Below are 230,686 nucleotides of genomic sequence, written 5' to 3'. Positions count from 1 at the left end.
GTAACAGGGCTTTTTGCCAGCCGTCTTTCCCGTTACTGGCTTCTATTATTTTGTAATTCCTGCAAAGGTTATCTTTAAGATAGAACCTGAAGTCGTCATTGTCTTCCACGATGAGCACCACGGCCTTTTCCTGGCTATCCGGTAGTTCCTCGCGGGCCTGCGATGCTGCTGCCGGTTCCTGCAGTATTGCTTCCCGGACGGACAACTCAGGCGGCTCCTGCCTTACAGGGATTTCTGCCGCCGCCATTAAAGGCAGTTCTATGGTGAAAGTTGCGCCCTGTCCCGGTTCGCTGTCTACTTCAATTGTACCGCCATGTATGGTTACAAATTCTTTCGTAATGGATAAGCCTATGCCGATTCCCTGGTTTAATATGGTGGAAACGGTGTCTGCCTGGAAGAAATGTTCGAAGATCCGGTCTTTTTTATCTTTGGGGATGCCGATGCCGGTATCTTTTACTGTTATCCGGACCCATTGCCGGCAGGTAACTTCCTCTTTTTTCAACAGCTGCAGCGTTACGGTAACCGCGCCTTTTTCTGAGGTGAACTTAAAGGCATTGGAAAGCAAATTGAAAAGAATACGTTCTGTCTTATCATGGTCAAATAAAACACAGAGTATTGCCGGGTCACTGATAAAGGTGAATTGTATGTTCTTTCTTTCGGCAAAATCGCGGAAAGAGTCTGTGACCTCTCTGATAAAAGCTACAAAATCTCCTGCTGTTGGCTGTAGTTTTAGTTCATGTTCTTCCATTCTCCTGAAATCCAGCAGTTGGTTGACCAGATTAAGCAGCCGCCTGGAATTTCTTTTGATCATGTTTAGCCTGTCGAGGCGTGGGCCGGTGTTTTCTCCGCTAATGAGCTGTTCTACCGGGCCCATGATCAGTGAAATAGGAGTTCTGAAATCATGACTAAGGTTGGTGAGGAATTTAATTTTAAGCCGGTCGATGTCCTGCAGCCTTTTTACTTCCAGCCTTTCCTGTTCCAGCAGGAATTTTTTCCTTATCCGCTTGATCCCGAGGTAACGGCTATAGAGCAATAACAGGCAGATGGCGCACACATAAAAGGCGTACGCATAAATAGTACGCCAGAACGGGGGGCGAACGTGGATTTTTATCGTGGTGTCCCGGCTACTCCAGATTCCATCGTTGTTAGCGGCTTTGACATGGAAGGTGTATTCTCCGGGATCAAGGTTCGTATAGGCCGCACTGTTGGCCGTGCCGGTATAGTTCCAGTCTTTATCAAATCCATCGAGTTTGTAGGCATAATGGTTTTCTGTTGGAAGGGTGTAGTTGAGCGCCACAAAACTGATGACAAAGTTTTGTTTGTAGGCCAGCCGGATGTTGTCGGCTACGGCAATATGTGCTGTAATAGGGCCGTCCTCATCAGGAAGTATCGATTTGTTGGATACCCTTAGATCTGTCAGCAGCACAACCGGAGCATGTTTGTTGAGGGTAAGACCGGAGGGCGTAAAGTAGTTAATTCCTTCCAGTCCGCCGAACATCAGGTCTCCGTCAGACAAGCGTATGCCGGAGTTACGAACGAAGTTGTTATTTTGAACGCCGTTATAGCGCGTATAGTTTCTGAACTTTTTGGTCTCAGCGTGGAAACTGCTGATGCCCATGTTGGTACTTAGCCAGATAGTCCCGCTCTTATCTTCAAGGATTTTGTAAATGGTCACGTTTTGCAGGCCGTCTTTTTCGCAGAAATTGACAAACCGCTGTTGTGTTTTATCAAAAAAGCTCAGGCCGCCAAAGGTGCCTGCCCACATACGGCCTTTGCTGTCGCACAGCAATGTTTGCACTTTATCGCTCGGCAACAGGCTGTTGCTTTGGGTGTAGATGTCCCACCGGCCGGTGCCCGGATGATAAACGCCGACGCCGCCTCCATGGGTGCCAATCCAGATATTGCCTTCCGTATCCTCCTCGATAGCCCTGATATATCCGTTGAACGGCAGCTTTTTCTCGCTCGGCTTTGTGGGGTCCGGATGAGGGGTATACCTGGTAACCACCTGCTCATTTTTGAGGACGTTCAGTCCTTCTCCGTTGGTGCCAACCCAAACGTTGCCTTTACTGTCTTCCTTTATGCAAAAGATGTCATTGGCGCCGGGGTGCTCGCTCCCCGCGACTTTTGTGAGGTATTTATAGTTGCCGGTAACACTGTTGATGATGAGCAGGCCCAATGCATAGGTGCCTATGTATAATTTTTTGTCGCGGGTGTACTGGAGCGCCATAATGGCCACTTTATTGCCCGTTACCGGAAGCGGGATGTCAATGGGATGGACTTTCCCCGTTTGGCGATTGAATTCAAACATGCCTCCGCCATCGGTGGCCACAAAAACATTGCCTCCGCTGTTTTCCGCAAAGGCAGTGACGATGGACGACTGACGGCTATTTTCATGAAATGCGCTGCCTGGTTTAAAATTGAAGAGGTGCAGGTTCCTGTCATATTTATTAATCCCGCCCCTGAAAGTGCCTAACCAGTAAATACCCTGTTTGTCGTTATAGATACATCTTATCGATTGGTTGGTAAGACTATAGATGTTTTCATCGGAGGGAAGATAGTGATCGATGGCGTTTGTCCGGGTATTTAGCACCATGAGCCCATCTTCTGTGCCGATCCATAGCTGGTGGTCTTTGTCCGGCCTGATGCAGTTAATTAATTTATTGTACAGGAGCGGGATAGTATGATATGGGGAGATGCTGGCGCCATCGGGTTGCAACGTATACAATCCTGTTGCGGTACCTACCCAGATCTGCCCGTCACTGTCGCCGGTAATGGCCTTGATCTCGTTATCCTGGGCGGTACATCCGGCTTTGTTGTTGGTTATTAGTTTTATGGCGCCGGTAGATGGCGCATACCGGTACAGGCCATGGGCCGTCCCGATCCAGATTTGCTGTTTGCGGTCAATAAAAAGGCAGCGGGGGCTCAGCTTTATTTCCCGGGTCTCTTCTCCTGCTATCAGGTTGATCTGGGAAATATGACGACTGCCGGGTGCCAGCTTAAATAAATGTTCGAACTGTGCGATCCAGATGTTACCGGAAGTATCGCTGGAGATATCCAGTATTACAGCGTTGGGAGGCAATTGGGGGGCATCCGCGTGCAGGGGGAAGTGAACGAAGGCGTCCTTTTTACGGTCGTATAAGCTAAGCCCGCCACCACTGGTACCTATCCAGAGGTTGCCGGCCTGGTCTTCATGGAGTGCCAGTACCTCATTGGCCCTCAGGCTGGAAGCGTCATCCGGATGGTGCCGGTAAACAGTAAAGTGGGTACCGTCAAATTTATTTAAGCCATCATCGGTAGCAAACCACATCAAACCATAGTGGTCCTTCGTGATGGCATTCACCCCATTGGATACCAATCCGTCTTTAGCGGTAAGCGAAGTGAAGTTGAAATGTCCGGTTTGGGTCCAACCGGTTTTAGCGAGGCATAGTAAACAGCACAGGAACGTAAATGTATATTTACACATATGGAGCGGGCATTAAAAAGCAAGATATTGGTTGAATGATTATAACGTGGTCCTTTGTACCTCAATTTAAGTATTGTAATGAAATTTATAAACATCATGATACTAAATTGCCTGAATACACTGTTATTGGACTATAATAATTGTAAAAAAGACATTTTTTCCATCAATTTCAACAAATGAGCTATCCGGAAACTACCTGCCCCTGTATTTTTGTTTCCGTGCAGTTTTATCCGGAAACAACTACGGGTAATGCTAATATGACTGAATAACGGCTTTAAAGATGTATAAGAAATTCCTCGTTATAGCGCTCCTGTGCTTTTGTAGTGCTTCGCTTTATGCGCAGCAGTCTGATAATGAAGACGGCACCTATACCAATCCGGTTATATGGTCGGACTTCCCGGATAACGACGTAATCCGCGTGGGAGATACTTACTATATGGTGGCTACCTCCATGTATTTTTTTCCCGGTGTGCCCCTGCTGCAGTCGAAAGATCTGGTGAACTGGGCGTATGTGGCCCATGCAGTGCCGCGGTTCAAACAGCATCCCTTTTATGATTTAAAAGGCGGCAACAGGTATGGGAGAGGGCAGTGGGCCAGCAGTATCCGCTATCACAACGGAAAGTTTTACATACTTTTTATGACACTGGACGAAGGCGGTTTTTTGTGTACCGCCACGAAGGCGGAAGGCCCCTGGGAGATACGAAAGCTGGTAAGGCCCTACTATGACCCCGGGTTGTTTTTTGATGAGGATGGGCGCATCTACATTGCCCACGGGTATTCTAAACTGTCTGTGACAGAAGTGGATGCTAACCTTGCCCCTGTTGGCAGGGACAGTATTGTGTTTGACAAGGTGCAAAGGCCGGGGCTGGAGGGATCGCATGTTTATAAGGAAAACGGCTACTATTATATTTATGCTACCTATGGTGGGGGAGATGGTTACCAGGTTTGTCTCCGGTCAAAAAACATATATGGCCCCTATGAGGAAAAAACTGTGCTGAAAGACGATATGAACCTCTATGGTAAAGGTGTTCATCAGGGCGCCCTGGTAGAAACGCCGCAGGGGGAATGGTGGAGTATTATTTTTCAGGACAGGGATGGGGTGGGAAGAGTGCCCACTTTGCAGCCGGTGCAGTGGATAGATGGCTGGCCTGTCCCCGGGAAGAATGGAAGGGCAGTGGTCACCCATATTAAACCACGTACTGAAGCCGTTACCCCAGTGCAAATATTGCCCACCAGTGATGAGTTCAGTGATGATAAGCTTGGCATGCAATGGGCCTGGAACCACAATCCGGACGACAGCGCCTGGTCTTTAAGTAAACGGAAAGGTTATCTGCGGCTCACTACAGCCGGCGTTGCCGCTGATTTGCTTCATGCGCGGAATTCTCTCACACAACGGATATTTGGCCCCTTCTCCGAGGCTACCGCGGCATTCGACATCAGCGGAGTGAAAGCCGGCGATGTGGCCGGACTTGCTGTATTGCAACTGCCCTATGCCTTTATCGGCGTGAGCGCCGGCGCGCCGGCAAAGTTTATTGTGATGGAGCATGCCGGCAGCAGGAAAGACAGTGTGGCCATAGGACAGCAAAAAAAGGTGTTCTTCAGGGCTTCTGTTAATACCGTGAAAAATCAGGCTCACTTCTCCTATAGCTTCGATAACAGGACATATCTTCCCCTGGGCGATACGCTGGAAATGCAGTTCAACCTGAAAATGTTTACTGGTAACCGGTTTACGCTGTTTAACTATGCCACGCTTAAAAGCGGCGGCTATGTTGATGTGGACTGGTTTCATATGGATACCCGGAAGGGAGCGCCCAATCTGTTTAAGGCAGCCTCCCGCATTGGAGCAGAGATGTATGATGACATCTACGGCGCACGGGTGGCTCCCGGCAAAGATGGAAGCGGGCCGGGGCAGCAGGAGGTGGCCCATTTGACGGCCGGTTCATGGGTGCGCTTTAACCAGGTGGATTTCGAAAAAGGATATCAATACCTGTTATTGCGGGTGGCGCCCCGCGGAGGGCGTATAAACGTGTATCTCGATAATGATTCGCTGCATCCCTATGCTGCCGTGGCGGTGCCCGACCAGCCGTTGCTGAACTACACGACGGTCAGCATACCCGTGAAGCCGCTTACCGGCAGGCACCGGCTGACATTTACCTTTACTGGAGAAATGCAATCCACCGCCCGTTTCAACTGGTTTACCTTCGCAGATGATCACCAGCAAACGTATACATCGCCTCCGCTGATATCACATATCTATACCGCCGACCCGTCTGCGCATCTCTTTAACGGAAAAATATATATATACCCTTCGCATGATACTGCTACCAACACGAAGGAAAGTGATAACGGGGACCACTTCCAGATGGAGGACTACCACGTCTTTTCCATGGACTCCATTGGCGGTAAGGTAACGGACCACGGGATTGCGCTCCGGGCGCATGACGTGCCCTGGGCTTCGAAACAGCTGTGGGCGCCGGATGCAGCATTTTCAAAGGGAACATATTATCTGTATTTTCCCGCAAAGGATAAGGAAGGGGTATTTAAAATCGGCGTTGCATCTTCAAAGCAGCCGACTGGCCCCTTTGTGGCCGAAAAAGAGCCGATTGCCGGAAGTTATAGCATTGACCCCTGTGTGTTCAGGGACGACGATGGATCTTTTTATTTGTACTTTGGCGGTATCTGGGGAGGACAATTACAGCACTGGGATAATAATCGCTATGACGCCACTGCAGCGCTGCGTAAAAAAAATGAAGTGGCCATCCTTCCACGGGTGGCAAAGCTTGCCCCGGATATGAAAAACCTGGAAAGCGCTCCGTTGCCCATAAAAATAACGGACAGTACCGGCCGGCTTTACAATGAGCAGGAGAACGACAAACGCTTTTTTGAGGCCGCCTGGATGCACAAATACAATGGCAAATATTACTTCTCTTATTCAACCGGCGATACGCACAATATCGTTTATGCGATCGGGGACAGCCCCTATGGCCCTTTTACCTATCAGGGGGTTATCCTGAAACCGGTGGACGGCTGGACCAACCATCATTCGATTATTCAAATCGGACATAAATGGTATTTGTTTTATCATGATACGCAACTGTCGGGTAAAACGCACCTGAGAAACGTGAAGGTAATGGAGTTGAAGTATAATAACGATGGCACCATCCAAACGCTAAGCGCATCCAGATAACACATTTCGTAAATAATTAAAGACCCAGGCAACTTATGAAGTATATCCGCCATGTTATTGTTTTTTTACTGACTGTCGCTATAAGTTTTTCCTGCGTGGCTTACCGGGCTCATTCTTTTGCCGGGCCGGAGGTACGGGGACTGAAAGATTATTACAAGGATTATTTTCCTATAGGCGTGGCCGTTTCAGCGCGTGCGCTGCACACAGAGGAAGCAGGACTGGTGGTCCGGCAGTTTAACAGTGTTACCCCGGAGAATGCTATGAAAATGGGCGTCATTCATCCGGAAGAGCAGCTGTATAACTGGAGGGATGCTGATACTGTCGCAGCCTTTGCCCGCCGTAACGGAATGAAGCTCAGGGGGCATACCTTAGTCTGGCATAACCAGGCCCCCGGATGGCTTTTTAAGGACGCCAACGGACAACAGGTATCTAAAGACGTGTTGCTACAGCGCCTGAAAGCGCATATTACGACTGTGGTAAAGAGATATAAGGGCACCGTATATGCCTGGGATGTGGCCAATGAAGTGATCAGCGACCGTAAGGATGAGTTTTACCGGAATTCACTATGGTACCGGATCTGTGGTGAAGAATACATAGAGAAAGCATTTCAGTGGGCCCATGAAGCGGACCCCGATGCTTTGTTGTTTTATAATGATTACAATGAGATAAACACTGTAAAACGGGAAAAAATTATCCGTATGCTCAATGGCCTTATCAGCAAAGGGGTGCCGGTTCATGGAGTGGGATTGCAGGCACATTGGGCCGTTAACGAGCCATCGGCAGAACAGCTGGATAAAACGATGGCAGATTTTGCAAAGCTGGGCCTGAAGATACAAATTACTGAATTTGATGTTTCCGTGTACCGCAAGGAACATGAGATGAGGGAACGGGAAGCGGGCGACAGCGCCACGGCGTTTACCGCAGCAAGGGAGCAGCAACAGCTCGAGCAGTACCGCCGGTGTTTTGCATCTTTTCGCAAGTACCGCGATGTCCTGACGGGCGTAACGTTTTGGAATATCTCCGACCGGTATAGCTGGCTGGACAACTTCCCGGTGCGTGGCAGAAAAGATTATCCATTGCTGTTCGATAAGGAGCTGCAACCCAAGAAAGCGTTTTGGTCAGTCGTTAAATTTTGAATACTATCCTTGGCCATCATATCCCCAGATCATATACAACGCACCCCAGGTAAACCCGGCGCCGAAAGCGGCAAGCAACAGGCGGTCCCCTTTCTTCAGGCGCGACTCGTAATCCCACAGGCACAAGGGAATCGTGCCGGAAGTGGTGTTCCCGTAGCGGTCAACGTTCCGCATTATTTTTTCAGCCGGAAAAGACAATACTTCCGCCGTGCGGTCAATGATCCGCTGGTTAGCCTGGTGGGGTACCAGCCAGGTAATGTCCTGTGCCGACAGCTCGTTTTTTACCATCGTTTGGGTGATGGCCTCTGTCAGGCGTAATACCGCATAATCAAAAATAGCTTTGCCATCCATGTAGAGATAATGTTCCTGGTTGTGCACCGTGGTGGTAGAGGACGGCCAGCGCGAACCTCCGGCTTTCACATAGAGCAGGTCGGCGCCGCTGCCGTCTGTACGAAGGAAACAGTGCTGTATCCCGCTGTCGGGAGGCCCCGGCTCCAGTAACACACCACCTCCGCCATCGGCAAAAAGGCAGGTGGTGATTCGGTCCTGGCCGCCGATAATACTGCTCATTTTATCTGCTCCCAATACCAGCACGTAGCGGTATATGTTCTGCTCTATGTACCTGGAGGCAATATCCAGCGCAGAGAGGAAGCCGCTGCATGCCCCGTTGATATCGATAGCCCACGCCTTGCTGGCGCCGATTTCACGGGCAACAATATTGCTGGTGGAAGGCGTGATCATATCCGGGGTGGTAGTGGCCAGTACAATGGCATCCAGTTCTGATGGCTGTATGCCGCGTTTACGGCAGATTTCAAGGGCTGCCTGCACGCATATGGCAGAAGTGCCGACGCCTTCCTCCCGGATAAAACGCCGCTCCCTGACGCCGAGATATTTGGGAATCCACCCGGAGGGGATGTGCATTTTTTGTTCCAGCTCTTCATTGTAAACAATATGCGGCGGAACGTATCCGCCGACTGCTGTGACAACCGCGTTGCTCTTTTTCATAGTCAGGTTTTTTAAGGATAGCAAAAGGGTAACAATTAGTACATCTAACAAAATAGACAATGGATAGTAGCTTGTTCAAAGGTATCAACAGCTGGTGAAGTAGAACGGCATGGTCCAACTGCAGTCCCAGGTATATGGTATGGCTATAGCTTCGCAGGATGCCCGTTGTTTCCCTGTTTTTTAATGTCTAATATTTGTAACCATGTCTCCTGAAAATTATCCGTTGTCTGCGCTTGCGCAGGAATTATCCGCTCTCAGAAACAAGGACAGTTATCATCCGGATATGGATGCAGCTGCTGTGTTCAACCGGTATTTCCCGGGAAATCTGCCGCAGCTGATGCTGGGCATGTCTGAGATTACTGCTTCCTTTTATGGCTTGCTGCTTCAGCAGGCAGTTGCATTGGAAGGACCTGATATGGCGGAAGCCCTTTCTTCATCACTGATATATACGCTGGGAAAGAACAAGGCCGGCAGAATAATGGAGACCTACCCTTTACTGGAGCGGGATGCCAGGGGCGTCCTGGAAGTTATTATTGCTGCCATCTTTACCGCCAGCCCTGAATTTAATTTCGAGGTCAATAGCTACTCGGCTGCGGAAGTGGTATTCACTATCCGGGGAACAGACCGTTATCATAGGATCAGTCAGCAGCTGCAAATGACCCATCTCCTGAAATGGCCGGTGATACTGCCGTTCCTGGAAGGGATACGCGATGTGGCCGCACCCGGCTGGAAAGTTACAGCGCTTGCGTCTGCGGTAGACGAGAATAGTAACTGTGATTATGTTTTCAGGATATACCAGGAGGCTGTTGTACCGCCAGGCGATATTCAGACAGGCATGCGGCCTCCCTTTTTCCGGTTGCCGGCTGCCGCTATGGTGACCAGGGGGAAATATCTCGAAGCGGACCTGGGACCTGCCGGTAATTTTCAAAACAGCGAGTTTGTTACAATGATCCAGCAATGCCTGTCGGCCGAAGCGTGGAATGCCTGCCGCCTGTATGCGCCGGGAACAAACCAGTATATGCTGGCGGAGCGCTTTACGTGCATGCGCATCGGTAATTTTTTGGCTGATACATCTTTGAAAGTGGTGCTCCATACACAGGAAATCAGTAAAAGAAAGCGGAAAAGTGTTATACGCATTTTGGATGATGCGGGAAATATGGTCTACCAGGTACTTTTCGATTATTATATGTGGAATGAAGCGGACTTTAAAAATAGATTTGTCTTCCTGAAAAGCGATAAAAAAACAGCGCCGGGAGAATCACTGCCCCTTCCTGTTATCAGCCGCATGTCTTTTGACAATGCCTGGCATTATGTGTCCCGGTTAGCTCCTGTAGATGAAATACATTGCCTTGGCCATTTCGGGGGCTATCCCTGCGTGCCGGCGTTATTCCTGTTCCGGTTATTGCACCTGGAAGCGGAAAAGTGGATAAAGGACGTGCTGGGAGAGCTGCCCGGAACCAGGCTGGTGGTAGAGAGTGTTGCTGTTCATCCCGCGCGTATTATGCCCGCAGGTGTGCCTTATGACATTACCACCACCGTGCATCGGCTGTCAGATAATATAGTGCAATTTGTGTATGACATTACGCAGGTAGATGATCCTGGTACCAGGTTTGGCTGCGTGGTATTGGAGATGATGATGCCCGGATAAATATAATACGGAAGCTTGGTCCGACGCTATTATTGGTAAGTCTGCCGGAACAATAGGGATCAGGAACTACATTCTTCTGTCGCTCGTTCCCCGGGTTCACAAAAATTGACTTTTTTATCCCATAGGGATAATTATATGCGGTATTGCAGTTCTGCTTTTGGTTTCAAAACTTTGCTAAAATTAAACAGCAGGATATGAAAAGTTTAGAGCAACAGATTAATGAACTGAATGAAAATTTAGTAAAACAACTTCCTTCAGAAGTCCTGGCGATATTCGGCCAGTCAATTCACGAACTGAAAGCGCAGGGCATTGAGGAAAGCAGTATCGGAACAGGCGAAAAGTTTCCTGATTTTAACCTGTTAAATATGAATAGTAAAGCCATAGCGTTAAAAGAACTGCTAAAAAACGGGAAAGTGATAGTGGCTTTTTTTCGCGGCAGTTGGTGCCCTTATTGCGCTGTCGGAATATAACGGGAACGATAATAACGAACTGCCTGTTCCTGCCATTTTCGTAGTGGATACCAATGGCAGTATCACCTACAAATTTGTTGATACCAACTATATGAACAGGGTTGATATTCAGGAGCTGATCGGACAATTATGAATGAAGTAACGCCAATCTTTGATTTGCATACAACTTACCGGGTTTTGCATACGGCCATTAAGATGTTCTTCGCGAAGTTTGATCTGTAAAAATCATAATTATGGATATGAAGAACATCAATTTGGGAAGCGAAGGTCTGGTAGTGCCGGTTATAGGTTTGGGCTGTATGGGTATGACGGGCTTTGAAGAAGGGAACATGTATGGCGAGGCCGATGAGCAGGAGGCTATAGCCACCATTCACCGATCGCTCGAATTAGGGGGCAATTTTTTGGATACTGCCGATTTGTATGGTCCTTTCAAAAATGAGCAGCTGATTGCTAAAGCAATACGTGGCAGCAGGGATAAATATATTATTGCAACAAAATTCGGCTGGGAAATAGATGCTAACGACAAAGTGACCTGGGGTATTAACGGTAAAAAAGAATATGTGAAAACCGCGGTAGAGCGTTCTCTTAAAAATCTCAACACGGAGTATATTGACTTGTACTATATGCACCGGCTTGATAAGAATACGCCCGTCGAAGAAACCATGGAAGCAATGAGCGAGCTGGTGAAGGAAGGAAAAGTCAGGTATCTGGGACTATCGGAAGTATCTTCAGAAACGATAAAAAGAGCGCACGCGGTTCACCCCGTTACGGTGGTGCAAAGTGAATATTCTTTGTTTGAGCGGACAGCAGAGGAACGTGGCATACTGAATACTTTAAATGAACTTGGAATAGGTTTTGTTGCTTATTCCCCGTTAGGACGGGGCTTTTTATCCGGACAGATCCGGACCATAGACGATTTACCCGAAAATGATTTTCGCCGGGCAATTCCCCGTTTTCAGGAAGCTCATTTTTACAGGAATCTTGAGTTGGTTAAGGCAATTGAGACAATGGCCGGGGAGAAAAGGATAACCGCTTCACAGTTGGCGCTCGCCTGGATTATCAATAAAGGCATCGTACCTATTCCGGGGACCAAACGCAGAAAGTATCTGGAACAAAACATTGCGGCCACCGAAATTGTATTAGATGAAGCCGACATGTCGAAACTCGAAAGTATTGTGCCGCTGGGTACTGATACCGGTAATCCATACGACGAGTTTAGCATGGGGCTTATCGATTAGCGCCTTTGTGCGGTTGCATTTTTAGAATGCAACCGCTACTTTACCTGTTTAAATGTTTGAATCAGTATGATGAACGTCATCGGATCCGTATCAGAATTTCACCGCTTACTCTCGCTGCCCGAGCCGCGCCATCCATTGGTAAGTGTAATTAACCTTGCCGGGAGTATTTTCCTGGAAGATGACATCTGGAAAGGGTTTGTGAATAAATTTTATTGTGTTGCCCTCAAACGGGAAGTCAGGGGTAAAATACGGTATGGCCAGCAACATTATGATTACGATAAGGGGGTGCTGAGCTTTACTGCACCTGATCAGGTTCAATACCTGGACCTGAACAACGTGGAATGCGGATCAGGTTACCTGCTTGTTTTTCATCGTGACTTTTTACTGGCCCATCCTTTGGCAAGTGCCATCAACGATTATAATTTCTTCTCTTACGCTGTAAACGAGGCGCTGCATCTTTCTGCGGAAGAAGAAGATGATCTTATGGCCATATTGAACAAGATCGACAAGGAATGCCAGCATATTGATAAATATACACAGGAAATCATCCTGTCGCAAATTGAGTTGCTGCTCAAATATTCCAACCGATTTTACGAGCGGCAGTTTATCACCCGGAAAAACCACAATCATCAACTGCTTGCCAAATTTGAACGTCTTGTCGATGAGCATTTTGATGGCGGTACGACCACGCAACAGGAACTGTTAACGGTGCAACGCATAGCCGAACTCATGAACCTGTCTCCAAACTACCTGAGCGATCTGCTGCGTATGCATACAGGGCAAAATACACAGCAGCATATACATCAGAAGTTGATTGAAAAGGCGAAGGAAAAACTCTCGACTACAGATTTATCGGTAAGCGAAATTGCTTATGCACTGGGCTTTGAACACCCGCAATCGTTTAGCACGCTGTTTAAGAAGAAAACGAGCCTGTCACCGCTTCAGTTCCGGCAGGCATTTAACTAATCAGGAAACACCTGTTAAGCATACAGGATAAGCATGGTCCGGCCAGGCAGTCATTGGTAAATTTCCGGTGTTGGTGGCTGGCATGTTTTATTTACCAGGTTTTTGCCCTATCTTAATGGCTTACCTGTAAAAGTGAACATGCACATTGCCCACATGAAAAAAAGACTTTCGTACCTTCTCGTACTGACGCTGCTGTATTGCATGGCTTGCCGGCAAACCGCAAAAGAAAACAGCCCGCAATGGGTAAGCCTGTTTAACGGCAAAGACCTGGATGACTGGATCGTGAAAATTCATCATCACAATGCCGGCGATAATTTTGGTAATACCTTCCGGGTGGAGGATAGCATCATTAAGGTACGTTATGACCAGTACGGCGATTTTAACGATCAGTTTGGGCATCTCTATTATAAACGTCCGTTCTCACATTATCACCTGAAATTTGAGTATCGCTTTGTAGGGAAATGGTATCCTTCTGCGCCGGAATATACACTGCTAAACAGCGGTGTAATGTTTCACTCCCAGGACCCCCGCGCCATGCCAAAGGAACAGGATTGGCCGATTTCCGTGGAAATGCAGCTGCTCGCAGGTCTGGGAGACGGCAATGCCCGTCCTACCGGCAATATGTGCTCTCCCGGGACCAACGTTGTATATAAAGGAAAGCTGGACCCGCAGCATTGTATTGAATCTTCATCCAAAACATATGAAGGCGAACAATGGGTGAGAGGCGAGCTGATTGTACTGGGCGACTCGCTCATCACGCATATCATCAATGGCGATACCGTGCTGCAATATTCAAAGCCCCAAATCGGCGGCGGTGTGGTAAACAACTATGACCCCGCGGTGAAAATAGACGGAAAACTGTTGTCAGAAGGTTATATCGCCTTGCAAAGTGAAGGGCAGCCGGTGGACTTCAGGAATATCCGGATACTGGACCTTCGCCCTGTTAATAAATAGGATGGCAGCATCTTATCTTTAATCACGAAAGGGCGGCCGGAAGGCCGCTTTTTCGTTCAGGCTTTCCTGTGATAGCAGGCGGTGCATAGCGCTACGGTAACGGCAGGCCGCCACTATTTTATTTTCTTTTTCAGCTCCGAAGTCAACTCCTTAATCACCGCCGGCTTATCGCTCTTAATTCGTTTACCCAGCTCTTTCCTCGGACAATTTTTATTGTATTTGGCGCCCCAATCCATTATTTCAATCACAATTGGCAGTAAATCGGCCCCTTTTTGAGTGAGGCTATATACGAATTTCGACTTGTTTAAGGGCGATACTTCTTTTACCAGGATTTTCTCCGATTCTAAAAGGTTCAGCCTGTTGACAAGAATATTGGTGGCTATCTTTTCTTCTGACGCCAAAAATTCGCTGAAGGATACCTTGTCCCGTAACATAATATCGCGAATGATCAACAAAGACCATTTGTCGCCAAATACCTCCAAAGAACAACTGATTGGGCAATCGGACCTTTTGTTTTCCATAAATAAATTAAGTTATTGCATTTTGCAATTTCTTTTTATATTTGTTATTGTATTTTGCAATAACAAATTTATCCATTTAAAGCTAACTTGTCATGGAAAATCCTTTTGATGCAAAAAAACTATTGGAGGCCTATTATGATGGATTCTCAAAGAAGGAAGGTTGGGAGCATACCTTGTCAGACGACTTCCGGTTCATTGGCGGTGATATGACAAACCCGAACCCTGTTGTGGGAAAGCAGGCCTATATTGAAATTATCAGGCGCTTCTCGCAACGTTTTGAAAGTATGCGCGTGCAGCAGGTGATCGTTGAAGGAGACAAGGCTGCTGTAATCGCCAATTATGATTTCGTTTTTCAGAATGGCGCCAGGATAAATGGGAATGTGGCAGAATACTGGACGATTGATCATGGCAAACTCAGTTCTCTGACAATTTTTTTTGATACACAGACTTTTATGAATAATTCGAAGTAGCCGGAGGCTTTGCAGTTGTTCAGCCCCGCTTTATAAACAGAGGAGGTTCTTCGGTTTATGCCCGTTTGTCACCCCATTATCATTTCAAATTTTTGCATAGAAATATTTATATGTTTCTATATTTCCGCTTATCTTTGCTCCGGAATCAATTTATTTTCCGGATGGACAATAAAAAATTTGAGAAAATATCCCGTGCGTTAAGTGACGCCAGCAGGATTACCATCCTGCAGGAAATCAGGAAGAAGCAGGGATGTTTGTACTGTGCAGAGATAACCGATATGCTTGATCTTACGCAACCTTCCGTTTCCCACCACCTGAAACAGCTGGTGGAGGCAGATCTGGTCATACCTGAAAAAGAAGGAAGGAATATCAAATACATTTTAAACCAGGAAGTGCTGGCCGACTATATCGCCAGCCTGAATTCCCTGAGGGGCTGATTTTTTTAAAACGCCGGACCATACTATCTCGTGACCTTTATTATATAGATACATTTAAATGTTTCAAACTGAGAATTTATGAAAAAGTCCATATACGCAATGGCTCTGGGAGCTTTCGGCATTATTACAACAGAATTCGGCGTTATAGGTGTATTGCCTAACCTGGCTCAGGTGTTTCATGTTTCCCTGGAAACAGCGGGTTGGCTGTTAAGTGCGTTTGCGCTGACGGTGGCGGTATCATCTCCGTTTATAACCGCGCTGACTACTAATCTCAACCGCAAGCTGCTGATGTCTATGGTGTTGGCGGTATTTGTAGTGTCCAATATTCTTTCGGCATTTGCTCCCAATTTCACCGTTTTGATGATCGCCCGGGTTTTGCCTGCCTTCCTGCACCCGCTGTTCTGGAATATATCACTGGCTGTAGCTTTCAAAGAGTCGGGCAGCAAAGCCGTCTCCATAGTGATGTCAGGCGTCAGCATCGCCACGGTCATGGGCGTACCGATCACCACTTATGCGGCTGAATTTTTTGGCAATTGGCAGGCATCTTTTTTCCTGGCGAGCTTTGTTAGCCTGATTGCATTCGCCGGACTGGTCCTGTATGTGCCATCCATGCCGGCCACCAGGAAGGTGTCGGGCGATAGCCAGCTGTATGTTTTAAAAAGCCCCCTGCTATGGTTAAATCTTGTTTCCACCATCCTGATGCTGGCGGGAATGTTTTCCAGTTACGGCTACCTGGCTGCCTATATGGAAAAGATCACGCACATGAACGGCACCCAGATCAGCGTTATGCTGCTCCTGTTCGGCGGTATGGGCGTACTGGGTAACTGGCTTACAGGTAAGGCCTTAAGTAAAAACGTGATGCTCACTACCCGCGTATTCTTTACAGCGCTTATAGTCGTGCAGCTCCTGGCTTATGTTTTCGGCGGCCTCTTTGTACCCATGGTGATCCTTCTTTCTTTGTGGGGCGCTATCCACACCGGCGGTTTCCTGATCGGCAATATCCGTACAACCCGCTCCGTTCCTCACAGTGCACTGGAGTTTGTGAATAGTCTGCTGACATCCTGTTATAATATCGGTATCTCCCTGGGCACCATGCTGGGCGGTCTGATCATCGCCAGGTATGGTGTGCATCATGTTATCTGGATGAGCGTGGGATTGCTGGCTGCCAACCTGGGCCTGAGCTTTGTCACATTCGGTAAAAAACATCAGCAACCATTACCCGCTGCGACAACGGAGAACGAACCGATGGTCAGCATGATGCATGCATAAACGCTTTGAGCCGGGATGGTAAATGAGTAACGCAGTAGCCTGCCTGCAGGCCGCTGCGTTACTCATTTGTTTCCGGCCTCCATTCCCACCCACTTCAGATATCCGTAGGCGTTAGCCCGTCAGGGCCCTTTCGGCAGCCGTTCCGGTTTGAATTGTTTAATTTTTCATTTCTCATTTCTTTTTCTTAGCCGAATGGCTTAAATTAAATAAAGTTTTGCCTGGCTGTGGTAATTCAACCTTATACTGCTCTACCTTTAAACAGAACATTATGGCTAAATATTCAATTCAGGTAAATGGCAAAAAGCACGAAGTGGATGTGCCCGAAGATATGCCATTGTTATGGGTGCTTCGGGACATCATCGGCCTGAAAGGCACTAAGTTTGGCTGCGGAAAGGCCCTCTGTGGCGCCTGTACGGTACATCTCAACGATGACGCTGTCCGGTCCTGCAGTTATCCCGTCTCGGGTGTTGGCGATGCCAGAATTACCACCATAGAAGGATTGTCGGAAGATGGGGACCATCCTTTGCAACAAGCCTGGGAAAAATTTGTAGTGCCTCAATGCGGCTATTGCCAGACCGGCCAGATCATGAATGCGGCGGCGTTGCTGAAAAAGAACGCACACCCTTCCGGCCAGGAGATCGAGCAGGCTATGCAGGGCAACCTTTGCAGGTGCGGGACCTATAACAGGATCAAGGCGGCCATTTCAGCAGCAGCGTCCAAATAATTTCTCCATTCTCAATCAGCGAACAAATCATGAAAATATCAGCTCCTTTTCAAAAGAAGAAAAACGGGAATGTCACTTCTGAAGTTTTCAGCGCTTCCAGGAGGGATTTCCTGAAGGTGGGCGGCCTGCTTACCGGCGGACTTGTACTGGGCGTAAGTTTCTTTAGCTGTAATGAAAAAGGTAAGAAGATAGTTACCATCGCCCCCAACGTTTATTTACAGATTGGCTCGGATGGTCAGGTGACGATTGTTGCCCACCGTTCCGAAATGGGGCAGGGGATCCGGACCTCTCTTCCGCTGATTGTGGCGGACGAGCTGGGGGCCGACTGGAATAATGTCCGTATCGTTCAGGCGGAAGGAGATGAGAAAAAATATGGCAATCAGAATACAGATGGCTCATTTTCCATCAGGCAGTTCTACAAACCCATGCGCGAAGCCGGCGCCATTGCCAGGTTGCTGCTGATCAGGGCCGCCGCTCAGCGATGGAAAGTACCTGCCGAAGAATGTGATACCGAAAAAGGACAGGTGGTCCACAAGGGCTCCGGCAAAAAGCTGGATTTCGGGGAACTGGTGGAAGCAGCTAAAGCGTTGCCCGTTCCCACGGTAAGCGAAATAAAATTAAAGGATAATAGCAGGTTCAACTTGATAGGAAAGGAAACTCCTATTGTGGACCTGCACGATATCATAACCGGCAAAGCTGTTTTTGGCATCGATGCCGTGACCGACGGGATGAAAATCGCCGTTATTAAAAGATGTCCCGTTGTGGGAGGCGCCGTGAAGTCGTTCGATGATACCAAAGCCCGCGCCATCCCCGGTGTTATCAAGGTGATCGCCATCAAAGGCCCCGGCTTGCCGGCCACCTTGAGAAAACCCCTGAGCGGCGTGGCCGTTATCGCGGAAAACACCTGGGCGGCTATCAAAGCCCGCGACCTGCTGGAAGTGGAATGGGACCTGGGCCCCAACGCGGGCTACAATTCCGCTGAACAGATAGAAGCGTTAAAACAGGAGGTGACAAAGAAAGGGACGGTGCGCAGAAAACGGGGCAACTTCGAGGCTGCAAAAGCCGCTGCGAAAAAAGTGATTGATCATACTTATGTGGCGCCTTATCTCGCACACGCCACCCTCGAGCCACCTACAGCCCTCGCCGTTGTGAAAAATGATAGCTGTGAAGTCTGGGCCTGTACACAAAATCCGCAGGGAGCACGGGAAGCGGTAGCAGAAGCCCTGGGATTCCAGGTGGACAAGGTAAGGGTAAATGTAACTTTGCTGGGTGGTGCATTCGGCCGGAAGTCCAAGCCGGACTTCATCGTGGAAGCGGCCCTGCTGGCAAAAGAATCCGGGCTCCCCGTTAAGGTACAGTGGACCAGGGAAGACGACATCCATCACGATTATTTCCATGCGTTGAGCGTGCAACGGATCGTTGCCACCATCGACAACCAGAATAAACTGAGCGGCTGGGACCATCACATCGCTTATCCCTCTATTTCTGCTACGGAAGACAGCGCCGTCGTGCAGCCCAGCGATGGAGAACTGGGACTGGGCGCAACTGATTTTCCATACGATGTCCCTGCCATCAACGTGGAAACGCACGACGCCAAAGCACATCTGCGCATAGGCTGGCTGCGGTCCGTACGCAATATCCCACAGGCCTTTGCCGCTGCCACTATGCTGGACGAGGTAGCGGAAGCCAGAGGAGTAGACCCCGTAGCCAATGCGCTGGAACTGCTTGGGGAAGACCGCAATATCACTTTCAGCGGGGAACTGGTGAAAACTACCTACCCTAATTATGGGGAGGACATTGCCAGTTATCCCTGGGAAATTGCCCGCATGAAAGAGGTCATCCGCCGCGTGGCGAAGGAATCCGGCTGGGGGAAAGACATGCCTGAAGGTTCCGGGCTCGGCTTTGCCGCGCACAAAAGCTTCCTGACCTATGTAGCCTGCGTGGTGGAAGTACAGGTGGATGCAAATAACAAAATCACCATTCCCAATGTATATTACGCCGTGGACTGTGGCCTGGCAGTAAATGTGGACCGCATCAGATCGCAGTTTGAAGGAGGCGCCCAGTTCTCTGCGAGTCTCGCCCTCAAAAGCATGATCACCGTGAAAAACGGACAGGTAGAGCAAAACAACTTCGATGGCTACCAGATCATCCGGATGCCGGAATCGCCCGGGCAGATCCATGTGCACATTGTGGAAAGCGCTGCCAAACCAACAGGCATCGGAGAGCCGCCCGTGCCGCCCTTTACGCCGGCGCTGTGCAATGCGGTTTATAAGGCAACAGGAAAACGCATCTACACACTCCCTATAGATATGAATGCCTGAGGCGGCGCCATAAGATTTTTTATACGAGCCTGTTATTCACCGCCTGCGCCAGGGCATCTGCGATATTACTCACCTCCAGCCGTTCGAATATCCGGCGCCGGTAGTATTTAATGGTATCCGGCGCCACGAATATTTTTTCCGCAATCTGGCTGATGGAGAACCCCTGTGCATACATACGCAGCACTTCCAGTTCTCTGTCAGTCAGTACAGGTTTGGCAGATTTGATCCATTTCCTCGTTTCCAGGTTCAGCTTCCAGATGTCGTTGCTCCCTTGTTTGAATATGCGGACATTCCCGGATTTTTGCTGGGAGGAGAGTGACACCATGCACATGGATTTCCAGATTTTCCCTTCAGTAGTAAGAAAGAGCGGTGTCAACCGGTGGTTGACCAGTATTTGCTTGCCTGCCCTGCTGGTCAGGTGAAAGTCGTAAGAGATGCTGTATTGCTTCCTCTCTTTTTCCGGTAGCGCTGCATAGAAATCAAAGCCTGCATCATTCAGGATGGAAAGTAGTTCCAGGTCCGCTGCCGGCACATGACGGAAGTAAAACTCATAACCCAGCTGCAAAACTTCATCTGCTGTATGGCCGCATAAAAACAGCGGGTTATCTGATACATACTCAAATGACATGTTTGAATAGTCTATGATGTAAATGCTTTCGTATGAAAGACGGGAGAATGCCTGCACTACGTCCAGGTAGTGCTGCCTGTGGCGGTCATGTTCGGAAATATTATCTAATCTGTTCTTTGTCAACAGGGTATTACCGGGATTAATTTTCATTCAAAAGCCTTTGGATTGGCTATAAATTTACACTCAAGTGTAGGGTTTTGCAAGGAAAAAGTCATGAATTTTGGTGTAAAATCTACATTATGAACCTGTCTGGTACTGACACCAATGAACTGCTGAGAAGAAAAAGCCGTATACTGGGAATTTTGGTAGCATTCCTGGTCCTATGGGTGATAATGATCGCCTGCGTTATCATGATCAAAGAGAAAAGGATGGTTTATCTCGCGCCGATGTTTCCTTTGTCGTTATTGTTTTTCCCATTATTTCAACAGTTGAAGGCTATTAAAGCAGAACTGAAGTCCCGTACGGCTGCTGAGGCCCAATAATTACTCCTATGAATTGCAAGCATTGTAATACAGCCGTTGCTAATGCATTTTGTGGTTATTGTGGCACCCCTGTAACACTGAAACGTGTGGATAGCCATTATATCATTCATGAAGTCATGCATGTCCTTCATTTTGAGAAGGGGATATTGTACACGATCAGGGAGTTGCTGGTACGTCCCGGAGAAAGTATCAGGAGGTTTCTTACGGAGGACAGGAGCCGGCTGATAAAGCCGGTCATTTTCCTCATCATCAGTTCGTTACTATATACGCTGGTCACCCATTTCTTTCATATTGAAAAGGACCATATCGTAAGTGATGCCACGAAGTATGCCACCTTTGCCGCCATCACTGAATGGATAGAGAATCATTACGGATATGCCAATATCATTATGGGCCTCTTTATAGGAACCTGGCTGAGATTATTTATGCGTAAGAGCGGATATAATTTTTATGAGATACTCATTGCACTATGTTTCGTGATTGGCATTGGGATGTTGATATACACCGTGTTTGCGCTGGTGCAGGGACTCAGCGGGATAAATATGAAGCTGGTGTCAGAGTGTGTTACGCTGATATACTGTATGTGGGCTATCGGTCAGCTACTGGGCGGAAAGAGGGTAAAAGGATATATTTTGTGTTTAGCAGGTTACTTATTGGGGATCGTATCGTTCTGGATGACTGTTGAACTGCTGGCTGCGCTGGTAGATCGTTTCAAACATTGATGGCCTGCGACGGCTGTTTTCAAACCTCGCGTATGACGCGGGGTTTTTGTTTTTTGGGGGTGGGCATTTAAGCCAAATTTTGTAAATTAGGAAACCTCAAAGTAACCATCATGAACATCAGAAAAATTCTCAACGACCGCTTTAACTACCCGTTTCCCAACCTGATCAGCCCGTTTGCGGCGACACTGCAAGAGGTAACGGACACGCAGTGGATTGACGGGGAACTAAAAGATCTGGTCCCGTTTTCAACAAGAGAAAAGTATAAGCAGACCAAAACGGGATTCATGTCCGCCCGTTGGTGGCCTAAAACCCGAAGCTTTGAACGTATGCTGCCTTTGGGACGGTTCATGCTTTGGTCTATGTACAACGACGATATGTATGAGGTCGCTACCGTTGCCGAGGTGAGGAATGCGCAGGAGCGGTCGGTGGCTGTGTTGAAAGGCCAAATCACGCCTGAAGAAGCGCAGATACCGCTTGCATATCAGTTGTACGCCATACGGGAAGGCTTTATGGAGTTTATTCCTGCGGCGTCCGTCAATCGCTTTGCCAATGCGATAAATGATTATTTCGATGGCCTGGAAATGGAGGTGCTTTATAAACAACAAAAAATATTTCCAACGGTGGGCAATCTGCTTAATATAAGGGTAAGAATATTGATGATTTGCGCTTTTATTGATACCATAGAAATCCAGAATGAAGTCACCTTGCCCGATCATATTTACGCGCATCCTGTCATTAAAAGACTGTATGAGCTTACCACCAGGATTATCGGCTATTTCAATGACGTACAATCCTTGCTTAAAGATGAAGAAAGCGGAGAGGTATATTTCAATGTGGTAAAAGTATTGCAGCATCATTATCAAATAACCAGGGATGACGCAGTGGCAGAAACAATACGTCTGCATGACGCCGACCTGGAAGCGTTTCTTGTCTTACGGGCTGCCCTTCCTGACTTCGGAAAATGGAACGATGCTGTGCTTGCATTAATAGAAGACATGGGGGCTTTTATGAAAGGATGGCAATCCGTTTCCTTGCTGGAAACAGCACGTTATGGCATAAATGGTTTTCCGCAGGCAGCGGAACTGCCAAAAGCCTGATGTATTGAACAGACTGGTTGTTTGCAGCCGGTACCGCTAATTGGATAAGCATAATATGACACCCTAAACCAGCATTATCCTGTTTGAAAGGACGTCAAATACCACCTGCTGTAAACATGGCAGGCGGTATTTGACGTGAGCAGGAACCTAGCACCGGGATACTGTATGCCATCTCAGTTGCCGAATAGTTCCGTCAGTTTTTTATTCAGCTCTTCTCCGCGGAGATTTAACGCAATAATGTGTTTGTTTTCGTCCAGCAGGAAGTTTGCAGGAACGGCGCGGATGCCGTATTGCCGCCCCACTTCATTATTCCATCCTTTCAGGTCTGATACATGTATCCATGGAAGTTTGTCTTTTGCTATCGCCTCCAGCCATTTGTCTTTGTGGTCGTCAAGGGATATTGCAATTACCTCAAATCCCTGGCTTTTATATTTTGCATACTGTTGAGTGAGATTGGGGTTCTCTGCGCGGCAAGGCCCGCACCAGCTGGCCCAGAACTCCACTAATACGAATTTGCCTTTGATATCATCCAGCCGCAAGGGTTGACCGTTGACGTCTGTCTGGGTGAACCTGGGAGCCGGCGCGCCGACATGGATAGTTTTAGCTGCGAGAATACGTTGTTTTAACTCTATGCCCATATCGCTTTCACGCAGACTTTTATGCATACTGTTAAAGACGGGCTCTATTCTTTTTACGTCCACAGGTGTACCGGTACCTTCCGATAGGGCCACCATACCGAAGTAGGAGTTGGGGTGTTTTATGGCATATTCAATTTGTGCGTTCGCGCGGTTTGTTATACGCTTGCGGTATTCTGTGTTAATACGGCCAAGGAATGCGGTGTCTTGCCTTTGTTCAGGGGATGCTGCGTTTACCTGCCCGTTTGCCCACTTGTTCAGGTCCATAATGCTGCCGCCAATAGCTTTGTTGTAAGCCATGAATTCATTGTATACCTTAGAACCTGCGATCGTAGCATTCGCCAGGGAATCGGCGGAAGTGATCTTAATTTCCTCTTTCCCAAAATAGAAGTATATCACGTCGCCGGTATAAACAGCCTTCTGTTTCCCGCTGCCATCATGACTCAGCGCCATGCGCGCATAGGAATGACCGGTGCTGAGGCCTTTAAAGGTGAATCTGCCATTGGTGACAACGGCGCTGTCTTCTTTTCCTGCACCATCGCACATATAATCGATATATGCCATAGCGGGGCTATTCAGCCTGCCGATGTTCCCCTCGATGGTGAATGTGCCTTTTTGTGCCTGGCTGGCTAATGGCAAGCTCATGGCTGCCAGTATTAAAATGTTTTTCATTATTTTTTATGTTTAGTTTCTTGAAATAATATCAACCGGGGCGCCGGGGATGCCGTTTACCCGGCCGGCGATATTTCCGTTCTTACCGACGCTTACGTCCAGCCGAACGACGCTGCCCTCAATTCCGGCGGTAAGTACGTTGCCATCAGTGCTCAGCTTCAGCATAGTTACTTTCTTTCCGTTGAAATTGGCGTCCAGCGGGCGCAGGTCTTCATTAACGGGGTTGTATCGGTAGATCCTGTCATTTGAGGTAAAATAAAAGACATCCACGGAAGACCGTTGCCAGCGACTGTCGGGCGTTAGCAATGCCGATCCCTTAAATACACGTTTCCGGGAAGGAATGATCGTGCGCAGGTCATAGTTGCTCATTTGTACTGTAAACGTATACTCGTATACGTTGCCGTCCGCAGATTTATAGTAGGCGTAGGAAACGCTGGGGATGACCTGCATGTAAAGCAGCTCACCGGGCCCCAGGTTGGCGGGGTTGAAGGCGCTTCCGGCTACCTGATAATCACTTCCCATAAAGTTGCCGCCACCATCGAAGGTGACGAAGCCATGGCGTATAGTGTCAAATCCAAAAAAGAAATTATACCGGCTGTAGTATGGGGCCAGATAATAGTTGCCTGTTTGCATGCTGGAGAATTTCCCGAAATCCGGCGCATAGGGCGCGGTGGAGGTGATGCTGAGATACAGTTTACCGTTGATGATACCGGTCGGGATCCCCTGGGCACCGTTGAATGCCTGCGTTTCCATCGGAACAGGTGGCTTGAAAAATTGTTCTCCGAAGTAACGTTTACGTAACATGGTACTGCCGTCAATGATGACGCTTTGTTTGGCAGGGTCTTTACAGATGACCCAATAGTCTTCCACACTATTCTCCTGGTAAACCAATGGTTTTGCAAACAGCTGAACAGGATTGGCCGGCAGGTCCTCATTGTGTAAGGTGTGATACAGGTCCGGGTTCACTGTACTATCCGGGCGTATAAATGACAGGCGGGTAATTCCCTTATCTGTACTGAGTACCGCTGTGCCCTTAGAGAACCGGGTGCCGCCGTTGATCTTGAATTTATAGAAATATTTAATTCCGTTACGTTGATCCGTTACGGTGATCTTCGCGTTACGCACCATTGGTTTCAGGTTATATACGATCCTCAAAGGGTAGCCTGTATAGTGGTCCGATCTGGCTTCTTCGGCAACACTGATATCCCAGTCGAATACCAGGTCTTTTGCGGGGTTGCCGTCTTCGAGGGTCACTGCCGGACTGATAACAAGGGAGTCCCCGACGATCGCATTTACCGTGCTGTCTGTAATACCGGCAAGTTGCGGCGCTGCCGGTACGTGATATTTATAGTTACCCAGGTCTTTTTTGCAGGAAGCAATGACGCCGGCTAATAGACAAAAAACAATTAATCCTTTGCGCATAGTTATATTTTTAAAAGAGGATCTGGTCCCCGTTTTCGTCAATAAACACATACTTGTTGACCGATGCGTAGTACTTCAGCAGAAAGCGCCTGGTGGGAGCGCTGGGACTGAAGAAGTCGTAGTCTCCGGTATTGTCATTTCTTTTCTCCAGTATATACCCTGCCTCAGGATGCTCGCTTACCCACTGGAATGGGTATTTCAGGAGATAGCTGGTATTGGCGATATAATATAGCGTTCTCGGGATTTCCAGGTACCATTCGGGATAGGAGTTGGCAATCACGAGATCGGTGGTGCCGCTGCTGATCAGGAACAGCTGATGTTTTACCCGGGAGTACTTCCCGAGGTTCCCCGCCCAGGATGACCACCATGCCGGTTCTTCCAGCCTGTTGGAATACAGTATGCGTTTGGTGCGTATTTTCTCAGGCAGGCCGGAGGCAAAATCCTCGCCACCGGAAACCCGGATAGTCAGGTTTACGGACTTGTTTGCCAGTGCGGTATCTGTGTTCAGCAACACTACCGGTATTTTAACGGTGCCCGAGCCCGCGGGCATCTTATAAAAAGGCTTTAACTGCTCATAATGCCTGCCGGATACAGCGGTAGTTGCGCTATCTACGACGGTCAGTTCGAAACGCCTGTCCTGATGGGTTATTTTGCCAGATATGATAACGGGTACCCAAATGGTATCTTTTGCCAGTTCAGGATGATATGCAAATGAGTAGACAAGGCTGTCCGTATTGGCATAATTCAGGTAGATGTTATCTTTTGTCAGGCTATACGGTTCAATATCATCCTTTTTACAACTGAATAGCAGGCTGACGAGCATTGTAATGATCAAATATCTTTTCATGGTACGCTTGTTAGTTATTCCTGTAAGCATTCTCATCATCCGGTAACGGAAGTACGAAAATGCTGTTTGATGGTTGTTTGGAGCTGGTAGCATTAATGTATACTGCGTGATGGAGACGCTTGTACATAAAGAATATCTGGCTTTCGCCGTAAAATTCTTTACGCGCGTCTTTTATCAGCAGGTCTGTGAATGCTGACTTATTGGGAACAATGTCAACCTGCTGTCCAATTCCACGCGCCGCCCGTATGTTATTGTAGTAATTGAGCGCCAGTTGCGGATTCTGGTCAAAGGCTGATTCGGCTGCGATATAATACAGCTCAGACAGGCGGATGGCCGGGGCCACCAGTGGATGTATGTTGGTAAGGGGAGCGGCGTTTCGATAGTACTTCTGCAATATTGCGCGGTCGGGACCGCCGGTCGCTGATGCCGTATTCAGAAACCATTGCTTTAATCGCCAGTCGTCTGCGCCGGAGGTGCCAATTTCATAGATATCGTTTATTTGGTCGGTGGTTGCGCTATAGGCCGGATTTTGTTTGGTGAACCTGGCCTGCAGGGCTTCGATAATGTTTGTTGTCTCGGTATACCAGCAGCCAATAATCTCCTTGTAGAAAATGCGGTCCCGTTTCTGAATGTCTGTCTGAAAGAAATCTTCCTGCCTGGTGAAAGGAAATTTCTGTGTTTGTATAACTTCCTGGGCGTTTGAGAGGGCGTTGCTGTAGTCCTTCCGGTAGAGGTAAACACGCGCCAGCTCCCCGCAAACAGCGTAGTAGTTTAGTCTGTGACGCCTGTTCTGCATGAACAAATCCGGATTGCCCAGTTCCGTGCCTGCCTTATCTCCCGGGTAAGATACGGTATAGGCGGCGTCTTTAATTGGGTCGTTTTGCAGCAGTGTTTTGGCAGCCAGCAGGTCTTTCAGTACACTGTCTGTTACGGCTGTTACGGATGAGAACGGGGTGGAGCTGGTCCCTGTCCTGGTAACATAAGGGATGCCTTTCTGTGTTGCCCCGTTTACAAAAGAAGGTGCGAACATGCGCAGCATATCAAAGTGTATATAGGCGCGCAACGCGAGTGCTTCTCCCTTAACCAGATGGTGATTGCCTTTGCTGAAGATGGTAGTGTCCCTGTCAATGGCCTGCAATAGGTAGTTGCAGTTGGCGATGGCTTTGTAGGCATTGCTCCATACATCGTTTACCATGTCTTTAATATTGCTGCCGGTATATACGAAGTTGGCTGCTTCCTGGTTAGGGACATCACTGAAGGTGTAGTTTTGTCCCAGTACATCCAGCATATTGTAGGTGAGCTGCCCGCCATAAAGCGATCCGCCGGCACAAAGTGTATAAATTCCATTCAGTGCTTCCTTAAAGCCCTGTTCTGAATTGAAAAGTTCGTCTTTGTCTACCTGTGTTTCAGGTTTTATATCGAGGAACTTTTTACAGGAAATCATCGATACTCCAAGGCTCAGTATTACAATTAATTTCTTCATAATGCTTTCATTTTAGAAGGTAGCGAGGATAGAGCAGGTAAGGCTTCTGGCAAAAGGATATTCTATGCCGCGTTCCTGCCGGATGCTGGATATATGGAGCAGATCGTTCATGGTGACAGCCCCGCGCAGGGACTGCAAACCTATGCTCCTGGCAAGTTCCTGCGCCAGATCATAAGAGAGGTATAACGACTGCAGTTCCAGCAGGTTTTCTTTTTGTACAAATCTGCTGGAGGCATAAGTCCGGCTGAAGTCGGTGATGTTCTTGTACAAAGCCGGATCACCGGGGCGCTGCCAGCGCATGGCCAGTGCCCTGCTGTCAACATTGGAGCGCGGGTCTGCATTCTCGATCCTGTCTACCAGTGTTTGATTGTACATGTCGCCGCCAAATTTGTAGTGGAAACTGAAGCTTAACATCCAGTGCTTCCAGGTGATGTTGCTGCCAAAGAAACCTTCTGCCTTTGGCGTGTAGTCGCCAATGGGCCGCGTATAGGCGACATCGTAGTCATAGGTGAGACTGCCATCTGGTTTTTCGTATAGCTCCCGCCCGTTCTGGGGGTCAATGCCGTGTGATTTTACCCCGTAGATGGTATTGTAGGATTGCCCTTCAGCAAAGCGTAACAGCGGCTTGCCCTGGGCGCCCTTGGTAGGGTCCAGCTGATAATTGTTTACGCTTTCGTTGTAGGCTTTCAGGGCGTTTGAAATTTTGACAATCGTATTGGTATTATGGGCGAGATTGCCGGTAAGGTTGATGTTCAGGTCCTTTTTCCGCAGCGCATTAACGGTTAGATAAAGTTCGTACCCTTTGTTGGCCATGTCTCCCAGGTTTTCTTTATAGGTAGAGAAGCCGGTGGAAGGGGCGATGTTGATGTCTGTCAGTAAGCCTTTGGTGAGTTTATAGTAATACACCGGTGTGATGATTATCCTGTCCTGCAGAAAGCCGATTTCCGCGCGCGCTTCATAGTTGGTGGTTTTCTGCCACTGCAGGTTATCATTGCCATAGCTGTTTACTATAGCGCCAATACCGGTGGAGTACCAGTTGGACGTCTGATAGTTGTACGTTGTTCTCGCGAGGAAGGGCGGGAAGTCTACGGAGCCGGTCACACCCGATGTACCGGTGAGTTTAAGTTTGGAGAGCATAGAGGCGCTGCGTTTGAACCAGTCTTCGTTGTGGACATTCCAGCCAATGCCTGCCGACCAGAAGGGCGCAACCCTTTTGTTGGCGCCAAACGCGGATGACCCGTCCAGGCGGACGGCCGCGTCCAGCAGGAACCTGTTTTGATAAGCGTAGCTGCCACTGAAGAAAGAGCCGATCAGGCGTCTTTCATCCACATTGCCTTTAGGTGCTTCATTGGGCGTATAGGTCCGTGCAAAGGCGATGCTGCTGAATTTGTCATTTGAAAACCCGCGCGCCTGAAAGCCCTTGAAATCCGAAGTGGAAGAAGTAACGTTGGCGCCCAGTACTGCGTTCACAGAGTGATCGCCGATCAGTTTGTTGTAAACCAATCGGATATTGCCGTCCAGGTTGAGGGTGCGTTGGGTGGTGTAGTCATAGGACCCCTTATTCATAGCTGCTTCGGGAGGATCGAGATAGAAGGCGTTACTAAATGGAGAAACGAATTTGTCGGCGGTGGATTTGGTGCTGTTCAAACTCACCAGGCCTATCAGCCTTAGTGCCGGCGTGATGCGCCAGTCGGCGGAAAAGGCATCTACAAGCTCCAGGTAATCGGACTTGTCGAAATTACCGAGGCTGGCTTCATACAGCGGGTTCAATACAGGAACGTTCTTGTATTGGTCCTGCCCCGGCTGATGGGTGTCTACGCGCCAGTTGGCAATTTCACGGATCAGCTTTCCATCCTCGCCATAAACGGGATAATACGGGTTCATGGCAACATAGGTTGCGAAGCTGCCATAGTTGGAATTGCGGGCGTTTACCTGTGTAACGGTAAGGTCATTTTTAAGTATTAGCTTACGGCTAGGGTTATAGGTAAAGCTCATGCCGCCACTGTAGCGGTTACGGCCCGAATTTTTCATGACACCGGGGTCTGTTTGGTAACGGAGGTCTACCCCGTAACGGAAGCTGGAGTCGCCGCCTTCGATATATACGGTATGCTTCTGGGAGTAAGCGTTTCGCAGTGGTTGAGAGAGCCAGTAGGTATTGACGCCGCTCACTACATTTTTCAGTTTGGAATAGTATTGCTGATCAAGTTCGTCTTGTGTGGCTGCGGTATTGTTTTGGGAAGAATAGAGGCCGGCACGTCTTTCATATTCCAGTTTATCCGCCGCATTGAGTACGCTGTAATCACTCAGGTCCGGCGCAGTGACTTTCATTTCTGCATTGTAGGAAAGGCGAAGGCGACCTGGCTGCGGTGCTTTAGTAGTGATAACGATCACGCCGTTGGCCGCCCTGGAGCCGTATACCGCTGTGGCGGCGGCATCTTTGAGGATGGTCACGCTGGCAATGCGGTTAATGTCCATGTCTACCACTTTCTGCAGGGGCACCTCAAACCCGTCCATGATGAACACCGGCAGATTGTATGAGCTGGAGAGGTTGTTGCGGTCCAGTATTTCGCCGTTGGGCATCGCTGTAGTACCCCTGATATTGATTTTAGGCATGGCGTTAGGGTCAGAACCAAAGAGGTTGTTGTCGGCTATTCTGAAAGAAGGGTCGAAGGAGGCAAGCCCCTTCAGCATATTCTGCGGGTTCAGCCGTTTTAAATCTTCCCCCTTTACTACAATGGCATTTCCGGTGTAGTTGTCTTTTTTAATCACCTGGTAGCCGGTTACAACAACATCATTGAGTGAACTGGACTTTGGTGACATCAGGATCAGCTGATGGCGAATGGCATTCACCGGTATTTCCATCGTTCGGTAGCCGACACTGGTTAATACTAGTATGTCTCCGGGATTGGCTTTGATGCTGAATTGTCCTTTGTCGTTTGTCAGTGTTCTTTCGGGCGTGTTTTTGACGTACACGGAGACCGCGATCATTACATCCCTGGTTAGACTGTCCACAATCTTTCCGTTGATCAGGCTGTCTTTTATGGCTGTTGCTGCGGCAGCGGGACCAGCACCGGCAGCGTTGCCGGCGGTTATTACGATGGTTTTGCTAACGATGGTAAAGTTGAGATTGAATTTTTTGAGGCAAAATCTCAACGCCTCTTCGAGACTTACATTTTTTAGCTCAACATCCATTTTCATGGAGGCGGGATTAATATTCCCCTTGTAGAAGAATGTAAAGTTGGTTTGTTTTTTAATGTCATTGAAAATACTTTCAAGGGACGCATCCTGTCGGCTGATGGTTACATATTGGCTGGCTGCGCGCGCCGGCAGGCATAATAGAACGATCAGGGAGAGCATCATCCATATTCCGAAATGTGGACGCAAACGCTTCCCTGCCCTTGCCGGCAGGGGCAAGGGAGGACAATGAAACTTAAATTTCATGTTGGTTGGATTTAGTCGATAAAATGAACAGATGAGCGCGGGCCGGTAATTTGCATTAGTAACGGAACAGCGCGCTATCGCAAGTTTTAGTTAATGTTGACTGCTGATTTTAGCAGATTTTAATTTCATTCATACAATCTTTGATATTTTAGTTGACAGATGGTTACTGATTAATGGCGTTAGTTTTTATTGACGACGGTAATAACGTTTTCCTTTATCTCAAAGGAAATACCGTTGATCTCAAGTATTTTTAAAACATCTTTTAACTGGCTGCTCCGGGAGATTTCCCCGGAAAATCTTTCATCGGGGATGCGACCGCTATATTTGATCGTTACGTGGTACCAGCGGGCCACATCCCGCAATACGGCTTGCAGACTATCATTTTTAAAAGAAAACATATTATTGGTCCAGGCTGTTTCCTTTTCAGTATCGGCATTGATGACGCTAAGGCGGTTGTTGTTGTCCGGGTCATTGACAGCTTGCTGGCCTGGCTGGATCACGATGGATCCGCGATGATTCATCACCCTGACTGATCCCCTGATAAGGGTTGTTTTTGAGAGTCCGTCTTCAGGATACGCGTCTATGTTAAATTCGGTGCCCAGCACCTCTACGGACAGAGACCCTGACTGAACGATAAACGGGCGGTTAGCCGCTGTGGCGATGTCAAAGTAGGCCTCGCCATTCAGCGTTACCACTCTGTTGGTGTTGCCGAAGGAAGCCGGGTATTTCAAGGTGCTGGCAGCGTTGAGCCATACGGTAGATCCGTCGGGCAATATTATTTTGAATTTCACGCCCGCCGGCGTAGTTAGTATATTTTGCTGGTTGGCATTGCTTGTTCCCGTTGGTACGGCGGTATAAGATAATGTACCGTCTTTTTCTTTTGAGATGATCACGCCGTTTTGGTGAGCGATCTTGCCGGTGGTGGTGCTATCCAATGCTATGATGGTACCATCGGCAAGACGAAGGGTGGGGACGCCGGTAGCGTGTGCCGTCTGGCGTGCCCGGGCTGACTGATGAGCGTTCTGTCTGACAAGGAACAGGGCGGTGGCGCCGATAATGGCCGCAACTGCAGCGGCGGCGGCCCAACGGCGTACAGGCATACGGTGCGGCGCTTGCCGGGGAGCCGCTGCATGCCTGATTTGCACATCGATTTTGTCTTTCAGTGTTATCTTCAGGTGTTCAAACGATGCCTCGTTTTCTGTAGTGATGAAATCGTCTGCGTTGTCGGCTAAATCGAACCAGGACTCCAGGAAAACAATTTCTTCCCTGGTGGCAGTTCCGTTTCTATATCGATTTAGCATTATTTTGAAAAGCTCAATCCCGCTGTTGCCCATCGTTGTCGGTTTCTATATAGCATGAGTCGAAAAATAGAAATCCGCCCATACTGAAAATAAATATTTTTTGTTTACATATTTAATGGGTTATTTCATAGTTAGTATCATAGCAATTTGGAGTAAAATAATGGAACTTCTCAGTTTCGAGAGCGCACGTCCCATCTGGTTTCTGACAGTTTTCTCCGAGATGCCCAGTTGTTCGGCAATCTGCTGTGTGTTGTGTCCTTCCTGGAAACGCAGGCGGAAAACCTGTTGCTGTTGTGCCGGGAGCGTGTTCGTCAGCGCTTCAAATGCGGCATGGAATTCCTTGTACAGCACATGGTCGTCTGCCAGGCCATAGCCCTGAAGCTGATCTTCGCTATCTGCCGGCAGGAGGTCATACCGGCTTTCTTTTTCGATTTGTTTAAAGACCCTGTTGCGGGTGGCAATCCGTAAATATCCCGGAAGGTTGTCAATGGGGGTGACTTTCTCCCTGGTCCATAATTGAACGAACACATCCTGGGCTACATCCTGCGCGAGGTCTGTATCGCGTATCCGCTTGTAGGCAATATTGAAAACATCCTTCCAATATCTGTTATATAGCACATCAAAAGCAAACCCATTCCTTCTGCCGATTTCTGCCAAAAGGTCCTGATCACTTGCATGCAGTAGTTCATCCATCCCCATAATTGACCATAAAACTAAAAATTGTTTCGGTTTATAAAAGCATTCTTTGTTTCAGGGGCGGGACAGATGGTAGTTCCACGATCATGTTTTTACAAAAAAGGGGGATGGTAACATGTGTCAACATGCGCTCTATTTTGATGAGGGGACTTGGGCACTCTCAAGCGGCGTATTCAACGTACTGATACTCGTAGCGACACTGCTGTCCCGCACGGCCTCCAGGTAGAGCCGGTATTGCATTGGTTTGTCCGGGACCGTCAGCGTGAGGGATGCGCCTTTTCCAACCGGCTGCAGGTGGAAAGGGTTGCCATAACTGTCTGTCTGCACGAGGTACCATTCCAGCTGCAGCTGGTCTTTGCGGCGATCTGCAAATCGCCAGCCCTCGCCGGTGTTTATGAGCGCATGATAGGTAAGCCGGCTGCCGGGCAGTGTTGTACGGGAGGGCCGCAGTATTTTCACTACAGGCACCAGCGGTGGCACAGTAGTATGGCCCCATAAGCCGGCGAGCTGGTTCCAGGATGGTTTATGACGGCCATGGTGGTCGGTAAGACCGTCAAACGTAACATAATCGCGTGTTTCGAGGTCCTGCCAGGTGGTGAGGAATGCCGATACCGGCGGTAAGGTAGCATACGAAGCCACGGATATTTTGCTGATAAAGCAGGGTACGTCTCCTGAAAGCAGGGTGGCAAGGCCGGTGGTGTCATTGGCAGTTTCTATGCCGAATGCGTCGATGGCAGGCAGCTGTTGCCGGAGCCATGGCAGCAGGGGCGCGGTGGCCGGTTGGAAAAGAATGTCCGTTGTCACCGGCCTGGACGGATCGGCGGCTTTGATAGCTGCTGCCAGTCCTTCCAGCCAGCGCAGGTACCGCTGCTGCTGATAGAGCAAAGCCGGCTTAAAGTGGTATTGTGCGAGCTGCTGCCATGCGTTATTACCGATGTGCCATGCGGTGATAATAGTGTCGTGGCGGTGCCTGTCAATGTGGCGGAGAATGTCCCGCTGCTTCCGCGCCAGCGCGGTGCTGTCCCTGTCCATATCAGCGACATCCGGCAGCCAGAAGCCATAATGTATGTGGATGCCATAGTTATTGGCTTCCGCCATCACATTCCGGTCATATACGCCCGGACCAAAACGGCGGATGGTGTTGGCGCCCAGTTGCCGCATCTGTTGAAGGTCGTGGGCGGTTTCCCGGCGTGTAAGGGCATAGCGGTTTCTGAACCAGTCTTCTCCTTTCTGATAGCGCAGTCCGCGGAGGTTGTCCGGTAGTGGGTGATGCGGGGCCGTAATGGCCTTAGCTGTGCCGGTGATGATTGCGCCTGTAGGGATAACCGGTCCGCGCAGACGGGGAATGCTGTCCAGTGCTGCCAGCAGTTGTTGAGGTTGACGAACGGACCAGTCGAGGTATTGTGCGGTATCGCCTTTCACGACGTTGGCATCATGACCGGTATTAAAAAATACCTGCGCATGGACTTCCGGGAAACGGGCGCCGATGGCCCTGAAAGCGTCGGCGAACCACCTGGTCTGGTCGCCGGCGTCAGACGGAGAGCCCATTTCCGCTATCATCACGGGCAGGCCTGAACGGAAAAGCGGTAGTTGATGAAAAGGCTTGTATAAAGTGTCGAAGGAATACCATGCACCGCCGCCATGGGCGGGGCCATAATTGAGGACAGTTACACCTATCCAGTCCACGAATTCCTTACCGGGGAAATATTTTCCGGCATTGGCAGCCTTCCACGGGTTCCATACCCAGATGGCGTTCATTGCCCCGCGCCGCAGAAAAAGCGTATGCACGTACCGCCAGGCGCGCTTGTATTCTTCCGCCGTATTGCCGCCGGCGGGCGACCACGGGTAGGCGGGATTGTCCGGCTCATGGGCGAAGCGGAGGAACAAGGGCTGGTTCAGCGCTTTTACCTGGTCGGCGAACCGTTCGAGGTAACTGTCAAAAACACCGGTGGGGATCAGCGACATTACTTTTCGCTCCTGGTCCGGGTGATCGATGTTTTGGTGGAAGCGGGACGTCCAGGGCTCCCAGGTGACCATAGGAACAGCGCCACTGTTGTAAACAGCTGCCAGGGAATCCGGCAGCAGGTGCTCCTGTCCGTCGCCCCAGGCAATATACAGGGAGGTAATTTGCATGCGGGGCATGCGCTCGCCGGAAGGATTGTACGCGCCGGTATAAAAAACATCCTGCCTTTGGGGCAACATCCTGACAGGCGCCAGTTGCGGCCCGGAAGTAAAATGCCAGCTCAGTGCAATGACAACCAGCAGTAGCGGGAGTCCGAGTTTGCGGATGCCGGTGTACAGATGCAGGTGACGGAATATCCAGAACTGTCTTTTAAGAAATAGCGGTAGTGTCAGCACCATCTTCACCCATCGGTAACGCGCGGGTATTTTCCTCAACTGAAGGCTGGCCATGATATTGAATATCATGATGAGGCAGTTGATACCTGCGATACCGGCCATAAAAAGCGAATAGGGGTTCCAGTCATAGTGCAGTCCGTAGATGATAGCGCCCAGCGAGATGACCAGTATGGCGATGTTGGGTATGTTCAGCCGCCAGTCGTCCGGCCCGGAATCATCTTTCGGAGTAGGGAGGTACGGTACCTTTTTCCGGGCAATGGTATACACGAGGCCAAGCAGGTAGATCCACCAGGTGCCGATAAACAGCAATCCTCCCACCACATGGAAGCCGCGTTCTGTCTCTTCCATCACCCAGCGTTGCACGTAATGCCGGATGAGAATGATAGACGCTATAGCCGGGAAGGCGAGCAGAGAAAATTGCACCAGGTCTGCCCGGAAAGGAATAAGCCCGGTGATCAGCGAAAGTACCGGCACGAGGAAGTTGATGAGAAATACCACGCCGGAAAGATAATGCAGCGGGATAGTGCCGTAATGCAGGCGTTGCAGCCAGGTGAACTGCCGGAACAGTTTGGGATAGGTGGTCACGAGCAATTCAAAGGTCCCCCGCGCCCATTTCAGCTGCTGGGCGTAATACGCCGAAAGCGTATTGGGTACCAGCCCGCGGGTAAGCACTGCCGGCACATAGATGGATTTCCATCCTTTGGCGTGCAGGTGCATGGCGGTATGCATGTCTTCCGCCAGCCCGCTGGCATGTCCGCCGATGGAATCCAGTGCGGCTCTCCGGAAGGTACAGTTGGCGCCGATGGCCAGCACGGTGCCGTAGCTGTTCATGGTGGACATAATAGGTCCATAGAACTGGAACGTTTGCTGGGCGGCGCCTTTGGCGATGATGCTGTCTCCCAGGTTGCTGTATGCCTGTACGATCTGTACAAAGCCTATTTCCGGATCGTTGAAGTGATGTACTACGGCGTCCAGGAAACCCGGCGCAGGCACATGGTCCGGGTCCATTATCACACAAAGCTCTCCGGTGGCGTACTGCAGGGCGTTATTGATATTGCCGGCTTTAGCGTCTTTGCGGTTGGTACGGGTCACATGCCGCACGCCGAGGCGCGTGCACACTTCACGAAGGTAGGGGTCGTTCGCCTCGTCACACAGCCAGGCAGTATGCGGATAGGTCATGGCCCTGATGGCGGTAAGCGTGTTGACGATCATGTCATACGGTTCGCCGGGGAAATAGGTGGTGAGTACGTCTACCGTAAAAGGGTGTTGCGGTGCAGGAGTAGGGGGGATGCGAATGGCAGCGTAATGGTACCATTCATGCAGGATGGCCAGACAGTTGAAGGTGATGGCTGCCATCAGCACCCAATAGAAAGGGGCGTAACCGATTTGTGTGCGCCGGAACAGCACGGTGAGCAGCACGCCGATGCTGATGGTGCCCAGCAGTATCATCAGTCTGAGCGTAAACAGTTCCCGCCGTGATGGCGGTGTGACCGGTGCCAGTTGTTCCTTTTCTATCATGGCGCGACTACATAAAATGGTGTATTGGTGGAAGCGAAATTGCCGTATGCGTCATATACGGTGACGAATATACGATAAGGGCCTTCCCGCGATGGCGCCCGGAAGCGCGCGCCGGTGCCTTCATGCGAAAGCAGCAGGCTGTCCAGTACCGGCGGCTTCACTTTGTTCAGATCGTTAAGAAAACGGATGAACCAGTCCTCCGGCAGCACTTCCCATTGAAACCGGAGCGCGTCGCTGCCGGGGCTTTCCAACAGCAGGTTGGCGGAATGGACAGTGCCGGGGCTGAGCAGCAGGTTGTCCCTGGCTCCTTTGCCGTCCAGCAGCATATATTGTAATGCGGGCGCTTTATGTGCAGGGTACCGTCCCGTCCAGATGTATTGCATGGTCTGTGCGGTGGCGGAAGTTGCGCCGTTTTGAGCGAACAGGCCAAACCAGGTATGCGTCACTTCCTGTTTCTGTCCCCAATAGAATACACAGGCGCCCAGGAAACGCGGATCGTCTGTAGGCATATAATCCGTATAGCGCTCCAGATATTGCTCTGCTTTTTTATTGCTGGTGTTTTCGATGGGGGCGCCCCATGCGGTGGTTTCTGTTTCCCAGGGTCCGTTGATGCCCCATTCGGTGATGAGGAACGGACCACTCCAAAACCAGGAGAATAGTTTCAGCTCTTTGCGAAGGTGAGGCAGGTCCCCGAATATGTTCATTGAGATCACGTCCAGTTGCGGTACTTTCCAGCGTATATTGTAGATATTACGCCGGTTAAAATTGATGAGGGTCGTGGTCACGGGGTGATCCGGATCGCGTTCGTGGATCATGTCCACCAGGCGGTTAAATGTTTTGTAAAAGGGGCGGAAACGGGGCCTGTAAGGAAAATCCACTTCATTGCCAAGGCACCACATCAGCAGGGCCGGATGTGTTTTGTAGCGTTCTATCACCCGCTCGCAGGCCAGGTAAAGGGCGGATACCGCGGCGGTGTCCCTGTAAAAGTCAAGTGTATTGCTGGTAGGGATGGATATTCCCGCAATGACAGCGATGCCCGCTGCCTGCGCGCTGTCCAGCAGGGCGCCGAGCTGCAGGGTGTCCCAGGTCCGGAGGGTGTTGCCGCCGGCTGCTTTTAATGCCCGCAATTGTCGGTCTCCTGCCGCGCCTTTGATGAGGAAGGGCTGCCCATTCCTGAAAATAGTGTAACGGTCACCGGATTTTCCAATGTAAACTTTGGGAGGGACGGAAGGGGTGGACGCATGCCGGCAGGCCGTCATAGCACAGCATAACAGGGCCAGGACAATAAAAACTGAATGCACAGGATTAAGGCGTGTCTGTAGGCGTTGTATCATTCGGTGCGCGTCGGACAACCTAAATATAAGGAAATTGTAAATAAAACGGCATATATAATCAGGGAATCTGGAAAAGTGCGGAGCTGCCCCGTATGAACGAGGCAGCTCTGCGCTTTCCAGGTTTTAGGTGCTGGCCACGCTGGTAAAAGATTACCTGCATTGATCCGTCGCAGTAATCGCATGCTGGGGGTATTCTTCAGCGCTTGAATGTTGACACATATCAGCTAGTGGTATGATCCCTGTCATCATCGGCAAACTTCAGTTCTGCTAAATTTGGATTAAAATTATTTTGAATGAAAGTGGCGGTCGCTATATTTTTCATTTTTTCTTCTTTAATATCCTTTGCTCAGGAAGCCAGTGAAATAGTAAGGAAGGCTGATGAAAAAATGCGTGGTAGTACTATGCGAACAGAAATGGTGATCAGGGTCTTCCGGCCGGCATGGAGCAGGGAAATGCAATGCAAAATATGGATGAAGGGAAATGATCAGGCCATGATCCTGATTACCTCACCGGCCAAAGATAAAGGCATCGTCTTTCTGAAAAGAAAAAAGGAAGTATGGAACTGGATGCCGGTCCTTGAACGCACCATTAAACTTCCTCCTTCCATGATGAGCCAAAGCTGGATGGGGACTGACTTTACTAATGACGACCTGATTAAGGAATCCTCGGTTGTGGAAGATTATAATCATACTATTATAGGTGATACAGTCATCCGGAACCGAAGCTGCTATATCATCCTTATGATACCTAAGCCCACTGCTGCAATCATATGGAGTAAGGTGATCGTGTGTATTGATAAGGAGGATTTTCTCGAATTACACAGCCGTTTTTACGATGACGACGGGCGGTTGATAAATACGATGAATAGCTATGATATTAAAATGATGCATGACCGTATTATTCCTACCCGTTTTGAAATGATCCCGGCTGATAAGAAAGGCCAAAAAACAGAGATGATCTATAAGAGTGTGTTGTACAATAAGCCAATAGATGATGGATTTTTTTCTACTGAAAAGATGAAAACACTGAATTGATATGTGGCTGATAAAAATGGCATGGAGGAATATGTGGCGCAACAGCAGCAGGACTGTTATCACCATGGCGGCGATTTTCTTTGCTGTTATTCTGTCCGTTACAGCCAGCAGTTTAAAGGATGGCATTTTCGGCAACCTGGTAAAAAATGTGGTCAGCTTCTATACCGGCTATGTTCAGGTACACAAAAGAGGCTTTTGGGAAGAACAGGTATTGGATAATTGTTTTAGATCCTCCCTGCAGACAGAACAGCAGATTTTAAGCCGACGAAACGTGACAGCAATTGCCGCACGGCTTGAGGGTTTTGTTTTGGCCTCTTCTGTTGATAATACAAAAGGGAGCATGGTCGCGGGCATTGATCCGGAAAAAGAAAACGCCATCACTTCGCTGAAGAAAAAGGTCATCCAGGGTAGCTATCTGAGAGATACCGATCATGCCGTGCTGCTGTCAAAAGGGCTAGCCGCCAGGTTGAAGTTAAAAACAAATGATACGGTTATATTAATCGGGCAGGGATATCACGGCGCCACTGCCGCCGGAAAATACCTTGTTAAAGGGATTGTGAGATTTGGATCGCCGGATTTGAATGACAGGTCGCTATTTATGCCTTTGGCGGTGGCACAGGAGTTCTACGGCGCTGATAGCATGATAACTTCTTATGTTCTCTCACTGAAAAACACAAAGAAGCTACAGGCTACGTGTTCGGAGCTTGGGGCGGAGTTGGGCCCAGCCTTTGAAGTGATGAGCTGGGAGGAGATGATGCCGGAGGTGAAACAGCATATTCAAACAGACTCCAACAATATGAAATATGTACAGGGCATATTGTACCTGCTTATTTGCTTTGGCATCTTTGGCACGTTGCTGATGATGATGGTTGAACGAAAGTTCGAAATGGGAATGCTGGTTTCAATTGGCATGAACAAAGGTAAGCTTATTGTGCTGTTGTTATGCGAGTCCATGTTTACGGTGTTGGTGGGGTGCCTACTGGGTATTTGCGTCAGTATACCGCTGATTTATTATTTGAACAGGCATCCGATAAGAATCGGCGGAGAAACGGCCAAAGCCTATGAGCGATTCGGGTTTGAGGCGGTATTTCCAACCTCCACAGCAGCATCCATATTTATCTACCAGGGGGTAGTAGTGTTGATCATTGGATTGCTGCTCTCGTTATACCCGGTGTATAAAGTATTCAGGCTGGATCCCGTAACGGCTATGAAACGGTTATAAATTTTAGTATGATTTTTATAATGGCATGGCGGAATGTATGGCGCAATAAAATGCGAAGTATCGTTATTGTTTCATCAGTAACGATAGGATTGTTTGCCGGTATATCCGTACTTGCCTTATATAAGGGTATGATGAAAAGCCGGGTACGCAACGTGATCGACGCCGAGGTAGGGCATTTGCAAATGCATAACCCCGGATTTGAACAGGACTATGAACCGCAATTCATATTGGCGCATGGCAATGAAGTGCTAAAAGTAGCCAGCGAAATTCCTGAAGTGAAGCTCGTTGCACCCAGAAGTATTACCATGGGCATGCTGGCAACACCCACCGGCAGTGCTGGCGTACGGATAAATGGTATTATACCCGGGATGGAGTATCGCTTATCTCAATTGAAAAATAAAATCATCCGGGGAACTCCATTCGATCCGGAAAAACGGAATGAAATAATGATAGGCGAAAAACTTGCCAGGAAGATGAAACTTAAACCGCGGTCAAAATTGGTTTTGACCTTCACGGATATATCGGGTAACCTGGTGTCGGGAGCATTCCGGGTTGCCGCTATTTATCAGAGTAATAATGCTCCCTTTGATGAGAAGAATGTATACATTAATATGGAAGAGTTGAATGCTTTGCTTGGTATTCAGCATGCCTTTCATGAAATCGTAATTTTATTGAAAAGTGATCTGGTTGTGAATAAAGTGCAGCAGGAGTTGCAACAGAAGTTCCCTGCTTTCCGGATCGAGTCATGGCAGGAAATTTCACCTGAAACAGACCTGATGGTGAAAACAATCGATCAGTATTCCTACATCATCATGTTTATTATTATGTTTTCCCTGGCATTTGGTATCGTGAATACGATGCTGATGGCCATCCTTGAACGGACGAGGGAAATAGGCATGATGATGGCTCTGGGGACGAATCGCGTAAGAGTTTTTTTGTTGATTTTCCTGGAAACTCTCTTTTTAACGCTCGCCGGGACACCGGTAGGACTTTTTATTGGCTGGGCGATAACAGGTTATTTTAATAAACAAGGTATGGATCTGTCCGGAATGGGACGCGAAATGATGAGCAGCTTTGGTTTCGGAACGGTCATTTATCCTGAATTTCCTACGGATAAGGTAACGGGCGTACTGCTGATCGTAGTCGGGACGGCATTAGTCTCATGTTTGTTTCCTGCTGTCAAAGCACTAAGAATGCGTCCGGTGGAGGCTCTGAGAAAATAGGTGACAACGATCACGGTGCCCCGGTCAAAAACGATTAATTATGAATACAGTAATCGATGCACATGATGTAAGCAAAGTGTATAATAAGGAAACTATTCCGGTGTATGCAGTAAATAATGTGCATATGCATATAGAAAGAGGCGAGTTTACCGCATTGGTAGGCCCGTCGGGCTCAGGAAAGACTACCTTGCTGAACTTGATTGGGGGGCTGGATAAACCTGATAGTGGCAGCGTATTTATTAATAGTCTTGATATTACAAAGCTGTCATCCAATAAACTGATCGATTTTAGGCTGAAGAATATCGGTTTCGTGTTTCAGTCATTTAACCTGATCCCCGTGCTGACAGCAAGGGAAAATGTAGAATTTATTATGCTGTTGCAGCGTATAAAGAAAAAGGAAAGAGATGCACGGGTAAAACAGCTATTCAAACAGATAGGGATGGATGACAAAATGAACGCCCGTCCTGCACAGCTTTCCGGTGGACAACAGCAGCGTGCAGCGGTAGCAAGGGCCTTGGCCAGCAAACCCCAGTTTGTATTAGCTGATGAGCCAACGGCGAATCTTGACTCAAAAGCAGCGTCCAATTTACTTGACATGATGATAGCCCTTAACAATGAAGAACATATTACCTTCCTTTTTTCAACACACGATCAAAGAGTGATTGATAGGGCCAGAAGGGTTATAACACTGGTTGATGGCAGAGTCGTCGCCGATACAGCGGCTGTTTCAATCAGTCATAAATAAGCAGATGCGAAACTAATGAGAAAGCTGTTGCAATTGTGCTTGTGCTTGCCATTACTCTCTGCGCTTATCGCCAATGCACAGGACAGTATCGCTATACCCCGTAAGCTGACAATTAACGGCTACATCAAGGATCTTCAGACGTTGACTTTTGATAAAGATTTTGACGGCCTGACGGCAGGTAACCTCATCCATAATCGCATCAATACAAAATGGAAACCCTCAGAAAAAGTTACTGTCGTTGCCGAATTTCGTAATCGTCTTTTTTGGGGTGAAGAAGTGACACGTACCGCCGGATTCACTTCCCTTTTGAGGAATGGAAACGAAGCGGTTGATATGCAAAAGATATGGATAGAGAACAGATCAATGGTACTGATCACCAATGTAGAGAGATTGTATTTCGACTATGCGTGCAATAAGTTAAGCATTCGCATCGGAAGGCAACGTATTAATTGGGGGGTAAACACATCCTGGAATCCCAATGATATTTTTAACGGTTATAACTTTCTTGATTTTGATTATGAAGAACGATCAGGCGCTGATGCAGGGAAGATCGGATATCTTTTAAATAATTCCTCCAACATCGAATTTGCCTATGCCTATACAGGTAAAAAGGAGGCAAGTGTTGCAGCATTAAAATATGCCCTTAATAAATGGAACTATGATATGCAGCTCATTGCGGGTTGGTATCACAACCGGCTAACTGCGGGCGCCGGATGGGCCGGAAATATCAAAGAGGCCGGTTTTAAAGGTGAGATCCAGTATTTTTTTTCAGGCCCTGATTCTGTAGATCATCTGAACCTGGCCATTGAAGGGGATTATATGTTTAAAAATAGCTGGTATCTGAATCTTGGCATGTTGTTCAATACCCGCGGCTTAAACAGGCCCATGGATAATTGGAGTAATTGGAATCCGGGGCTTTCTCCAATGAACCTTATGCCAACCAAATGGAGCTTTATTGTTATTAGCAGCAAGGAAATTACCCCTTTGCTGTCGGTAAATGTCAGTGTGCTATACTCACCTGCAACAAATCTCACTGTTTTTTATCCTTCCCTTCGATATAATATTGCTACAAATCTGGATGCAGACTTTTTATGGCAGTCTTTTTTTGCTGAACAAAGGATCCGGTTTGGGGCGATTAACCACCGGGCATTTTTGCGCCTTAAATGGAGCTTCTGAGGAGGGTATTAAAGTGTTATCTGTTGCAGGTGTATTTACCCTCGTAGAGCAGCTGCTGTTTGTCGAAGTCGGCTGTCAGGAAATGGCCGTATTCCGGTTTACAGTGTCGGCGGATACAAGATCCGGATATCTTTTGACGGCCGGAAGAAGGAAACCGGTTGTTGCTGTTTAGTGACCTCAGTAGCTTTATAGTACGCTTTCTCCCCGTCGGTAGTTTCGATGCAGATCATCAATGCGGCGCCGGGTATTTTTTGCAGGAAGGTAAACGACGGCAGGAAAAATGGTGGCAGTTCACGACTGTACCAGATCGTCGTGCTGCGGATAAGACCATCTGTGCATGCCGGAGGATAGGAGTAGTTGATTACCGCTTTGCCGGTGGCGTATCCGGCGATGGTCAGGGTGTCTGTTGTAAAGCTGATGCGGCCTGTCCCCGGGCCGTTGTATTCGTTGACGTTGTCCCATTCCCCGGGGTGCCTGGTGATATTAGCAGCTGTGTCAATCGCTTCTCCCGGCAGGAACACATTTGTTTTTAGCTGTATGTCGTAACTCATTGGCAGCCCTTGCCGATCGTTTATCTGAAGCAGCATTTGCCGCTCATGCCAGATAAGCCAGCTGGTGGCATTCCCGTCACCGTTGTTTTGGGTGGCCAGCAGGTATTCGGGCGAATAGGTGACAGTCAGGGCCGGGGCTGTTTTAGAGGCGTCTTTCGCCGCTTCCGAAGAAGCGAAAATTATCTTGTTTACCAGCAATGAATCGGATACCGCTTGCGCCCGTGATAAACGGACGGCCAGGCATAAAAAAAAGAAGATAGAATATTTGATGACAGTGGTTTTGGGCCGGTTGTTTTTCATATGCATCCGCAAATATAAGAAACAGTGAAAATCAGTATATCCCTGGATACAGGGATCTCGCCAGTAGAAACAAGGCTCTTATAAAGAGATGTAGTGAAAAAATTGGATATTTGACAAGTATACTTTACATTTGGGTAAGTAAACTGTACTAAATCTTTACGTTTATGAAAAAGTTCTCTATCTGCATCGGATTATTGCTGGTGGCGGTGGGTATACCGGTTTTTTTGTTCTCCGGGTCAGTCAATGCAGAATTACCCCTGCTAACAGGTTTATTTACGCTTTTCATATCCAACCAGGCAAAGGAGGACGAGAGAAGCGGGGCTATCAGGTCGTCATCGGCCTTTATAGCATTGGTCATCGGGTACTCGTTGCACCTGGTGATGAATAATCTTTTTCAGCATCAGTTGATCGCCATCCGTCTGACCACTGTTAATTCCTTTCTGATAATCGTATTTGCGCTGGCAAACATTATCCGCTATTCGAGATTATATATTTTCATGGTATAACGAACCCAATGAAGAACACCGTTAAAGTTGAACGTGCCCGGCATGATCTTTCGCAGGCGGCATTGGCTGAAAAGGTAAATGTATCACGGCAGACCATCCACTCCATAGAGATCGGAAAATTTATCCCCTCAAGTCTGCTGGCACTAAAGATCGCAGCTGTATTCGGTGTTGCCGTAGAGGCCATCTTCACGCTGGAGGAGCAGGACTGGAAGTGATGAACATACGCCGGCGCTTTATATGACGAAAAAGATCAACTGCCGTATTTTCCGCAGTGCAATGTCGTATAGCCGCATCGGTAATGATGGTTCGGTTTCCTATTATTCTGATAAGTGTGAATAATACCCGCAGTGGCAGCCTGCTAACCGGCAACAATTTTCGAAAAACGGCGGCGGCGCGCAGTGAGATAATATTTCATGGTATTTACGGAAATGCCCGATGTGACTGGTATTTTCCTGTTTTTTCTTATGTTACGGAAAAATAATTTTTTATTTTTTCTTGATAAGACTTTTTGTTGTTTGAAATTTATTCGTTTACTTTACTCTACCAACGAATACATTTCTATCACGAACTGAAAAGTATTTACGACAAACGAGAAAAAGTTGTTTCCACCACAACTGTATTCTTTGAACCCTATTTTAATTGCTTATTTATTGGTCCCATGAACGTTTAGAAACCAATAGGAGATACGGACGAATTAGTTTATATCCTTTTCAATATAAATGGTTTTGTCAGTAATCCTTAAAACCTGTTTAAAACAACCCTAAATCAAGTTGCAAAGCTTGGTTTATCATTTGTATTGTCGGAAAGAGAGCGTTTCCACAAAGGGATTTAGAAAAAACTGTGTGTCTGGTTTTTCCAACCGGTGTAACTGCTGTTTCACCGGAGGATATGCTATTCACGGCCACTAATAAGCGGAAACGGAAAATCGTGTTAACATAGCTATTGCTACCCTAAAATTGTCACACCAGGGAGTAAGTTGCATGCATGGTATATGCAGTTGAGGGCAGGTTAACAACCCACCTTTTTTAGGTATCGTCGTTAGGATTGTAGCGCCCGCATTTCCCTTCATATTGAACTATATAACTGTCACACCTGCACGAAGAATTTGTCTTCGCTGCGGTGTAGCGTCGGTTTTGTGTCAACTAAAATAAAATATGCGGATAAAAACGCAAACTATATATATAACAACAACGGATAGATGAATGGAGAACACTTTGTTATCCTGTGTGCCATTGGAATAAACCAATTGAAACCTAAGAGTATATGTTAGCTTCCCTCCAAAAAATCAGCGGCCTGATCGGAAATACCCCGGTTGTAGAACTAAACATGCCCGGTATTTCCCTTTTTACAAAACTGGAATACAGAAATTATTCCGGCAGCATTAAAGACAGAGCTGCCTTCAGTATTCTCTCCAACGCCATCCGTAATGGTAAAGTCAACAGCGAGACATTGATCGTTGAATCCAGCTCCGGTAATTTCGCCATCGCGCTGGCGCGCATCTGTAAAGACCTGGGTCTGTCGTTTATCCCCGTTATCGACCCCAACATCAATCGTGAAAACGAAGCTATGTTGCGCCTGTTCACCGACAAAGTAGTAAAAGTCGAAAAAGAAGACAGTACCGGTGGATACCTCCTCACGAGGATCGAAACGGTAAAGGAGCTGTGCGCCCAGCATCCCAACAGCTTCTGGACGAACCAGTACGACAACCCGGACAATTTCAAAGGGTACTATAATACACTGGGAAAAGAAATCTGCGACAGGTTTGACCGGCTCGATTACATGTTTATTGCCGTGAGTTCCTGCGGCACTATCAGCGGCATCTCCCAAAAAGTAAAGGAGAAATTCCCCGATGTTACCATCGTCGCCGTCGACATTGAAGGCTCCGTTATTTTTAACATCCCTCCGCAGAAAAGATATGTCTCCGGCCTCGGCTCCAGTAAAGTCCCCTCCATTTTGGAACATGCCATCATCGACGAGGTGATGATCGTATCCCACGAAGAGCTGGTGGCAGGCTGCCACGAACTGGTAAAGGAGCAGAACATATTCGCAGGCGCTTCCTCAGGAGCGGTGTATGCGGCCATCAAAAACTATTTTAATTCACACGCCGTTCAGGGTACGCCGGTGACGCTTTTCTGTTGCGCGGACCGCGGAGATTCCTATGTCAACAACGTATACGACAGGAAGTGGGTGAATAACATGATGGAAAAGCTGTCTAAAATAAAAGCCTAATAAACATGCATTATTTAAGTAAATCTGATCTGTTACAACTGGGTGTTAAATGGGACGAAATGATCGAAAAGATCCGCGAAACAGTTTATACCCTGAAGGATGGGGACTTTGCCCAGCCGATCAAACCATATCTGAGATATCGCGACCTCACTAACCGTATCATCGCCATGCCGGCATTTGTAGGCGGTAAAGTTTCTTTTTCAGGTATCAAATGGATCGCCAGCTTTCCCGAAAATATCAAAAAGAATATTCCACGGGCCAACTCTGTAACCATATTGAATGAAGCAGATACCGGTATCCCGGCCTGTATTATCAACACCAGCCATGTCAGCGCCGTGCGTACTGCCGCAGTAACCGGGCTGGTGGTGAAAGAGTATCTGCAACGTAACCAGCAGAAAAAATTAAGCGTGGGCATCATCGGTTTCGGTCCCATCGGCCAGCAACACCTGGACATGGTCAGCACCTTATTGGGTGACCGGCTGGACTATGTCAATATCTACGATCTGAATCCGCCTGACAGCACACTGGTCCCCGCTCACCTGAAAGAGAAAGTAAACATCGTTAAGACCTGGGAAGAAGCTTTCGGGAACGCAGATATCCTGATGACCTGTACTGTATCTAAAAAACCATATATCAATAAAGTACCTAAAAAAGGCTCGCTGCAGTTGAATATTTCCCTGAGAGATTATGTACCTGAGTTCATCAATTACACAAACCATATCGTGGTAGACGACTGGGAAGAAGTATGCCGGGAGAACACAGACATCGAAGTGATGCACAAAACACAGGGCCTGACCAAAGAAGGCACCCTCTCCCTGGTAGATATCATCTGCGAAGAAAAGTTGCGGCACGCGGGAACAGAAGAAGTAGTCATGTTTAACCCGATGGGAATGGCAGTATTCGATATTGCTACTGCAGTCTATTTCTATGAGAAAGCAAAAGCAGATGGCGTTGGCACCGTGCTCGCCGACTAACAACCTTTGTTCACCACCAGATCATGGTTCTTTTGGTTAAAGAGTGTGGATGCATGCAGGAAACAATTTTTTTCCGGCGACGGCTGGTATGGGTGGAACTTGCCAGTCTGCCGGAGTAATGGGACCGTCCTGTAGCATTCATGATACACAAGTGTTTCCGCCGGGGGAAGGTTGTTTTTACGTCGTGGTAAAAACCGCTGTACCCTGGAGGGAACGCTTTTATGACCTTCCTTTTTTTAAATACGAAACTTAATCATCATGAATGGCAATAAATTTTACCTAAAGCCTAACGTCGTAATTGAACCGCTGTTTGACAGATGGTACGCCTGGAGTCACCTGATATCACCTGCCACTGCCGCCATGAACGTAGTAGGACGGCATCTCAATATCATGGATTCTTTTATTATGGAACCTTCTGTTCACGCGGAAGCGGTGCTGAATCCCAAAATGAAAGGCGGTCCTTTCATGGATATACCGGTCGACCGTGTAGACGAAGTGAATGCCCTGTATGAAAAAACCATGAAGCAACAGGAGACTTCGCTGAAGTTCGCTAAAGCGGTGAAAGAGCTGGACCGCTTGCTGGAAGCCGAAGGAAAGGGGATGGGCATGGAAGCGCTGTATGAAAAAGTACCCCCCATTCTCAAAGGTTACGTAGAACTGTTTTACGACCGGAACAATAATGCGGATTTCCGCTTTTTCGAAGCGCTCCTGTATAAAAGCCGTTTCTATAACAAAGCCTCCCAAAGCATTGCCTTGTGGGTAACGGAAAACGATCACCGTCCTTTCTGTCTGAGCACGCCCAGGCTGGACGAACCAGGCGTATTGCACCTGGAAATACCTTTCGACCATGCCGGCATCGACGAACTGGCAAAGATGAAACGCAGCCCGCAAAGCCTGGAATATATTAAAACCCTGCTGGGAATAGCCCCGGCAGACGAAGCCCTTTTCGATACATTTTTTACTACCACGCCGCCTCCCGCTTATAAAAAATATACCGGGGATAAAATCCGTATGCGCTACTTCGGGCATGCCTGTATCCTGGTGGAAACAAAAGATGTGAGCATCCTGGTAGATCCCCTGATCAGCTACTATGGCTATGATACGGATATCGAGCATTTTTCCGATGCCGACCTTCCCGATGTTATCGACTATGTGCTGATCACCCACAATCACCAGGACCATATCCTGTTTGAAACACTGCTGCCGCTCCGCCATAAGATCAAACACCTGATTGTGCCCCGGACCAATTCCGGCCAGCTGGAAAACCCGGACCTGAGGCTGATGTTCAGCAATATCGGGTTCCACCAGGTGGAAGCGATAGAAGAAATGGAGACGATCACGTTTACCAACACCACCATCACAGGATTACCCTTCACCGGGGAGCACAGCGATCTCAATATCTTGTCCAAAGCCTGCTACCTGGTGCAGATCAGCGGCTTTAAACTTTTGTTCCTGGCGGATTCGCGCATCAGCGAGCCGGCCCTGTACAAACATATCCATGACAGCATCGGCGACGTGGACGTGATGTTCCTCGGCATGGAATGCGACGGCGCGCCATTAACCTGGTTATACGGGCCGCTCATGACAAAGAAGATCACCCGCGAACAGGACAGCAGCCGCAGGCTGGCGGGTTCTGATTGCGTGAAAGGTATGTCGCTGGTGGAGATCTTTAACCCGCGCGAGGTATACGTGTATGCGATGGGTATGGAGCCCTGGCTGGAATTTATCAGCAGTATTAAATATACAGACGCCTCCAATCCTATCATCCAGTCCAATAAACTGGTGAAGATGTGCGAAGAGAAAGGAATGATCGCCGAACGCCTGTTTGGTGAAAAAGAACTGCTGTACGAACGGAAGTATGCGGCCGCAGAATAAGCATTATTAGCCTATGCCGGTATAAGCAAGGACGTAGTCAGGTGGCGGTCCCATCTTACTACAGGGTAAACTATTGTTATTACTGAACAAATAAGCGAGCACAAATGAGAAACGAGCTGTCCCTGAAGACCCTGCCAGCGCTGCTGATAAACCAGAAAGACGAACACGATAAAGGAGTGAGTTTTATCGTGGCAGCCAACAGGACCAATTTTCTATCCTATCATCAGTTGTACCACAACGCGCTGCAACTGCTTGGATACTTGCAACATAAAGGATTGAAGCCCGGTGATGAACTGGTGTTGCAGCTGGATGACAGCCAGCAGTTTATTCAGTATTTCTGGGCCTGTATCTTAGGTGGGATCATACCTGTACCGGTGTCAGTGACGCACTACAGCGAAAACGCCCGGAAACTGTATAAAATAAGGGGCTATCTGAAAAACCCTTATATGATCACCACGCCGGAACATTACGAAAAGCTCTGTAAGCAGGATTACAGCGATGGTGCTGCTGACAGAACTTTTTATGACCAGGTATTGTTCCTGTACGAAAATAAAGACAACCTGCCGGCGGGAACTCCGGCAGACGTCACAACGGACGATATTGCTTTCCTGCAGTTTTCATCCGGTTCTACCGGTAATCCCAAGGGGGTGGAACTCCGGCACCGTAACCTGATCGCCAATACCTTCGCGGTATTGGAGGCCTATGAGTGTACCCACGATGATATCTTTTTAAGCTGGATGCCCCTCACACACGACCTCGGATTGATCGGATATCATATTAATCCACTGGCGGCGGGCATACAGCAATACATCATGCCCACGGACCTCTTTATCAGGCATCCGTTGTTATGGCTGCAGAAAGCCTCCGATTACCGTGTAACCATTACCTGCTCCCCCAATTTCGGGTATAAATACTATCTCAATCATTTTTCGGAAGAGAAGGGCGAAACGCTCGACCTGTCTTCTGTACGGATCATATTGAACGGCGCCGAGCCTATTTCAGCCAGCCTGGCACGGACTTTCAACGAACGCCTGGCTAAGTACCGGCTCGACCCGATGGCCATGCGCGCAGTGTATGGTCTCGCCGAAGCCACGCTGGAAGTCACCTTCCCCAGGATCGGCGTTCCTTTCAAAAGCGTCTTTGTAAAAAGAAGCGCGCTGACCATCGGTAAACGCATCACCGGCAAATCGCTGGCGCAGAAACCGGGCACCGATATGCTGGAAGTGGTGGCCGTAGGCACCCTGATCGGTGACTTCGAACTGCGGATCGCCAACGAAAAAGGCGCGCCGCTGGAGCCGGGCCATGCGGGCGTTATCTGGGTGAAAGGCGCGTGTGTGGCCGGCCGTTATTACAACAACGACGCTGCCAGCGCCAATACTTTCAAAGACGGATGGCTGAACACCGGAGACACCGGTTTTGTACTGGATGATGTGCTGTACATCATGGGCAGGGTGAAAGACATCATTTTTGTGAATGGCGGCAACGTATACCCGCACGATATAGAGCACACCCTGGAAACACTGGATGAAATCGATACCGGTAAAGTGGTGGCCTGCGGTATCCCTGACGAAGTCAACGGATCGGAGTCCATCGTCGTTTTCCTGGTGCACAAATTGTCGGCAGAGAAATTCCTGCCGCTGATCTCCCTGGTGAAAAGGACGGTCGCTTCCCGGTTAGGACTGGAAGTAAAACAGGTGGTCCCTGTGAGAAAGATCTTTAAAACTACCAGCGGAAAAGTAAGGCGACACCTTTTTGTAGAGGAATATATCAAAGGCACTTATAAAGAAGCGATAGCAGAGATAGCCGCGGCAGAGAAAGCTGCTGCTCAGGAAGAAGTGGCGGAGATCCGCCCGGAAGTCACGGAGCCTATCGTCAACGCGCATACGTTATCGCTGTTGAAAGCCTGGCTGGAAGCCTGGCTAAAGCAGCATCTGTATACAACCCCTGCGGCGCTGTCGGTCCGGAGGACCTTCGCGGAATACGGCCTCACTTCCATACTGGCAGTGCAGCTGGCGGCCGACCTGGAAACGTACCTGCAAACGCCGGTGGAAAACACTGTAGTGTTCAATTACCCTACCGTGGAGGCGCTGGCTGCCCATTTTGCCGGGAGAACGCTGCCACAGCAGGAGCAGAAGGACGCCCCGCAGCCATCCGGACTTGAGGGCCGCCAGGTGGCGGTCGTTGGTATCGGCTGCCGGTTCCCCGGTAATGTCAATTCCGCGGAAGCGATGTGGGCATTGCTGCAATCCTCACGGGACGCGGTGAGCGTAGTACCGGAAGACAGGTGGGACATATCCGCCTATTTCGACAGCCGGGAAGATGCGCCAGGCAAGATGTATACCCGCCATGGCGGATTCATTGACCAGGTGGACCAGTTCGATCCGCTGTTTTTCGGCATCTCACCGAGAGAGGCTGCGGCTATGGACCCGCAGCAACGACTGTTGCTGGAAGTATGCTGGGAAGCGCTGGAGCATGCCGGCATAGCGCCGTCTTCTTTAAGAGGTACGGACAGCGGCATTTTTGTGGGCATGAGTACCGACGATTACCAGCAGGTGATCCGCGACAACAGCGACGTTACCTACTATGAGGACGCCTTTACCGGCCTGGGCATAGAAAGGAGTATCGCTGCCGGCAGGATCGCTTACCTGCTGGATTTTCACGGCCCGGCGCTGCAGCTGGACACAGCCTGCTCATCTTCTCTGCTGAGCGTGTACCAGGCCGCCCAGAGCCTCTTGCGCAAAGAATGCTCGCTGGCGCTGGCAGGCGGCGTGAACCTGATGCTCTCGCCGGATACAACGATTAAGTTGTGCCGCATGAAAGCACTTTCTCCTACCGGAAAATGCCAGACGTTTGATGATAACGCTGACGGCTATGTGAGAGGAGAGGGCGCCGGCGTAGTGGTGTTAAAACGCCTGGAAGACGCACTGGCAGCCGGGGATCCTGTCCTGGCCGTAATACGGGGAGGCGCAGTGAATCATGACGGGCAAAGTAACGGCCTTACTGCTCCCAACGGCATTGCGCAGCAACAGCTGATAACGAAAGCTTTGAAAGATGCCGCCGTAACGGCAGACAGCATACAATACATAGAAACACATGGCACCGGTACCCGCCTGGGAGACCCGGTGGAGGTGCTGGCGCTGAATGCCGTGTATGGCCGCTCCCGTAAAAAAGAGCAGCCGTTGCTGTTAGGCGCGCTGAAATCCAATATAGGGCACCTGGAGGCGGCGGCAGGTATTGCCGGGTTTATTAAAACCGTGCTAAGCCTGCAACATCGCCAGATCCCGGCCAGCCTGCATTTTAATACGCCCAACCGGTTTATCCCCTGGAAAGACATGTCCGTGAAAGTGGCGGACACCCTTACACCGTGGCACTCCCCGGCATCGCCGCGCAGGGCGGCCGTCAGCGCCTTCGGCCTGAGCGGCACCAATGTGCACCTGGTGCTGGAAGAAGCGCCGGCGGTGGCGGTGAAGGAAGAAAGGCAGTTGCCCGCCTATCCTTTGCTGTTGTCTGCCAGAACGCCTGCTGCCCTGGATGCGATGATAGCCCGCTATATCGCTTTCCTGCCGCAAAGCGGGGATACTACCGGCGCTATCGCCCGCAGTATGGCGATGAGCCGCGATGCCTATACCTACCGGCTCGCATGGCAGGCGGTATCCAATGAAGATGCTGCCCGTCAGCTGCAGGCATATATAGCCGGCAGGGGAGAACACAGCGTTTGTGCCGGCGACACGTTGGAGGCCCCCCGGAAAATGGCCTGGCTGTTTACCGGACAAGGCGCGCAATACTGGAACATGGGCCGGGAGCTCTATGACAACAACGACGTGTTCAGGCGGGTGATAGACGACTGCGACGCTTTCCTGAAAAAAAGCTGGCCGTTTTCACTGACAGACCTGCTCTATAAAAAGAATAAAGAAGAAGCCAATGCCCTGTTGCGGCAGACTGTCTTCACGCAACCGGCGCTGTACGCCGTGGAATGCGCGCTTGCAGAGGTATGGCGCTCATGGGGCATTGTGCCGGACATCGTACTGGGGCACAGCGCCGGTGAATATGCCGCGGCTTATGCTGCCGGCGTATTCAGCCTGTATGACGGCCTGGCGCTGATTACCGCCAGGGCGGCACTGATGAATGCGGTCAAGGAAGAAGGCAGCATGGCGGTGGTATTTACATCGGCCGCTAAGGTGACTGCCGCTATCCGGGCCTATGGCAACGACCTGTCCGTAGCGGCGATCAACGGGCCGGAGCTGACAGTGATCTCCGGAAAGAAAGAAGCCCTGCACGCAGTGATGCAGTCCCTGAAGCAGGCCGGCGCAGGCTGCCGGGAAATGCAGGTTTCGCACGCTTTTCATTCTCCCCTGATGGAACCGGTGCTGGATGCGTTTATGCCGGTCGCCTCCGGCGTGACTTATCATGAGCCGGCCATCCCGTTGGTATCCAATGTCACCGGCGCTATCGCGGGTAAAGAAGTGACGGAAGCCGACTACTGGTGCCGGCATATCCTGGCGCCGGTGCTGTTTGCAGAAGGCATTCAAACGATACAGGCCCGCGGTGAGTTTAACCTGATGGAGCTGGGCCCCCAACCCAGTCTGTTGTCTATGGCGCAACTGACGCTGAAGTACCCCGAAGATCATTTGCTGCCCGTGATGAGAGAGGGCCGTTCGTCCTGGACGACGATGCTCAATGCCCTGATGGCATTATATGTAAAAGGAGTTACGATTAACTGGTCTGCGTTCTACGCCGCCAGCACCCCTCATAAAGCAATCCTTCCCGGCTATCCGTTCCAGCGCCAGCGCTACTGGATAGAGAAAAAGACCCGTCAGCCGAAAGAAAGTTTACCTGCCCGGGAGGAAATAACCATCCCTAAAAATATCCACATGAGTCAGAACAACCACTTACTTCCCAATAGTGCCGGGTATATCGCCGATTATCTCGCCGCTAATCTCCGCCGGCTATTGAAGATGTCGCCATCGGAAGCGCTGAATGTCCGTGAACCCTTCCTGACACAGGGAGCGGATTCACTGATCATGGCCAGCCTGGTGAGGAAGATAGAGAATGAGTACGGATTGAGTTTTTCGATGCGATTGATCTTCGAGGAACTCACTTCTATCCAGCTGATGGCGGAGTATATCGCGGCCAATGCCACGGTGTTTGTTACCGCCGGCGATGCGCCGGCAGCCGCTGTCACAGCTACTGAAGCCGCTCCGGCAGCTGCTCCGGCGCCATTGCCTGTGCAGCCATTACCCGCGGCGCCATTGCCCGCACAGCCGTTCCTGCCGCAGGCGCCGGCGCCGGGAGGTTACAACGTGTTCCAGGACACTTTCCAGCTGATGCAGCAACAACTGAATGTGATTGCGCAGCAGTTCCAGTGGATGTCGCAGGGGATGCAGCCGGTCATCGCCAATGGCAACGGCCATGCTGCGAACGGGCATTATGCCGCCCAACAGCCGGCAGTCAACGGAGGCGCGGCCGCCCCGGCCAATCCCGCGCCTGCCGCACCTGCTGCGCCGAAGAAAGGCGCTTCTATTTTCCCGAAAATAGAAACCAGCCCCGGACAAAAATATTCACCGGAGCAACAGGCTTATCTCGACGCTTTCATAAAAAAATATACTACCAAAACAAAAACCTCCAAAGCGCTCACGGAGAAGTACCGTCCGGTACTGGCAGACAACCGCGTGTCGGCAGGTTTTAAGTTCGCGACCAAACAAATGGTGTATCCCATTGTGGCCGCTTCTTCCCTCGGCGCTAAAATGACGGACGTGGACGGCAATGAATATGTGGACCTGACGATGGGATTTGGAGTGAACCTGTTGGGGCATCGTCCGGAGATAGTAACGGCAGCCATTCATAAGCAGCTGGAGAAAGGCTACCAGCTGGGGCCGCAGACTTATCTCGCAGGAGAAGTGGCCACGCGCATCGCCGCACTCACCGGCATGGAAAGGGTGAGCTTCCATAACTCCGGGACCGAAGCTGTCATGTCTGCCATGCGGCTGGCGCGTACCACCACCGGCAAAAAGAAAATCGCCATTTTCCTCGGTTCCTATCACGGTTATTTTGATGGCACCCTGGCCATGGTGGAAGATATCGAACACGATCATAACGGCATTCCCATCGCTCCGGGCGTTATTCCCAACATGGTGGCCGACGTGCTGGTGTTCGACTATCTCAATCCCAATGTGGTGGAACAGATCCGCGCTCATGCCCATGAGCTGGCCGCCGTACTGGTGGAACCGGTGCAGAGCAGACGGCCCGGGTATCAGCCCAAAGCATTGTTACAGGAGCTGCGTGCTATGACGGAACAGGAAAAAATCATCCTCATCTTCGATGAAATGATTACCGGTTTCCGCATTCATCCGGGTGGCGTACAGGCGCATTTCGGTATACGTGCGGATATGGCTACCTACGGTAAAATCGCCGGCGGCGGTATGCCCATAGGCATCATTGCCGGGAAGGACTGGTGTATGCAGGCTTTTGACGGTGGATTATGGAGCTATGAAGACGCCGACTCTTACCCAAGGGCGGAGACTACGTTCCTTGCAGGTACCTTCTGTAAACATCCGCTGAGCATGGTTGCCTCACTGGCCGTGTTAGGTGAACTGGAAAGGCAGGGACCTGCTTTACAGGAAAAACTGAACGCCCGCACCACCCGCCTTATCAGCAACATCACCAGGCTCTTTGAAGAAAACAAGGTGCCCATCAAGGTGAATAACTTCGGCTCCCTGTTTTATTTCTCTATCTCCGGCAACATGGACCTGTTCTTCTACCACCTGCTGGAAAAAGGCGTGTATATCTGGGAAGGGAAGACCTGTTTCCTTTCCGCGGCACATACGGATGAAGACATCGACTTTATTGAAAAATGTTTCAGGGATAGCGTAACGGAACTGCAGCAGGCCGGTTTTTTACCGAAAGTGGCTCCCGCTAAAAAAAACACAGTGCCGGTAGCAGACACGGTGTTGAATGTACTGCCGGCGGTGATTGAAAAACAACAGCTGCCTTCCCGTATCCCGCTGTCCTTCAGCCAGGAGCGTTTATGGTTCATCGACCAGCTGGAAGGCAGCGTGCAATATAACCTCCCGGCCATCGTGAGGCTGAAAGGCAGGCTGGATAAAAGCGCACTGGCGGCCGCTTTGCAGACCATCGTGGACCGTCATGAAATATTAAGGACCAACATCGACCAGGAAGAAGGACACGCTTATCAGCGGATACAGGAAGTGGTCCACTGGCAGATGGTGGAAGTAAACGATCATTTATACCAGGACAACGCTGCCGCTTTACAGGCATATATCGCCGGATTGGTAAACACGCCTTTTAACCTGTCGGAAGACCATATGCTGCGGGCGCACCTGATCCGTATTTCAGACGCGGAGAACGTGCTGGTGCTCACCATCCACCATATTGTTTTTGACGATTCCTCCGCCCATATCTTTTTCCAGGAGCTGATAGAAATATACAACGCAAGGCTGGCCGGCCGTGAGCCGGTGTTGCCGGCATTAAAAATACAATATGCGGACTACGCCGTATGGCAGCGCCGTTTTCTCCAGGGACCGCTGGTAGCGCAGAAATTAGCCTACTGGAAGAAGAAGCTGGATGGCGTTACCCTGTTGCAGCTGCCTACCGATTTTGAACGGCCGGCAGTAAAAAGCACCCGGGGGGCGGTGATCACCATGCAGCTTGACAAGGGGTTGTCCGCACAGGTAAAACAACTGGGGCGTCAGCAGGGCGTTACCTTGTTCACCACCCTGCTGACCGCTTTAAAAGTGCTGATGTACCGCTACAGCGGGCAGGAAGACATCTGCATCGGCTGTGCTACCGCCGGCAGGGCGCAGGTGGAACTGGAACCGTTGCTGGGCTTTTTTGTCAATACGCTCGCGCTGCGCAGCAACCTGAGTGGCAATCCTTCTTTTGCCGCTGCTTTAAAAGAAGTACAAAATACACTGTTTGATGCCCACGACAACCAGGAGGTGCCCTTTGAGAAAGTGGTGAGTGAAGTGATGGGCGAGCGTGACATCCGGAAAAATCCCCTGTTCCAGGTGATGTTCACCCTGCAGAATATTCCGCTGATGTCGGAATTACGGCTGGGTGAAGCCACCATGACCCCGGAGCCGGTGATCCGCAGCACCAGCCTGTTTGACATCTTCTGGACGGTAGAAGAAAGACCGGAAGGCATCGCTCTCGAAGTGGAATACTGCATCGACTTGTTCCAGGAAGCCACTATCCGGAGAATGATGCATCACTATATGGCATTGCTGGAAGCAGCGGTGCAACATCCGGCTACAGCCATCGGGGAGCTGAAGATGCTGAGCGCAGCAGAAACCCATCAGCTGCTGGTGACCTTCAACGACAACGTGGTGCCTTATCCCGTCAATAAAACCATTACAACACTGTTCGAAGAGCAGGTGGCTAAAGCGCCGGATGCCGTCGCCCTGTCCTTTGGGGAGCAACAGCTCACTTACCGTGAGCTGGAGGAGCAGTCCAACCGCATTGCGCATTTTCTCCGCAAGCAGGGCGTAAAAGAGGGCGTGATGGTGCCGCTGTGTATGGAACGGTCCATTCACCTCATCGTGAGCATCCTCGGTATCCTGAAAGCCGGCGGCGCCTATGTGCCCGTGGACCCGGCCTATCCCCGGGACCGCATCGCTTATATGCTGCAGGACACGGGCAGCAAACTGGTGGTGACTACCACCGATCAGCAGGCGTTGCTGGCAGTGGAAGCGGAACATGCCACGCTGATTTTTGTGGACAATATCCTCGACCTACTCGCCGCTATGCCGGCGCATCCGCTGGGCGTGAAGACAGGCCCGGACTCGCTGGCATACGTCATTTATACTTCCGGTTCTACCGGCCGTCCGAAAGGCACCATGGTGATTCACCGTAACGTGACCAGCCTGGCGCGGGGCGGCAATTTCGTAGCGCTGAGCGCCGCAGATACCTTGCTGTCTACCGGTTCTCCTTCCTTCGATGCCACTACCATCGAATACTGGGGCATGTTGCTCAACGGGGGCCAGCTGGTGCTGTGCCCGGAGAAAAAGCTGCTGGACAACCAGTTGCTGAAACAGGAGATCCGTCACCGCGGCGTGACCAAAATGTGGTTTACCGCCAGCTGGTTTAACCAGCTGGTAGACGACGATATTACCATTTTTGAAGGATTGAACGCTGTGATGGCAGGAGGAGAGAAGCTATCGGAAGAGCATATACGTAAATTCCGGGCTGCCTATCCTGCCACACAGATCATTAATGGTTACGGCCCTACGGAGAATACTACTTTCTCCCTTACCTGGAACATTACTGCGGTAGTGCCGGGAAAAAGCATCCCTATCGGCCGGCCGCTGGCCAACCGCACCGCCTATGTGCTGGACAGCGCCATGCAGCTGCTGCCGGTGGGCACACCGGGCGAACTGTATGTGGGCGGCGACGGCGTTTCCCGCGGCTACCTGAATCAACCTGAACTGACAGCGGAAAAATTTGTGACCGATCCGTTCAGCGAACAACGCGGCGCCCGTTTGTACCGTACCGGCGACCGCGCCCGCTGGCTGCCGGATGGAACGGTGGAATACCTGGGACGTATAGACGACCAGATCAAAATGCGCGGTTACAGGATAGAACCGGGAGAAATAGAAAGAGCGCTGAACAATGTGGAGGCGGTAGCCGCCAGTTGTGTGGTGGTAAAAGACCAGCAGGGCGCTGAAAAGAGATTGGTGAGCTACTATGTGCCCGACCAGCAGGCCGTACTCCGCACAGAACAGGAGTTGTACCTGCAACAGGTAGCCACCTGGAAAGAACTGTACGAAACGGCTTATAGCAAAGCAGATGAAGTAAAAGACCTGGATGAAGAGTTTAACATCACCGGCTGGAACGACAGTTTCACCGGCGAAGCCATACCAGCGGAAAATATGCGCGCATGGCTGGAGGACATTACGAACGTCATACTGGCTACCAACCCGCGCAACGTACTGGAGATAGGCTCCGGTACCGGCCTGATTTATTTCCAACTGGCCGGCCATATCGAAAAATATACCGGTACCGATTTCTCGCACGTATCAATGCGGCAGCTGCAGCGCCATATAGACAAGGGGCTGCGCCGCTATCCTGAAACGAAATTACATATATGCGCCGCCCATGAAGTAACGCTGGCAGAAGGCGAAACCATAGATACGGTGATTCTGAACTCCATCGTACAATACTTCCCCGGCGCGCAATATATGGCCGATGTAGTAGCCAACGCAATCTCTTTGCTGAAAGGCAAAGGACATATCGTCATCGGCGACGTGAGAGACCTCCGTTTGCTCCCTTCTTTTAAACGCAGGCTGCAGCTGGACAAGCTGCAAAGCAAGACCAGCCTGCGGGAATTTGAATGGACGGTAGACCAGGAAGTTTGGAAAGAAGAAGAGCTGTGTTTTTCACCGGCCTGGTTCTTCCAGCTGCAATCGCTGTACCCTGAAATCACCCATGTCGACATTCAGTGGAAACAGGGAGACTATATCAATGAGCTGACACTCTATCGCTATACGGTCGTGTTATCGATTGACGTGGAGAAGCCGGTACTGCAGCCGCAATGGCAATCATGGGATGAAATCGCAGAAAAGGACAGCATCCTGTCCCGGTTGGCTGCCGGTCACCCCCGGATTGCTTTACAACGCGTGCCTAACCCCAGGTTGTGGAAAGAGAGACTGCTGGAACAGGCGCTGGCAGCTGGCAATATCAACCAGGTGGGTGACCTGGCCGATTATATTCTGACACCCGACAACGAGACCAAAGTAGTGAACGAGCTGTTGGCCGCAGCTAAAGCGGCCGGTTATCACAGCCGCTTCCTGCTGAATGAAGATCCGTTTACCATCAACCTGCTGCTGGAGCAGACGCCGTTCAACGGTTTTGTGGAACCCTCCTACAGTAAGGCTGCCGGGTATACGGAAGGCGTGAAAACCAATATTCCCCTGTTTCCCGATATCTGCGAAGTGCTGGAAAAAGACATCCGGGCGCAGTTACAGCAACGTTTGCCGGAATACATGGTGCCTTCCGCTTTTGTAGCGTTACAGCTACTGCCGTTGACCAGCAACGGTAAAGTGGACCGCCGGTTTCTGACCGAATGGGAATTTATACAGCGCAAGCGCTTATTGAATTACCAGGCCCCGGTAACCGCTACAGAGCAGCAACTGGCCGATATCTGGCAACAGCTGCTTGGACTGGAGCGTATCGGTACGCTGGACAATTTCTTTGAGCTGGGCGGCCATTCGCTGCTGGCCACCCGTGTGGTGTCTGCTATCCGTAAAGAGATGGAAGCGGAGCTGACGGTAAAAGAATTTTTCCTGCATCCCACGATCGCCTCATTGGCGGCCTACCTGCAGCTACAGCAGAAAGGACTGCTGTTACCAGCGCTTTTTGCGGCTGAAAGGCCGGCAAAAATACCGCTGTCTTTCAGCCAGGAACGCCTGTGGTTTATTGACCAGCTCGAAGGCAGCGTGTCCTATCATATGCCGGTGGTTTTAAGACTTAGCGGTGTGGCAGATAAGGCAGCGCTGGGCCATGCGATCGCACAGATCGTGCATCGTCATGAATCGCTGCGGACGATCATCCGGCAGGAGCAGGGCAAACCTTACCAACAGATTTTAGATAAAGACCAGTGGCAGCTGACAGTAGTGGAAGATGCTGCTTTCAGCGATGCTGCTGCTTTACAGGCATATATTACCGGTCTGGTGTACAAACCTTTCGATCTGGCCAATGATTTTATGCTGCGGGCCCACCTGTTGCAGGTATCTGAAGAAGATCATGTACTGGTGCTGGTCATGCATCATATCTCCTCCGATGGCTGGTCTGTATCCATATTGACCAACGAACTCATTGCGCTGTACCGTGCGCACAGCGCCGGCGGCGCGGCACATTTACCTGCGCTGGACATCCAGTACGCAGATTATGCGATCTGGCAACGCACCCACCTGGAAGGCGCTGCGTTGAAGAAACGCCTGGCGTACTGGCAGGAGAAACTGTCCGGCGTTGCTGTGCTGCAGCTGCCAACAGATTATTCCCGTCCGCCGGTGCAGAGTACCCGGGGCGCTATCAGCAGGTTCCGGTTAGATAAGGAACTGCGTGACCAGCTGCAGCTGTTGTCGAGGCAGCAGGGCACCACATTGTTCATGACATTGCTGACAGCCTTCAAGGTGTTGTTGTACCGCTACAGCGGTCAGGATGATATCTGCGTAGGTACTTCCATTGCCGGCAGAACGCAACAGGAAGCGGAGAGCCTGATCGGGTTCTTTGTGAACACGCTGGCGCTGCGCAGTGACCTGGGCGGTGACCCTGCTTTCATTACGCTGCTGCAACAGGTGAAGGAAACCACCCTCGACGCCTACGATCACCAGGACGCTCCTTTTGAGAAGATAGTGGAGCTGGTGGAAAAAGAAAGGGACATGAGCAGAACAGCTTTGTTCCAGGTGATGTTTGAGCTGTTTAACATGCCGGACGCACCCGATCTGAAGTTAGGGGAACTGCATATTGCGCAGGAAGAAATACCGCATACCGTTACCTTGTTTGACCTGAGCTGCTGTATGCAGGAAGATGCGGACGGATTAAGCGGGTATATAGAATATTGCGTGGACCTGTTTACCGAAGACAGTATCCGCCGCCTGGTGAAACACTTTGAGCAGTTGCTGCAGTTCATCGTGCAGCTGCCTGCTGCGCATATCGGCTCTATCCCGATGTTACGGCAGGAAGAGGAGCAGCAGCTGCTGGTCGATTTTAACAATACGGCAGCAGCATTTCCGCAGGACAAAACTTTTGTGGACCTCTTCGTATTCCAGGCGGCCATTAGCCCGGATGCGCCAGCAGTTATAGCAGGCGATACCGTCCTGAGTTATAAAGCGCTGGACGAACGTTCCAACCAGCTGGCGCACTATCTCAAAGGAGAGGGGATCAATGGCAACGCGCTGGTGCCTGTTTGCCTGGAACGCTCCGCAGACATGATCGTCGCCATATTGGGCATCCTGAAAGCCGGTGCTGCTTATGTGCCTGTGGACCCTGAGTACCCTGCCGCCAGAATCGCCTTTATCCTGGATGACTGTGACGCGCCGCTGCTGATAAGCAGTACCTACGGCAGTGAGAAACTGCGGGACATCACGGTGCTGAACACTTTCCTGATGGATGGCGATGCGGCCACGCTCGACGCCCAGCCGGTGACGCCGCTGTTCACCGCGCCGGCGCCTAACGATCTCGCCTATATTATTTATACCTCCGGCTCCACCGGTAAGCCCAAAGGGGTGATGGTAGAACACGCCGGTATGCTGAATCACTTGTTTGCCAAAGTGAATGATTTGAAAATGGATGCCGCTACCGTCATGGCTTATACGGCGTCTTATACTTTTGATATCTCCGTATGGCAGATGTTTGCCGCGCTGCTGAGTGGTGGACGTACCGTAGTGTACACAGAAGCCCAGGTCCATCAGCCGGCGGCCTTGCTGCGCAGCCTCAGCGCCGATGGCGTTACCGTGCTGGAACTGGTGCCTTCTTACCTGGCGGCCTTATTGATGGAAGACGGCAAAGTGCCGCTGGACAGCCTGCAGTACCTGCTGGTGACCGGTGAACCGGTGAGCCAGGCGTTGTTGTCCAAATGGTTTAATCATGAGACATACGGCAGCATCCCGGTGGTCAACGCCTATGGGCCTACGGAAGCGTCGGATGATATTACCCACCACTTTATGTATGCAACGCCTGCGCGCAACAATGTGCCGCTGGGCAAGCCCATACAAAATCTCCGCATTTATATACTGGACACCGCCCGGCAGCTTTGCCCCGTTGGCGTGGCCGGTGAGATATGCGTTTCCGGTGTAGGCGTGTCCAGGGGATACCTCAATGACGCTGAAAAGACCGCTGCTAAATTCATCAGGGACCCCTTCCATGCAGACGGCGCCATACGCATGTACTGCACAGGCGACCTCGGAAGATGGTTGCCGGACGGCAGCATTGAAATGCTGGGCAGGATAGATGAACAGGTGAAGATACGCGGCTACCGGATTGAACTGGGTGAAATTGAAAACGCGCTGCAACAGTTTACCGGCGTAAAAGGGGCCGTAGTGCTGGCCAAAGGAGACCACGACAAACGGCTGGTAGGATATATCACCGCTGACGGCGACTTTGACCATGATGCGCTGGCGATTCATCTGAAGGACCGTTTGCCGGATTATATGGTCCCTGAACAAATCATGGTGCTGGACCGTATTCCGCTGACCCCTAACGGGAAAGTCGATAAAAAAGCGCTGCCGGAGGCGGCCGCGTTGGTATCGCAAGTGCAGTACGAGGCGCCCGGGAATGAAACGGAGCAGGTGTTGGAAGATATCTGCCGGAAATTACTGGAAACAGAACGGGTCGGTATCAACGATAATCTGTTTGCCTTAGGGATGCACTCCCTGCTGGTGATGCGTTTATCTGCCGCCGTGCTGGAACAGTTCGGGCTGCATATCTCCGTGCGGACATTTTTCAAGCTGACCACCATCAAAACACTGGCAGCCTATATCCGGGTCAGCCAGGCGGCGGTGCCGGAAACGACTGAAGGACTGCAGGAAATGAGGTTGTAAAGCTTTTTTCTCATTATTTAACTCATTAAACATATGCCGGGTTTTAATTTGTCGGAGGTCGTCCTGATACTGGAACAAGCACAGGACCTGGGAATAGGCCTCTCCCTCGATGGAGACGAACTGTTGCTGAAGACAGCGCAGCAGAAACCGTTTGCGCCGTCTTTTCTGCAAACCCTGAAAGAAAACAAGCCGCAGCTGGTGGCGTACTTTAAAGCATCTGCCGCCGCTGCCGCCACAGTCCCGGCTACGGAGAAGATCCGGAAGGCAGAAAGGCCTGCCGGTTCCCGCATACCACTTTCGTTTAGCCAGGAACGTTTGTGGTTTATCGATGCGCTGGAGGGCTCCGTGCAGTATCATGTGCCTGCCGTATTAAAACTGCGGGGAGCTGTCGATACAGCCGCGCTGGAACAGGCGCTGCGCAGCATCGTCAGCAGGCATGAGATATTACGCACCGTGATCGGCGCCGATGAAGAAGGGACATGGCAGCAGTCCATGCCCGGCGACAGCTGGCGGCTGGACATCATCGACGGCGCCACCGATGCCGCTGATGCTGCTGCCGTGCAGGCCCGCATAGCGGCGCTGGTCCATCAACCATTTGATCTTGCCACCGATTATATGCTGCGTGCCCATCTGATCACGCTCCGGAAGGAAGAAGCGATATTGGTGCTCACCATGCACCATATCGCCTCCGACGGATGGTCGTCGTCTGTGCTTATCCAGGAGCTGATGGAAGGCTACAGTGCTTTCACCGAAAAGCGCGACCCCGTTTATACGCCGCTGGACATACAATATGCCGACTACGCCATATGGCAGCGTAAGCACCTGTCCGGTGCCGTTATGGAACAAAAGATCGGCCACTGGAAAGATAAACTGGCGGACGTAACGATGGCCGAAATTCCTGCGGACTTCGACCGCCCTGCCACCGGCAGCACACACGGCGCGTTTGTGGTGTTCAACATCGCGGGCGCCCTGGCAGCGGCATTGCGGCAACTGGCGCAACAGGAAGGCGCTACGCTGTATATGGTGCTGCTGGCCGCGTTTAAGGTGCTGGTACACCGTTACAGCGGGCAGGAGGATATCTGTGTAGGCGGCGCCGTTGCAGGAAGAACGCGGACGGAGCTGGAGCCGCTGATCGGCTTTTTTGTCAATACCCTCGCGTTGCGTACTGATCTTGGCGGCAACCCTTCTTTCCAGGCGCTGCTGCAACGGGTGAAAAATACCCTGCTGGATGCCTTCGAATATGAAGACGCTCCCTTTGAAAAAGTGGTGGAAGCCGTCGTGAAAGAGCGCGACAGGAACAGGAACCCACTGTTCCAGTCTGTGTTTGTATTACAGAACGTGCCGCCTGTGCCCGAACTGCGTATAGGCGACGTCGTGATTACCGAAGAACCGGTCATCCGTAACGCCAGCCTGTTTGACCTGACCTGGATAGCGGAAGAGCGCGGGGAGGAGATCAGTATCTACCTGGAATACAGCACCGATCTGTTCCGGGAAAGCACTATCCGCCAGCTGTATTCTCATTATGAAACATTGCTGACGGCTATTGTAAAAGATCCGTCGCAGGCCATCGGGCGCCTGGATATATTGAGCGCCCGTGAAAAAACACAGTTGCTGGTGGACTTCAATACCACAGCCTTTCCGTATCCTGCGGACAAAACAATCACCGCTTTGTTCGATGAACAGGTGGCCCGGACGCCGGACGCTGTTGCACTGGCTTTCGGAGATACGCAGCTGACCTATCGCCAGCTGCAGGAGCAGTCAGATAAACTGGCAGCATACCTGCAAAACAAAGGCGTAAAAGCGGAAACGATGGTGCCGCTCTGCATGGAACGTTCCATACAGCTGATCGTTAGCATACTGGCCATCCTGAAAGCCGGCGGCGCCTATGTGCCCGTAGACCCGGCCTATCCGCGCGACCGCATACGGTTTATGCTGGAAGACACCCGCCCGGTGATCATACTGACAGAAAGCGGGCAATTGCCTGCGCTGCGGGAACATGTGCCGGCCATAGAAATGGTATGCGTGGACCAGCTCCTGGAAACGCTTACAAATGCACCGGCGCCGGTAATATCCGTCAACCCCGGATCACTCGCTTATATTATCTATACTTCCGGCTCCACAGGTCAACCGAAGGGCGTGATGGTCACCCATCGAAACGTTACCAGCCTGGCCCGTGGGGGCAACTTCGTGCCGTTAACCGCCGCAGACGTGTTATTGTCCACCGGTTCCCCTTCTTTCGACGCTACTACCATTGAATACTGGGGTATGCTGCTGAACGGCGGGCAACTGGTATTGTGCCCGGAGAAACACTTGCTTGATAATTCGCTGCTGAAGCAGGAAATCCGGCGGAGAGGCGTCACCAAGATGTGGTTTACCGCGAGCTGGTTCAACCAGCTGGTAGACGACGACATTACCATCTTCGAGGGATTAGACGCTGTGATGGCAGGCGGCGAGAAATTATCGGACGAGCATATACGTAAATTCAGAGCGGCCTGTCCGGCTACTGCCATTATTAACGGTTACGGCCCTACGGAGAATACTACTTTCTCCCTTACCTGGCATATCACCACGGTGGCGCCGGGCGAAAATATTCCTATCGGTCGTCCGCTGGGCAACCGTACGGCTTACATCCTCAGCGCGGAAGGGCAGCTACAGCCCGCAGGCGTGCCGGGAGAGCTGTATGTGGGAGGCGACGGCGTGTCCCGTGGATACCTGAACCAGCCCGGGCTGACCGCTCAGCGGTTCATTCCGGACCCCTTCAGCAGTATTCCCGGCGCCAGGTTATACCGCACCGGTGACCTCGCCCGCTGGCTGCCGGATGGCACCGTGGCTTACCTGGGCCGTATCGACGACCAGGTGAAAATACACGGTCACCGTATTGAACCGGGTGAGATCGAAAGCGTGCTGCTGCAGCATCCCGATGTCAGACAGGCCGTGGTGCTGCTGCAGGTAAGAGACACAGGCGATAAATACCTTGCGGGATATGTCGTACCACAGGGAGCTTTAGACAAAGCCGTCCTCACAGACTACCTCAAAGGCAGGCTGCCGGCTTATATGGTCCCTGCCCAACTGATAGTCCTGGAGAAAATGCCGCTTACCTCCAATGGTAAGGCCGATAAAAAAGCACTGCGCGTGCTGGCGGACGACCACACGGAGAGTGTGGCTTACACCGCGCCCACCAATGAAACAGAACAACAACTGGTGACCATATGGGAAAGATTTTTACAAAAGCAACACGTCAGCGCCACTGCTAACTTCTTTGAGCTGGGAGGTCACTCCCTGCTGGCTTCGAGGGTGGTGACCGCCATCCGTAACACGCTGGGAGTAGAACTGAGCATTACCCGTTTCTTCCAGTATCCCACCATTACAAAACTGGCGGCCTATCTCACCGGTAAAGAGAAAGAGGGCGGATGGCCCGCTATCGTTGCCGGTAAAAGGCCTGACAGGATACCGCTGGCTTTCAGCCAGGAGCGGTTGTGGTTTATCGACCAGATGAACGGCACCGTAGCCTATCATGTACCGCTGGCGGTCCGGCTGAAAGGAACGCTGGACGAAACCGGCTTGTCGCTCGCCTTACAGGCGCTGGTAAACAGGCATGAGGCGCTGCGTACCGTGATCCGCCAGGAGCACGGCGTGCCTTACCAGCAACTGCTGGAGGCGGACGGATGGGCGCTTACAAGGATCTCCGGAAACAGGTACAGTACCCCCGAAGCGTTGCAGGCGCATTTGATCGAACTGGTAAATGCACCATTCGACCTCGCGGAAGATTATATGTTACGCGCCGGTCTGGTGCGCCTGTCGGCCGATGAACATATCCTGCTGATCACCGTGCACCATATAGCCTGCGACGGCTGGTCGGTGACCATTATGGTAAATGATATCGCTGAGTTTTATAATGCTTATATAGCGCAACGGCCCGCCGTACTTTCGCCGTTGCCGCTGCAGTTTGCCGACTACGCGGTATGGCAGCGGAGCCTCGCGGAAAATGAACGCCTGCAAAAACAGTTGTCCTATTGGGAACAACAACTGAACGGCGTAGAAGTATTGCAGCTGCCAGCCGATTTCTCCAGGCCGGCCATCCAGAGCACAAAGGGGGCGGTACAAAGGTTTGTCCTGGATGCGGCCCTGTCCGAGCAGCTCCGGCAGTTTTCCCTGCAACAGGATGTGACGCTCTTTATGACGCTGCTGACTGTGTTTAAGATATTGCTCTACCGCTACAGCGGTCAGGAAGACATCTGCGTGGGTTCTTCTATCGCAGGCAGGACCCGGGAAGAGGTAGCGGGCCTTGTAGGCTTCTTTGTGAATACGCTGGCACTGCGCAGTGACCTGAGCCAGCATCCTACGTTCCTGACATTGCTGCAGCAGGTAAAACAAACCACGCTGGCAGCCTATGACCACCAGGAGGTACCTTTCGAGAAAGTGGTAGAGGCGGTAAATACAGACCGCGATCTTAGCAGGACCCCACTGTTCCAGGTACTGTTTGAATTACAGAACACGCCGTCGGTGGACGAGGTACCGCTGGGCACACTGAGCGTAACGAGGGAAGACCTGCCATACAATACCACGCAGTTTGACCTGGTGGTGTCTATGGAAGACGGGCCCGACGGGCTGACCGGCTTTGTGGAATATGGTACCGGGATCTTCAGGGAGGCCACCATCACACAGCTGTTGACACATTTCAGCCAGCTGCTCGCCACGGTCCTCACGTTGCCGGACACACGAATTAACCAGTTGCCGCTGCTCACGGAAGCCGAACGGCATCAGCAGCTGGTGACTTTTAACAACACTACGGTAGATTTTCCTCACAATAGCACATTAATTGATCAGATCACGCTGCAGGCGCAACGCACACCGGCTGCGCCGGCCCTGGTAATGGGCCGCCAGGTGATCACCTATGCCGCCCTGGAAGAGCGTTCCAACCAACTCGCACATTATCTGCGGGAGACAGGAGTGGACGACACTTCGCTGGTGCCCGTCTGTTTGGACCGCTCCCCGGAGATGGTCATCGCCATCCTCGGCATTATGAAAGCGGGCGGCGCTTATCTGCCCATAGATCCCGGGTATCCGGAAGACAGGGTGGCTTACATGCTGCAGGACAGTAAAGCGGAGATGGTGATCAGCCGCAGCGCCGACAAACAAAAGCCGGAGAAGGCCGCAGCGGTACGTATTATTTCCCTCGACGAGGAAGCCGCTGTGATCAGCCGGTACCCGGTAACGGCGCTGGCGGCACTGCCGGCGCCGTCTCAACTGGCCTATGTGATTTATACTTCCGGCTCTACCGGTTTGCCGAAAGGCGCGATGATAGAACATGCCGGTATGCTGAATCACCTGTATGCCAAAGTAAATGACCTCCGGATGAATGCTGCTACCATCGTAGCTTTCACCGCTGCCTTTACTTTCGATATTTCTGTATGGCAGATGTTTTCCGCAATGTTGTGCGGCGGCTGTACGATTATCTACCCGGCAGATACCATCCTACAGCCCATGACGCTGATGCAGGCCGTAGAGAAAGACAAGGTAACGGTCCTGGAGGTAGTACCTTCCTATCTCTCCGCGATATTGGCCACAGTAAAGGACGTATCACTGCGGCAACTGCAATACCTGCTGGTCACCGGTGAAACGTTGCCCCGCCAGCTGGTAGCGGAATGGTTTCAGCACGAGGCCTGGCGTACCATCCCTGTGGTCAACGCCTACGGGCCTACGGAAGCCTCCGACGATATTACCCATCACTTTATGTATGAAACGCCGGAGCAGAGCAATGTGCCTCTCGGCAAGCCCATACAGAACCTGCGTATCTACGTACTGGACGCCTCCATGCAGCTTTGTCCCATCGGCGTTGCCGGGGAGATCTGTGTGTCCGGCGTGGGCGTAGGCCGGGGTTATCTCAACAGGCCGGAATTAACTGCGGAAAAATTTATAAAAGATCCTTTCCGTGAAGAGAAAGACGTACGGATGTACCGCACGGGAGACCTGGGCAAATGGCTGCCGGACGGCACCGTCGTACACCTGGGAAGAATCGATGACCAGGTGAAAGTGCGCGGCTACCGTATCGAGCTGGGAGAAATCGAAAGGGTGATCGAAAAAAGCGGCATGGTGAAACAGGTGGTCGTGATCACCAAAGCCGATCAGTACCAGCAACAGCAACTGGTGGGTTATGTGGTAGGGCAGGAGCACTTCGACAGGGATGAACTGTTGAGGTACCTGAAAACAAAAATCCCGGAATACATGGTGCCCGTGCAGTGGGTGGTGCTGACGGAAATGCCGCTTTCCGCCAATGGAAAAATCAACAGGAAAGCGCTGCCGGAAGCAGATGTTGCCACTACGTCCGCAGATTTGTACGTCGCCCCTACAAATGAGCTGGAGCAAAAACTGGCGGACATCTGCGCAAGGCTGCTGGAAATAAACCGGGTAAGCATATACGATAATCTCTTTGAAATTGGTATGCACTCGCTGCTGATCATGCGCCTCGCCGCCACCGTCCATGAAGATTTCGGTTTGCAGGTATCAGTGCGCACCTTCTTCCAGCTGACGACGATCGCTGCACTGGCCAAATACATCGGCATTAACAAAGCACCGGTTGCCGCCCCCACAGCCAAACAGAAAAAAATTATTCTATAATCCTATTTTTTTAAACCATTCACGATGTTTGATTTTAATCTCAACGAAATAATTGATCTGTTAAACGAGGCCCACGATAGCGGAATAAAAGTTTCCTTCGAGGATGATAATTTATTGGTAGAGGCAGATGAAGATAAAGAGATCGATGCCGGCTTCCTGGATAGATTGAGAAATAATAAAAACTCCCTGATAGCCTATTTCAAAAAACATAAGTCCGGTACGCAGGAGAAACATTTCTCCGGCAGCATACGGGACGCCCGTGACAACGACGACGGACCGGTTCCCTTGTCCTTCAGCCAGGACCGCCTCTGGTTTATCCATCAGCTGGAAGGCAGCGTGCAATACCATATCCCCGCGGCGTTACGGCTGAAGGGTAAACTGGATGTTGCGGCACTGAACTTTGCGCTGCGCACGGTGGTGAACCGGCATGAAGTGCTGCGTACCGTGATACACCAGGCAGACGGCAACGTATGGCAGCGGGTGCTGGAAAAAGATCAATGGCAACTGGATATTATCGACGGTACCTCCGGCTATGAAAAACCGGAGGTATTGCAGGCGTATATGGACGAACTGGTACAGATACCATTTGACCTGTTCCATGATCATATGCTGCGCGCTCATCTCATACAGCTGGCGCCGGAAGAATTCCTGCTGGTGCTGGTGATGCACCACATCGCGTCCGATGGCTGGTCTACCGCCATCCTCGTGAATGAATTGAATGAGGCTTACACCGCTGCCACCGAAAAGCGGGAACCGGTGCTGGAGCCCCTGGATATTCAGTTTGCCGACTATGCCGTATGGCAGCGTAAATACCTCGCCGGCGATATGCTGGACAAACAGCTTTCCTACTGGAAGAAACAGCTGGATGGCGCTTCTTTGTTAAATCTCCCTACAGACTACGAGCGCCCGGCGGTAAAAAGCACCCGCGGCGCTTTGGTCACTTTTCATATCCCTCAGCAGCTGACGGCGGCGCTGGAAAAGCTGTCGCAGGAACAGGGGGCTACCTTGTACATGACATTGCTGGCTGCTTTTAAAGTATTGCTGTACCGCTACAGCGGCCAGGAAGATATCAGCATCGGCGGCGTGGTGGCCGGCAGGATGCGGACAGAAATGGAACGGCTGATCGGCTTCTTCGTCAATACGCTGGTGCTGCGCACCCATCTGGACGGCAATCCCGATTTTATCACGTTGCTGCAGCAGGTGAAAAATACGTTGCTGGATGCTTACGAACACCAGGAAGTGCCTTTTGAGAAAGTAGTGGAAGCAGTGATGGGAGAGCGGGATATCAGTAAGAATCCGCTGTTCCAGGTGGTGTTTGTATTACAGAACGTACCGCCTACCAAAGAACTGAAAATGGGAGAGGTGGTGATGCAGGACGAAAAAATCATGCGTACCACCAGCCTGTTCGACCTGTCCTGGTCAATGGAGCAAGGTCCGGATGGTATCGACGTGGAAGTGGAATACTATACCGATATCTTCACCGAAGCGACCATCCAGCGGATGGTAGGGCATTTCCAGCTGTTGCTGCAGGCAGCCGCCGACAACCCGGCACAGTCTATCGGTACCCTGAATATGCTCAGCGAAGCAGAAAAACATCAGCTGCAGGTGTCGTTTAATGACACCGCTACCTTATATCCTTCGGCGGAAAGCGTAGTGTCCATTTTTGAAGGACAGGTAGCGTTTTCGCCGCAGGCGCCGGCGGTGACGTTCGGAAAGCGCACGCTTACCTACCGGGAACTGGATGAACAGGCCAACCAGGTGGCCAACTACCTGGCGGAACAGGGTATGCAGCCGGGCAAGACCATCGCCCTGCTGTCGAGGCGCGGGATAGAGATGATTGTCGCCATCTGGGGAATCCTGAAGAGCGGCAATGCTTATGCGCCCTTTCATACCGGTTACCCGGCCGACCGCTTGCATGGCATGATGGAAGATGCCGGCATTACCACCCTGCTGTATACCAGCAGGGAGCTGTTCATTTCTTCCGGAATGGGAGAATTCACCACAGGACTGGACATCGCCGCAGCGCGCAACAGCGCCGTAACGCCGCCGGGCATACGAACCGGCAGCGACGCTTGCATCAACGTGATGTACACCTCCGGTACTACCGGCCGTCCCAAAGGGATTGCCATCACCAACAGAAATATTATCAACCTGGCCTTCGACCGTGGCGCCACTTCAGTGCTGCCCGGCGACCGGCTGCTGCAATGTTCCAACTACGCCTTCGACGGCTCCACCTTCGATATCTACAGTGCGCTGCTCAACGGCGCCTGCCTCTGCATGGTGGAAGATGACGCGGCCATCGATGTATTTGAATTAGCGAGGATCATCGCAGCGGAGAAAATCACCATCGCCCTTTTTCCCACGGCCTTGTTCCACAACTTTATCGATAACCAGCCCCTCGGCCTGAAACCCATGCGGAAGATCCTGTTTGGCGGTGAAAAGGCTTCCCTGCCGCACCTGGAAAAAGCGCTGGCGGTACTGGGGCAAGGGAAGCTGGTTAACATGTACGGCCCTACGGAGGTGACCGTGGCGGCCACCTGTTACGAAGTCAATGACGTGACCGGCAGGCTGTCCGTTCCTATCGGTACGCCGATGGCCAATGCCCGCATCCGTATCCTGGACGAGAACCGGCAGCTGGTGCCGCTGGGCGTAAGCGGCGAAATTTACGTAGGCGGTGACGGCGTGTCGCTGGGTTATGTCAACAGGGAAGACCTGACCGCGGAAAAATATGTCACCCTCGAAGATGCCCCGGGCCGTTGGTACCGCACCGGCGACAAAGGCCGCTGGCTGCCGGATGGCACCATCGCCTATGCCGGCAGGATCGACGACCAGGTGAAGATCCGCGGTTACCGCATAGAACCGGGTGAGATAGAACGCGCGCTGAACAACCTGCCGGAGGTGGGCGACAGCTGCGTGGTGGTAAAACAACAGCATACCGGCGAAAAAAGACTGGTGAGTTATTTTGTTCCGGAACAGGAAACGCTGCAACAGAAAGAGTATGAGCTGTCGCAGCTGCAGATCGCCAGCTGGCGCGCCCTGTACGATACCGCCTATAGTAAAACAGACGAAATAGAAGACCTGGATGAAGAGTTCAACATTACCGGCTGGAACGACAGTTTCACCAGCGGCCCTATCCCCGCAGAGAACATGCAGCAATGGGTGAATGATATCACCAACCTGATCATCGGCCTGCGACCGAAGCGGGTACTGGAGATAGGATCGGGTACAGGGTTGATCTATTATCCTATTGCTGATCATATAGAAAGATATATCGGTACTGACTTCTCCCGGGTGTCTGTAGAACAGATCCTGCGCCGCATTGCCAAAGGCGAGCGCCGTTACCCCGATACGGAAATGAAACTCTGTGCCGCACATGAAATTATCCTGGATGAAAAAGAGGAGATCGACCTGGTGATCTTAAACTCCATTGTACAGTATTTCCCGGGAGCCGCCTATATGACGGACGTGCTGGCGAAAGCCATCACCCTGTTGAAAGGCAAAGGCCGCATTGTGGTGGGCGACGTTCGTGACCTGCGCCTGCTGCCATCTTTCAAACGCCGCCTGCAGCTGGACAAACTGCATGACAAGACCAGTGTCAGGGAGTTTGAATGGAGCGTGGAGCAGGAAGTGCTGAAAGAAGAAGAGCTGTGTTTTTCTCCTGCCTATTTTTATCATCTGCAGACCCGCTTTCCGGAGATTACCAATGTGGAGATTGTATGGAAACAAGGAGATTACATCAATGAGTTGAGCCTTTACCGTTATACGGTGATCCTCCATGTTGGCATTGAAAAACCGGTATTGCAGCCGGAATGGCAGCCGTGGGACGCCATTGCCGACAAAAGCACCATCATCGATCAGCTCACAAACCGCATCCCGGTGATCGCGTTGCAGGACGTGCCGGGCCATCGCGTATGGAGAGAACGGATGCTGGACCATGCGCTGAAAAATAACCTGTGCAACAATGTAGGCGACTTGTCGGACTACATCAGCGCGCCGGACAAGGTAACACATACTGTTAACGAAATACTGGACGAGGCTATGGCCGCCGGCTACAGCTGCCGTTTTCTGCTGGATGAAGATCCACTGAAAATAAACCTGCTGATAGAGCGCGAACGTTTTGATGGTTTTGTGGAACAGTCCTACAGCAACAGCATCAGCTTTGCTGATACCGTGAAAACCAACGTGCCGCTGTTCACCGACATCTGTGAAGCGCTGCAGAAAAATATCAAACAGCAGCTGCTGGACCGCCTGCCGGATTACATGGTGCCGGCGGACTTCGTCGCATTGCAGAAGTTGCCGCTGACCGGCAACGGCAAGGTAGACCGTAAGTTCCTGGCTGCCTGGGAAGACATTCAGCGGAAACGGCTGATCAACTACGTGGCGCCCACCAATGCCACGGAACAACACCTGGCCGGTATCTGGCAACATTTGCTGGGCGTGGAGCGTGTAGGCATCGAAGATAATTTCTTTGAATTAGGTGGTCACTCCCTGCTGGCGACCCGCGTGGTGGCCGCCGTCCGTAAAGACATGGACGTGGAGCTGACCGTAAAGGACTTCTTTATATATCCCACCATCGCTTTACTGGCGGCGTACCTGCAGCAACAGGAAAAAGGTTCGCACCTGCCGCCGCTGGTTGCAGGCCCGAGACCTGCCAATATCCCGCTGTCTTTCAGCCAGGAGCGGTTGTGGTTCATCGATCAGCTGCAGGGCACCGTGCCTTACCATATGCCGGTGATACTGCGCCTGCATGGTAACCTGGACGTACAAGGCCTGGAATTCGCGCTCCGTAACATCGTGAACGGGCATGAAGTGCTACGCACGGTCATCGCACCGAAAGACGGCGTTGCCTGGCAGCACGTGATGGACAAAGACCAGTGGCAGCTGACGTTGGTGCCGCAGTCTCCGGAACTGTCTGATGAAGCTACCTTAAAACAATTGCTGAGCGGCCTGGCCGATATGCCCTTTGACCTGTGCCGTGACCATATGCTGAGAGCGCACCTGGTCACATTGTCGGCGCAGGAGCATCTGTTGTTGCTCACCATTCACCACATCGCCTGCGATGGCTGGTCTATCTCCATACTGGTAAAAGAACTGGTGGAACTGTACCGCGCCTACGCGGAAAAACGCGCTCCTATCCTCGAGAAACCGGAAATACAGTACGCCGACTATGCCCTCTGGCAGCGTAACAGCTTCGACGGCGCGGTCCTCGGTGAAAAGATGAAATACTGGAAGCAGCAACTGAACAACGTACATCCGCTGGACCTGCCAACAGACTATGCCCGTCCTGCGGTACAGCAGTTTAACGGCGCTATCAGCTGGTTCCATCTTGATCAGCAGCTCACGGACCAGCTGCAGCAGTTGTCCAGGGAACAGGGGGTTACACTCTTTATGACCCTGCTCACCGCCTTTAAAGTATTGCTGCAGCGTTATAGTGGCCAGGATGATATTTGTGTGGGTTCGCCGGTATCCGGCAGAACGCAGCAGGAAACAGAAGGGCTGATAGGCTTCTTCCTGAACACTGTGGCGTTAAGAGCGGACCTCAGCGATAACCCTTCCTTCCTTTCCCTGTTGCAACAGGTGAAAAATACTACGCTGGATGCCTATGAGCACCAGCAGGTGCCGTTTGAGAAAATTGTGGAAGAGGTGGTGAAAGACCGCGATATGAGCCGCAGCCCGCTGTACCAGGCGATGTTCGTTTTACAGAATACGCCGCCGGTACCGGAGCTGTTGTTGGGAGATCTGCACCTGGCTTATGAAGAGGTGCCGCATAAAACCACTTTGTGCGATATCACCATGTCGCTGGAAGAACAGCCCGATGGTATCCGTGGCTACGCTGAGTATTGCACCGATTTGTTCAGCGCCGGACGGATCAAACAAATGATGAAACATTTCGAGCAGCTGTTACGCGCTATCGTTGCCGCACCTGCCAGCGAAATCAATATGCTGCGCATCACCACAGCGGCGGAAGAAGAACAGCTGCTGAGCGCCTTTAACAGCCGGATAGCGGACTATCCGAGAAACAAAACCATCATCGACCTTTTTGACAGGCAGGTGCTGCTTACGCCGGAAGCGGTGGCAGTAGTATTTGAATCGGTACAGGTCACCTATGGCGAACTGAATAGCCGGGCCAACCAGCTGGCACATTACCTGAGGAAGCTGGGCGTCCGGGAAGATACGCTGGTGCCGGTATTCCTGGAACGGAGCGAACAGATGATCATTGCCATGCTGGGTATCCTGAAGGCCGGTGGCGCCTATGTGCCCATTGATCCGGAATATCCGCAGGAGCGGGTAAGGTTTATGCTGACGGATACCGCAGCGCAATATGTGGTGAGCAACAGCGAAAGCGCCCATTTGCTGGAAGGCTTGACTTCCGCCACAATAGTATCACTGGACGCAGACCAGCATATCCTGAAAGGGTTCCCTGAACACAATCCTGAAAGTTTTGTACAGCCGCATCACCTGGCGTATGTGATCTATACCTCCGGTTCTACCGGTCAGCCGAAAGGCGTGCTGCTGGATCATTACAACGTAGTGCGGTTGTTCGAGACCGATACGCCGTTGTATGACTTTAACAGCAGCGACGTATGGACATTGTTCCACTCTATCTGTTTTGACTTTTCCGTATGGGAGATGTATGGCGCCTTGTTCTATGGCGGCCGTCTCGTCATCGTCTCCAAACAGGTGGCGAAAGACGCATCTCTTTTCGGGCAGCTGCTGCTGTCAGAAGGAGTGACGGTGCTCAACCAGACGCCTGCGGCCTTCTATGTGCTGCAGGAATACCTGGTGGCGCATGCGCCGGCGGTACCCGTAAGGTATGTCATCTTTGGCGGAGAGGCGCTTAACCCGGCCATGATCAGGCCGTGGAAAGAAGCCTATCCGCATTGCAGAACGATCAACATGTACGGCATCACCGAAACGACCGTGCATGTGACCTACCAGGAGATCGGTGTTGAACATCTGCAAAGCAGCAGCAGTATCATTGGTACCGCTATTCCTACGCTGGGCATTTATATTTTGGACGCTAACAGGAGCTTGTCGCCCGTGGGCGTGCCGGGCGAACTGTATGTTTCCGGTGCGGGGCTGGCGAGAGGATATCTGAACCGCGAAGCTTTAACGGCAGAACGCTTCCTGCCGAATCCTTTCAGCCGGGAAGGGGATTACAGCCGGTTGTATAAAACCGGCGACCAGGCCCGCTGGCTGGCGGATGGCAATATCGAATACCTGGGACGTATAGACCAGCAGGTGAAGATACGCGGATACCGTATAGAGCTGGGGGAGATTGAGAACGTATTGCTGCAGAGCGGGTTTATAAAACAGGCAGTGGTCGTGGCGACCAACGACAGCGCCGGCAGTAAGATACTGGCCGCGTATATTGTTTCTGAAGAGCGCTTCGACCGTGAGCGGGTGATCGCCGTGCTGAAAGAGCGTTTACCGGACTATATGGTGCCGGCCCTGTTTATCACGTTAGACAAAATGCCGTTGACCTCCAACGGAAAGATCGACAGGAAGGCATTGCCGGATGTGCACCAGAACGCTCCAGCCGGTAATGAATATGTAGCTCCCCGCAATGATATGGAACAGTTGCTGGCCGACGTATGGCAGGAATTGCTGCAGGTACCACGGGTAGGGGTATACGATAATTTCTTTGAACTGGGAGGCCACTCATTGCTGTCTATGCGCATGGTGGCAGTGCTGCGGAAAAAAATTGCGGTGGAACTAACGGTGAGGTCTGTATTCCTTTACCCGGTGATTGCCCAGCTGGCGGCTTTCTTACAGGAAGAAGCCAGCCAGACCGTAGTTCCGGGAATAAAAGCCGTAAAAAGGCCGGCGCGTATTCCGCTTTCCTTTGCACAGGAACGCCTCTGGTTTATTGACCAGCTGGAAGGCAGTGTGCAGTATCACGTACCGGCCGTATTGCGCCTGCGGGGATCGCTGGACGTTGAAGCCTTGTCCACCGCCCTGCGCAGCGTGGTCAACCGGCACGAGATATTAAGGACCGTGATCCGGCAAAATGATGGCCGCGGATATCAGTACATTCTTGACCAGGACAACTGGACATTAAATATCACCGATCAGGCGGCCTATAAAGAAAATCCGGCAGCGTTGCAGGAGTTTATTAAGAAGATAACGGACGCCCCGTTTGATCTGTCGGCAGACCATATGCTGCGGGCAGACCTGGTAGTGCAGGGCCCCGATGAACATATCCTGATCATCACCACCCACCACATCGCTTCCGATGCCTGGTCTACCAGTATCCTGGTGAAAGAGCTGGTGGCGTTTTATATGGCCGCAGCTGCCGGTACGGAAGCACACCTGGAGAAGATGGCCATCCAATACGCGGACTATGCCATCTGGCAGCGTACCTATATCACCGGTGATATACTGGATAAACAACTCGCTTACTGGAAAGAAAACCTGGCAGGCATTACGCCGCTGAACCTGCCGTTGGACTATCCGAGGCCTCCGGTAAGAAGCACCAGGGGCGGAGCTGTCAGCTTCCAGCTGCCTGCTGAGCTGACCGCACAGCTGCACCAGTTCAGCCGCCAGGAAGGGGTGAGCCTGTTTATGACCCTGTTTTCCGCGTTCAACGTTATGCTCTACCGCTACAGTGGCCAGGAAGACATCTGCGTAGGCAGCCCTGTTGCGGGCAGAACGCAGCAGGAAGTGGAAGGCCTCATCGGCTTCTTCATCAACATGCTGGCACTGCGGGTAGACCTGAGCCGGCATCCTTCTTTCCGCGCGCTTCTTCACCAGGTGAAACAAACGACGCTGAATGCCTTCGAACACCAGGAGGTGCCGTTTGAGAAGATCGTGGACCAGGTGGTAGTGGACAACGACAGAAGCCACCGGCCGGTATTCCAGGTGGTATTTGGTTTGCAGAACAACGTGAACCAGCCCGACCTGCAGTTTGGCGATATCGTTTTGTCTGAAGAAACAGTAGCGCATACTTCCGCTAAGTTTGACCTGGTATTCAGTATGGACGAAGATGAGGACGGACTGAATGGCACGGTGGTGTATTGTGCGGACCTGTTTACCGAAGCTACGGTAAAACGTATGGTCGGCCATTTCCAGCAGCTGTTACAGGCTGTAGTAACGTCGCCGGACCAGCAGATAGGGTTGTTGCCCATGCTCACTTCCGGAGAAGAACAGCAACTGCTGGCCGTAAAAGGAAACTACGAGAAAGAATATACGCAGCAGATCACTTTTGCGGATCTGTTTGAAGCGCAGGCAAACCGTTCTCCGGAGGCGATAGCAGTCGCTTTTGAAAACAATACCCTCACTTACCGCGAGCTGAATGAACGTGCAAATTGCCTCGCCCACTATCTGAGAAGCAGGAGGGTAAAGGCGGGCACGCTGGTGCCGGTTTGCATGGAACGCTCGCTGGACATGGTGGTGAGCATCCTCGGTATTCTGAAGGCAGGAGGCGCCTATGTGCCGGTTGAACCGGATTTCCCGGAAGACCGTATCCGGTTTATGCTGGAAGATACTGATGCCTCCAATATCATAACCCTCAGCAAATATGCCGACAGGGTACAGGCGGTGCCTGCAGATATCATCTTGCTGGATGATGACTGGAACGATATTAAAGTCAACGGAAAAGAAAACATACCCGGGATCACCCGGGCGGAACACCCTGTATATGTGATTTATACCTCCGGCAGTACCGGTCAGCCTAAAGGAGTGGTGGTTACCCACGGCAACCTGGCAGATTACATCGCCGGTTTGACGAATGCGCTGCCTTTGAAGGAATGTCGTTCTTTCGGGCTCATGTCCAGCATGGCGACCGACCTTGGCAATACCGTGATCTTCGGTGCGCTGGCCAATGGTGGCGCCCTGCATATTTTCTCCAAAGAGATGGCGCAGGACACCACTGTCTTGTATGAATACCTTGACCGGAACCCGATAGACTGTATCAAAATAGTGCCTTCCCACTGGAAAGCACTGTGTTTGCCGGACAGGCTGCTGATACCGGAAAAGCTGCTGATCTTCGGTGGTGAAGCGCTGGAATCGGCAGTAGCGGCGTCGGTCTATGCAACCGGTACCGCCTGCACGGTGGTGAACCACTACGGGCCTACGGAGACGACTATCGGAAAACTGCTGCACATCGTTGACAGAGACGCTGCTTACGGTGAAAGCATCCCCGTAGGTAAACCTTTCTCCGCCACACAGGTGTATGTGCTCAGCCAGGAGCTGCAGTTATGCCCGGTGGGCGTTCCCGGTGCCTTGTATATAGGCGGGGAAGGCGTTGCCAGCGGGTATCTCAACAATGATGAACTCACCGCTGCCAAATTTATCGCAGATCCTTTTGCGCCGGGCACGAATGGTCGTTTGTACAGCACCGGTGATATGGTAAAATACCTGCCGGACGGCAACATCCTCTTCATGGGCCGTGTGGATGACCAGGTGAAAATACGCGGTTACCGTATAGAGCTGGGCGAGATAGAAAGAGCGTTGAACAGCTGCGCTACCGTGAAGCAGGCGGTGGTGGTCGTGAAAAAAGACCATCTCGATAATAAACGGCTGGTAGCGTATGTGGTAGCAGAAGCGGATGCAGACGTGGATAAAGAAGAGATATTGCAGCAGCTGACAGAGCAACTGCCGGATTATATGGTGCCATCGCTGTTGATGGTACTGGACTATTTCCCCTTGCTGGCCAACGGCAAGGTGGACAAGAAAGCGTTGCCTGAAGCGGATGGCAGCAGCCTGCAAACAGATACCTATGTGGCGCCGCGCAACGAAGTGGAACGCACCCTGGCAGGTATATGGGAAGCGCTGCTGGGCGTGGAAAGAGTCGGTATCAACGATAACTTCTTCGCTTTAGGCGGTGATTCTATCATCACCATACAAGTGGTGAGCAGGGTGAGAAGGGCCGGCTATGAATTACAGGTCGGTGACTTGTTCGACTACCAGACCATTGCTATGTTATACGCCGTCATGTCTGCCCGTAAAGGAGCAGCTACCGCTGTTTCTGCGGACCAGGAGATACAAAGCGGCAGCTGTGGTTTGTTGCCGGTGCAGCAATGGTATTTTGAGAAAGAAGGCACTACGCCTTCCCACTTTAACCAGAGCATGCTGCTGAAAATAGACAAGCGCATTCCATCATCTACCTTGTCGGCCGCTATCATGCAGCTGGTACAGTACCATGACAGCCTCCGTTTCAAATATACGTATGGCGCCAATGGATGGGAGCAGACGTACGGCAACGCCGAAGCGATGCTGAACATCGTGAACCTGCAGGCAGAATCCATGCAGGAGTTCCCGGAAATGATGGTGACCTATGGAAATGGATATCAGCGTAGCATAGATGTTACGAAAGGTAACTGTATCAGCGCTGTCCTGTTTTTAACGCCTGCCGGCGATGCCCACAACCGTTTGCTGCTGGCGGTCCATCACCTGGTGGTAGATGGCGTGTCATGGCGTATCCTGCTGGAAGACCTGGAACGCCTGATCGATGGTCTGTATAACAATCAGACAGTATCACTGGGCAAAAAGAGCAGTTCTTACAGGCAATGGTATGACGCACTGGTGAAATACAGCGGGACAGAACGTTTGTTGAAACAGGCGGACTACTGGTCCGGCATGGTACAGCAATACCGGCCGTTACCGGTAGATAAAGCCTACGACGGCGTGCTGCGGATAAAAGATATGCAGCATTACCAGGTGAAGCTGACACCGCTCTTTACACAGCAGCTGCTGCAGGAAGTACCTGCTGCCTACCGTACGGAAATCAACGATGTGTTACTGAGCGCTTTGGCCCTCACGCTGAACAGCTGGACCGATGGCGCTGTGCTCATCGGACTGGAAGGACATGGAAGGGAAGACATCGACAGCAGCGTGAACGCAGGCGATACCGTGGGCTGGTTCACCAGCCTGTACCCGGTGTTGTTGCCCGGCCATACCACTGGCGACGCTGGTATGTTACTGCGTAATATGAAAGAACAGCTGCGCCAGGTGCCGGACAAGGGAATCGGCTTCGGCGTGCTGAAATACCTCAACAAACTGGCAGCGCTACAGGGTGGTGATCCCTGGGATATAACCTTTAACTACCTCGGGCAGTTTGATGCCGTGACCAGCGGCGGTAAATGGTTTTCCGTTACCGACGAACCCGCCGGCGCCGAAGCGGGTGACGACTACACCGTTCGCCGTAAGATCGCTGTGAACAGCATGGTGACCGGCGGTGAACTGGTGCTGGACTGGAGCTTCAGCCATCAACACTACAATATTGCTACTATCACTACGCTGGCGCAGCAATACATCGACCGGCTGGAGGCGATTATCAGGCATGCCGTAGCGCAGGCAGCGCAACAACCGCTGCTGACGCCGTCAGACTACGGTTTGGGCGGCCTGGTGAGCAACACGGAGCTGGACCGCTTCCTGGATATGCCGATGGCCAGCGGTGCTAAGCGCCGTGACGAGATGACCGCCATGTACCGGCTGAGTGGCCTGCAGGAAGGCATGCTGTTCCATGGTTTGTACGATAATGCCGTAGACGCCTATACGGAGCAGTTTACCTACCTGCTGCATCAGACAGACATCAGTGCCTTCATAGAGAGCTGGGAGTACCTGCTGCAGCGGCATACTATTTTACGCAGCGCATTCTATCATGATGCTTTCCATGTGCCGGTACAATGCGTATACCGTTATGTACAACTGCCGGTGACGCAACTGGATTTCCGCCGTTTGGATGCAGCAGCTCAGGAGGCAGCATGGACCGCTCATGAAGCGGAAGTATTGCTGCAGCCGTTCGATTTTACGGCGCCACCGCTGATGAAGATGAGCCTGATACGGTTGCAGGACGACACCTGGCGCATGGTATGGACCTACCACCACCTGCTGCTCGATGGCTGGTCAATGCCGGTATTGCTGGAAGAATTGCTGCGTACCTACGAGGCGCTGGCATCCGGAAAACAACCGGAAGAAACGGCTACCGATCACTACGAAGAATATATCCGTTACCTCGATCGCAGGAATAAAGACGAAGAAGGAGCGTATTGGCGCGGATACCTCGCTGATATCAGTAACAGCACGTTGCTGCCTTTCATCAGCAGTGCCGACAGGACAAAAGCCGAAGGCCGTTATAAAACGACGCCGGTGGTACTGGATGCCACGCAGACAAAACTCATCACCTCGTACGCGCAGCAACAGCGCCTCACCGTCAACACCCTGATGCAGGGCGTGTGGGGGTACCTGTTATACCGTTATACCGGTAACCAGCACGTAGCTTATGGCGCTATTGTGTCCGGCCGTCCGGACGATATGCCGGGGATCGAAAGAAAGGTAGGGATGTATATCAATACCCTGCCGGTACACATCGCTGTGACGCCGGAGCAGCCGATCACCGACTGGTTGCGCGATATACAGGCGGCACAGGTACAAAGCCGCAAGTACCAGTATACCCCGCTGCGCGATAGCCAGCGTTACACCGGCGTCACAGGAGACCTGTTCGATACGCTGATGGTATACGAAAACTACCCGGTAGATGAGGAAACACTTTCCTATCCGTGGAAACTGCAGATAGAACAGCTGCACGTGGAAGAACATACGAACTACCCGTTGAGCATTACGATAGGGGTGGGACAGGAGATCACTATCCTGTTACAGCACAACACCGCCCTGTTGTCTCCCGGCTATATCACGCAGATCAGCGAACACTTTAAACAGGTGCTGGAATATATCGTCCGGAACCCGGCCGCCAAAACCGCCGACATCGTGTTGCTGAACAACGAAGAGCGGGAACGGATAGCCGTTACGTTTAACAAAGCTGCGCTGCCGCAGGCCACAACCGGCAAATCTGCTGTCGACCTGTTCAAAGAACGGGTGGCGCTGGCGCCTCAGCAGACGGCGGTAGTGTTTGAAACGCAGGCGCTCACCTATGGGGAACTGGACAAACGTTCCGACCAGCTGGCGCTGTACCTTGTCAGCAAAGGCGTGCAGCAGGAAACACTGGTGCCCGTTTGTGTGGAACGCTCCCCGGAAATGGTCGTTGCGATATTAGCCATCCTGAAAGCAGGGGGCGGGTATCTGCCGATAGATCCGTCTTACCCCGCGGCACGTATCAGCTACCTGCTGGAAGACAGCCGTGCGACCATGATGATCAGCAGTACGGAAGTAGCTGACCGCCTGGATATACCTGCCCATATTCATGTTATCAAAACAGATGCAGACCAGGCCGCGATTGCAGAACAACCTGGTATCAGCCTCAGCACCACCCCTGCGCCGGACGATCTCGCCTACGTGATTTATACCTCCGGCAGTACCGGTCAGCCGAAAGGCGTGATGATCGAGCACAAGGGACTGGTGAACCTGGCGCTGAATATGGAAACGGTGCTGTCGTTAAGACCAGGCATCAGGGTATTGCAGTTCTCCGCTTTCGGTTTCGACGCCTCCTGCTTCGAGATCTTCAGCACCCTGCTGAGCGGCGGCTGCCTGGTAATCCCGCATAAAGACGACCTGCTGTCGGCAGAAAAATTCGGGGAGATGGTGCGGCAGCATGAGGTGGAACTGCTGTTACTGCCTCCGTCTTACCAGCATACCATCCGTGAGGAACTGGGCACGATAAAAACAATCATATCCGGTGGCGAAGCGCTGAACCGCGAAGACACCAGGTATTTCCAGTCCAAGGGTATCCGTGTGTTTAACGCTTACGGACCTACGGAAAACAGCGTTATTACCACGATCACCGACAGTCCGCTGCAAGGCGATACCGTGGTGATCGGGAAACCGTTGGCCAACGGACAGGTGTACATCCTGGACGCGCAGGGCGAGCTTTGCCCGGTAGGCGTGGCCGGCGAGATCTGCGCCGGTGGCGTTGGCGTGGCGCGCGGTTACCTGTATCGCCCGGCGCTCACAACAGAGAAATTTATTCCCGATCATTTCAGCGAACAGCCGGGCGCCCGCCTGTACCGCACCGGTGACCTCGGGCGCTGGCTGCCGGACGGCAACATCGAATACCTCGGCAGGATCGATGACCAGGTGAAGATCCGCGGTTATCGTATAGAGCCGGGAGAAATTGAAAATGCCCTGCTGCAGAGCGGTTTCGTAACCCAGGCAGTCGTGCTGGTGAAAACGGATGACAACGGCCATAAACGTTTAGTCGCTTACGTGGTGCCGCAGGGCGCCTTCGACAAGGAGCCGCTGTTAACTTCGCTGAAAGACAAACTGCCGCCTTACATGGTACCTTCTTTAGTGGTTCCGCTGGAGAAAATACCTGTCACCGCCAACGGTAAGGTAGACAAGGCAGCGTTGCCTGAGCCTTATACCACGGCCACCCATACCCGCGCTGTCTTAAACGGCGAAGTGGAACAGACACTGGCCGTTATCTGGGAAGAACTGCTGGGCGTGAAGAACATCGGCAGAAACGATAACTTCTTTGAACTGGGCGGTGATTCCATTATCACTATCCAGGTGGTAGGCAGGGCCAAACGTTTTGGATATGACCTGAAACCGAAAGACCTGTTCGTGCACCAGACCATTGCCGGACTGGCCGCATCCCTGGCTTCCGGCAAGGAGAAAGCCGTACGCGGAGAGCAGGGCATACTCACCGGAGACAGCGGTTTAACGCCTATCCAGCAGTGGTACCTCGAAGAGGAAACCATCGCAAAACACTTTATTCAACAGTTGTTTGTCGGAATAGGTAAACAAGTCAGCGATACCGTATTAAACACGGCCATACAACAGTTGCTGCTTCGTCATGATGCCCTCCGGTTTACGTATACCCGTAAGGGCGGGCAATGGCAACAGCACTACGGCAGCTACGCCGGCGCACTGGAAGTGGTGGACCTGCGGGAAGTGGCGGCAGACGAATATGCCGCTACCCTGGCAGCTCACTGCGACCGGTACCAGGCTTCTTTACAGCCGGAGGAAGGTATCCTGCTGCGTGCTGTACTGTTTCTAACGGCTCCGTCGGAAGCGGCCAACCGCCTGCTGATCATTGGTCACCACCTTGCAGTGGATGGTGTGTCCTGGCAGATTATGCAGGACGACCTGGAGCTCCTGCTGGACCAGCTGCAGCGCAATGAACCGGTAATGCCGCCGCTGAAGACCAGCTCCTACCGGGAGTGGCATCAGGCGCTGGTGGCATACGGCCAGCGTAAACAGCTGCAGCAGCAGCGCGACTACTGGGTGGACATCGCGCAGCAATACCAGCCGCTGAAGGTGGACAAAGCATATCATGGCGCGTTGACTGGCAATGATATGGCCACACATGAAATGCACCTGGATGCAGCATTGACGCAACTCCTGCTGCAGGAAGCGCCGAAGGCTTATCATACCGAAATCAACGACGTGCTGCTGGCCGCCCTGTCGGCCGCGCTGCATGCCTGGAATGGCGCTGGCGTAGTAGTCGGCCTCGAAGGCCACGGCCGTGAGGACATCGCCAGCAACATCGATATCAGCAATACGGTAGGATGGTTTACCAGCCTGTATCCTGTAGGACTGAGCAATAACGTGTATACGTCGCCGGGAGCTTTGCTCAAAGCGGTTAAAGAACAACTGAGGCAGTTGCCGGATAAAGGCATCGGCTACGGCGTGTTAAAATATATCAATAAGGAAGAAGCCCTGCAGGGCAGAGATCCGTGGGACATAACGTTTAACTACCTCGGACAGGTAGATGCTGCCAGGAGAAACAGCAAATGGTTCAGCACCGTTCCGGAAGCGGCTGGCACCGGCAGCATCACGGACGTAAAAATCCGTCATAAGATCGCTGTCAACGGCGCGGTGGAAAACGGGGAACTGATCCTGTACTGGAGCTACAGCACCCATCATTATAATAGCGGTACTATCCAGGAGCTGGTGAACAGCTACCAGGCGCAGTTGCAGCAGCTGATTTACCATGCGGTGGCCCAGGCGACCGTACAGCCGGTATTCACGCCGTCAGACTACGGATTGGGCCACCTGGTGACCAATGCGGAACTGGACCAGTTTCTCGATGCCCCTCACGCAGGCGGTGGTACCCGCAGAGACCATATCACCGGCCTGTACAGGTTGAGCAGCCTGCAGGAAGGCATGTTGTTCCACGGACTGTACAACGGCAATAACGGCGTATATATCCAGCAGCTCTGCTGTACGCTGGATGCGCCGGACATAGCGGTATTAAAGGATAGCTGGCGGCAGCTGCTGCAGCACCATACGGTATTGCGCAGCAGTTTCTTTGCCAACGTGTTCCGAATCCCGGTGCAGTGTGTGCAGGCGCAGGTAGTCATACCGTTCGACGAGCAGGATTACCGGCATCTGGACGCGGCCGCACAGGAAGAAGCATGGACAGCCTACGAAGCGGCAGACCTGGTGAAAGGATTCGATTTTACCGCGCCGCCGCTGATGCGTATTGCCCTGATCCGGTTGACCGATGAGCGGTACCGTATGGTATGGACTTTCCATCACCTCCTGCTGGATGGCTGGTCAGGGTCCGTACTGGTGGAAGAGCTGTTGCAGACATACGATCAGCTGCTGGCCGGCAAAAAAGCCGCGGCGTCCGCAGAAGAGAAATACGAAGATTATATCCGTTACCTGGAACGCCGCGACCAGGAGGAAGAAATGCTGTACTGGAAAGAATACCTGGCATCGGCAGGCAGCGGCACGTTGTTGCCATTTATCAGCGCCACCGCCGAGCGTACCAAGGGCAAGGGCGTATATGAAGTACAGGAGTTGCAGCTGACAGGTGTTAAAGCGAAGCAGCTGTTGTCTTACGCGCAGCAGCACCGTATCACGGTCAACACTGTGGTGCAGGCCGTGTGGGCTTACCTGTTATACCGCTATACCGGCCAGCAGCAGGTAACCTATGGGGTAACCGTGTCGGGCCGTCCGGATGACTTGCCGGGCGTAGAGAAGCGGGTAGGTATGTATATCAACACCCTGCCTTTCCATACCGTCATCGACAGGGAACAGGGCATTGCCCCGTGGCTGCAGCAAATCCAGCAGCAGCAGGTGCAGAGCCGTGAACATCAGTACACCTCGCTCAATGATATACAGCGCTGGCTGGAAATACCGGGCGACCTGTTCGACAACTTCCTCGTATTCGAAAACTACCCGGTCAGCGATCTGCTGAATACGCACCAGTGGCAGCTGCAGATGGATAATATCGAGATGCGCGACCATGCCAACTACCCCCTGGGTATTGCAGCCGTGGTGGGCGAATCGGTGGAAGTACGGTTTAAATACAATACCGCGTTGCTGGACCGCGCTTATGTGACCGCACTCCTTGGGCACTTCCGGCAGGTGCTGGAATTCATGGTGGATCATCCGGCCGCAAAAACAGGTGATATTATCCTGCTGGACAAACAGGAGCAGGAACATATAGCCGTTGACTTTAACGCCACCCCCGTGGCGTATAACGGTGCCGGCAAAACGATTATAGACCTGTTCAGAGAAAGGGTGGCGGCGGCGCCGGAAAGTACGGCCCTGCTGTTTGAAGAGCAGGCGCTGAGCTATCACGAGCTGGACATCCGTTCTAACCAGCTGGCCCATTACCTCACCGGTAAAGGTGTGCAGCCGGAAACACTGGTACCTGTGTGCCTCGAACGGTCCCCGGAAATGATCATCTCTATACTCGGTATCCTGAAAGCCGGCGGCGCTTATCTGCCGATCGATCCGTCTTACCCGGCAGCCAGGATCACCTACCTGCTGGAAGACAGCCGCGCTACCATGCTGATCACCAGCCTGGCGCTGGCAGGAGAACTGGACATTCCTTCCTCTGTAAACATTATCAGGGCAGATGCAGACCGCAGGGCCATCAGCACCCAGCCAACCACGGCGCCGGTGGCAGTCCCCGCACCGCATCACCTCGCATACGTTATCTATACATCCGGCAGTACAGGCAACCCCAAGGGCGTAATGATTGAACACAAAAGTGTCGTAAATCTGGCTTTAAGTCAGGCCGCATCCCTGAGATTAATACCTGGTATGAGAACCTTGCAGTTTGCAGCTTTCGGCTTTGATGCATCCTGTTACGAAATTTTCAATACCCTGTTAAGTGGCGGTAGCCTTGTACTCCCCCGGAAAGAAGACCTGCTGGCTGCAGACAGGTTCGGCGACATGGTACGGAAACACCAGGTGGAACTGGTGGTATTGCCTCCGTCTTACCAGCATACGATCCGCGAAGAGCTGGGTACGATCAAAACGATCGTTTCGGCGGGAGAGCCGTTGAACCGCGAAGATGCCAAATACTTCCAGTCCATCGGTATTCGTGTCATTAACGCTTACGGGCCTACGGAGAATACCGTATGTACCAGTCTCACCGACAACCCGCTCCGCGGCGACACTATCGTGATCGGTGAGCCTGTCGGCGGCGTGCAGGTATACATACTGGACCAGCACAGGGAACTGTGCCCGGTAGGTATCACCGGCGAAATCTGCGCCGGCGGCGAAGGGGTGGCGCGTGGTTACCTGTACCGCCCAGAACTGACAGCGGACAAATTCATCCCGGACACCTTCTCCGGAAAACAGAACGCCCGCCTTTACCGCACCGGTGACCTCGGCCGCTGGCTGCCCGACGGCAGCATCGAATACCTCGGCAGGATAGATGACCAGGTGAAAATACGCGGCTACCGGATAGAGCTGGGAGAAATCGAAAATGCACTGGAGCAGTTCGATGGCGTCAGCCAGGCGGTCGTAGTCGCTAAAGGCGCAACGGACAACAGGACGCTGGTGGCTTACATCCTGCCGGACGGAACTTTCGACAGGCAGGCCCTCAGCGCCTACCTCGAAGCGAAGCTGCCGGAGTATATGGTGCCCTCCCTGTTTATAAAAATTGACAGGATACCGGTAACGCCTAATGGTAAAGTAGACCGCAAAGCATTACCCGACCCGGACGCAGGCGCCCTGTCTGAAAACGCTTATGTGGCGCCCCGTAACGAGACGGAAGAGATACTGGCAGAAATCTGGCAGCAACTGCTGGAAGTAGAGCAGGTAGGTATCCATGACGACTTCTTCGCTCTTGGTGGACACTCGTTGCTGTCTATCCGCCTCATCGCTGCTATCCGCAGAAAGCTGGGTAAAGAGATCGCCCTCAGCAATATCTTCGACGCTCCCACGGTCGCCGCACTGGCCGCCAGCCTGATGGCGCCGGAGGCGGGTGAGGAAACAGCCGCTGCTACCGGAGAACATCATGTCATCCCCTTAAACAAAAGCAACAGCCGGACAACGGTGTTTATCATCCCCGGCCAGGATGGCCTGAGTGATGGCTACGATGAACTGGCCAAAGCGCTTACCACTACCGCTGCAGTATATGGCATCCAGATGCCGGGCGTATTGGAAGGAGAGCGGCCGCTTTACACCATCACGGAAATAGCCGCGCAGAATATCCGCTGGATAAAAGCGCTGCAGCCACACGGTCCTTACCGTTTCATCGCTCACTCCTTCGGTGCGTATGTGCTGTATGAAATGGTGCGGCAGCTGGAAGCCGCCGGGGAAACAGTGGCCTTCGCCGCCCTCCTCGACGCGGATGCCCACCCCGGACATATTGATGTGCTCAACGGCGGCGCTACCACCTACCAGGATATCTTCTTCGAATCGGTGGTGGAAGTGCTGACAGAGAATAATATCATCACCGGCACACCGCCGGCATGGGTGACCGCTCTGCAATCACTGGTGCGGCCGCTGGAAATGAAAGCTGTGGCGCCGTTTATTTCAAACTACCTGAAAGGCAGGATCAATGACGATAAGCTGGCGCATGTGGATTTCATTATGCGGTTGACGGACATCAAGGTAAGCAACATTGAGGTGCTGAACAGCTACCAGGTGGAAGGCCGGACCAATGCCGTCCTGCATATTGTGAAAGCTGCCGGCGCACAATGGAAGGGCAAACCGGAGAGCCTGGGATGGGACGCGCACGCCAAAGTAACCGTACATACGGTCGAGGGCGATCACTTCTCTATGTTGAAACAGGAAAATGCGGGCGCGCTGGCGCAGTATCTCAGCAAACAGCTATCAGCACAATAGGCGGAACAAGCTGCTCCGGGCGAAGGCCCGGGCAGCATTCCTTTTGATATTTATTCATCCAATCATCTTTAGAATACCGGACCGTATGAGATTAATCAGTTTGCTTCAGAAAAAATCGAAGTTGTTTTACATCCTGTTGTTATTGCTGGGCCTTATCAACAGCGTGTGGTCCATGGGACTGTTGTTGCTGATCAACAACAGGATTGCAGGCACTTCTCTTCCGTTTGTACAGGGATATGACTGGCAGATATATGCAGGCATGATCCTCGTATCTTTTTTTACCGCCAGGGCCTTTCAATCCTACACGATCCGGCTGACCTATGAATTAGGGAATGACCTGGGATTGTCTGTTTTTGACAAATTGCGGTTTTCGGATTACGAAGAATATATCAAACTGGGGGAGGAGAAAGTACGTACGGCCACGGCAGACGTAACGACCCTGCAACGTTTCCCCAATGTTTTTATTGAAGTGTTCAACGCGCTGGTCATGGTGCTGATAGGGTTGGGTTACCTGTTCTATACCAATTTCTTTGGGGCCCTGCTGATCCTGGGCGTCCTTTCCGCCCTGGCGGTGGTGTACTATGTCCGGAATATGGCTATCAGCAAGGACCTCAACACCGTACGCGACCTGGCCAATATTTACCAGCAGAATGTCAATGATTTCCTGCGCGGGTTTAAAGATGTGAAAATGAGCATCACGCGAAGCGATAATATCTTCCACAAATACATCTCACAGAACAGGAACCGGGTAAAAGAGCTTACCGTAAAAACACTGATCAAATACATGGGCAATGAACTGATGGGAAACTACCTGTGGTACCTGCTGATCGGTATTATCGTGTTCCTGTTGCCGGTCATCCTGCATATGAGCAACGTGGTGAATAACCAGTTTGTGGTGACGCTGTTGTACCTGATGGGACCTGTAGGCATTGTGGTGGCCCGTATCAGCGAGTTTACGCAGATGCAGATAGCGGTCGATCGGCTGCATCAGTTCCATGATAAGATCAACGCTTCCAAAGCCATCGCTATTGGGCACGGTGATCTGCCGGCCATCGGCGACAAGTTTGAAAGCATCCGTTTTGAGAATGTGACGTTTGAATACTATGACGAAAGAAGAGCAGAGACTTTCCGTTTAAAACCGCTTACCCTCGATATCAGGAAAGGAGAAAGCATTTTTATCACCGGCGGCAACGGCAGCGGCAAGAGCACTTTCGTGAACCTGCTGACGGGCCTGTATGTGCCGCATAGCGGCACGATATCGCTGAACGGGCGGGTGATCACCGAAAGGACTTATCCGGGCTATCGCAACCGCATCGCGGCCATCTTTACCGACAGTATCCTTTTCAATGAGAATTACGACGGCCTTGAACTGGCGCCGGATAATGAACGGCTGATGTTCTGGCTTCGCAAGATGGAGCTGGAAAACATCGTCACTTTTGATACCGGGAAGAAATCCATTAAAGCCGATTTGTCGAAAGGGCAGCAGAAGCGGCTGGCGCTGATCTATGTGATGCTGGAAGACAAGGATGTGATTGTGCTGGATGAATGGGCCGCAGAGCAGGACCCTGTGTTCAGAGCATATTTCTATAAAATAATTGTTCCCGAATTAAAGCAGATGGGTAAGACCGTTATCGCCGTGACGCACGATGACGCCTATTTTGATTGCGGGGACCGGCTCATTAAGTTCGACTATGGTACCATTGTCAGCGACACGTCCGTCAATGCCGCCACAGATCTGCACTATGCCGTATAGAGAATTACAAATTACGAATTACGAATTACGAATTGAGGGCTCTTTTTTGGAAAGGTTATTAAGTAAAAAGTACCTGAGATGTTACAGAAAATTAAGCTGATATGTATTCCGTATGCAGGTGGAAATGGTTATTCTTTCCGCGATCTGCAGCCCTTTTTGGGCAGGCACCTGGATATGGTGACCCTGGAGTTGCCGGGTCGCGGAAAACGGATAACGGAGCCGCTGCTGTCTGACATACATGCCATGACAGACGACCTTTACAGGCAGGTGTTGCCCCACATAAGATCTCCTTACATCCTGTACGGTCATTCTATGGGCGCAGTGCTGGGCAACCTGCTGATGCACCGGTTGAAAAAGGAATGGAAAACCCTCCCGCTGCACTTTTTCGTTACCGGCTGCGCGGCGCCTGTTTTTAACCACCAGCGCAAACAACGGCATCTGCTGCCGGACGAGCAGCTGATGGCGGAGCTGAAGGAGATGGGCGGAATGCCGGACGCTTTGCTGGAAGACCTGGACCTGATGGAGTTTTTTCTGCCCGTGATCCGGGAAGATATGAAAGCGCTGGAATGTTACCGGTATCAGGCCTTGGAAAAGTATAGTACCGGTATCACCGTCATCACCGGGACCAACGAGGACATCAGCGATGCCCAGACGGCCGGATGGGCCCATGAATCAGAAAAGGAGGTACGCATTCTCCGTTACCCCGGGAACCATTTCTTTATTTTTCATCAATTCCAAAACATAGCTATGCTCATCCGCGATGTAGCATTAACGCCGCACCATAGCTGAATATAACCCTTCTCATAAGATGTACACAACTATAGAAAAAACGATGAAGACAGTCTGTTCCGGCAGGCGACTGCTGCAGCTGCTGCCGGTTTTGCTGCTCCTTTCTTTCGTAGCCCGGGCGCAAACCGGTAAAATAACCGGACGGATACACGATGAAACGCAGCAACCGGTGGTAGCCGCCACGGTGCTGCTTAAGAAAGCGGCCGATTCTTCGCTGGTGAAAGTAGCCCTGTCCGATACGACCGGTAGCTGGCAGCTGGAAGAAATTCCCTTCAACCGTTATTTTATCACCATTACCTATATCGGGTATAAGGAATGGAACGGCCCGGTCTTTACGCTGGACCAGCCAGCGACGACACTGGAAAGCGCAAGCCTGCAGTCAGGCGCCAGCAACCTGAAAGGGGTGACCGTAGCGGCAAAAAAACCGTTTATAGAGCAGCAGCTGGACCGCACCGTGGTGAATGTGGAATCGTCTATCATGGCCGCGGGAGGCAGTGCGCTGGAGGTGATGGAGAAACTGCCCGGCGTGCTGGTGGACAAGAACGGGAACATTTCCATCAAAGGTAAACAAGGAGTGAAAGTAATGATAGACGACCGGCCCGGTTACCTGTCTGCCGCCGAACTGACCGCCTTCCTCCGGAATATGCCCGCGTCGCAGCTGGACCAGATCGAGATCATGTCTAACCCGCCGGCGAAATATGACGCCGCCGGCAACGGGGTCATTAATATCAAGCGAAAGAAGCTGAAGACCGGCGGTTTCAACGGAACGCTGACGCTTACCGCCCTGCAGGGAAGATACCCGGGAACGACGCAGAACCTCAACTTTAACTATAGCAACAAACATGTTAATTTTTATGGTAATGCGGGCTTTAGTTACCGGAAGAGTTTTGAAGATTATTATATTGTCCGTAACTTCCGTAACGGCGCTAAAGAAATCACCAGTATTTATGACCAGCATACTTACACCAAAACAACGGGGAAAAGTATCACCGCCAAGCTGGGAGCAGACTATTACGCCAGCGCCAAAACGACCATTGGAGTGGCGTTGGGCGGGTTTCATAATCCCTCGGAGGCCGTTAATACCAACAACACGCTGTTAAAAACCGGAGATGGCGTGATGACCACGAGGGTAGACGCACCCGCTACCACAAAAGGCAAATGGGACAATATGGAAGCGAATGTTAGCCTGAAACACGTGTTTGCCGCCGAACGCGAACTGCTGTTAAATGCCGATTATTTGTCGTACAACAGTACCAGCGAACAACATTTCGATAATCGTTATTTTAAACCCGACAGCAGTGAAGCGGCGCCGCGCAAATCTTTCCTGGCAGACCTGCCGGCGAAAATTAACATTTATAGCCTGAAAGCAGATTATACCCATCCGTTTTCAGACAAGACACGCCTCGAAGCAGGCGTGAAAACATCGTTTGTCAATACCGACAACAATGCACAGTATTTTGACGGGGTAAGCGGCGGCTGGAAAAAGAACGACTCCCTGAGTAACCACTTCCTGTATAAGGAGAATGTCAACGCCGGTTATCTGAACCTGCGGCATAAACACGACCGCTGGGAATTCCAGGCCGGTCTCCGCGCAGAGCAGACCTGGCTGAAAGGAGAACAGAAAAACAACGGGCAGACATTCTCCCGCAGTTACCTGCAGTTTTTCCCCAGCGCTTTTGTGGCCTACGATGTGGACAAGGAAAGCAAGGTGACGCTGTCCTACGGCCGCCGGATAGAAAGGCCGGATTACCGCAGCATGAACCCTTTTCGTTTTTACCTCGATCAGTACACCTACAACGAAGGAAATCCTTACCTGAACCCCCAGTACAGCCATAACATAGAACTGGGCTACAGTATATGGGAAGGGGCGCTCACCACCACGCTGCTGTATAACCGGACGACAGACATCATACAGGAGGTAATACTGCAGAACGCTGACAAGAATGAGACCTATCAGCGGCCGGAGAACCTCAACACCCGGAAGGTACTGGGCGCCAACGTAAACGCCCAGATACCGATAGGAGAGACCATGACGACGGTGCTCTACATGGATTATAACCACTATGACTATTCAGGGGCTATCAATAACGAACCCTTTGAACTGAAAGCCGGCGTGTTCACAGCTCAGCTGATGCAGCAGGTGAAGCTGCAAAATGGCTGGGGCTTCCAGTTTATGGGCACCTGGTCATCCCGCAGCATTGACGGTACGTTTCTGCAGCAGCCTATCGGCACCCTGCATGCCGGCGTCCAGAAAGATATCCTGGGCAAACAGGCCACTATCCGCCTGAGCGCTTCCGATATCTTTGGCTGGAACCGCTACAACGCCACCAGCCGTTACCAGAATATTGACATCCATATCCGCGGCCAATGGCAATCGCAGGTGTTGAAACTGGCGTTTACCTACCGCTTCAATAAAAATGACAGGAAAGAGACGACGGACAAGCGCGAAAGCGCTGCAGAGGAAGAACGTCAAAGGGTTAAAACAGAAAAGAAATAACACAATTTTGAAAACCCTAATATTTTTATCATGACCAAAACATTGAAGTTGTTAGTGGCTGTTGCAGGAGTGCTGCTAACTTGTTTTTCTGTACTGAAAGCGCAAACCGGGAAAACTTCTCCCGGGAAAGAAGATGTAATCCTTATGCTGAGCGGGGAAGAAAAGCACGGCAGGATCACGGAAATGCACGCTAACACCATTAAATTTGTTCATACCGGGGAAACGCTCGTCTATGAACTGAAAAAGGCGGAGATCAACAAAATCACTTTTTCCAGCGGCAGGGTGGAAGTCGTCAGCAACCCGTCCGCCAACGCCGGCACATCAGCAGCCGATGCCGGCCGTCCCATTGAATCAGGACTGGTGGCTATTCTGCCGTTTAAATATATTGCGGTGAATGAACCGCTGCAGCAGGTCATCGAAAAAGGAGAGAAGCTGCAGAACGATACCTATGTGTTCCTCAGCAAGCGGAACGGACAGTACAGGTTCCAGGACCCCAACACCACCAATGCGCTGCTGTACAAAAAGGGCATTGACGCCAACACCATCAAAGGATACACCTACGACGAACTGTGCAAGGTATTGGGCGCCGAATTCGTGTTGCAGGGTACCCTGTCCCGCAGCGTGAAAGAAAGCGTGAACTCTTCCAGCACCACTACCTCCCAGTCGGAGGGCAATAAACGGCAGCGCGATAATTCCGCCAACACCACCGTGGAGAACCAGTACGAGAATGAGGTGACGCTGGGTATTTTCAACAAACAGAATGAGAAAATATTTGCCAACAGGCGTACGGCGTTTTTAAATAACGAAGGGTCTTACCACGACGCCCTGTTTTATATGCTGAAAAGAAGTCCCGTATATAACAAGTAGTAACGATGAGATGGAGGTGGTTTACTGCCTCCATCTTCCTGTCAGGTTTTCAAACAGAGGTGCGGGATAAGGAAGAGATCGGGAGATTAAAACCGTAGTTGACATCCGGTAAAATCTCCGTACTTTTACTGTCTATGCCTAAAACACGACTCTATAATTGGTTGATTATGGCTTTCTCGGAACCATTCTATAGCCTGACGGAGACCTTTTATTACGATAAAAGAGATAAGGAATTTTACTCTATCCATTTTGCGGATTATATGTTGTTGAATGACGACCTTTCACTAAATGAAGCCGCAACTTCCTCTTACCCTGATGGGATAGCGGCGCTGATCGCGGATAGAATCGGCAGAGCGGAGAAAGAAGATGAAACGATCATCGTTATTCCCAGCCTGGATCTTGAAAAGAGGAAGGCCGTCATGCAAGAATTTATCACTGGCATTTGTGACGAAAGGTTGTTGAATATACTGAAACAGCGCATAAAAAATCATGACGGATCTCAGCGGTTTGACTTCTATTTTGGTGAAGAAGCGACTGATGATGTGATAACACGATGGGAAACATTGAAAAGAGACAGAGTGATTACCGTTATTCATCAGTTTATGGATTATCACCGAATTGATTTGGAGGCATCGCATGTTTGGGATATTGGCGATAGTTTCTCCATCGACCTTGATTTAAGATAGTGAAGTACGCTCCGGTTTGTCTTGCCTGGTAGTCCTATGATTTCAGAAAGTTCGTCCGCATCCCCGGATGTGGAGGAAAGTGAATTGAGTTATAGGAACCAGCTGGTGACCAGCAGACGGAAACTATAGATACTATACGCCCACCTGCATTGAGGTGGGTTTTTTTATGCAGTTTTTTGCATTTAAGTCAAAAAGGTTTTACATTCATTATCCGGACAAATAACCATATCCTTAACGGCAGCTATCTTATTGAAAACGTCATGTCTCTTTTTTATCCGCTTTTTTTTTTCGGTATATCCTATCGTTGACCAATAAACTATATGCTTATGTCTTACTACAAAGATGCGCAGATGGCGATTCCGCAGGGAGAAATGCCTGTGATGGAGCTGCATAACAGCAGCCCGCTGCAGGCGGCCAGTCTGAACAATAATCAGCCGGTATGGCAATCGGTATTCGTTAACCTCTGTCAGCAGGCAGACAACGGGCAGTCGACATCGGTGTTCGTCCTGTATGGCAGCAATCAGAAACTCGTGACCAGCATGGACCAGTTGTTTCTCCTGAGCACGGGACAGCTGATCCGTGCCAGCAAACTTGTTCCCGGCACCCATGAGCTGATGGATAAAGACGGAAATCCTGTGGCCATCATGCAGGTATCCATGGGCACCTTCGGAGAGCCGTTGTACAGGCTGGCTGCCAATCCTCCCTATGCCGGAAATCCGGATGGGCATTTATTGCTGGCCAACGGCGTGATCGCCGGTGATTTCATTTTAAACATGAATGCAGAGGAGCTGACCGCCAAAGGTTTTGTGGCCGATCCCCAGGCAGCCTCCCGCGTCTGAGCAGCCAATAGCAGGATTACCGGCGTGCCTGACCGGCAGCCGGTAACCGCTAACACACAACATTGCCTGAATAGTTGATCGACTGTCCATCATTCCCTGGTTAGAGAATAATAACGGCAATGCTATGATGACTTAAATGAATTATAACGCCGGGTTATTGGAGTAGTCTGTCCACAGTTGATCGACCGATTTGCCGGTAAGCTGGTTCCAGGTGTTGCCGGAGTAGGTTTTATTACGCAGCGCGGTGTTCAGGTCGTCGACAATGGTGGCCCTTACATGGAGTTCCAGCCATACGAGGAAGCGTGCGGTTACCCGGTATGCGTCTGTATAGGACTGGGAGGAAGACCAGGCTGGTAATGACCAGCCGGCCGGCCCGTTGTTGACGCCATATTTATAGCGTACATAGTCGGCGATGCCTTCCGTCAGCCAGCCGGGCGTACCACCGGTGTATGCCTGTACCACATGCATAACTTCATGGGTGAGTACGTCTACGTCCTGCGGATGGTTGGCCATCCAGGCGGCGCTGTAGGTGACCGTCGTACCCGACGTATAGGCGACGCCGTTGTAGTTAGGATCGATCACAAAAGTAACCTGTTTCGTGGCGCCTGTGTAAAATCGATTTAGCAATTTTGGATAAATACTGAAGTACATGTCCACGAATTTTTGACGGGTAGCATCGTCAAAACCGCTGGCATTATTGGTAAACGTAAGCTTATACCCGTTGCTGGTATAAATAACGGTGCCAACGGGCGTGGTGGCGGCGGCGGTTACCTGTTTGTTGCCGGATAACGTGGTTTGTGCGGTTTCTTCCCCGGGAGGGGTAAGTGATGATTTGCTACAGGCGGAAAATGCGAGAATGGAGGCTGCACTGAGTGCAATGCATAACGGGTTTGAAAATTTCATTGGATGTTGGGTTTCGTAGGGGCAGATAAACGGTCGATCAATAGTAAGATATTTATATCCCCGGAATTATCCTATACACATCGTCTAAACATGACAATTTGGTGATACTGCTGAAGGACCCTGTGTTGCTTTGTTTCAGATAATGGTCAACTGCTGCGCTGTCATCGCGCCGGAAGGTGCAGGCGCCGGAAGACAGAGAAAACGCCGCCCGGTCCGGTAGTTGAACTGAAGCGGCGTTTTTATTTATTCCCAGTCTGCGGTCGTTTGCCTGGTAGCAACATTGATACGCGTGAACATGTTCATGGCAGCAACAAACACTACAATGGCGGCGCGTTCCGCTTCGTTATAATGATTTGCCAGTGTTGACCAGAGGGCGTCAGAAACAGAATCATATCTCTCTTTTAATAGCGTGATAGCTTCTGTAACCTCCAGTGCCGCTCGTTCTGCTTCATTGAAAGCTGTCGATTTCTTCCAGTCCAGCACTTGTTCTATTCGTTTTCCAATAACCGGGTCCTCCCCGGCGCGGACAAAAGACTGATCGATGCACAGCTCGCAATTGTTCATCTGGCTGACCCTCAAACCGAGGTATTCCAGCAGTTCCAAAGAAATACCGCTTAGGTAGATCGAAGACATCATAGACTGAATGGCCGGATTAACATTCAATACCTTCGCTGGATTTTTCATTCTTGCTTCCATTTTGTCGTTATTTAAGATGAGTATGGCGCCTCTTGAGGCGTTTATCTATATGTCTACCGACGAAGACAAAATGGGACGTGTGACGGCATATTTTTTTTTGAATTTTTTTTGATCATGCCAAAACACCGTGTTCAAAACGGGGGACCGGTTCCACTGCTTTGACAATATTATGTCGTTGGGTCATGTCTATGGGGTAGTTTTTCCGGACGCGCTTGTAGGAATAGAAACTGTTCATAAACAGCGACAGCAGGAAGGCGCCCCGGCGGAGGGTGAACAGGCCGCGGAGTATCCGTTTACCGGCGTACCAGGGAGAGAATGATTTTTTCCATAATGTCCGGTGGGCCTGCAGGAGTTGGTCCGCATCGATCTTTTTAGGGGTAAAAGCCACATTGTAACCGTTGTAGTAATTCCAGTTCCTGTCATCCATGATCCGTCCTTCCTGGCGTAACGTATGGTAGATGGGCGTGCCCCTGAAAGGCGTCATGATGCTCAGGAAAGGTACGTCTATGCCTATTTCCATCAGCTGGTCCGCCATATGAACGATACTTTGTTCATCGTCGTGATCGAAGCCGGCGATGAATCCTGCCATGACCGCAATGCCGCGCCGGCGGATGGCTTTAACGGCAGCACTGTAGTTAGCTATTTTGTTTTGCCGCTTGTTGGCGTCGGCAAGGGAGTCTATGCCGAAGGATTCAATACCAAGGAAAACGCCAATGCAGCCGGATGCCTTCATCAGGTCCAGCAGTTCGGGATCTTTGGCGATATCCATACTGGCTTGCGTGAGCCACCATTTCTTTAACGGGATCATGCCTTGTAACAGCTCGCGGATGTAAGGGCGTTTGATCGTGAGGTTATCGTCCCAGAACCAGACCACTTTCCGCTGCCACCAGTAGTCAAATTGATCGTAACCTGCATCGCGCAGCACATCTTTCACGGGCCTTAGCCGGAAGCCCGGGTTCAGTGACGGGACGGTGCAGAAAGAACAGGAGAAGGGACATCCCCTGGTAGCCTGTATTACTTTCCTGATAAAAAATTTGTTGGGCAGCAGGTCATACCTGGGAGTGGGCAGGTCCTTCATGTCACAGGGGCCGCCGGTGTATACCTGTTTCAGTTGTCCGACAGCCGCATCTTTCAGCAGTTGTGGCCAGGCGCTCTCGGCTTCCCCGGTGACGATGGCGTCGAAGTATTCCAGGGCTTCGGCCTGACAGTAGGTGACGTGCGGTCCGCCAGCCACGACAGTCTTTCCCCTTTTCCTGAATTCCACTGCCAGCGCGTAGGCCGCCATGGCGAAACCACTGAAAAAGGAGATGGCGATGAGGTCAGCGTCCGTTTGGGTGTTGATACGGTCTACCTGCTGGTGGTACACCGCCACCGTATGTTCCGCCGGCGTGATAGCGGCCAGGTGGATGCCGGTTATGGGCGGTACAAAATCATATTCGTGGCCGAATTCGTATCGCTGGACGTACGCAATGATAATGTCTATTTTCATAGCACGTTTTTTAGAAGGCAATACAAAAATATAAATATACTTTGAAATACAAAGCACTTTTTATTTTAGAAATACAGGGTAGGATAACATCTCCCTGAGAGGAGAGGAAGAGATACCGAAACCACTTTATGAAAAACACAGCATCCGGCGAAAACCTGTTGAGATTTAACCTACGTACATCTACGGAGTTATCAAATTCCCTGTTTCTACGCTTACCTGCTTCCGTAGAAGCGGCTACTTTTGTATTGTAATTAACCGGTTAACCCCAACTTCAATTAATCACCAATTTAAATTAACCCTCATTTATGGACAGACTTCTACCGGGACAATCGCTCCCAGTGGGCGGGACATTGACTGCTCCCAACGAAAAAACTACTTTGATATTACAAGGCGACGGTAACCTCGTGTTGTACCGTACCGGTAACATACCCCGCTGGGCATCCAATACGGACGGCCGCCAGGTGGACATACTGGAAATGCAGGAAGACGGTAATCTTGTAATGTACGGACCAGGCCACAGTTACGTCTGGGATTCCGGCACGGATCGTCATTACGGCGCCTGGCTGATATTACAGGATGATGGCAACCTGGTGATTTATGACACCAATGGTCATCCGTTATGGTCTTCCGACACGTGGATCAGGCAACATAGCGTACCGGGATTTAAACCCAGCATCCATGCGTTTCACTTTAATAACAGCGGTTTTCCCAGCTGCCCGCTGTTTAACCTGATACCTCCCATTCCTTTCGCTGATATCAGGATACCTATCGGCAACGCTTCCAACGGCGTATGCGGCGGGATGGTGTTTGCCGTGCGTGACCTTTTTGAAAGCAACCAACTGCCGCCGGCCACCAAGGTATCCCCCTGCGGCGGCGGTTTATACAACTACCTGGTGGACCGCTTTATGGCCAGCTTTAACCTCCCCGGCGGTATCGCTACTTATATGACGCTGATGAACCCCGCGCTGCCGGACCATGAAACAGACATGAGCAAAATAGGGCTGGCGCCGCGCGGCAGGGCATGGCGCATGATCAAAGATGAATGGCCTAAGATAAAACGTAAGCTGGACAGCAACCAGCTGGTGCCGCTTGCGCTGGTACAAACCAAATCCCTCAATCCATTCGACCTCGGAAAAAATCACGTCGTGCTGGTTTACGGTTACGAACTCGATGGCTCCGACCTTTCTCTCAAAATATACGATCCCAATCACCCGGACGTAGACGATGCTACCATCAGCCTTTCCATTGCCAACCCCAACCACACGACGGAGGTGTTCCGTTCACACAGTACCAGTAAGCGTATCTGGTGTTTCTTCCAGCCTTTCTACAGCTTCAGCCGGCCTGCTTTTATACATGCGGCCAGCGGCGTGGGAAGCTAGGCCTCGCATATTATGGGAAAGATTGCCCGGATCCATGATGACTTGGGTAGAGCGAAATGAACTAAAAAAAGTCCGGCCCGTGAAATGCACGGGAGCATTATCACGGGCCGGACGATCATAAAACGAAAAACTTACTCTACTACTATCTGTTGCGTTTGCCTGTCTCCGTTAGTGCCAACTACCGTCAGGATGTAATTCCCCCGTGGCAGCGTGATGGTGTGCGTGGTGGTGCCCTGGGATACCTGCCATACATTTTCCTGTACTCTTCTGCCGGAAAGGTCTACAATGCTGTATCTCATTATCTGTTGCTGTTTGCTGCTGATCTCTACCTGTAGTTTGTTGTTGGGAGATGGGTTGGGATACACTTTGCAGGTGAATGCCGGTGATGCTGTTGTCTTACTCTCTGTTACAGCTGTCGTCATCAGGGCGCCGGTCACTACTTTGAAAGTGTCGGTGACGCAGATGACGGGCGTAGCGTTGTCGTTAACGGTATACACGGTGGTGCTGCTGGGCGTAACCGTTCTGCTGCGACTGGTGGAGCCGTCATCCCATTTGTAGTTGCCCGGCCAGGAAGCGGTGAGGGTGAGCGGCTGTCCGGCAGTAGCGTTTACCACAGTGGTTTTGTTGACGTCTTTCATGATCGTAAAGCGGTCTTTAACGGTTTTGTCTGCCGCGATGAACTTCGCATCCAGGCGGTTGCCTTCTATTTCCAGCAAGAGAGAACCACCGGTAGTGGCATTGGAATAATAGGAAGACGCGTGCGGGAAAGAAGAAGAGGTACCGCCTACCTGTCCGGCGGAACCGGCCACCACGTATACCGTGCCATTGTTGGTCTTTGCGGACCTGGACACATAGGGGCAGGAGCTGGTGGTGCTGTCATATTTCGCGCTGCTGTTGCTGACGGCATGCTGCGAGAAGGAAAACGTGTTTTCCAGCCCGTAGTGGCCGCGGATAAAATAAGAGCGCTCATAATCGTGACTGTGGCCGTTGAGGATGAGGTCTACGCCGTTGCGTTCCAGTATGCGGATGAGGTTCTGCCTTACCTTTACCAGTTCACTTTCCGTATCGGAGTTGTGGCTGCCCATAGTGTAGGGGGGATGGTGCCAGTAGGCGATCGTCCATTTACGGGTATTGGCGGCGAGGTCGTTTTTAAGCCACAGTATCTGCGCGCTGGTAGTATCGTAGAAGCGCTTGCTGCTTTCTCTTCCGTAGGAGTCCAGGCAGATGAAGTGGATGTCGCCGTAATCGAAGGAATAGTATTCTTCCTTACCGGATGCAACGCCGCCACACTCGCCGTTTTTCGGAAGGGTGAAGTTGGCGAGGTAGGGGATATTGTGATCATCCTGCCGGGACGGGTCGTTGTCATAGTCGTGGTTGCCCAGCGATGGGAACAGCAGGATATTCTTCAGCAGATTGTCTTTGTATATGTTAAAGAAGTTGGATTGATACTCATTGTCAAAACCGCCGTCATAGGCATTGTCGCCGAGCAGTAACCAAACGTCGGTATGACCGGCGCCTACATAGTTCATATAGGCGTCCCGCACTTTTGTCTGGTTGCTGGAGTTGTTGCCGCAGTCGCCATAGGCGGCAATCCTGATTTTTCGTGTAGTAGCGGCGGGAGGCGCGGTATTGAAATAGTTTTTGTCAGTAGCTTCCAGTACGGCGGTGGTAGTGCCTATGCTGTAATAGTAGCGGGTGTCCGGCTGCAGGTTGGTGAGCCTCACTTCATGTTCGGTGGAGGAGGTAGTGTTCACCACGCTGTCGGTGAGGCTGCCATAGGTGGTGCCGTATTTCACCTTGGTGTTGCCGGCCGTGGCGGTGCGCCAGCGGATGGTGACGGCCGTCTGGTTACCCATTTGCAGGTAAGGGCCCCGCACCACGGACGCGGAGGAGCTGCCGGTATTGCCTTTCAGTTGCAGGTCAAAGGAGATGTCGCTGCTGGTGACCACCTGCTGGTGGATTTCCACGGCGATCGTGTTGCTGCCTTCCACGAAGGCCGACACGGGAATGGTGGCTGTCTGCGTGGAGGCGCCGTCATCGCTCGCATCGCTGGAGGCCTTGGTGGTGTAGGAGATCGTGCCGGTGGGCATGTTGTCCCGTTTTACTTCGGTGCCGTTGACATATACTACGATACCGTCGTCTCTTCTGAATTCGAGGGTGAAACTGGTGTAGTTGCCAAGGCCGCTGAGATTGAACTTCTTCCTGAAGTAAGTGGTGACGTATTTGTTGGACGAGCTGCTGCCGTAACTGACAGTAGTAGCCTCGTCACCGTCGCCATAGCCCAGTTCAGCAGGTCCTTCCTGCCACGAGGCGTCATTGAAGGAGGCCGATCGCCAGGAAGTGCCCTGGTTGGAGCCGTTGTCGAGGTATTTCCAGGTGGAACCAAAAGGGACCAGTGTGGTCTGGGCCTGTAAGGTGAGGCCCAACAGGGCGCCACAACAGGTAGCGATGCATGATTTCGCAATAGAGGACAAGCATGGGATCATGGGATGAGATTTAGGTGTTTGGATGTTGATAGATCGATTTAGATGGATTTAAATGAAATGAGATGTGGCTGAATCGTCTGAAACAGAATAGGTTGATGTATGAAGCTCAGGGTTTCCGGGGCGCGCATGGCTGCTTCATTACAGGTCTGGTGTAAAAACATGTTCCGGCATTGAAATTAATTATAATTTTCATATTTTACAATACCCGGTTTAAAATTCCTGTAGCACCATATGAAAACCATTTTGTCTTCCCTCTTGTTAGCCGCACTAACGTTTATGCAACTACGCTGGTCGCCCGCGCCGGCGACCGTCAAACCTGCCGCCGCGCTGGAAACCTGGTTCAGTCAGCAGATGGGCGTTGTGGGGGACAGCCTTCAGCAGTTACAGCTGGCTATCCGCCGTCACGCGCCGGCCGCCACCCGGCAGCGGTTGTTCCGTGCTGCGCGCCGCGCCTACAAGCGCACTGAATTCCTGACGGAGTACTATTACCCGCATTTAATCCGCAGTATCAACGGTCCGGCTTTACCGTTTGCGGACGGGGAAAATTCCCGGGCGATACTCGCGCCGCAGGGCTTCCAGGTGATGGAAGAAAAATTATGGGCGCAGCCAATACCTGACAAAGAGCTGCTGGCCGCTGTGACAGCGCTCCGGGAGCAGTTTACGGCCCTGCAGTCACAAACGGACCCCTACGGCTTTATGGACGCTTATGTGCTGGATGCCATGCGCTTTGAGATCTATCGTATCATCGCACAGGGTATTTCCGGCTTTGATTCGCCGGTGGCTTTGCTGTCTATGGAGGAAGCCGCAGCGGCGCTGGAAGGGGTGGAGCACGCCGCAGCCCTCTATGCCGGCAGGCTGACGGATACCACGGTGAAGCATACACTGGGTGCCCGCTTTAAAGCGGCACAACAATACCTGTTGCAACACACGGATTTCAATGCATTTGACCGGCTGCATTTTATTACCACTTATGCCAATCCCCTCAGTGCCTCATTGTTGTCGCTGCAGCAGCAGCTCTCCCTGCAGGTACCGCAGGAAAGGAGGATATTGTCGCCCGATGCACCGCACCTCTTTGCCATGCGGTACTATAACGCCAACGGCTATTCGCCCAACTACGAATCAGATCCCACGGAAGCACGGATACAACTGGGACAACGGTTGTTCTATGATCCGGTATTGTCCGGCAACCTGCAGCGCTCCTGCGCTTCCTGCCACCAGGCTTCCAAAGCATTCACCGACGGGATGGCAAAGAATACAGCACTGGGCAGCAAAGAGACTATTGCCCGTAACACCCCCACACTGCTGAACACCGCGTTCCAGTCCAAACAGTTCTACGACTCCCGCGCTATTTTCCTCGAAAACCAGGTATCGGACGTGGTGCACAACAAACGGGAGATGAATGGCTCCCTGGAGCAGGCAGCCCGTACACTGAGGAAAGACAGCGCCTATATTCGTCTGTTTAATAAAGCTTTCGCGGCAGGAAACAACAACATCACGGAGGAGAACATTGCCAACGCGCTGGCTTCTTTCCTGCGTTCGCTCACCAGCCTCCAATCCCGCTTCGACGGCTATATGAACGGAGATACCACGGCGCTGAACGCCACTGAGAAAAAGGGCTTCAACATCTTCATGGGAAAAGGCAAATGCGGTACCTGCCACTTTGCGCCGTTGTTCAACGGTGTAGCGCCGCCTTATTTCGCGGAGCCGGAGTCGGAAGTGCTGGGCGTACCCGCAAGTAACCGTCCGCATGCACCACTGGATAAAGACCCCGGGAAGTATGTACTGTATAAGATCAGCATTCATCGCTATGCTTTCAAAACGCCTACGGTACGTAACAGTGCGCTCACCGCTCCGTATATGCATAACGGTGTGTTCCCTACGCTGGAATCGGTGATCGACTTCTATGACAAAGGCGGCGGGGCGGGACTGGGCATTGCGCCACCCAATCAGACCTTGCCTGCCGACAAGCTGCAACTGACATCACAGGAGAAAAAAGCGCTGGTGGCTTTCATGCAGGCGCTGACAGATACCAGTAGCTGGAAAGCGGCTGTGCGGTACTGACCGGCGTTTTTAATTGCTGCGCTTTCCTTATCTTACAGCCTTATTTACGGCTTTACATACTATGAAGTGTACATTTTTGAGAGGCCTTACTCCCGGCCTGTTATTTTCCATTGCTTTGTTGACAGCCTGTAACGGGGGCCAGAAAAAGAAGGACCATCAGCAAGGTTCCGCCACCGCCACAAGGGCAGACTCGCTTTCCCGTCAGTCACCGGGAGAAACGTTATCCACGCAGGCTTACGTTGACGGCATCGTCAGCAGGAGAAAGGCGATAGAACAGCAATTGCCCGGTATCAGCGCAGATGCTGCGGTACTGTTATACCGTTCGCTGGCGCTATATGTAGATACGGCGCTGACCAGCATTAGCAACAATGAAGGTGGCTGGCTGGACAAGTACGTCAACTACTACTCCGAGGAAAAAAACAAGGTGGTGCCGCCCGACAGCGTGCAGCGGACTATCGGCCTGCTGGCCACTGCCGGGATAGAACCCTGGGGGATAGGCGAGGGATATACCGTGCTGCGCACCGTTCCTGATTTTTATACACGGCTCTTTAAAAATTCGTTACCGCCGGATTACAGGAGCTATCTCCGGCTAAATGCGGATGAAGATACCGTGTTGTACAGCGCCGATGCCGGGCTGTCCGTGCCTTTCAGCGAGGTTGGCCAGCGGGCGCTTCACTGGGAGCAGTTTATAGAAGCTTATCCCAACAGCATCCTGGTGGCTAACGCGAGGGAGAACTATGACCGTTATTGTGAAGACTATCTCTTCGGACAAGACAATACCCCCAGTTTTGATAGTCGCCAGGACATCAGTTCGCTGGTCCCCGAAAATAAAGCGGAATATCTCTCCTTTGTACAAAAATATGGCAACACCCGGACGGCAGGAGTGGTAAGGCTTTTCCTGGAAAAGGTCAATACAGAAAAATCGGTCGACGGTCTGCGCCAGGTGGTCCGCAATGAAATCAGGCAGTTATTCGACGACCGCGTAGAGCTGTTACAGGCGCCTGCGGATTTCGGTGCGGCGCAGATAGCGCAACTGACCAGGCCGGTGTATGATACCGTTCCGCCGGAAGCCGGTCCTGATAAGGTGGTGCGCGGACTGGACTCTATCGTGTATTTCCGGCTGGATGGCAACGTGTACTGCACCGCAGTGTTCACCAACGGGGTGCCGGACGGCGGAGCGCCTGCTACCGGCTGGATGGACGTCTGGGTATTTAAACAGGCAGGCAGCAGCTGGCAGGCCGTGGCCCATCAGCTGAATGCCGGCGGTGGCGGTATGTATGGCAATTCCGGTTATTTCAGCGGTCTCGTAAAGCTGGGCACGCATCGTATAGGCATTATGGTGTCCGGCGGTATCACTCACATGGGCAGCAGCATATCCTGGGATGACGTGCTGGCTTTTTCCAACGACCAGCTGACGGCCGCTTTCACCATTACCACCAGTGACGCTTACGATAATGCCAACGGCATACAACGTTGTCATTTTAATAAATGGCTGATGCGTCCTGCAGGGCAGGAGGAGAACTATCAGCTGCTGATTATCAGCGGCAGCTGTATGGATGGCAGCCTGCCGCTGGAGAAGACGGTGGTGCCGTTTAAAAACGGCGGTTATAATGTGCCGGAGAAATTTCTCGACAGGGGAATTTAATGCAGCACCCGGTGCAGGAAGTTGATCATAAGCGCACTGATTTCTTCGAAATGGCTTTCCAGCGCTTTGTGGCCGGCATCCAGGATATGGATCTCCGCATCGGGGAGATCGCGCTGGTAACAGGCTGCTTCCGCAACGTTGAAATAGGCGTCGTGCCGGCCCCATATCACCAGCGCCGGAAGTTGCGTCTGCCGGAAAAAGGCCTGAAACAGGGGAAAGTATTCCCGATTGGTCCGGTAGTCTTCAAACAAGGCGAAGTGCGCATCGATATGGCCCGGACGGTTCATCAGCGCCCAGTCCAGCGTCCAGGTGTCTGGACTGAAAAGCGGCAACTGTTCGTCAGGGATGCCGGCAAGATATTGCTGCCGGGTACCTTCTGCGTTTAGCCATTCCGGTAGCCGGTCCCTGTTTTCCTGCGTCGGGTTGTCCCAGTAGGCTTTGGTGGTGTCCCACTCTTTGCCCAGACCTTCTTCATAGGAGTTACCGTCCTGGAAGATCAGGGCGGTAATTTTCTCCGGGTGCATCAAAGCTACGCGCATGCCTATGGTGGAGCCGTAGTCATGCAGGTACAGCGCAAATTTTTGCAGTTGCATTTTTTCTACAAAAGCGGCCACAATACGCGCAATATTTTCAAAAGTGTAGGAGAAACTGTCCGCCTGCGGATACGAGCTGTAGCCGAATCCGGGAAAGTCGGGTGCAACGGCGTAGTAGCCTTCCCGTGCAAGCGCCGGCAGCAGCCTTCTGAACATGTGGGAGGAACTGGGAAAGCCGTGCATCAGCAACAGTGCAGGATGGGCAGGATCTCCGGCTTCGCGGTAGAAAATGTTCAGTCCGTCTGTTTCGAGGGTTTTATACAGTACCTTTTCCATACAATGGTGTCATCATATTTTGTGCCGGAGGGGGAAGGTATTGAATTCAATTTCCTGCCAGGATGTCGAAGCAAGGATGTGAATCATTTGTATATATACGACCCGGCGCGGCCGTAAATTATCGCGACTTCTATAGAGTGGCAATGGAGGATACGTTGGCAGTTAGGGGCAAGCGTAGACTGATGTGGTGTAAGAAAAATTTCAAAATGATAAGATATAAGTGAGATCAAACTGGGCAGTGCTGTGGCCAGGGCGTATGAAGGTGCTTAGGATTTATTACTTCCAGGCCTAACAGGCTTCTATAAGCCCCTCTATGTGAAAATACATCTTTCCGACTAAGACAATAATTCCAACCTCTTTTTTGCCGGTTTATTTTTTTTACTTAATTTCATTCAGAGAATGCTGAAGGATATAAAAGCGCTGGAATGCTTATCAGTGCTGCAATATCCTTCCTATGGAACCCGTGTTAAGCTCAAAGTGACCATATTATTTAGTTTGTAGTCCTGACTATTGTTTAAAACCGGTTAATTTTCCTTTTTAGTTTGATTATACATCTTTTTTCCTGTGTACAGGAATGATTTCTCCTTCTTATTATTTCACCACAAAACGCTATTTTATGGGTATTATCGTATTTTATGAAGGCAACAATGGCTCCCAAAACATTGTTCAGACAGTTGAAGACACCCCGGGACAGAACTTCCAGCCGGTAAAAAATGATGAAATCCGCTCCATGAAACTGTATGGCGTACGCGCAGGCTGTGAAATTACGGTGTACGACTCACCGGACGGTGCTACGAACGATGATTTTACCATCGTCAATGTAAAAAAGATATCGCCGGAGTATACGGTCAATACGTTTGAACGTAGTTATGAAGATGAGTACGTGGTTGTGTCTTTCATCCAGAACAACGGGCTGGATGGCAAGATCTCCCGCATCAGGATCAACTAAGAGCGGCACCTTACAGTCAGGCCGGGTACAACAGACAGGGCTTGGCCTGACTACACTTCCCGCGCGGCAGCCCGACAGCATATTTTTTAATACTATTTTAATTCGCGCCCTATTTACATATATTTGCGGCGAGTTAAATCAGGATTGCGGATGTCCTGCTGTCATGTTGTTCGAGCTTTATCTTTACGATGAACCTTATTGTCTGTCTTCACCTATGCTTGCTGCATTTTATGCCGGCGACGCCCAGTCTCCCGGCGGATACCGCAATATATTACGCTGTCAGGCACTTCACGGATGAGGATGGATTGCCTCAAAACAGTATCAAAGGCATTGTACCGGATAAAAATGGTTTTCTGTGGCTGCCTACAGAAAACGGCCTCACGCGGTTTGATGGCAGCTACTTCTTTAACTTCAGCACCGACAACCTGCCCGGACTGAAAAGCAGCAGGATGGGACGGACGTATCCCAGTGACACTGCCATCGCTGTAGAAAACGATATCGGGGAAATACTGACGGTCACCCAGAGCAGGGTGAAACATATAGGCCGAACAATGCCTGGATACGAATACCAGCGGTATAAAGCCAGCAATAAGGATTATTATCCCATCCGCGGATGGCCCGACGACTATGGAGCGCATTTTGCCAAAATATGCCCGGTCGTTATGCCGCAGACTTCCGAAACTTATTTTTCTGTTTACAGGGATACCATCTCCCATATAAATAAAGGGAAGACAGATTATCGCATTGTTCAGCCGCAGCTGGACCTGCTGCGTTTGTTCGTTTGCGATAGCCGGCTGTTTTACCTGAACAAAGACGGACATATCATCGGGTGGCATAAAGACCAGCCGATGAAAATTACGCTGACAGGCGACCTGCTGTCGGACACAGCGTTCAGCAAATGTAAAATGGAGCTGTACTGGAACCTTGCGGCACGGCAGGTTTTCGTGTATACGGACCGTGCCTGTTATCTGCTGCAGCCCCAGGCGCATGGTCGTATGCATAGTGTTATGGTGGCGAAGGATTTTGACATGCATCAGGCTTACATCACCGCTGTCTATTATGATCAGGCAAACAGGCGCGTTTTCCTCGGCAGCTCTACCAAAGGCCTCTATATCTATACCAGGCAGCAATTTACCGTCCGTAAATCGGATGCTTCGGAAGAGGAGGTTTTTTACGCCCAGGCTCCCTTCTCCGGTAATGCGGTGATAACAGCCACCGGGCTTTCGTTCGGAAAGAACGGAAAATACAACTGGCTGCCGCTGTCGTATGGTGAAGATACCCTGGAGAAATATGCGCTGGCCCGCGATCAGCAGGGCAGGTACTGGGGAAGGAAAGGCTTTTCACTCGTCGGCGTATCTCCCGACTTCAGTAAAGTGGTACGCAAAATTGAATTACCTTATCTCATCGGCACCGTTTATGCCGGCCCAAATGGAAACATATGGGTAGGTGGCCAGTTTCCGGGACTGTATTATTTGAACACCACCTCGCCGGATGACACCCTGCAGTTCCTGCCTGCCAAAGTTGAGGACGTTACCTACATCAAAGAAGGACAGCTTCCCGGCCTGCTATGGGTAGGTACCAGCAAAGGCCTGTACCGGGTACACCTGCCTTCCGGACGTACAGACACTATCCGCGGACTGGAACAGGGAAACATACGAAGCATCTATGTGCCCAGGCAAAAAGAAGTCTGGATCACCACCTATAACAAAGGCGTTTTTCTCTACCGTAACGACCGGCTGGTGGCCCTGCCGCTGGATGGCCAGCGGTATATGATCACTACCCATTGTATTACGGAGGATTACGAAGGGTATTTCTGGCTGACCACCAACAAAGGCCTCTTTCGCGTCAGGCGGCAGGATATGCTGGACTATGCCGACGGAAAGCAGCGCGACGTGTTTTATTACTATTTCGGGAAAGACCAGGGCTTTAATACCAACGAGTTTAACGGCGGCTGCCAGCCCTGTGCCTTTAAATATGAGAACGGAGATATCTCCCTGCCTTCGCTGGACGGACTGGTGCAGTTTACGCCGTCGGCTGTCCGGATGGAGATGCCCGACCAGAAAATCTTCGTCGACTGGATGGAACACAACCTGAAGCAAACGGCCGCGGACGACCACTTCGAACTGCCTAACGGCTTTAAAACCTTCCGGTTGCACATCAGTTCCCCTTATTTCGGGGACCAGCGGAACCTGTATTTCTACTATAGCCTGGACAAAGACGGTTGGCAGGAAGAAGAAATATGGCTGCCTGTAAACAGCGACAGGACCATCACGCTGTCGTCGTTGCCATCCGGCGATTATAGTATCCGGGTCCGAAAACTGAAAGGTTTCGGCAAAGACCAGTACATCGAAAAAGTGATCAGAATTCGCGTGCAGGAAGCCTTCTACGAGAAAGGATGGTTCAGGTTAGCGGCCTTGTTCGCTCTGATCTGCCTGGTTATCCTGATTTATAAAATACGTGTCCGGCATATACAGGAACAGAACAAACTGCTGGAATTAAAAGTCCACAACCGCACGGAGAAGCTTGAGGAAACAATGGCCATCTTACAGGAGTCAGACGAACAGCTCCGTAAGCAGGGCTTAATGCATAAACACCTGCTGACGGCCATTACCCATGATATCAAAACGCCGCTGCGCTTTTTGCTGCGCGTCAATAATAATGATCCGTCTTCAGACAGGCTGAAGGAAGAGGAAATAAAAACGGTTACCTACGAGAGCCTCTACCGTATGCACTACCTGGTGGATAACCTGATCCATTATATGCGGACTACCTACCAGACGGGAGAATTCTCAGAAGAAGTCATAGACCTGCCCTGGCTGGTGGAAGAAAAGATGGCCATCTTTAAGCCGGTGTCTGATTCAAAACGCATCCAACTGATGAATCACGTTCCTCCGGGAACGACAGTGGTGGCCAATAAGCTTCTCCTGACAGTGATACTTCATAACCTGCTGGATAACGCCGTTAAATATACGGTCCACGGAAGCGTAACGGTGACGGTGGAAAAAAGCGGGGACCTGCTCACGATACATGTGTCAGATACCGGCAGCGGTATGCCGCAGGCAGTCGTGGACTGGATGAACCAGCCGGAAAATGACGGTACCGGTCATTCCATCAGCACAGGGATTGGCCTGATACTCATCAGGGAATTGCTGCCGGCGATCCACGGCCGGTTGACCGCCCGCCCGGGAAAAGAGCGGGGTACTATACTTTCATTACAGCTTCGCCGATATGACTGGTAGCCTGGTACATATGTGCTTTCTCCACTAAAGCGATCACATTTTTGACCCCTGTTTTTTCGAAGATGCGCGCTTTGTAAGTGCTCACCGTGGTCAGCTGCAGGTGAAGCATCTCCGCAATTTTTATCAGCGGAAGGCCTTTTATCAGCAGGTTCATGACTTCAATTTCACGTCCGGAGAGTACGGCGAACGGATTCTGGTGAACTTCCTGTTGCCGGGTGTACTTGTTGATAAGCTGTTCCCTGACGGCTCTGCTGATATACTTTTCACCCCCCAGTACTGTAGTGACGGCCATCCTGAAGTCGTCGTCCGGGGAGTTTTTTTCAATGTAACCGTCAGCGCCCGTCTGCAGGTAGCCGAGCGCATACAGGATTTCTTCATACGCCGAACAGACCAGTATTTTAATATCAGGCTGACGAAGTTTTACCGCCTGTATCATCTGCAGGTTGTTGCCGCCAGGCATATTAATGTCCAAAATCAGCAGGTCGAAATGCCTGATTTCAATAAAAGAAATGGTTTCGTCAAATGTTTTTGCTTCGGTAACATACATGTCACCAGGCAGAGAGCAGATAATTTGTTTAACGCCAAGTCTTACTATCGAATGGTCGTCTGCAATCAATACGTGTATCATTTCCGTTCAGGTTAGGGCAGGAGGGTAGCATAGATCTTTGTCGGCACTAAAGTAACATATTTTTCTTCCGATGTATATAATTATTCGGGAATTTTTTTAGGATCTCCTGATCAACGGATGACTGCGCTGTAGTATAACTACTACATTGCTATTACAGTAACAACTACAGCCGCGCTTGAATAGTTTTTCTACTTTCGCTAACGGAATTGTTCCGTTGAGTCATGTGAACATTTCTGTGAATTGTAGGATGAACCACTAAGGCCCGTATCCTTTTCTAAAACTTAATACTTTCCTATGGGGAAACTTTACGCGATTACCACAACATGCGGACTTTACCGTTTTGCAATGTCTCAAAAACCATTTTCGTAAGACCAAATATCGTCTGTGTTTGATCACCGGCTGAGGTGAGTTGCTGCCGGTTGTAGCAAACGACCATATCACGTCCTGAGCATATGAAAAATAGAGATTCCTGACGGGATCTTTACCGGTCTGCCGTGTAAAACGGTAGTCCCGGGCCCTTATTACCCAATGTTATTGCATGATGTCCCTCTTAAATAATGTTATGAATCCCGATTCAAGGTTTTTCAGCAAAGGCTGTAAGCGGCTGTTATTGGCATTGATTGGCATGGCAACCTCGCTTGCCGCCTCCGCCGGCACTTTCCCCGTGACGAATACCAACGACGCGGGGCCTGGCTCGTTCAGACAGGCCATCCTGGATGCGAATGCCGCAGGCGACGGTCCGCATAGTATCGTGTTCAATGTGCACGGACAGATTACGCTGGCCACCACCTTGCCGACGATTACGTCAAAGAAACTGACGATCGACGGGCAGAACAAAATCACCATATATTCTACGGGAACGAATTCCGTCATTAATCCGTTTGTGATCAATGCGGACAGTGTGACTGTCCGGAATTTTGTTGTGCAGAACAACGGGGACATCAACGTGGACATCTTTGCAGACAGAAAGGGTATCACTATTGATAATATACGCTCGTTCAGTACGGTCGGAAATTTCCTCAACGCCTTTATGCGGGTGCGGGGAGCCTCCACAGACCTGACGATAAAAAATATTTATTCCACGGATGTGGAGCCCAACAACAATGGCTATATCGGGCGGGCGTTTTATTTTTCAGGCGGTACGCAGACGAATCTGAAGATGGATAATATCCAACTGACTACCGCTAATAATACGCGCGGAGCTGAAGCCATTGTGTTCCGCGACGCAGGGGTGGACGGCTTTACGCTGACCAACACCAATATCAGCGGATTCCAGAATGCGATTATGTTTGACAACACTGCCGGTGCTGTAGAAACGGCGAACAATGTGCTGTTCAGAAATGTGACCATCGATAGTTTATGGAGTGGCGTATCACTGGGTATCTATTGTGATTACGCCGCCACCAATTTTGATATCAACCAAACCACGGTGGATATGAACGTGATCGGCGCGGATGACGATGGGGACTATGCCATCCGTTTCGACAATACGGCGAATAACATTAAGCTGGACACCATTAATATTAATGAGAACGATATTCACGCTGTCTGGTTTAACGGAGTAGCCAGCAATATCACTATTAATAAAGCAGTGATAGAGAATAAAGTGCCCGGGCAGTTCGGCGGAAATGCATTGATACGGTTTGAAGGAGCCGTCAACGGGTTTACCTGCACCAATTCCATACTAAATGGTGATAAAATTTCCATTGACGACGACGCAGATATTGGCATAGGATTTTATGCAGCTGCCACAGGAGTGACCATTGATAAGGTCACTTTCAGTGATTTTGATACAGATGGAATTTATGTGTCGGGAGCAGCCACCAATTTTCAGCTGACAAATTCTAAATTCGAGCGTAGTGTAGATGGCATTGAATTCTATAATAATGCTGCGAGAACAAACGTAGACATCGTCAATTCTGCTTTTTATGATCATACACGCTCCGGTATCGTGGTAAACGGCGCCAACGCGGCGACTGATGTAGATATCAAAGGCGATACGGTAGTGAACAATGCCAGCAACGGTATCTGGTTTCACGGCGGCGCCAGTGTAACCGATGTACAGATAGAGGGTTGCGTGATTCACGATAATGGCGCCGCTGGCATCGTGAACGTAGCTCCCAATAACGTGATTATTACCAATAACTCCATCTATAATAATGCTGGTGCCGGGATCTCTCTGACAGCCGGCAACTGTGGTTATACCGCCGCCGGTGGCAAAACCCCGGTACTGGTGTCATCTACAGCGCTGGGAGGGGGGCAGTACCAGCTACAGCTTACCATACCTAACATAACGGCCGGTGCCCAGTATACTGTCGACATTTATGCCAACGACCCCGCTACGAACAAAACGAGCGGGCAATATTATGTTACGTCCTTAACAGGATTGTCTGCCGGTACTTCTACCCAAACGATTACCTACAATGCCGGTCCGGGCGCTACCGGCCTTGGTTTCTGGACGGCCACGTTACGCATTCCCGCTAACACCTGCGGTACTTCGGAATTTGGCAACAGTATTCCCATGACCAACAAAGGTCCTGCCTGTGTGAACAATGGCGTAGTGGCCTGGTACAGGGCAGACCAGGCGGTGAACGGTGTAAACTGGGGCGATATCTCCGGAAGGGCCAACCACATGATCGTGATCGGTGATCCGGACAATACCACGGGCATGGTCAACTTCAACCCGGCCATTTATTATGATGGTAATGATGCACACCAGGTGCCCGCTTCGGCAGCTGTGTCAGGCGCGTATTCCATTATGGGCATGGGGATGGTGGAAGGCTCCCAGACAGGCCGCGTATTCGCCACTTCCACGGGTAACAAGTTAATGGGATGGCACGCAGGGGTCGAAAACCGATTGTATATAGAAGGCTGGTTGAATACGGGTAATGCCATCACCGCTAAAGGAAAACTCTACTCCTTTGAAAGAGCGGCCAGCGGCGCCTATGAATTCAAAAGCAACGGCGGACTGATAAAGAATGGTCCTACCGCTGATGGTACCGCATGGACGCTCGAACTGGGCGGCGCCACCTACTCAGAATATTCTAAAGTGTTTATTCCGGAGGTGTTCATCTACAACCGCGACCTTACACCGGCGGAGATGCAGCGCATTGAATCCTACATGGCCATCAAATATGGCGTTACGCTTAATGCCGGCGCCACCGATTATATTAACAGCGACGGCACCGTACAAATGTGGACGGCTGCTGCCAACGCAGGTTACGGCAGGCGCATCACCGGTATCGGCCGCGAAGACTGCACCATGCTGGACCAGAAACAGTCCCTGAGCCAGGATACCGGCCTGGTGACTATCGCGCTGGGAAATGCCATCGCTCTTTCCAATGCAGCGAATACAAACAACATCACGCAGGATAAGGCTTTCTTTGTCTTCAGCGATAATGGCGGCAGCACGAGCTATTTCACGGCTGTCACCAGCGCTAATGCCAATCAGCGTATGAGCCGCGTATTCCGCGTGCAGAAGACCGCCTCCTGGGACAACACCCAGCAGATTACGCTGCAACTGGCGGGCGGCAATGGTAACAACTACCTGCTCATTAGTACAGATGCGGCTTTTGGCACCATTACCAAAGAGCTGAAACTCAGCAGCACGGGAACGGTTACACTGAGCAGTAATGACCTGGCGAATGGCGCTTTCTTCACCTTCGGACAGAAACAACGGTTCCCGGGCGGCGTGGCTAACGGTATACAATCATGGGTGAAAGCCGACGCCGGTGTGACCGTTGTAAATGGCAATATCCTGAAGATACAGGATCAGGCGGCACAGCGTGAATGGCCGCTTTCACTTGCCAACCCTGTTGTCTGGCAGGACAACCCTATGAACTATAACCCGAACATTCTCTTCCAGGGTAACAACTATTTCAGCGTACCAACATTTACGGCCGGGTTTACCGCCGCTGAGGTGTTTTCAGTACAGACAACCACGCTGCCATCGTCTAATACTACAGTAGCTAGCTATCCGTTTGAATTTGGTGGTGATCCCAGTACGCTGACCAGCCAGTTCTATGTTTATAACGGCTCCCATTATACGCACTTCGGTATTACTTCCCGCCCCGGTTATTCACTGGGCGGCATGAACGTAAATCGCATACATATATTAAATAACTGGAGCGCTCCTAACAACTGGGCGCTGAACTTCGACGGCAAAACGATCGGTAGCAGTAGTACCTTCCAGGTCAGCTTCAGCAGAGGGGCAGCAGTAAACTCGGCTATCGGCGCTGGGCACAACTCCATCTTTAACGGCCGTTTTGCAGAGTTGATACTGTTTAACCGCCAGTTGAACGCCACGGAGCGCACACAGGTGAATAGCTATCTCGCCCTGAAATATGGTGTGACGTTGACAGCAGCTAACGGCGCCGTTAGCGATTATCTTGCCAGCGATGGCAGCACCCGTATGTGGACTGCCTCTAAAAATACCGGCTACGGTCAACGTATCACCGGCATCGGCAGAGATGACAACGGAACCCTGTTGCAGAAACAAAGCCGTTCACAACTGGATGATGCTAACGTGACGCTCAGTATAGGAAACAGCTTCGCCGCTTCCAATGGTGAAAACACGGCTGATATTGCCAACGACCTTTCCTTCTTTACTTTCAGCGATAACGGTCAACCGGCGACCTATACTCAGGGAGTTACCGGACTTGGTAATGTTACCCTGCGGATGGGACGTACCTATAAAGTAGACCGTACCAACTGGGCTGCCAACACCATCTGGATGGCGCTGATCGGTGGCAATAACCGCAACTACCTGCTGGTAAGCAGCGATGAAACTTTCGGAGCGGGGGATAAAGCTTATCCGCTGGATGAAAAAGGACAGGTAACAGTCGGCAGTGATCAGCTGCCCGACGGTGCTTTCTTTACTTTTGGCACTATACAGGCGGCGCCCGCCGGCGTGGCCGCCGGACTGGCAGTATGGACAAGGGCCGACAGCGCAGTCGTGTTAAGCGGCACCAATGCCACACAGTGGAAAGAACTGAGTCCCGCCGGCCGTACCTGGACAGCGAACACCGGAACATTCCCGTGGAAGGAAGCCTCCTTCAATTTTAACCCGGGTATCAGCTTCACCGGCAATTATTTTGTACAACAGCCCGAGATAGCGAACGCGTTTACTGCAGGTGAAATATTCTCCGTGCAAACCGCCAACTATGACAACACAGCCGGCCCTGCCAGCTATCCTTTTGAATTCGGAGGAACTTACGCAGGCGGAACGGCATTCTATACGTACACCAATAATAATCAATATACCTACTTCGGTTCCGGTACCGCGCGCAGAAACTTTGGTTACCCTGCAGGGGTGAACATCCGCAAGGCGCATATGCTCAACATATGGAGCGCCACCAACGACTGGGGCGCAGGTGTTGACGGTAAGGTGCTGGCGACCGCCAATGCCAATGCGGTGAATTTCCTTTCGCCGGCTAGCAATAAAGACTATATCGGAGCAGGCCATAACTCCCCTTTCAATGGCGACATCCCCGAAGTTATCTTATACTCCCGCAAGCTGAACGCAACAGAACGCCAGCAGGTACAATCCTACATGGCGCTGCGCTACGGCCTTACGTTAGGTATAGACGCTCCCATGGACTACCTTGCCAGCGATGGCGCTACCACCATGTGGAAAGCGGCCGCCGGCGGAGCTTACGCCAAACATATTACCGGCATTGGACGTGACGACAGAGGCATGCTGCTGCAGAAACAATCTGTGGCCGCAGATACCGGTATTGTGACCATCGCTGCCGGTACTACCGTAGCAGCGTCCAATAAAGCCAATGCTACCACTATAACCAACGATCTTTCTTTCTTCACCTTTGGAGATGACGGCGCGGCCACTACCTACCTCACACCGGTAGCCGGTATCAACGGCCTTAACAGCCGTATGGCCCGTATTTTTAAAGCACAGAAGACCAACTGGGCAGACCAGGATATTACCATCAAACTTGCCGGCGGCAATGAGCGGACTTACCTGGTCGTGAGCACCGATAATGCTTTCGGCGCAGGAGATGCTACCTACGCATTGGATGCAGACGGTAATGTTACCCTCAACAGCAGCCAGCTGGCCGACGGCGCGCATTTCACTTTTGCGCGCATGGTCACCGGACCCAACGGCGTTAAAGACGGTCTTTCTTTCTGGTTGCGTGCCGATGACGGAATGTCTTCCGGCAGCCAGTGGGTTGATTACAGCAATTTTGGCAATGACGCGGCACAGGGCCTGGTGAGCGGCCAGCCCATTACGGATGCCAGAGCTCTTAACTTCAATTACGGCCTGGTGTTCGACGGTACAGACGACTTCCTCGATATCAACACCACCCGGATAGATCCAGCTACCTCCACCATCTTTGCAGTAGCCGCGGCCTCCGGGTATGCAGCCGGCAACGTGAGAGAGCTGGTGGGCAGCGGCGCAGTAGGTGCCAATCAGGGCATGGAGTTCCGCGTGGTAAACATGGGACAATTGCAATTCCTCGAAAATTCCGCGGCGGTAGCAGGGATCGCCGGTACTAAACTGGCAGCCTCCGGCAGACCTTATATTTTCAGTGTTACACAAAACAATGCTACAGATGGTATACGCCTGTTTGAGAACTTCGCGGAAGACATCAAAGGCACTGTCAATTTAACACCGGCTACCGCCAACCTGATCTCCATTGGTTCCCGTACGATTGCGGGCAGGGGAGGTTTCTTTATGGGACCTATAGGTGAAGTGATCTCCTATGACCGCGTGCTGTCAGACCTGGAGCGCCAGAGAGTAGAATCTTACCTCGGCCTTAAATATGGAATTACACTCAACAATGGCGCTACCGATTACCTGGCCACCGACGGCTCCAAATACTGGACCGCCGATCCGACCTATAAATTCCGTATCACGGGTATTGGCCGTGACGACTCCACCGCACTGAACACTAAACAGTCCCTCAGTGTGGATACCGGTTTTGTGACCCTGTCACTGGGTAGCAGCATTGAGCTCACCAACGAACGGAATACCAATATCATTACCAACAATAAATCTTTCCTGGTATTTGGAGATAATGGCCAGTCGGCTTCCTCCTACACTACGGTTGTCGGCGGCGCTAATGCCACCCGCCGTCTGCCCCGCGTATGGAAAGTAGACAAAACCAACTGGACCGACCAGAACATTACCCTGAAAGCCGATGCGGTAGGTACCAAAGTATACCTGCTCATCAGCACCGACCCTACATTTGCAACGATCAGCCAGGAGCTGCCGTTGAATACCGATAAAACCATTACGCTCAACAGCAGCCAGCTGCCCGACGGTATCTACTTCACCTTCGGCGCACCGGTGAAATACCCCGGTGGTGTGGCCAGCGGTAACCTGGTTTGGCTGCGCGCAGATATCAATACTTCTGCTTCCGCAGACAATACGCCGATCAGCAACTGGAACGATTACAGTCCAAACGGCAACAACGTATGGCAGGCTACTGCGGCCAGCCAGCCCATTTATATGAACAATGCCGCAGCCAACATGAACTTTAACCCCGTGGTGAAGTTTAATGGCGGAACGCATGGTATGACAGGCGGTTCTTTCCTGAAAAATGGTACTTACAGTTCCGCCTATGCGTTTTATGCTGGCAGCCAGGCTGTAGCCAATCAAACTGTTATTTTCACAGAAGTTGCACCTGCCCTCGGCGTCAACCAGTTCACATTACATGCTACCTGGGATAATAACATAGTGTATTGGGACCCTCCTTACAAAAATAACCGCCTTTTTTTCAATGCCGGCGACATCAATAATCAGGTAATTCTCTGGACAGCCACCAACAATGTGAGCCTCCCGGCTAACAAACAGTCTATTTTCAAAAATGGAGTGAATGTGCTCAATGGAAATAACACTGACATTATCACCGGAGGTGTTCAGGCGTTCCAGCTGGGCTGGAATAACGGTGTTTCTTATAACGGCCGCATGGGTGACCTGATCGTTTATACAAGTCCGCTTACACCAACTGAACAACAGAAGGTGAACAGCTACATGGCCATCAAATACGGTATCACGCTCAACAACGGCGCTACCAATTACCTGGCCACCGACGGCAGCACCGTCTGGGACGCTGCCGCCAATACCGGTTATGGCAACTACATCACCGGTATCGGCCGTGACGACGCGGAAGACCTGAACCAGAAACAATCCCGCAACACCATGAGCGGTATGCAACTGGCCATCGGTCTTAACAGCCTCGCAGAAACAAACCTTAGCAATACAAATAACTTCTCTGCTGATAAATCCTATATGGTATGGGGCGACAACGCCGGCAGCGGTCTGTTTAAAACTGCACTGTCAGGCCACCCTGTAGCCAATTACCGAATGGGAAGAGTATGGAAAGTACAGAAATCAGGTACTATCGGCGCCGTACAGGTGGCCGTGCCTTACGACGCATTGCCCAATGCGGCGCAGACCTACCTGATCGTCAGCAACGACGCTACCTTCGATGGCAGCGATACCTTTATCCCGGTAACGGCCATGACCCTTAACGGCGTGAAACATTACGCTGCTGATGTGAACCTGAACAATGGCCAGTACTTCACCTACGCAGCCTCTATTAAAACGCCGGGCGGGGTAGTAGGCACTTCCCTCTGGCTCCGCGCTGATGCAGGTACTTCCAGCACGACAAACAATACCGCTATCGATGGCTGGACTGACTATGCTTCTGATCTGAACAACGCCACACAGACTACCGCGGCCAACCAGCCGTTGTACCTGAACAATGCCGCCGACAACGTGAACTTCAACCCGATGGTGAAATTTGATGGCGCTGACTTCATGGGCCTGGATATCACCAAAATGCCGGTAGGTACCTCCGCCAGAACGCTCATCGGCGTGGGTAATACAGCCACTACAGCTACTGGTAATAAATTTATCCTTGCCTATGGCGCCGGTGCCACCAACCAGGGTAGCGGTCTCGCACTGATAGGCGGAAACGGCACCGCCGACTTTGTAGGCTGGGCCAATGATGTGACAAGTCCTGCCGGTAACTGGCAAGTGGGCACGGTCAATGAAATGACAGGCGTATGGGCCGGCAACGGCGGCAACGCTACGCTGTACAGCAAAATGAAAGCGCTGGGCGGACCGGTCGCCAAAGCCTGGAATACCGGCAATGTAGGAGCCGGTATCGGCGCATGGCCCTGGGACCGCGCACAGGCATGGAACGGTTCCATGGGCGAAGTCATCGTATACCCGACCGCGTTAACCACCAATGAACTGCAACGGGTGTCCACTTACCTGGCTATCAAATACGGCTATACGCTGGACCAGACCAGCCCGACAGACTACCTGGCGACGGATGGCACCACCAAAGTATGGGACGCTACCGCCAACGCCACCTATAAAAATAATATCGCCGGTATTGGCCGCGACGACGTGGAAGGCCTGGCACAGAAACAAAGCCAGAGCGTCAACGGCGGCATACAGCCCATCGTGGGCCTCGGCAGCATCGCGGCTGACAACCTTAGCAATGCCAATACCTTCTCCGCAGATAAAGCCTACATGATATGGGGCGATGATGGCGGCAGCACGGCCTTCACTACCGCCGTCACGGGTAACCCGGCTGTCACCACACGTATGGGACGGATCTGGAAAGTACAGGAATCCGCTACCGTCGGCAATGTAACGCTGGCCATCGGGAAAGACCAGCTGCCCAGGGTGGCTAAAACGCCTTACCTCATCGTCAGCAACGACGCTACATTCGATGGCGCCGACCAGTTCATTCAACTGGCGGAAACCGACGTGAACGGCGTTGCCAGCTACACTGCCAACGTAGACCTGACCAACGGACAATACTTTACTTATGCCAGCTTCGTGACTGCACCCGGCGGCGTGCCGAATGAAATGCTGTGGGTGAAAGCCGATGCAGACGTGTTGGCGAGCGGAGGTAACCAGGTGGAGCAATGGCTCAACCAGGCCGGTACCATGGCGACCGAACTGCGCGCTGCCGCTCCTGCCCATACAGGTGCCATCACCCCTACGGCGGATATCCTTCATGTACCTAACGGCATCAACTTCAACCCAACACTCGATTTCTCCGGTGCAACGGGAAGGTCCCTGAAAGGCGATGCAGATGTTAACTGGAATACCGCTGCTAACTTGTCTATTTTTTCTGTCAGTTCGCCGGAAGGCTTACCGGCCAATGGCCTGGCGGGTATCTTCGCCACCAACGGAAACTGGACAGCTTCTGGTGCAGCAGGGAGAGGACTGATTTATTCTTCCTCCGGCACCTTTACACTCGATGGTAACGGATGTCTCGTCGCGCCGTCTACGCCTTCCTATGCAGGCCCCATCATTGCCAGAGGTGTGTACGTTAACCCGGGGAATGCCCTGAACGGAAGGACCTGGCTAAACGGTAAACCGGGCGCCATCGGTGTTACCTGTACCGCACAGATAGACGGCTCCTTCTTTGAAATAGGTGGCCGTACTACTGCCGAGTCCTCCCTGGACAACCGCATTTTTAAAGGTAAAATTCCCGAAGTGATTGTCTACAAAACTGCTCTTACACCAACAGAAACGCAGCAGGTAGAATCTTACCTCGGTATCAAATATGGTATCACGCTCGACCAGAGCACCGCGCAGAACTACCTGGCCACAGATGGTTCCGTGATCTGGAACGCTACTGCCAACAATACTTATAAAAACAATATCTTCGGTATCGGCCGCGACGACCGCGAAGCACTGACGCAGAAACAGTCCCGCAGCATCCACACAGGCTCCATTCTGACAGTAGGCATGCGCACCATCGCCGCTACCAACGCAGAAAATACCAATACTTTCGGTGAAGATAAAAGCTACCTCCTGCTGGGCAGCAACAGCAACGCCCTCACCGTAGGTGGTACAGACCTGCCCAAAGGCAGCTGTATCCCCGAACGCCTCACGCAGGAGTGGAAAACACAATTCACCAACTACGATATCAGCACCCAGCCGCTGAGCATGCAGTTCGATCTGAACGGTATTACCGTGAAAGGCACCGCCACTGAAGATTTCACCATCATGGTGGATGAAGACGGCGACGGTGACTTCACCACCGGCACCGTAACAGAAATTCCCGCTACCAGCTTCAATGCCGGTATCGTAAGCTTCGACAATGTGAGCGCCCTGAAAGACGGTGTGGTATTCACCCTCGTGACCAGCCACCTCCGCCGCACGGCCAACCTGGTACCGGATGCAACCACCAGAACAGTGGCTGCCACCTGTATCAGCAACGATACACTGTATTTCATCGATCCTACAGACGCCAATAAATACATCGCGTCCATCTCCCTGAACGGTAACACCATGGACGTGACGAAGCTGTCCGCCCTGGTAGACGTGAACCGGGACATGAACGCCGCCCTGGGTAAAAACAGCGGCACCGACTACGGTACACAGCTGATGCGCAGACTGGTGCAGATCAATTACACCGGCGCTGCCCTCACACAGAACGGCGGCGTAACCGTTCGCCTGTTCTGGAACCCGGCGGAAAAAACCAACGCAGAGAATATGCTCTCCGGCACCCGCGGCGTGCCAGGCACCCAGCGCTGGACATGGTTCAAGCATACCGGCGATATCACCTCCACCCTGGCCGACCTGGCGCCGGAAGGACTGGCGAACATCACCGAACTGGCACCAACAGCCACCGGTCAGCAGGACGGCGTGGAATACGTTGAATTCAGCGGTATACAAAGCTTCTCCACTTTCGGTGGAGTGACCGCTGTCAACCAGACACTGTCCATCACCAAAGGACAGGACGGTAAAGAAGGAACACCCGACGGCGCCTTCAAAATCAGCCTGCCAGGTACAGTTACCGCCACGGAAGACATCACCGTCAACTATACGGTGACCGGCACCGCTGCTAACGGAGCCGACTACACGTCATTAACCGGTACTGTTACCTTCCCGTCAGGCAGCAACAACATATCCCTGCCTGTGATAGTGACAGACGACAATATCCTTGAAATAACGGAAAATGTGACCGTTACCCTGACCAACGCCCTCGGCGCCATCAGCGGCAATGCTTACAATATCAGCACCACCCAGCCGGCTGCCACACTGGATATCGCTGACAACGACAGCAACGACCCTGCTAAAACCACGGTAGGCGTTGTATGGAGCAGCGATGCCAAAGAACCCATCACCAACGGTGCGTTCAATGTCAGCCTGCCTGCAGGGGTGACTACTTCCGAAGACATACTCGTAACCTATGCCGTTGCCGGTACGGCCACACCAGGCGCCGACTATCAGGCACTGACCGGGTCTGTGGTGATCCCCGCCGGTTCAGGCGGCGTAATGCTGCCGGTGCTGGTCATGGATGATCAGCTCCTGGAAAAACCGGAAACTGTCATCACCACCGTAACGGGCGGCAGCTCTGCCAACTTTACGCTGACACCACGTACAGGCGCTGCTACAGCCACGGTGAATGTCATCGACGATGAAAACACACCGGCTAACCTTACCCTGAGCGTGGCTAAAACAGCTGATGCAGCTGAACCGTCCACCCATGGCGGATTTACCATCAGCCTGCCATCCACTGTTAAACCGACGGAAGACATCACCGTCAGCTATACTATCGCCGGTACAGCCACAGGTGGGTCTGATTACACTGCCCTTACCGGCACCGTAGTCATCCCTGCAGGCCAGTCGGACGTAGCACTGCCGGTGAACGTGATCGACGATCAGATCATCGAAAACCCGGAAACAGTGGTAGTAACGCTCACCGGTGGTACCAGCCCTAATTTTACTTACACTGTCAGCGCCACCAATGGCAACGCCTCCATGGCGATAGCAGATAATGACAACATCGCGGCCAACCGCGTACTGAGCATCAAAAAGACGACTGATGCCGCAGAACCAGCGAGCCATGGTGTGTTCACCATTAGTCTGCCTGCCAATATCAAATCTTCTGAAAATATAACCATAGCCTATACATCCTCCGGTACCGCTGCCAGCGGCACAGACTACACCGCCCTGGGAACATCGGTGGTGCTGCCTGCAGGACAGAACAGCATCACACTGCCTATCACCGTTGCCGATGACAAGATCATCGAAAATACAGAGACGGTCATCGCAACGGTGACTGGCGGTACCAGCACCAGCTTTACTTTCACCGTCAGCAGCACAGAAGGCAGCGCTACTGCCGATATTGCTGATGACGACAATACCGCGGCCAACCGCGTGCTCGGCGTCCGCAACGCAGGGGGAAATGCGTCGGAACCGGCTACCCACAGCGCGTTTAAGATCGGTCTGCCAACAGGCGTGACATCTTCTGAACCGGTGACCGTAACGTATACCATCAGTGGTACCGCTGTTAACGGTACAGACTATACGACCTTGCCAGGCACCGTGATCATCCCGGCCGGCCAGGACAGCGTAACCGTCCCCGTAACCGTAAGCGACGACCAGCTGATGGAAAACACCGAAACCGTGATCATGACCATCACCGGCGGTAACAGCACCAGCTTCGCTTTCACGGCCAGCACCACTAACGGTAATGCAACCGTGAATATCCTCGATGACGATAACACCGCGGCCAACCGCGTGCTGAGCATCACTAAAACCAACGATGGCGCAGAACCGGCCACCAACGCCGCGTTTAAGATCAGTCTGCCGGGAACGGTAAAACCTTCTGAAGACATTACCGTGAACTATACCATCGCCGGAACCGCTACCAACGGTACCGACTACACTACTTTAAGTGGTACAGTGACCATTCCTGCGGGAACGAACAATATTACCCTGCCGGTGACTGTGACCAATGACCTGGTGATAGAGGGCACCGAAACGGTGGCGTTGACGCTCACCGGCGGCAGCTCTGCGAACTTCACTTATACTGTTAGCGCTACCAATGGTAATGCTACGGCCAATATTACCGATGACGATAACACCGCGGCCAACCGGGTGCTGAGCGTGGTAAATGACGCTAACGCCGCAGAACCGGCCACCCCCGGCGCCTTTAAAATCAGCCTCCCAACAGGCATCACTGCTTCTGTGCCGGTGACCGTGAATTATACGATCGCAGGAACAGCCACCAGTGGCGCAGACTATACCGCGTTAACCGGCACCGCCACCATTCCGGCCGGCCAGCCTGATGTGACAGTGGCTGTAACGGTGGCTGATGATAAAATCATCGAACTGACAGAAACCGTTGCGATGACCATTACCGGTGGTACCGGCGGCGGATCTGCCTATACGGCATCTGCAGCCGCTAAAACTGCTACGGTGAATATTGCGGACGACGATGACACTCCAGCCAACCGCGTGGTAAGGGTACAGGTGGCCCGCGACGGCGCTGAAGGAGGAAACTCTTTGCGCTTCAATTTCCTCCTGGCTCCGGGCATCACTGTCTCTCAGCAGGTGACAATTAACTATTCAGTAGGTGGTACTGCTATCCTGGGTACCGACTACAATGGTCTCACCGCTTCCCATTTTGACGGAACGGCGATCATCTCAGCCGGAGCCACCGCCACCGCGTCAGTAGGTAATGTAGTGGATGACCAGATCATAGAAGGTACAGAAACGGTGGTCATCACGCTTAACAGCGGCTCATCCACCAACTTCACCTTTACCCCTGATCCGGCAGAAGGTGTTGCTACCGCCAATATTATCGATAACGACGACATCCCGGCCAACCGCGTGCTGAGCATCACCAAAAATGGCGATGCCGCCGAACCGGGTGCCAATAATACTTTCAATATTAACCTGCCTGCCGGCATTACCGTGCCTGCGCCGATCACGGTGAACTATACCGTGACCGGTACAGCCACCGGCGGCGCAGATTATGCTACCCTGACCGGTACCGCTACCATCCCTGGTGGCGCCAACGGCACCACGCTGCCTGTCAATGTGATCAATGACAACCTCATTGAGAATACCGAGACAGTCGTGGTAACCATCACCGGCGGCACTACCGGCTCGCTCACTTTCACGCCCAGCACTACCAATGGCGCTGAAACCATGAACATCGCCGATGATGAAAATACCGCGGCCAACCGCGTGCTCAGCATCGTGAAAGTGGCAGACGCCGTAGAACCGTCTACCAACGGCAGCTTCAAAGTAAGCCTGCCGGGAACGGTAAGGACTTCCGAAGCAGTGACCGTCAACTACACCGTCAGCGGCACAGCTACTAACGGTACGGACTATACGACATTAACCGGCTCAGTTGTACTGCCTGCAGGGCAGAACAATGTGTCCATACCAGTTCTTGTCATCAATGACAAGATCATAGAAGGTACAGAAAATGTAACGCTCACGCTGACCGGCGGCAACAGCACCAGCTTTGCCTTCACTGCCAGCACCACCAACGGCAGCGCTACCGTGGATATTGCAGATGACGACAACGTAGCGGCCAACCAGGTACTGAGCGTAGCCAAAGGCACAGATGGCGCAGAACCGAACACCAACGGCGCCTTCACCATCAGCCTGCCTGCCGGATACACCGCAGCAGCGGCCATTACTGTCAACTATACTATTGCCGGTACAGCCACCAGTGGGTCTGATTATGTAGCGCTGACCGGCACCGTGACCCTGCCTGCAGGACAGCCCGGTGTATCCGTTCCCGTAGTAGTGAGCAACGACGACCTGATAGAGAACACCGAGACCGTGATCATGACCCTGACCGGCGGCACCGGAGGCGGCCTTACCTACACGGCCAGCCCGACCAATGCAGCGGCTACGGTTAATATTAACGATGATGAAAACGCCGCGGCCAACCGCGTCCTGAGCGTTGCCAACAATGGCAATGCCGCAGAACCGGCTACTCCGGGGTCATTCAGAATCAGCCTGCCAACAGGAGTTAAACCATCTGAAGACATTCAGGTGACTTATACTATCAGCGGATCCGCTACCGGCGGTAAAGACTACACCGCGCTGACAGGCACAGTAACGCTCCCTGCCGGCCAGAACAGTGTAGACGTGCCTGTTACTGTTACCGATGATAAGATCATCGAAGGACAGGAAGACGTTATACTGACCATCAGCAGCGGCGCCAGCACTAACTTCGCTTATACGGCCAGCACCACCAACGGCACTGCTACGGTGAACATCGCAGATGACGACAACACCGCCGCCAACCAGGTACTGGCTGTCACCAAAGGGGCAGATGCCGCAGAACCGGCTACGAATGGTCACTTCGTGATCAGCCTGCCGACAGGTATCACATCGGCAAGAGATATCCAGGTAACCTATACCATAGGCGCCGGTACCGCTACGCCGGGTACCGACTACCAGGCGATTACCGGCACCATTACCATCCCTGCCGGTCAGGAAAATGTGCACGTGCCTGTGAATGTGATAGACAACAAAGTAATAGAACCGGCAGAAACCGTGATCCTGAACATCAGCGGCGGCAACGATACACAGTTCGCCTACACCATTGCCGGTGGGGGAGGTTCCGCTACCGTGACCATTGCTGACGATGATTATACCACTAACCGCAACGTGGTGCTGCTGACCAAAGTATCCGACGCCATCGAAGGCGGTACCAACGGTCAGTACAGGATTGCACTGCAGCCGGGTGTGACCAGCTCAGAGGACGTGGTGATTAACTTCGCCCTGACAGGAACAGCTATCAATGCAACAGATTATAATTTACTGGGTCTGTCCGCCGGTAAGATTGTGATACCGGCTGGCGCCAACGAGATATTTATAGACGTGGATGCAGGTAATGACGGCATCATTGAAGGACCTGAAACAGTGATCATGACCCTGACCAGCGCGGCTTCCTCCAGCTATCCGTTTACCATAGATCCATCCGGCAACGGTGCGACGGTGAACATCGTTGATGCCAACGCGGCCAGCAGCACACCGATACAGGTGATGGCCGGCGCCAACGCCGCTGAACCGGCCAGCAACGGTACCTTCACCGTGAAACTGGCAGGTGTGGGTACCTCCGCATGGCCTGTGACCATAGGTTACCGCGTATCCGGCACCGCTCTCTCCGGAACGGACTATGAAGCCCTGGGCACTATCGTGATCCCGGCTAATACCAATGCCGTCCCGATTACGCTCAAAGTGCTGGACGACAAGATCATCGAGCCGACTGAAACCATGACCATCACGCTCCTGTCAGGCAGTGCTACAGATGGCGGTGGAAACGCCTTTATCTTCCCGCCGGACCCTGCCTTTGACAATCTCACCGTTAACATTGCGGATGACGATGCTGCCGTGGCTGCCAATCGTGTCCTGAAAGTGGTGAAAGACCAGGACGCAGCTGAACCTAACACTAACGGATCGTTTACCGTAAGCCTGCCTGCCGACTATACTTCTTCAGCCAATATCACGCTGAATTATACAATGAGCGGCACCGCTGTACGCAATACGGATTATACCATCTTTACGATCACGCTGCCTGCCAACAGCAACAGCATCAGCCTGCCGCTGCGCGTGACCGATGATAAGATCATCGAAAACACGGAAACGGCTATACTGACGCTGACTGGTGGCACAGACGGCAACTCCTTCACGTATACGGGAGATCCTGCCGGCAATGTGGCTACACTGAATATCGCCGACGACGATAACAACACTACCAATAACGTGTTGTCAGTCGCAGCGACCACCCACGGCGCCGAGCCTGGCACTCCGGGTGTATTCACCATCAGCCTCCCGACCGGATACACCGCGGCGGAAGAGATAGACGTCACTTATACCATAGGCGGCACCGCCACTGCCGGCGACGACTATACGCCGCTGACAGGTACCGCGAAAATACCGGCTGGCCAGCCTAACGTGACCGTACAGGTGCCCGTGACGGACGACCAGATCATTGAAGGTACAGAAACCGTAATGATGACGCTGACCGGTGGTACCAGCACCAGCTTTACATTTACTCCGGCTACCGGCAACAGTACCGCTACCGTGAATATCACTGATAACGACAATACTGCCGCTAACCAGGTGATCAGCATCACGAAGAAAACAGATGCCGCCGAGCCATCCACCCTTGGCGCCTTTACCGTGAGCCTGCCGGCTAACATCAAATCCGCGCAGCCCATCACGGTGAACTACACCATCGCCGGCACCGCCGAAAATGGTAAAGACTACAATACCCTCACCGGTACCGTAGTGATACCAGCGAATACAAATGCAGTAGACGTGCCTGTAACTGTAATGGACGAGAAGATCATAGAAGGCACGGAAACGGTGGTCCTCACCGTTACCGGCGGCGCTTCACCGGACTTCACCTACACCGCCAGCACCACCAGCGGCACTGCGACCGTGAATATTGCCGATGACGATGATATCGCCGCCAACCGCGTGCTGAGCGTGGAAAACAAAGCCAATGCAGCAGAACCGGGCACCAATGGCCTGTTCCGTATCAGCCTGCCCGCCGGTTATACCGCAGCAGTACCTGTTACCGTGAACTATACCGTTGCCGGTACCGCCACTTCCGGCGATGATTACACCGCGCTGACCAACACCGTGGTGATACCTGCCGGTGAAAACGGGGTGCCTGTAGCCGTGAACGTTGCAGACGACAAGATCATAGAAAATACGGAAACCGTTATCCTGACGATCACCAACGGTACCGGCGGCGCTGCATACACTGCCAGCACCACTAATGGCAATGCCACCGTGAATATCGCAGATGACGACAATACACCGGACAATATAGTGCTGAGCGTGACCCGCACTGCCGATGCAGGCGAACCTTCCACCAACGGAACGTTCAGCATCAGCCTCCCTGCCGGCGTGACCGTAGCAGAAGATGTGACAGTACATTATACCATCACTGGCACCGCCACTAACGGCACCGACTATACTAACCTCACCGGCACCGTAGTGCTGCCGGCCAACCAGGAAAGTGTAGCCGTACCGGTTGCAGTGACGGACGATAAGATCATTGAAAACACAGAAACAGTGATCATGACGCTGAACAACGGCGCCAGCGCTAACTTCAGCTTCACCGCCAGCACTACCAGCGGTAGCGCGTCCATGGATATTGCGGACGACGACAATACGCCGACGGCGCTCGTGCTGAGCATCAACAAAAAAGCCGATGGCGCAGAACCGGCCACCAACGGACAGTTCTCCATCAGCCTGCCTGCGGGTTATACCGCCTCACAGAATATCACGGTGAACTATACCGTGGCCGGTACCGCTACCAGCGGAGCCGACTACACAGCCCTTGGCGGATCTATTGTACTGCCGGCCGGTGAAGACACCGTATTCCTGCCGGTTACTGTGAAAGACGATAAGATCATCGAACCGACAGAGACCGTGATAGTTACCCTGACCGGCGGCACCAGCACCAGCTTCAGCCTGGTGCCCAGCAGCAGCAACGGCAACGCTACGGTTAACATCACCGATGATGAAAATACCGTTCCTGCGAACCTCGTACTGGGCATAGCGCGGAACAAAGACGCGGCCGAACCGGCTACCAGCGGCGCCTTCAGAGTAGGGCTCCCTGCAGGTATCACCGCAGCCGAAGACATCACGGTGAATTATACCGTGACAGGCACCGCCGCCGCGGGTACTGACTATGTGGCCCTGAGCGGCACGGTAGTCATCCCGGCAGGTACCGACAGTGTCGACATTCCTGTGACGGTGGCCGATGACAAAATCATCGAGCCTGCCGAAACGGTGATCGCCACCCTGGCAGGAGGTTCCTCCGGCAGCTTTACTTTCACCGGTACCGGCAACGCAACGGTGAACATCGCCGATGACGACGCGGTGGCAGCCAACCTGGTGTTGACCGTGGCCCGGGCCAGCGACGCAGCAGAGCCTAATGTCAACGGTTCCTTCACGGTGAGCCTGCCAGCCGGCTATACCGCGGCAGAAGACATCACGGTGAACTACACTATCACCGGCACCGCCATCAGTGGCACGGACTACACGGCGCTCCCGGGCACCGTAGTCATCCCTGCCGGCCAGCCTGGCGCTACCGTACAGGTACCCGTGATCGACGATCAGCTGATAGAAACAACAGAAACCGTGATCATGACGCTCAACGGCGGCAGCTCTGCCAGCTTCACCTTCACCGGTAATGGCAACGATACGGTGAACATCGCCGATGACGACAACACAGCGGCCAACCGCATCCTGTCTGTCACCAAAATGACCGATGCAGCCGAACCGGGCACCAATGGCGTATTCGCTATCAGTCTGCCCAAAGGTATCACCGCCGCAGAAGCCATCACGGTGAACTACACCATCGCCGGCACCGCTGCCAGCGGTAAGGATTACACCGCTCTGAGCGGCACTGCCACCATCCCGGCAGGTAAAGACACGGTATTCGTGACCGTGCCGGTCATCGACGACAAAGTGATTGAAACCACGGAAAGCGTACTGATGACCCTGACCGGCGGCAACAGCGCTAACTTTACTTTCACGGCCAGCACCACCAGCGGCAACGCTACGGTGAACATCGCCGACGATGATAATGTGGCGGCCAACCTGATCGTGAGCGTGCTCAATCCGGCAGATGCCGCAGAACCGGCCACCAACGGCTCCTTCTCTGTGAGCCTGCCTGCAGGTTACACCGCTTCGGAAGACATCACCGTGAACTATACCATCGGTGGTACCGCCACCGCAGGTGATGACTACGTTACCCTGAACGGCAGCGTGGTGATCCCGGCCGGCCTTACCAGCATCACTGTACCGGTTACCGTGAAAGACGATAAGATCATAGAAAATACAGAAACAGTAATAATGACGGCTACAGGGGCTACATCCACCAGCTTTACGCTCGTGGCAAGCAGCACCAGCGGCAACGCTACCGTGAACATCGCAGATGACGATAACACCGCCGCCAACAGGGTGCTGAGCGTAAACAATGCAGGCAATGCAGCAGAACCAGGTACTAACGGCCGCTTCGCTATCAGCCTGCCTGGAGGAGTAACCTCGGCCGAAGATATTACCGTGAACTACACCATCGCCGGTACCGCCACCAGCGGCACTGATTACGGCGCCCTCAGCGGCACGGTAGTCATCCCGGCAGGACAGGACACCGTATTCGTTCCGGTGAACGTGATCGACGATAACATCATAGAAAGCAACGAAACAGTGGTACTCACCCTGACCAACGGCGCCAGCACCAGCTTTAACTTCACCGCCAGCACCACCAACGGTAATGCTGCTGTGACCATCGCTGATGACGATAATGTGGACGGCAACCGCGTACTGCAGGTAGTGAGAACGGCCAATGCGGCAGAACCGGGCACCAACGGCAGCTTCTATGTAAGCCTGCCTGCTGCTGTCACCGCCGCGGAAGATATCACTGCGACCTACACCATCAGCGGCACCGCTAAAAACGGCACCGACTACACCAGTCTGACAGGTACCGTCGTGATCCCTGCGGGTCAGCCAGGCGTGTCTGTACCGGTAACGGTGACCGATGATAAGATCATCGAAGGCACTGAAACCGTGATCATGACGCTCACCGGCGGCAGCTCCGCCAGCTTCACCTACACGGCCAGCGATACTGCCGGTGTAGCCAGCCTGGACATCGCCGATGACGACGCCACCACCGCTAACCGCGTACTGGTAGTGACCAAAGGCAGCGATGCGGCAGAACCGGCCACCAACGGCAGCTTTAATATCGGCCTGCCGACAGGCATCACCGCTGCTGAAGACATCACGGTGAACTACACCATCGGCGGCACTGCCACCGCAGATACAGACTACACCGCCATCACCGGCGCCGTAGTCATCCCGGCAGGTCAGAACAGTGTAGCCGTCCCCGTGACCGTGAAAGATGATAGGATCATCGAAACCACCGAAACCGTGATCATGACGCTCACCGGCGGAACATCCACCAGCTTTACCTATGCTGGTAATAACAACGATACCGTGAACATCGCCGATAACGACAACGTGGCAGCCAACCGTGTGCTGACCGTAGCGAAAGCGATCGACGCAGCAGAACCAGGCACCAACGGCGCCTTTACCATCAGCCTGCCTGCCGGTATCACCGCCGCAGAAAACGTGACGATCAACTACACGGTAGGTGGCACCGCTACCACAGGTACGGACTACACCACCCTGGGTGGCACCGTTATCCTCACGGCCGGTCAGAACAGCGTGACCATACCGGTCCCGGTGATCGACGACCAGATCATAGAGAATACAGAAACAGTAGTAATGACACTGGCAGGCGGCGCTTCGGCCAACTTCACCTTCACGGGTAATACCAGCGCCACTGTAAACATCAATGATAATGATGACATCGCAGCCAACCGTGTTATTACGGTAACCGCCACCAGGGATGCGGCAGAACCGGGCACCAATGGTGAGTTCACCATCGGCCTGCCTAACGGAATCACTGCCGCAGAAGCGGTAACGGTGAAATACACCATCGCCGGCACAGCTGCAAGCGGTGTGGATTACACCGCCCTCAGCGGAACCGTGATCATCCCGGCTGGCCAGAACAAGGTGACCATACCGGTACCGGTGATCAACGACCAGATAATGGAAAACACCGAAACGGTAGTGATGGCCATCACCAGCGGCGCATCCACCAGCTTCACCTTTACCGGTGGCGGCAGCGCAACCGTGAACATCATTGATGATGAAAACACGCCGGCCAACCGCACCCTGAACATCGTGAAAACGACCGATGCATCAGAACCGGCGACCAATGGCAGCTTCACTGTTAGTCTCCCTGCCGGCATCGTGGCCTCAGAAGACATCAAAGTGAACTACAGCACCAGCGGCACGGCCACCAGCGGCACAGACTATACCGCCATCACCGGAACGATCACGATACCGGCAGGCCGCAACAGTGTAGCCGTACCGGTGACCGTGAAAGACGACCAGGTGATTGAACAGACAGAAACCGTGATCATGACACTGAATGGCGGAACGTCCACCAGCTTCACCCTTACCGGCAACGGTAATGCCACCGTGAACATCGCGGACAACGAAAGCACCACGCCTGCAAGCATGGTACTGAACATCACCAAAGGTGCAGACGGCGCAGAACCGTCTACCAACGGCAACTTCAACGTGAGCCTGCCGACAGGTATCACTTCTTCTGAAGACATCAGCGTAAACTATACTGTGGCAGGTACCGCTACCGCAGGTGCTGACTACACCGCCCTCACCGGCACCGTAGTCATCCCGGCAGGCCAGAATAGTGTAGCCGTACCGGTGACCGTCACCGACGATCAGATCATAGAAGTGACAGAGACAGTAGTCGCCACCCTCAACGGTGGCACATCGGCCCACTTCACCTTCACCGGCAATGGCAATGCTACCGTTAACATCGCGGACGATGAAAGCAAAACACCTGCTAAAATGGTACTGACAGCCGCCAAAGGTGCGGATGGCGCTGAACCGGCTACTAACGGCAACTTCACCATCAGTCTGCCGGCGGGTATCACTTCTTCCGAAGCCATTACCCTGAACTACACCGTGGCAGGTACCGCTACCGCTAACGCTGATTACACCGCGCTCACCGGTACAGTAACCATCCCGGCAGGCCAGAACAGCATCAGCATACCGGTGACTGTACAGGACGATAAAGTAATAGAAGGTACCGAAACCGTGGTCCTGACGCAGACCGGCGCAACATCCGCCAATTTCACCTACACCGCTGCCGGCAACGCTACGGTCAACATCCTCGACGATGAGACCACCGACGCCAACCTGGTGCTGAACGTTACCAAAGGTGCGGACGGTGCAGAACCAGCCACTAACGGCAGCTTTAATATCAGTCTCCCGGCCGGCGTCACCGCAGCCATGGACATCACCGCCACCTACACAGTAGCAGGTACTGCCACCGGTGGTACAGATTACACCACCCTGAGCGGCACCGTTACCATCCCGGCAGGTCAGAACAGTGTAGCCGTACCGGTTACCGTTACAGACGACCAGCTGATAGAAGGAGATGAGACCGTGATCATCACGGGTACCGGTGGCCAGGCTGGCAGCCTTGCCTTCAAGCCGGGCGCAGCTGTCACGGCTACCGTGACCATCGCCGATGACGACGATGATAACCTCGACCTGGTAGTCAGCGCCAGCAAAGCCAATGCGGCTGAACCGGCGACAGCAGGAGAGTTTACCATCAGCCTTGCTGGTGGAAAGGTACCTGCGGCCGACATCACCGTGACTTACACCGTTGCCGGTACTGCTGCTCCGGGCACCGACTACACCGCCCTCACAGGCACGGCAGTCATCCCGGCAGGCAAAAACAGTGTAGCCGTACCGGTGAACGTATCCGACGATGACCTGATAGAACCGGTGGAAACAGCGGGACTCACCATCACCGGTGGTAAGTCGGCCGGCATCACCTACACTGTAGGCGCCAACAAAACAGCCACTGTCAGCATCGCTGATGACGACCATACAGATCTCAGTCTGCTGGTGACAGCCAGCAAGCCGGACGCCACTGAGCCGAACGTTAATGGTGAATTCACCATCAGCCTGGCCAGCGGCAAACGTACCGCCGATCCGATCATCATACAATACATGATCAGCGGCAGCGCCACACCGGATGCTGACTACACGGCGATCACCGGCACCATCACCATCCCGGCAGGCGCCAACCGTGTAACCGTTCCGGTGAGCGTACTGGACGACACGGAAGTAGAATCACCGGAAACAGTGGTGTTCATGCTTACCGGCGGAAAATCGGCCAGCTACACCTTCACTGCCGGCGCCGCCAAAGAAGCGACTGTCACCATCACGGACACGGATAAACTGGCGGGCGACCTGGTGATCACCAAAGAGATCGTGGCCCCGGCAACAGGACCTTACCGCATGGGACAGAACCTGACGTACCGCATCACCGTACGCAACGCCGGCAACATTCCGGTGACCAGCGTGAGAGCGGAAGACCGTCTGCCTGTTCAGCTGGACGTGCCGACCAATACTTCGGCAGAAAGAGGCGAGGTGACCGTATCGCCGGCAACCAAACTGGTAGAATGGAATATCGGTGACCTGGCAGTAGGCGCTTCCGTACAAATGACGCTGACCACCCGCGTAATAGAAGGCGGACAGCTCATCAACGAAGCCAGCGCTTACAGCACCAACATGCCGGATGCAGACAGCACCAACAACGTGGCGGCATCCAGCGTGGCGATAGAAGGGTCTGACCTGTCATTCCCGAACGTCATCACACCGAACGGCGATGGTAAGAACGAAAGGTTCATCATCGGCGGTCTGGAAAAATACCCGGGATCAGCTATTTATATCTACAACCGTTGGGGCAGCATGGTATATCAGTCCAAAGATTACCGTAATGACTGGGACGGTTCCAACCTGAACGAAGCGACCTACTACTATATCCTGGAAGTACGGAAGCCGGAAGGTGTTAAGAAATATAAAGGGTGGATCACCATATTACGGTAAGAGCTAACAATTATATCTGCTACAAAAAAAGTAAAAGATGCAAAAAGTACTCAGAGCGGGAATAATGGTCTTGCTGCTGGCAATAAGTAGGCACGGCGTGGCGCAACAGAACATACAGTTCAGCCAGTACATCTTCAACGGGTTAAGTGTTAACCCCGCCTACGCAGGCTATAAGGAAGACCTGTATGTGAACGCCATCTATCGTCACCAGTGGGCCGGGTTCCCCGGTGCACCCCGTACGGGCGGTATTTCGCTCGACGGGGTGACACCCGCCAGCGACAACAAGGTGGGGTTGGGAGTGCAGATGTTGTTTGATAAATCGGGGCCGCAGGACGCCCTGTCACTCTACGGTTCTTACTCGTACCGCATTCCGCTGGATGATGAAGATACCCGTCGCCTTTGCCTCGGTATAGGCGGCGGCGTTACCCAGTATTCCATCGACGGAACGGCACTGCAGTACATCGATAACGAGGACGCGGCCATACCGCTGGGCAAAAAGAGCGTATGGGTGCCGGATGCCCGTTTCGGGATCTATTACTACACACCCCGCTTTTATGCCGGCGCCTCTGTGATGGACCTGTTTTCACTGTATACCGACGCCACGCGCTACAACTGGAAAGGGAACAACTATTCCACGATCCGTAAAACACAGCACCTGTATATCACCACCGGCGCTATGTTCCAGCTGAGTGAAAATTTGGCGTTGAAACCGTCAATCCTGATCAAGGAAGATTTTAAAGGACCTACCAATGTGGACCTCAACGCTTTCCTGCTGATCGGCGAGAAACTGTGGGTAGGCGCTTCTTACCGCACTGGTGTGGGATTGTGGAGCAAAACCAATTTGCAGAAAGACCTTAGTGAACTGGACGCTGCCAGTGTAATGGTGGAGTTTTATGCCACAGAGAAGCTGCGCATCGGGTACGCCTATGACCTGACCATCAACAAAATGGCCGGTTATCAGGGAGGATCACATGAAATATCTCTGGGCTTCCTGATCCCGTCGAAAAACTACACCGTGAAGAACCCCCGGTATTTTTAAACCTTAGTTATTACCCGCTATGATACGTTGTACCAGAATAATGATTCCGCTGATGCTGCTGTCTGCCGCCAACCTCTACGGCCAGGAACAGAAAAGCGTGCTGCAGCTGGCCGAAGCGGCTTATGCAAGACAGGAGTATGCAGTGGCAGGAGCGCTTTATAACAGGATTGCCCGCCAGAAAGGGGATAAGATGCCGGCAGAGCAACTGATGAAGATGGCCCGTAGCTACCAGGAGATCGGTTACTACAAAGAAGCTACCGATATATACAAGGAGATCACCACCCGGGCCGACCGCCCGGCTGCGGCTTATTTCGCCTATGGCGAAGCGCTGCGGCAGCTGGAACAGTATGAAGAAGCCAAAACGCAATATGCGTTGTTTACCACCGCCAATGCGGACAGCCTGCAATTAAAAAGTATTGCCCTGAAAAGCTGTGACAGCGCCGCTGTCTGGATCAAACAAAGTGCGCCTGTGCAACTAATGCCCGTCAAAGAGCTGAACACTTCCAGCTCCGACCTGGTGAGCGGCGTGGTGCAGAAAGGATTGCTGCTGATGTCCAACGGGTACCGTTCCCTGGCACTGAGCAGCGGTTCGCAGGCTAATCCGCCTATCGACAAACGTACCGACCAGCCTTACTACAAAGCGTACATTTACCAGCAATACACGGGTGGTAACGGCGCTTTCCTGGAGGAGCTGGTGCCCAAACTGCTGGGCAAATACGATTATCATATCGGGCCTGTATGCATGAACCGAACAGAAGACACACTGTACGCTACCATCAATATACAAGGCAAAGGCGTGCCTTACACGGGGAAAGGTGTTGTGAACGGTGTCCGTCATCTGCAGTTATATCAATCCGTTAAAAAGAACGGGCAATGGGAGCCGCTGGCGCCCCTGGCAGGTATTAACAGCGATGGATATTCCTCCAGTCACGCGGTGCTGAGCTCCGACGGCGATATCCTGTATTTTGTGTCCGACCGCCCCGGCGGACAAGGGCAGAGCGATATCTGGTATGCCGAAAAGCAGGCCGATGGTTCCTGGGGAACGCCGGTCAACTGTGGCAGCCAGATCAACACGGTAGCCGCAGAAACATTTCCCACGGTCAATGAAGAGGGGATACTTTATTTCTCCAGCAGAGGACACGCAGGTTTAGGTGGCTATGACATCTACCGGGTAAAAGGAACAAAGTCAACCTGGGAAACACCGGAGAACATGAAGTTACCTTTCAATTCCGGTGCAGACGATATCGGCCTGATCTTAAAACGCAACGGCTACGAAGGCTACATGGCTTCCAGCAGACGAGGCGGTTTAGGCAGGGATGATATCTATTATTTCTCCGATCCTGATTATTTCAGCAGGGTAGGTACCGGCGAAAACGCTGGTCAGCCGCCGGTCGAAGGCAATGCGCAACCGCCTGTTGCGGGCAATACGCAGCCGCCGGCCACGGGTGAACGTCCCCGCCCGACAGAAAGGAAACACACCGCAGAAGAAGAAACAGATAAAAGAAAACTGGAAGAACTGAAGTTCCTGTACGACTATAACAGCGCCGTACTGCTGACGGAATCCCGCCGGATACTGGACGAGGTGGCGGCAGTGCTGAAGCGTCATCCTGAATGGAAAGTAGTGATCTCGTCTTTTGCGGATAACCGCGGCAGCGATCAGTATAACGTTGATCTGTCCGCACTGCGTTGTTATGCCGTGATAGACTACCTCGCCAATAAAGGCATCGATCCGAGAAGACTCTATTACAGCAACAAAGGCGAGAAAGAGCCGGTGAACGGCTGTAAGGACGGAGTACCTTGTAAAGAAGAAGATTATAAGCAGAACAGGCGTTCTGAACTGCGGGTGAAGTGGTAGTTTAACGTACTTCAATCATAATAGTGCCCTTTAATATCACGACCCTGCCACTTAGTGGCAGGGTCGCCTGTTTATAGGATATTTTACCTGTTTCTTATTCTGCTCAGGCCCACCGGCGTGATACCAGGGTACGAAGCGATGTAATATTGCGGTATGCGTAAGCGCATTTCGGGATTCCCCATCCTTCCTTATCTATTATTATAATTATAGAACCTTACTAGTTAACTTATTTTGATGATGATTAAATATGATGGAAATTTGCACTATCGATCTCCTTAAACGGCTGATCGTATAAAAGCAAAGATCATGGACATAAACATTTTTGAACCGGCAACGGTCGGTTCACTGCAACTGAACAACCGCATAGCGATGGCTCCCATGACAAGGGCCAGGAACGCTGATGGTATCCCCAACGAAAACAACGCCCTTTATTATTCCCAGCGCGCAGGCGCAGGACTTATCATCACCGAAGGGACCGCTATATCCGATACGTCCAAAGGCGTGCTGTACATCCCCGGACTATATACCTCCGAACAGGTGGAAGGCTGGAAGAAAGTGACGGCAGCCGTGCACGCCAAAGGAGGTAAGATATTTACCCAGCTCTGGCATGTGGGCAGGGTGTCCCACACGTCCAATCAGCCCAACGGGCAGGCGCCGGTAAGCGCTTCAGACATACAGGCGGCGCAGTCCAAAGCCTGGGGATATGACGAAAACGGCCGGGAAGGTTTTGTGACCGCTTCCAAACCCCGCGCGCTGGCAACGGAAGAAGTGGGACAGGTAGCGCAGGATTTTGCCCGTGCGGCGAAAAACGCTGTCAAAGCAGGCTTCGATGGCGTAGAGCTGCATGGCGCCAACGGTTACCTGATAGAGCAGTTTTTAAACCCGCATATCAACAACCGGACGGACCAGTATGGCGGCAGCGTGGAAAACCGCAGCCGTTTCCTCCTTGAAGCGATCGACGCCAGCATAGCGGCGGTAGGCGCAGCAAAAGTAGCTATCCGGCTTACACCGTATGGCGGTCTGCATGAACTGCCGCACTACGACGAGCTGGAGGCTACCTATCAGTACCTCGCGAAGGAGCTGTCCGACAGGAAAATTGCCTATATCCATATTATGGACCAGCAGTCACGCGGGAGTTTTGCATTACCGGAAGGCTTCCTGGAACGGTTCCGGCAATGGTACGACGGCGTCATTATCCTGGCAGGCGGCATGGACCGGGAAAAATCTGAACGGCTGATCAACGCCGGCACCATCGATATCGCGGCTTTCGGAGAGCCGTTTATCTCCAACCCCGACCTGGTGGACAGGCTGCAGCACAACTGGCCGCAGACACCTCCAAAAAGAGAGCTGCACTACGGCCTCACAATGGAAGGATACATCGACTGGAAGACATACAAAGAGCAGGAAGCTTTAAGCGAAGCAATATAACAGGACATTAAAATCTTCCACTACAGGGTAAAGTCATTAATTCTCCAGCCTTGTTCCGTGTTGACAAGGCTGAACTTTACCGCTTTCTGTACTTCACTGCCGCCGGCATAGGTGATCTTCCAGGTCTCTTCCATGGTTACTTTCGCGGTCGAAAAGGTACCCGAACCGCCCATCGAAGAGACTTTACTTATTTTTTGTCCGGCCAGTACTGCGGAAAGTTTCTCCAGTGCAGCGCCATTACAGTATTTCCGGGCGTCTTCGGGAGTATCGCTTTTCAGGGTATACATAAAATAGTCTGCCGTTTCCCGGGCAGACAGGTCGGAGTAATAAGCGCCCGGTGCTTTCACGGGCACCAGCTCGCATCGCAGTACGCCGTTGGCGCTGCTGACAATCACCTCGTTCTTCCTGTATTCTGCACGGACAATTTCTTCGCGGTTAGCATCCTTGTTCCGGCTGTCTTCAAAACGGCGGATGATCTTAACCACCCTGTTCTGGTTATCGAATTCATTGATGATACTTTGTGTTTCTACATGGCCGGAGGATAAGAAAGTCCTCTTCTTTTCCTGCAATAGCAGAAATCCTTTTGGATTGTACACTGTTTTTACATCGCCGTGCAGCTGCACCGCGGATTGGTCATAACTGTAGGATTCAGTCATATTGCCGTCTGAAAACGTGTAGGTGAGGTCGGGATTGTCTTTCCGGTAGTCGGCGGCCGTTTCCTGCTCTATTTTATGCCAGTCTTTTCCACCGTAAGATTTTTTTACGTTCACCGTTTCATACAATACCGTGTCGATATACTGGTTGATCACGTCTACATCTTTATAGTTGAGGAACTTGTTGGTGCGGAATACCTGGAAGGCGTCCACGCCGAGCAGCTGTTCTTTGGAAAGCATGGCGACGCTCTTTTGCTGGGCATAAGCAGAAACAGAGAGGCCAACGAGTAATAAAATAAAAAAGTGTTTCATGGGTGTATAAGCTATAGCGGTCGGGGTTTTAGTTTTTGATGAGTTCAATGTGGCCGTCTGTTCCGAATATTCGGGTGCCTTCCGGATCGGTGACGAAAAATTCCTTTTGATGTTTGACCGCACAGCGGGAGAGATAGTCAAGGCAACTCCGGCACATGCTGCTGCTGGTGCCAAAAACGTCATTACCCATAGCGGCCATTTTCTTGGGCGCATGACTAAGGAAAAAAGCGTTTTCGATAGGACCCCAGTGTTTTACCGCCGGGTACCAGAAAGTATTACCACTTTTTAACTGATATTCTTTCCAGGTGTCCAGGCGCAGGTTTTCTGCCACCGGCGTGATGCCGGATTCCGTCAGCAACCATACTTCTCCCTGGTGTTTGCCTGTAGTGATCAGTATCCAGTACATGCCGCAACCTTCCCGGGCGATGGGGATATTACCATATTTTACAGCGTTGATCTTCTCGTCTGCCACCGCTTCATCTTCGATGTCTTCCCACACGCACGCGGCGTCAAACGCGAAGTTAACCAGCAGCGTCTGTTCGTAGGGTGAATTGTGAAAAGGTGTGCTGTTAGCTTGTTCATAAGGAATAAGGCCATAGAAGGAGAGGGGCTGCGATTGATTGGCGTCATAAAACTGACGGTACTGCGCTACGGCGTCTGTGTAGGCTGGCTTTGCAGCCAAAGGCTGGTCTTTCTTTTTAAAGAAATCAAACATTCCCATGATCTTCGGTTTTGGAGTATGCAGGTTAAGCTGATGGACGGCAGGGGACAACAGGCAACCGGCCGTTAAGGTAGAATATAATCATCAGATATTTTTTTTTGACTTGATATTTTTTCCTATTTTTAGTTTCAACCTGCGTATTTATCTCACCGGGAAAAATGCAGGAAAACGATCAAAAAAGTACTCAAAAATAACCGCAACAGCCTGCTGCCTATCTGACACGGGCCTTTGACCAACTTGTTTACCGCGGTCACGGATTGTTTCAACTGTAATATATTCAAGTGCTAAGTGACTGGAGTCAGTATAGCGACAGCTATATCCTGTTCCTTCCGGTCAGCCCCCTTGCTGCCGCTGCGTGTTACGCAGCGCAGATAAATACGTATACCATCATTCAGCATGCCGCCATTCGGAGACTGTAGGACACAGTCTTATGGCGAAGCTATTCCCAAAAATGTATTGTTTATGAAGCACACATTGCGTCCGGACACCCTGCAACAGATGCTGATCGGACTCAAAGATGAACCCCACAAAGGTGTCACCTTTGTAGCGGGCAGCAACAAAGAGGATTTCCTTTCGTACCAACAGCTGTATGAAGACGCCTTATCATGGCTGGCTTACCTGCAGGCCAAAGGCCTGACGCCGGGCACGGAACTGGTATTGCAGATCGAGGACAACAAAACTTTCCTGCAGGTTTTCTGGGCCTGTATCCTCGGCGCTATCATTCCTGTGCCGGTGGCCGTCACCTATGAAGGGGAGAACGCGCAGAAGCTCTTTAAGATCAGGAATTTCCTCCATAAGCCTGCGCTGGCGGTGAGGCGCGCCCATGCCGAAAAGCTGCTTTCCGGCGCCGCTGCGGCCGACAGCCGGGATTTCGACAGTATTCTTTTTACCGATGAAAAAGAAGATAACGGTCAACAAGGGATAGTCGTTCCCGTTACCCCTGAAACCATCGCTTTCCTCCAGTTTTCATCGGGATCTACCGGTAACCCCAAAGGGGTGGTGCTGACGCACAAAAACCTGGTGACCAATATATGGGAAGCAATTACCGCACATCGGTTGACCGAACGTGACAGTCACCTGAGCTGGATGCCGCTCACACACGATATGGGACTGATCGGGTTTCACCTGTATCCTTTCGCCGCCGGCTTAAATCACTACATCCTGCCGACGGACCTGTTTATCAGAAACCCGTTGTTATGGATGCAGAAAATATCGGAACACCGCGTTACGGTAACCGGTTCACCCAACTTCGGGTATAAGTACTATCTGAACCAGTTTACCCCGGAAAAAGGCGAGGGGCTTGACTTCTCCTCGCTGCGGATCATCCTCAACGGGGCGGAGCCGATATCGGCGCCGCTGTGCCGCCAGTTCATGACCGTAATGGCGGATTATCAGCTGGACCCCGCGGCGATGTTCCCGGGATACGGGCTGGCAGAAGGCACGCTGGAGGTAACCTTCGGAGATATCGGCGCCGCGATGACCAGCCTGTTTGTCCGCCGGGATTCCCTGGTGACAGGGCAGCCGGTGGCGATCAGCTACCAGCAGGAAGAGGCGGTGGAAAGCCTCGAAATAGTGAACCTGGGGAAAATCATCGGTGGCGTGGCGGTGAGCATCACCAACGATGCCGGCAAGCCGCTGCCGGACGGCCACCTCGGCCTCGTGCAGATACAGGGCGATGCGGTGACCGCGCGCTATTACAATAACGAAACAGCAACAACGGCCGCTATCCGCAACGGCTGGCTCAATACCGGCGATACCGGTTTTATGCTCGACGGCTACCTGTATATCACCGGACGCTCGAAAGATATCATTTTCGTCAACGGTATGAACGTTTATCCGCATGATATCGAACATACGATAGAACACGGGACCGGGGCCGAAACCGGTAAAGTAGTGGCCTGCGGCGTACCGGATGAAGACACCGGCACAGAAGCCATCGTGGTATTTACCATCCATAAATCCTCCATAGAGAAATTCCTGCCCGTTATCGCCGCCATCAAAAGCTGTGTGGCCTCCCGGCTGGGCCTGGAAGTGAAACATGTGCTGCCCGTGCGGAAAGTGCCTAAAACCACCAGCGGGAAAGTGAAGCGGTATACTTTCGCCGAAGACTACCGCCAGGGCCTGTATGCGGATGTTATCGGTGAAATAACTGCCGCGCAACAGAAAACCCTGCTACTAAAGCAAACGGCTGCACGCAGTTTTTCCGAGATCCGCGATTGGCTGCAGCAGTGGCTGCAACAGCGTTTTAAGCTGTCGGCAGCGGTGCTGTCGGCCGACCGGGTATTTGCGGAATACGGCCTCACCTCCATGCAGGCTGTCATGCTGGCGGCCGATCTGGAACAATGGCTGGGCATGCCGGTAGACAAGACGCTTATCTATAACTATACCACGGCCACAGCGCTGGCGGCGCACCTTTCAGGGACAGCTGTTGCCGGCACAGAAGCGCAGCGGCAGCCACAGGGAGCTGAAGAAAAAATTGCCGTCATCGGTATGGGATGCCGATTTCCCGGTGCTGCGGACAGTCCTGCCGCCTTCTGGGAACTGTTGCGCCAGCAACGTAGCGGCGTGACCGTAGTGCCGGCGGACCGCTGGCCGGTGGAGCGTTACTATAGCGCTGATGAAGACGAAACGGGAAAAATGTACACCCGGCATGGCGGTTTTATCGAACAGGCGGACCAGTTCGATCCGGTGTTCTTCGGTATCTCTCCCAGGGAGGCCGCAGGGATGGACCCTCAGCAGCGTTTGTTGCTGGAAGTCAGCTGGGAAGCCATGGAGCATGCCGGTATCCGTCCGTCTTCCCTGAGAGGCAGCGACACCGGCGTGTTTGTAGGGCTGGGCACCGACGATTATCAGCAGATCGTGGAAGACCATACGCCGCCGGCTTTGTTCGAAGATGCTTTCAGCACGCTGGGGCTGCAGCGGAGCGTGGCGGCGGGAAGGATCGCCTACCTGTTCGACTTCCATGGGCCCGTGCTGCAGCTGGACACCGCCTGTTCCTCGTCGCTGCTCAGCGTCCACCAGGCCTGTCAGCATCTGCTGCTGGGGGAATGTTCGCTGGCGCTGGCAGGAGGGGTGAACCTGATGCTCTCACCGGATACCACGATACGGCTGTGCCGCATGAAAGCGCTGTCTCCCACCGGGCAATGCCACGCATTCGACGAAACGGCGGATGGCTACGTCAGGGGGGAAGGCGCCGGTATGATTGTGCTGAAGCGCCTCAGCGACGCGCAGCGGGATGGCGATACCATACTGGCCGTCATCAAAGGATCGGCGGTGAACCACGACGGACAAAGCAACGGCCTTACTGCGCCCAACGGCCTCGCACAGCAGCAGGTGATCCGGAAAGCCCTGCAGCAGGCAGGAGTGGAGCCGCATACCGTGCAATATGTGGAAGCGCATGGAACGGGCACCAAACTGGGCGACCCGGTAGAGGCGCAGGCGCTGCAGGCGGTGTACGGGCAGTCCCGCGGGACGGATAATCCGCTGCTGCTGGGCGCCGTGAAATCCAATATCGGTCACCTCGAAGCGGCAGCCGGCATCGCGGGGCTTATCAAGACTGTATTGTCACTGCAACAGCAACAGCTGCCCGCTACCCTTAACTTTAATACCCCCAGCAGTTATATACCCTGGAAAGACATGCAGCTGAAGGTGGTGGACAGGCCGACGGACTGGCCCGCTGTCACCACGCCCAGGCGTGCGGCCATCAGCTCTTTCGGACTTAGCGGCACCAACGTGCACCTGATACTCGAAGAAGCACCGGCGGTTGCCGGCAACGTAGCACCGGCGCCGTTAGTACAGCGGCCATCCTGCCCGCTGACGCTGTCGGCCAAATCACCTGCTGCCTTGCAGTCGCTGGCAGCGCGCTATGCTGCTGCGCTTACGGGCACTACGGATACATTGGCAGCTATCGGCTGGAGTACTTTCACCACGAGAGAAGCATTCCCTTATCGCATTGCCTTTCCCGCGGCTTCTGTAACAGAGGCGGTGCAACGTTTACGCGCTTATAACGAAAACGCTTATACGGAGCAGGTGCTGTCCGGCAGGGTACAACCCCGCGATGGCCAGCTGGTATGGCTTTTCACCGGCGGCGGTTCACAGTACCGGAACATGGGCATCGAACTATATGAACACAACGCCGTCTTCCGGCAGGTGATAGATCATTGCGACGGCTGGCTGGAAGGGCAGTGGGGTATCTCCCTGACCACCCTGCTTTACAAAATGGAGAAGGAGGCATCCAACGAGTTGCTGCTGCAGATGACGTATTTCCAGCCGGCCCTCTATGTTGTTTCCTGTGCGCTGGCCGAAGTATGGAAGTCATGGGGCTTGTCGCCCGCCATCGTTGCCGGCCATAGTGTGGGCGAATACGCCGCCGCCTATGTGGCAGGTGTGTTCAGCCTGGACGACGGGCTGAAGCTGGTCACCGAAAGAGCGCGGCTGATGCAGGCGGTGAAAGAACCGGGCGCTATGGCGACCGTCTTCGCCCCGGTGGAAGAAGTGAGCACCATGATCCTGCCTTACGGAAAAGATCTCTCCATTGCAGCGGTGAACGGGCCGGCGCTGACAGTCATCTCCGGAAAAAAACAGGCGGTGGCCGACGCGCTGGTGTCGCTGAAAGAGGCCGGCATCGACAGTCGCCCGCTCCTGATAGCCCATGCGTCGCACTCTCCGCTGATGGAGACGATGCTGGACGAATTCCGTACGGTGGCGAAGCAGATCGATTTCCGGCCGTCCAGGCTGCAGCTGATTTCCAATATCACCGGGGAGGTGATGACGGAAATACCGGACCATCGTTACTGGTGCGATCAGATCATTTCGCCGGTAATGTTCGCCAAAAGTATACAGACCATCTCCGCGCTGGGTGGCGACATCCTGATGGAGCTGGGCCCGCAGCCCAACCTGCTGTCGATGGTGCAGCTCACCGCGGCATATGCGGAAGACTGCCTGCTGCCCTGCATGAAAATCGGGCATTCCTCCTGGGACATGATGCTGCAGGCATTACTGACGTTATATGTCAAAGGATTGCCTGTCCGGGCAGAACAGCTGTTTGACCAGCAGGACCAGCGAAGAGCACATCTGCCGGTGTATTCGTTTAACCGTCAGCGTTACTGGGCCTTTGAAAAAGAAATACTACCTGTTACCCATCCGCAATACGAACAAAAAAACAAGATTATGACCGACACTCCTCATGCATCGTCCCAGCGTGCCGCCATACTGCGGGATATTACCGACATCTTCAGCAGCCTGCTGAAGATGCCCGCCGCTGATATTGATATACATGCCCGGTTCCTGGAAATGGGCGCCGACTCGCTGGTGCTGGCGAGCGCCATCAGGAAGATAGAAAAAAAATACAACGTCAATTTCAGTATCCGGCAGCTGTTTGAAACGCTGACGACCATCCGGCTGATAACGGACTATATCGCCGACGGCATACCGGAAGCTACGCCTGCAGCAGCGCCGCTACCCGTAGCGCAGGAAGTACCGGCGGTAGCTCCGGCGGTAAAGCTGGCGGCGACAGCTCCCGTAAAAACCAACGGGGCCGTGCACCATTCAGGTCCGGCCGATCCTGCCGTATCGCAACGTTTGTTCGATTTCCTGGAGCAACAGCTGACGCTGTTGTCACAGCACCTGGGTACCGGACAACTGCCTGCCGAAGCGGCAGCAGGCATAAAGGCTAACGGCAACGGCACAACGCTTCCCGCGCCGGTCGCCGCCGAAGTAACGAAAGCGCCGGTGCAGCATCGTTCCATTTTTCCTAAAATGGAAACCCGCCCCGGGCAGTCCGGCTACAGCGAGGAGCAGCAACAGTACCTGGATGCGTTTATCCGCCGGTATAATCTCAAAACACAAAAATCAAAAGCGCATACACAGCAATACAGGTCAGTATTGACGGACAACCGTGCTTCGGCGGGGTTCCGTTTCTCTACCAAGGAACTGGTATATCCTATCCAGGCGGCTTCGTCTGCCGGCGCTACCATCACGGACCTGGACGGCAATACCTACATCGACCTGGCGATGGGCTTTGGTGTAGACCTGCTGGGGCATTGTCCGCCGGCGATCATCGACGCCCTTCAGCAGCAGCTGCAGCAGGGCTTCCAGCTGGGGCCGCAAACACCGCTGGCCGGCCAGGTAGCTGAACTGGTGACATCGCTCACCGGAACAGAACGCGCCAGCTTCCACAACTCCGGAACCGAAGCGGTGATGACCGCCGTGAGGCTGGCCCGCACCGTTACCGGCAGAAAAAAGGTGGCCGTCTTCGCCGGCTCCTATCACGGCCATTTCGATGGTACGCTGGCCGCTCCGGAAGACCTGGAGAGAAGCCATGCAGGCGTACCCATGGCCGCCGGCATCGTTCATAACATGGTGGCAGATGTATTGATATTTGACTATCATCATCCCGATGTGGTGGAACAGATACGCGCACATAAGCATGAACTGGCCGCCGTACTGGTGGAACCGGTACAGAGCCGTAAGCCGGGGTATCAGCCCAAAGCGTTGCTGCACGCCCTGCGCGATATGACCGCCGCAGAAGACATCGCCCTGATCTTTGACGAGATGATCACCGGCTTCCGCATCCATCCCGGCGGGGCACAGGCGTATTTTGGCGTACGCGCCGACCTGGCCACTTACGGTAAGATAGCGGGCGGCGGGTTACCGATAGGCATTATCGCCGGTTCCCGTAAGTATATGGACGCACTGGACGGCGGCATGTGGCAGTACGGCGACGATTCCTATCCTGCAACAGATACCACCTTTTTTGCCGGTACCTTCTGTAAACATCCGCTGAGCATGTCTGCTACGCTGGCGTTGCTGAAAGAACTGCAGCAGCGGGGCCCCGCGTTGCAGGAACAACTGAATGCCCGTACCACCAGGCTGGTCAGCGAGCTGTCGGCCTTCCTGAAAGAGAACAACGTACCGATGGACGTACATAATTTCGGCTCACTGTTCTATTTCGCCATTACCTCCAATATGGACCTCTTTTTCTATCACCTGCTGGAGAAAGGGGTATATATATGGGAGGGAAGGACCTGCTTCCTGTCCGATGCCCATACCGACGAACATGTACGCCAGATTATAAGGGCGGTGAAAGACAGTGTGCGGGAGCTGCAGCAGGCAGGATTCCTGCCAAAGCCTGCAAAAGCGGTGCCCAAAGGGAAAACGTTGGTATTGTAAGATAAGATCCCCCTTCATATACAAGCGGTTGTCTCTGTAAATACAGCGGCAGCCGTTTTTTATTTGGAAAAATAGTAGTCGTGTATTTCTGCCGCAGAGAGTTCTGCTACATTTATGTAAGCAACATAAACAACCATTATTCACAAAAACCCGATTTAAAACCCGGAGCACTAGCACTAAACTATATCTGAAAAAACAACCCTTTTTTTACCAAAATCTGAACTACCAATGAAAAAAGTTTTACTTCTCGCAACAGCATTGTTGTGTAGTACCCTATCGTATGCGCAGGACTACTGGCGGCCGCATACCGATGTCGCCAGGATTGCCACCGACAAAGCCGTGGCGCGCCTTGCTTTTCCCGCCCAATACAAATTATTTGACCTGAACCTGACGCCTTTGAAAAGAGACGTATTCAGGACCGTAGGCAACGCCGCCTCGCAGGCGGTCATCATTTCGCTGCCGAACGCCGACGGAGAAATTGAGCAGTACACCGTTGTGGAAGCTTCTAATTTCGAACCTGCCTTACAAGCCCAATTCCCGGAGATAAGAGCGTTTTCCGGGAAAGGCATAACCGACAAAAACGCTACCTTAAAACTGAGCATTTCTCCGCAGGGGATACAGGCTATGGTCTTCCGCACGGAAAAACAAAATGAGTTCATCGAACCTTATTCTGCTGACCACACGGTGTACGCAGTGTTCAAAAAACAACCAAAGACATTGCCCTGGAAATGTTCTACGCCCGAGCAGAAGCTGGCTGCCAGCATCGGCAACCAGGTAGGTACCGTGGCACGGTCTACCGGCGACGCCAAAACGCTGCGGCTGGCACAATCCGTTACGGCGGAATATTCCAACTATTTCGGGGCTACCAGCGCCTCACAGGTATCGCTGGTACTGGCGGCTATCAACGCTACGCTGACCCGTTGTAACGGCGTTTATGAAAAAGACCTGGCCCTGCACCTTAACCTGATCGCAGCCAGCACCAATGTGATCTATTATGATCCGAACACCGATCCCTATTCCGCCGCCAGCTCAGGCGCGGGAGGAGCATGGAACAGTGAATTGCAAAATACCCTGAACACAAAAATCGGAGCAGCGAACTATGATATCGGCCACCTGTTCGGTGCATCCGGCGGTGGCGGCAACGCCGGTTGCATCGGCTGTATTTGCGTCGACAACTCCAAAGGCAGCGGTTTTACTTCTCCTGCCGACAACATTCCACAGGGCGATAATTTCGATATCGACTATGTGGTGCATGAAGTAGGCCACCAGCTGGGCGCCAACCACACTTTTTCCATGAGCAACGAAGGCACCGGTGTGAACGTGGAACCTGGTTCCGGTATCACCATTATGGGGTATGCCGGCATTACCAGCCAGGACCTCGCCCCACACTCCATTGCGTATTATCACGCTGCTTCCATTGCACAGATCCAGTCCAACCTTTCAGGGAAAACATGCCCGGTAACGACCAGTATCTCCGCCAACAACGCCACCCCGGTGGTGAATGCCGGCGGTAACTTTACCATTCCCATCAGCACCCCCTTTGCGCTGACCGGCTCCGCAACAGACGCTAATGCCGGCGACGTGCTGACGTATTCCTGGGAGCAGAATGATAACGCCACCTCCTCACAGACAGGCAGCTCCAGCGTGGCCAGCGCCACCAAAGCGTCCGGGCCCAACTGGATATCCTATGCGCCTGTCACCACCCCGGTAAGATACTTTCCCAAACTGGCAACGATCCTCGCCGGTGGTTCGGTATCAGGTCCGCTGGCAGGTGGCGATGCCGGCGCTAATACAGAAGCGCTGAGCTCCGTTTCCAGGACGTTGAAATTCCGCTTAACGGTAAGAGACAATGCGCCGTACAGTTCCACCGCTCCGGTGACCATCGGGCAGACCAACTTCGCAGATGCCACCATTACCGTGACCAACACCTCCGGGCCGTTTACCGTAACGTCTCCCAACACCAACGTATCATGGGCCGGCAACTCATCGCAATCTGTTACCTGGAACGTGGCTAATACCACAGCGGCGCCTGTGAGCACCGCCAACGTGAAAATATCGATCTCCACAGACGGCGGTAACACCTTCAGCACCCTGGTGGCCAGTACCCCCAACGATGGCAGCGAAACGGTAACGATTCCCAATACACCCACTACCACCGCCAGAATAAAGGTGGAAGCAGTAGGGAATATCTTCTTTGATATCTCCAACACCAACTTCACCATCACCTCCGGCTCCGGTTGCGCTGCTCCGGCAGGCCTTACCGCTTCCGCTGTTACCACCACATCGGCGACCGTAGGATGGACCGCTGCCAGTGGCGCGGTATCGTATGATGTGGATTACAAACCTGCCAGCTCCGGCACATGGACCAATGCGGCCACCGGAACGACCGCCGTTTCTGTAGGACTGACCGGCCTCACCACCGGAACGACCTATGATTACAGGGTAAGGACCAATTGCAGCAGCGGCAGCAGCACTTATTCAACAGCGCAGTTCACCACTACGTCAACAGGTACCTGTAACGCGCCGGCTGGTTTAACCAGCTCCGGTGTGACTGCCGCAGGGGCCACCGTCGGCTGGGCAGCAGTGAGCGGTGCTGTGAGCTATGATGTGGACTATAAGCCCAATACTTCATCCACATGGACCAATGCGGCTACCGCAACCACTTCCTTGTCGGTTAACCTGAGCGGTTTAACGTCCAACACCTTGTATGACTGGAGGGTGCGGACCAACTGCGCAAGCGGCAACAGTAGCTACGCAGCGGCGCAGTTCACTACTTTAACCTCCTCCGGCTGCGCCAATCCGCTGGATAATTCCACCAACGATACCCGCTCCGGCGCCGCCACCATTCCGTTTAACACCGATGTTACAGGTTTGATCAGCCCGAGCGGTGATATTGATCACTATAAATTTGTGATCACTACCGGTGGTACTATCACCATCACCTTGGGGACACTGCCCGGCGATTACGACCTGAAGCTGCTGAACAGCGCGGGTACGCAAGTGGCCATTTCACAGGCCGCCGGCACCAGCAATGAAACCATCAGCAGAACAGTGGCCGCAGGTACTTATTATGCACAGGTGTATGGCTACAGTGGCGCCAACAGCGCTACTACCTGCTACACGCTGCGTGTACAGACAGGTACTGCGAGCCGCGGCGAAGAGGCGGTGATCGGTAAGGACGTGATCAGCAAAGAGCAGAAAGTGGATGTGTTCCCGAACCCTGTCAACAATATCATGAACATCAACCTTACAGGATTCACCGGAAAATCAGAAGTGAGCCTGCTGGATGTAAACGGCCGTGAAGTGCTGCGTCGTGAAATAGGCATCGTTAACGCCCAGCTGGATATTTCCTCGCTGCCTCCGGGCGTTTACCTCGTAAGAGTGAAGAACGGTGTAAAACAGGTGTACCTGAAAAAGATTGTTAAACAATAAAAAGAAACACAGTATCTGACAAACGAAGAGGACGTCCCCGGTAAAGGGGACGTCCTCTTCGTTTGTTTTTTATACAGCAGGCGGATACTGCCGGGTTGTCAAATATGTTTGAACAGCTGGGCAAGGAGTTCCACCACGATGGCGGCAACAAAAATAACAGCTTTCAGGTTCTTTTTTAAGTATTGCATGGATAGTAGTTTTGACGACGAAACAGGTTTCGTTTTGTTAATATACGAAAAAATCCGGGAAAATCAAAGTCCCTGTATTTCATTACCTTGGCTGCATAATACTTCGTATGCAGCAAAAAACGTTCGTCATTGAAGGGAGCCGGATCAATGCCATTCCTGACTTCTACGCGGAAATAAACCGTTTATTCATGGCCGGGGAAGACTGGAAGCTGGGCAACAGCCTCGATGGCTTCAACGATCTGCTGCATGGCGGTTTTGGCGCTATCACGGGAGACGAACGGGTGGTGCTGGTCTGGAAAGACATCGCGCATAGTAAAGCAGCATTGGGGGTGGAAGCCACCCGGAAGTACTACGAGGAAAAGTTGTCGCCCGGCGCACCGTTTAACCGCAGGTATTTTGAAGAGAAACTGAAGGAATTGGAGGAGGGCCGTGGCCAGACTTATTTTGATATAGTAATGGAGATTATTGCAGACCATCCTGATATCACGGTCGTTTCAGCATAACAAGATCATCAGCATGATGCTAAAAGCAGGACAAAGTGTCCTGCTTTTTCTTTTTGCCTTCACCCTTTTTCCCGTCGCCGGTGCCTGTAGGATAATATCAACCATTATCATATTTAGCAATGATCATGAAAAGAATAGTTCTGTGGGGAATGCTGCTGTTCCCTTTGGCAGGAATTTGCCGGCAACAGGACGGGAAAGACAGTACAGCAGGCATGTTTGACCTGGAGCCGGAGCTGGTGATGACCTTTTTGTCGAAGGACAGTGTCGATAAAAAAGAAGTGTTGCGGGATGTAGGGTTATTAAACACCCTGTTAAGGAAAGACATCGGGGAGGCGGAAATGATAAAACAACTGCAGGCGATAGACCGCGAAAAAGACAGCATAGCCTTCTATAATTTTGTGACAACGAAACCTGCGGCCCTCTACCGCGAGAAACGCATTATCATGCAGCAATTTGTTGAGGCACATCCTGATTCTTATGTCAGCCTGTATGAACTGGACTATAACCACGGGATGTATAGCGCAGACAGCTATGCCATCGCCTATGAAAAACTGAGCAACAGGCTGAAGAACACACAGGCAGCGAAAAAAATCCGGGACAGGATCGTGCATTTAAAGCAGATAGCCCTTACCGGTATGCAGGCGCCGGATTTCATCCGGAAAAACCAATACGGCAAAACCGTCCGCCTGAGCGATTACAGGGGGAAACTGATCATCCTTGACTTCTGGGGCAGCTGGTGCGGGGCCTGCCGCCAGAGCCATCCTCATTTAAAAGAGCTGTACGCCGCGTATAAAGACAGGGGGCTGGAGATTGTTGCCGTAGCCAATGAAAACGTACATGGAGATAAAACGCCGCTGGACAAAGCCACCGCCAACTGGCTGGCGGCCATCAAAAAAGACGGGGTGGACTGGGTACATGTACTGAACGACGAAGGATCGGGCGGATTAGACATCGTAAAAGCCTTCCGGGTAACTTCCTATCCCACCAAGTTCCTGCTGGACAAGGACGGTAAAGTGTTGTTACGCATCGAAGACGGCCTGAATGTGGAAATAGATCAGCTGATCAAATCCAGGCTGGAGAAGTAAATCTCTTTTTTTTATGATGAAGAAACTACCTGTTTATTTATTATGCCGGGGTCTCTGTTGCCTGTTATTTTCAGGGGGATGTTTTACGGGTGTCGCCCATGCACAATCTTCTCCGCCTGGCAACGTCATCATTGATGGCCAGCTGAAGGAGTGGGGAGATACTTTACGCCACTATGACAAAGCGGCCCGGCTTTACTACGACGTGCATAACGATCACGACTATCTGTACATAGCCCTGCGGCGTCCCAAATATGCCTGGAAGATAGTGCTGGAGGGGCGGATGTCGTTTGAGATCGGCAAAGAAAAAGAAGATAAAGACGGTCTTAAAATTTTCTATCCCGGGCATTTCAGTCTCAACAAGGACGACATGTGGAACTTCCTCGAAGTAAAAAAAGTTGACGGGCGGTCCTTTGATACACTGACAATCTATAATGATGAAGGGCTGCTGGCCGCCGGCGGATTTTGGGAACGGGAACAGAAAGACCGCCAGTCGTCGGCCGGCGATATGTTGATGCAGACCATTCCCACGTCTGTCAACGGGATGCCGGCAGCAGCCGAGGTGCCCAAAGAGGCTGTCACCAGTGTGGTGGGCGCGGATTGTGAACTGGCCATTCCCATGAAACTGCTGCCGGCAAAAAGCGGAACGGTGTATATACGGATTGTCATTCCAGGGGAAAAAGACATAGCGGCCGCTCTCAACGGGGTAGGATACATCAGCGGGTTTAACATGGAGAGGGGCACGCCGGAAGCTGTCGACGATCTCATGGTCGAATCAAAATTATCCATTACCTACAGCCTAAAATAAGTCGTTTGCAGAAGATTTTATTACTCGCTTTATTTTTATTGTTAATGCCCGGTGCCGCGCTGGTGGCGCAGGTATACGAGAAATCAGCTGCTAAACTGTTGTCGGTCAGGAGAGTGAATGGTATTGTAAGGGACAGTTTGGGCAGAAAAATCCCTTCGGCGATGGTACGGTTGATATCGCCAAAAGATACGTTGCATACGGTGACTTCTGAATATGGAGTATTTAATTTCCCGGCGGTGCGGAGCGAAAGTTTCACCCTGGAGGTACAGGTCATGAGTTATCGTCCTTACCGCAAAAAATATTTCCTGAATGATACGAAGCCTGTTCTTGTATTGCCACCTGTGGTGATGGGTTCCGGCATGGTGCAGCTGAAAGAGGTGGCGGTGACCACTGCGAAAGGGCCACAGGAAAGAGGAGATACCACCGAGTTCTGGGCAAAGGATTACGTGGTGCGTGATCTGGCCCGGCTGGAAGACATGCTGAAGAAGATGGAAGGCTTCCAGACGGATGCCAACGGTCAGCTGACCTATCGCGGCAAGCTGGTCAACAGGGCGCTCTTTAACGGCGCAAAATATTTCAATGGTGATGTTGCCGCTGCCATTAAAGAGCTGCCGGCAGATATTGTGGAACGTATCCAGGTGATCCAGGACAATGAAAACGGAACAGGGCCAAGATTGTCTAAATCAGAAGCTTCTTCCCAGACGCTGAACGTGGTGACCAAAGCCGATAAGTCCGCCGGCCGGATGTACCATGTGGTGGCAGAAGGCGGTTCGTTTGACCGTTACAGGGCGGGCGCTTCCGCCAAGTCCATTGACGGATGGAACCAATGGAGTCTGTCGGCTGCTGGCAGCCAGGAGCCTTTGGGGATTATATCCGGTGATCCTGTTGGGACCATCAGCGGTATGGGAAGCGCATTTTCATCCGGCGGTGGCGGTTCGGGAGGACAGGCGAAAGTCCTGGCCACCCAAATGCATTATGGTAATACCATAGGTAAATTAAATTTTGGCGCGGACTACGCCATAGGGCGGAGACACCAGGTAAGTGAGGTGGAAAGTTTTTCGGAAGAGTTTTACAAGGAAGGTAGCCTGAAACGCAATACCAGGAGGTCTACCCAAAACACTTATACGGACCAGACGCTCACCTTGAATGCCCGTGTCAGCAAGGGCGATTTTCATATGATGACGACGGTATCGGGCACACTCATGCGCAATGAAATTGAAAACAGTAACGAGTTGCGCCAGTCGGGAATTCTGTCGAATTTACAGCGGATGTCGTCGGGCAATACCGTAGACATGCCTACCTATAACCTGGCCTCTTTCATGACATTTTTTTCCAGCCGTAAAGTAGGCCTGACGCTGAATATAAACAGCAGTGGCAAGGGCGTGAGGGGCTCCGGGCATGATAACACCGACACCTATGGTGATGACACCGTAAAAGCGGACAGCTCCCTGTACCTGTGGCAGCGGCAGAAGAGCAGTGCCCTGTACAACGCGATCAGCGCAGCACTGACGTATACATGGCGGCAGAAACTCACTTTCCTGTTAAGAGTATCCCCTTCCCACAGCAAGTCGACCGATGTCAACTACCGGGACCAGGTAACACCCGGGCAGGACGTAAAACGGCTGAACGAGTTGAGCAATGATAATATGCTCAGGGAGTACAAGTTGCCTGCTGCGTTATCCGTTAAGTATAGCTACAATACAAAAATTTCACTGGAGCTGGCGGGGAAATATGAGATCAACTGGCAACAGACAAAGCTGCATTTAAAGGAGTTGGACCTTTCTACCCGCACCGGTGCATTTCTGCCGTCGGTAACGCTGGATTATGCACTCTCCACAGCCGGAAGCGTTACGGCCAGCTACAGCCGTAACATACGCCTGCCTTCCCTGTTGCAGCTCAATGAGAAACCTTACTTCGCCACGCCATTTGATGTGGTTATCGGTAATAAGGAACTGAGAGCAGGTATGACAGACAACTGGCATTTAAGGGGAAGTTATATGTTTCCCCAGGCAGGGATGCAGGTATCAGGTGAATTGACCTATAGCCAGTTGCACAACGAAATTGGGACCAATAGGCTGGTCCGGATAGATACAGTGACGAAAACGATACGTACCGAAACCTACTACCTGAATGTGAAAGGGGGCAATAACAAAAATGCCACCTATTCCCTCTCGAAAAATTTACGGCAGCTGAATATCGTGTTTAAGCTCGATGGTCATCTGATGTGGGGCAAACAGCTGTATTTAGCCGATGGACAACAGGCCATTACGCTGCAGCGCAATATGTCGCACTCATTTACGGCCTCTTCTACGCCGGTAAAATGGCTGGATATTGCTTCGGGGGTAGTGTATAGCGGCTCCCGAAATATCAACTCCCTGCAACCCGGCCGGCCTTTGTATAACAATGAATTTAATGTGCTGTTAAAAGGCGCCTTTTTTCTGCCTGCAGATGTTAAAATCAACCTGAGCGGCAGACAGAATATCGTGAGGGCCAGCAGCCTTCCTGGTACGCTGTACCCATTAGTGATCAACGCTAACATCGAAAAACGTTTCCTGAAGAAAAAAGACGCGGTCGTTAGCTTCGTTGTGATGGACCTGTTGCGGCAGAACTACTATAACGTTATCGCACAAACGGCCACCGGTTATTCCAGTGTGATGTCCGCCGTGGACAGCCGTTATTTCCTGGTACAGCTGGCGTGGAACCCGCAGCGGTTCTCCAAAAGCAAAGCTGCGGGAGGGATGAGAAGGGGAGATGGCAGTTTTGTGAAATAAATATTTCATGACATCAGGAGGGCTGACCCAAAAGCAAAACAGGCTTTTGGGTCAGCCCTTTTTTATCAGAAGTTGGTGCTGATAATAAGATTGTTCCTGGCGGAGGTGGCAAAGTCCATCGGAAGGATGCCATACCGGCCCTGGGTATTGCTGGTGAAATAATTGCTGACCTGCGGGTTGATGGCGTTAGACACCGTGGTAATGCTGGGGATGCCAAAGATCAGCGGTTTATAGCCGCTGGTGAAATTGATGTACAGCGTAGCTGCATTGCCGGTTTTGGCTTCGCTCAGCAGGTTAGTGATGTTGGTCCATTTGGCGTTATTGTCGGGCACCTGGTACTGGTCCTGCACCCGTAACGTGGAGTTGCTGTTGTTGATGGTAAAGGTGGTGTTGTCGGCCCAGTTGGTCGCTTCGATGCCTTTGGGCGTAGAAGAAGCGCCGAATCTTCTGAGCAGCACTATTTTGCCGCGCACGTCGCCGAGGTTGGGGATGGCGGAAGACAGGTACCATTTGCCGGGCTGCTGGGCGGTATAGCTGTCGAACGTCTGTTCAAAGGAACGGGTGTTGTCGGTAGGGTCGTATTCTTCTTTCACGCACATGATGATCGTCTCCGTGGGGTTGGCATTCAGGAAAGTGTAGCAGGCTGTCACCACGTCGTTGAAGTTGAGGTTCTGATAGACGCTGCCGTGATGGATGGCAAAAGCGTCGCCGATGTGGCGGCATCTGATATCCAGGAAGCGGATGCCGGCGTCCAGCTGCTGGGCGATGGTGAGGTCCTGGCATTTGGCGGTGCCGCCTATGGGCTCAAAGCGGGCGCCGCTGTCGTGCGTGCCGGGGATACTGATAGCAGCAAGGTTGCGCTCGTTCGCAATGCTGCCCATCCAGTTGTTAAGCGAAAACGCGACCGTGGCATTGCTGCCGGCGAGCTGATGGTTGTCGGCCACCGGATGGCCGGGCAGCGTGTTGTCGGCAGCGTCCTTTTTACAGCCAAACAGGCCACAGATGGCGATTGCCAGCAGAAGTTGAGGGTGTTTCATGGGAGTTGTTTGTTTTTTTAAAGTGAGTGAAAAACTTTGGACTTTACAGGTGATATGCGTGGAATTAATAATTTATTAACCATTTTACGACAGCATACCGGAAAAACGACCGCAGCGGACCAGCTGGAATAACATAAAATTAATTTGGCAGGGGTGCGGGTAAGCTGTACTTTTAACATCGTAAAACCCCAATGTTGCCGGCGATAACCGGCTATTCCGCAGACAGTTCAGAAAGATATCATTGTTATTTACTGGAGATGGCCCTACTATCTGTAGAGAGGATGTTAATTTCTATACCATTTTAAATTCCTGTCATTATGATGCAAGTACCCCTTGACCAGCTGGCCGAATCGGAAAGCCGATATGCAGCGCTGGAACAAATTCCCGTCAGAGACACTTTCCCCGGCCTGGCCGAAGAGATCGTGCCGGCAGACGTACCTGCCAGCGTGGTTGCCGGCAATATCTTAGGCGCCGATGAAAACATGCAGCGAAGAAAACAAATGCTGGCCACCGTGAAGCAGGAGCCGGTAGATTTTGCCTTTGAACGCGCCATTGGTAAAAATGATTCCGTTTACAGCAATTTCGTGGAACTGATCAGCCAGGCCAAACAACGGGTAGGACGGATCGCGATCAAACAAGGCAACAGGAACGTCGCCTTTGCGACCGGGTTCATGGTGTCCTACAACCTGCTGCTTACCAACTGGCACGTCTTTAAAACAAAAGCATCGGTGGCCGACAGCGAAGTGCAGTTTTTCTACGAGCTGGATATCCACGGCTCTCCCGGCAGCGCCGTCTCTTTTGCGCTGGACGCCGACCGGTTTTATTACGCTTCCAAAGAACTGGATTATTGTTTGGTGGCGGTGTCGCCGGCAGATACTACCGGAACACGCAGTATCAACGATATCGGCTATCTCTTCCTGGACCCCGCCCTCGGTAAACTGGGCAACGAAGAGGAAGAAGCGCTGAATATCATCCATCACCCCAACGGGGACTACAAACAGCTGTCTCTCCGGGAAAACCTGTTTATAAAAATAGCGCCCACGTCTATCTGGTATAAAACAGACACCGCGCCCGGCAGCAGCGGCAGCCCTGTTTTTAACGATCAGTGGCAGGTGGTGGCCCTGCATCATATGGGCGTGGGACAGAAGAACGCCGCGGGCGACTATATCGATAAAGACGGAAAGGTGATCCCGCTGGTCAACGGCGCTATCGACGCCTCCCGCGTGGTGTGGATCGCCAACGAGGGCATCCGCGTCAGCGTGATCTTAAAGGATATCGCCCTCAATTTCCCCGATGAGCCCCTGGTAAAAGACCTGTCGTCCCCCAAACAAACAACGCTGACGGCGCAGGAAAAACTTCCTGCAAAAGAAAATACAACCCCTTCACTCACTCCTAAAACTCCTGCTATGGAAACGAACAACCCTGCTGCTAATGTCAATATTTCTTTTCCTGCCTCGCTGATAGAGCGCAATGGTATGATCAATATTCATATCAGCCAGGGTACAGGCACCGCGCCGGTCACCCCCCGAAGACGGCAGAACCGTCCGCCGCGGAAGCCGATTTCGAAGAGATCAAAAAGCTGGAGCAGGAAACCGATTTCTCCGCATGCAAAGGCTATCTCTCCACCTTCCTGGGCCGCGGGCTCAATATCGCCATGCCGCAACCCAAAGCGACGCTGAAGAAATTCGCCGCTAAACTGGATGGGACCGACAGCATCGTCCTGAAATATTATCACTACAGCACCATCCTTCATGCTGTGAGAAGAATGCCGATCATCAGCGCCATCAACGTGGACGGAGATCCCGCCAAACGGCTGGACGACAGCAAGCGCAAAGACGTATGGCTGCGCGATAACCGGTTAAGCTTCGATCTGCAGCTGGACGACAGTTTCTATAAAAACAGCGGTTTTGACAGAGGGCATATGAGCCGCCGGGAAGACGCCAACTGGGGCGCTACCGCGGACGACGCCAAACGCAACGCCGACCTGACCTGTATGTACACCAACGCCTGCCCGCAGGTGGCTGCCATCAATCAAAGCAGCAGGAAAGGACTGTGGGGCTTGCTGGAGAAAGTGATCCTGGAGCAGGGGGCAACAGCAGAGGAGGGGAAAACGGCGCGCATCTCCGTTTTCAACGGCCCTATCTTCAGAGAAGACGACCGCGTGTTCAGAGGAGTACAGGTGCCGGTGGACTTCTTTAAGATCGTGCTGTGGCTGACAGATGAAGGCGACTTAAAAGCGACTGCCTTTAAGTTATCCCAGCAGTCATTGGTGGATGATATCGACTGGGAACAGCTGGACCTCGATCAGAATGTACAGTTTAAAGAATACATGTGCAGTATTGAAGAGCTTCAAAAAGAGACGAGTATTGATTTTTCAGCGATTATACCCTTTGATACCTTTGAAGCCGGGGCAGAAGAAATCACTTCTGCGGAGATGGTGGCCGCACACGTCAAAAAGCATAACCTGCGTAACGCGCAGAAAGTATAATTTTTTGCAGGACTGTTGCCCGCCGGTTTTCACCGGAATCCGGCGGGTTTCACCTGTTGTGCGCGGTTTCTTTTTCCAGCGCCCTGATTTTCTTTTTATAACTGCCGGGGTTCTCTCCGGTCATCTTTTTAAAGAAGCGGTTAAAATACGCGTCATTCTCAAATCCCAGGCTGTACGCAAGGTCTTTAACAGGGATGTCCCGCGTCATGATCATGCGGCGGGCCTTTTCTATTTTCTGCTCCTGGATGTATTTGCCGGGAGTGCTTCCCATATCTTTTTTGAATAACCGGATAAAATGGTCTTTGGTGAGAAAGCAGCTCTCCGCGAGCGTGTCAACGCTGATGGGCCTGTCGAGGTGCGTGCGGATATAATGCAGTGATTGCCGGATACGTTTGTCTATCCGGAGGTTTTTATCGGCAGCCTGCTGCAGAAACCGGGACACGATCTGCCGGATAATGCCCTGCGCCTCCATTTCATAGCCCAGTGGCGCCGCTTTTTGCCGTGCGATGCTCCTGACCAGCGTGGGACCGTTGTCGTAAGACCAGGGATCGAAATGCGGCAGTTTCCTTTCCGGGTGGATGGCAGTAAGCCGTTTTATCAGCTGTATCACCAGCGGGGCGGCCTTTATTTCAACGGGAACGTCTACCAGGTCAAAGACGCTTTGCTGGTTGCCAGGCTCTTCATAGATATGGATATAATACAATGACAGTGGGCCTTCGCATTGGTACCCGTGCGTAGTGTAAGCCGGGGTAAGATACAGGTGGTTCTTTTTCAGTTCGTATGTTTTGTCCTCCCGGAGCAGCTTCGCCGTACCGCTTTCTATAAAGTGTATCCGGATAAACGGGCTGCAGACGTTCCGCCAGTTCCAGTCCGCGTTGTGTACCGCGCGCCCTGTGTTCAGCAGCATAAAGTACGGATGGGTAAGTTCCTTGCTCATGGCCGGTATTTGTCTGAAAGTTAAAATATCGATAAAGTACAATTTTTTATCGATATCGGTAAAGTCTTCCAACCGGGTGATAGGTACTTTTGAAAAAAAAAGTCAACGGTGTTTTTCAGGGAGGGGCGGACCTAACGGTCTAATCCTGTCGTCTTCAGTCATCTATGCCGACGACTACCGTTCCGGAACGATGTCGCTTTTTAAACAGAAGTTCATGAAGGTAATTTCTTGCAGTAAGCCGGGGAAGTTGGAATACCGTGATGTTCCGGAGCCGGTATGTTTACCCGGCTATTCGATAATAAAAATCCGGCGTATCGGGATATGCGGGACCGATATCCATGCTTTTGGCGGCACACAGCCTTATTTTACCTATCCCCGCGTGCTGGGACACGAGCTGGCGGCGGAATTTGTAATGGGCGATGCACCGCGGCTGCACCGCGGCGACCTGGTAACCATCATTCCTTATCATCATTGCGGCAGCTGTATTGCCTGCCGCAGCGGTCATACCAATTGCTGTCAGCAGATGCAGGTCATCGGCGTACATGCCGATGGCGGCATGGCGGAGTTGCTGGCGGTGCCATCGCATTTATTGCTGCCGGGGGCCGGACTGGCGCCCGACCGGCTGGCGTTGGTGGAACCTTTTGCCATCGCGGCCCACGGCGTACGCCGGGCAGCCATATCCCCGGGGGAAGATGTGCTGGTGGTGGGAGCAGGGCCGATCGGCCTGGCGGTGATGGAGATGGCTGTCATCGCAGGAGCGCAGGTGATAGCGATGGATGTAAATGACTACCGCCTGGCGTGGGCGAAGAAAATCACCGGCGTAAAAGCTGCCCTCCACGCGCAGGATGAGTACCTGGATGAGCAGCTGAAAGATCTCACTAACGGTGATATGCCTGCTGTGGTGATCGATGCTACCGGTCATCTGAATGCTATCAATAACGCTTTCCGGTGGATGTCACATGCAGGCAGATATGTGCTGGTAGGACTGCAGAGAGAAAATATCACTTTCAGTCACCCTGAATTCCATAAACGGGAAGGCACGCTGCTCAGCAGCCGCAATGCTACCAGGCAGGACTTCGACTTGGTGCTGGAGAATATCCGTACCGGCAGGATCATGCCCGAAAAATATATCACCCGTTATCTGCACTTTAATGATGTGGCGAATGAGTTTCCTTCCCTCACGACCGATGCCAACATCGTAAAGGCGATGATCAGTCTCGATTAAAACAGCTTTGGCCGTTCACCAACTGCAACAGCCGCCCGCCGGTACTTCGGTACCGGTGGGCGTTGTAGTGTCCGTGGTTGCCGGATTACTCCTGCCGCCCGCTATGCTGCAAGCCGCAGCAGCAGTGATTTGTAACAAATAGACCCTTTAATTGAAACAATCAGGCCCCCTTCATCCGGACGCCTCCCCCTATTTTTACAGTACCTAATCCACGTATATGAAACTTGAACTGTTACAAGGCCGTCAGGCCCTGAGATTATTTATTGCGCTGTTGAAAGCTTTTCGCCGGCCCGTGCCGGACGAGCTGTTTATCCTCTACCTGTTTTCCGAAGACATCGTCGGATGGTGCCGGCTGCCCGGTAAAGATGCGGTTTGCCGGGAGCATCTGCCGCATCGCCGACGATATCCCCTCTTATGACCCTCTCTTGCTGCACAACCAGAAATACCCCTGATGTACCTGACTATTTAAGCAACCGGATGTCTATCCGGCCGCTTTCGGGTACCCTTATGTGAATACCAGAAAATTTGCTGTCTAAAAAATTGTTATGCGCTCAACCAAAATTAATCGCTGTCAGGCATCGCTGCCTGTATGGCTGCTATGGCTACTCCTGTTCAGTACAGGCAGCTTTGCCCAGACTGCCGGCATAAGCGGCATCGTCGTTAGCCGGAAAAACGCCGCTCCTGTTCCCGGCGCTTCTGTCACCGTAAAAAATACCAGCCACCATGCCGTGACCGATGCGGCCGGCCGGTTTGTTATCCGGGCATCGGCAGGAAACGTATTGGTAGTCGCTATGATGGGCTTCCAAAAGAAAGAGATAACGATCGACGGAAACAACCCTGTCAGGGTGGAACTGACGGAGAACGTATCTCAGCTCGAAGATGTGGTGGTGATCGGTTATGGTAAAACAAAACGTAAAGATGTTACCGGCGCTATCTCTTCCGTTACGGGAGACGAGATCCGGAAAACGCAGCCGGTCACTTTCGATCAGGCCCTGCAGGGAAAGGTACCGGGACTGGTAGCGCAACAAATATCCGGTCAGCCCGGTGGCGCTGTCTCCGTTCAGATCCGCGGGATCTCTTCGTTTGGGAACGCCGCTCCGCTATACGTCATCGATGGGGTGATCATCGGTGGCACAGCGTCGCCGGGCGCCGGTACCAACCCCCTCGCAGGTATCAATCCGTCCGAAATTGAATCCATTGATGTCCTGAAAGATGCATCCGCTACGGCCATCTACGGTTCCCAGGCCACCAACGGCGTGATCGTCATCACTACCAAAAGAGGACTGATTGCTCCGCCGGCTGTTGCCTATGACATGTATACCGGCTTTCAGCAGTTGCCGAAACGGCTGCCGCTGATGAACCTGCGCGAATACGCCGCCTTTATCAACGAACGCAACAAAGGCCTCGGCTGGGGCTTCGATACCCGCCCGGAGTTTGCCAATCCCCAATATCTCGGCGAGGGGACGGACTGGCAACGGGAGCTATTCAGAAATGCGCCCATGTACAACCACTCGCTGACGGTCAACGGAGGAGACGCACGAACGCAATACCTGCTGTCCGGCAGTTATTTTAAGCAGGAAGGCATTGCCCTCGGGTCCGATTTTAAACGGCTGTCGGTAAGGCTCAACCTCGACAATAAAACCACCGACTGGCTGAAGATCGGTACCAGCCTGCAACTGATCAATATCAAAGAGAACGTGAACGCCACCAGCTCCAATGTTATCAATACAGCCCTGAGCCAAACGCCGGACATCGCGGTGAAAAACACCGACGGCAGCTGGGGCGGCGCCTATAACCCCAACGGCTGGGTTAACAGTACGGTGAATCCCTATGCCATTGCATTGATCAATAAAGACCAGGTAAACCGCAACCAGCTTTTCGGTAACCTGTATGCGGAAATCTCTTTTCTGAAAGATTTCGTCCTGAGAAACGAGGCTACCGTGAGCTTTTCCATGGCGACGGAAGACCGCTTTAATCCTTCCTATACTTTCGGCCTGGTGAAAAATATCAATAACAGCGGCGCCTATATCTACAATCAGAACCTGTTTACCACCGTCAGAAATTTCCTGACCTATTCACATCTCTTTAAAAACAGGTATAATGTGAATGTATTGCTGGGCCATGAGGCGCAGTTAAGCACCAACGAAGCCTCCAGTGCCACCCGCTCCAATTTTCCCTCCAATAATGTACAGGTTATCAGCAGCGGCGATCCCACCACGGCCGCCAATACCGGCATCAAAGGACAAAGCGCGCAGGAATCGTACTTCGGCCGCCTGAATGCAGGCATCAATGACAAATACCTGTTCACCGCCAATGTGCGGGCAGACGGATCTTCAAAGTTCGCCCCGGAAAACCGCTGGGTGACCACCTGGTCGGGCGCTTTCGCCTGGAAACTGAAAAATGAGGAGTTCCTGCAGCAGTTCGGGAAAATGAACGACCTGAAACTACGACTGGGATATGGCCTCACCAACAATCAGAACATCAGGGACTATGCCTATACATCTACGCTGACGACGGTGGCAACGGGCCTCACCGGCGTGGCACAGCTGACGGTCAACGTTGGCAATCCTTACGTACAGTGGGAAAAAACCAAATATGCCAACATCGGCCTGGATGGAACGTTTTTTAACTGGCGCCTGAATTTTGCGGTGGATTTCTACAACCGCAGAACAGACGGACTGGTGATGCAGATACCGTTGCCGTTGTATTCCGGTACGGCCATCGGGTGGGCCCCCGGCTCGCTCGATGCTCCTTTTGTGAACATAGGAACCGTCAATAACAAAGGCTTCGATTTCCGCATCAGTTCCACCAACATCCAGGGTAAAAAGTTTACCTGGAAAACGGACCTGACAGTCTCCCGTAATATCAATGAAGTGGTTAAACTGAATACGGACGGTGCTTCGCTGGACCGGCCGTACAGCAAAACGGTGGTGGGCCGTTCCATCGGGGAGTTCTACGGCTATGTGATCGACGGCGGCGTATTTGCCACACAGAAAGACTTTGAAACCCATGCGCTGCCGGTGAAGAACGGGGTGCGTTTGCCCGTAGGCGCTGCCGGTGGCAGTATCTGGTATGGCGATCTGAAGTTCACGGATTTTAATGGCGACGGTATCATCAACGAAGCAGACCAGACCTTCCTCGGTTCACCCATTCCCAAATACCAGATCGGCCTCAATAATACTTTCTCGTACAAAAATTTTGATCTTAATATTTTCTTCAACGCCAATATTGGCAGCAAGGTATTTAACCAGCTGCGGATAAACGGCGATTATCCCGGTACCAGCTTCGGTTATCTCCGTTCGCTCATGAACTACGCGCAGGTGTCGATGATAGACCCGGCAGGATCGCCGACGGATATCAAAAACGTTTATGTAAAAAATCCGGATACCAGGATCGTAGGACTGAGAAATGACAACACCAACGACAATAACCGCAATTCCGACAAGTTCGTGGAAAGCGGCACCTTCCTGCGGTGTAAGAATATTTCATTTGGGTATACTTTCCCGGATAAGCTGCTCAGCAAAATCCGCACCCACTACCTGCGGCTGTATGTCAACGTTTCCAATGCTTTCCTGATCACGAACTATTCGGGCCTCGACCCTGAAATAGGCTCATGGGACCCGCTCAGCGCCGGTATCGACAACGGTTTTTATCCGCAGCCGCGGGTGTTTACTGTGGGCGCCAACGTGAAACTGACCAAATAAAGTCATTCATTTTAATACGAGAAGATTATGAAGTCCATCATAAAAATATTGTTTTGTCACATAGTGGTGATCGTGCTGGCGGGATGTTCAAAGAGTTTCCTGGACCGTCCGCCGTTGTCACAGATCAGCGCGGATAATTTTTACCAATCCACCAGCGACCTGCGGCTGGCCACAGCTGCATTGTATGCGGGGTCGCCCTGGGGCGACTGGAACTACAGTTGTTACCTGCCCGTAGGCGATGTGCTGAGTGGCAACCTGGCGGTAGGCTACTGGGGAGATGCCGTACAGCTGAACACGTTCTCCGTCACCGGGCTGAATGCGATCATGGTTTCCAACTGGAAGTCGATGTACAACATCATCGCGCACTGCAATGTCACCATTAACGCCATCAAACAGAAAGCGCCGGACAGTATTTCCGCTGCCAACAAAAACGCTGCGGTCGCCGAAGCCCGCTTTATACGCGGCTTTGCCTATTACAACCTGGCGGTGCACTGGGGAGCGGTACCGGTGATAGAAGACAATAGCCAGCTGGTGATCTCCCCGCTGGTGAACCGTATCAAAACAGAAGACGTGTACCGCTTTGTGATCAACGACCTGACTTTTGCCGCGCAGCACCTTCCGGCTGCCGATGTGGCGGGCAGGGTGACCACCTGGTCGGCACAGGGCATGCTGGGCAAGGTGTACCTGACCGTGGCAGGACTTAACCACTCCGGTACGCGCGATCAGGCGCTCCTCGACAGCGCGCGGAAGTACGCAGGTAATGTCTGTAAGAACAGTGGCTTGTCCCTGCTGCGCAACTATGCGGACCTGTTTAAAACACAGTTCAACGACAACCCTGAATCGTTGTTCGCGCTGCAGTGGGCGCCGGGCGGCGCCTGGCTGGAAGGGAATATGCTGCAGATCTACTCCCCGGGCGGCGCGGAAATATCTGCCAACGGTCAGCCGGGATGGTTTAATATCCGTCCTACGGTAGACCTGTTCAAAGGCTATACCTCAAAAGACTCCGTCAGGCGGAAGGCTACTTTCATGCTGAAAGGAGATTATTATCCCGAACTGAATGCAGCCGGCGGCGGATACCAGTTCACCGGTGACTGCGGATTAAAAAAACACATCATCGGCACCAACAAGGACAATAATGCGCCCACCATGACATTGTCGTCCTCCACGGAGCACAATGCCCTGTTAAGGCTGGCAGATGTATATCTCGTATATGCGGAAGCGTTACTCGGCAACAATGCGTCTACCAGCGACGCGGACGCACTGTTGTATTTCAATAAGGTACGCGAGCGGGCGGGCATGCATCCAGCGCCCCGGATAGACGCTGACAGCGTACTGATGGAGCGCAGGATAGAACTGGCCGCAGAAGGGCAGTACTGGACAGACCTGGTGCGCCTGTCTTATTATAATCCTTCAAAAGCTGTCGGCAAATTGAACGGCGAGTCAAGAGTGACGTTTACCTACGCCGATGGAGTGGTGACGCCGGCCGATCCTTATGGAGTGATCACGCCTGCCACGGCCCGCAGCTTTTTCTTCCCCATTCCTTCCTCCGAAGTGACCGCTAATCCTAAGTTGCTGGAACCTCCGGTAGCCTATTACTAAACATTAAAATTTACTCCAGTGAATATACTGATCTCAAACGCAGGTAGCAGAAGCTTGTTATGGTGGCTCGCCGGAATGATGGTGCTGGTGGCGACCGCCTGCAAAAAAGAACGGGGCGGAAACGGACCTGTTATCACACATGTCAGAAACTATGCGGCTTCACCTGATGATACCCTGCTCACAGCAGTGTTGCCCGGGCAATGGGTGGTGCTGTCCGGCCATCGGCTGCAGGGCGCGCTGGAAGTGACGTTCAACGGCGTCGCTGCCAGCATTAAAAGCGTGATGTTTTCCGATACCAGCGCTGTGGTGCAGGTGCCGGCGGTGATACCCTTTCCGGCGGTATCTGCCGAAAACCTGAATGTTATCCGGTACGTGACGCCGCAGGGCACGGCCACCTTTTCTTTCAATATTGTGGCGCCGCCGCCGGTCATCACCGGGGTATCCAATGAAAACGCCCATGCGGGCGATTCTGTGTATGTATACGGAACTAACTTCTTCTTTACGGAGCAGGTGACCTTCGCCGGCGCAGCGATAAAAAACTTCGCCGCCGCGGGAGACGGAACATCGGTCGGCTTCGTACTGCCGCAGCTGAGCCACAGCGGCCAGGTGAAAGTAGTGACAAAGTCCGGCGCGGATTCCACTAAATACAATGTCAACGATCTCACCACCGGCATGCTTTGCAACTTTGATAACATCAATCCTTTCGACTGGGGCGCCACCCTGGAAAGTAACGGTGCCGATTTCCCCGGCGGCAGGGGTACCTATGCCGTGCTGAAAAACGGTGTGCTCGCCGGTGGCGACGGTACCTGGTGGGGCAATCAGCGCAGTATCAACACGAAAGAAGTGCAATGGGTACCTAAAGACAGTCTGACAGTGGCCCTCGACCAGTACGCGCTGAAATTTGAAATCAACGTGCCCTCCGCATGGAACGGTACGACCGTTTATGTGATCAGAAACTACAGCAGGGACTTTCTCGCCCGCTACGAGCCCTGGCTTAACGCCAGCGGTACTACCGCCAGCTATGTCACCAAAGGCTGGCGGACGGTCACCATTCCTTTCAGCAGTTTCCGTTCCAATGACGGTAAAGGCGTCAGCGCTGCCGACCTGACCGCATTACTGACCAATACCGGCGCCGGCCCCGTCAATATCCAGACGGCTAACTTTTCGGCAGGGCCCACGGCTACCGGGTTCTATGCTGCCATCGACAATATCCGGGTCGTCAAAATCAAATAGATGTTCAATTATAAAATCAGGTACATGAAGAAGTGTATTTTGTTGTTATGGCTATTGGTGGTACTCACGGTATCACAGGCATTTTCCCGGCAGGACCATCCGTTTTTTCCGGCCAAACACCTGATCACGACAGGTATTTATTACTATCCCGAACACTGGGACCCGCATCTCTGGGAACGCGATATCAAAAGAATGTCGGAGATGGGATTTGAATTTGTGCACCTCGCGGAATTTGCGTGGAGCAGGATGGAGCCGGAAGAGGGCAAGTATGACTTCACCTGGCTGGATACGGTGATGGACCTCTGTACAAAGTATCACCTGAAAGTGGTGCTGTGCACGCCCTCCGCCACGCCGCCGGCATGGATACGCTCTCAGTACCCTGAAACATTCCAGATGAACAGCCGGTATATCCGCGGGGAGCATGGCACCCGCGGCCTGGGATCTGTGGCGAGCCCGGTATACCGCCGGCTCGTGGAAACCATCGTTACTAAAATGGCGCAACGCTACGGTAAACATGAAAACGTGATCGGATGGCAGCTGGACAATGAGCCGGATGCCAAACCTGATTTCAGTCCCGCTTCACAGGAAGCCTTCCGGCAATGGCTGAAAAATAAATACCATTCCATTGATACGCTGAATGCCGTGTGGGGCAACGCTTTCTGGAGCCAGTGGTACAACAGTTTTGAACAGGTCCTCATTCCGAACGTGGACCTCGTCGGCTGGTGGGGCAGCAATCCGCATGCGGTGCTCGATTTCAAACGTTATATGGCAGACATACAGGCGGAGTATCTCGATTTTCAGTCGCGTACACTGCGTGCCAACATTTCAAAGCATCAGTTCATTACCACCAACTATACAGCAGTATCTCCGGGAGCAGACCCGCGGCGCACAACGCAGCTCGACTTCGCTACCTACACCGCTTATCCGAACGGTGGCACGCATAACATCGGTCAACAGGGATTCAGGCTGGGCAACAGCAATGTGATCCTCTTCGCTGCCGAATACTACAAATCCACCGGCGGCGTCACCGGCGCCATGGAGATACAGCCGGGAACGGTGAACTGGGGCAACTTTACGCCTTTGCCTTTGCCTGGCACCGTGCGCATGTGGCTGTACCACATTTTTGCGGCCGGCGGCCGGCTGGCCTGCTCTTATCGTTTCCGCCAGATCAACTACGGCGCGGAACAGTATCATTCCGGTATTATGGAAACTGACGGCGTCACACCATCACCCGGCGGTTACGATTACATGCAGTTCATGAAGGAGATGAACGCGCTGCGAAAAGAGGCGGACATCAAAGCGCCCTTGCCCGGAAAACTGGCAAAACGCTCCACCGCTATCCTGTGGAACCTGGAGAACTACTGGTCTTTCGATCAGCAGCGGCAAACCAGGCAGTGGGATACCTGGAACTACCCGATCAAATTTCTGCAGATAGCCAAATCCTTCGGCGCCCAGGCTGATGTGGTGCCCGAAACAGCGGATTTGTCAGCCTATAATTTTGTGATCATTCCCGCTTATGAACTGGTGGACAGCAGCCTGATAAAAAAATGGGAGGCATACGCTGCCAACGGCGGGCATCTTATCCTTACCTGCCGCACGGCGACTAAAAACCGCACCGGTTACCTGTGGGAAAAAGGCTGGGCTGCTCCGCTGTTTTCGCTGATAGGGGCCCGTATCTCTGCCTTCGATATGCTGCCGGACCAGTACTACGGAGACGTACAAACGAAAACCGGTCATTACCGCTGGAACAACTGGGGTGATCTTTTACAGCCGGATAAAAACACCGAAGCAGTAGCTGTTTACAACGATCAGTTTTACAAAGGCGCTGCCGCCGTGGTTAAACGCAGGCTGGGCAAAGGTACAGTGACCTACATCGGCGTGGATACCGACGACGCCAGGCTGGAGAAAGACGTATTGCGGGATATCTACACAGCCGCAGGCGCTACCACCGAGAACTACCCGCCGGGCGTGCTGGTGTACTGGCGGGATGGTTTTTATGTGGCGGTCAACTATTCTTCTGATGACTACACGATGAACATGAGCGGAACAGCGAAAGTACTGATCGGCGAAAAGACAATAAAACCGGGCGGGGTCCTCGTCTGGAAAGAATAACCTGAGAACGGAAAACTGATGAAAAGATATTACTATGTAATCACTGCCGCGCTTTTAATCATCGCGAAAAGCGTTACTGCACAGGACTTAAAGAAACATAACCAGGATCGCGTAATAAATGTTGACCTCAAAAAGACGGCCGGACCGCTGCCCGCCATGCTGAATGCATGCGTGGGCGCGGGTCGTGCTGCCGAAGGGCTTCGTGCCGACTGGCAGCAGCAGCTGGCCTATGTCAGGAAAGAGTGCGGATTCCGGTATATCCGTATGCACGGCCTGCTGAACGATGAAATGGCGGTATACGCAATGGATGAAAATGGTCAGCCGCAGTACAACTACATGTACGTGGACGTGCTGTTCGACTTTCTCCACAGTATAGGTATGAAGCCTTTTGTAGAGTTGGGGTTTATGCCATCGGCGCTGGCCAGCGGGCCTAAGACTATTTTCTGGTGGCGCGGCAATGTTACGCCGCCGAGGGACTATGCGCAATGGGAAAAGCTGGTCCAAAACCTGGTGACGCATTTCACAGAACGCTACGGGGCAGAGGAGGTGAAAAGCTGGTATTTTGAAGTATGGAACGAGCCCAACCTCGATGGTTTCTGGGCCGGAAGCCAGGCGGATTATTTTAGGTTGTACACCCACGCGGCAAAGGCAATAAAAAATGTTAACCCGGCTTATCGCGTTGGCGGGCCCGGTACGGCCGGGGCAGCCTGGGAGCCGGAGATGATAGACTACTGTTACCAGCATAAAGTGCCGCTGGATTTTATCAGTACACATGCCTATGGCGTAAAGCAGGGCTACCTGGATGAATTTGGCCGTTCGGGCACCGTGCTCGATAAAAATCCTGCCAGCGTGAGCGGCGAGGTATTGCAATCGCGCGCTGAAATTACGGCCTCGAAGATGCCGGGACTGGAGTTGCATTATACCGAATGGAGCGCTTCGTATACGCCTGCCGATCCTGTTCACGACAGCTATCATGAGGCAGCCTATGTGTTGCAGAAATTGAAGCAGGTGGGCAGTGCTGCCAACTCGATGTCCTATTGGGTGTTCACCGATATTTTTGAAGAGCCGGGGCCGCGGTTTACGCCTTTCCATGGCGGTTTTGGGATGCTGACCATCCAGGGTATCAACAAGCCGGTGTTTTATGCTTACCAGTGGCTGAACCGGCTGGGCCATACAGAGCTGGCCAACAAAGATACTTCGTCCTGGATATGCCGTGACAGTTCAGGGAACGTACAGGCGTTGGTGTGGGATTTCACCAATACCCATCCGGGCGACTCCGTACATAATCAACGCTATTATATCCGCGATCTGCCGTCAAAAACAAAGGGGAATTTGCAGCTGAACATTACCGGCATGGCGGCCGGGCAGTATGCGGTGGAATTATATAAAACGGGCTACGGCAGTAACGACGCTTACACCACCTATTTGTCGATGGGTAAGCCTGCGCAGCTCAACAGGCAACAGGTGGAGCAGATAAAGCAGCAAAATAGCGGTGCGCCGGTGGCCCGTACGATCATTGCTGTAAAGGAAAATATGCCTTTTACCCAGACAATGGACATCCGTGAAAATGATGTCTTTCTGATAAATATCCTCAAACTTTAACCAATTTATTATGCAACGCACAAATGTCAGGCATTATGTCCGCAGTTGTATCCGCACAGCGGTACAGCTGCTGGTCCTGCTTTTTGCAGGTCTGCAACTGTCAGCCCAGTTGCCCTCTGCGCAATCTATTGCCGGTAAGATGAAAGTGGGCTGGAACCTTGGTAACACGCTGGAAGCTATATGCGGCGAGAACGCATGGGGCGGCGTTGTTACGCAAACCACCATCGATGCCGTGAAAGCTTCCGGCTTTAATACCATCAGGCTGCCCGTTGCCTGGGACTGCCACAGTACCAACGGGGTGATTGACCCCGCGTGGATGGCCCGCGTAAAGGAAGTGGTGGACTACTGCATGCGCGACAGCCTCTATATCATCGTTAATATCCACTGGGACAACGGCTGGCTGGAAAACAACGTTACCCCGGCCGCCCAGGCGCAGGTGAATGCCAAACAGCAAAGTTACTGGACGCAGATCGCCAACGCCTTTAAGAACTACAACGAGCACCTGCTGTTTGCCAGCGCCAACGAGCCCGCCGTTAACGATGCCACCGGCATGTCCGTGCTGTTGTCTTACCATCAGACATTTATCAATGCCGTGCGGGCCACCGGGGGGAATAACAGTTCCCGTACGCTGGTTATCCAGGGGCCTTCCACCAATATCGATAAGACGAACACCCTGATGAATACCATGCCCACTGATCCCATTGCCAACCGGTTGATGATGGAGATACATTATTATGAGCCTGCCCAGTTTACGCTGATCACCAAAGATGAAACCTGGGGGAAGATGTTCTACTATTGGGGCGCCAACTACCATTCCACTACAGACGCCTCCCGCAACGCCACCTGGGGCGAAGAGAGTTTTATGGACGCTCAGCTGGACCTCATGAAAACCAAGTTCATCGACAAGGGGATACCCGTGATCATCGGGGAGTTCGCCGCCATCAGGAGAACGCTTAATCCTCCTTCCGATCAGGCGTTGCACAACGCTTCCCGGTGGCATTTCTACGACTACCTGGTGAGTTCGGCGAGAGCAAAGGGACTTATTCCTATCTGCTGGGATATCAATAAAGAGATGTACGACCGTGGCACCGGCGTTGTGCTGGACCAGGAAACTATTTCCACCATTATGAAAGCTGCGGGCGTTACGCCGGGCTATGTACGGCTGGCTAACCGCGCCACCGGGCTGCTGGCGGACGGCATGTACAGGAGTGCCAACGGCGCCAATACAGGGCAGTGGAGTTATAGCGGCAGTGATGCGCAACAATGGACCGTGGAAGCCGCCGACGGTTATGTACGGCTGAAAAACCGCGCTACGGGACTGTACCTCGACGGGCTGGGAAGAACGGCTGACGGGTCAGTGGCCGGGCTGTGGAGTTTTAGCAGCAGTTACAACCAGCAATGGAAAACCGAAGCGACCGGCAATTATATCAAACTAAAAAACCGGGCCACCGGCCTCTATCTCGATGGACTGGGGCAAACGGCCAATGGCGCGGACCTGGCGCAGTGGTCGGGCAGCAGCAGCTATAACCAGCAATGGACCATGACCGGCGTGGCTTTGCCCGCAGCGGCTTTGCCCGGGGCAGCTGCCACCGCTGATATGGCCCGTCCGTCTGCCGATGAGCTGAACGTATATCCCAACCCTTTTACCAATACCTTCCGCATTACCGCCGGCAAACAGGATAAAATAGAACGGATTACAATTATCGACGCTTCCGGGAAGCCTGTAATGGTAAAAGTCCAGCCGTCGCCGGCAGACCTCCTGGCCGTAGGCGCAGCACTGAAAACAGGCACTTATGTAGTGGTGGTAAAGGGGAGAGGCTGGACGAAAAAGTCCAAAGTGGTCAAAATGGTCCCATAGCGGTAGTATTTTGTTTGAAAAATTATAATTGTAAATTTGACAAATATTGTTTTACTTTGGAACAATCAATCAAATTATCGTTATAATTCCGCGTCATGAAAAATAAGTTCCGTTCTGTTTGTATGGGCGTATCGTTGCTGCTGACGGCTTCACCGGCATTGCAGGCACAAAATAAGGTCACGTTCCATACAGATGCGCCAACACAAACGATCAACCGAAATATTTACGGTCATTTTGCCGAACACCTGGGTAATTGTATTTACGGCGGCTTCTATGTGGGAGACACGTCCCGTATTCCCAATATTAAGGGTGTAAGGAAAGACATTATCGCTGCGTTAAAAGCGCTGAAAATTCCGAACCTGCGTTGGCCGGGCGGTTGTTTCGCTGATACATATCACTGGAAAGACGGCATCGGCCCGAAGGAAAAACGGCCTGCGATCGTTAACACCTGGTGGGGCGGCGTTACGGAAAACAACAGTTTCGGCACGCACGATTTCCTGGACATGTGCGAGGAGCTGGGCACAGAGCCTTACCTGGCGGGCAACGTCGGCAGTGGTACCGTACAGGAGCTGGCCGACTGGGTACAGTATGTCAACTTCTCCGGTAAAAGCCCGATGTCCGACCTGCGTCAGCAGAACGGTCGGCAACAGCCGTGGAAAGTGCAGTACTGGGGCGTTGGCAACGAAGCCTGGGGCTGCGGCGGCAATATGCGTCCGGAATATTATGCCGATATCTACAGGAAGTACGCCACCTTCATGAGCGGCCACCTGTTTAAAATAGCTTCCGGCGCCAATTCATCCGACTATAACTGGACGGAAGTACTGATGAAAAACATACCGCTGCACATGGTGGATGGCCTGGCTTTGCATCATTACTCGGTCATCGAATGGAATAAAAAAGGACCGGCAATAGATTTTTCAGAGGAACAGTATTTCCAGACCATGCGCAGCGCTTGTTTCATGGATACGCTGGTACGCCGCCACTCCGCTATCATGGACAAATACGACCCGAAGAAAAAGGTGGCGCTGGTGGTAGACGAATGGGGTGGCTGGTATGACGTGGAAGCAGGCACGAACCCCGGTTTCCTCTTCCAGCAAAACACCATGCGCGATGCCATGATCGCCGGCGTGACCTTAAATATCTTCCATAACCATTCCGACAGGGTACGGATGGCCAACCTGGCGCAGACTGTCAACGTGCTGCAGGCAGTAGTGCTGACGAAAGGAGAGCAGCTGATACTGACGCCTACCTACCATGTCATGGAAATGTACAAGGTGCATCAGGATGCAACGCTCATCCCCATTGATGTACAAAGCAACAAGTATACTTACAAAAATGAGCAGCTGCCTGCGGTATCGGCTTCCGCTTCCAAAGATAAATCGGGCGTAACCCATATCTCCCTGGTTAATATCGATGCTTCCAAACCACAGGAAGTAACCGTGCAGACAGGGGCCGCCTATAAGTCTGTCGCAGGCCGCATACTCTCCTCTGCCAAACTGCAGGACCATAACAGCTTCACGCAGCCGGACAAGCTCAAACCCGCAGCTTTCAAAGGCGCCGTGCTGAAAAACAATATGCTGACCGTCAAGCTGCCGCCTTTTTCTGTGGTGGTACTGGAACTGCAATAAATACCCGCTGCCGGGGCTGATGATGACTACGTAACCACGTAGTCCGGCTACCTGTATGCATTCTAAAAAAGAAACCTGATCACATGAGCGAATCCTTTGTAATAGGTGTTGACTTTGGAACTGATTCCGTGCGGTCCATAATCGTAGATACCCGCAATGGCCAGGAGGTGGCGGCTGCGGTGTTTCACTATCCAAGGTGGAAGGATGGGTTATACTGCAACGCCGCCCGTAGCCAGTTCCGGCAACATCCGCTGGATTATATAGAAGGACTGGAAACCACTATCCGGCAATGCCTGCAGCAGGCCGGCAGCGCGGTGGCCCGGCATATAAAAGCCATCTCGGTGGATACGACCGGCAGCACGCCGGTGGCGGTAGATGAAACCGGTATGCCGCTGGCGATGCAGCCTGCCTTTAAAGACAATCCCAACGCCATGTTCGTGTTGTGGAAAGATCATACCTCCATCCGCGAAGCGGCGGAGATCAATGCCGTGGCTGCGGCCTTCCCGGGCAACTACCTGCGATTCGTGGGCGGCGTTTATTCGTCGGAGTGGTTCTGGGCCAAATGGCTGCACATATGGCGTGTAGACGAAGACGTTAGAAACGCTACTTATACCTGGGTGGAGCATTGCGACTGGATACCTTTCCTGCTGACAGGCGGCACACGCGCCAGTCAACTGAAACGCGGCATCTGCTCCGCCGGCCATAAGGCGCTGTATGCCGAAGCCTTTGGCGGCCTTCCGCCCGACAGCTTCTTTGCGGCCATCGATCCGCTGTTGCAGAACGTGAGCCGGCGGCTGTTCACTACAACCTATACGTCCGGCGAGGCGGCAGGGCATCTTTCTGCTGCATGGGCCGAACGCCTCGGGCTGAGCACTTCAGTGGTGATCGGCATCGGTGGATTTGATGCGCATATGGGCGCTGTAGGCGGACAGATAGCGCCTTATCATCTCAGCAAGGTAATGGGCACCTCCACCTGCGATATGCTGGTGGCGCCGCTGGATGAAGTGAAAGATACGCTGGTGAAAGGTATCTGCGGACAGGTGCCTGGCTCCGTGATCCCCGGTATGATGGGGATGGAAGCCGGGCAATCGGCCTTCGGGGATGCCTATGCCTGGTTCAGCAATTTATTGTCATGGCCGCTGCGGCATCTTTTCCCGCATGACAGCGCGCTGTTACAGGAGGCCAACAGCAGGATGATCATGGAGCTGTCTCAACAGGCTGCGGCCATCACACCAGATGAACACAGCGAATGGGGTATTGATTGGTTAAACGGTCGCCGCACGCCCGATGCCGACCAGTCGCTGAAAGGTACGCTCACCGGCCTGAACCTCGCTTCTGATGCACCGAGGGTATTCAGGGCCGTGGCGGAAGCCACCTGCTTTGGCGCCAAAGCCATCGTGGACCGCTTTGAGCGCGAAGGGGTACCGGTAAAAGGACTGATAGGTATCGGCGGGGTGGCCAAAAAATCACCCTTTATCATGCAGATGATGGCCGATGTAATGGGCATGCCTATACGCATTCACCGTTCCGAACAGACCTGCGCCCTGGGCGCGGCCATGTTCGCCGCTACGGCCGCCGGTATCTTCCCTAAAGTGGAAGCCGCCATGGAAACAATGGGACAAGGCTTTGAAACGACTTATTCGCCCGATATACAACGGACAGGCATATATGAAAACAGGTACCGTAAATACAAAGCGCTGGGCGCTTTCACCGCTAACATGAATATCGATTAAGATGGGTACGCAGAAATACCAGGCCATCCGCGAGGCGGCCTATGAAGCCAATATGCAGCTGCCCGCACTGGGCCTCGTTATATTTACCTTTGGCAATGTGAGCGCGGCAGACAGGGACGCCGGCGTGTTTGCCATCAAACCCAGCGGTGTGCCCTATACGGAGCTGTCGCCCGATAAGATGGTCATCGTGGACTTCGACGGGAAAGTGGTGGCTGGGGATTTACGCCCCTCGTCCGACACGCTGACCCATGCCGTATTATATAAACACTGGGCGCACATCGGCGGTATTGTGCATACACATTCTACCTACGCTACCGCCTGGGCGCAGAGCCTGCGGGATATTCCCATTTACGGGACTACCCATGCAGACCATAACACCCTCGATATCCCCTGCGCTCCGCCCATGCCGGATGAACTGATAGCCGGAAATTATGAATACCAGACCGGCTTTCAGATCATGAACGCTTTAGCCGAAAGGAACCTGACCTATGAAGACATGGAGATGGTCCTTGTAGGCAATCATGCGCCTTTTACCTGGGGCAGCACCCCGGCGAAGGCCGTATACAACAGCGCGGTACTGGAGTCCATCGCCCAGATGGCCTACCTCACGGAGTCCATCAACTTACGCGCGTCGAGACTAAAAGATTCCCTGATAAAAAAACACTACGAACGCAAACATGGCCCTGATTCGTATTACGGCCAATAAACTACATGGTATGATCGATCTGAAGAAATTAGAGATCTGGCTGGTGACCGGAAGCCAGCACTTATACGGAGAAGCAGCCCTGCAACAGGTAGCTCAGCACAGCCGGGAAATAGCCGCTGCCGTGAATGACGATAGTCATATCCCCGTTACCGTCGTCTGTAAACCGATCGTTACCACCCCCGAAGAGATTTATGCCGTATGCATGGATGCCAATGCGGCGGCCGGCTGTATCGGCGTGGTGGTATGGATGCACACGTTTTCTCCCGCCAAAATGTGGATACGGGGCCTGAAAGCCCTGAAGAAACCGGTCTGCCATCTGCATACGCAGTACAACAGGGATATCCCGTGGAGCGAAATAGACATGGACTTCATGAACCTCAACCAGAGCGCGCACGGTGACAGGGAGCTGGGATTTATGATGAGCCGCATGCGCATGAACCGGAAAGTGATCACTGGTCACTGGAAAGACCCGGAGGTGCTGGGGGAACTGGGCGCCTGGGCCCGCGTGGCTGCCGGCTGGCACGACTGGCAGGGCGCGCGCTTCGTCCGCTTTGGCGACAACATGCGCTATGTGGCGGTGACCGACGGCGATAAAGTAGAAGCGGAATCCGTATTCGGTTTCGCCTGCAACACACATGGCATCGGCGACCTGGTGGCCGTGATCAACAGCGTTCCGGACCATGCCGTGAAGGCGCTGGTGGACGAGTACGCAGACGCCTATACGATCAGTGCCGCGCTGTTAAACGATGCAGCCCTGAAAGATGCCGCCAGGATAGAGCTGGGGCTGAAAGCTTTCCTGGAAGACGGCCAGTATAAAGGTTTCTCCGATACGTTTGAAGACCTGCACGGGATGATACAGTTGCCGGGCATTGCGGTGCAACGGCTCATGCAGGCAGGATACGGTTTTGCCGGTGAGGGCGACTGGAAGACGGCTGCCCTGGTGCGCGCCATGAAAGTGATGGGCAGCGGCCTGCCGGGAGGCAATTCGTTTATGGAAGATTATACCTATCATTTTGATCCGCAAAACCCCATGGTGCTGGGTGCGCACATGCTGGAAATATGCGCGTCCATCGCTGAGGGTAAACCTTCCTGCGAGAAACATCCGCTGGGCATAGGCGGTAAAGCGGACCCGGTAAGGCTGGTATTTAACACTGCGGCAGGTGCTGCCATCAACGCATCGCTTGTGGACATGGGCAACAGGTTCCGGCTGCTGGTGAACGAAGTGGAGGCGGTAACGCCACCGCACGATCTTCCGAAGCTGCCCGTGGCACGGGTATTATGGAAGCCTTACCCGGACATGAAAAAAGCCTGCACCGCATGGATACTGGCCGGCGGCGCACATCATACCTGCTTCAGCCAGAACCTGACATCCGTTCACCTGCAGGATTTTGCCGACATGGCGGGCATTGAAATGGTGCTGATAGATAAACATACGGAGCTGAGGGCTTTCCGCAATGAGTTGCGCTGGAACGATGCCGCTTATTAAACAGACACATTCCCCGTTATGAAAAATGTACTTTCTGCCAACGATATACTTGTATTCGTTACCTATTTTATCGTCGTAGCCGTTTATGGCTACTGGGTCTACAGGAAAAAGAAGACAGCGAACCCCGATGCCAAGGATTTTTTCCTTGCAGAGGGTTCGCTGACCTGGTGGGCCATCGGCGCTTCGCTGATCGCTTCCAACATCTCCGCGGAGCAGTTTATCGGCATGAGCGGCGACGGCTTCTTCGTAGGCATCGCCGTTGCGGCGTACGAATGGATTGCCGCCATCGCGCTCATCATCATCGCGGTCTGGTTTATTCCCATTTACCTGAAGAACAAGATCTACACCATGCCGCAGTTCCTCAAGACGAGGTACAACGAAACGGTGGCGCTGATCATGGCGGTTTTCTGGCTGTTTTTATATGTGTTTGTGAATCTCACTTCCATCCTGTACCTGGGCGCGCTGGCCATCAACGGCCTGCTGGGAGGGGAGTACCTGCACATCGTCATGATCGCCTTGTCGGTATTTGCCATTGTGATCACGCTGGGCGGCATGAAGGTGATCGGCTATACCGACGTGATACAGGTAAGCGTGCTGATCATCGGCGGGTTGGCCACCACTTACATGGCGCTGACGTTGGTGAGCGAACATTTCGGGCTGGGAAGGAATGCGCTGGCGGGTTTTACGGCGCTGATGAAAGATGCGCCGGACCATTTTCATATGATCCTGGACAAACCGGATGCTACGTCTTCCCAGGAGTACATCAACAAATACCTCGTATTGCCGGGCGTGCTGATGTATGCAGCAGGGCAGTGGATCGTAAACCTGAACTATTGGGGCTGTAACCAGTATATCACGCAACGCGCGCTGGGCGCTAATCTGCAGACGGCGCGCAACGGTATCCTGTTTGCCGGGCTGCTGAAAATCATGATGCCCATTATTGTGATGCTGCCGGGCATTGCGGCCTATGTACTGCATAAAAACGGGCAGTTGCCCGGACTGGAGAATAAAGACGGCGCCTATGCAGCTATATTGGGCTTTTTGCCGTCCGGCCTGAAAGGGCTTTCCATCGCGGCGCTGACGGCCGCGATTGTAGCGTCGTTGGCAGGAAAGGCCAACAGTATCTCCACGATCTTTACGTTGGATATCTACCAGAAATATATGAACAGGACGGCTTCCCAGAAGCAGCTGGTATGGACGGGCAGATGGGTGGTGATCGTGGCTATGCTGCTGGCGATCGGTTTTACCTGGAACGACCTGCTGGGTATCGGTGGGGCAGGAGGCTTTACCTTTATCCAGAAGTATACCGGGTATATCAGTCCGGGTGTTTTTGCCATGTTCCTCTTGGGCATGTTCTGGAAACGTACTACCGGTGCGGCCGCCGTGGCGGGTATTATCACCGGTTTCACCCTGTGCGTGTTCTTCAATCAGTTCGCGCCGGCGGTATTGGGGCATGAGAATTTCCTGTATACGGCTTATCCCAATGGCAGCGGCGGATATGAGATCCCCTTCCTGATCTGTATGGGACTGGCGTTTATGTTTACCATGATCGTGATGGTGCTCATCAGTATGGCCGGGCCACGGGTCAATCCGAAGGCTTTTGTGCTGGATAAGGCGATGTTCAGGATATCACAGGCTACGACCGTGTTGATTGTTATCACGCTGTTGCTGATTTCCGCCCTGTATATCCGTTTTTGGTAGGAAGATGGAGATTCGGGGTCTGATTTGTACTTTTGTTGTCTAATTGTTTTGTATGAAGAGATATGCACAGCAAACAAGGTTGTTAGTCGCTGTTGACTGCATCATTTTTGGTTTCGACGGACAGGAAATAAAATTGCTGCTGATCCAGCGCGGTTTCGAACCGTGCAAAGGGAAGTGGAGCCTGGTAGGCGGCTTTGTGCAGGAAGAAGAAAGTGCGGAAGATGCAGCTACCCGCGTGCTGAAAAACCTTACCGGGCTGGATGGCATCTATATGGAGCAATTACATACTTTCAGCTCGCCCGACAGGGACAGCGTGGAAAGGACCATCTCCGTGGCGTATACGGCCCTGATTGATATCAAACGATATAAGCAGCTGCACGAAGATTTTCATGCCGTGTGGTTCCCGATCAATCATCACCCGGAGCTGATATTCGATCACAACGCGATGGTGAACCAGGCCAAGGAGCGGCTGCGCTATAAGGCTGCGCTGCACCCTTTGTTACTGGAACTGCTGCCTCCCAAGTTTACGCTGCCCCAACTGCAACAGCTATACGAATCTGTTTATAATACCTCTTTCGATAAAGGCAATTTCAGCAGGAAGATCCTGTCTACCGGCCTGTTGGTGAGACTGGCGGACAAAGACAAGCTCAGTTCCCGTAAAGGCGCATTTTATTATAAGGTAGACAAGAAAAAGTATAGTGTCAATCTGCACGCTTTCCTGAATTTCGTGCCGGAGGCACTGATGAAAAAATCAGCCGCTGCCGGTAACCGGTAATCTCTCTGAATCCACTGCTGTTCGCATTGTCACCGTATTCCGGAGACGTGTGCCGGGCAGAAAAAAAATAATTGTAAAATTGACATTTTTTTATTTTATTGCATATAGATAGAATTCCACGTTATGCACACAGGATATTTTCCTGCAACAGGGACTGCTTGAGAAGTGTTTGCCAACTTACCACGCTGTTGCAGGAAAATTTCTCTTCGATCCGCAGCATACATCCCGCTGCTACCTGCAAAACCCGCACCGCCATCGCGCAGCAAAACAGGAAGCGATGATTTCAATATTATTTCCCTTTCATACATAAAATTTGCCACTGTGAATAGAAGATCACTTATCAAATATCTGGGGTTGACTGTTCCTGCTTATTTATTATCAAAGCAGGCAGGCGCATCCATCGGCGGGCCGCTGGCCCCGTATACAGCCCAGGGGCCTTTTACGGCCAGCTGGGAGTCGCTGCAGCAATACAGCGTTCCGGAATGGTACCGCAATGCCAAGTTTGGCATATGGGCGCACTGGGGCCCGCAGTGTGAGCCGGAGTACGGCGACTGGTACGCGCGCGGCATGTATGTGGAAGGCAGCGACCAGTATAAATACCATCTTCAGAAATATGGCCATCCGTCGAAGTTTGGTTTTAAAGATGTTATCCATCAATGGAAAGCGGAACAATGGGACCCGGAGCAACTGGTATCCCTGTACAAACGGGCGGGTGCGAAGTACTTTTTCGCCATGGCCAACCACCACGATAACCTGGACCTCTGGAACTCCCGCCATCATGCATGGAACGTCATGAACGTCGGGCCTAAAAAGGATATCATTGGCGGCTGGGCCAAAGCAGCACGCAACAACGGGCTCCCTTTCGGCGTCAGCATACACGCCGCCCACGCCTGGACATGGTATGAAGTAGCGCAGCGCGCCGATAAAAACGGTCCGCTGGCCGGCGTGCCTTACGACGGAAAACTGACAAAAGCCGACGGCAAAGGTGCCTGGTGGGAAGGACTGGACCCGCAGCTGCTCTACGCGCAAAACCATCCGCTGAGTGAAAACAGCCTGGATAACGGCGCCGTTTTCCGGCAGTGGGACTGGCACAACGGGGCGGTACCGCCGTCAAAAGCTTACTGCGACCTGTTCCTGAAAAGGACCCTCGACCTCCTGGACCGCTACGAACCGGAGCTGGTTTATTTCGATGACACGGTGTTGCCGTTATATCCGGTCAGCGATGTAGGCCTGCAGATCGCAGCCTATCACTACAATAAAAGCATCAAACGCCATAAAGGCCAGCTGCAGGCGGTACTGAACGGTAAGGTATTGAACGAAATGCAGCGCAAGTGCATGGTATGGGATATAGAAAGGGGGCAGAGCAACGTGATTGAACCGTTCGCCTGGCAAACGGATACCTGTATCGGAGCCTGGCACTATGACAAGCGGTTCTTTGACGGTAAGTGGTATAAATCCGGTAAAACAGTTATCCAGACACTGGTGGACGTAGTGAGCAAAAACGGCAACCTCCTGCTCAATATCCCGGTGAAAGGCAACGGCGCCATCGACGACCAGGAGAAAGCCATCCTCGAAGAAATAGCCGCCTGGATGGCCGTCAATGCGGAATGCATATTCGACACCCGGCCGTGGAAAGTGCTGGGCGAAGGCCCGGCCCTGGAAAATGTTGCCCCCATCGCCGCACAGGGATTCAACGAAGGGAAAGGCAAACCTTTTGGCGCCGGCGATATCCGTTTTACCGCAAAAGGAGACTCACTGTACGCCGTGTTACTGGGCTGGCCCGAAGATGGAAAGATCAACATCAAAAGTCTCGCCGCCGGAAGTACGCTGCGCCCGGAAAAGGTGAACAGGATCGATTTACTGGGAGGCGGTGAAGTACGCTTTCAACAACATACGGACGCACTGGAGGTCACCCTGCCGGAAAATAAACCGGCGTTCCCTTATGCGGCGGTTTTAAAAATCCGGTAGCCAAACCAGCGCTTTGCTGGTTTCACCCGTTACGATCGTACTCAATCTATCATACATACATCCATTCACTAACACCCTTTCCCGGGACCGGCCAATTGAGCCGGTCCTTGTTATTTTACCGGATACTTAACCCTTTGGGTCTGAAATTCAACCTGTTGCAACATATGATACCCCAGAATGCAACATATGCCACCCCTCTTATTCCCCCGCATTGAGCAACTTTACAGCATTATTATTCCACGACAAGACTACATCACGTTATGAAAAGGACGATCACTATCGCCTGGCTTTTGCTTATGCTTATTTACCACGTTTCGATGGCAGGCACGCCGTTTTATTTACAAACTAAAGAAGGGGTCGTGGTTTATACGGACCCTTCTTTTACAGGTTCTTCCCACTCCGTCCGGCTCTATGTGGTGACCGACGACATTATCAGGGTAGTAGCCGCGCCGGGTAAGGAACCGGCGCCCGTTCAAAGCCTGATGACGGTCAACACCCACCGGCCGGCGCCCGCCTGGAAGCTGACGGCCTCCAATGAGGCCGTAACGCTGAAAACCCAAAAGCTGACCGTTATAGTACAGGCGAAGACAGGCAGGGTGTCTTTCCTCGATGCCAGAGGAGAAAAAATACTGGCCGAGAAAGCTATCGGTGGACGGACCTTTCAGGCTGCCATCTTCGACGGACGTCCGTATTATCATCTTACCCAACAGTTTGAAGGGGCGGACGGCGATGCCTGGTATGGCCTCGGTCAGCACCAGGATGGCATATATAATTACAAAGGACAACAGGTTACCTTTTTCCAGAACAATACCGAAGTGGCCATTCCTTTCCTGGTCTCCCATAAAAACTACGGTATCCTCTGGGATAACTATTCCCTGACCACGGCCGGGGACATACGGCCGCTTCACCCGCTTTCCGCGCTGCAGCTGTTCGACAAAAACGGAACAGAAGGATGGCTGACGGCCACTTACGCCAATAATGCCCGCCAGCCGCAGCAAGTGACCGCTACCCGGGCAGAATCAGCGATTAACATGGAGTTTTTGGGAGACTCAAAGGCGACGCTTCCGCCAGGGTTTACGCCGGCCACCGGGGTGGCCTCATGGGAAGGTAGTGTGGCCAGTCATTTTTCCGGGCTGCATCAACTGCGGTTTACCTTCGGTGGCACCCTGAAAGTATGGCTGAACGGCCGGCTGGTACTGGACCACTGGCGCAAGGCATGGAACCCGGCGCCCGCGCTGGTGCCGGTTAACTTTGAAAAGGGCGTGAAGGTACCGGTGAAAATTGAATGGACGCCCGAAAGCCCGGAGTCATACCTGTCACTGAAATGGCAGGCGCCGTTGAGCAAAGCAGAAGAGCGTTGCTTCGGCTTTTCCTCCGAAGCAGGCCGCCAGGTAGATTACTATTTCGTGCATGGCGGTAACATGGACGAGGTGATTGCCTGCTACCGCGAACTGACAGGCAAAGCGCCGATCGTCCCTAAATGGGCAATGGGCTTCTGGCAAAGCAGGGAACGGTACAAAACGCAGGAAGAAATACTCTCGACCGTCGACGAGTTCCGCAAAAGAAAAATACCGTTGGACAACATCGTGCTGGACTGGAGCTACTGGAAAGAGGCCGCCTGGGGAAGCCAGGAGTTTGACCCGGCCCGGTTCCCGTCGCCCGACAGTATGATCGATGTGCTGCACAAAAAGTACCACACGCAGATCATGATATCGGTATGGCCGAAGTTCTATAAAGATATCCCCGCTTACAATGCGTTCGATAAAAAAGGATGGCTCTATAAACGCAATATCGCCGATGAGCAGCGCGACTGGATCGGTAACGGCTACGTATCTACTTTTTACGACGCCTTTAATGAAGACGCCCGCAAAGGCTTCTGGGACCTGATCCATCAAAAGCTCTATACCAAAGGTATCGACGCCTGGTGGATGGATGCCAGCGAACCGGACGTCCTCTCCAACGTAAGCCCTGAAAGAAGAAAACAGCAGATGACGCCTACCGCCCTGGGCCCGGCGGCGGAATACCTGAACGCCTACCCGCTGCAAAACGCCAAAGGCATCTACGAAGGACAGCGGCAGGCAGACCCGGACAAAAGGGTGTTCCTGCTGACCCGCTCCGGCTTCGGCGGCTCCCAGCGTTATGCGGCAGCCATCTGGAGCGGCGACATCGGCGCCACCTGGAAAGACATGCAAACGCAGATCTCCGCAGGCATCAACTTCTCCCTGTCAGGACTGCCTTACTGGACCATGGACATCGGCGGTTTTGTAGTGCCGGCGAAGTTTGAAAAACCGGACGCAGAAAGCCTGGAAGAGTGGCGGGAACTCAGCACCCGCTGGACACAGTTTGGCGCGTTTGTGCCGCTGTTCCGCTCCCACGGCCAGTTTCCTTACCGCGAAATCTTTAACACGGCTCCGGAAGACCATCCGGCCTACGAAAGTTTCCTCTACTACGATCAGCTCCGGTACCGGCTGCTGCCTTACAGCTATTCACTGGCAGGCGCCGCCTACCATGACGACTATACGATGATGCGAGGACTGGTCATGGACTTTGCCAAAGACACCACCGTGTTGAACATAGGAGACCAGTTTATGTTCGGCCCGTCCATCCTTGTTAACCCGGTTTATCAGTACAAACAACGCAGCCGCGAAGTGTACCTGCCCGCAGGACAAGGCTGGTACGACCTGTACACCGGTGCCCGGCATGCCGGCGGTAAAAGAATTACAGCCGATGCGCCCTATGGCCGTATGCCGCTGTATGTAAAGGAAGGGGCCATCATTCCGGCAGGCCCTGCACTGCAATACACTTCCGAAAAACCTGCCGACACTATTACGCTGTACGTCTACACCGGTAAGAATGGCGCTTTCCGGCTCTACGAAGACGACGGCAGCTCCTATAACTATGAGAAAGGACAGTTTACCATCATCCCCATCGACTACCAGGAAGGCTCAAAGACACTTACAATAGGCGACCGCAAGGGAACTTACAACGGTATGCTGCAGCAGCGCGTGTTCCGGATCGTCCGGGTGAGCGCCGCCGCGCCCAAACCGCTGGATGCCGCTGCGAAGGCCGATCAGGAGGTACATTATGAAGGAAAGCAATTGACCATCAAACTATAAGCGCCGGTTTTATCACTACCAAAATCCAAATGCCCGACTTTTATGAAAAGATCACTAAGAAAAGCAGGACAGTTGTTGCTCTATGCATGGCTGACGGTCCTGTTGATAAGCCCTTCCGTTATGGCACAAACGCAGCCCGTAACGGGCCGTATCACTTCCGCGAAAACCGCAGCGTCCATAGCGGGAGCGTCGGTGACCGTTAAAGGTACTACCAAGGGTACCGTCACCGACAATGGCGGGTTCTTTAAAATCGATGCCGCCCCCGGCGCCGTGCTGGTGGTGACCTCCGTCGGCTACGTGCCGCAGGAACTCAAGGTAACCGGCACTGAAATGAAGCTGCAATTACAGGAGTCCGTGACACAGATCGAAGACCTCGTGGTCATCGGCTATGGCGTGCAAAAGAAAAAACTGGTTACCGGCGCTAACCTGCAGGTGAAAGGAGACGACCTGCAGAAACAAAGCACCACCAACGCCCTGCAGGCTTTGCAGGGGCAGGCGCCCGGCGTGCAGCTCACCAGCTATTCCGGCCAGCCGGGTTCGGCGATGAATGTGGTCATCCGCGGTAAAGGCACGGTGGGTAACTTTGCACCGCTGTATATCGTCGACGGGGTACAGACCAGCGACATTACTTACCTTAACCCCGCGGACATCGCCTCCATCGATGTGCTGAAAGACGCCGCCTCAGCAGCTATCTACGGTTCACAGGCGGCTAACGGCGTTATCCTGGTAACAACCCGCTCGGGTAAAGCCAACCAGAAAGCGCAGGTGACCCTGGATGTTTTCTATGGCCTGCAAAACGTGGCCCGCAAAGCTAAACTGCTCAATGCCAAAGAGTATGCGGTCATTATGAATGAAGCGGCGGTCAACTCCGGGAAAACACCTTATTTCACCAACGATGTGATCAACAACCTGTCGGAAGGCACCAACTGGATGGACCAGATGTTCAAAAAAAATGTGCCTACCCAGAACTATGTCCTCGGTGTACAGGGCGGCAGCGCGGCCTCCGTATATTCCTTATCGTTAGGTTATACCAGCCAGGGCGGTATCGTAGGTGGCGCCAGCACTTCCAACCTGGAACGTTACACTTTCCGTATCAATTCCGAACACAAGTTATATAAAGACATCATCAAGGCAGGGGAGCACCTGACGTTCAACTACCAGAACACCTACGGCATCGGGGTAGGTAACCAGTACAACAACTCCCTGCGAGCTGCCTTTACCACCAGCCCTTTCCTGCCCATGTACGACAGCGACGGCAATTTCTTCGCGGCGGACAAAGTCGGCTGGTACCCCGGAAAGCCCGACAGGTCCTGGAACAACGGGGAATCCAACCCGTACGCGGTGATGTATTATTCCAACCAGAATCGCAGCAGCAGCCAGGGATTATTCGGCGACGTATACTTACAGGCAGAACCCATCAAAGGACTGAAATTCCGTACCAGCCTGGGCCTGAACTACTATTCCAACCAGAGCCACGGCTTCACGCCGGTATACCACCTGTCTATCTATGCGTTCAACGATACTTCCAGGGTAACCCAGTCGATGGGCAGCGGTCAGACGATCCAGTTCGACAACTCCCTCAGCTATGATTTTACCCTTGGCGATAACCACAGCTTCAGTGTGATGGCCGGATCGTCAGCATTAAAAGCCACCGGTGTGAGCATGACGGGCAACAACCGCGACCTGCGCATCGCCGATCTGTGGCATGCTTACCTGTCCGTAGCGCAGAACGTCACCAAAGGCGCGCCATACATGAGCCTGAGCGGCGGACCTTTCACCAACGCGCTGGCGTCTTACTTCGGCAGGCTGCAATATAACTACAAGGAAAAATACCTGCTGAACCTCACCTTCCGGGCAGATGGCTCTTCCCGTTTCGCACCGGATAACCGTTGGGGTTATTTCCCTTCCGCAGGCGCCGGATGGGTGGTGTCTAAAGAAGCGTTTATGGAAAGCGCCACCTGGCTGGACTTCCTGAAATTACGCGCCACCTGGGGACAGGTGGGCAACCAGAACGTGGCTGCTTACCAATACCTGTCGCCCATCGCTTTCAACAATGCCTCCTATATCTTCGGACCCGTGGAGGGCGTCAATACACAAGGTGCTTATCCCAGCAGGCTGGCTAACCCCAACGTGAAATGGGAAACATCGGAACAGACCAACATCGGTTTTGATGCGACGCTCATGAAAAACCTGAGCGTTACGTTCGACTACTATATCAAAAAGACGAAAGACTGGCTGATCAGCGCGCCGATACTGGCTACCGCCGGCGCCGACGCGCCGCTGATCAACGGTGGGGACGTGAGCAACACCGGCGTGGAGCTGGCGCTGTCCTACCAGAACAGCATCGGCAGGGACTTCCACTACACGGTAGGTGTGAACGGCGCCTATAACAAAAACAAGATCGGCAACATCCCCACCAACGATCATATCATCCACGGCAACACCAATACGCTGTATGAAAATTCACTCGAGTTTTACCGGGCAGCGAATGGCTTGCCTATCGGTTATTTCTGGGGACTGAAAACAGCTGGCATCTTCCAGACGGAAGCGGAAGTAAACGATTATAAAGGCAAAGCCGGCAAACCCATTCAGCCGGACGCGAAACCCGGAGACGTGCGTTTTGTGGACCTCAATGGCGACGGTGTCATCGATGCCAACGACAAGACCATGATCGGAGACCCGAACCCGCGCTTCACCTTCGGATTTAACATCGCGCTGGATTACAAAGGCTTCGACCTGCAGGTGCAGGCGTCCGGCGTATCCGGTAATGAAATCGTGCAGTCATGGAGAAACCAGTCCAGCGCGCTGGGCAACTATTCCGCCGCTATCCTCGACCGCTGGCATGGCACCGGCTCTTCCAACAAAATGCCAAGGGTAACGGAAGACAACCGCAACTGGACACAGTTCTCTGACCTGTACATCCATGACGGCAGTTTCCTGCGTATCAACACCATCACGCTGGGATATGATTTCTCTAAACTGGTGTCCCGCAACTACCTGGGCAGACTGCGTGTATACGCTTCCGTATTAAACGCTTTTACCTTTACGAAATACAACGGCATGGACCCTGAAATCGGCTACAACGAAGGTTTCTCCACCGGTGTGGACATCGGTTACTACCCAAGGCCAAGGACCATGATGATAGGTGCTAATCTCCGCTTCTAACCAAAATCTACATGAAGATGAAAAAGCTACGCATATATACACTGCTATTCGCGCTGGCATCCCTGGCAGCCTGCAGCAAAAGTTTCCTCGATACGGAGGATGTTACCACCGCTACGGAGCAGAACTTTTATAAAACACCCAACGATGCTTTTAAAGCGCTGGTAGGCGTTTACGACGGGCTGCAGACCGTATGGGCCGGCGGCGTGTCCATGCCGATAGCCACGGAAATACTGTCTGATAACGCTTTTGGCGGCACCGGTAATGCCGACGGCTTCGGTTACCAGATGATCGATGAATTTGACAAGCTGCGTTCCCCATCCGATCAGAGCCTGTTCGGCGATAACTGGAGCGCTTACTATAAAGCCATCTACCGGGCCAATATGCTGCTGACCCACCTCGACCAGGTGGACTGGAAAGGCAGCGAAAACCTGCGCCCGGTATACGAATCCGAAGCCAGGTTTATACGCGCCTACCTGTATTTTGATATGGTGAGATTGTGGGGGAATATCCCGCTGCTGTCAAAACCTACGACAGATAACGTTCCGCAGGCCAGTCCCGACAGTGTGTACAAGCTTATAGCCGACGACCTGGTGTTTGCGGCCAACAATCTTCCGGCGGTAAATTATGGCGCGCAGCCTGCCGCTACACGTGGCAGGGTCACCAAATGGGCGGTAGAAGCCCTGATCGGAAGGGTGTACCTGTATTATACCGGTTATTATGGCAAGACGGACCTCGTCAGCACGGTGTCTAAACAACAGGCGCTGGCTTACCTCGAAGATGTGATCACCAACGGCGGATTCGGGCTGGTAGAAAAATTCGCCCACCTGTGGCCGGCAGCATCGCTCAATGATTATGTGGGAGAAGATAACAAGGAAACCATCTTCGCCATCAAGTACACGTATACCAGCGATTACAACGGCAATACGGACGGTAACCACTGGATGGTAATGAACGGCCTCCGTGGCCAGAGTATATTCCCGTACGGCATGGGATGGGGCGGTTGCCCTGTCAGCGCCCGGCTCTGGAGCGCATACGCTGCCAACGACACCAGGAGAAAAGCCACGATCATATCTATCGCTGACGAAGGATTGGCATTTACAAATAGCAAAGACCAACGGGAGTATACCGGTTACTATATGAAAAAGTACACGCCCCTGGTGGACGAAGCGGGCAACAGCCTCGCCGTGAAAATGGGTGGTACCAACTTTATGATCGGGCAGTTCCAGGATTATGTGTCCATCCGTTATGCAGATGTACTGCTGATGGCGGCCGAACTGGGTTCTCCCAACGCGCAGAAATATTTTGACGATGTCCGCAAACGCGCCTTCGGCAATAACTTCACGGCATTGCCGGTGAGCCAGGCCAATATTCTCCAGGAAAGAAGGTTTGAATTTGCCGGAGAGGGCATCCGTTACTGGGACCTGCTGCGCCAGGGCATCGCCGCGGCGGCAGCTGCCATCGCGGAAACCACCACCGTGCAAAACGGTGATGTAAATACGACGAAGACCATACAGGCAGGAAAAATTACGGAGACGAAAGGACTGTCACAGATTCCTTATTCACAGGTGACCCTGTCCAACGGCGTACTGAAACAAAACACAGGCTGGTGATCATCCCATAAAATATACCACTATGAACAAGCTGTCATACCTGAAGCCGGCAGTATTGCTGTCGCTCATGATAATATCCACTATACTTTCCTGTAAGAAGAAAGAATACAGTCTGTCCCCGTTGCCTGACAAGTCGGCCATCAACATGGAGGTGAAGCAGGACCTGACGGCAGACCCCGGAGGCAATACCCTGTACCTGATCAATCATACCGCTGAGGTCATCCCCGTGTGGGACTATGGCACCGGCAGGTCCAGCCGGCAGACGGACACTATCCACTTCGCCTTCAAAGGCGATTACGTGATCCGGCGTTCCGCGCTCACAGACGGGGGGATCGTGCAGCTGGATTCCATTAAGGTCCATGTCACCGCCGATAACCTGAATTATGTCAACGATCCGTTGTGGAATGCCCTGACCGGCGGCGTTGGCCAGGAAAAAACATGGGTGCTGGACATTGAAGCTACTGTGTTTGACGGTCCGCTCTTCTTCTACGGTACCGACAACGGCTGGGGCGGCGATTGCATGAAAACAGGCGGCGACTGCTGGTCATGGGCCCCCAAGTACGCTGACAATACCTGGCTGATGCCCGCCGGCGATTATGGCACCATGACGTTTAGCCTTAAAGGTGGTCCGTTCGTGAAGGTGATGCATAAACAGGTGCCCGCAAGAGGCACCGAAAACGGCACTTTCTACCTGGACGCCAATACGAAAAAACTGACGATGACGGATGCCACGCCTATTCACGATGCGGGCCGCGACGCCTGTGTGGCGGCGTGGGGCAATATCCGGCTGCTTTCATTAACGGAAAAATCCATGCAGCTGGGCGTGCTGAGGACCTCGTGCGACGGACCGGCATTGATGGTATACAACTATGTGTCGAAACAACAATAGTACCGTGGAAAATTGATATAATGTTACCCGTATGAAACCCTGTTTGCCGGCAGCGATCATCCCCATGATCGCTGTCGTTGTTTTGTAAAAAGCATTTATGTTACAGAGATTGAACAGAACGCTGTCGTTCTGTTCAGGACAGCAACCCAAAGTGGAATAACGCAGTCATAACGGTCAGCTGTCGCTTTCTTTTTTATTCGCCGCATACTGCGACGGCAACACCTTGAATTCTTCCTTGAAAAATTTCGAGAATTGTTTGGGGTTATTGAATCCCACGTTATAGGCGATCTCCGCGATAGTCATACCGCTTTTTTCCAGTAGCTGCGCTGCACGCTTCAGCCGGATGGAACGGATGAATTCCAGCGGGGATTTGCCGGTAAGAGCCACGATCTTCCGGTAAAGCGTCACCCGGTTCATGTGCATGGCTGAGCTGAAATCTTCTACAGAGAAGTCCGGGTTGTCCATCTGTTGCTCGATGATGTCCAGCGTATTTTGCAGGAAGGTGGCATCTACTGAAGTAACGGTTATCTCGGCGGGATTGACTTCAATTTGCTTCTGAAATCTTTTCTGCAGCAGTTTCTGTTGCGCCAGCAGGTTTTTAATCCGCGAATCCAGTATTTCGAAAGTAAAGGGTTTGGTGATGTAGTCGTTGGCGCCGGCGGCAAAAGCCTGCAGCTGCCTGCCCTCGTCGCCAACGGCGGTGAGCAGGATCACCGGAATATGCGCCGTCCCTGTTTCCGTTCTGATATGCTTAACGAGGTCAATGCCGTCCGACAGCGGCATCATAATATCGCTGACCACCAGGTCGGGATTGCACGACTTCACTTTTTCCCATCCCTCTTTGCCATTGGTAGCTTCTTCGATATGATATTGTCCCCGCAGGTTATCTTTCAGGTAGAAGCGAAGGTCTTCGTTGTCTTCCACTACAAGGATGGTTTTCATCCTGCTGCTTTTCCGCGTTTCCCCGGACAACATCTGTGTGGCATCGTCGTCGGTCAACAGGGGGGTGGTACTGCGTATAACGGGGTCGTATATCTTTTTGGCCGGTATCCGTACGGTAAAGCAAGTGCCCTGGCCGGGTGCGCTTTTTACTGTAATTACGCCGTGGTGAAGTTTTACAAACTCCCGGGTGATGGCCAGTCCTATGCCCGTTCCCTGGTTCGCCATGTCCGCCGGCACATCCGTCTGAAAGAAACGTTCAAAGATTTTCTGCTGCTGGTTTTCAGGGATGCCGATGCCGGTGTCCCTGACTTCGATGATGAGCGTGGCGTCGCCTACATTGCCGGAAGGAGGATCGGTAGAAAGCTGCAATGTGACGGCGCCGTTGTCCGGCGTGTATTTAAACGCGTTAGACAACAGGTTGAACAGAATCTTTTCGATCTTGTCTTTATCAAAATAGATTTCCAGATGGTCTACAGCGGAAGAGAAATGAAATGTGATCATCTTCTTTTCCGCGATATCGGTAAAAGACCGGCTGATATCCCGGGTGAACTGTACAATGTCGCCCATCGCCAGATGTAACCGGATGGCCTGTACTTCCATTTTTCTGAAATCCAGCAGCTGGTTGACAAGGTTCAGTAGCCTTTTGGCATTGCGAAGCACCAGTCCCAGTTGTTTTTGCTGTGTTTCGTTCTCCGTGTTTTTGATAATGGTGTCCAGGGGCGAAATGATCAGGCTCAACGGCGTACGCAGTTCATGGCTGACGTTGGTGAAGAATTTTGTTTTGACCTGTTCTATGGCATGTGCCCTCTCAGCTTCGCGGCGCTGCTGTTCCACCTCGTACCGCATGTGTATCCTGTCCAGCGTGATGCGCCGTGCCAGCAGGAGCAGGCCGGCGGCCGTCAGCAGATAGATGGCAAAAGCGAAGGGCGTTCGCCAGAAAGGAGGCTCCACATGGATCTTCAGCGATATAGGATCGCTCCAGGAACCATCGCTGTTGAGCGCTTTGACCTTAAACGTATAGTGCCCCGGGTCCAGGTTGGTGTAAGTGGCTTTGCGCTGGCCGCCGTCTGCATACAGCCAGTCGGTGTTAAATCCTTCCAGCGTATAGGCGTATCGGTAGTGCGCCTTGTGGCCATAGTCGAGCGAGGCGAATTCGATGGAGAACACGTTCTCCCGGTATTTCAGGTCAATGCTCCCGAGTTTCGAGAGGGATTGTTCCAGCACTACGCGGCCGTTGAAGGTTTCTCCCGGCCTGATATTGGTGTTCAGTATTTGCAGGCCGGTAAAAACAAGTTTGGAACGATTGACCGTTTTGGCTACCTGGCTGCTGTTAATGATATTGAAACCGGAGGGACCGCCGAAGATCAGTTCCCCGGCACTGGTTTTGAGTGCCGCGTTGTCGTTGAATTCGCGGTTCTGCAGGTTGTTGGATTCATCGTAACCGACAACGGACAGCGTTATATTTTTGCCTTTCTGCAGGGGCATAGCGCTACAAAGGCCGCTGGGCGTAGATAGCCATAGCCTTTGTGAATTATCTTCCAGTATATTGAGAATGATGTTGTCCGGTAGGCCGTCGGCCATGGTGAACAGCTCAAAGTCGCCGGTCTGCTCGTTGAACAGGTTAAGTCCCTCATGGGTGCCCACCCACACCCTTCCTTTGCTGTCTTCCAGGAAACAGATGACATTATTGCTGCTCAGGCTTTTTTTATCGCTGCTATGCCGGTAGGTGGTAATTTGTTTTCTGTCCGGGGAAAAGACCATGATCCCATAGGTGGTGCCGGTCCATAAATTGCCTTTGCGGTCGCCCATCAGTGCGGAGATGTAGTTGGACGACTGATTGCCGGTCCTTTCCTGGAAGAAGTGCGTGAAACGGCCGGTTTTACGGTCGAGCAGGTCCAGCCCGGCCCCCCAGGTCCCCACCCACAGCCGGCGGTCTTTGTCTTCATAGACTTCCCATACCTTATCATCCGCGAGAGAAGACGTGTCCTGATCGCTGTGCCGGTAACGGGTAAATTTTTTACCATCGAAACTGTTGAGCCCTCCGAAGTAGGTGCCTATCCAGAGCACGTTCTGGTGATCGAGGCAAAGGCTCACGATAACGTTGTTGCTGATGCTGTTGGGATTGCGGGGATCGTGCTGATATTGCCGGAAGGTATTGTTTTTCCTGTCGAAGTAGAGGAGGCCGCCGCCGTTGGTGCCTATCCAGAGGTTACCCTGCTTGTCTTCCACGAAGCGGTTCACGTCGTCATAGGGAAGGCTGCTGGCATCTGCTTCCTGGTGGTGGTAATGCGGAAACTGCAGGATATTGCTGTTGAGATAGTTCACGCCTTGTTTGTAGGTGCCTGCCCACAGGATGCCGTTATCATCCTTGTATAAGGCGTTGATGCTGTTTTGTCCCAGGCTCTGGGGATTTTTAGGATCGTTGAGCAGGTAGGTGGTATGGAAGTTTTTCTTTTTATCGACCAGCGCAATGCCGCCATGGTCGGTGGCTATCCAGATGAGGCCATCGTTGTCCTGGACGATCTGGCTGACAAGGCCGGACGACAGCCGGGAAGGAGCGGAGTTTTCATTGAAGGGCCTCACGGAATTGTCCTGCGGCCGGAACAGGTAAGCGCCATAGGCAAAGCTCCAGAGCCATATGTCACCGTCGCTGTCAATAAAAAGGTTGGCTGGCGGGTGATCTTTGGCCTGCTGCTGAACGGCAGTAAATGTGGAAACGGTTTTGCCGGAGGAGATGTCATATTGCTGCAGGACACCGTTCTGTTGCAGCATCCATAAACTGCCGGTGGCAGCTTCCCGGACGGCAATAATTTTACCTGTGGCGTTGGTGTTGATTTTTTTCGCCTGTTGGCGGGCATACAGGAACAGGTCGCCGTTTTCATACAGAAACCAGTATCGCCCGTTCGGTCCTTTGGTGATATTATATACATTGCCTTCGGGCAGGCCGAGCGATTTCAGATAGGCGTTAGCGTTAGCGGTGAAACGTTCGGTATGGCTATCGTAGACCGACGGGCCGCCTTTCGTTGCCACCCACATTTTTCCATCCGGAAGTTCATACAGCGAAAGCACATAGTTGTCGGGCAGTGAAGTGCTGTCGTTCTGCCGGCTGCGCAGCACTTTACAGGTGTAGCCGTCGTACCGGTTAAGTCCCGATACGGTGCCGAACCACAGATAGCCGTCCGTATCCTTGAGGATCGCCGTCACCTGGTTATGCGATAAGCCGGAATAGATATCCAGTTTGGAAAAGTTGTAGGGAGCTACCTGTGCAACAACCTGGAAAGGTAAGGCCAGTATAGCCATCATAACGAAAACGCGCATCATAACGTGTTGAACTTAGAATTTATTACTGCAGCATAGGAACGCCAATTGATATCCCGTGTCGCCATAAAAAAAGAAAACGCGGCGAGGCGACAACTGCTGTTCGGGAGGGCCCGGCCCCAAAGGAACTAAAATCCTGCTAAAACGCTACCCCGGCCAAACTACGAGTCAATGCACGTAAGTTAAAAATAATTGTAACAATGACAAATAATATTTTTAAATTGTCCGTCGCTAAGTCGCAGATGCAATGTTATGAAGAAAAATAAACTGATCAAAAAATGGAGATGGTGGTTGCCGGCGTGCAGCCTGATAGTGGCAGCCGTACCGGCTGTTTGCCAGCAGGTTTTTACCGTACAGGCTGATAAGCCTGGTGCTGCCATCCAGCCAACGATGTACGGCGTATTCTTTGAAGATATCAATATGGGTGCTGACGGCGGGTTGTATGCTGAGTTGGTGAAGAACCGTTCTTTTGAATTCGACAACCCATTGATGGGGTGGACGGTGAACGGTAAAAAAGAGGAAGGTGACATGCTGGTGCTGAACAATGCTTCCTATAATAAAGCGAACCCTCACTACCTGCATATCCGCGTCAACAACCGCCGCAAAGGGGAGTGGGGGCTCACCAACGAAGGGTTCAAAGGCATGGGCATCCGGAAGGACGTAACGTATTATTTTTCTGCCAAATACCGCACCGGTAAGCCTGGCATAACAGTACACGCCGAACTGGTAACACCTTCCGGGAAGGTGATTGGCACCGGCTCATTCGCCGCTGCGCCCACCGGCGCCGGCTGGTCAACGAAGGAGATCACTTTTGCCGCGGCAGCAGAGGAGCCGTCGGCCAAACTGACGCTCTGGCTGGAGGGAAACGGCAGCATCGATATGGACATGATCTCCCTGTTTCCCGGCGATACCTGGAAAAACAGGCCCAAGGGGTTAAGGGCTGATATGGTACAAATGCTGGCGGATATGCAGCCAGGGTTTGTCCGGTTCCCCGGCGGCTGTATCGTGGAAGGCCGTAACCTGGCCAACCGCTTTCAGTGGAAAAAGACGGTAGGCCCCCAGGAAGACCGTGAGCTGATCATCAACCGGTGGAATACGGAATTCGGTCACCGCCTGACGCCGGATTACTTTCAGAGCTTCGGCCTCGGCTTTTTCGAATACTTTCAGCTGGCGGAGGATATCGGCGCAGCGCCGCTGCCTATCCTGAACTGCGGCATGGCGTGCCAGTTTAATACCGCTGAACTGGCGCCCATGGACGCGCTGCAGCCTTACATCCAGGACGCGATCGACCTGGTGGAATTTGCCAACGGCCCTGCCGACAGCAAATGGGGTAAGGTGCGTGCCGATATGGGGCATCCGGCGCCCTTTCACCTGACGATGATGGGGGTGGGCAACGAAAACTGGGGACCGCAGTATATTGAACGCGCAGCGGAATTCGCCCGCCAGCTGAAAGCCGCACACCCGGAAATAAAACTGGTGTTCAGCTCCGGTACCGATCCTGACGGCCCGCGTTTCAACTACCTCAACGACACGCTCCGCAAGATGAACGCCGACTTTATAGACGAGCATTATTATCGCAGCCCGGAATGGTTTCTTGCCAATGCCGGCCGTTACGATCATTATCCCCGAAACGGCGCTAAAGTGTTTGCCGGGGAGTATGCCGCACATGAATCGAAAGACTTCACCGGCGCCCGGCGCAACACACTGCGTGCTGCCATTGCCGAAGCCGCTTTTCTTACCGGCCTGGAAAGAAATGCTGATGTGGTGCACATGGCTTCCTATGCGCCGCTTTTCGCCAGCGCGGAGCAGTGGCAATGGGCGCCCGACCTCATATGGGTGAACAGCCTGAAGGTAGTGGGCACGCCCAGCTACCAGGTGCAGAAATTATATTCACTGAATAAAGGTACCCATGTGCTGCCGTTACACCAGGGCGGCGAGCCGGTAAAAGGGCAGGACAGCCTTTATGCCAGCGCAGTCTTTGATAAAAATACCGGAGACATTATTGTTAAGATCGTCAACGCTGGCCAGCAGGTGGCTGCCGGAACGATACAGTTAACCGGTAAAAACAAAGCTGCCGGCAGTGCTACGCTGACTACGCTCACCGCAAACGATCCTGTTACTGTCAATACATTTGACGAAGTGCCGGTGCAACCGGTTGTATCTAAGGTGCCGGTGCGTCAACAAGCCGTCACGCTTAGGCTGGCGCCCAATTCCCTGAACGTATTACGGATCAGCAACAAAAAATAGGATATTCCCCCAAGCGCAAATAAAACATCGGAATCCGGCAAATCCGTGGTGGTTTGCGGCTGTATAAAGATGGAGATTTACAACACGTTATGAATCGATTTTTCCGACGGTAAGTCAATCAAAATCTAATTACAGTCACAATGAAAGTAAAAAGCAAAGCACTAATCGGATCTGCTTTGGGGTTGTCATTTGTATTCCTCTCTATGCAATCTGCTGAGGCGCAGCGAATTGTCAGGGCCACCGGCAAGGTTGTGGACGCCAAAGATCTTAGCCCGCTGCCTGGGGCCACCGTTGTCCGGTTGGGCGGTAAAGAAGTCGCTGTTGCCAACAGCGCAGGATTTTTTGAGATCGGCGTGCCGGAAGGAAGTTCGCTCAGGATCTCACAGTTAAGCTATGACAACGCCCTGGTGAAGGCAGATACCGGCATACTGGTAAAGCTGCAGGGGACCTCCAGTAACCTCGATGCTATCGTGGTGGTGGGTTATGGCGTACAGAAAAAATCCGCTATCTCCGGCTCTATCGGCGTTGTAAAAATGGACGACGTAAAGCGGATAACGCCTACTACTTCTGCCGGCAATCTTTTGCAGGGGCAGGTAGCAGGCCTGAAAGTGAATACTCCTGCCGGCGTTCCGGGCGCGAAACCATCGTTCGTCATCCGGCAGGTAACCACCTTTGATAAAGATCCCAAAAAAGGGCCGGCGCAACCGGTGTTGTTTGTCATCGATGGTATGGTGACGAGCAATGCGGATGATTTTAATAACCTGAGCCCCAACGATATCGATAATATTTCCGTACTGCGGGATGCGTCGGCTGCAGCGGCCTACGGTGCACGGGCAGCCGGTGGGGTTATTGTGGTGACAACACGCAAAGGCGTAAAATCCGCACGGCCCGTTATCAGTTATTCTTTTAACACCGGTGTTGACAAACGTACCAAAAATGCATCGTTGACCAGCGCCGTGGAAGTAGGACTGTTGTACAACCGTATCAACCCCAATGCCACCGATCTGTGGTCGCAGCAGGAACTGGATTTCTTTAAGACGGTCAATAACGGATGGGGCTACGACCAGCTGGCCACCATATGGCGCGACCCGTCCACGACCTCTCACAACCTGAGTGTTTCCGGCGGTGGTGACAAGATCCGTTATTATATGGGTGGGTCCATGGTCTCACAGAAAAGCTTCGTGGAAAATCTCGATTATAAAAAATATAATCTCCGCTCCAATGTTACCGCAGATATTACTGACCGCCTGCAATTATATGCCGGGCTGGCGCTGAATACGGCCAGCCGCTATTCTCCGCCTACGGAAGATAATTTTAACGACTGGTACGGCAAACTCCGGATATGGCAACCGGAACAGCCGGTATGGACAGACGGCGGGCATCCGGTGGATTATGGCTGGATCATGAACATGGGCGCCCAGGTGCGCGGCGATGGCGGATATAAGAAGAATACGGTAGTAAATCCCACACTCAACCTGAAGCTTAGTTATAAGATACCCGGTATTGACGGACTTACCGCCAGCGTACAATACAACCGCAACTGGTCCAACACGCGGTTTAAATATTTCGAAAAAAGGTATGATGTATGGGTGATGAAACGCACCGGTAACAGGATACTGTCACTCGATGAAAAAGACCTCGTAGGCCTGAAAAAGACTAACCAGGTCAGCAACGATTACCTCGAAGAAGATTATCGCTGGTCTGATTACAGTCAGCTGAACCTGCAGCTGAGCTATGACCGTACTTTCAAACGGCATCACGTAGGCGGGTGGGTGCTCATGGAAAAAGCGCAGACAGAAGTCGGCGGCGCCGACGCCTACCGTCAGAATTTCCCGGTATATACCACCGACCAATGGTGGGCTGCCAGCAAAGAACCGAACGATAAAGATGCAGACGGTATCACCAACGAAAGAGTAGGCCGTAAGTCTTGGGTGGGCCAGTTCTTCTACGACTATGACGGGAAGTACCTCGCCACTTTTTCCTACAGGTATGATGGTTCCTACAAATTTCCGATCGATTCCCGCTGGGGCTTCTTCCCGTCTGCCTCCGTGGGTTGGGTGATCTCCAAAGAGAATTTCTTCCGGAACGTCAAAGGAATAGACTTCCTGAAACTCCGCGCCTCCGGAGGTCTTACCAGCTCTGACAACATAGACGCTTACCAGTGGATGCAGGTGTATAAGATCGGAGAACCCGCTTATTTCGGAACGTCGCCTATAACGGGAACGGGTATACAGTATGGCAACATCACTAACCCGATCGTTACCTGGGAAAAAACAAAATCCTACAACGTGGCTGTGGACGTGGATTTTCTGCGGCATTTCAACGCCACCGCCGAATACTATTTCATTAACACTTACGATATCCTTGCCAAAAGAATACAGACCATTTCGCCTACCTTTCCCCGGGAGATGCCCGCCGAGAACTATGGAGAAGTACATGCCAACGGGGTAGAGCTGTCCGTGGGATACAACAACAGGGCAGGCAACGTGAAGTATTACGTAAATGCCAACGCTTCCTATGGTGGCGCCAGGTATATCGTCAAAGACCAGAACATTACTTATCCGTACCAGGATGAAATCGGTCGCTCTACCAGCCGCATCGTAACACGCGTCGCCGATCATATCCTGCGCACGCAGGCCGACCTCGATGCGTGGAACGCCGCGCATCCTAATTACAAATATTACGGCATCGCACCACAGTTGGGGCAGATGGTGTACCAGGACCTTAACGGACCGGATGGCAAACCCGATGGGCTCATCGACGACTGGGACAAGGTGGAAGTGAAGGGTAATAACAACCCTATCCTGTTGGGTGTCAACCTGGGATTTGAATGGAAGGGTATTTCCGTGGATGCCACGATCAACGGTAACCTGAAACAATACAAGTATGTCAATAACCTTGCGCAGAACGTAGAATGGAACCGTAACTGGAAGGAATGGTATGGCAACAGCTGGACGCCGGACAATCCCAATGCTTACCTGCCGCGGCGTTACTCCAGCAACGACGGTAACAACCGCGTGACGGCTGATGAAAGCACTTTCTGGCTCACGCGTTCCGACTTTCTGCGCTTGCGCATGCTGAACGTGGGTTACAGCCTGCCGTCAAAACTGATCAGCAGATGGGGCGTCAATGGCTTCAAAGTATATTTCAGCGGCTCCAACCTCTTTGTGATCAGCAAGTTCAACAGCAAATACTACGATCCGGAAATGGGAGGACATACCAACTACCCGGTAATGAAGACGTTCAACTTTGGGGCTAACGTTACCCTTTAACCGACTTAAAAAGAGCAGATGAAACTTATACATAAACTCAGTATCTCTATAGCATGTGCTGCACTGGCTGCTGTTCAGCTGTCGTCCTGTAAAAAAGGGCTTGACTATGACAACGTGGGCGCCATGTCTCCCGAAAATGTCTGGAAAGACTCCACCATGATACAGGCTTACCTGTCTGATATATACGGTGGCCTGTTACCGAAATGGCCTTTCAACGGCAGTGCTTCGGATGAAGGCATTTCCACGCCGAGAAGTCTCGGTGATTATCAGCGCGGTATCATCAGCGCGAGCAGCGAGGCTTCGAATACCAAACTGGATTATCAATACATTGAGAAGATCAATTATTTCCTCGACAACCTGGAAAAAGCGCCGGCCGCCGTTATTTCTGCGGCACGGAACAGCCGCTTCGCCGGGGAGGCGAAGTTCTGGCGGGCATGGACCTACTGGGGGATGGTCCGCCAGGTGGGCGGTGTGCCGCTGGTCCTGCATACGCAGGATTACCTGAACAAGCCGTCGCTGTTTGTGCCGCGTAATAAAACGTCTGAATGCGTGGCGCAGATCGTCAAAGACCTCGACGATGCCATACAGGCGTTGCCCGCCAGCTATCCCGATGCCGGCCAGGATTACGGTCGCATTACCAAGGTGGCGGCCATGGCTTTTAAGGGCAGGGTGCTGCTTACTTATGCCAGCCCGTTGTTTAATCCTGGTGGCGACGCCACCAGGTGGCAGTCGGCCTACAACGCCTGCAAGGCCGCTGTGGATGCTGCCATCAGCGCCGGCCATGCCCTGCATCCCAACTTTCGCAATATCTGGTACCAGGAGCGCAACAAAGAGGTGATCATGGTCAACCAGTTCTGGTATCCTATTCATGCCAACACGTTTAACAGCATCCGCGCGGAACCTTTTACCCGCGACGCTTCCAACGACAACCAGCCGCTGCTGTCGCTGCTGCTGGCCTTTCCGAAGCGCGACGGATCGCCTATGCAGTTTGATAAAAACCAGCTGAGCGATCCGGCCTACAATGCCGCTTTCATGAATGATTTTTATACCAACCGGGACGACCGGTTTTATGCTACCGTGTTCTGTGGCGGTACGCCATATCCTACGCCCGATCAGATACCTCCTTCCTATGTGAGTGGCAACAGCTACTGGAACGTATGGAAGTACGATGCCGCCAGCGGACGCTATACCAACGCTTCCCTGATCATCCATCCGGGCATACCGGGCAACCCGGGCATTACCGGTTTCTTCGACCGTAAAGGCCTCGATACGACCGTTACCAGCGCGCTGGTGTACCAGTCCGGCACCGACTGGCCGGAGATCCGCTTTGCCGAAGTGCTCATGAACTATGGCGAATGCGCCAATGAGCTGGGTAAGTCCGGAGAGGCGCTACAGGTGCTGTACCAGATCCGTCAACGCGCCGGCATCACCCCGGGCGCGGGAAATACTTATGGCATCACCGCCACCGCCCAGGCAGGCATCCGCGATGCCTATATCCGCGAAAGACAGGTGGAGTTTGCGTTTGAAGGCAAACGCTTCGATGACCTGCGCCGCTGGAAACGCTACGATATCCTCAACAACCAGGGCGGACGCCACGGCCTGTACATCACCCTGAAAGACGGACAAATGGTGACCCCTTCGGAAAACATCATGGATGCTGCTTCCAGGGCCAAATTCACCGCCCGCTATATCGATAACCTCGATGGCGACGCCGGTGTTAAGTTCAACCTGGACCTGAACCACTGGTTCTTCGCCCTGAAGCCGGACCAGATATCGCAGTCACAGAACGTGCTGCTGCAAAACAAAGAATGGGGCGGCTCTTTCGACCCGTTGCAATAGACATCGTTATATTGGTAAAAACCGGCAGCCAGAAAGGCTGCCGGTTTTTTTGAGTTTATATTTTTTAAAACTTTTTCTTTGATGAATAGCAGTCGCTTTAGACAGATTTCTGTATGGTTGATATCCCTCCTGTATACCACCGGCCTTTGCGCACAGTCTGTTACACTACAGACAAGGTATGCTTCGGTGACGATCGATGGCAAAGGATTTATTACGTCTGTCCGCAATAAAAAGAATGGCCATGAATACTGCCCTAAAGGGCTTACATCGGCGCTGATGAGCCTCTGTGCGGGTAAACAATACCTGCTGCCGCAACAGGCGGTATATAACCCTCAGCAGCATGAAATGCGGCTCCGCTATCCCAATGGCTCGGAAGCGCTGCTCCGTATTGACCAGCGGCCGGAATACCTGAAACTGCAGCTGCTGTCCCTCACGAACAGGGAAAAGGTGGACAATATCGTCTGGGGGCCTTATAAAACCACGATCTCGACACTGATCGGCGACGTGATAGGGGTGGTACGGAATAAGGAGTTTGCTTTCGGTATGCTGGGACTGGACGATAACACCACCAGCGGGCCGCCCAGTGAGGGCGACCTGTCTTTCATGTATTACTTCATCCATTCCCCGGACCCGGTGAAATATCCGCTGCCGGCCCACCTGAAAGAAGGGCAGACGTTCAGCATCGGTGGTGATGGCGTAAACGATGTGGCTTTCTATTCCCAGCCGGAAGAGTATTTCAGGATGAACTACGGCAATGGCGCAAAGCTGGAACCGGCCTACGGCGCCACTATCTGTATGCATTCGCGCAACCGGCGGAAAGAACAGATGATCCGTTTCCCTGACTACCCCGAAGGGCTGGACGGAAAGGCCAACTCCGCCCGCTATCAGCTGGTGACGCCCGTGGAAGCGGACTTCATCGGTTCATCAGTAGCGCTGTATGTCTGCCCGGATTCGCTCGGCCTCAGCACCATTGAGAAAATTGTGCTGGCGGAGGGGCTGCCCCATCCTACGATAGACGGCAAATGGATCAAAGACCCGGCGGCCTATCGCCCCGATATCGCCTGGTATGGCCCGCATGACAGCCTCGCTGCATATGCCGGCCGCCTTCAAATCAAAGGTATACAGGATGAGGGCTGGGGAGAATATTATCCCAACCCTGCTAATCCCTGGAAAAACAAAAGGATCAGTTTCAGCGGTAAGGCGGACATGCATATTCCGGATTTCGGCGCGCAGATGCAGCAACAAGGTATCCGTTATGGGCTGCATACGCTTTGCGAGTTCCTGCAACCGGGTGACAACAGCGATGTGTCTCCTGTGCCCAGCGACAGTCTCGCTATCATGCAGCGTACCACCATTACGAAGGACATAATGCCTGAAGACACCGTCATCACGGTGGCGGATACCGCTTATTTCAACGAGTTTGGCGGCTGGGAAGGCAATCACACCAACGTCCTGAAAATAGGGAAGGAGCTGATCGAATATGACGGCATCACCCGCACTCCTCCTTATACCTTCCTGAAAGTAAAAAGAGGTTTTCATGGTACTGCCCGCGGAAGTTACAAAGCCGGCGCCACGATCGTAAAGCTGCAGCCCAACTGCTACCGGGGCTTTGCGCCGGATATGCATCTGCAGGACGTATATGCTGATTACTACGGCAAATGGCTGACAGCCGGCGGTATGGACTATATTGACTTCGATGGCCTGGAAAGCTGTATGTACCAGGGGCACGGGCAGTATTCCTTCAAGCGTTTCTTCCGCGGGCTTTTCGACAGTTACCACCGCAACGGCGGCAAATACCTGCGGGTAATGGGCAGCGCCGTACAGGAGGGGAGCTGGCATTATATGAGCGTTTGTAATGTGGGCGGCGGCGATCATATGTTCAGCCCCGTAAAAAATAAATGGGGCATCGAAGGGAAAGATATGCGATACGTATTTGAAAGCAGTTATTTCCCCGCCACCTTTGGTATTCAGGGCTACCAGGCGGACTGGAGCCTCTATGACGCGGAAAATCTCGAAGCAAAATCTATCGGCTGGAATGCCACGTACATGCTGGGACTTAACCAGCAGACGGTAGAAGCCAGCGGGGAAAAAGAAGCGATATTCAACGCTATCCGTCTCTGGGAAGAAGCGCGTGCCGCCAATAAATTCAGCAATGCCCTGAAAGAAAAACTGAAAGACCTCGACTATAAGTTCCACCTGGAAAAAGCCGGCGCTAATGCTTACCTGTTGTATCCCATCCGGGAAAACAGGTTTTCAGAACAGCGCTGCAGCACTACCGGAACACGTATATCATTGCAGAATACTTTTGCCGAACAGCCATTGGATTTCTCCATCAAAATAACCGGCCCGAAAGGCGCGGCTATACAGGGCTTAACCGTCCGGCTGTCAGATAATACCGTATTAACGATCGATAAAATGATCAGTGCCGGGCAACATATTATCTACCGGAAAGGCAAGCTGTTTACGGCAGACAATGGTCGTAAGCCACTGGAAGCGTTGCCGGCAAAAGGGACCCTGAAGCTCCCCAAAGGCCGGAGCGATGTGGTGGTGGCCGCACTGCATCCTGTACAGGATGATAAGGTACGGTTTGAACTGGTGGTGCCGGTGACTGGTACGCCGGTAAAATTCTGATCACCGAAAAAATGCGGATATTTATCCTGAAACATACCTTTATCCGAGAACAATGAGAACAATGATTTTAACGCTGGCAGCTTTTATGTCCTGCCTGTTTGCCAATGCACAAACACGTTATACCGCCTGGGATTCGCTGGCGCTCACACCACCCATGGGGTGGAACAGCTGGAATTTTTTCGAAGCCAAAGTCAGCGAGCAGGTCATCATAGACATGGCTGATGCTATGGCGGCCAATGGCATGAAAGCCGCCGGCTACCGGTACCTGGTGATAGATGACCACTGGGTGGCCGGCCGTGATAAACATAACCAGCTTATCCCCGATCCTGTGCGGTTTCCGCATGGCATGAAGTACCTGGTGGATTACGTACATGGCAAAGGGCTGAAGCTGGGCATTTATTCCGATGCCGCTATGCTTACCTGCGGTGGTGTTACGGGCAGCTATAATTTCGAGGAACAGGATGCGCGTACTTTCGCCGCCTGGGGCATCGATTTCCTGAAATACGATTATTGCAATGCGCCGGAAGATGTGGCTACTGCTTTCAGCCGCTACTCGCGCATGGGCGATGCGCTGAAAAAGTGCGGCCGCCCCATCGTATATTCTATTTGTGAATGGGGGCAGCGGAAGCCCTGGCTTTGGGCGAAAGCCGCCGGAGGCCATTTGTGGCGCACCACGTGGGATAGCCGCGATGTGTGGGAGTCGCACGACGCCAACCTTACCGGTATCATGGAAATATTCCGCCAGCAGGAACATCTTGCGCCATATGCCGGTCCGGGTGGCTGGAACGATCCCGACCTGCTCATGGTGGGGCTGTACGGCAAAGGCGCCTCTTCTTCGGTTGACGGCCGTTTTAAAGGCTGTACCGCCATAGAATACCGCACACATTTTGCGCTCTGGTGCATGCTTGCGGCGCCGCTGATGGTGAATATGGACCTGAAGCGGATCTCTCCGGAAGTATTGCAGCTGATCACCAACCCGCAACTGATCGCTATCAACCAGGACGCGCTCGGGAAACAGGCCACCACCGTATTGCAGCGAAATGAATTGCAGGTGTTGCTGAAGCCCTTGCAGGACAAGAGTTTTGCGGTTTGTGTCTTCAACCGTGCTGCCAGCGGGCAGTCATTTGAGATAGATCTGAAAAAAGAACTGGACCTGTGGCAGCGTTTTAATATCACGGAAGTATGGAGCGGTAAACCGGTCAAAGCACTGAAAGGTACGCTGGACGCACATGATTGCGCCGTATATATACTGAAGCCCGGGCAAAAATAACATTGGTTAAAGTCAATTTAGGTGTTGTAACGCCGTTGTGGCGACTTTACTTTTATTACACGGATTTTTTTACGGATTAGTTTTTTTCGGATGAATGCAAAAAGTATAGTGTTGGGGACAGCAGGCCTTGGAGGCGTATGGGGCAGAACGGACAGGTTGGCTTCTGTCCGCACTATACTGACTGCCCTCGACAACGGCATTACCGCTTTGGACACTGCGCCGGCCTATGGCAATGCGGAAGAGATAGTCGGCAGCGCACTGAAAGAATGGAGAGGGCCGATGCCGGTCATCAGTACCAAAGCCGGGCGGCTGCGGTCATTTGCTGCCGATGAGGCGCGCTACGATTATTCTCCTGCAGGCATCATGAACAGCGTACACCATTCGCTGAAAACGCTGGGCATTCCCGCTTTGGACATATTGTTCCTGCATGATCCGGAGGCGGTGCCGGAAGAAGAAGCCGAAAACGTGATCGGGGTGATGCAGCACCTGAAGCAGCTTGGCCTCGTGAAAAAGATCGGCCTGGGAGGCAATATTCCTTTGTGGATGGAAGCTGATATCAAGACCGGTGTTTTCGACGCGATCATGGAATTTAACCGGCTGAACGCCTGTAATGTGGCGGCGCTCCAGGACCGGCTTCCTTTCTGCCAGGACAGGGGCATGGCGTATTATGCTGCCAGTCCGCTGCATATGGGCCTGCTGGGAAGAAACTTTCATGCCTGGCAACAGCAGCCGCCGTCATGGATGCCTGCCGGCCGAATAGCGACAGCGCAACGGCTGCAGCAGATCGCCGCCAGTCATCAGCTTTCGTTGCCGGCAATGGCACATCGTTTCCTGCTCAATATTCCTCATACTTTCAACATTGTGATGGGCGCATCCGCTCCGGAGGAGCTGGAAGACAGCCTGTCGGCCTTCCGGGAGGGCCCGTTGCCCGCGGCAGTGTATCAGGACATACTGGATTGTAACAAGTAAATACTTAGCCTTGTATAGTATCGATCATCAAATCTTCAACATCACCAGCGTGCAGCTGAGGGAGCTGGAACCCGCCACGGCAGTGACGCCCATCCAGGATGCGACTATGGGGCCTTTCCCTGCGTTCGGCCTGGCGCTGATCACCCTGGAGGATGAAAGCGGCTTTATCGGCGAAGCGCCCGTTTACAGCAGCTATATCAATATCCTGGAAAACTGCCTGTTGCCCATCCTGCTGCACAGCCATCACATGCCGTATCACCAGTTGTACCGGCTGCTGTACTGGTCTATCCGCAACGAGGGCTTCAGAGGCCCGGCGTCGGCGCTGGTAGGGCAGATAGACCTGGCCCTGCATGACCTGGCCGCCCGCCGGGAAGGGGTGCCGTTGCACCGCTACCTCAACGCAGAAAGAGACACCGTAAAAATGTATGGCAGCGGTGGCGGCACCAACTACACCCTGCCCGAACTGGAGAAAGAAGTACGCCTCTTCCTGGATGCGGGAGCGGACTGTTATAAAATGAAGGTAGGCAAAGGCTTCGGCAGCAGGATGGAGGAAGATGCGGCCCGTGTGAAGTTTGTCCGTAGCCTGCTGGGAAAGGATATCCGCCTGGCGGTAGATGCCAACCAGATATGGAGCGGAGAGGAAGCATTGCGTTTTGCGGATATGATCGCCGCAGAAAATGTGGCCTGGTTTGAAGAGCCGATCCATTCTGCCGCATTTGAACAGATAGGGGCGTTGTGCAGTCGCACGCCACTCTGTATCTCTTTTGGCGAGTCGGAACGTACATCGCGTTTATTCCCTACGCTGGTAAGCCTGGGCGTGCGGCATCTGCAGCCGGTGCCTACGCATCTGGGCGGGGTGAACGAATGGAAAGAGGTGCGGGACCTGGCGGCGAAGAGCGGCGTGGACTTTTCCTCCGGTGGTTATTCGCTGTTTACAGCGGCACTGATGGCCACCGCGGACGCGGCCTGCGAAGTGGAATACCTGTATGCTATTATGTATGGACTGGAACGTTATTTCAGTGTGCGTCCCGAATGGAAGAATGGTACTTTTGTATTGCCGGAGGTGGCCGGTATGCCGGTACGGGTGGACTGGGACTATTGCCGGAAGGCGGATAAAATTGTGAAACACTATTCCTGGAACAATCTGAATATCAGGAAGTATTCACCCATTGTATCACTATGATCTTTAACACACGCCTGTGAATATATCACTTACCGGAGTTGACTGCATTGTGCTGGTGTTGTATATTATCGCGCTTTTTGCGCTGGGTTTTTTCCTGGGCAGAAACAGCGGAAAGGACATTTTTTTAGGAGGCCGGTCGCTGCGTTGGTGGCAGATCGGTTTTTCCATGTTCAGCGCCAATGCCGGTCCCATGATGCTGATCGGTATGTCCAGCCTGGGTTTTTCCCAGGGGGTGGTAGGCGCCAATTTTGAGTGGCTGGCGTGGATATTCCTGTTGCTGCTGGCGATGTTTTTCCTGCCCCGGTACCTGTCGGCCGGTATCAGCACTATCCCTCAGTACCTGCTGCACCGGTATGGAAAAAGCGCTTACAATTTCCTGGTGATTTATAGTCTTGTATCTATACTGGTTGTCTGGCTGGGCAGTGCGCTGTATGCCGGCGGACTGGTGATCTCGCAGGTATTGGGCTGTCCGCTGTTGTATGCAGTGGCGCTGATAGCGCTGATTGCTACCAGTTACACGGCCGCAGGCGGTTTCAGGGCGGTGGTGCGCACGGGGATTTTTCAATCGGTCATTATTATCGTGTCATCGCTGATACTAACGGTGCTGGCGTTTAACAGGATGATGACCTCCGGGGCTGTGCATCATGAAGTGCCGGAGAATTTCTGGAAACTGTTTCATGGCGCCGACGACCCGGAATATTCATGGGTAGCCATCCTGGCGGGTTATCCGGTGGTAGCGATCTACTATTGGTGTGCAGACCAGACCATCGTTCAGAAAATGCTGGGTGCCAAAGACCTGCGGGAAGGGCAGTATGGAGCGTTGTTTATCGCGGCGCTGAAGATCATCACCCCGGTGATATTTCTGCTGCCGGGCATTATCTGTTTTATATTATTCAGGGATATCACCACGGCTGATAATGCCTACATTACGCTGGTGAAACAGCTGATGCCGGACGGTTTCCGCGGCCTGTGCATTGCCGCGCTGATTGCGGCGCTGATCGATACCGTATCGTCGGGGCTCAATTCTTTCAGCACGGTATTTACGCTGGACGTGGTGGCGCAGTTCCGCACAACGGACGAAGGGAGCCGGTTACGTACCGGCCGGTGGGTGACGGTGCTGGCGGCTTTGCTGGCCATCGGCATTGCAGCGATGTTTTTGTATTCCGGTAAAGGGTTGTTTGAGATCACACAGGGCATGGTGTCTATCCTGGCCCCGCCGTTGTCGGTGGTGTTTCTCGCTTCTGTTTTCTGGAAGCGGACCAACAGGGCGGCGGTGCTGACGGTCCTGTACGGTGGTGGGTCTGTTTGCCTGCTGATAGGGGTATGTTACCTGCTGAACTACCCGTATAAAGGATTCTGGCCTCACTTCCTGCTGTTGTCGGTGTATCTTTTTATCGCGCTGGCGGTGGTGATCATGCTGGTATCGTTACTGACAGCGCCAGCTGCCGCAGGCAGCGAACCGGTGGCTGCTGCCGAAAAAGGCGGGGGACAGTCACGCAGGGTGTGGGCCGGTTGGGCGGTATTGGCAGCGGTGATGTTGATTATTTACTTTGTATTAAACAGATGATGAAAAGCATATTATTGGTCTCCTTCGCGGCATGCCTGTTGTCTTGCGGCGGGAGCAAAGAAATGAAAACGGAAGAAAAGGTGTTCGTGGTGAACATTGTGCCGGAAGAAAAGAAGTTACAGGAATACCTTCATTATCACCGGCAGGTATGGCCGGAAGTGGAGGCCGGTTTCCGGAAAGCAGGTTATAAAAAGATCTCGCTTTACCGTTATCAGTATTTACTGGTGATGAAAATCGAAGTGCCTGTTGGCGCTGACCTGGGGCAGATGGGAAAAACAGCGGAGGCATACAGTCCGCGCTGTGCGGAATGGAACCGGCTGATGGCCGGCTACCAGGTAGGCGTGCCCGGCACGGCGCAGGGGCAAACCTGGGTGGAAGCTGTTCCTTTTTATGAATTCAGGAAGGAATAGCGACGGTGTGTTCGTTATACCGTTTCATAAAATCACGGGGAGATACCCCTTTGATGTCCTTAAAATGTTTGTTGAAGTTGGAGATATTGTTATACCCGCTTTCATAGCAGGCTTCTGCCACATTATGATGCCCTTCCAGCAGCAGTTTGGCGGCATGTCCTATTCTTACTTCCTTTACAAAGTCAATCAGCGTGCGGTTGGTCTTCCGTTTGAAAAAACGGCAGAAGGCGGCCGAAGACATGGGGATGAGGTCCGCCACATCCTGTAACACGATCTCGTCTTTGAAGTGGCTGAATATATAATCAAATACCTTGTTGATTTTATTGGCTTCGCCGGAGTTGTCCACCGCGTTGAAGTACGGAGAGGAAAGCACTTCTGCGTAGTCGGATTGCGCCAGTGCGTCCAGCAGCTGTAACATCAGTACGGCGCGGGTGAGGCCTGACTGCCCCAGCATTTCTGCCATGAGGTTCCTGGCAGTGGTGATGGCAGGGCCGGTGAACAGCAGTCCCCTGGAGGCTTTTTCGAAGAGCGCGTTCAACTGCCGCGCCTCCGGTTTTTCCAGCAGCTGCCGGCCCATAAAGTCCGGGAAAAAATGAATTACCGTGGCTACCGGTGGCTGAAAAGGATCTACCGCCTGGTAATACTGCCAGCAATGCGGCAGATAACTGCCCAGCAATACCAGCTCCGTACCTTCAAAGTCGCGGATATGATCGCCGATGAAACGTTTGCCGCAGCAGTTTTCAATCAGCGCTATCTCAAAGTTCACGTGTGACTTCAATGCCGTATACCTCCTGATCTCCAACATTTCTGACCTGATGGTAAATGACTGGTCCGGAGGAAAGGTGAAGTTCTCATAAATGTATTGCATAGATATGTGGCATACTCCCGATGCCAAGTTAATCAATTTTAGCAAATGTTTAGCAAATATTCACCTGTTTTTGTGACAGCAAAAAAAGCATCGGTATTGATCAAATAACGGGTGGTAAATGGAAGTCATATCAATGATTTTTGCACCATGAAATACTTGTGCAGCTATAAGTCCCTGACTATGATACTGGCGTTGTGCGCGTGGCATTCACTGTGGGCACAGCAGCCGGCGGCCGTCGATCTGCCGGGCCTGTTGCATGGAGCGCTGCGGTATCAGATCTGTCAATATGAGGGGACGGCTTTAAAAGCTGCGCAAACATTCCGGCAGGACAGGGCACAGGCGGCCGGGGGCGACTGGCGCCTGCAGGTGAAGACAACGGCCCTGCCTGACGGCGCGACCGACGTACAGGCGACATGCAGACTGGAACAGGGCAGCGCCGCCCAATGCGCGCTCACGGTATCGCTGGACTTTGCCCGATGGAGCCCGCAACACTATGTATTAGTGCCGGCTTCCGTGTACAACGGCAACCGTTACCGTTCTATCGGAAACGGTTACAATCCTGACTATCCGCGGGATATGTATTACAATCCGAAGGTGCCGCTCACCATCTCCAACAATCCGCGTTTGTCAATTGAAACAGGGCAACCTTCCACGATAGATTTGCAAACCGGCAACGCCGCCACACCGGCTATCTGTTTCTTTTCACCACAGGAAAAGAAAGGTTTCATCCTGCTCACCACGCAGCAGACCACCCTGGGAAACAGCGGTCTCACGATTACAGAAAATGCGGCAAAAGACAGCTGCTCGCTGTCGCTCTCCGCGCCGGCAGTACGCCGGCTGGCGCCGGGATTCGGCGATTTTCATCTTAGCGGTGACCGTGCGCCCGACTGGAAAGCCGGCGATACAGTGGCCATCCGTTTCCGCATGTATGTGTTTGATGCAGAAAATATACCGGCGCTGCTGCACCGCCTGATGGAGGTACGAAAAGCACTGAGCGGGCCCAATGCGCCCAGGAACATATTACCCATGAGCAAACTGTTGCAGTGTGCAACGGACATCTGCCGGGATAACTTTATAGAAGTGAAGACCGGCGCCTACTACAGACCGGAGAACAATAATGATTTCCAGCTGGGATGGGTGAGTGGTATGATCAATACCTATCCCATGCTGGCGCTTAATGATGCAAAAGAACGGCAAAGGGTGTTCAGTGAGCTCGATTTTGTTACAGCGAAGCTGCAGGGCCTGAGCGGATATTTCTACGGTGGTATTACCGCCGATGGGAAGCTGCGCCCGGAGAAAATGCATCCTGCTTTCCCGGAGCTGCAGGCCATGGTGCGGAAGAACGGGGATGTGCTGTTCTGGCTGATGAAGCACCTGCTGCTGCTGAAAGCGCAGGGGTACGGCCGGATGATACGGCCGGAGTGGGAGCAGGCTGCAAAGCGGCTGGCGACGGCTTTCGCAGCCACCTGGGAAAAACACGGTGAATTCGGACAATTTATAGCTCCTGGTACAGGAGAGATTGCGGTTTATAATTCCACGGCGGGGGCGATCGTGCCTGCGGGCATGATCATGGCTTCCCGCTATTTTCACGTTACGGCATGGACGACAATGGCAAAGGATGCGTCCGCCTTTTATTACCACCGCGATGTTGAAAAGCAGGGTCTTACAGGCGGCGACTGCGGAGATATTTCTCACGATGCCAACTCTGAGTCAGCATTCGGTCTCCTGGAGTCGCTGATGGCCATGTATAACCACACAGGGGAGCGGCGTTGGCTGCATATGACCGAAACACAGGCCGCCCTCTGTGCTACATGGGCACTTTCCTATGATCCTGTTTTTCCATCCGGTAGCGCCATTGCTCAGTTACAATGCCATATGGCCGGCGCTGTATGGGCCAGCATCCAGAACAAACATGCCGCACCCGGTATCTGCACTTCCTCCGGTGATGCGCTGTTTAAACTCTTCAGGGCTACCGGCAACCGCCTGTATGCCGATCTGTTGCGGGACATACAACATGCCCATGCCGAGGCGGTGAACATGCCCGGCCACCTGACCACGCATCACCTCATCGGTTCTTCGATGGAACGCATCCAGCCCAGCGATGCCGAAGGCAAAGAGAGCGTAGGAAATTTCATCAACACACGCAACTCCTGGACGGAAACGGCAGGCATGCTCATGGCGCTGGAAATCCCGGGTATCTATATCAATACGGATAAGAATGAGATATACGTCTTTGATCATGTCGTTACTGAAATAATCGCGAAGGAAAAATCATCGTTAGTCATCGCCATTACCAACCCAACAGCCTACGATGCAACGGTGTCCTTGCTGGCAGAGAACAACCGGCAGGCGGCCGTTCCATTGCCGTACACGGCATTTGTGAAATGGCCGCATGTAAGTGCCGCCGCCGGGCAAACGATAAAAGTCCGCATAACCAGTACAGGCGTTACCGTTATACCATAAACCAGGCCTCCCACAACTACAGTATAAAGCAAAAAAGACCCCTCCGGGATTTCCCGGGGGATTCTATTTGTCCGCGATGCAGGTATTTTACGGCGTGGCCGATGAAATTTTCCTGGATAAGTTCGGGGAAACGACCGGTATCTATTAAAAAAAAATCCCGGGGCTTCCGAAGCCCCGGGACAAAATATTAATACCCCTGGTTCTGTTCCAGCACAGCGCCGGTATTCTGTGTGATCTCGGTGGCTGGTATCGGCCACAGGTTGTGATAAGGCTCGATGGTTAACCCTGACTTCGGATTGTATTTTTTATCCCGGTCGTACAGTTTACCCAGGCGGGTAAGCGTTACCGCCCTGAACTCTTCCATGTACAGTTCTCTCAGCCGTTCATCCAGCAGGTAGTCGATATTCATTTCCGCGGCGGTGGCAGGTGCTGCGCCGGCCCTGTTGCGCACTACATTGATATCGTCTGCGGCCTTCTGGGCATCGCCTTTGCCCAGGTGCGCTTCGGCTCTCAGCAGGTAGGTCTCTGCCAGGCGGGCCATGTACTTCTGCATAAACAGGCGGGAGGCCCCGTTCAGCAACAGGCCGCCGAATGGGTTGGTCACATTGGTGAGGATCGCCGGGCCGGCCACAGACACGAAGTCGCCGGCTGATGGAGAAGCTTTCCTGATGACCGGGTAGAAATTGCGGATGGTATCCCTGAAGTCCGCAGGCGCTACTTTGTCTTTGTAGCCATCTTTTACGTACCACTTGCCATAATCAGGGGAAGTGGCCGGTACACCGGAGATGCGGATGTCGCGAACGATGTTGTGGGAAGAATTACGCATATCTCCGGGCGTCCATATTTCGTAGAAGAAATGGGAGGTAGGCCGTATCCAGCCAATGCCGTTGGAGGAAACGCTGTCAACGAATTTGGCGTTGAACAGGATGGACATTTTGGTTTTGCTAACGGACTCCACGATCCGCACGCCTGTTAAACCGGGTACCACGGCCCATGCGGTCTGATCGCCGACAGACGCGGAATTATTCAGCGTGCTTTGTATCACCAGCAGCCCTTCATGGTTGCCCGTGCTGTAGTTCTGGTTGTTGTACTCAAACAGATCGCGGTAAACGTCTCCGGGTAAATTAGACCTTCTGCCAAAGCGGCTGGTCATCAGCGATACACCGGAGAAACTGATGACCTCCGTTGCGCTGGCAATGGCGCCGTCATAGTCTTTCAGGGAGATCAGTACTTCTGTCAGCATATGCTGCGCGATTTGTTTGTTCACCGTGCCGTCCGGCACTTTGCTGATATCTGCCAACAAAGTGATGGCCTGCTGAAAATCCTTTTTGCATTGCTGGTAAACGGCATCGCGGCTGGCACGCACGTAATCGTAACGGGGGCCCGACAGCTCGTTCAGCTCAATGGGCACGCCACCGAACAGATGGGCCAGCGTCTTGTAGGAATATGCCCGGAAGAACAGTGCCTGGCCAAGGAAACTGTTTTTCTCGGCGTCGGTCAGGCGGGTGGATTTTGATACCTGGCTAATGACCAGATTGGCGTTGGTGATGATTTTATAAAACGCCGTCCACAGGTTACCGGGGATGAAATATGTGGGTACCATCGTAGCCTTATAGGCGTTCAGCTTAGCGGCCGGATCGTAGTCGGTGCCGTTGAAAGCAAAGTCGGTGGCGTAATACAACCCGAAATAAGTATCGAGGTTGATATTGCCCATGTAGATGTTCCTGACGCCATTGTACAGGTTGTTGGTGGCCTGCTGGAATTGGGTGGCCGTCTGGAGTGAGTTGTCCGGTGTATAGATAGATAACGGGTCTTCATCCAGGAAACTCTTGCTGCAGGAAGACGATAACGCTGCACCGATACAAAGGAGATATGCGAATATTTTTGGTTTCATGTCTTAAAGTTTACGGTTGAAGCATTAGAAGGACACGTTTACACCGAGCGAATAGTTCTTCATCACGGGATAGCCGTTCTGGTCTAGGCCCAGCCCACCGGGGACTCTCAGCCCGAGGGAAGAGCGCTGGCTGGATGAAGGGTTGGACTCAGGGTCCCAGCCATCCCATTTGGTGATGGTCAGGAGGTTCTGCGCGTTTACATACACACTGGCTGATTTAATGACCTTTAAGCGGCTCAGGAGACCTTCAGGCAGGCTGTAGGTCAGCGTTACGTCCTGCAGGCGGATAAAGCTCCTGGACACATAAGGGCCGAAGTTTTCGCCCAGCGTGGCCACATAGGCGGCGATGCTTCTGTAACGCGCGTCCGGGTTATTGGGCGTCCAGTAGTCATACACAAAACCGTTGTTGTTACGGATATTGTCAGGGTTTTGCAGCATAATGCCCGGTGCGCCGAGGTAACCTTTTTTGCCGCCCTGGATGGTGTTGATAAAGAACTTCAGCTGGAACGCCTTGTACTGGAAGCTGTTGGAGATACCGAGGCTGTAGGAAGGGTCCAGTCTGCCCAGTACCTGTTTGTCGTCCGGCGTGATACGTCCGTCGCCGTTCACATCTTCCACTTTGTACTGACCGGCTTTGAAGCCCTGTGCAGCGAGGCCGGCGGGCACCTGCTCGCCGATCTGGTACATGCCGGTGATCTTGTAATCGTACACTACGCCGTAAGGCTGACCGATAAAGTAGCTTAATATAGGATCGTTGCCGTTGATCAGGTCTTTGCCGGTACCGTCGATATCCAGCACTTTATTGCGGTTCCGGAAGAAGTTGGCCGTAACTTCCCATTTGAAGTTTTTGTTAGACACCGGTACGCCGGTGATGTTCAGCTCCTGTCCTCTGTTCCGGATTTTACCGATGTTGATCAGGAAGCTGTTGAAACCGGTGATGGTAGGCGTAGCGCGGGAGTTCAACAGGTTAACGGAATTGGAGAAGTACAGGTCGAGCGAACCGAACAGCCGGTTGTTGAAGAACGCGAAGTCCACGCCGGCGTTAAAGGAGCGGGTGGTTTCCCAGCGGAGGCCGGAGTTGGGCAGCTGGCTGAGGAAAGACCCCAGTTGTGCGCCACCGGATGAACCGTACAGGTAACCGCTGGATAATCCGACGGTCATCTGGGCGAGCGTCTGGTAGCGGCCTACTGTTCTGTTGCCGGTGGAACCGTAAGATAATCTCAGTTTCAGGTCGTTGACAGCGTCCGCTGATTGAAGGAAATTCTCTTCTTTCATGCGCCAGGCAAAAGCAACGGAGGGGAAAGTCGCCCACTTGTTGGTGGCGGAGAAACCGGAAAACCCATCTCTTCTGACGGTACCGGTGAGGATGTATTTTTTGTCGAACGAATAGGAGAGCCTGGCCATCTGGTACAGCGCCTGTTCCTGCCAGGGGAGAATGTCCATGTCGTTGGACACGGTGAGGCGCGCAGGATCGCCTACGTCCAGCCTGTTGTAGGACAGCACGCCGTTGGTGATGCCCCCGGCGGTAGTGCGGGTGCCGTCATGTTTGTTTTTTTCCGCGCCGTACAGCAGGGTGAGGTCCACACCATGTTTACCGAAGTCTCTTTTGTAGGTCAGGATGTTATCGATGGTCAGAAAATAATCGGTCATGTAAGTCTTGTAAGCGGTAGCTTCCACATTGGGCGCATCATAGTTGAACCGGTTCGCGGAGATATAGTTGTTACCGAAATTCACACGGTAGTTCAGGCCTTTTACATATGGGACGTCTATGCTTACGAAAAAGTTGCCGATCAGGTTCATGTTACGGTCCAGGTCTTTGTTTCTCCTGAGCACTTCCAGCGCGGTAGGCGTGGTGGTTTGTGCGTAGAACTCCAGCATCTGCCCTGTTTTAGGATCGAAAGGCAGGTTGTAAGGCTTCAGGAACATGATGTCCGAGAAGGAAGGAGAAACGCCGCTGTAATCGTTGATAGACAAACCTGTCTGTGCGCCGACGGTGAGCCATTCTGCCGGTTTGGCTTCGATGTTGAGGCGCAAACTGTTTCTCCGGTAGTTATCGTTTTTGATGAGGTTCACCTGGTCAAAGTAACCATAGCCAAGGTAGAACTTTATCTTTTTGGACCTGCCGCTTAACCCGATGTTATGGTTCTGAATTCTCGGTTTGGCGTTGGTCATCAGGTCCCACCAGTTGGCTTCGTATCCGTTCTTATAGTTATCGCCTTCTATGCCCGGCATTTTGGTGGTGGGGTCCCAGTTGGGATTCATTTTCGTCGGGTCGTTGGGATCGCGGCTTTCAGACAGGTACCAGTCGCCCAGCTTCTGGATGTACTGCGCACCGGAGCCCGGTCTCATTTCTTTTTTTGTCATCTCCTGCAAGGAATAAGACCCGCTGTAATCGACAGTAAGCTTATCGATGCCGCTGGCGCCGCTTTTGGTGGTGATAAGCACCACGCCGTTGGACGCCTGGGAACCGTATACCGCGGCAGCACTCGCATCTTTCAACAGGTCAATGCTTGCGATGTCCGACGGGTTGATGGAAGTGAGGGACCCTCTGTATATCAGTCCGTCTACCACTATCAGCGGAGAGGTGGTGCCGGAGATGGAGTTCCGTCCGCGTACCATCAGTGCCGGGTCGCTGCCTGCCCTGGTGGTCTGGCCTACGGTGAGGCCCGGAACGGTACCTCTCAGTGAAGACATCACGTTGGCGTTGGGAGACTGTTTCTGTACCTGTAAATCCGCTTTGGCCACGGCGCCTGTTACGTCCTGTCTTTTCCGGGTACCGTAACCGATGACCACCACGCTGCTCAGTTCACTCACTGAAGATGTCAGGGTGAGCGAGAGTTCCGGGTTCTGTCCCTGGCCGATCCTGAAACCGGCAAAGGATTTGGCATCATAGCCGATCATGCTGGCATTAAAGGTATAGGTGCCTGTTGGCAGACCGGTGAAGATGAATTTGCCGACGTTGTCGGAGATAGCGACTTTCACACGTTGTCCGTTGGAGACTGCTTCCACGGAAGCGCCGGGCAGGGGCGTGCCGCCGGCGTCTTTCACTGTACCGCTCACATGGCCGGTATTTTGTTGTCCGTACGTCTGCATCAGTACGGAACAAACAGAGAGCATTGTCGCAATAGTTATTTTTACTATTCCTCCCATAAAACGATTTTTTGAATGATAGATGTTTGGTGATAAAGCGATACTTAACAGTAGCAAATGCTGCTGCTTATTTTTCCGGATTGTAGGTTCTGAAGTTTTTTCTTAACGTGTTTAAAAGGTAAAGTGGATCTTTGTTTTGGCTGTTGAATGTATTTATGCAAAGGTTTGCATAAAAGGTGAAAAAAATTGTTTTGGATTACATGACGTTCATTAAAAATGTTTCCTGTTTAAATGACTTTGATGAGTTGATCATTGAGCCTGATGACTTCCCCTTTACGGGTGGCATAGCGAACGGTTTTGCTGCCGGCTTTGATATACAGGTTGCCGCCCAGTTTAGAGGTGACGGCGGCATGCAGCAGCTTTCCGTTTTTCCATTCCATATCGACGACAAATCCGCCGCGTGCGCACAGGCCGGAGACGCGTCCGGTGGCCAGGGCGTCCGGCAGCGAAGGCAGCAGCGAAAGCTCGAAAGCACCGTCACTGTTGAGGTGCTGGCTTTGCAGCAGCATCTCGGCGATAGCGGCGGTGGCGCCGAAGTTTCCGTCGATCTGAAAAGGCGGATGATTGTCGAAAAGGTTGGGCAATGTTTTTTTGGTAAGCAGTCCTGATAATAGTCTGAAGGCATGATTGCCGTCGTGCAGGCGGTTCCACATATTGATCTTCCAGGCGAGGCTCCAGCCGGTGCCGTCATCGCCGCGTCCTTCGAGTGTTTTACGGGCGGCGGCGGCCAGTTCGGGCGTGCCGTCCATGGTGATCTGATTGCCGGGATACAAACCAAACAGATGAGAGGTATGCCGGTGATGCGGTTCCACTTCTTGGTAATCTTCCGCCCATTCCATAATACGGCCGGTAGCGGGACTGATACGTACCGGTGGCAGGCGTTTCAGCGTGGCAGTGCACTGTTCCCTGAAAGCAGCGTCTGTATTGAGTGCGGTGGCGGCGGCAATACAGTTGGTCAGCAGATCGTGGATGATTTCTATGTCCATGGTAGCGCCGTAGGTGAAGACGGAGGTAGTACCATCCGGCAGCAGGAAAGCGTTTTCAGGGGAGTAGGAAGGATTGGTGACCAGCTTGCCGGGGCATACGGTTCCTGCGGGCGCTTCCACCAGGAAGTCCAGTATAAATTCCGCGGCGCCTTTCATCAGCGGGTAGCCGCGTTGCGACAGGAATTTTTTATCGCCGGTATAGGTGTAATGTTCCCACAGGTGTTGTGCCAGCCAGGCGGCGCCCATGGGCCATATGCCCTGTGGCCCGTCGGCAGGGGAGGTGAAGCCCCAGGCATCGGTGAGGTGGTGTACCACCCAGCCGCGGGCGCCATAGGTCTGTCGTGCGGTACGTGCACCGGGTTTGGCCAGTGCTTCTTCCAGGTCGAACAGCGGCGTATGCAGTTCACTCAGGTTAGTGATTTCCGCCGGCCAGTAGTTCATCTGTACGTTGATGTTGGTATGATAGTCGGCATTCCATGGCGGCGTCATCTGCCAGGCCCAGAGACCTTGCAGGTTGGCCGGCATGTGTCCGGGCTGTGAGCTGGAGATCAGCAGGTAGCGGCCGAACTGAAAATAGAGGGCTACCAGTCCTGCGTCGGGACTCCCGGTGCGGCGTGCCTGTTCCAGCCGCTCGTCTGTAGGCAGACCGGCAGCGGAGGTGTCCGGCATATCAAAATGCAAAGTCGTGCGGTCTGCATACTTGCGGTAGGCCGCGATATGCGCCGATTTCAGCGCGGCATAGTTTTTTGCAGCAATAGCTGCGGCATTGTTCCCGCATTGTTTTATGGGATCGGTATTGACCGTGGTAATTCCTCTTGTGAGATTTTTCAGTCCCGGGTAGTTGGTGGCGCCGGTAATATATAACGTAGCCTCGTTAGCGTTTTCAACATACAGGATCCCGTTCTTTACGTAGGCGCGGCCTCCTTTGTTTACTACTTTGGCGCGTGCTGCAAACCGGATCCCGCGGGGCTTTCCGGCGGTGTCTTTGATCGGCAGCAGGCCATCCAGCAGGAGGGCGGCGGCGTCGGCAGGGTCGGGGATACATGTTGCATCCTGTTGCCGTTTGAGCACGAGGCGGAAACTGATTTTCCCCGGCTGGCTGGCGGTAAACTTTACCACAACAGCGTTATCGGCGAGAGAGGCAAAATTTTCGCGGGTATAATCCACGCCCGCGGAGGTATATTTTACCGTGGCTATGGCCGTGGCGAGGTCGAGACTGCGGGTGTAGTTGGTAGCGGAAGTGACGGGCTGGTCCAGCCATACTTCTCCCAGCGACTGATACGGTTTTATTCGTTCCGGTACGCCCAGCATGGTTTTGCTGGCCAGTTTCACCGCTTCGTTGTTTTTGTTTTCAAACAGCAGCCGTCTTACTTCCGGTAATGCTTTTAATGCAGCAGGGTTGTCGGCATCTTTAGGGTAGCCGTCCCATAAAGTACTTTCGTTGAGCTGTATCCGTTCGTCCGCTATGCCGCCGAAGATCATGGCGCCCATGCGGCCGTTGCCTACCGGCAGCGCTTCTTCCCATACGCGGGCGGGGCGGCGGTACCACAATACGTCTCCTTCCGGCTTTGGCGCCTGGCTGCTGCATTGCGCCCTGTCTTCCCACCGGGCGGTAATGTTCGCAGCCCTTTCAGCCGCAGGTACAGTGCCTGTCTGCGCGTGCGCAACAGTAACCGTAAAAAGAAAACCTGTGATCCAGCAATTTTTT

At 52.4% G+C, this 230,686-nt stretch carries 110 protein-coding genes (2 of these 110 cut by a window edge); 80 read left to right on the top strand and 30 right to left on the bottom strand.

All coding sequences use genetic code 11. From position 1 onward, the window contains the following. A protein-coding gene (locus HF324_RS20425) for a hybrid sensor histidine kinase/response regulator transcription factor (protein WP_168860689.1) crosses the window boundary here: on the bottom strand, positions 1-3,463 show its 5' portion. 647 nt of this gene lie to the left of the window's left edge; the window shows 3,463 of its 4,110 coding nt (coding positions 1-3,463); the start codon lies at positions 3,461-3,463; its stop codon lies off the left edge, out of view. 280 nt (positions 3,464-3,743) lie between these two features. On the opposite strand from HF324_RS20425, the gene HF324_RS20420 reads away from it, so the two are divergent. After that, positions 3,744-6,650, top strand: coding sequence for a family 43 glycosylhydrolase (locus tag HF324_RS20420; protein ID WP_168860688.1), 2,907 nt, complete (start codon positions 3,744-3,746; stop codon positions 6,648-6,650). Positions 6,651-6,685: 35 nt separating this feature from the next. Then, a complete protein-coding gene (locus HF324_RS20415; RefSeq protein ID WP_168860687.1) occupies positions 6,686-7,786 on the top strand; it encodes an endo-1,4-beta-xylanase in 1,101 nt (366 codons plus the stop codon). 3 nt (positions 7,787-7,789) lie between these two features. On the opposite strand, the gene HF324_RS20410 is transcribed toward HF324_RS20415, so the two are convergent. Further along, a complete protein-coding gene (locus tag HF324_RS20410; protein WP_168860686.1) occupies positions 7,790-8,791 on the bottom strand; it encodes a beta-ketoacyl-ACP synthase III in 1,002 nt (333 codons plus the stop codon). Between the two features lie 202 nt (positions 8,792-8,993). On the opposite strand from HF324_RS20410, the gene HF324_RS20405 reads away from it, so the two are divergent. The 5 genes from HF324_RS20405 to HF324_RS20385 all read left to right on the top strand — a co-directional run bounded on the left by HF324_RS20405 (position 8,994) and on the right by HF324_RS20385 (position 14,067). After that, entirely contained in the window at positions 8,994-10,439 is a 1,446-nt protein-coding gene (locus HF324_RS20405; protein WP_168860685.1) for a hypothetical protein, read from the top strand. A 194-nt stretch (positions 10,440-10,633) separates the two neighbouring features. Then, positions 10,634-10,909 (top strand): redoxin family protein, encoded by a 276-nt coding sequence (locus tag HF324_RS20400; protein WP_220101208.1) that lies wholly within the window; start codon positions 10,634-10,636, stop codon positions 10,907-10,909. Between the two features lie 233 nt (positions 10,910-11,142). Further along, positions 11,143-12,147 carry an aldo/keto reductase gene (locus tag HF324_RS20395; RefSeq protein WP_168860684.1) on the top strand — a complete coding sequence of 335 codons (1,005 nt, stop codon included), beginning with the start codon at positions 11,143-11,145 and terminating at the stop codon, positions 12,145-12,147. A 66-nt stretch (positions 12,148-12,213) separates the two neighbouring features. Continuing rightward, positions 12,214-13,113: a helix-turn-helix domain-containing protein gene (locus tag HF324_RS20390; RefSeq protein WP_309475627.1), complete on the top strand. Its 900-nt coding sequence runs from the start codon at positions 12,214-12,216 to the stop codon at positions 13,111-13,113. Between the two features lie 153 nt (positions 13,114-13,266). Continuing rightward, the gene (locus tag HF324_RS20385) at positions 13,267-14,067 is read left to right on the top strand and encodes a 3-keto-disaccharide hydrolase (protein WP_168860683.1); all 801 of its coding nucleotides are present in this window, start codon (positions 13,267-13,269) and stop codon (positions 14,065-14,067) included. A 113-nt stretch (positions 14,068-14,180) separates the two neighbouring features. Here the strand turns inward: HF324_RS20385 and HF324_RS20380 are convergent, their stop codons facing one another. Further along, positions 14,181-14,588: a winged helix-turn-helix transcriptional regulator gene (locus HF324_RS20380; protein ID WP_168804253.1), complete on the bottom strand. Its 408-nt coding sequence runs from the start codon at positions 14,586-14,588 to the stop codon at positions 14,181-14,183. A gap of 92 nt (positions 14,589-14,680) precedes the next feature. Between HF324_RS20380 and HF324_RS20375 the strand changes: the two genes are divergently transcribed. From HF324_RS20375 to HF324_RS20355, 5 genes are all read left to right on the top strand, one after another. After that, the gene (locus HF324_RS20375; RefSeq protein ID WP_168804252.1) at positions 14,681-15,058 is read left to right on the top strand and encodes a nuclear transport factor 2 family protein; all 378 of its coding nucleotides are present in this window, start codon (positions 14,681-14,683) and stop codon (positions 15,056-15,058) included. Positions 15,059-15,219: 161 nt separating this feature from the next. Further along, on the top strand, positions 15,220-15,495 hold the full coding sequence (locus HF324_RS20370) for an ArsR/SmtB family transcription factor (RefSeq protein ID WP_168804251.1): 276 nt from the start codon (positions 15,220-15,222) through the stop codon (positions 15,493-15,495). A gap of 78 nt (positions 15,496-15,573) precedes the next feature. After that, positions 15,574-16,764, top strand: a complete 1,191-nt coding sequence (locus HF324_RS20365; RefSeq protein ID WP_168860682.1) for an MFS transporter — start codon at positions 15,574-15,576, stop codon at positions 16,762-16,764. Positions 16,765-17,032: 268 nt separating this feature from the next. Continuing rightward, the gene (locus HF324_RS20360) at positions 17,033-17,488 is read left to right on the top strand and encodes a (2Fe-2S)-binding protein (protein ID WP_168804249.1); all 456 of its coding nucleotides are present in this window, start codon (positions 17,033-17,035) and stop codon (positions 17,486-17,488) included. Between the two features lie 29 nt (positions 17,489-17,517). Beyond that, positions 17,518-19,809, top strand: a complete 2,292-nt coding sequence (locus tag HF324_RS20355; RefSeq protein ID WP_168804248.1) for a xanthine dehydrogenase family protein molybdopterin-binding subunit — start codon at positions 17,518-17,520, stop codon at positions 19,807-19,809. A 19-nt stretch (positions 19,810-19,828) separates the two neighbouring features. Here HF324_RS20355 and HF324_RS20350 read toward each other — a convergent pair whose 3' ends face one another. Further along, a complete protein-coding gene (locus HF324_RS20350; protein ID WP_168860681.1) occupies positions 19,829-20,587 on the bottom strand; it encodes a response regulator transcription factor in 759 nt (252 codons plus the stop codon). An 89-nt stretch (positions 20,588-20,676) separates the two neighbouring features. Between HF324_RS20350 and HF324_RS20345 the strand changes: the two genes are divergently transcribed. The 3 genes from HF324_RS20345 (at position 20,677) to HF324_RS20335 (ending at position 22,738) form a co-directional block, all read left to right on the top strand. After that, entirely contained in the window at positions 20,677-20,919 is a 243-nt protein-coding gene (locus HF324_RS20345; RefSeq protein WP_168804246.1) for a hypothetical protein, read from the top strand. A gap of 86 nt (positions 20,920-21,005) precedes the next feature. Beyond that, the gene (locus tag HF324_RS20340) at positions 21,006-21,641 is read left to right on the top strand and encodes a DUF3667 domain-containing protein (RefSeq protein WP_246269598.1); all 636 of its coding nucleotides are present in this window, start codon (positions 21,006-21,008) and stop codon (positions 21,639-21,641) included. Positions 21,642-21,751: 110 nt separating this feature from the next. After that, positions 21,752-22,738: a terpene synthase family protein gene (locus HF324_RS20335; protein ID WP_168860680.1), complete on the top strand. Its 987-nt coding sequence runs from the start codon at positions 21,752-21,754 to the stop codon at positions 22,736-22,738. Positions 22,739-22,911: 173 nt separating this feature from the next. Here HF324_RS20335 and HF324_RS20330 read toward each other — a convergent pair whose 3' ends face one another. From HF324_RS20330 to HF324_RS20290, 9 genes are all read right to left on the bottom strand, one after another. After that, positions 22,912-24,045 (bottom strand): TlpA disulfide reductase family protein, encoded by a 1,134-nt coding sequence (locus HF324_RS20330; protein ID WP_168804243.1) that lies wholly within the window; start codon positions 24,043-24,045, stop codon positions 22,912-22,914. Positions 24,046-24,057: 12 nt separating this feature from the next. After that, the gene (locus HF324_RS20325) at positions 24,058-25,467 is read right to left on the bottom strand and encodes a PKD-like family lipoprotein (RefSeq protein WP_168804242.1); all 1,410 of its coding nucleotides are present in this window, start codon (positions 25,465-25,467) and stop codon (positions 24,058-24,060) included. A gap of 10 nt (positions 25,468-25,477) precedes the next feature. Further along, the gene (locus HF324_RS20320; RefSeq protein ID WP_168860679.1) at positions 25,478-26,314 is read right to left on the bottom strand and encodes a DUF4843 domain-containing protein; all 837 of its coding nucleotides are present in this window, start codon (positions 26,312-26,314) and stop codon (positions 25,478-25,480) included. A 10-nt stretch (positions 26,315-26,324) separates the two neighbouring features. Further along, positions 26,325-27,797: a RagB/SusD family nutrient uptake outer membrane protein gene (locus HF324_RS20315; RefSeq protein WP_168860678.1), complete on the bottom strand. Its 1,473-nt coding sequence runs from the start codon at positions 27,795-27,797 to the stop codon at positions 26,325-26,327. Positions 27,798-27,809: 12 nt separating this feature from the next. Further along, the gene (locus tag HF324_RS20310) at positions 27,810-31,238 is read right to left on the bottom strand and encodes a SusC/RagA family TonB-linked outer membrane protein (protein WP_220101207.1); all 3,429 of its coding nucleotides are present in this window, start codon (positions 31,236-31,238) and stop codon (positions 27,810-27,812) included. 179 nt (positions 31,239-31,417) lie between these two features. Then, positions 31,418-32,539 carry a FecR family protein gene (locus HF324_RS20305; RefSeq protein WP_168860677.1) on the bottom strand — a complete coding sequence of 374 codons (1,122 nt, stop codon included), beginning with the start codon at positions 32,537-32,539 and terminating at the stop codon, positions 31,418-31,420. A gap of 120 nt (positions 32,540-32,659) precedes the next feature. Beyond that, positions 32,660-33,232: an RNA polymerase sigma factor gene (locus HF324_RS20300; protein ID WP_220100781.1), complete on the bottom strand. Its 573-nt coding sequence runs from the start codon at positions 33,230-33,232 to the stop codon at positions 32,660-32,662. Positions 33,233-33,367: 135 nt separating this feature from the next. After that, positions 33,368-37,111 (bottom strand): glycosyltransferase family 2 protein, encoded by a 3,744-nt coding sequence (locus HF324_RS20295; protein WP_168860676.1) that lies wholly within the window; start codon positions 37,109-37,111, stop codon positions 33,368-33,370. Beyond that, the gene (locus tag HF324_RS20290; protein ID WP_220101206.1) at positions 37,108-38,412 is read right to left on the bottom strand and encodes a glycoside hydrolase family 2 TIM barrel-domain containing protein; all 1,305 of its coding nucleotides are present in this window, start codon (positions 38,410-38,412) and stop codon (positions 37,108-37,110) included. Before HF324_RS20290 ends, HF324_RS20295 begins: the two co-directional genes overlap by 4 nt. 326 nt (positions 38,413-38,738) lie before the next feature. On the opposite strand from HF324_RS20290, the gene HF324_RS20285 reads away from it, so the two are divergent. Genes HF324_RS20285 through HF324_RS20265 form a run of 5 tightly spaced genes read left to right on the top strand, consistent with a single transcriptional unit; the run spans position 38,739 to position 43,845 of the window. Further along, positions 38,739-39,479, top strand: a complete 741-nt coding sequence (locus HF324_RS20285) for an outer membrane lipoprotein-sorting protein (protein WP_168804236.1) — start codon at positions 38,739-38,741, stop codon at positions 39,477-39,479. A 1-nt stretch (position 39,480) separates the two neighbouring features. Then, positions 39,481-40,701 (top strand): ABC transporter permease, encoded by a 1,221-nt coding sequence (locus tag HF324_RS20280; RefSeq protein WP_168804235.1) that lies wholly within the window; start codon positions 39,481-39,483, stop codon positions 40,699-40,701. A gap of 8 nt (positions 40,702-40,709) precedes the next feature. Further along, complete coding sequence (locus tag HF324_RS20275; protein ID WP_168860675.1) at positions 40,710-41,924, top strand: ABC transporter permease; 1,215 nt, start codon at positions 40,710-40,712, stop codon at positions 41,922-41,924. A 40-nt stretch (positions 41,925-41,964) separates the two neighbouring features. After that, on the top strand, positions 41,965-42,669 hold the full coding sequence (locus HF324_RS20270) for an ABC transporter ATP-binding protein (RefSeq protein ID WP_168804233.1): 705 nt from the start codon (positions 41,965-41,967) through the stop codon (positions 42,667-42,669). Between the two features lie 15 nt (positions 42,670-42,684). Further along, positions 42,685-43,845: a hypothetical protein gene (locus HF324_RS20265; protein WP_168860674.1), complete on the top strand. Its 1,161-nt coding sequence runs from the start codon at positions 42,685-42,687 to the stop codon at positions 43,843-43,845. Positions 43,846-43,943: 98 nt separating this feature from the next. Here the strand turns inward: HF324_RS20265 and HF324_RS20260 are convergent, their stop codons facing one another. Further along, the gene (locus HF324_RS20260; protein ID WP_168860673.1) at positions 43,944-44,696 is read right to left on the bottom strand and encodes a hypothetical protein; all 753 of its coding nucleotides are present in this window, start codon (positions 44,694-44,696) and stop codon (positions 43,944-43,946) included. A gap of 164 nt (positions 44,697-44,860) precedes the next feature. Here HF324_RS20260 and HF324_RS20255 point away from each other — a divergent pair, with 164 nt between their 5' ends. The 14 genes from HF324_RS20255 (at position 44,861) to HF324_RS20190 (ending at position 99,818) form a co-directional block, all read left to right on the top strand. Next, positions 44,861-45,202, top strand: a complete 342-nt coding sequence (locus HF324_RS20255; protein ID WP_168860672.1) for a hypothetical protein — start codon at positions 44,861-44,863, stop codon at positions 45,200-45,202. Between the two features lie 8 nt (positions 45,203-45,210). Beyond that, positions 45,211-45,417, top strand: coding sequence for a helix-turn-helix transcriptional regulator (locus HF324_RS20250; protein ID WP_168860671.1), 207 nt, complete (start codon positions 45,211-45,213; stop codon positions 45,415-45,417). Positions 45,418-46,465: 1,048 nt separating this feature from the next. After that, on the top strand, positions 46,466-47,431 hold the full coding sequence (gene sbnA / locus HF324_RS20245) for a 2,3-diaminopropionate biosynthesis protein SbnA (RefSeq protein ID WP_168804228.1): 966 nt from the start codon (positions 46,466-46,468) through the stop codon (positions 47,429-47,431). A 5-nt stretch (positions 47,432-47,436) separates the two neighbouring features. Further along, positions 47,437-48,405, top strand: coding sequence for a 2,3-diaminopropionate biosynthesis protein SbnB (gene sbnB, locus HF324_RS20240; protein ID WP_168860670.1), 969 nt, complete (start codon positions 47,437-47,439; stop codon positions 48,403-48,405). A 258-nt stretch (positions 48,406-48,663) separates the two neighbouring features. Further along, entirely contained in the window at positions 48,664-50,280 is a 1,617-nt protein-coding gene (locus HF324_RS20235; protein WP_168860669.1) for an MBL fold metallo-hydrolase, read from the top strand. Between the two features lie 104 nt (positions 50,281-50,384). Beyond that, positions 50,385-64,835, top strand: a complete 14,451-nt coding sequence (locus tag HF324_RS20230) for a non-ribosomal peptide synthetase/type I polyketide synthase (RefSeq protein ID WP_168860668.1) — start codon at positions 50,385-50,387, stop codon at positions 64,833-64,835. Positions 64,836-64,868: 33 nt separating this feature from the next. Continuing rightward, complete coding sequence (locus tag HF324_RS20225; protein WP_168860667.1) at positions 64,869-71,453, top strand: non-ribosomal peptide synthetase; 6,585 nt, start codon at positions 64,869-64,871, stop codon at positions 71,451-71,453. A gap of 24 nt (positions 71,454-71,477) precedes the next feature. Continuing rightward, on the top strand, positions 71,478-92,387 hold the full coding sequence (locus HF324_RS20220) for a non-ribosomal peptide synthase/polyketide synthase (RefSeq protein ID WP_168860666.1): 20,910 nt from the start codon (positions 71,478-71,480) through the stop codon (positions 92,385-92,387). A gap of 85 nt (positions 92,388-92,472) precedes the next feature. Then, a complete protein-coding gene (locus tag HF324_RS20215) occupies positions 92,473-94,140 on the top strand; it encodes a cyclic peptide export ABC transporter (protein WP_168804222.1) in 1,668 nt (555 codons plus the stop codon). A 78-nt stretch (positions 94,141-94,218) separates the two neighbouring features. Next, on the top strand, positions 94,219-94,929 hold the full coding sequence (locus HF324_RS20210; protein WP_168860665.1) for a thioesterase II family protein: 711 nt from the start codon (positions 94,219-94,221) through the stop codon (positions 94,927-94,929). Positions 94,930-94,972: 43 nt separating this feature from the next. Then, the gene (locus HF324_RS20205; protein WP_168860664.1) at positions 94,973-97,426 is read left to right on the top strand and encodes an outer membrane beta-barrel family protein; all 2,454 of its coding nucleotides are present in this window, start codon (positions 94,973-94,975) and stop codon (positions 97,424-97,426) included. Positions 97,427-97,456: 30 nt separating this feature from the next. After that, positions 97,457-98,293, top strand: a complete 837-nt coding sequence (locus HF324_RS20200) for a hypothetical protein (protein ID WP_168804219.1) — start codon at positions 97,457-97,459, stop codon at positions 98,291-98,293. Between the two features lie 167 nt (positions 98,294-98,460). Then, positions 98,461-98,979 carry a hypothetical protein gene (locus HF324_RS20195; protein ID WP_168804218.1) on the top strand — a complete coding sequence of 173 codons (519 nt, stop codon included), beginning with the start codon at positions 98,461-98,463 and terminating at the stop codon, positions 98,977-98,979. A 326-nt stretch (positions 98,980-99,305) separates the two neighbouring features. Continuing rightward, a complete protein-coding gene (locus tag HF324_RS20190) occupies positions 99,306-99,818 on the top strand; it encodes a hypothetical protein (protein ID WP_168860663.1) in 513 nt (170 codons plus the stop codon). A gap of 141 nt (positions 99,819-99,959) precedes the next feature. Here HF324_RS20190 and HF324_RS20185 read toward each other — a convergent pair whose 3' ends face one another. The 3 genes from HF324_RS20185 to HF324_RS20175 form a co-directional block, all read right to left on the bottom strand. Continuing rightward, positions 99,960-100,721, bottom strand: a complete 762-nt coding sequence (locus tag HF324_RS20185) for a basic secretory protein-like protein (RefSeq protein ID WP_168804216.1) — start codon at positions 100,719-100,721, stop codon at positions 99,960-99,962. 243 nt (positions 100,722-100,964) lie between these two features. After that, positions 100,965-101,417, bottom strand: coding sequence for a carboxymuconolactone decarboxylase family protein (locus HF324_RS20180; protein WP_168804215.1), 453 nt, complete (start codon positions 101,415-101,417; stop codon positions 100,965-100,967). A 112-nt stretch (positions 101,418-101,529) separates the two neighbouring features. After that, positions 101,530-102,906 carry a B12-binding domain-containing radical SAM protein gene (locus tag HF324_RS20175; RefSeq protein ID WP_168860662.1) on the bottom strand — a complete coding sequence of 459 codons (1,377 nt, stop codon included), beginning with the start codon at positions 102,904-102,906 and terminating at the stop codon, positions 101,530-101,532. A gap of 305 nt (positions 102,907-103,211) precedes the next feature. On the opposite strand from HF324_RS20175, the gene HF324_RS20170 reads away from it, so the two are divergent. After that, entirely contained in the window at positions 103,212-104,285 is a 1,074-nt protein-coding gene (locus HF324_RS20170; RefSeq protein ID WP_193114958.1) for a hypothetical protein, read from the top strand. Positions 104,286-104,416: 131 nt separating this feature from the next. Here the strand turns inward: HF324_RS20170 and HF324_RS20165 are convergent, their stop codons facing one another. Next, positions 104,417-106,771 (bottom strand): metallophosphoesterase, encoded by a 2,355-nt coding sequence (locus HF324_RS20165; protein ID WP_168860661.1) that lies wholly within the window; start codon positions 106,769-106,771, stop codon positions 104,417-104,419. A 231-nt stretch (positions 106,772-107,002) separates the two neighbouring features. Here HF324_RS20165 and HF324_RS20160 point away from each other — a divergent pair, with 231 nt between their 5' ends. Then, on the top strand, positions 107,003-108,832 hold the full coding sequence (locus tag HF324_RS20160) for a cytochrome c peroxidase (RefSeq protein WP_168860660.1): 1,830 nt from the start codon (positions 107,003-107,005) through the stop codon (positions 108,830-108,832). Positions 108,833-108,893: 61 nt separating this feature from the next. Then, positions 108,894-110,477: a hypothetical protein gene (locus tag HF324_RS20155; RefSeq protein ID WP_168860659.1), complete on the top strand. Its 1,584-nt coding sequence runs from the start codon at positions 108,894-108,896 to the stop codon at positions 110,475-110,477. Here HF324_RS20155 and HF324_RS20150 read toward each other — a convergent pair. Continuing rightward, positions 110,474-111,346 (bottom strand): alpha/beta fold hydrolase, encoded by an 873-nt coding sequence (locus tag HF324_RS20150; protein ID WP_168860658.1) that lies wholly within the window; start codon positions 111,344-111,346, stop codon positions 110,474-110,476. The genes HF324_RS20155 and HF324_RS20150 overlap by 4 nt on opposite strands. A 616-nt stretch (positions 111,347-111,962) precedes the next feature. Between HF324_RS20150 and HF324_RS20145 the strand changes: the two genes are divergently transcribed. Further along, positions 111,963-112,295, top strand: coding sequence for a hypothetical protein (locus HF324_RS20145; RefSeq protein ID WP_168804209.1), 333 nt, complete (start codon positions 111,963-111,965; stop codon positions 112,293-112,295). A gap of 188 nt (positions 112,296-112,483) precedes the next feature. Beyond that, on the top strand, positions 112,484-115,534 hold the full coding sequence (locus HF324_RS20140; protein ID WP_168860657.1) for a sensor histidine kinase: 3,051 nt from the start codon (positions 112,484-112,486) through the stop codon (positions 115,532-115,534). On the opposite strand, the gene HF324_RS20135 is transcribed toward HF324_RS20140, so the two are convergent. After that, positions 115,497-116,162, bottom strand: a complete 666-nt coding sequence (locus HF324_RS20135; RefSeq protein ID WP_168804207.1) for a response regulator — start codon at positions 116,160-116,162, stop codon at positions 115,497-115,499. The two genes, HF324_RS20140 and HF324_RS20135, sit on opposite strands and share 38 nt — an antisense overlap. A gap of 562 nt (positions 116,163-116,724) precedes the next feature. On the opposite strand from HF324_RS20135, the gene HF324_RS20130 reads away from it, so the two are divergent. From HF324_RS20130 to HF324_RS20115, 4 genes are all read left to right on the top strand, one after another. Next, positions 116,725-141,435, top strand: a complete 24,711-nt coding sequence (locus HF324_RS20130; RefSeq protein ID WP_168860656.1) for a DUF8202 domain-containing protein — start codon at positions 116,725-116,727, stop codon at positions 141,433-141,435. Between the two features lie 37 nt (positions 141,436-141,472). Then, a complete protein-coding gene (locus HF324_RS20125) occupies positions 141,473-142,474 on the top strand; it encodes a PorP/SprF family type IX secretion system membrane protein (protein ID WP_168804205.1) in 1,002 nt (333 codons plus the stop codon). Between the two features lie 19 nt (positions 142,475-142,493). Beyond that, positions 142,494-144,329: an OmpA family protein gene (locus tag HF324_RS20120; protein ID WP_168860655.1), complete on the top strand. Its 1,836-nt coding sequence runs from the start codon at positions 142,494-142,496 to the stop codon at positions 144,327-144,329. Between the two features lie 306 nt (positions 144,330-144,635). Continuing rightward, entirely contained in the window at positions 144,636-145,757 is a 1,122-nt protein-coding gene (locus HF324_RS20115) for an alkene reductase (protein ID WP_168860654.1), read from the top strand. Between the two features lie 20 nt (positions 145,758-145,777). On the opposite strand, the gene HF324_RS20110 is transcribed toward HF324_RS20115, so the two are convergent. Beyond that, positions 145,778-146,722 carry a hypothetical protein gene (locus HF324_RS20110; protein WP_168804201.1) on the bottom strand — a complete coding sequence of 315 codons (945 nt, stop codon included), beginning with the start codon at positions 146,720-146,722 and terminating at the stop codon, positions 145,778-145,780. A gap of 28 nt (positions 146,723-146,750) precedes the next feature. Further along, positions 146,751-147,443, bottom strand: a complete 693-nt coding sequence (locus HF324_RS20105) for a hypothetical protein (RefSeq protein ID WP_168860653.1) — start codon at positions 147,441-147,443, stop codon at positions 146,751-146,753. 462 nt (positions 147,444-147,905) lie between these two features. On the opposite strand from HF324_RS20105, the gene HF324_RS20100 reads away from it, so the two are divergent. The 6 genes from HF324_RS20100 (at position 147,906) to HF324_RS20075 (ending at position 163,397) form a co-directional block, all read left to right on the top strand. Further along, positions 147,906-154,613 (top strand): type I polyketide synthase, encoded by a 6,708-nt coding sequence (locus HF324_RS20100; RefSeq protein WP_168860652.1) that lies wholly within the window; start codon positions 147,906-147,908, stop codon positions 154,611-154,613. 228 nt (positions 154,614-154,841) lie between these two features. Further along, on the top strand, positions 154,842-158,045 hold the full coding sequence (locus HF324_RS20095; protein ID WP_168860651.1) for a zinc-dependent metalloprotease: 3,204 nt from the start codon (positions 154,842-154,844) through the stop codon (positions 158,043-158,045). 295 nt (positions 158,046-158,340) lie between these two features. After that, positions 158,341-158,736, top strand: a complete 396-nt coding sequence (locus tag HF324_RS20090) for a barstar family protein (RefSeq protein ID WP_168804197.1) — start codon at positions 158,341-158,343, stop codon at positions 158,734-158,736. A 125-nt stretch (positions 158,737-158,861) separates the two neighbouring features. After that, positions 158,862-159,821: a peroxiredoxin family protein gene (locus HF324_RS20085; protein ID WP_168804196.1), complete on the top strand. Its 960-nt coding sequence runs from the start codon at positions 158,862-158,864 to the stop codon at positions 159,819-159,821. 13 nt (positions 159,822-159,834) lie between these two features. Further along, complete coding sequence (locus HF324_RS20080; RefSeq protein ID WP_168860650.1) at positions 159,835-160,626, top strand: hypothetical protein; 792 nt, start codon at positions 159,835-159,837, stop codon at positions 160,624-160,626. Positions 160,627-160,631: 5 nt separating this feature from the next. Then, positions 160,632-163,397, top strand: a complete 2,766-nt coding sequence (locus HF324_RS20075; RefSeq protein ID WP_168860649.1) for a TonB-dependent receptor — start codon at positions 160,632-160,634, stop codon at positions 163,395-163,397. 65 nt (positions 163,398-163,462) lie between these two features. Here HF324_RS20075 and HF324_RS20070 read toward each other — a convergent pair whose 3' ends face one another. Next, the gene (locus tag HF324_RS20070) at positions 163,463-164,434 is read right to left on the bottom strand and encodes a phosphatidylinositol-specific phospholipase C (RefSeq protein WP_168860648.1); all 972 of its coding nucleotides are present in this window, start codon (positions 164,432-164,434) and stop codon (positions 163,463-163,465) included. Between the two features lie 317 nt (positions 164,435-164,751). Between HF324_RS20070 and HF324_RS20065 the strand changes: the two genes are divergently transcribed. Together HF324_RS20065 and HF324_RS20060 are read left to right on the top strand one after the other, a co-directional pair. Then, a complete protein-coding gene (locus HF324_RS20065) occupies positions 164,752-166,113 on the top strand; it encodes a trypsin-like serine peptidase (protein ID WP_168860647.1) in 1,362 nt (453 codons plus the stop codon). Continuing rightward, on the top strand, positions 166,089-166,922 hold the full coding sequence (locus HF324_RS20060; protein ID WP_168860646.1) for a DNA/RNA non-specific endonuclease: 834 nt from the start codon (positions 166,089-166,091) through the stop codon (positions 166,920-166,922). Before HF324_RS20065 ends, HF324_RS20060 begins: the two co-directional genes overlap by 25 nt. Positions 166,923-166,971: 49 nt before the next feature. On the opposite strand, the gene HF324_RS20055 is transcribed toward HF324_RS20060, so the two are convergent. Continuing rightward, the gene (locus tag HF324_RS20055; RefSeq protein ID WP_168860645.1) at positions 166,972-167,859 is read right to left on the bottom strand and encodes a helix-turn-helix domain-containing protein; all 888 of its coding nucleotides are present in this window, start codon (positions 167,857-167,859) and stop codon (positions 166,972-166,974) included. 214 nt (positions 167,860-168,073) lie between these two features. Between HF324_RS20055 and HF324_RS20050 the strand changes: the two genes are divergently transcribed. From HF324_RS20050 to HF324_RS19985, 14 genes are all read left to right on the top strand, one after another. Further along, positions 168,074-169,084: a zinc-binding alcohol dehydrogenase family protein gene (locus HF324_RS20050; protein WP_168860644.1), complete on the top strand. Its 1,011-nt coding sequence runs from the start codon at positions 168,074-168,076 to the stop codon at positions 169,082-169,084. A 217-nt stretch (positions 169,085-169,301) separates the two neighbouring features. Continuing rightward, entirely contained in the window at positions 169,302-169,502 is a 201-nt protein-coding gene (locus HF324_RS20045) for a bromodomain-containing protein (protein ID WP_168804189.1), read from the top strand. A gap of 127 nt (positions 169,503-169,629) precedes the next feature. Then, on the top strand, positions 169,630-172,788 hold the full coding sequence (locus HF324_RS20040; protein WP_168860643.1) for a SusC/RagA family TonB-linked outer membrane protein: 3,159 nt from the start codon (positions 169,630-169,632) through the stop codon (positions 172,786-172,788). Positions 172,789-172,815: 27 nt separating this feature from the next. Continuing rightward, complete coding sequence (locus tag HF324_RS20035) at positions 172,816-174,387, top strand: RagB/SusD family nutrient uptake outer membrane protein (protein ID WP_168804187.1); 1,572 nt, start codon at positions 172,816-172,818, stop codon at positions 174,385-174,387. 18 nt (positions 174,388-174,405) lie between these two features. Beyond that, on the top strand, positions 174,406-175,620 hold the full coding sequence (locus HF324_RS20030) for a glycan-binding surface protein (protein WP_168804186.1): 1,215 nt from the start codon (positions 174,406-174,408) through the stop codon (positions 175,618-175,620). Positions 175,621-175,644: 24 nt separating this feature from the next. Beyond that, positions 175,645-177,732, top strand: coding sequence for a beta-galactosidase (locus HF324_RS20025; protein ID WP_168860642.1), 2,088 nt, complete (start codon positions 175,645-175,647; stop codon positions 177,730-177,732). A gap of 18 nt (positions 177,733-177,750) precedes the next feature. Next, the gene (locus tag HF324_RS20020) at positions 177,751-179,334 is read left to right on the top strand and encodes a GH39 family glycosyl hydrolase (protein WP_168860641.1); all 1,584 of its coding nucleotides are present in this window, start codon (positions 177,751-177,753) and stop codon (positions 179,332-179,334) included. Positions 179,335-179,344: 10 nt separating this feature from the next. After that, on the top strand, positions 179,345-181,192 hold the full coding sequence (locus tag HF324_RS20015) for a cellulase family glycosylhydrolase (protein ID WP_168860640.1): 1,848 nt from the start codon (positions 179,345-179,347) through the stop codon (positions 181,190-181,192). A 95-nt stretch (positions 181,193-181,287) separates the two neighbouring features. Then, complete coding sequence (locus tag HF324_RS20010) at positions 181,288-182,820, top strand: alpha-N-arabinofuranosidase (protein WP_168860639.1); 1,533 nt, start codon at positions 181,288-181,290, stop codon at positions 182,818-182,820. An 83-nt stretch (positions 182,821-182,903) separates the two neighbouring features. Further along, positions 182,904-184,553: a ribulokinase gene (locus tag HF324_RS20005; RefSeq protein ID WP_168804181.1), complete on the top strand. Its 1,650-nt coding sequence runs from the start codon at positions 182,904-182,906 to the stop codon at positions 184,551-184,553. A gap of 1 nt (position 184,554) precedes the next feature. Then, positions 184,555-185,259, top strand: coding sequence for an L-ribulose-5-phosphate 4-epimerase AraD (gene araD, locus HF324_RS20000; RefSeq protein ID WP_168804180.1), 705 nt, complete (start codon positions 184,555-184,557; stop codon positions 185,257-185,259). After that, positions 185,231-186,745: an L-arabinose isomerase gene (gene araA / locus HF324_RS19995; RefSeq protein WP_246269596.1), complete on the top strand. Its 1,515-nt coding sequence runs from the start codon at positions 185,231-185,233 to the stop codon at positions 186,743-186,745. Before araD ends, araA begins: the two co-directional genes overlap by 29 nt. A gap of 18 nt (positions 186,746-186,763) precedes the next feature. Beyond that, complete coding sequence (locus HF324_RS19990) at positions 186,764-188,446, top strand: sodium:solute symporter family transporter (RefSeq protein ID WP_168860638.1); 1,683 nt, start codon at positions 186,764-186,766, stop codon at positions 188,444-188,446. Positions 188,447-188,498: 52 nt separating this feature from the next. Continuing rightward, positions 188,499-189,221 (top strand): NUDIX hydrolase, encoded by a 723-nt coding sequence (locus HF324_RS19985; RefSeq protein WP_168804178.1) that lies wholly within the window; start codon positions 188,499-188,501, stop codon positions 189,219-189,221. 95 nt (positions 189,222-189,316) lie between these two features. Here the strand turns inward: HF324_RS19985 and HF324_RS19980 are convergent, their stop codons facing one another. After that, positions 189,317-189,529 (bottom strand): hypothetical protein, encoded by a 213-nt coding sequence (locus tag HF324_RS19980; RefSeq protein ID WP_168860637.1) that lies wholly within the window; start codon positions 189,527-189,529, stop codon positions 189,317-189,319. Positions 189,530-189,542: 13 nt separating this feature from the next. Between HF324_RS19980 and HF324_RS19975 the strand changes: the two genes are divergently transcribed. The 5 genes from HF324_RS19975 to HF324_RS19955 all read left to right on the top strand — a co-directional run bounded on the left by HF324_RS19975 (position 189,543) and on the right by HF324_RS19955 (position 199,969). Beyond that, positions 189,543-191,189: an alpha-L-fucosidase gene (locus HF324_RS19975; protein WP_168804177.1), complete on the top strand. Its 1,647-nt coding sequence runs from the start codon at positions 189,543-189,545 to the stop codon at positions 191,187-191,189. Between the two features lie 260 nt (positions 191,190-191,449). Next, positions 191,450-194,305 carry a TIM-barrel domain-containing protein gene (locus HF324_RS19970; RefSeq protein ID WP_168860636.1) on the top strand — a complete coding sequence of 952 codons (2,856 nt, stop codon included), beginning with the start codon at positions 191,450-191,452 and terminating at the stop codon, positions 194,303-194,305. 42 nt (positions 194,306-194,347) lie between these two features. Further along, entirely contained in the window at positions 194,348-197,470 is a 3,123-nt protein-coding gene (locus HF324_RS19965) for a SusC/RagA family TonB-linked outer membrane protein (protein ID WP_168860635.1), read from the top strand. 17 nt (positions 197,471-197,487) lie between these two features. Next, positions 197,488-199,080 carry a RagB/SusD family nutrient uptake outer membrane protein gene (locus HF324_RS19960; protein ID WP_168804174.1) on the top strand — a complete coding sequence of 531 codons (1,593 nt, stop codon included), beginning with the start codon at positions 197,488-197,490 and terminating at the stop codon, positions 199,078-199,080. 22 nt (positions 199,081-199,102) lie between these two features. Next, positions 199,103-199,969, top strand: a complete 867-nt coding sequence (locus HF324_RS19955; protein ID WP_168804173.1) for a hypothetical protein — start codon at positions 199,103-199,105, stop codon at positions 199,967-199,969. A gap of 174 nt (positions 199,970-200,143) precedes the next feature. Here HF324_RS19955 and HF324_RS19950 read toward each other — a convergent pair whose 3' ends face one another. Next, entirely contained in the window at positions 200,144-204,232 is a 4,089-nt protein-coding gene (locus tag HF324_RS19950; RefSeq protein ID WP_193114956.1) for a hybrid sensor histidine kinase/response regulator transcription factor, read from the bottom strand. Positions 204,233-204,481: 249 nt separating this feature from the next. Here HF324_RS19950 and HF324_RS19945 point away from each other — a divergent pair, with 249 nt between their 5' ends. From HF324_RS19945 to HF324_RS19905, 9 genes are all read left to right on the top strand, one after another. Next, on the top strand, positions 204,482-206,476 hold the full coding sequence (locus HF324_RS19945) for an alpha-L-arabinofuranosidase family protein (protein WP_168860633.1): 1,995 nt from the start codon (positions 204,482-204,484) through the stop codon (positions 206,474-206,476). 140 nt (positions 206,477-206,616) lie between these two features. Further along, positions 206,617-209,748 (top strand): SusC/RagA family TonB-linked outer membrane protein, encoded by a 3,132-nt coding sequence (locus HF324_RS19940; RefSeq protein WP_168860632.1) that lies wholly within the window; start codon positions 206,617-206,619, stop codon positions 209,746-209,748. An 18-nt stretch (positions 209,749-209,766) separates the two neighbouring features. Further along, positions 209,767-211,587, top strand: a complete 1,821-nt coding sequence (locus HF324_RS19935) for a RagB/SusD family nutrient uptake outer membrane protein (RefSeq protein ID WP_168860631.1) — start codon at positions 209,767-209,769, stop codon at positions 211,585-211,587. Between the two features lie 78 nt (positions 211,588-211,665). Further along, positions 211,666-214,218: a hypothetical protein gene (locus HF324_RS19930; protein ID WP_168860630.1), complete on the top strand. Its 2,553-nt coding sequence runs from the start codon at positions 211,666-211,668 to the stop codon at positions 214,216-214,218. Between the two features lie 52 nt (positions 214,219-214,270). Next, a complete protein-coding gene (locus HF324_RS19925; protein WP_220101205.1) occupies positions 214,271-215,488 on the top strand; it encodes a glycoside hydrolase family 27 protein in 1,218 nt (405 codons plus the stop codon). 90 nt (positions 215,489-215,578) lie between these two features. After that, entirely contained in the window at positions 215,579-216,457 is an 879-nt protein-coding gene (locus HF324_RS19920; protein WP_168804167.1) for an aldo/keto reductase, read from the top strand. A 10-nt stretch (positions 216,458-216,467) separates the two neighbouring features. Further along, positions 216,468-217,640, top strand: a complete 1,173-nt coding sequence (locus tag HF324_RS19915) for an enolase C-terminal domain-like protein (RefSeq protein WP_168860629.1) — start codon at positions 216,468-216,470, stop codon at positions 217,638-217,640. Between the two features lie 16 nt (positions 217,641-217,656). Continuing rightward, positions 217,657-219,207, top strand: coding sequence for an SLC5 family protein (locus HF324_RS19910; protein ID WP_168860628.1), 1,551 nt, complete (start codon positions 217,657-217,659; stop codon positions 219,205-219,207). Next, positions 219,204-219,617 carry an L-rhamnose mutarotase gene (locus HF324_RS19905; protein ID WP_168804164.1) on the top strand — a complete coding sequence of 138 codons (414 nt, stop codon included), beginning with the start codon at positions 219,204-219,206 and terminating at the stop codon, positions 219,615-219,617. Before HF324_RS19910 ends, HF324_RS19905 begins: the two co-directional genes overlap by 4 nt. Here the strand turns inward: HF324_RS19905 and HF324_RS19900 are convergent. Then, complete coding sequence (locus HF324_RS19900) at positions 219,604-220,485, bottom strand: helix-turn-helix domain-containing protein (protein WP_168804163.1); 882 nt, start codon at positions 220,483-220,485, stop codon at positions 219,604-219,606. The genes HF324_RS19905 and HF324_RS19900 overlap by 14 nt on opposite strands. 147 nt (positions 220,486-220,632) lie before the next feature. Between HF324_RS19900 and HF324_RS19895 the strand changes: the two genes are divergently transcribed. Continuing rightward, positions 220,633-222,948: a hypothetical protein gene (locus HF324_RS19895; protein ID WP_168860627.1), complete on the top strand. Its 2,316-nt coding sequence runs from the start codon at positions 220,633-220,635 to the stop codon at positions 222,946-222,948. A 187-nt stretch (positions 222,949-223,135) separates the two neighbouring features. Here the strand turns inward: HF324_RS19895 and HF324_RS19890 are convergent, their stop codons facing one another. From HF324_RS19890 to HF324_RS19880, 3 genes are all read right to left on the bottom strand, one after another. Continuing rightward, positions 223,136-224,842 (bottom strand): RagB/SusD family nutrient uptake outer membrane protein, encoded by a 1,707-nt coding sequence (locus HF324_RS19890; protein ID WP_168860626.1) that lies wholly within the window; start codon positions 224,840-224,842, stop codon positions 223,136-223,138. Positions 224,843-224,866: 24 nt separating this feature from the next. Beyond that, positions 224,867-227,992, bottom strand: a complete 3,126-nt coding sequence (locus tag HF324_RS19885; RefSeq protein ID WP_168804160.1) for a SusC/RagA family TonB-linked outer membrane protein — start codon at positions 227,990-227,992, stop codon at positions 224,867-224,869. Positions 227,993-228,219: 227 nt separating this feature from the next. After that, positions 228,220-230,686, bottom strand: partial view of a glycoside hydrolase family 95 protein gene (locus HF324_RS19880; RefSeq protein ID WP_168860625.1) — the 3' portion only. The gene runs 29 nt beyond the window's last position; only the last 2,467 of its 2,496 coding nucleotides appear in the window; the start codon falls outside the window, past its right edge — the gene reads right to left on this strand; it ends in the stop codon at positions 228,220-228,222.

It is taken from the genome of Chitinophaga oryzae, assembly GCF_012516375.2.
In the GTDB taxonomy this organism is placed as follows: domain Bacteria; phylum Bacteroidota; class Bacteroidia; order Chitinophagales; family Chitinophagaceae; genus Chitinophaga; species Chitinophaga oryzae.
This window is presented reverse-complemented; position numbering and strand designations above follow the sequence as displayed.

Coding starts and splice junctions, on each gene's coding strand:
- HF324_RS20420 (WP_168860688.1), top strand. CDS start 3,744: ATGTATAAGAAATTCCTCGTTATAGCGCTCCTGTGCTTTTGTAGTGCT.
- HF324_RS20415 (WP_168860687.1), top strand. CDS start 6,686: ATGAAGTATATCCGCCATGTTATTGTTTTTTTACTGACTGTCGCTATA.
- HF324_RS20410 (WP_168860686.1), bottom strand. CDS start 8,791: ATGAAAAAGAGCAACGCGGTTGTCACAGCAGTCGGCGGATACGTTCCG.
- HF324_RS20405 (WP_168860685.1), top strand. CDS start 8,994: ATGTCTCCTGAAAATTATCCGTTGTCTGCGCTTGCGCAGGAATTATCC.
- HF324_RS20400 (WP_220101208.1), top strand. CDS start 10,634: ATGAAAAGTTTAGAGCAACAGATTAATGAACTGAATGAAAATTTAGTA.
- HF324_RS20395 (WP_168860684.1), top strand. CDS start 11,143: ATGGATATGAAGAACATCAATTTGGGAAGCGAAGGTCTGGTAGTGCCG.
- HF324_RS20390 (WP_309475627.1), top strand. CDS start 12,214: ATGATGAACGTCATCGGATCCGTATCAGAATTTCACCGCTTACTCTCG.
- HF324_RS20385 (WP_168860683.1), top strand. CDS start 13,267: ATGAAAAAAAGACTTTCGTACCTTCTCGTACTGACGCTGCTGTATTGC.
- HF324_RS20380 (WP_168804253.1), bottom strand. CDS start 14,588: ATGGAAAACAAAAGGTCCGATTGCCCAATCAGTTGTTCTTTGGAGGTA.
- HF324_RS20375 (WP_168804252.1), top strand. CDS start 14,681: ATGGAAAATCCTTTTGATGCAAAAAAACTATTGGAGGCCTATTATGAT.
- HF324_RS20370 (WP_168804251.1), top strand. CDS start 15,220: ATGGACAATAAAAAATTTGAGAAAATATCCCGTGCGTTAAGTGACGCC.
- HF324_RS20365 (WP_168860682.1), top strand. CDS start 15,574: ATGAAAAAGTCCATATACGCAATGGCTCTGGGAGCTTTCGGCATTATT.
- HF324_RS20360 (WP_168804249.1), top strand. CDS start 17,033: ATGGCTAAATATTCAATTCAGGTAAATGGCAAAAAGCACGAAGTGGAT.
- HF324_RS20355 (WP_168804248.1), top strand. CDS start 17,518: ATGAAAATATCAGCTCCTTTTCAAAAGAAGAAAAACGGGAATGTCACT.
- HF324_RS20350 (WP_168860681.1), bottom strand. CDS start 20,587: ATGAAAATTAATCCCGGTAATACCCTGTTGACAAAGAACAGATTAGAT.
- HF324_RS20345 (WP_168804246.1), top strand. CDS start 20,677: ATGAACCTGTCTGGTACTGACACCAATGAACTGCTGAGAAGAAAAAGC.
- HF324_RS20335 (WP_168860680.1), top strand. CDS start 21,752: ATGAACATCAGAAAAATTCTCAACGACCGCTTTAACTACCCGTTTCCC.
- HF324_RS20330 (WP_168804243.1), bottom strand. CDS start 24,045: ATGAAAAACATTTTAATACTGGCAGCCATGAGCTTGCCATTAGCCAGC.
- HF324_RS20325 (WP_168804242.1), bottom strand. CDS start 25,467: ATGCGCAAAGGATTAATTGTTTTTTGTCTATTAGCCGGCGTCATTGCT.
- HF324_RS20320 (WP_168860679.1), bottom strand. CDS start 26,314: ATGAAAAGATATTTGATCATTACAATGCTCGTCAGCCTGCTATTCAGT.
- HF324_RS20315 (WP_168860678.1), bottom strand. CDS start 27,797: ATGAAGAAATTAATTGTAATACTGAGCCTTGGAGTATCGATGATTTCC.
- HF324_RS20310 (WP_220101207.1), bottom strand. CDS start 31,238: ATGAAATTTAAGTTTCATTGTCCTCCCTTGCCCCTGCCGGCAAGGGCA.
- HF324_RS20305 (WP_168860677.1), bottom strand. CDS start 32,539: ATGCTAAATCGATATAGAAACGGAACTGCCACCAGGGAAGAAATTGTT.
- HF324_RS20300 (WP_220100781.1), bottom strand. CDS start 33,232: ATGGATGAACTACTGCATGCAAGTGATCAGGACCTTTTGGCAGAAATC.
- HF324_RS20295 (WP_168860676.1), bottom strand. CDS start 37,111: ATGATAGAAAAGGAACAACTGGCACCGGTCACACCGCCATCACGGCGG.
- HF324_RS20285 (WP_168804236.1), top strand. CDS start 38,739: ATGAAAGTGGCGGTCGCTATATTTTTCATTTTTTCTTCTTTAATATCC.
- HF324_RS20280 (WP_168804235.1), top strand. CDS start 39,481: ATGTGGCTGATAAAAATGGCATGGAGGAATATGTGGCGCAACAGCAGC.
- HF324_RS20275 (WP_168860675.1), top strand. CDS start 40,710: ATGATTTTTATAATGGCATGGCGGAATGTATGGCGCAATAAAATGCGA.
- HF324_RS20270 (WP_168804233.1), top strand. CDS start 41,965: ATGAATACAGTAATCGATGCACATGATGTAAGCAAAGTGTATAATAAG.
- HF324_RS20265 (WP_168860674.1), top strand. CDS start 42,685: ATGAGAAAGCTGTTGCAATTGTGCTTGTGCTTGCCATTACTCTCTGCG.
- HF324_RS20260 (WP_168860673.1), bottom strand. CDS start 44,696: ATGAAAAACAACCGGCCCAAAACCACTGTCATCAAATATTCTATCTTC.
- HF324_RS20255 (WP_168860672.1), top strand. CDS start 44,861: ATGAAAAAGTTCTCTATCTGCATCGGATTATTGCTGGTGGCGGTGGGT.
- HF324_RS20250 (WP_168860671.1), top strand. CDS start 45,211: ATGAAGAACACCGTTAAAGTTGAACGTGCCCGGCATGATCTTTCGCAG.
- sbnA (WP_168804228.1), top strand. CDS start 46,466: ATGTTAGCTTCCCTCCAAAAAATCAGCGGCCTGATCGGAAATACCCCG.
- sbnB (WP_168860670.1), top strand. CDS start 47,437: ATGCATTATTTAAGTAAATCTGATCTGTTACAACTGGGTGTTAAATGG.
- HF324_RS20235 (WP_168860669.1), top strand. CDS start 48,664: ATGAATGGCAATAAATTTTACCTAAAGCCTAACGTCGTAATTGAACCG.
- HF324_RS20230 (WP_168860668.1), top strand. CDS start 50,385: ATGAGAAACGAGCTGTCCCTGAAGACCCTGCCAGCGCTGCTGATAAAC.
- HF324_RS20225 (WP_168860667.1), top strand. CDS start 64,869: ATGCCGGGTTTTAATTTGTCGGAGGTCGTCCTGATACTGGAACAAGCA.
- HF324_RS20220 (WP_168860666.1), top strand. CDS start 71,478: ATGTTTGATTTTAATCTCAACGAAATAATTGATCTGTTAAACGAGGCC.
- HF324_RS20215 (WP_168804222.1), top strand. CDS start 92,473: ATGAGATTAATCAGTTTGCTTCAGAAAAAATCGAAGTTGTTTTACATC.
- HF324_RS20210 (WP_168860665.1), top strand. CDS start 94,219: ATGTTACAGAAAATTAAGCTGATATGTATTCCGTATGCAGGTGGAAAT.
- HF324_RS20205 (WP_168860664.1), top strand. CDS start 94,973: ATGAAGACAGTCTGTTCCGGCAGGCGACTGCTGCAGCTGCTGCCGGTT.
- HF324_RS20200 (WP_168804219.1), top strand. CDS start 97,457: ATGACCAAAACATTGAAGTTGTTAGTGGCTGTTGCAGGAGTGCTGCTA.
- HF324_RS20195 (WP_168804218.1), top strand. CDS start 98,461: ATGGCTTTCTCGGAACCATTCTATAGCCTGACGGAGACCTTTTATTAC.
- HF324_RS20190 (WP_168860663.1), top strand. CDS start 99,306: ATGTCTTACTACAAAGATGCGCAGATGGCGATTCCGCAGGGAGAAATG.
- HF324_RS20185 (WP_168804216.1), bottom strand. CDS start 100,721: ATGAAATTTTCAAACCCGTTATGCATTGCACTCAGTGCAGCCTCCATT.
- HF324_RS20180 (WP_168804215.1), bottom strand. CDS start 101,417: ATGGAAGCAAGAATGAAAAATCCAGCGAAGGTATTGAATGTTAATCCG.
- HF324_RS20175 (WP_168860662.1), bottom strand. CDS start 102,906: ATGAAAATAGACATTATCATTGCGTACGTCCAGCGATACGAATTCGGC.
- HF324_RS20170 (WP_193114958.1), top strand. CDS start 103,212: ATGGACAGACTTCTACCGGGACAATCGCTCCCAGTGGGCGGGACATTG.
- HF324_RS20165 (WP_168860661.1), bottom strand. CDS start 106,771: ATGATCCCATGCTTGTCCTCTATTGCGAAATCATGCATCGCTACCTGT.
- HF324_RS20160 (WP_168860660.1), top strand. CDS start 107,003: ATGAAAACCATTTTGTCTTCCCTCTTGTTAGCCGCACTAACGTTTATG.
- HF324_RS20155 (WP_168860659.1), top strand. CDS start 108,894: ATGAAGTGTACATTTTTGAGAGGCCTTACTCCCGGCCTGTTATTTTCC.
- HF324_RS20150 (WP_168860658.1), bottom strand. CDS start 111,346: ATGGAAAAGGTACTGTATAAAACCCTCGAAACAGACGGACTGAACATT.
- HF324_RS20145 (WP_168804209.1), top strand. CDS start 111,963: ATGGGTATTATCGTATTTTATGAAGGCAACAATGGCTCCCAAAACATT.
- HF324_RS20140 (WP_168860657.1), top strand. CDS start 112,484: ATGAACCTTATTGTCTGTCTTCACCTATGCTTGCTGCATTTTATGCCG.
- HF324_RS20135 (WP_168804207.1), bottom strand. CDS start 116,162: ATGATACACGTATTGATTGCAGACGACCATTCGATAGTAAGACTTGGC.
- HF324_RS20130 (WP_168860656.1), top strand. CDS start 116,725: ATGAATCCCGATTCAAGGTTTTTCAGCAAAGGCTGTAAGCGGCTGTTA.
- HF324_RS20125 (WP_168804205.1), top strand. CDS start 141,473: ATGCAAAAAGTACTCAGAGCGGGAATAATGGTCTTGCTGCTGGCAATA.
- HF324_RS20120 (WP_168860655.1), top strand. CDS start 142,494: ATGATACGTTGTACCAGAATAATGATTCCGCTGATGCTGCTGTCTGCC.
- HF324_RS20115 (WP_168860654.1), top strand. CDS start 144,636: ATGGACATAAACATTTTTGAACCGGCAACGGTCGGTTCACTGCAACTG.
- HF324_RS20110 (WP_168804201.1), bottom strand. CDS start 146,722: ATGAAACACTTTTTTATTTTATTACTCGTTGGCCTCTCTGTTTCTGCT.
- HF324_RS20105 (WP_168860653.1), bottom strand. CDS start 147,443: ATGGGAATGTTTGATTTCTTTAAAAAGAAAGACCAGCCTTTGGCTGCA.
- HF324_RS20100 (WP_168860652.1), top strand. CDS start 147,906: ATGAAGCACACATTGCGTCCGGACACCCTGCAACAGATGCTGATCGGA.
- HF324_RS20095 (WP_168860651.1), top strand. CDS start 154,842: ATGAAAAAAGTTTTACTTCTCGCAACAGCATTGTTGTGTAGTACCCTA.
- HF324_RS20090 (WP_168804197.1), top strand. CDS start 158,341: ATGCAGCAAAAAACGTTCGTCATTGAAGGGAGCCGGATCAATGCCATT.
- HF324_RS20085 (WP_168804196.1), top strand. CDS start 158,862: ATGAAAAGAATAGTTCTGTGGGGAATGCTGCTGTTCCCTTTGGCAGGA.
- HF324_RS20080 (WP_168860650.1), top strand. CDS start 159,835: ATGATGAAGAAACTACCTGTTTATTTATTATGCCGGGGTCTCTGTTGC.
- HF324_RS20070 (WP_168860648.1), bottom strand. CDS start 164,434: ATGAAACACCCTCAACTTCTGCTGGCAATCGCCATCTGTGGCCTGTTT.
- HF324_RS20065 (WP_168860647.1), top strand. CDS start 164,752: ATGATGCAAGTACCCCTTGACCAGCTGGCCGAATCGGAAAGCCGATAT.
- HF324_RS20060 (WP_168860646.1), top strand. CDS start 166,089: ATGCCGCAACCCAAAGCGACGCTGAAGAAATTCGCCGCTAAACTGGAT.
- HF324_RS20055 (WP_168860645.1), bottom strand. CDS start 167,859: ATGAGCAAGGAACTTACCCATCCGTACTTTATGCTGCTGAACACAGGG.
- HF324_RS20050 (WP_168860644.1), top strand. CDS start 168,074: ATGAAGGTAATTTCTTGCAGTAAGCCGGGGAAGTTGGAATACCGTGAT.
- HF324_RS20045 (WP_168804189.1), top strand. CDS start 169,302: ATGAAACTTGAACTGTTACAAGGCCGTCAGGCCCTGAGATTATTTATT.
- HF324_RS20040 (WP_168860643.1), top strand. CDS start 169,630: ATGCGCTCAACCAAAATTAATCGCTGTCAGGCATCGCTGCCTGTATGG.
- HF324_RS20035 (WP_168804187.1), top strand. CDS start 172,816: ATGAAGTCCATCATAAAAATATTGTTTTGTCACATAGTGGTGATCGTG.
- HF324_RS20025 (WP_168860642.1), top strand. CDS start 175,645: ATGAAGAAGTGTATTTTGTTGTTATGGCTATTGGTGGTACTCACGGTA.
- HF324_RS20020 (WP_168860641.1), top strand. CDS start 177,751: ATGAAAAGATATTACTATGTAATCACTGCCGCGCTTTTAATCATCGCG.
- HF324_RS20015 (WP_168860640.1), top strand. CDS start 179,345: ATGCAACGCACAAATGTCAGGCATTATGTCCGCAGTTGTATCCGCACA.
- HF324_RS20010 (WP_168860639.1), top strand. CDS start 181,288: ATGAAAAATAAGTTCCGTTCTGTTTGTATGGGCGTATCGTTGCTGCTG.
- HF324_RS20005 (WP_168804181.1), top strand. CDS start 182,904: ATGAGCGAATCCTTTGTAATAGGTGTTGACTTTGGAACTGATTCCGTG.
- araD (WP_168804180.1), top strand. CDS start 184,555: ATGGGTACGCAGAAATACCAGGCCATCCGCGAGGCGGCCTATGAAGCC.
- araA (WP_246269596.1), top strand. CDS start 185,231: ATGGCCCTGATTCGTATTACGGCCAATAAACTACATGGTATGATCGAT.
- HF324_RS19990 (WP_168860638.1), top strand. CDS start 186,764: ATGAAAAATGTACTTTCTGCCAACGATATACTTGTATTCGTTACCTAT.
- HF324_RS19985 (WP_168804178.1), top strand. CDS start 188,499: ATGAAGAGATATGCACAGCAAACAAGGTTGTTAGTCGCTGTTGACTGC.
- HF324_RS19980 (WP_168860637.1), bottom strand. CDS start 189,529: ATGTATGAAAGGGAAATAATATTGAAATCATCGCTTCCTGTTTTGCTG.
- HF324_RS19970 (WP_168860636.1), top strand. CDS start 191,450: ATGAAAAGGACGATCACTATCGCCTGGCTTTTGCTTATGCTTATTTAC.
- HF324_RS19965 (WP_168860635.1), top strand. CDS start 194,348: ATGAAAAGATCACTAAGAAAAGCAGGACAGTTGTTGCTCTATGCATGG.
- HF324_RS19960 (WP_168804174.1), top strand. CDS start 197,488: ATGAAAAAGCTACGCATATATACACTGCTATTCGCGCTGGCATCCCTG.
- HF324_RS19955 (WP_168804173.1), top strand. CDS start 199,103: ATGAACAAGCTGTCATACCTGAAGCCGGCAGTATTGCTGTCGCTCATG.
- HF324_RS19950 (WP_193114956.1), bottom strand. CDS start 204,232: ATGATGCGCGTTTTCGTTATGATGGCTATACTGGCCTTACCTTTCCAG.
- HF324_RS19945 (WP_168860633.1), top strand. CDS start 204,482: ATGAAGAAAAATAAACTGATCAAAAAATGGAGATGGTGGTTGCCGGCG.
- HF324_RS19940 (WP_168860632.1), top strand. CDS start 206,617: ATGAAAGTAAAAAGCAAAGCACTAATCGGATCTGCTTTGGGGTTGTCA.
- HF324_RS19935 (WP_168860631.1), top strand. CDS start 209,767: ATGAAACTTATACATAAACTCAGTATCTCTATAGCATGTGCTGCACTG.
- HF324_RS19925 (WP_220101205.1), top strand. CDS start 214,271: ATGAGAACAATGATTTTAACGCTGGCAGCTTTTATGTCCTGCCTGTTT.
- HF324_RS19920 (WP_168804167.1), top strand. CDS start 215,579: ATGAATGCAAAAAGTATAGTGTTGGGGACAGCAGGCCTTGGAGGCGTA.
- HF324_RS19905 (WP_168804164.1), top strand. CDS start 219,204: ATGATGAAAAGCATATTATTGGTCTCCTTCGCGGCATGCCTGTTGTCT.
- HF324_RS19900 (WP_168804163.1), bottom strand. CDS start 220,485: ATGCAATACATTTATGAGAACTTCACCTTTCCTCCGGACCAGTCATTT.
- HF324_RS19895 (WP_168860627.1), top strand. CDS start 220,633: ATGAAATACTTGTGCAGCTATAAGTCCCTGACTATGATACTGGCGTTG.
- HF324_RS19890 (WP_168860626.1), bottom strand. CDS start 224,842: ATGAAACCAAAAATATTCGCATATCTCCTTTGTATCGGTGCAGCGTTA.
- HF324_RS19885 (WP_168804160.1), bottom strand. CDS start 227,992: ATGGGAGGAATAGTAAAAATAACTATTGCGACAATGCTCTCTGTTTGT.